The sequence below is a fragment of the Achromobacter sp. ACM01 genome (assembly GCF_014851745.1).
GTDB classification, from domain to species: domain Bacteria; phylum Pseudomonadota; class Gammaproteobacteria; order Burkholderiales; family Burkholderiaceae_B; genus Achromobacter; species Achromobacter aegrifaciens.
The window spans coordinates 1,636,969-1,799,180 of record NZ_JACVAF010000001.1 but is presented as its reverse complement, the minus strand read 5'-3'; the positions used below and the strand labels follow the sequence as shown (position 1 = coordinate 1,799,180).

150 protein-coding genes, 2 tRNA genes and 1 other RNA gene (1 of these 153 running past the window's edge) are annotated in these 162,212 nt (G+C 65.8%); 71 read left to right on the top strand and 82 right to left on the bottom strand.

Going from position 1 to position 162,212, the window contains the following annotated elements; all coding sequences use genetic code 11:
• Positions 1-898: 898 nt before the first annotated feature.
• Positions 899-1,204 (bottom strand): hypothetical protein, encoded by a 306-nt coding sequence (locus IB268_RS31030; RefSeq protein WP_225588913.1) that lies wholly within the window; start codon positions 1,202-1,204, stop codon positions 899-901.
• Between the two features lie 120 nt (positions 1,205-1,324).
• On the opposite strand from IB268_RS31030, the gene IB268_RS08420 reads away from it, so the two are divergent.
• Positions 1,325-2,269, top strand: coding sequence for a LysR substrate-binding domain-containing protein (locus IB268_RS08420; RefSeq protein WP_119450664.1), 945 nt, complete (start codon positions 1,325-1,327; stop codon positions 2,267-2,269).
• Positions 2,270-2,400: 131 nt separating this feature from the next.
• Here IB268_RS08420 and IB268_RS08415 read toward each other — a convergent pair whose 3' ends face one another.
• Positions 2,401-3,918 (bottom strand): acetyl-CoA hydrolase/transferase family protein, encoded by a 1,518-nt coding sequence (locus IB268_RS08415; protein ID WP_192354067.1) that lies wholly within the window; start codon positions 3,916-3,918, stop codon positions 2,401-2,403.
• 240 nt (positions 3,919-4,158) lie between these two features.
• On the opposite strand from IB268_RS08415, the gene IB268_RS08410 reads away from it, so the two are divergent.
• Positions 4,159-5,079: a LysR family transcriptional regulator gene (locus tag IB268_RS08410; RefSeq protein WP_054457796.1), complete on the top strand. Its 921-nt coding sequence runs from the start codon at positions 4,159-4,161 to the stop codon at positions 5,077-5,079.
• Between the two features lie 233 nt (positions 5,080-5,312).
• Complete coding sequence (locus IB268_RS08405; protein ID WP_054457797.1) at positions 5,313-7,721, top strand: DUF3772 domain-containing protein; 2,409 nt, start codon at positions 5,313-5,315, stop codon at positions 7,719-7,721.
• A 47-nt stretch (positions 7,722-7,768) separates the two neighbouring features.
• Here the strand turns inward: IB268_RS08405 and IB268_RS08400 are convergent, their stop codons facing one another.
• Together IB268_RS08400 and IB268_RS08395 are read right to left on the bottom strand one after the other, a co-directional pair.
• Positions 7,769-8,443 carry a hypothetical protein gene (locus IB268_RS08400; protein ID WP_119450660.1) on the bottom strand — a complete coding sequence of 225 codons (675 nt, stop codon included), beginning with the start codon at positions 8,441-8,443 and terminating at the stop codon, positions 7,769-7,771.
• Between the two features lie 44 nt (positions 8,444-8,487).
• Positions 8,488-8,952 carry a hypothetical protein gene (locus tag IB268_RS08395; RefSeq protein WP_119450659.1) on the bottom strand — a complete coding sequence of 155 codons (465 nt, stop codon included), beginning with the start codon at positions 8,950-8,952 and terminating at the stop codon, positions 8,488-8,490.
• Between the two features lie 454 nt (positions 8,953-9,406).
• Between IB268_RS08395 and IB268_RS08390 the strand changes: the two genes are divergently transcribed.
• On the top strand, positions 9,407-9,697 hold the full coding sequence (locus IB268_RS08390) for an antibiotic biosynthesis monooxygenase (RefSeq protein WP_054457800.1): 291 nt from the start codon (positions 9,407-9,409) through the stop codon (positions 9,695-9,697).
• A gap of 29 nt (positions 9,698-9,726) precedes the next feature.
• On the opposite strand, the gene IB268_RS08385 is transcribed toward IB268_RS08390, so the two are convergent.
• The 6 genes from IB268_RS08385 to IB268_RS08360 form a co-directional block, all read right to left on the bottom strand.
• Positions 9,727-10,086, bottom strand: a complete 360-nt coding sequence (locus IB268_RS08385) for a nucleotide pyrophosphohydrolase (RefSeq protein ID WP_054457801.1) — start codon at positions 10,084-10,086, stop codon at positions 9,727-9,729.
• A gap of 8 nt (positions 10,087-10,094) precedes the next feature.
• A complete protein-coding gene (locus IB268_RS08380) occupies positions 10,095-10,712 on the bottom strand; it encodes a PolC-type DNA polymerase III (RefSeq protein ID WP_119450657.1) in 618 nt (205 codons plus the stop codon).
• Positions 10,713-10,716: 4 nt separating this feature from the next.
• Positions 10,717-10,941, bottom strand: coding sequence for a DUF1653 domain-containing protein (locus IB268_RS08375; RefSeq protein WP_054457802.1), 225 nt, complete (start codon positions 10,939-10,941; stop codon positions 10,717-10,719).
• A gap of 104 nt (positions 10,942-11,045) precedes the next feature.
• Complete coding sequence (locus IB268_RS08370; protein WP_192354066.1) at positions 11,046-12,482, bottom strand: methyl-accepting chemotaxis protein; 1,437 nt, start codon at positions 12,480-12,482, stop codon at positions 11,046-11,048.
• A 182-nt stretch (positions 12,483-12,664) separates the two neighbouring features.
• Positions 12,665-13,375, bottom strand: a complete 711-nt coding sequence (locus IB268_RS08365) for a glutathione S-transferase (RefSeq protein ID WP_175214323.1) — start codon at positions 13,373-13,375, stop codon at positions 12,665-12,667.
• A 63-nt stretch (positions 13,376-13,438) separates the two neighbouring features.
• Entirely contained in the window at positions 13,439-14,494 is a 1,056-nt protein-coding gene (locus IB268_RS08360; protein WP_225590506.1) for a GlxA family transcriptional regulator, read from the bottom strand.
• A 152-nt stretch (positions 14,495-14,646) separates the two neighbouring features.
• Here IB268_RS08360 and IB268_RS08355 point away from each other — a divergent pair, with 152 nt between their 5' ends.
• The 5 genes from IB268_RS08355 to IB268_RS08335 are packed head-to-tail and all read left to right on the top strand — an operon-like array spanning position 14,647 to position 19,446.
• Positions 14,647-15,699, top strand: a complete 1,053-nt coding sequence (locus IB268_RS08355) for an ABC transporter substrate-binding protein (RefSeq protein ID WP_054457805.1) — start codon at positions 14,647-14,649, stop codon at positions 15,697-15,699.
• A gap of 13 nt (positions 15,700-15,712) precedes the next feature.
• On the top strand, positions 15,713-16,762 hold the full coding sequence (locus tag IB268_RS08350) for an ABC transporter ATP-binding protein (protein WP_175214324.1): 1,050 nt from the start codon (positions 15,713-15,715) through the stop codon (positions 16,760-16,762).
• Entirely contained in the window at positions 16,759-17,607 is an 849-nt protein-coding gene (locus IB268_RS08345) for an ABC transporter permease (RefSeq protein WP_192354065.1), read from the top strand. The genes IB268_RS08350 and IB268_RS08345 overlap by 4 nt, the downstream gene beginning before the upstream one ends.
• Positions 17,604-18,395: an ABC transporter permease gene (locus IB268_RS08340; RefSeq protein ID WP_054457808.1), complete on the top strand. Its 792-nt coding sequence runs from the start codon at positions 17,604-17,606 to the stop codon at positions 18,393-18,395. Before IB268_RS08345 ends, IB268_RS08340 begins: the two co-directional genes overlap by 4 nt.
• A gap of 37 nt (positions 18,396-18,432) precedes the next feature.
• Positions 18,433-19,446, top strand: coding sequence for a proline racemase family protein (locus tag IB268_RS08335; protein WP_054457809.1), 1,014 nt, complete (start codon positions 18,433-18,435; stop codon positions 19,444-19,446).
• Positions 19,447-19,553: 107 nt separating this feature from the next.
• Here the strand turns inward: IB268_RS08335 and IB268_RS08330 are convergent, their stop codons facing one another.
• Genes IB268_RS08330 through IB268_RS08315 form a run of 4 tightly spaced genes read right to left on the bottom strand, consistent with a single transcriptional unit; the run spans position 19,554 to position 23,839 of the window.
• Positions 19,554-21,152, bottom strand: coding sequence for a GMC family oxidoreductase (locus tag IB268_RS08330; RefSeq protein ID WP_192354064.1), 1,599 nt, complete (start codon positions 21,150-21,152; stop codon positions 19,554-19,556).
• A gap of 5 nt (positions 21,153-21,157) precedes the next feature.
• Positions 21,158-21,979, bottom strand: a complete 822-nt coding sequence (locus tag IB268_RS08325; RefSeq protein ID WP_119450651.1) for a shikimate dehydrogenase — start codon at positions 21,977-21,979, stop codon at positions 21,158-21,160.
• A gap of 15 nt (positions 21,980-21,994) precedes the next feature.
• On the bottom strand, positions 21,995-22,981 hold the full coding sequence (locus IB268_RS08320) for a transketolase family protein (RefSeq protein WP_192354063.1): 987 nt from the start codon (positions 22,979-22,981) through the stop codon (positions 21,995-21,997).
• Positions 22,982-23,839 carry a transketolase gene (locus IB268_RS08315; protein ID WP_054457813.1) on the bottom strand — a complete coding sequence of 286 codons (858 nt, stop codon included), beginning with the start codon at positions 23,837-23,839 and terminating at the stop codon, positions 22,982-22,984.
• A 127-nt stretch (positions 23,840-23,966) separates the two neighbouring features.
• Between IB268_RS08315 and IB268_RS08310 the strand changes: the two genes are divergently transcribed.
• A complete protein-coding gene (locus tag IB268_RS08310) occupies positions 23,967-24,671 on the top strand; it encodes a GntR family transcriptional regulator (protein ID WP_054457814.1) in 705 nt (234 codons plus the stop codon).
• 21 nt (positions 24,672-24,692) lie between these two features.
• Positions 24,693-25,763, top strand: a complete 1,071-nt coding sequence (locus IB268_RS08305; RefSeq protein WP_119450649.1) for a glycerol dehydrogenase — start codon at positions 24,693-24,695, stop codon at positions 25,761-25,763.
• A 39-nt stretch (positions 25,764-25,802) separates the two neighbouring features.
• On the opposite strand, the gene IB268_RS08300 is transcribed toward IB268_RS08305, so the two are convergent.
• From IB268_RS08300 to IB268_RS08290, 3 genes are read right to left on the bottom strand one after another with little or no spacing between them, the layout of a single operon-like run.
• A complete protein-coding gene (locus IB268_RS08300; protein ID WP_054457816.1) occupies positions 25,803-26,738 on the bottom strand; it encodes a 3-keto-5-aminohexanoate cleavage protein in 936 nt (311 codons plus the stop codon).
• Positions 26,731-27,687 (bottom strand): 3-hydroxyacyl-CoA dehydrogenase, encoded by a 957-nt coding sequence (locus IB268_RS08295; RefSeq protein WP_054457817.1) that lies wholly within the window; start codon positions 27,685-27,687, stop codon positions 26,731-26,733. Before IB268_RS08295 ends, IB268_RS08300 begins: the two co-directional genes overlap by 8 nt.
• Positions 27,687-28,469 (bottom strand): SDR family oxidoreductase, encoded by a 783-nt coding sequence (locus IB268_RS08290; RefSeq protein WP_054457818.1) that lies wholly within the window; start codon positions 28,467-28,469, stop codon positions 27,687-27,689. Before IB268_RS08290 ends, IB268_RS08295 begins: the two co-directional genes overlap by 1 nt.
• A 325-nt stretch (positions 28,470-28,794) precedes the next feature.
• On the opposite strand from IB268_RS08290, the gene IB268_RS08285 reads away from it, so the two are divergent.
• The 6 genes from IB268_RS08285 (at position 28,795) to IB268_RS08260 (ending at position 35,255) form a co-directional block, all read left to right on the top strand.
• Entirely contained in the window at positions 28,795-29,994 is a 1,200-nt protein-coding gene (locus tag IB268_RS08285) for an ABC transporter substrate-binding protein (protein WP_013395477.1), read from the top strand.
• A gap of 118 nt (positions 29,995-30,112) precedes the next feature.
• Positions 30,113-30,979 (top strand): branched-chain amino acid ABC transporter permease, encoded by an 867-nt coding sequence (locus IB268_RS08280; protein WP_054457820.1) that lies wholly within the window; start codon positions 30,113-30,115, stop codon positions 30,977-30,979.
• 22 nt (positions 30,980-31,001) lie between these two features.
• A complete protein-coding gene (locus IB268_RS08275; protein ID WP_054457821.1) occupies positions 31,002-32,783 on the top strand; it encodes an ATP-binding cassette domain-containing protein in 1,782 nt (593 codons plus the stop codon).
• Positions 32,776-33,480 carry an ABC transporter ATP-binding protein gene (locus IB268_RS08270; RefSeq protein WP_054457822.1) on the top strand — a complete coding sequence of 235 codons (705 nt, stop codon included), beginning with the start codon at positions 32,776-32,778 and terminating at the stop codon, positions 33,478-33,480. Before IB268_RS08275 ends, IB268_RS08270 begins: the two co-directional genes overlap by 8 nt.
• Before the next feature lie 15 nt (positions 33,481-33,495).
• Positions 33,496-34,491 carry an NAD(P)H-quinone oxidoreductase gene (locus tag IB268_RS08265; RefSeq protein WP_054457823.1) on the top strand — a complete coding sequence of 332 codons (996 nt, stop codon included), beginning with the start codon at positions 33,496-33,498 and terminating at the stop codon, positions 34,489-34,491.
• A complete protein-coding gene (locus tag IB268_RS08260) occupies positions 34,488-35,255 on the top strand; it encodes an SDR family NAD(P)-dependent oxidoreductase (RefSeq protein WP_175161549.1) in 768 nt (255 codons plus the stop codon). The genes IB268_RS08265 and IB268_RS08260 overlap by 4 nt, the downstream gene beginning before the upstream one ends.
• 38 nt (positions 35,256-35,293) lie before the next feature.
• Here IB268_RS08260 and IB268_RS08255 read toward each other — a convergent pair whose 3' ends face one another.
• The 3 genes from IB268_RS08255 to IB268_RS08245 form a co-directional block, all read right to left on the bottom strand.
• Positions 35,294-35,953: a thiopurine S-methyltransferase gene (locus IB268_RS08255; RefSeq protein ID WP_119450644.1), complete on the bottom strand. Its 660-nt coding sequence runs from the start codon at positions 35,951-35,953 to the stop codon at positions 35,294-35,296.
• A 62-nt stretch (positions 35,954-36,015) separates the two neighbouring features.
• Entirely contained in the window at positions 36,016-36,774 is a 759-nt protein-coding gene (locus IB268_RS08250) for a YoaK family protein (RefSeq protein WP_054457826.1), read from the bottom strand.
• Positions 36,775-36,933: 159 nt separating this feature from the next.
• The gene (locus IB268_RS08245; RefSeq protein WP_054457827.1) at positions 36,934-37,980 is read right to left on the bottom strand and encodes an aldo/keto reductase; all 1,047 of its coding nucleotides are present in this window, start codon (positions 37,978-37,980) and stop codon (positions 36,934-36,936) included.
• 319 nt (positions 37,981-38,299) lie between these two features.
• Here IB268_RS08245 and IB268_RS08240 point away from each other — a divergent pair, with 319 nt between their 5' ends.
• From IB268_RS08240 to IB268_RS08200, 9 genes are all read left to right on the top strand, one after another.
• The gene (locus tag IB268_RS08240; RefSeq protein ID WP_054457828.1) at positions 38,300-39,262 is read left to right on the top strand and encodes an AraC family transcriptional regulator; all 963 of its coding nucleotides are present in this window, start codon (positions 38,300-38,302) and stop codon (positions 39,260-39,262) included.
• Between the two features lie 116 nt (positions 39,263-39,378).
• Complete coding sequence (locus IB268_RS08235; RefSeq protein ID WP_192354062.1) at positions 39,379-40,680, top strand: alanine racemase; 1,302 nt, start codon at positions 39,379-39,381, stop codon at positions 40,678-40,680.
• Positions 40,681-40,683: 3 nt separating this feature from the next.
• Complete coding sequence (locus IB268_RS08230) at positions 40,684-41,352, top strand: amino acid ABC transporter permease (RefSeq protein ID WP_119450641.1); 669 nt, start codon at positions 40,684-40,686, stop codon at positions 41,350-41,352.
• Positions 41,353-41,363: 11 nt separating this feature from the next.
• Entirely contained in the window at positions 41,364-42,014 is a 651-nt protein-coding gene (locus IB268_RS08225; protein WP_054457830.1) for an amino acid ABC transporter permease, read from the top strand.
• Positions 42,001-42,741 (top strand): amino acid ABC transporter ATP-binding protein, encoded by a 741-nt coding sequence (locus tag IB268_RS08220; RefSeq protein ID WP_119450640.1) that lies wholly within the window; start codon positions 42,001-42,003, stop codon positions 42,739-42,741. The genes IB268_RS08225 and IB268_RS08220 overlap by 14 nt, the downstream gene beginning before the upstream one ends.
• 24 nt (positions 42,742-42,765) lie before the next feature.
• A complete protein-coding gene (locus IB268_RS08215) occupies positions 42,766-43,551 on the top strand; it encodes a transporter substrate-binding domain-containing protein (protein ID WP_059379547.1) in 786 nt (261 codons plus the stop codon).
• A gap of 22 nt (positions 43,552-43,573) precedes the next feature.
• Positions 43,574-43,921 carry a RidA family protein gene (locus IB268_RS08210; RefSeq protein ID WP_192354061.1) on the top strand — a complete coding sequence of 116 codons (348 nt, stop codon included), beginning with the start codon at positions 43,574-43,576 and terminating at the stop codon, positions 43,919-43,921.
• A gap of 66 nt (positions 43,922-43,987) precedes the next feature.
• Positions 43,988-45,022, top strand: a complete 1,035-nt coding sequence (locus tag IB268_RS08205; protein ID WP_192354060.1) for a succinylglutamate desuccinylase/aspartoacylase family protein — start codon at positions 43,988-43,990, stop codon at positions 45,020-45,022.
• 25 nt (positions 45,023-45,047) lie between these two features.
• On the top strand, positions 45,048-46,136 hold the full coding sequence (locus IB268_RS08200) for a LacI family DNA-binding transcriptional regulator (protein ID WP_054457835.1): 1,089 nt from the start codon (positions 45,048-45,050) through the stop codon (positions 46,134-46,136).
• Between the two features lie 30 nt (positions 46,137-46,166).
• On the opposite strand, the gene IB268_RS08195 is transcribed toward IB268_RS08200, so the two are convergent.
• Positions 46,167-46,985: a 2-keto-4-pentenoate hydratase gene (locus IB268_RS08195; RefSeq protein ID WP_192354059.1), complete on the bottom strand. Its 819-nt coding sequence runs from the start codon at positions 46,983-46,985 to the stop codon at positions 46,167-46,169.
• Positions 46,986-47,092: 107 nt separating this feature from the next.
• Between IB268_RS08195 and IB268_RS08190 the strand changes: the two genes are divergently transcribed.
• The 3 genes from IB268_RS08190 (at position 47,093) to ycaC (ending at position 49,515) form a co-directional block, all read left to right on the top strand.
• Entirely contained in the window at positions 47,093-48,040 is a 948-nt protein-coding gene (locus IB268_RS08190) for a LysR substrate-binding domain-containing protein (protein ID WP_054457837.1), read from the top strand.
• A gap of 115 nt (positions 48,041-48,155) precedes the next feature.
• Complete coding sequence (locus IB268_RS08185; protein WP_054457838.1) at positions 48,156-48,833, top strand: hydrolase; 678 nt, start codon at positions 48,156-48,158, stop codon at positions 48,831-48,833.
• 55 nt (positions 48,834-48,888) lie between these two features.
• Entirely contained in the window at positions 48,889-49,515 is a 627-nt protein-coding gene (ycaC, locus tag IB268_RS08180) for an isochorismate family cysteine hydrolase YcaC (protein WP_054457839.1), read from the top strand.
• A gap of 79 nt (positions 49,516-49,594) precedes the next feature.
• Here the strand turns inward: ycaC and IB268_RS08175 are convergent, their stop codons facing one another.
• Positions 49,595-50,743 carry a sterol desaturase family protein gene (locus tag IB268_RS08175; protein WP_175181995.1) on the bottom strand — a complete coding sequence of 383 codons (1,149 nt, stop codon included), beginning with the start codon at positions 50,741-50,743 and terminating at the stop codon, positions 49,595-49,597.
• Positions 50,744-50,999: 256 nt separating this feature from the next.
• Between IB268_RS08175 and IB268_RS08170 the strand changes: the two genes are divergently transcribed.
• Both IB268_RS08170 and IB268_RS08165 read left to right on the top strand, forming a co-directional pair.
• Entirely contained in the window at positions 51,000-51,224 is a 225-nt protein-coding gene (locus tag IB268_RS08170) for a YdcH family protein (RefSeq protein WP_013395499.1), read from the top strand.
• Positions 51,225-51,403: 179 nt separating this feature from the next.
• Positions 51,404-52,006: a LysE/ArgO family amino acid transporter gene (locus IB268_RS08165; protein ID WP_054457841.1), complete on the top strand. Its 603-nt coding sequence runs from the start codon at positions 51,404-51,406 to the stop codon at positions 52,004-52,006.
• 27 nt (positions 52,007-52,033) lie between these two features.
• On the opposite strand, the gene IB268_RS08160 is transcribed toward IB268_RS08165, so the two are convergent.
• From IB268_RS08160 to IB268_RS08075, 18 genes are all read right to left on the bottom strand, one after another.
• Positions 52,034-52,348, bottom strand: coding sequence for a hypothetical protein (locus IB268_RS08160; protein WP_054457842.1), 315 nt, complete (start codon positions 52,346-52,348; stop codon positions 52,034-52,036).
• Positions 52,349-52,449: 101 nt separating this feature from the next.
• Positions 52,450-53,103, bottom strand: a complete 654-nt coding sequence (locus IB268_RS08155; protein ID WP_054457843.1) for a TetR/AcrR family transcriptional regulator — start codon at positions 53,101-53,103, stop codon at positions 52,450-52,452.
• Between the two features lie 42 nt (positions 53,104-53,145).
• Complete coding sequence (gene lpdA, locus IB268_RS08150; RefSeq protein WP_192354058.1) at positions 53,146-54,585, bottom strand: dihydrolipoyl dehydrogenase; 1,440 nt, start codon at positions 54,583-54,585, stop codon at positions 53,146-53,148.
• Between the two features lie 6 nt (positions 54,586-54,591).
• Complete coding sequence (locus tag IB268_RS08145) at positions 54,592-55,317, bottom strand: ABC transporter ATP-binding protein (protein WP_054457845.1); 726 nt, start codon at positions 55,315-55,317, stop codon at positions 54,592-54,594.
• Positions 55,310-57,124: an ATP-binding cassette domain-containing protein gene (locus tag IB268_RS08140; RefSeq protein ID WP_192354057.1), complete on the bottom strand. Its 1,815-nt coding sequence runs from the start codon at positions 57,122-57,124 to the stop codon at positions 55,310-55,312. Before IB268_RS08140 ends, IB268_RS08145 begins: the two co-directional genes overlap by 8 nt.
• 5 nt (positions 57,125-57,129) lie before the next feature.
• Complete coding sequence (locus IB268_RS08135) at positions 57,130-58,014, bottom strand: branched-chain amino acid ABC transporter permease (protein ID WP_054457847.1); 885 nt, start codon at positions 58,012-58,014, stop codon at positions 57,130-57,132.
• 66 nt (positions 58,015-58,080) lie between these two features.
• Entirely contained in the window at positions 58,081-59,292 is a 1,212-nt protein-coding gene (locus IB268_RS08130; protein WP_054457848.1) for an ABC transporter substrate-binding protein, read from the bottom strand.
• 72 nt (positions 59,293-59,364) lie between these two features.
• A complete protein-coding gene (locus tag IB268_RS08125; RefSeq protein WP_192354056.1) occupies positions 59,365-60,723 on the bottom strand; it encodes an MmgE/PrpD family protein in 1,359 nt (452 codons plus the stop codon).
• A gap of 36 nt (positions 60,724-60,759) precedes the next feature.
• Entirely contained in the window at positions 60,760-62,253 is a 1,494-nt protein-coding gene (locus tag IB268_RS08120; RefSeq protein WP_192328974.1) for a long-chain-fatty-acid--CoA ligase, read from the bottom strand.
• Between the two features lie 73 nt (positions 62,254-62,326).
• Positions 62,327-63,502 (bottom strand): acyl-CoA dehydrogenase family protein, encoded by a 1,176-nt coding sequence (locus IB268_RS08115; RefSeq protein ID WP_175161576.1) that lies wholly within the window; start codon positions 63,500-63,502, stop codon positions 62,327-62,329.
• Positions 63,503-63,507: 5 nt separating this feature from the next.
• Positions 63,508-64,728, bottom strand: a complete 1,221-nt coding sequence (locus tag IB268_RS08110; RefSeq protein ID WP_192354055.1) for a dihydrolipoamide acetyltransferase family protein — start codon at positions 64,726-64,728, stop codon at positions 63,508-63,510.
• A 3-nt stretch (positions 64,729-64,731) separates the two neighbouring features.
• A complete protein-coding gene (locus IB268_RS08105; RefSeq protein ID WP_175161581.1) occupies positions 64,732-65,517 on the bottom strand; it encodes an enoyl-CoA hydratase/isomerase family protein in 786 nt (261 codons plus the stop codon).
• A gap of 14 nt (positions 65,518-65,531) precedes the next feature.
• Positions 65,532-66,506, bottom strand: coding sequence for an alpha-ketoacid dehydrogenase subunit beta (locus IB268_RS08100; RefSeq protein ID WP_054457853.1), 975 nt, complete (start codon positions 66,504-66,506; stop codon positions 65,532-65,534).
• A gap of 1 nt (position 66,507) precedes the next feature.
• The gene (locus IB268_RS08095; RefSeq protein ID WP_192354086.1) at positions 66,508-67,479 is read right to left on the bottom strand and encodes a thiamine pyrophosphate-dependent dehydrogenase E1 component subunit alpha; all 972 of its coding nucleotides are present in this window, start codon (positions 67,477-67,479) and stop codon (positions 66,508-66,510) included.
• Between the two features lie 235 nt (positions 67,480-67,714).
• Positions 67,715-68,488: an IclR family transcriptional regulator gene (locus tag IB268_RS08090; protein ID WP_054457855.1), complete on the bottom strand. Its 774-nt coding sequence runs from the start codon at positions 68,486-68,488 to the stop codon at positions 67,715-67,717.
• An 83-nt stretch (positions 68,489-68,571) separates the two neighbouring features.
• The gene (locus tag IB268_RS08085) at positions 68,572-69,348 is read right to left on the bottom strand and encodes an enoyl-CoA hydratase/isomerase family protein (protein WP_054457856.1); all 777 of its coding nucleotides are present in this window, start codon (positions 69,346-69,348) and stop codon (positions 68,572-68,574) included.
• Positions 69,345-71,489 carry an acetate--CoA ligase family protein gene (locus IB268_RS08080; RefSeq protein WP_370540007.1) on the bottom strand — a complete coding sequence of 715 codons (2,145 nt, stop codon included), beginning with the start codon at positions 71,487-71,489 and terminating at the stop codon, positions 69,345-69,347. Before IB268_RS08080 ends, IB268_RS08085 begins: the two co-directional genes overlap by 4 nt.
• Positions 71,479-72,480: a tripartite tricarboxylate transporter substrate binding protein gene (locus IB268_RS08075; protein ID WP_054457858.1), complete on the bottom strand. Its 1,002-nt coding sequence runs from the start codon at positions 72,478-72,480 to the stop codon at positions 71,479-71,481. Before IB268_RS08075 ends, IB268_RS08080 begins: the two co-directional genes overlap by 11 nt.
• Before the next feature lie 229 nt (positions 72,481-72,709).
• Between IB268_RS08075 and IB268_RS08070 the strand changes: the two genes are divergently transcribed.
• Genes IB268_RS08070 through IB268_RS08040 form a run of 7 tightly spaced genes read left to right on the top strand, consistent with a single transcriptional unit; the run spans position 72,710 to position 78,186 of the window.
• Positions 72,710-73,858 carry an acyl-CoA dehydrogenase family protein gene (locus tag IB268_RS08070; protein ID WP_119450627.1) on the top strand — a complete coding sequence of 383 codons (1,149 nt, stop codon included), beginning with the start codon at positions 72,710-72,712 and terminating at the stop codon, positions 73,856-73,858.
• Positions 73,855-74,664, top strand: a complete 810-nt coding sequence (locus IB268_RS08065; RefSeq protein WP_054457860.1) for an enoyl-CoA hydratase/isomerase family protein — start codon at positions 73,855-73,857, stop codon at positions 74,662-74,664. The genes IB268_RS08070 and IB268_RS08065 overlap by 4 nt, the downstream gene beginning before the upstream one ends.
• Positions 74,661-75,812: a thiolase family protein gene (locus tag IB268_RS08060; RefSeq protein WP_175181980.1), complete on the top strand. Its 1,152-nt coding sequence runs from the start codon at positions 74,661-74,663 to the stop codon at positions 75,810-75,812. Before IB268_RS08065 ends, IB268_RS08060 begins: the two co-directional genes overlap by 4 nt.
• A 1-nt stretch (position 75,813) precedes the next feature.
• A complete protein-coding gene (locus tag IB268_RS08055) occupies positions 75,814-76,215 on the top strand; it encodes a Zn-ribbon domain-containing OB-fold protein (RefSeq protein WP_119450625.1) in 402 nt (133 codons plus the stop codon).
• Positions 76,212-76,607 carry a hypothetical protein gene (locus IB268_RS08050; RefSeq protein ID WP_119450624.1) on the top strand — a complete coding sequence of 132 codons (396 nt, stop codon included), beginning with the start codon at positions 76,212-76,214 and terminating at the stop codon, positions 76,605-76,607. Before IB268_RS08055 ends, IB268_RS08050 begins: the two co-directional genes overlap by 4 nt.
• An 8-nt stretch (positions 76,608-76,615) precedes the next feature.
• Positions 76,616-77,008 carry a MaoC family dehydratase gene (locus IB268_RS08045; protein ID WP_119450623.1) on the top strand — a complete coding sequence of 131 codons (393 nt, stop codon included), beginning with the start codon at positions 76,616-76,618 and terminating at the stop codon, positions 77,006-77,008.
• A 17-nt stretch (positions 77,009-77,025) separates the two neighbouring features.
• Positions 77,026-78,186: an acyl-CoA dehydrogenase family protein gene (locus IB268_RS08040; protein ID WP_054457865.1), complete on the top strand. Its 1,161-nt coding sequence runs from the start codon at positions 77,026-77,028 to the stop codon at positions 78,184-78,186.
• Positions 78,187-78,199: 13 nt separating this feature from the next.
• On the opposite strand, the gene IB268_RS08035 is transcribed toward IB268_RS08040, so the two are convergent.
• Positions 78,200-79,111, bottom strand: coding sequence for a LysR family transcriptional regulator (locus IB268_RS08035; protein WP_054457866.1), 912 nt, complete (start codon positions 79,109-79,111; stop codon positions 78,200-78,202).
• A 262-nt stretch (positions 79,112-79,373) separates the two neighbouring features.
• Here IB268_RS08035 and IB268_RS08030 point away from each other — a divergent pair, with 262 nt between their 5' ends.
• The 7 genes from IB268_RS08030 (at position 79,374) to IB268_RS08000 (ending at position 85,894) form a co-directional block, all read left to right on the top strand.
• The gene (locus tag IB268_RS08030) at positions 79,374-80,150 is read left to right on the top strand and encodes a 5-oxoprolinase subunit PxpA (RefSeq protein ID WP_054457867.1); all 777 of its coding nucleotides are present in this window, start codon (positions 79,374-79,376) and stop codon (positions 80,148-80,150) included.
• Between the two features lie 37 nt (positions 80,151-80,187).
• The gene (locus tag IB268_RS08025; protein WP_192354054.1) at positions 80,188-80,430 is read left to right on the top strand and encodes an acetyl-CoA carboxylase; all 243 of its coding nucleotides are present in this window, start codon (positions 80,188-80,190) and stop codon (positions 80,428-80,430) included.
• An 8-nt stretch (positions 80,431-80,438) separates the two neighbouring features.
• Positions 80,439-81,839, top strand: coding sequence for an acetyl-CoA carboxylase biotin carboxylase subunit (locus IB268_RS08020; RefSeq protein ID WP_054457869.1), 1,401 nt, complete (start codon positions 80,439-80,441; stop codon positions 81,837-81,839).
• Positions 81,836-82,708 carry an allophanate hydrolase subunit 1 gene (locus IB268_RS08015; protein WP_119450620.1) on the top strand — a complete coding sequence of 291 codons (873 nt, stop codon included), beginning with the start codon at positions 81,836-81,838 and terminating at the stop codon, positions 82,706-82,708. The genes IB268_RS08020 and IB268_RS08015 overlap by 4 nt, the downstream gene beginning before the upstream one ends.
• A complete protein-coding gene (locus tag IB268_RS08010) occupies positions 82,701-83,690 on the top strand; it encodes a biotin-dependent carboxyltransferase family protein (protein ID WP_054457871.1) in 990 nt (329 codons plus the stop codon). Before IB268_RS08015 ends, IB268_RS08010 begins: the two co-directional genes overlap by 8 nt.
• 137 nt (positions 83,691-83,827) lie before the next feature.
• Positions 83,828-85,156 (top strand): cytosine permease, encoded by a 1,329-nt coding sequence (locus IB268_RS08005; RefSeq protein WP_192354053.1) that lies wholly within the window; start codon positions 83,828-83,830, stop codon positions 85,154-85,156.
• Between the two features lie 87 nt (positions 85,157-85,243).
• Positions 85,244-85,894 (top strand): HD domain-containing protein, encoded by a 651-nt coding sequence (locus IB268_RS08000; protein ID WP_119450617.1) that lies wholly within the window; start codon positions 85,244-85,246, stop codon positions 85,892-85,894.
• A gap of 66 nt (positions 85,895-85,960) precedes the next feature.
• Here the strand turns inward: IB268_RS08000 and IB268_RS07995 are convergent, their stop codons facing one another.
• Positions 85,961-86,797: an SDR family oxidoreductase gene (locus tag IB268_RS07995; RefSeq protein WP_125471439.1), complete on the bottom strand. Its 837-nt coding sequence runs from the start codon at positions 86,795-86,797 to the stop codon at positions 85,961-85,963.
• 519 nt (positions 86,798-87,316) lie between these two features.
• Between IB268_RS07995 and IB268_RS07990 the strand changes: the two genes are divergently transcribed.
• Positions 87,317-87,886, top strand: a complete 570-nt coding sequence (locus IB268_RS07990; RefSeq protein ID WP_225591306.1) for a TetR/AcrR family transcriptional regulator — start codon at positions 87,317-87,319, stop codon at positions 87,884-87,886.
• A gap of 60 nt (positions 87,887-87,946) precedes the next feature.
• Here the strand turns inward: IB268_RS07990 and IB268_RS07985 are convergent.
• From IB268_RS07985 to ppk1, 6 genes are all read right to left on the bottom strand, one after another.
• A tRNA-Pro gene (locus IB268_RS07985) sits at positions 87,947-88,023 on the bottom strand.
• A 227-nt stretch (positions 88,024-88,250) separates the two neighbouring features.
• Entirely contained in the window at positions 88,251-89,027 is a 777-nt protein-coding gene (gene pstB, locus IB268_RS07980; protein ID WP_006221056.1) for a phosphate ABC transporter ATP-binding protein PstB, read from the bottom strand.
• A gap of 48 nt (positions 89,028-89,075) precedes the next feature.
• Complete coding sequence (gene pstA, locus IB268_RS07975) at positions 89,076-89,930, bottom strand: phosphate ABC transporter permease PstA (RefSeq protein ID WP_082400756.1); 855 nt, start codon at positions 89,928-89,930, stop codon at positions 89,076-89,078.
• Positions 89,931-89,956: 26 nt separating this feature from the next.
• On the bottom strand, positions 89,957-90,973 hold the full coding sequence (pstC, locus tag IB268_RS07970; protein ID WP_054451356.1) for a phosphate ABC transporter permease subunit PstC: 1,017 nt from the start codon (positions 90,971-90,973) through the stop codon (positions 89,957-89,959).
• 155 nt (positions 90,974-91,128) lie between these two features.
• Positions 91,129-92,169, bottom strand: coding sequence for a phosphate ABC transporter substrate-binding protein PstS (pstS, locus tag IB268_RS07965; RefSeq protein ID WP_192354052.1), 1,041 nt, complete (start codon positions 92,167-92,169; stop codon positions 91,129-91,131).
• Positions 92,170-92,459: 290 nt separating this feature from the next.
• Complete coding sequence (gene ppk1 / locus IB268_RS07960; RefSeq protein ID WP_054451358.1) at positions 92,460-94,535, bottom strand: polyphosphate kinase 1; 2,076 nt, start codon at positions 94,533-94,535, stop codon at positions 92,460-92,462.
• A gap of 220 nt (positions 94,536-94,755) precedes the next feature.
• Between ppk1 and ppx the strand changes: the two genes are divergently transcribed.
• Complete coding sequence (gene ppx, locus IB268_RS07955; protein WP_054451359.1) at positions 94,756-96,243, top strand: exopolyphosphatase; 1,488 nt, start codon at positions 94,756-94,758, stop codon at positions 96,241-96,243.
• 181 nt (positions 96,244-96,424) lie between these two features.
• Here ppx and IB268_RS07950 read toward each other — a convergent pair whose 3' ends face one another.
• The 5 genes from IB268_RS07950 to IB268_RS07930 form a co-directional block, all read right to left on the bottom strand.
• The gene (locus IB268_RS07950) at positions 96,425-97,231 is read right to left on the bottom strand and encodes a GNAT family N-acetyltransferase (RefSeq protein ID WP_054451360.1); all 807 of its coding nucleotides are present in this window, start codon (positions 97,229-97,231) and stop codon (positions 96,425-96,427) included.
• Between the two features lie 212 nt (positions 97,232-97,443).
• Positions 97,444-98,787: a phosphoglucosamine mutase gene (gene glmM, locus IB268_RS07945; RefSeq protein ID WP_119450615.1), complete on the bottom strand. Its 1,344-nt coding sequence runs from the start codon at positions 98,785-98,787 to the stop codon at positions 97,444-97,446.
• Positions 98,784-99,629: a dihydropteroate synthase gene (folP, locus tag IB268_RS07940; protein WP_054451362.1), complete on the bottom strand. Its 846-nt coding sequence runs from the start codon at positions 99,627-99,629 to the stop codon at positions 98,784-98,786. Before folP ends, glmM begins: the two co-directional genes overlap by 4 nt.
• A gap of 18 nt (positions 99,630-99,647) precedes the next feature.
• Positions 99,648-101,534: an ATP-dependent zinc metalloprotease FtsH gene (gene ftsH, locus IB268_RS07935; RefSeq protein ID WP_054451363.1), complete on the bottom strand. Its 1,887-nt coding sequence runs from the start codon at positions 101,532-101,534 to the stop codon at positions 99,648-99,650.
• A gap of 214 nt (positions 101,535-101,748) precedes the next feature.
• On the bottom strand, positions 101,749-102,381 hold the full coding sequence (locus IB268_RS07930) for an RlmE family RNA methyltransferase (RefSeq protein ID WP_054451364.1): 633 nt from the start codon (positions 102,379-102,381) through the stop codon (positions 101,749-101,751).
• A gap of 18 nt (positions 102,382-102,399) precedes the next feature.
• Between IB268_RS07930 and IB268_RS07925 the strand changes: the two genes are divergently transcribed.
• A complete protein-coding gene (locus IB268_RS07925; RefSeq protein WP_054451365.1) occupies positions 102,400-102,999 on the top strand; it encodes a YhbY family RNA-binding protein in 600 nt (199 codons plus the stop codon).
• A gap of 129 nt (positions 103,000-103,128) precedes the next feature.
• On the opposite strand, the gene greA is transcribed toward IB268_RS07925, so the two are convergent.
• Positions 103,129-103,605: a transcription elongation factor GreA gene (gene greA / locus IB268_RS07920; protein ID WP_054451366.1), complete on the bottom strand. Its 477-nt coding sequence runs from the start codon at positions 103,603-103,605 to the stop codon at positions 103,129-103,131.
• 648 nt (positions 103,606-104,253) lie between these two features.
• On the opposite strand from greA, the gene IB268_RS07915 reads away from it, so the two are divergent.
• A complete protein-coding gene (locus IB268_RS07915) occupies positions 104,254-105,873 on the top strand; it encodes a methyl-accepting chemotaxis protein (RefSeq protein WP_192354051.1) in 1,620 nt (539 codons plus the stop codon).
• Between the two features lie 52 nt (positions 105,874-105,925).
• Here IB268_RS07915 and IB268_RS07910 read toward each other — a convergent pair whose 3' ends face one another.
• The gene (locus IB268_RS07910; RefSeq protein WP_054451368.1) at positions 105,926-107,236 is read right to left on the bottom strand and encodes a solute carrier family 23 protein; all 1,311 of its coding nucleotides are present in this window, start codon (positions 107,234-107,236) and stop codon (positions 105,926-105,928) included.
• 138 nt (positions 107,237-107,374) lie between these two features.
• Here IB268_RS07910 and IB268_RS07905 point away from each other — a divergent pair, with 138 nt between their 5' ends.
• From IB268_RS07905 to IB268_RS07880, 6 genes are all read left to right on the top strand, one after another.
• Positions 107,375-107,803: a hypothetical protein gene (locus tag IB268_RS07905; protein ID WP_119450612.1), complete on the top strand. Its 429-nt coding sequence runs from the start codon at positions 107,375-107,377 to the stop codon at positions 107,801-107,803.
• 129 nt (positions 107,804-107,932) lie between these two features.
• The gene (locus IB268_RS07900; RefSeq protein ID WP_054451370.1) at positions 107,933-109,258 is read left to right on the top strand and encodes an ABC transporter substrate-binding protein; all 1,326 of its coding nucleotides are present in this window, start codon (positions 107,933-107,935) and stop codon (positions 109,256-109,258) included.
• A gap of 86 nt (positions 109,259-109,344) precedes the next feature.
• Positions 109,345-111,057, top strand: a complete 1,713-nt coding sequence (locus IB268_RS07895) for an iron ABC transporter permease (protein WP_054451371.1) — start codon at positions 109,345-109,347, stop codon at positions 111,055-111,057.
• Entirely contained in the window at positions 111,054-112,139 is a 1,086-nt protein-coding gene (locus tag IB268_RS07890; RefSeq protein ID WP_054451372.1) for an ABC transporter ATP-binding protein, read from the top strand. Before IB268_RS07895 ends, IB268_RS07890 begins: the two co-directional genes overlap by 4 nt.
• 10 nt (positions 112,140-112,149) lie before the next feature.
• Positions 112,150-113,058: a LysR family transcriptional regulator gene (locus tag IB268_RS07885; RefSeq protein ID WP_192354050.1), complete on the top strand. Its 909-nt coding sequence runs from the start codon at positions 112,150-112,152 to the stop codon at positions 113,056-113,058.
• Positions 113,059-113,076: 18 nt separating this feature from the next.
• Positions 113,077-113,721: a histidine phosphatase family protein gene (locus IB268_RS07880; protein WP_013395601.1), complete on the top strand. Its 645-nt coding sequence runs from the start codon at positions 113,077-113,079 to the stop codon at positions 113,719-113,721.
• Positions 113,722-113,725: 4 nt separating this feature from the next.
• Here the strand turns inward: IB268_RS07880 and IB268_RS07875 are convergent, their stop codons facing one another.
• From IB268_RS07875 to carA, 3 genes are all read right to left on the bottom strand, one after another.
• Complete coding sequence (locus IB268_RS07875) at positions 113,726-114,490, bottom strand: SDR family oxidoreductase (protein WP_192354049.1); 765 nt, start codon at positions 114,488-114,490, stop codon at positions 113,726-113,728.
• An 89-nt stretch (positions 114,491-114,579) separates the two neighbouring features.
• Positions 114,580-117,819, bottom strand: a complete 3,240-nt coding sequence (gene carB / locus IB268_RS07870) for a carbamoyl-phosphate synthase large subunit (protein ID WP_054451376.1) — start codon at positions 117,817-117,819, stop codon at positions 114,580-114,582.
• A gap of 10 nt (positions 117,820-117,829) precedes the next feature.
• Positions 117,830-118,984 (bottom strand): glutamine-hydrolyzing carbamoyl-phosphate synthase small subunit, encoded by a 1,155-nt coding sequence (gene carA, locus IB268_RS07865; protein WP_059380170.1) that lies wholly within the window; start codon positions 118,982-118,984, stop codon positions 117,830-117,832.
• Positions 118,985-119,203: 219 nt separating this feature from the next.
• Between carA and tal the strand changes: the two genes are divergently transcribed.
• Positions 119,204-120,157 carry a transaldolase gene (gene tal / locus IB268_RS07860; protein WP_192354048.1) on the top strand — a complete coding sequence of 318 codons (954 nt, stop codon included), beginning with the start codon at positions 119,204-119,206 and terminating at the stop codon, positions 120,155-120,157.
• 62 nt (positions 120,158-120,219) lie between these two features.
• Here the strand turns inward: tal and IB268_RS07855 are convergent, their stop codons facing one another.
• The 13 genes from IB268_RS07855 to IB268_RS07795 form a co-directional block, all read right to left on the bottom strand.
• Positions 120,220-120,747, bottom strand: a complete 528-nt coding sequence (locus IB268_RS07855) for a carboxymuconolactone decarboxylase family protein (RefSeq protein ID WP_054451379.1) — start codon at positions 120,745-120,747, stop codon at positions 120,220-120,222.
• A 12-nt stretch (positions 120,748-120,759) separates the two neighbouring features.
• The gene (locus IB268_RS07850) at positions 120,760-121,554 is read right to left on the bottom strand and encodes an ABC transporter permease (protein WP_054451381.1); all 795 of its coding nucleotides are present in this window, start codon (positions 121,552-121,554) and stop codon (positions 120,760-120,762) included.
• A 3-nt stretch (positions 121,555-121,557) separates the two neighbouring features.
• Complete coding sequence (locus IB268_RS07845) at positions 121,558-122,367, bottom strand: ABC transporter ATP-binding protein (RefSeq protein WP_054451383.1); 810 nt, start codon at positions 122,365-122,367, stop codon at positions 121,558-121,560.
• Positions 122,360-123,400 (bottom strand): ABC transporter substrate-binding protein, encoded by a 1,041-nt coding sequence (locus IB268_RS07840; protein ID WP_054451384.1) that lies wholly within the window; start codon positions 123,398-123,400, stop codon positions 122,360-122,362. Before IB268_RS07840 ends, IB268_RS07845 begins: the two co-directional genes overlap by 8 nt.
• An 11-nt stretch (positions 123,401-123,411) precedes the next feature.
• A complete protein-coding gene (locus IB268_RS07835) occupies positions 123,412-124,671 on the bottom strand; it encodes a CaiB/BaiF CoA-transferase family protein (RefSeq protein ID WP_054451385.1) in 1,260 nt (419 codons plus the stop codon).
• Between the two features lie 68 nt (positions 124,672-124,739).
• Positions 124,740-125,348: a recombination mediator RecR gene (recR, locus tag IB268_RS07830; RefSeq protein WP_054451387.1), complete on the bottom strand. Its 609-nt coding sequence runs from the start codon at positions 125,346-125,348 to the stop codon at positions 124,740-124,742.
• A 19-nt stretch (positions 125,349-125,367) separates the two neighbouring features.
• The gene (locus tag IB268_RS07825) at positions 125,368-125,694 is read right to left on the bottom strand and encodes a YbaB/EbfC family nucleoid-associated protein (RefSeq protein ID WP_042794716.1); all 327 of its coding nucleotides are present in this window, start codon (positions 125,692-125,694) and stop codon (positions 125,368-125,370) included.
• A gap of 45 nt (positions 125,695-125,739) precedes the next feature.
• Positions 125,740-127,905, bottom strand: coding sequence for a DNA polymerase III subunit gamma/tau (locus IB268_RS07820; protein ID WP_192354047.1), 2,166 nt, complete (start codon positions 127,903-127,905; stop codon positions 125,740-125,742).
• A 214-nt stretch (positions 127,906-128,119) separates the two neighbouring features.
• Positions 128,120-128,217, bottom strand: an RNA gene (ffs, locus tag IB268_RS07815) — signal recognition particle sRNA small type.
• 192 nt (positions 128,218-128,409) lie between these two features.
• Positions 128,410-131,859, bottom strand: a complete 3,450-nt coding sequence (locus tag IB268_RS07810; protein ID WP_192354046.1) for an exodeoxyribonuclease V subunit beta — start codon at positions 131,857-131,859, stop codon at positions 128,410-128,412.
• Between the two features lie 3 nt (positions 131,860-131,862).
• The gene (locus IB268_RS07805) at positions 131,863-134,526 is read right to left on the bottom strand and encodes a PD-(D/E)XK nuclease family protein (RefSeq protein ID WP_119450668.1); all 2,664 of its coding nucleotides are present in this window, start codon (positions 134,524-134,526) and stop codon (positions 131,863-131,865) included.
• Positions 134,527-134,614: 88 nt separating this feature from the next.
• A complete protein-coding gene (locus tag IB268_RS07800) occupies positions 134,615-134,779 on the bottom strand; it encodes a hypothetical protein (RefSeq protein ID WP_166738338.1) in 165 nt (54 codons plus the stop codon).
• Positions 134,780-134,786: 7 nt separating this feature from the next.
• Complete coding sequence (locus IB268_RS07795; protein WP_119450599.1) at positions 134,787-135,986, bottom strand: MFS transporter; 1,200 nt, start codon at positions 135,984-135,986, stop codon at positions 134,787-134,789.
• 309 nt (positions 135,987-136,295) lie between these two features.
• Here IB268_RS07795 and IB268_RS07790 point away from each other — a divergent pair.
• Positions 136,296-136,370: transfer RNA gene (locus IB268_RS07790), tRNA-Arg, on the top strand.
• A gap of 374 nt (positions 136,371-136,744) precedes the next feature.
• Positions 136,745-137,944, top strand: coding sequence for a D-alanyl-D-alanine endopeptidase (pbpG, locus tag IB268_RS07785; protein ID WP_225588909.1), 1,200 nt, complete (start codon positions 136,745-136,747; stop codon positions 137,942-137,944).
• Between the two features lie 90 nt (positions 137,945-138,034).
• On the opposite strand, the gene IB268_RS07780 is transcribed toward pbpG, so the two are convergent.
• The gene (locus IB268_RS07780) at positions 138,035-138,421 is read right to left on the bottom strand and encodes a ribbon-helix-helix domain-containing protein (RefSeq protein WP_054451398.1); all 387 of its coding nucleotides are present in this window, start codon (positions 138,419-138,421) and stop codon (positions 138,035-138,037) included.
• Between the two features lie 224 nt (positions 138,422-138,645).
• Between IB268_RS07780 and adhP the strand changes: the two genes are divergently transcribed.
• On the top strand, positions 138,646-139,671 hold the full coding sequence (gene adhP / locus IB268_RS07775) for an alcohol dehydrogenase AdhP (protein WP_054451403.1): 1,026 nt from the start codon (positions 138,646-138,648) through the stop codon (positions 139,669-139,671).
• Between the two features lie 69 nt (positions 139,672-139,740).
• On the opposite strand, the gene IB268_RS07770 is transcribed toward adhP, so the two are convergent.
• The 4 genes from IB268_RS07770 to IB268_RS07755 all read right to left on the bottom strand — a co-directional run bounded on the left by IB268_RS07770 (position 139,741) and on the right by IB268_RS07755 (position 142,886).
• On the bottom strand, positions 139,741-140,319 hold the full coding sequence (locus tag IB268_RS07770; RefSeq protein ID WP_054451405.1) for a DJ-1/PfpI family protein: 579 nt from the start codon (positions 140,317-140,319) through the stop codon (positions 139,741-139,743).
• Positions 140,320-140,450: 131 nt separating this feature from the next.
• On the bottom strand, positions 140,451-140,939 hold the full coding sequence (ybaK, locus tag IB268_RS07765) for a Cys-tRNA(Pro) deacylase (RefSeq protein WP_054451406.1): 489 nt from the start codon (positions 140,937-140,939) through the stop codon (positions 140,451-140,453).
• 41 nt (positions 140,940-140,980) lie between these two features.
• Positions 140,981-141,964, bottom strand: coding sequence for a site-specific tyrosine recombinase XerD (gene xerD / locus IB268_RS07760; protein ID WP_119450596.1), 984 nt, complete (start codon positions 141,962-141,964; stop codon positions 140,981-140,983).
• A gap of 16 nt (positions 141,965-141,980) precedes the next feature.
• The gene (locus IB268_RS07755; RefSeq protein ID WP_054452202.1) at positions 141,981-142,886 is read right to left on the bottom strand and encodes a LysR substrate-binding domain-containing protein; all 906 of its coding nucleotides are present in this window, start codon (positions 142,884-142,886) and stop codon (positions 141,981-141,983) included.
• 185 nt (positions 142,887-143,071) lie between these two features.
• Here IB268_RS07755 and IB268_RS07750 point away from each other — a divergent pair, with 185 nt between their 5' ends.
• From IB268_RS07750 to IB268_RS07735, 4 genes are all read left to right on the top strand, one after another.
• Positions 143,072-144,754, top strand: coding sequence for a thiamine pyrophosphate-binding protein (locus IB268_RS07750; RefSeq protein WP_054452204.1), 1,683 nt, complete (start codon positions 143,072-143,074; stop codon positions 144,752-144,754).
• Between the two features lie 113 nt (positions 144,755-144,867).
• Positions 144,868-146,061 carry an acyl-CoA dehydrogenase gene (locus IB268_RS07745; RefSeq protein WP_054451413.1) on the top strand — a complete coding sequence of 398 codons (1,194 nt, stop codon included), beginning with the start codon at positions 144,868-144,870 and terminating at the stop codon, positions 146,059-146,061.
• 123 nt (positions 146,062-146,184) lie between these two features.
• Positions 146,185-146,538: a nuclear transport factor 2 family protein gene (locus IB268_RS07740; RefSeq protein ID WP_054451417.1), complete on the top strand. Its 354-nt coding sequence runs from the start codon at positions 146,185-146,187 to the stop codon at positions 146,536-146,538.
• Between the two features lie 173 nt (positions 146,539-146,711).
• Positions 146,712-147,698, top strand: a complete 987-nt coding sequence (locus tag IB268_RS07735; protein ID WP_054451421.1) for a TRAP transporter substrate-binding protein — start codon at positions 146,712-146,714, stop codon at positions 147,696-147,698.
• Between the two features lie 10 nt (positions 147,699-147,708).
• Here the strand turns inward: IB268_RS07735 and IB268_RS07730 are convergent, their stop codons facing one another.
• The 5 genes from IB268_RS07730 to IB268_RS07710 all read right to left on the bottom strand — a co-directional run bounded on the left by IB268_RS07730 (position 147,709) and on the right by IB268_RS07710 (position 153,708).
• Positions 147,709-148,152: a MaoC family dehydratase gene (locus IB268_RS07730; RefSeq protein ID WP_054451423.1), complete on the bottom strand. Its 444-nt coding sequence runs from the start codon at positions 148,150-148,152 to the stop codon at positions 147,709-147,711.
• Between the two features lie 69 nt (positions 148,153-148,221).
• On the bottom strand, positions 148,222-149,457 hold the full coding sequence (boxA, locus tag IB268_RS07725; RefSeq protein ID WP_192354045.1) for a benzoyl-CoA 2,3-epoxidase subunit BoxA: 1,236 nt from the start codon (positions 149,455-149,457) through the stop codon (positions 148,222-148,224).
• A 54-nt stretch (positions 149,458-149,511) separates the two neighbouring features.
• Positions 149,512-150,939 (bottom strand): benzoyl-CoA 2,3-epoxidase subunit BoxB, encoded by a 1,428-nt coding sequence (boxB, locus tag IB268_RS07720; RefSeq protein WP_054451425.1) that lies wholly within the window; start codon positions 150,937-150,939, stop codon positions 149,512-149,514.
• 58 nt (positions 150,940-150,997) lie between these two features.
• A complete protein-coding gene (boxC, locus tag IB268_RS07715; protein ID WP_054451427.1) occupies positions 150,998-152,656 on the bottom strand; it encodes a 2,3-epoxybenzoyl-CoA dihydrolase in 1,659 nt (552 codons plus the stop codon).
• Positions 152,657-152,799: 143 nt separating this feature from the next.
• Entirely contained in the window at positions 152,800-153,708 is a 909-nt protein-coding gene (locus tag IB268_RS07710; RefSeq protein ID WP_042794737.1) for a helix-turn-helix transcriptional regulator, read from the bottom strand.
• A gap of 176 nt (positions 153,709-153,884) precedes the next feature.
• On the opposite strand from IB268_RS07710, the gene IB268_RS07705 reads away from it, so the two are divergent.
• The 8 genes from IB268_RS07705 (at position 153,885) to IB268_RS07670 (ending at position 161,463) form a co-directional block, all read left to right on the top strand.
• Positions 153,885-154,355 carry a DUF4863 family protein gene (locus IB268_RS07705; RefSeq protein ID WP_054451429.1) on the top strand — a complete coding sequence of 157 codons (471 nt, stop codon included), beginning with the start codon at positions 153,885-153,887 and terminating at the stop codon, positions 154,353-154,355.
• Between the two features lie 73 nt (positions 154,356-154,428).
• Positions 154,429-155,988, top strand: coding sequence for a benzoate-CoA ligase family protein (locus tag IB268_RS07700; protein ID WP_192329093.1), 1,560 nt, complete (start codon positions 154,429-154,431; stop codon positions 155,986-155,988).
• Positions 155,985-156,809: an alpha/beta fold hydrolase gene (locus tag IB268_RS07695; protein WP_192354044.1), complete on the top strand. Its 825-nt coding sequence runs from the start codon at positions 155,985-155,987 to the stop codon at positions 156,807-156,809. The genes IB268_RS07700 and IB268_RS07695 overlap by 4 nt, the downstream gene beginning before the upstream one ends.
• 37 nt (positions 156,810-156,846) lie before the next feature.
• Entirely contained in the window at positions 156,847-158,007 is a 1,161-nt protein-coding gene (locus tag IB268_RS07690) for an ABC transporter substrate-binding protein (protein WP_054451436.1), read from the top strand.
• A gap of 25 nt (positions 158,008-158,032) precedes the next feature.
• Complete coding sequence (locus IB268_RS07685) at positions 158,033-158,914, top strand: branched-chain amino acid ABC transporter permease (protein ID WP_192354043.1); 882 nt, start codon at positions 158,033-158,035, stop codon at positions 158,912-158,914.
• A 2-nt stretch (positions 158,915-158,916) separates the two neighbouring features.
• On the top strand, positions 158,917-159,999 hold the full coding sequence (locus IB268_RS07680; RefSeq protein WP_192354042.1) for a branched-chain amino acid ABC transporter permease: 1,083 nt from the start codon (positions 158,917-158,919) through the stop codon (positions 159,997-159,999).
• Positions 159,992-160,756 carry an ABC transporter ATP-binding protein gene (locus tag IB268_RS07675; RefSeq protein WP_192354041.1) on the top strand — a complete coding sequence of 255 codons (765 nt, stop codon included), beginning with the start codon at positions 159,992-159,994 and terminating at the stop codon, positions 160,754-160,756. Before IB268_RS07680 ends, IB268_RS07675 begins: the two co-directional genes overlap by 8 nt.
• A complete protein-coding gene (locus IB268_RS07670; RefSeq protein ID WP_192354040.1) occupies positions 160,753-161,463 on the top strand; it encodes an ABC transporter ATP-binding protein in 711 nt (236 codons plus the stop codon). Before IB268_RS07675 ends, IB268_RS07670 begins: the two co-directional genes overlap by 4 nt.
• On the opposite strand, the gene IB268_RS07665 is transcribed toward IB268_RS07670, so the two are convergent.
• Positions 161,460-162,212, bottom strand: partial view of an acetolactate synthase large subunit gene (locus IB268_RS07665; protein WP_054451445.1) — the end only. It continues 804 nt past the right edge of the window; 753 of the gene's 1,557 nt are visible here — the last part of the coding sequence; the start codon falls outside the window, past its right edge — the gene reads right to left on this strand; it ends in the stop codon at positions 161,460-161,462. The genes IB268_RS07670 and IB268_RS07665 overlap by 4 nt on opposite strands.

Here is a 162,212-nt window from a genome sequence, read left to right as displayed (position 1 = left end):
TGAGCCAGGATCAAACTCTTCAGTTTAATCTCTGTATTTGTTTCGTATTTCTTAACCCCCGAAAGGGTCGAGTCATACGTCGCTACTCAAAGGAAGTGAGGTATGTGCTTAGACTTGACATCTAAGGTACTTCACTTCTAGTGAGCACTTGATTTCATTGTGCTTGTGACCGAAGTCACTATGCACTCGCATCAAGCGCCCACACTTATCGGTTGTTTAATTGTTAAAGAGCGGTACTACCAAATTCTGTACTACTTACTGCCTGCTCGCTTCGCTACGCCGCTTTCGCTGGCGCCGCGTTGTTTGCAGCAGAGAAACGAGATTATGAAGAAGTTTTTTTCGCTTGTCAAGTCGGCGTCACATACTGCGTTTCGCTTTCTTGCTTGCGACCTCTTCAGGCCTGCCTCTCTTAGCAGCTATCGAAATATCAGGGTTAACCCTAAGTTTTCGGCAGCTGCCAAGCCCAAGACTATAACACGATTTTTGCAGATTGTGCAACTGGCTTTTGCCTAACTTGCTGCAATCCTTGCAATAACCGCGGGGCATTCATTTCTGACTGCTTTGCGGCAGACCTGGCTCGAATCCTCTTGCCCGACCTGTTGTGCTTGCTTGGCTTCGCGGTTCAAAACTGTCCGAACTGCGAAGGAGCGAGACTATAGCACAAGTTTTCTGCGCGTCATGCCGTGCAGCCAAATATTTGTTCCAGATGTCTCCGCGATCTGCCGCGCCCCGCTAGCGGCGCCACTCTTGCGCCACCCACTTGGCTATATAGCTAGAAGACAGGTCATCTCCCTGGCAAGCGCGCGGCCCCGCCTTCTATATATATAGAAGGCGGGGCCGCGGGGGGAGTGGACAAGAACGCCGGGAGGCGTCGCCCATCAGGGGCAAAAGGCTCCGGCTACCAGCGCAGGTAGTCCGCGTCGCGCAAGCGCGCCAGGTCGCGCTTGACTGCGGCTTCGTTCATCAGCCATCTGGGTGCGCCCAGATCCTGCAGCATGTGCTCATCCAGATCGGCAGCCAGATGACGCAGGCGCGCTTCATTGCGGCGCTTGCGATAGGCGGCCGCAAGCCTCGCGATGAATCCCACGCGGGGCGCTGCCAATTCGGCGGACGGCGCCGTGACGGGCTGGGCGGCGGACTGCTGACGATCCCTGGAAATGGCGGCCAGGGCGGAAGAAGACGGGGTGCAAAGCTGTGCGGACATGATGGGCTCCAGGTGTTTATGCACTTTGGTAAGCGTAGTCGCCCAATACTCGGCTGAAAATCGAATTGTTTTGGGGGTATCGGTAAGCTATGATGACCAATCTCTTACTGGGTCCTCTCCATGCGCCTGCCGCTCAGCACCCTCCCCGCCTTCCGCGCCGTGGCCGAATTGCAGAACCTGCGCGCGGCCGCCGAAAGGCTGCATCTGACCCACAGCGCCGTCAGCCAGCAGATCAAGGTGCTCGAAACCCAACTGGGCTTTCCCCTGTTCGAGCGCAGCGGGCGGGGCATCGTCCTGAATTCCGCTGGCGCCGCGCTCTTGTGCAGTGTGCAGGGCGCCATGGCGCTGCTGGATGAAGGGACGATGGCAGCGTCGGCCGCGGCCTCGGGCAGTGAACAACGCTTGCGTGTGTCGGTGCTGCCTTCTTTCGCGCAACGCTGGCTGTTGCCGCGCATGGCGCGGTGGCGCGAGCGCAATCCGGGCCTGACACTGGAAATCGAGACCTCGCAGCAAGTGGTGGATCTGTTGCGCGACGGTTTTCATGCCGCGCTGCGTTTTGGGCGCGGCCCCTGGCCGGGTGTGGAATCGGAGACCTTGTTCGACACGCCCCTGCCCCTGATCGTCCTGGCATCGCCGGAAACCGCGGCGGCGCTCCCCGATCATTCGCCGCAGACGCTCGCGCGCCAACCGTTGCTGGGCGAGCGCGAGCTCTGGCAAACCTGGTTCAGCGCCGCAGGGCTGGACACGCCCATCACGCCGGTGGCCTCCTTCAACGATGCCGGCATGATGATGCAGGCCGCCGAGCAGGGCCTGGGCATCACGCTGGGACGCCAACTGCTGGCCGCGGACGCGCTGTGCTCGGGCCGGCTGGTGCAGATTTCCCCGATCAGCATCGAGTACGAACAGGCGCAGACCTATCACCTGGTCTACCGGCCCAGCCTGCGCGACTGGGCGCCGCTGGTGGAACTGAAGCAGTGGCTGCGCGACGAGCTGGAGATGTCGCGCGAAAACCTGAGCGCCCCCAAGTCCGGCCCCGGCAAGAAAGGCCAGGCAAAAAAAAGGTAAAGCAGCCTCCGCTGCTTTACCTCTACCAAATCGCGGCGCCAGCGGAAACCACGGTCCGCAAGCCGGGATGCGCTACGCACGCAAACACCGGCAGGCGCCGCGGCGGCGGCAGTCACACTTTGCGGCGGGCCTCAGGCCACCTTGCGCGCAGCCGGGCTGGCTGGCCGCATCGTATCGGTTTCATTGAAACGCTGGTGCCAGGAAAACGCTTCTTCGAGCAGATGCGGCGTCTGGCCGCCACGCTCGCAGGCTCGGTCGAAATAGTCCTGCAGGGCGTCGCGGTAGGACGGATGCACGCAGTTCCGGATGACCGCGCGCGCGCGTTCACGCGGCGCCAGGCCGCGCAGATCCGCCAGGCCGCATTCCGTGACCAGGACGTCCACGTCATGCTCGGTGTGGTCGACGTGAGACACCATGGGCACCACGCTGGAGATGTCGCCGTTCTTGGCCATGGACTTGGACACGAAGATCGCGAGGTGCGCGTTGCGCGCGAAGTCGCCCGAACCGCCAATACCATTCATCATGTGGGTGCCGCCCACGTGCGTGGAATTGACGTTGCCGTAGATGTCGAACTCCAGCGCCGTGTTGATGGCGATGATGCCCAGACGGCGCACGATCTCGGGCGCGTTGCTGATCTCTTGCGGGCGCAGCACGATGCGCTCGCGGTAGTGCTCCATGTTGGCCAGGATCTTTTCGTACACGGGCTTGGACACCGTGATCGAAGAGGCCGACGCGAATGCAAGCTTGCCCTGGTCCAGCAGTTCGATGGCGCTGTCCTGCAGCACTTCCGAGTACATCGTCAGGTTCTCGAAGCTGGACGACTCGAAGCCGTGCAGCACCGCGTTGGCGATGGTGCCGATGCCCGCCTGCAAGGGCAGCAGCTCGTTAGTCAGGCGACCGGCGTCGACCTCGCGGCGCAGGAAATCATTGATGTGGCCGGCGATGGCATTGGTTTCCTCGTCGGGCGGCAAGGCATTGGACGGGCTGTCCGGCTCTTGCGTGATGACGATGGCGGCGATCTTGGCCGGATCCACTTCAATGCAGGACTGGCCGATGCGCTGGTCGGGAGAAACCAGGCCGATGGGCTGGCGCGCCGGGCGGGCTTCGGGCACGTAGATATCGTGCAGGCCCTCGATGGCGGCGGGCACGCCCATGTTCAGCTCGATGATGATGACGTCCGCCTGCTGCGCAAAGGAGGCGGAGTTGCCCACCGACATGGTCGGCACGATGGCGCCGGTCTCGGTGATGGCGGCGGCCTCGATGATGGCGACATTGATGGGGCCGATATGGCCCGCGCGCAGCTGTTCGACGGTTTCGGACAGGTGCTGATCGATGAAGGCGATTTCGCCCTGATTGATCTTGCGGCGCAGGGTCGTGTCGACCTGAAACGGCATGCGGCGCGCCAGCGCATTGGCCTGCGCCAGCATCTTGTCCGTGTCATGACCCAGCGACGCGCCGGTGATCAGGGTGATGGAGAGCGGCTCGCGCTCGGCGCGGGCCGCCAGCGCCGCCGGCACCGACTTACAGTCGCCCGCGCGGGTGAAACCGCTCATTCCGACGGTCATGCCGTCCTGTACCAGCAAAGCCGCCTGATCGGCGGAAGTGATCTTGGCGCGCAGCCCAGGGTGGCGGATACGGTCGAGATGCATGGTGTCTCCAGATTCAAGGGCCTACGTGCGGCGGGGCGCGGCATTGCCGCCATGCGCCCAGGCGCCGTCTGACGCGGCGTTTCCCAAGGCTCCAGGGCCGACTCGAGGCGGCCCGGGAACGAATTTTCCGCAGTATAGGAAGGCCGGCTCAAATCTCGTAATGACTTAAAATCATCCAAACAAGTCGCTTTTTTCATCGTTTGAATGTTTTGCGCGCAACGCGCGAGGGAATTCCGGTCCATGGACGTGCGCGCATTGCGGTACTTCGTCGAAACCGTCAGGCACGCCAGCTTCACGCAGGCGGCCAAGACGCTGTTCGTGACGCAGTCGACGGTGAGCAAGATGATCCGCCAGCTGGAAGAAGAGGCCGGCACGCCGCTCTTGATCCGCGACGGCCACACAGCCCGTCCCACCGATACCGGCCGGGTCATGTACCAGCGCGGCCTGCAGGTGCTCGAAACGATGCGCCAACTATCGGAAGAACTGCGCCAGACCGCGGACCTGCGCCGGGGCGCGCTGGAAGTCGGCATCCCGCCCATGATCAACCTGCTGTTCACGCCGGTGGTCAAGCGCTTCCGTGAACTGCATCCGGGCATACACCTGACCCTGCGCGAAGGCACTGGCCAGGCCGTGGAAGGACTGGTGGCGAGCGGGGAACTGGAAGTGGGCGCGACCATACTGCCGATCGCGCCGGACGGCGGCCTGGCCGCCCAGCCCTTCGGCAGCTACCCGATCTGGGTGATCGGCCCGCCCGACGCGCCCTGGGCCGGCAAGACCTCGCTGCCGCTCTCCGCCCTGCGCGACGCCCGCCTCTTGATACCCACGGACGACTTCGCCATGACCCGGCGCTTGCGGCAGGCGTTTGCCGATGCCGGTTTCCAGCCCGGCATCGCGGCCCAGAGCGCGCACTGGGACTTCCTGGTGGCAATGGCTTCGGCGGGCCTGGGCGTGGCGCTACTGCCCGAACCCCTGATGCAGCGCATGAAAACGCGCGGCTTGAGCACCGCCAAGCTGGCCAAGTCCGGCATGCAATGGGAAGTCGGCCATATCTGGCAGCAGTCCGGCTATCTGTCCTATGCCGCCCGCGCCTGGCTGGAGGTATGCGACGCGGTACTGGGCAAGCCCAAAAAGCGGGCCGCGCCGAACGTCCGTGCTGTTTGAGTTGAATCCAAACGTTGACCTCGTAAATATGGTTTGCGGACGCCGCGCCCGGCACGCCCTGCCAGCGGCCTTCCGTCGCCTATCCGGCCCTATTTCTATCCCTGGTCCGCGCCCGCGCGATAGCCGCCGAGCACGCCAAAACAAATAGGGCCGTAGCGCTCGTTTTTGTTGCAACGAATGAGGCGGCGGCTTGCTATGCTCCCGCCTCGAATGCGAGCGACTCGCCCCAGAACATGACACAGACTTCCATTCCCCTGCGCGCGCGGCCTCACCGCGCCCGCGCGTCGATTTTCACGACGCTGACTGCGGCGCTGCTGCTAGTCCTTTTCCTGCTGCCGGCCCATGCCGCGGCGCCGCCCACGCCCGCCGACACGGAAGCGGCGCTGGCAACCGCGCGCAAACAGATCGACGACATCCGCAAGCGCGTTGCCGACGAGACCGATGACGCCACCCTGGTGAAGCAACGCGGCGACGCGCTGGACATCCAGTCCAAGGCCGACGCCGCCGCCGAGGCCTTGACGCCCCAGCTCGCCAGCGTGACGGCCCGCTTGAGCGAACTGGGCACGCCGCCCGAAGGCGTCAAGGAAGCGTCCGACGTTGCGGCCCAGCGCATGCAACTGGACAAGACCAGCCGGGCGCTGGATGCGCAGATCAAGCTGGCCAGGCTGCTGTCCGTGGATGCAGGGCAAACGGCCGAACAGATATCGGCGCAGCGGCGTAAGCAGTTCCAGGCGCGCCTGGGCGAGCGACGCGACTCGTTCCTGTCCGACCAATTCTGGACCGAGTTCCGCGAGGAGTTCCCGCGCGACCTCGAACGGCTGGAAGCGCTGCGCGACGACCTCGCTACCGCGGTCGGCCAGACGCCAAAATGGGGCTGGCTGCTATTGGGCGCGGCGATCGCGCTGACGATCGCCCTGCGTATCGCCATCGGCCGGGTCCTGTTGCGGATAACCGCCACGCGCGTGCCGCCGGGGCGCCTGCGCCGCTCCTTTCTTGCGGTCACGCATGTGGTCCTGGCCGTCGCCACGCCGGGCGTCGTCGCGCTGTTGATCCATATGGGGCTGGACTGGAATTCGCAACTGAGCGACAACACCTCGTCGTTGCTCGCGAACCTGGTGGGAACGGTCTGCTTCGGCGGCTACGTGTCCGGCCTGGGCTATGCGCTCCTGTCCGCGAACCGGCCGTCGTGGCGCCTGCCGCCCGTCAGCGACATCGTGGCGGCGCGCCTGCGCTGGCTGCCCGCCGTGCTGGGCGTGCTGGTGGTGATGATCTGGCTGGCCGAGCGACTGCCGGTGCTCTTGAACGCGAGCCTGACCACCACCATCACGCTGACCGGCATCGTCGCCGTCCTGACCATGGCGATGCTGGGCGCGGTGCTGGCCATCAGCCGCCGGCTGCGGCGCCAGGCCATGCAAGAAAGCGAGACGCCGATCCCGTTCTGGGTCTCGCTGCTGCTGGGAGCGGTGTGGACCGTGCTGATCCTGAGCCTGGCCAGCCTGCTGGCGGGCTATGTGGCGTTCGGCAGTTTCATGGTCAAGCAGGTGCTGTGGGTGCTGATCGTGCTGGCCTCCGCCTATCTGCTGTCGACGCTGATCGAGGACGGCTTCAGCACGCTGCTCGGCACCTCGCACCGCGACGGCGGCGAGCACGAAGCGCCCAGTATGCGCGACCAGGCCGCCGTGCTGCTGTCGGGCGTGGGCCGCGTGGCGGTCGGCCTGCTGGCCGTAATTCTCCTGGCCGCGCCCTTCGGCGAAGCGCCGATGGACCTGCTGCAGCGCTTCGACCAGCTGCGCAAGGGACTCGCCATCGGCGAAGCCCAGATCCGCCCCGGCGCCGTGCTGCAGGCGCTGCTGGTGCTGGCGCTGTCGCTGCTGGCCGTGAAGATGCTCAAGCGCTGGCTGTCCAACCGCTACCTGCCGACGACCGAACTGGACCCGGGCATGCAGCTGTCGGCAGCCACGCTGTTCGGCTATGCAGGTTTCGTGATCGCCGTGGCGCTGTCGCTTTCGGCCGCGGGCATCGGCCTGGAACGCGTGGCGTGGATCGCGAGCGCGCTGTCGGTGGGTATCGGTTTTGGCTTGCAGGCGGTCGTGCAGAACTTCGTGTCCGGCCTGATCCTGCTGGCCGAGCGCCCCGTCAAGGTGGGCGACTGGGTGTCGCTAGGCGGCGTCGAGGGCGACATCCTGCGCATCAACGTGCGCGCCACGGAAATCCAGATGGGGGACCGCTCCACGGTGATCGTGCCGAATTCGGAGTTCGTCACCAAAACCGTACGCAACGTGACCCGCTCGAACCCGCTGGGGCTGGTGCAGATCAAGCTGCCTTTGCCGCTCTCCACCGATGCCGAACAGGTGCGCGAATTGATCCTGCAGGCCTTCTCCGACCACGAAGACGTGTTGGACACGCCCGCGCCCAACGTCTTCCTGGATGGCATCGAAGGCGGCAATCTGGTCTTCAACGCCAAGGGCTACGTGTCCTCCCCCCGGGCGGCCTACGGCGTGCGCAGCGCCCTGCTGTTCACCCTGCTCAAGCGCCTGCATGACGCGGGCCTGGAAGTATCTTCGCCGCCCACCATGCTGCTGGCGTCGGCCCCCCAGCCGGCGGCGGCTCCCCTCGCCGTACCGCCGCCCGCCCAATCCTGAATCATCCCTCCCTTGTCCCGCCCCGCCGGGACGAGCGGGCCCCAGCATCAGCCCGGCGTGTACAGATCGGTATAGGTTCGGTTGCGCAGCGGCGGCGACGCCAGCGCGGCGCTCTGCACGCTGCGCACCGGATAGGCTTGCGCCTCGGGCGCAGGAGGCGCGGGCGGCACAGGCCGGTCAGCCAGGACCGGGCCGCCGGCAGGCGGCGCCGCCTGCGCGACCGCATTGCTGTCGAAGCGGTGATCCGCTGTCGTCAACGCGGGATTGGTGCACAGCCCCTGCGCCACCAGCGCCGCCTTGGTGCGATCGTCGGTCTGGCACAGGATGTCGATGGCCGCGGTCTCCAGACGGCGCGAACGGTCCGCATCCCTGGTCGAGGCGGCCGCCTGCATGGTTCGCTCGAAGTTGCGCCGCAGGCTGCACTTCTGGTCCTCGATCGGGATCGCTATGTTCATGCCGAAGCCGACAACGGCGCCGCCTCCGCCCGCCGAAACCATGCAGCTGTCGGACGAGAAAGAACCGTAGAAACTTTGTCCGCCCAGCGGCGGCACGCTGCGCAGCGTGCTGGACCCGCTGTTGCTGGAGTTGAGCGTGATGCCCTGATTGTTGCCGGCGTTGGTCGATCCCGAGGATGCCGATGTCGTCGCGCTGGAACTGCTGGTCTGGGCGCTGGCGGACACCGCCGCCAGCGACAGGGAAATGGCAAGCACTATGGTCTTCATGATGTCCCCTCGCCCGGACGGCCGAAGCCGTCCGGATAACTGGGTCAGTGATTGAAACCGCCGACATGGCCCACCGGGCCGATGCCGTGTATCGACCCGAACGCACCCACATTCACCGCATGGAACGAACCCGTCGCCGAAGCGCTGGTGTCAGTCTGGGCAAACGTGGCGCTGCCGTTAGCGATGCTGTCGCCCACCATGATGGGCGCGTTGCCCGAGACATGGCCGTACGAATCGCTATTGGCGTACTGGCGCGTGCTGGTGACCACTTGCGTGCCATCGCGGCTGAAGCTGCCGCCCACTTCCGCAACGCCGCCTGTCATGCCGAACGACACCTGGGTGGATGAACCGTAGCCATTGATCTGGGTGGCGGCCACGGAGCTGCCCGTGGAGATGGATGACGCGGTGCCATTGATTGCGCCCGCGTGACCCGTGATTGAGCCACCAGGGTCCGCATAGGCCGAGACAGCGAACAAGGACAACGCGGCGACTGCCATGAGCTTTTTCATTTCAGCTCCTCCTGCTCCGTGCATGCACGGATTCACGATTACCGGCGACCGACCGGCGCGGACCGTTACCGCTCAGCGCCACGCCTGGACAATGACGAAAGGCGTGGGACTTTCGTATTGGTACGGAATGATTGCTCCGTCCTAGGCAAGTCGATATCGCCTAAACGGGCGACCGAGTCCCGATGGACGACACCAAGCTGTAAAACAATCGGCCAGATTTGCGGCGATCTTGCGCGGCGGCCGTGCGTATGGACGAGGGAATCGGCGCAAGCCACGCGGCGCGCGCGCCCGGGTTCAACTTTATGGATGGGAAGGAGGGTGGCCGCCTCGGGCAATTTCCCTAACGCGCACAACGGAAGCGGCAGGGTCCGAAACACGCCCGGCGCGGAAATTTCAGCGATACTACGGCGGCCGGCCGGGCGCTACCCGGCCTCATCTGTTTGGAGACCAGACCATGATCCAGGAGATTGCCAGCATCCATGTCCGCGAAGGACAGGAAGCGCTGTTCGAGGCGGGCGTCGCGCAGGCGAAACCGTTGTTCTTGCGGGCCCGCGGCTGCCACGGCATGGAGCTGTACCGCAGCATCGAACAGCCGCAGCGCTACACGCTGGTCGTGGCTTGGGAAACCGTAGAGAACCACATGGTGGATTTCCGCGAATCCAGCGATTTCCAGGAATGGCGCAAGCTGGTGGCGGGCTTTTTCGTCGAACCGCCCCAGGTGCATCACGAGCAAAAAGTGCTCTGAGCGGCCAGCCTGGCCGCGCCGCGCGCGAGTCAGGACTGTTCAGGCGGATCGTCGTACTTGCGCGCGCTGCCGCGAAACCGATCCGCCGGATATTTCCGCGCATTCTTGACCATCTTGGCCGCCACCGCGTCGGCGATATCGATGCCGAGCTGGTCCGCCAGGGCCACCAGGTACATCTGCACGTCCGCTATTTCGTCCGCGGCGTCCGCCAGCTTCTCGGGCGGCATCTTGCGCGACTCGGCCTCGCTCAGCCACTGGAACAGGGATACGAGTTCGCCCGCCTCTCCGGCCAGCGCCATCGCCAGGTTCTTGGGCGTATGAAAGGGCTGCCACTCCCGCTCTTCGGTAAACCGGCGCACGGCCAGCCGGATATGTTCCAGGTCGGACATCGAAACTCCTAGCCCGCGGCCAGGCGGGAGCTTGCCGCCAGCGCCACGGCCACGGTGGTGCGCACGTCTGCCAGCGCGCGGTGGGTGGGATCCGAGGCGCCGACATGGCGCGCCAGGATTTCCAGCTTGTGCGAGGGCAGCTCCGGCCATGCGCGCCGCGCCAGCGCCAGCGTGCAATGGGTCGAGTTGGCGAACGGCAGGCCGGTCTGGTCCGCCGCCGCGCCCAGGAAGCGCCGGTCAAACGAAGCATTATGGAAAAACACCGGCAGGTCTTCCACGAAATCCAGGAAGGAGGAAAACGCCTGCGCCACCGGCACGCCGTCTCGGTCGACTTCCGCCTGCGTGATGCCGGTCAGGCGGCTGATGAAGGACGGCACCGGTCCGCGCGTGCGCACGACCTGCGTGTACTCCCGCTCAAGCGCGCCTGCCGCGCCCACGCGCACCGCCGCGAACTCCAAGATCTCGCAGGTGGCGGTGGACAGGCCGGTGGTTTCCAAGTCGGCGACGATGAACGGGCCGCGCAATGCCTGCAACGCGGCCGCCAGCGCCTCACTGCCGGCCTTTGCGCCCGTTGCGCGGGCAGGCGCAGCGCCGCTTGCGCGCGGCCGCCGGTAATAGAACGCCACGGCCCTACTCCACCGGCCGCAAGGGCGCGAAGCGGGGCGTGCCGTCGGGCAGCTGACCGAAGAACATATCGGCCGGACGCACCCACAAGCCGCGCTCGTGAGGCCACAGGTGTTCATAGACCACCAGGGACTCCTCGGTTTCGGAGTGGCGGGCGGTGCCCACATAAAGGTAGAGGCCGCCCTTGTAATGGCGGTGCGAGGCGAGAGCCAGTGCTTCGGATTCGGTCATGGTTGGTGGCCGCAAATGGCGCGGCCCGGGCGGAGGGTTCCTGCCCGGGCCTGCGGGTTCAGATCAATACCGTCTTTATAGCGCATCGGCCCGGCGGCGCCGGCTCAGTAGCGCACGTATTGCCGCTCGGCCTGCGGCTGCAACGGTCCATTGGCGGCCGGCCTGGCCCGCAGAGCGGGGGCCATGGGCCTGACCGCGGCGGTGGGCGGCGCGGTGCGCGCAGGCTCTCCTGCCCGCTGCGTGATGTCCTCGGTGACCTCGCCGAGCCTGGCGGACTGGGCCAGCGACACCTCCACCACCTCCGCCATGATTTCAGTCACGCGGCGCGACGATGCGACGATATCGTCCATGGTCGAGCCTGCCGACTGGACCTGGCGCGCGCCGCTCTCGACCTGCTGCACCGACGAAGTGATCAGGTCCTTGATCTCCTTGGCCGCCGCCGCGCTGTTCTGCGCCAGGCTGCGGACCTCGGCCGCGACCACGGCGAAGCCCTTGCCGTGCGAGCCGGCGCGCGCGGCCTCGACGGCGGCGTTCAGCGCCAGGATGTTGGTCTGGAAGGCGATGCCGTCCATGACCCCGATGATTTCCGAAATGCGGCGTGAACTCTGGGTGATGCCGCCCATGGTCTGCACCACTTCCTGCACCGTATGGCCGCCCTGCTCGGCCACGCGACAGGCGTCCAACGCCAGCGTATTGGCCTGGCCCGCGCGTTCGGCGTTTTCGGTCAGCCCCTGGACCGCGACACGCAAGGTCTGGGCGGCGGTAAAGCGCCGCGTGATGTCGGTGGCGTACTTGACGACCTTGACCGGCCGGCCCTCGGCATCGAAGATCGGGTTGTAGCTGGCTTCGATCCAGACCTGGCGGCCGCCCTTGCCGATGCGCAGGTACTGCCCGGTGTCATGCTCGCCGTTGCGCAGCCTGCGCCAGAACTCCTTGTATGCCTCGCCGCGCGCCTCCTCGGGCGGGACGAACATGCTGTGATGACGTCCCTGGATTTCGTCCGCGCGATAGCCCACCGCGCCCAGGAACAGATCGTTGGCGCGGATGATGGTGCCGTCGAGTTCGAACTCGATGATGGCCTGGACCTTGGAGATCGCCGCCAACTGGCCTTCCACGTCCGCCTGCCGCTGCTGCTGCGCGGTGATGTCGACGGCGTACTTGACCACTTTGACCAGCCGATCATGGCGGTCGTAGATCGGGTTGTACGAGGCTTGCAGCCAGACGTCGCTGCCATCCTTGCGGATGCGGCGGTAGCGCCCCGCATCGCGGCCCCCCTGCCGCAACCGGTTCCAGAATTCCGCGTAGGCGGCCGATGCGCGCTCCGCCGGGTCGACGAACATGCGGTGGTGCTGCCCCGCGATCTCGTCCAGCGCGTAGCCCATGGTGTCCAGGAAGTTCGAATTCGCCGCCAGCACGTGGCCGTCCAGGTCGAACTCGATGACGGCCTGGGCGTTGTGGATCGCAGCGATCTGCCCGAGCATGTCTGCCTTCTGCATGCCACGGTCCAGGCGTAGCAGTTGGCTGAGAGTGATCCATTTCATCTTGACGTCTCCTGCCCGGCGTCCGGGTGGTTTGAAGCCGTTCGACCTATCTGCCGCGAGACAAATGGAAATATTTATCTAACAATTTGCAAATATTTAATCTTAAAAATGAGCGGGTCTCAAGATTTTCAAGACACCCATCAAAAAAATAGGGATTCAGCAACACCAGGGTTTATCCGGACTCAAGCCGCGTCCAATTCGCGATATTGGCGGAAAATCCCCTCCCCGAAAGGCAGGCGCCTGCCGCTGTCGAAGTAGGACTGCAATTCCGCCAGCGCCGCCACGCGCGCATGCAACGCCATGACGTTCGGATAACGCACGGCCAGGGTCGCCATGCGTTTCGGAAAGGCGTAGAGCAGGCCGTCCACGAGATGGAACAACGACAGGTCCACATAGGTCCAGCGCTTGCCGCCCGCCAGCCAGGCCTGCGGCCCGCCCAACACCAGTTCGAAGTAGCCCAGGAATTTGGGCATGCGCTCTTCGCGGAAGCAGCGCGCCCGGCGCGCGGCCTCGGTCTTCTGGTCTTCGTAGTACTCGCTGGCGGATATCGGATGATGCGTGTCGTGCGCTTCGGCCACCATGTCGGCGATGGTGAGCTGAAGCTGGTTCACCCACAGCCGCCCTTCCTGCGAGTCCGGCGCCAGGCCGTGCTTTTCGCCCAGGAACAGCAGGATGTTGGCGGTCTGCCCCAGCGTCATCTTGCCCGCGACCAGATATGGCGGCGCGAACGGCGGATGCTTGCGCGCCGAACTCAGGTCCGCCACCAGCGTGCCTTCGTCCGCGCCGGGCTGGCGTGCGCATTCGCGATACGGAATGCCGCCGGCCTCCAGGGCCAGGCGCACGAACTCGCCGCGTCCGGGGATGCCGTCCCAGTACCAAAGGTCATAGGTCATGTCGTCTCCTTCCGTTGATAAGCCCAAGGGCCTGCCGGCGCCGGAACGAGCCGTGCAGACGCCTCAGGCGGGAAACACGCTGACTCCGCCGTCGCGGCCGGCGGCCTGCTGATACTGGCGCGGCGACTGGCCGAAATGCGCGCGGAAATCGCGCGAGAAATGCGCGCCATCCGCAAACCCGCAGTCCAGCGCGATCTGCGTGATGCTGCTGGGATTGTTCAAGAGCAGCCAGCTGCCGTATTCCAGCCGCAATTGCCGCTGGAACGCCATCGGCGACATGCCTGTGGCCAGGCGGAAGGCGCGCTCCAGCTGCCTGCGCCCGACGCCGACGTAGCGCGCAATCGCATCCAGCGGCGGCGGGTTGTCGATACGCTGCTCGATGAAGTGCGCGGCCTGGCGCACGCGCAGATCCTGGATGCCCGACAGGTCCGTGTGGAAATGCGCCTGCGGCACCCGCCCCGGGCGCACGCCTTGCAGCATCATGTGCCGCATCGCCTGCTGGGCCTTGTCGCGCCCGCAATGCCGGGCCACCAGGTACAGCCCCAGGTCGATCGCGGCCGTGGAGCCTGCGCACGAAATCAGGTCGCCTTCATCCACGAACAGCCGGTCCACCACCGCCCGCGTCTGCGGAAAACGTTCGCGAAAGGTGTCCAGCACATTCCAGTGTACGCAGACCGTGCGCGGCCCGATGACGTCGGCCTGCGCCAGCGCGAAGGTGCCGGTGCAGATGCCCAAGAGCCGCACGCGCTGCGCCGCCGCCAGTTGCAGCCAGTCGCGCAGGGGGTCGGGCAGGCGGCCGTTGAAGTAGTCGTTGCCGCCGCAAACCGCTATGTAGTCGAACTGGGCCGGGTCTTCGGGCAGGCCATCGGCCACGTCTATGGTCAGGCCCGCGCTGGAGCAGCGCGGCTTGCCGTCCCAGCTCATGACGCGCCATGCAGTATGGATCTGGCGGCTGCGTCCACCGTGGTCGCCCGCCAGCCGCAACACGTCCACCAATCCGGCAAAGGCGGCCAGCGTGAACTGGTCCAGCAGCACTATACCCACGGTCAGTGCGGGTTTCCCCTGAGGCAGGGCGCTGCACTCACCGTCATAGGAGAAAGACGACGTCGAGGCGGGCATAGCGGTTTCCATGTCGCAATTATTCAAGTTTTTGTCCCAGGCCTTCAAGCTGGTTTTCCCGGGGATCGCCCAAGATGCACCTATGGCTCCGTCCCGCAGCGCCCGCCGGCGCAGGCAGACCGGACCCGATAAATCGACAAGGGGAATCCGACATGGCAACACCTACCCGCCGCGCGCTGCGCGCCGCATTGCTGGGAGCCGGACTGCTGGCCGCCGGCCAGGCGCTGGCCCAGCAGCAGAAGATCACCGTCGCCTGGTACGGCGGCAACTGGGGCGACGCGTTCCGCGCCTGCGTGGCCGAGCCCTACACCAAGGCCACCGGCGTGACTGTGGTGCCCGAAGTGGGCACGTCCACCACCACGCTGGCCAAGCTGCAGCAGCAGAAGGGCGCGCCCACCATAGACGTGGCGTGGATGGACGGCGGCATCAGCGAACTGGCCGCGGAAGCCGGCGTGCTGGACGCATTGGATCCCGCCGGCATTCCCAATCTGAAGAACGTCATCGACCAGGGCGTGTACCGCAATGGCGACAGCGCCTACGCGGTCAGCACCGGCTACTACTCGCTGGGCATCGCCTACAACACCAAGGAAGTGCCTCAGGCGCCCGCCAGCTGGAAGGACTTGTGGAAGCCCGAGTATGCCGGCGCGGTCGCCATTCCTTCGCCGGCGAACTCGTCGGGCGTGCCGTTCATCTTCTTCCTGGCGCGGGTGTTCTCTGTCGATCCTTCCAACCTGGCGCCGCTGTACGCCAAGCTTGCGTCGCTGGACACGGCCTTGTTCTTCGACAGCTCGGGCGCAGCCACCAACGCCTACCAGAGCGGCGAGGCCATCATCGGCGCGCACTTCAACGTGGGCGCCTGGGATCTGATCGACAAGGGACTGCCCATCGGCTTCGCCGTGCCCAAGGAAGGCGCCTGGGCCACGGATGCGCGCCTGCATCTGGTGAAGAACGCGCCGAACAAGGCGGCCGCGCAGAAGTTCATCGACACCGCGCTCACGCCGGATGCCGCCGCCTGCCTGGCCACGCGCCTGTACCTGGGCCCCGCCGTCAAGGATGTGCAGGTGCCGAAGGACGTGGCGCGCAAGCTGCCCTGGGGCGCGGACGGCTCGGTCAAGAACCTGAGCCTGTTCGACTGGAACCTCATCAACAGCCGCCGCGCCGAGGTCACGGACGCCTGGAACCGCCAGGTTGCCCGCAAGCGCTAGACCGGGATAGAACATGTCCGCTTTGCTTACCATTGAAGGCGTGTCGATGCGCTTTGGCGCCTATCAGGCGCTGGACCGCATCGATCTGGAGATCCAACAGGGAGAGTTCGTGGCCCTGCTTGGTCCCAGCGGCTGCGGCAAGACCACGCTGCTGCGTTCGATCGCCGGATTCCTCAGGCCCGAATCGGGCCGCATCCTGATTGAAGGCCAGGACATCAGCCGCCTGGCCGCGCACCACCGGCCGCTGAACACGGTGTTCCAGAACTATGCGCTGTTTCCGCACATGAACGTGCTGGAAAACGTGGCCTATGGCCCGCGGCGCCAGGGCGCGTCGAAGCAGGAAGCGGCCGGGCGCGCCCGGTCGGCGCTGGACATGGTGGGCCTGGCGGACTTCGGTCCGCGCTATCCCCGCGAAATGTCCGGCGGCCAGCAGCAGCGCGTGGCGCTGGCGCGCGCCATCGTGAACCAGCCCAAGCTGCTGTTGCTGGACGAACCGCTGTCGGCGCTGGACCTGAAGCTGCGCAAGCGCATGCAGCTGGAACTCAAGCACCTGCAGGCCAAGCTGGGCATCGCCTTCATCTTCGTCACGCACGACCAGGAAGAAGCCATGACCATGGCCGACCGGGTGGTGGTCATGCATGCGGGCAAGATAGAACAGGTGGGCGGCGGGACCGAGATCTACCGGCATCCCGCCACCCGCTTCGTGGCCGAGTTCATCGGCGACGCCAACTTCATGCCGTACACCGCCAACGGCGATGTGCTGCTGCTGGATGCCCAGGGACTGCGCGTGCCGTTCCCGGGCAAGGCCGCGCCCGCGCGCGGCGTGGCGGTGCTGCGGCCCGAGGATCTGCGCCTGGCCGATGAATCGGCGGCGCTTGCGCTGAACGGCACGGTCACCGACGTCATCAACGTGGGCAGCCACTGCATGATCCACGTGGACATCGGCGGACAGGTCCTGGTGGCGCGCCACGGCGGCATTGCGCCGTCGGGGCTGGGCCCGGGCGCCGCGGCGCGCCTGGCTTTCGCGCCGGAACACCTGCACCTGATCGGTGAACGGCCATGAACGCGCGCGCCTGGCGTTCGCCTGGCCTGCTGCTGGCGGCTCCCGTGCTGTTCTTCGCGGCCTTCTTCCTGGCGCCGCTGGCGGTGGTGGCGCTGGCCAGCATCACCGGCGGCGCCGATGGCTTGACCCCGACCCCGCAGCAGTACCTGCGCGTACTGGGCGACCAATACCACTGGGACGTGATCCTGGTCACCTTCCGGCTGGCTTTCTTCACCACGGTCGCCTGCGTGGTCCTGGGCTATCCGCTGGCCTGGTATCTGGTGCGCGTGGTGCGCTGGCAGGCCTGGCGGCGCTTCTGCGTGATCCTGCTGGTGGTGCCGCTGTTCACCAGCAATATCGTGCGCGCCTTCGGCTGGATGGTGCTGCTGGGCCGCAACGGGCTGGTCAACCAGGCCCTGGTGGGCGCGGGCATCGCCGACCGTCCGATGCGTTTCATCGGCACCGAGCTGGGCATCCTGATCGGCATGGTCTACGTGCTGCTGCCCTTCGTGGTGCTGGCGGTGGGCAATGCGCTGGCGCGGGTCGATCCCGCCTGCGAGCAGGCTTCGGCCGACCTGGGCGCAAGTCCCACGGCGACCTTCTTCCACATCACCTGGCCGCTGACCCTGCCCGGCGTGGTGTCCGGCGCCATCATGGTCTTCACCCTGGCCGTCAGCGCCTACGTGACGCCTGCGCTGCTGTCGGGGGGACGTGTGTCGGTGCTGTCGATGCTGATCTTCCAGCAGTACAGCACGGTGTTCGACTTCCATTACGGCGGCGCGCTGAGCATGGTGCTGCTGGTGTTCACCCTGATCCTGGTGGCGCTTGCCAACCGCGCCGCCGTCCTGCCGGGAGCCGCGCGATGATCGCCCGCAACCTGATCCGCCTGGTCGCCCTGGGGGTACTGGCCTACCTGGCCCTGCCGCTGGTGGTGATCCTGGGTTCCTCGTTCACGTCCACGCCCTACCTGGCGTTTCCGCCCAAGGGCTTCACGCTGGAGTGGTACCGCACGCTGCTGATCGAGGCCGGCTACGTCGCCGCGTTCACGACCAGCACGGTGCTGGCGCTGGCGGCCACGGCCGCGGCCGTGCTGCTGACGGTGCCGGCCGCGCTGGCGGTGGCGCGCTACGAGTTCCCGGGCAAGGCCGCGCTGACCTCGGTGCTGATGTCGCCGCTGGTGCTGCCGCACATCGTGCTGGGCGCGGCGCTGCTGCAATACGGCGCGTACTTCGGCCTGACGCGCAGCTTCCTGTCCCTGCTGATCGGGCACATCGTCATCATCGCACCCTTCGTGCTGCGGTCCACGCTGACCCTGCTGACGCCGGAGCAGCGCGCGCTGGAAGAAGCCTCGGCCGACCTGGGCGCGAACCCGTGGACGACCTTCTTCCTGGTGGTGCTGCCGCAGATCCGTCCAGGCATCGTCACCGGTTCGATCTTCGCGTTCATCTCTTCCTGGATCAACGTGGAGCTGTCGATTTTCAACACCACGGCGGACTTGAACACCATCCCCGTGAAGCTCTTCAACTACGTGCAATACACGATAGATCCGACCATCGCAGCCGTATCGGGCGCCACGATCGTGGTTGCGGTGATCGCCATCGTCATCCTGGATTTGACCGTCGGGCTGGACATGCTGTCCGAACGCGGCAAATAACCTTTCTTCCCTACCTTACCTGTCTGGAGTCACAGTCATGCGCAAGCAAGACGCGTTCGATGTCATCTATACCCATACCGAAGGCGAGCCCCTGTGCATCGTGCATAGCGGCATCCCCTACCCCGCCGGCTCCACCATCCTGGAGAAGCGCGCCTTCCTGGAGCAGAACTACGACTGGCTGCGCAAGGCGCTGATGCGCGAGCCGCGCGGCCACAAGGACATGTTCGGCGTGTTCCTCACGCCGCCGTCCAGCCCCGAATACGATGCGGGCCTGATCTACATCGACGGCACCGAGTATTCGCACATGTGCGGCCACGGCACCATCGCGGTCAGCATGGCCATGGTGGCCAACGGCCTGGTGCCCCGCGGCAAGGACGGCATCACCAAGATCCGCTTTGAAACCACCGCCGGCCTGGTCGTGTCGGAAGTGGCTTCCGAGGGCGACAACGTGCTGTGGACGCGCTTCGAGAACGTGCCTGCCTACGTGGCCGCGCAGGACATTCCGGTGGAATTGCCCGGCTACGGCAAGCTGTCGGCCGACATCGTCTGGGGCGGCAATTACTTCGGCATCGTCGACCTGTCGGGCTGCGACCTGCGCATCTCGCCGGACAACGGCACGGAGCTGTCGCGCATGGGCCTGATCGTGCGCGACCAGCTCAATGCCCGCCACCGCATCCAGCACCCGACCGAGGCCCACATCAACAACCTGAACTTCATCACCTTCTGGCACCAGCCGACCATCGAAGGCGCGTTCTACAAGAACGTGCACGTTTTCAGCGCCGGCCAGCTGGACCGTTCGCCCGGCGGCACCGGCACCAGCGCGATGATGGCCATGTTCGAAGCGCGCGGCAAGATGGGCTTGAACCAGCCGATCAAGTCGGAAGGCCTGCTGGGCAGCGGCGTGTTCGAAGGCTGCCTGCTGGGCGAGGTGGACCTGAACGGCACCCGCGCCGTGCGTCCCACGGTCAAGGGCACGGCCAGCATCCTGGGCACGGCGCGCTGGGTGATCGACAAGAACGACCCGGTCGGCGCAGGCTTCCTCATCCGCTAAGGTGTTGCCCCCACGCCGCGCGCACTAGGTGCGCTAGCTGCCCCCAGGGGGGCCCTTTCGCCTTGGGGCGGCCCGGCGGCGAAAGGCCCCTCGCGCGGCGGGCTTACCTATTCCCGAGCCGCATCCTCCAGGATCATCTCCGCGCCGCGCTCCGCAACCATCATGACGGCGCCCTGCGTGTTGCCAGACACCATCTTCGGCATCACCGAGGCATCCACCACGCGCAGGCCGGACAGGCCGTTCACCCGCAGGCGCACGTCGGTGACTGCGGCAGCGTCAGAACCCATGCGGCAGGTGCCTATCGGGTGGTAGATGGTCTGGCCATTGCGCCGCGCGAAGTCCAGCCATTCGTCGTAGCTGTCCACCGCCGCGCCGGGGCTGATCTCCGATTCGACATAGCGCCGCATGGCCGGCTGGCCGACGATGCGCCGGGCCGCCTGCATGCCGCCCACCAGGCTGTCGCGGTCCACCTGGGCGGACAGGAAGTTGGGGCGGATCGCCGGTCCCGCCTGCGGATCCGCCGACTTGATGTGGATGGATCCGACCGACTCGGGCCGCAGCTGCGCCACGCCTATCGTCATGCCGGGATGCCGGTCGAGGATGCGTTCGGCCGCATTGGCGTAGCTGGCGTGCACGAAGAAGTACTGCACATCGGGCGCGGGCAGGTCCGGCGCGCTTTTCACGAAGCCGTGCACCAGCCCCGTGCCCAGGGTCAGGATGCCCTTGTGGCTGGCGTAATAGCGCGCCACCTGCTGCGCCAGGCGCCAGCCGCGCGACATCTCGTTCAGCGTCACCGTGCCCTTCACCCGCCAGTTCATGCGGGTGGCGAAGTGGTCGATGTAGTTCTCGCCCACCTGCGGCTGCGCCAGCACCGGCGCGATGCCGAATGACTGCAGCAAGGCGGGATTGCCAACGCCGGACAGCTCCAGCAGTTGCGGCGACTGCACCGCGCCCATGCACAGCAGCGTCTCGCGCCGCGCGCGCACGATGTGCTCCCGTCCGTTCTTGCGATAGGCCACGCCCACGCAGCGCTTGCCCTCGAACACCAGCCGCGTCACGTGCGCGCCGCATTCCACGCTGAGATTCCTGCGGCCCGAGGCGGGCTTCAAGTACCCGTCCACCACGCTCCAGCGCCTGCCCCGATGCTGCAGCACCTGGTAGTAGCCCACGCCCTCCTGGCTGCCGCCGTTGTAGTCGGGATTCAAGGGCTGGCCGTCTTCTTGCGCTGCCTGCAGAAAGGCATCCGATATGGGAAAGCGTTCGGCGACTTCTTCCAGATGCATGGGGCCGTTCTTGCCGCGGCTGGCGTCGCCGGGTTCGTAGCATTCGATCTTGCGGAAGATGCGCTCGGCCTGGTTATACCCCCAGCCGGTCGCGCCCGCCGCCTCCCAGCCGTCGTAATCCTGCGGCTGGCCCCGGACGTAGATCATGCCGTTGATCAGCGTCGACCCGCCCACGCCCTTGCCGCGCGGCACGGCGATGCTGCGGCCATGGACGTTGTCTTCAGGCTCGGTGGCGAAGCGCCAGTTGTATTCCGGGTTCACCAGCAGCTTGGAAAAGCCCGCCGGGATCGAGATCCACATGCTGCGGGCTTCATGCCCGGCCTCCAGCATCAGCACGCGGTATTTGCCGTCGGCGCTCAGGCGGTTGGCCAGGATGCAACCCGCCGTGCCACCCCCGGCAATGATGAAGTCGTAGTCGCTCATACCCGTCAGCGTCCTGCGTCGGCCGGCTGGTCCGCCGCCACGCCCAGCATCTGCGCCATCAGCTCGATCTGGCAGGCCAGCATCGGCGCGCCGTAGTGCACCTTGCAGCCGCGGGCCTGCGCCGCCAGCAGCAAGGCCGTGTCCTTGGGTTGCATGATGACTTCGCAGACCAGTTGGTCCGGCGTCAGGCGGCTGGCGTCCAGCGGCAAGGCATCGTCCGGCTTCATGCCCAGCGAAGTGCCGTTGACCACCAGGTCATGCCCCGAGGGGTCGGCCGTGCCCACATCGATCCGGGCGCCGGGATGCAGCGACAGGATGCGCGCCTTCAGATCCTCGGCCTTGGCCGTGGTGCGGTTGGCGATGGTCAGCCGCGACACGCCGGCCTGGACCAGCGCGAAACCGATAGCGTTGGCCGCGCCGCCCGCCCCCGCCAGATAGGCGCTCTTGCCCTGCGGCGACACGCCCGCGCTTTGCAGGCCGCGCACGAATCCCTCGCCGTCCAGCATGTGCGCCACCAGCTTGCCGTCGGCCTCGCGGCGCACCACGTTGGCCGCGCCGATCTTGCGCGCCACGGGGGTGGCGTCGTCCACCAGGTCCAGTATCGCGGTCTTGTGCGGCACCGTGACGATGACGCCGCCCAGGTTCTCCAGCCGCCGCAGCCCGGCGACCACCTCCGCCAGGTTGTCCGGCCGGGCGTGGAACGGCACGCACACGCCGTCGAAGCCGATGGCGGCGAAATGCTCGTTCATGCGCTGCGGCGTCTTCACGTGGTGGATGGGATCGGCCAGGATGCCGAACAGGCGCGTGGTGCCGGTGATTTCCTTCATGTCTGTCTCCATGTCTCAGGGCCGGAGCGTGGCGCGCGCGACGTCGGCGATGCCGTCCGCGTCCAGCTTGTAGTGCGCATACAGGGTGGTGGGCGGCGCGATCAGGCTGTATTCATCGTAGACGCCATGGCGGCGCAGGCGCGTGCCTGTGCCCGCGTCGGCCAGCACCTCGGCCACGGCCGAGCCCAGCCCGCCCAGCACGTTGTGCTCTTCCACCGTCATCAGCACGCGGGACTTGCCTGCCGCGGCCAGCACGGCGTCGCGGTCCAGGGGCTTGATAGTGGGCATGTCTATCACGCCCACCGACAATCCTTCACCGCGCAGCTGCTCGGCGGCGGCCAGGGCCGCGTGCACGGTGATGCCGCAGGCGATGATGTTCAGGTCCGAGCCGCTGGAATGGACGATGGCGCGGCCGAACTCGAACGGCACGCCATCTTCGTAAACCTGCGGGTCGCGGCCGCGGCCGATGCGGAAGTAGATCGGCTCGGGCCAGTCCACCGATGCCTTGATGGCGGATGCCAGCTGCGGACCGTCGGCAGGCGAAACCACCGTCAGGCCCGCCAGCGCCCGCATCGTCGAGATATCTTCGGTGGCGTGGTGCGAGGTGCCGTAAAAGCCCAGGCTGATGCCGGTGTGGTGGCCGATCAGGCGCACGGGCAGCTTGGTATACGCCACGTCCATGCGGATCTGTTCGCAGCACAGAAGACCCAGGAAGGACGCGAAGGTCGCGACGAAGGGCATCATGCCCGTGGTCGCCAGGCCTGCCGCGGCCGACACCATGTTCTGCTCGGAAATGCCGAACTGCACATAGCGGTCGGGATAGGCCTGGGCAAAGCGGTTCAGGCCGTTGGAGTACTGCAGGTCGGCCGAACCCGCGACCACCGGATGGCCGGCCGCAGCCAATTCGATCAGCGCGTCGGAAAGATAGGACAGCCCGGGGTTCACCGCGTTCAGTGCGCGGTACTGCCAGGAATCGGGAGAGAGAACTTGTGCCTGTGCCATTCAGATCTCGCGGGAAAGGATTTCTTCGACGGCGCTTTGCGCATCTTGCGGCGCCAGATAGCCCAGGTGCCAGCCCGGCTCGGTTTCCATGTAGGAGACGCCCTTGCCCTTGATGGTCTTTGCTATCACGCAGGCCGGCCTGGCGCGCGATTCGTCCGCGCGCAGGCGGCGCAGCAAGGCGGTCAGTTCCGCCAGGTCATGGCCGTCCACTTCGTGCACCTCCCAACCAAAGGCCTGCCATTTTTCCTTCAGCGATTCCACGCCCATGACGTCGTCGACCTTGCCGTCCAGCTGGTAGCCGTTGCGGTCGACGATGGCGACCAGGCGCGACAGGCGGTTGTGGGCGGCAAAGAGCGCCGCCTCCCAGACCTGGCCTTCCTGCATCTCGCCATCGCCCAGCAGCACGAAGACGTTGAAGTCGCGCCCGCTCATGCGCCCGCCCACCGCCATGCCCACGCCATTGGACAAGGCATGGCCGATGGAACCCGAGCTGAAATCCACGCCCGGCACCTTGCTCATGTCGGGATGGTCCCCCAGCGGGCTGCCCAGGCGGGTGTAGCCGTCCAGCAGTTCGCGGGCAATGAAGCCATGGTCGGCCAACACCGGGAACAGGCCCACCGCCGCATGGCCCTTGCCCATCAGGAAGCGGTCGCGGTCGGGCCACTGAGGCTCGCCCGGACGCAGCCGCATCACGTCGTAGTACAGCGCGGCGAAGATTTCCGCGCACGAGAACACCGAGCTGTAATGCCCGACCTTGGCGATCTCGATCAACCTGATGGTCTCCAGCCGGATGTGGCGGGCCTTTTCCCGCAGCAGCCCGACCTCCCCTTCGGTGGGGACCTCCCTGTCACTCCTCATGGCGCTTCCTTTTCGCTGTTAGGATATATGATATATAATATACCCATCGCGCTCGAATTTGCCATGGCGGGATAGAATTCATCCCGAATCCACCCGCCCCCATCAATACAGCAAGCCTGAGCCTGTCATGTCCAGCCTTAAACCGGTCAAGAAAGAGAACCTCTCCGTCAGGGTCTACAACGAAATCCGCAATGCCCTGATCAACGGGCAGTACGAACCCGGCGAACGCCTGATCATTGGCGAACTGGCCCAGGAAATGGGCGTCTCCATCACGCCTGTACGCGAGGCCATCTTCCGGCTGATCAGCGAGCAAGGCCTGGAAATGCAGGCGGCCACCGCGGTCTACGTGCCTTACGTCAATTCGGAAAAGCTGCGTGAAATCCAGCAGATCCGCTTCCACCTGGAAGGCATGGGCGCGGCCGAGGCCGCCCAGCACATCACGCGCAAGCAACTGGACAACCTGATCGCGCTGCAGCGGGACTTCATTTCCTGCACCGCCAGCGATCCCAAGCGCGCCAGCTACCTGAACCGCAAATTCCACTTCGCCATCCTGGAAGCCAGCAACAAGCCCATCCTGCGCGCCACGGTGGAATCGTTCTGGGTGATCACCGGCCCCATCCTCAAGGTGTTCCACGTCAAGACCTCGGGCCTGGACTATTCGCAGAACGAGCACCGCCACGAAGCGGTGCTGGAAGCCCTGGAAGCGCGCGACTCCGAAGCCGCCAGGCAAGCCATCCAGGCCGATCTGGTCTGGGGCGGCAAGATCATGATCGACTGGCTGGTCGAGCGCGAAAAGGAACTCGACTACCGCCCCCCTGCTGCCCGCAAATAGGCAAACCCGAAGGAAAATCCGATGCTGAAGATTTTTGGCGCGCCCAGCCGCTACATCCAGGGCGCCGGCGCCCTGGACACCCTGGGACAGTACGCAGCCCTGTTCGGCCGCCGCGCGGCCCTGGTCATCGACAGCTACGTGCATGGCGTGCTGGGGCCAAGAATCGAAGCCTTGTGCGCGGCGCAAAACGTGTCGCTGATACCGCTGATGGTCGAAGGCGACCTGACGCCGGCCGCGATCACGCAATTGCGCGCGCAGGCCGCGCCGGCCGGCATCGACATGGTCATCGCGGTGGGCGGCGGCAAGGCGCTGGACGCGGGCAAGGCGGTGGCCAAGTCCTCGCACTGCCATCTCATCACCGTGCCGACCGTCGCGTCCAACGACGCGCCGACCAGCAAGAACTACGTCCTGTACGACGCCCATCACAACCTCCTGGCGGTGGAGCACATGTTGTTCAACCCCACCATCGTGCTGGTCGATACCGCCGTCATCGCCACCGCGCCGGCGAATTTCTTTCTCGCCGGGCTGGGCGACGCGGTCTCGAAGAAATTCGAGGCAGAGCAATGCGGCCGCAACGGCGGCCGCAACATGTATGACGGCGCGCCGCCTCTCACCGCCCAGTTCATCGCCGACGGCTGCCTGCGCACCCTGCTGGCCGACGGCGCGGATGCCGTGGCGGTTGCCGGCAGCGGCCAGCCTACGCCGGCCTTTGAACGCGTGGTGGAAGCGATGATCCTCATGAGCGGCCTCGGTTTCGAAAGCGGCGGCCTGTCCATCGCCCACGCGCTGACGCGCGGACTGCCCAAGATCAGCGGCGTGGCGAGCGCCCCGCATGGCCTGCAGGTGGCGGTCGGCCTGCTGGTGCAGTTGGACCTGGAAAGCCGGACGGACGGCATGCTGGACGAGCTGACCCGCTGGTATGCCCTGGTGGGCCTGCCCACCACCTTGCGCGAACTGGGCGCGGCCGACATGCCGGACGACGCGGAACTGCGGCTGGCTGCGGAGCTGAGCCTGAAGGCTCGCCACGCCGCCAACTTCGACCGCGCGCTCGACACCGACACGCTGGCTGCCGCGCTGCGCCGCCGCGCCTGACGCGACAAGGGGCCGGATAGCGGCCGGCCCCTGGCCGCATCAGAACGCCACGTTGTCCTTGCCCTTCAAGTCCAGCTTGGCGCGCGCTTCTGCGGGCGTGGCGATTTCCAGGTTCAACGCCTCCAGGATGGTGCGGATGCGCTCCACCTGCACCTGATTGGATTGCGCCATTTCGCCCGGGCCGATCCACAGCGAATCCTCCAGCCCCACCCGCACGTTCGAGCCCATGGCCGCGCCTATGGTGGCCAGCGGGATCTGGCCGCGGCCGGCGCCCAGGATCGACCACTCATAGTCGTTGCCGAACAAGCGGTCGGCCGTGCGCTTCATGTGCATCAGGTCTTCGGGGTGCGGGCCGATGCCGCCGAGGATGCCGAATACCGACTGGATGAAGGGCGGCGACTTGACCAGGCCGCGGTCCACGAAATGGGCCAGGTTGTACAGGTGGCTGATGTCGTAGCACTCGAACTCGAAGCGGGTGCCGTTGGCGTTGCCCAGCGCGAGGATCGATTCGATGTCCTGGTAGGTATTGCGGAACACCAGCGAGCGGCTGTTCTCCAGATGCTCGCGCTCCCAGTCATGCTTGAACTCCTTGAAGCGGCCCAGCATGGGGTACAGGCCGAAGTTCATGGACCCCATGTTCAGGGACGCCAGTTCCGGCTTGAAGGTGGTGGCCGGGCGCATGCGCTCTTCCACCGTCATATGCGGGCTGCCGCCGGTGGTGATGTTGATGATGGCGTCCGTTTCCCGCTTGATCCGCTCCAGGAAGGGCTTGAACAGCGCCGGATCCTGCGACGGCTTGCCGGTCTGCGGATCGCGCGCATGCAGGTGCAGCACCGCCGCGCCCGCCTTGGCCGCGCCGATGGCAGCCTCCGCGATCTCGTCGGCGGTTACCGGCAGGTGCGGCGACATGCTGGGCGTGTGGATGGCGCCCGTCACGGCGCAAGTGATGATGACTTTCTGCTTGGGCTTAGCCATTGTTGTCTCCGTTGTCCTGTTTATGGCGCATGAGGCGCATCAGTTTTTCATCGCGCCAGAAGCGGCGCTTGGCAAGATCTTCCTGCGGCAGCAAGCCGCGGCGTTCCTCCGACAGCGCTTCGACCAGCGCGCCGTCCCAGGCGACGGGTTCGCCCTGGGTCGCGCCGATGGACTGGTACAGCCCGCCGTAGCGCGCGCAATAGTCGGCGATGCCGCCCGGCGCGTTGAGGTCTATGGTTTCGAACGGCCCCATGAACGACCAGCGCAGGCCCAGGCCGTCCTTCACCGTGGCGTCGATGTCCTCGGCGCTGGCGATGCCCGCGCTGGCCAGGCGGAACGCCTCGTGCAGCAGCGCGCCCTGCAGGCGGTTGAGGATGAAGCCTTCGATTTCGCGCCGCACCAGCACCGGCTTCTGGCCGATGCCGGCCATGACGGCGCGGGCGGAATCGACGGCCTGCGGGCTGGTCCAGGGCGCGGGGCACAGTTCCACCACCGGGATCAGGTATGGCGGATTCACCGGGTGCGCCACCAGGCAGCGGTGGCGCCCGGCCAGATGCCCGGTGAATTCGCTGGCGGGGATGCTGGACGTGGAACTGCCGATGATCGCGTCGGGTTCGGCCGCCGCGTCCAGTTCGGCAAACAGCGCCCGCTTGATCTCGACGTTTTCGGGCGAGTTCTCCTGGATGTAGCTGGCGCCCTTCAAGGCATCGGCCAGGTTGCTTGCCACATGGACGCGCCCGCCTATGGCCTCGGCGTCCTGCAGCAAGCCCTGAGCTTCAAGTTCGCGCAGTTGCTGCAGGATCAGGCCGCGGGCTTCGGCCAGCATTGCGGCGTTGACGTCATACAGGCGCACTTCCCAGCCCATGCGGGCGAACACGATGGCCCAGCCCTGGCCGATCAGGCCGGTTCCGATGATGGCGGCGCGCTGCGCCTTGGACCCGGCGTCCATCAGTAAAGCTTCTGTGTGAAGCCGTCCACCACGATGGCCTGCCCCGAGACGCTGCGGGCGGCCTCGCTGGCGTTGAACAGCACCATGTTGGCGATATCGCGCGCCGTGACCATGCGGCCCAGCGCGGCCTGGTTCTCGTACTGCGCGGCAATCTCCTCCACCGGACGGCCCAGCGTATCCGCCTTCGCCGCGATCACGGCGCGGATGCGCGGCCCTTCCACCGCGCCCGGCAGGATGGCGTTGACGCGGATGCCATAGGGACCCAGTTCGATGGCCAGGGATTTGGTGAAGCCAATCACTGCCCACTTCGAGGCGGAATAAACCGAGCGCCCGGCAAAGCCCAGATGGCCGGCCGCGGACGACAGGTTGATCATCACGCCGGCCTTGGACTCCTTGAGCAGGCCGATGGCCTGGCGCGCGCACAGGAACTGTCCGGTGATGTTCACGGCCAGCGTGCGGTCCCAGTCCGCCTTGGACAGGGTTTCGACGTAGCCAGTGGGACCGGCCACGCCGGCGTTGTTGACCAGGATGTCCAGGCCGCCCAGCTTGGCGCGGACCTGATCGAACAGCGCGGCGACGCTGTCTTCGTCCGAGACGTCGGCCAGGGCCGCATGCACGCCAGGCAATTCGGCCGGCAGCGCGGCCAGGCGCTCCTGGTTCACATCGCATACGAACACGGAGGCGCCGGCATGGCGGAACACCTTCGCCATCTCCAGGCCCAGCCCGTCCGCGCCGGCGGTGATGAGCACCTTTTTCCCGGCGAAATCCACTTCCTCGAACATGCCTCTGTCTCCTGATTCTTATGAAAAACAGCCGATTGATGATATACGATATATGAAAAAAACCGCCAGCTTATGACGTTTATTGCAACCGGGTCGTACATCGAAAAGTGTCATCCCGAAGTAGCAAAAGCACCTGGATTTGCTCGACGTCAGCCCGCTAAGTCTTTATTCATGCGGCTTTAGGGAATTCCCCGATTCGGCGGGTTACGGCCCCCACTAGAATCCAAGGCGGGGTTTGCTACCCGCCCGGCCGATATATCATATATTCAAAAAAACGGACCAAACAAGAAAGTCCGCATCCCATACCGACAAAGGAGCGTAGACAGTGTTCAAGTTCAACAAAATTGCTTTGGCGCTGGGCGTATGCGGCGCGCTGGCAAGCGGCACCGCAGCGGCCGACATGAAGGTAGGCGCCCTCTTCCCGTTCAGCGGCGCGCTCGCGCTCCTGGGACAAGAGAGCTATCGCGGCCTGGAGCTGGCCGTCAATGAAATCAACGCCGCGGGCGGGGTCAACGGCGAGAAGATCGAAATCATCAAGGCCGACGCCGTCGATCCGACGCAAGCCGTGTCGGAAACCAAGCGCCTGATTTCCTCCAACGTGGTCGGCGTGTTCGGCAGCTACGCTTCCGGCATTTCCTACGCGGCCTCGCCCGTGACCGAGCTGGCCGGCGTGCCCTATTTCGAACTGGGCGCCACCGCGCACAAGATCACCACCCGCGGCTACAAGTACCTGTTCCGCAGCAACCCCAACACCGCGCTGTACGGCGTGTCGGTGGTCAACGCGCTGCACGACACCATCGCGCCGGGCATGGGGCTGAACCCCAAGGACATCAAGATCGGCATCATCCACGAGGACGGCCCCTACGGCACCGACGTGGCCGCCACCGAGAAAAAACGCGCGCAGGAACTGGGCTATACGGTCGCGGAAGTGTTGCCGTACTCGGCCAAGACCGTCGACCTGTCCTCGCTGATCCTGCGCCTGAAGGGCGCCAAGGTCGACGTGGTGCTGCAGACGGCCTACCAGAACGACGCCATTTTGTTCTTCAGCCAGGCGCGCGCCGCGGGCTTCAAGCCCAAGGTCGTGATCGGCGCGGGCGGCGGCTATTCGCTGGCAGACACGGCCAAGGCCGTGGGCGCCGACATGAACGGCGTGTTCGACCTGGACTTCCCGCAATCCTCCATCAATCCCGCAGGCGCGCCCGGCCTGGACAAGTTCCTCGAAGCCTACAAGGCCACCTACAAGAGCGATCCCCAATCCGGCCACAGCCTGACCAACTACGTCGGCGCCAAGGCCTTCTTCGAAGCCATCGGCAACGCCAAGTCCACGGATAAGGACAAGATCCGCGCCGCCGTCCTGGCCTACAAGAAGCCGGCCGGCCAGACCGCCAACGGCTGGGCCTTCGACTTCGGCGAAGACGGCCAGAACAATGCATCCACGTTCTACGTGATGCAGTGGCAGGACGGCAAGCTGGTCACCATCGCGCCCAGCAACCTCGCACTCGGCAAGCCGGTCTTCAAGAAATAAGCGCCACGCCAGTGCTCAGGCGCTCGGGGGCGCCTGACGTATCCCGGGGTCCGCGCGCCCCGGTCCGGCCGACAACACGGCCGGGCCGGGGCCGCTACCCGCTCTAAGAGGTTGCAACATGGAACTATTCATTCAACTGGTCATCAACGGCCTGTTGCTGGGCGGCGCGTACACCATCATCAGCCTGGGGCTGACGCTGATCTTCGGCGTGGTGCGCGTCGTGAACTTCGCGCACGGCGAGTTCCTGATGATAGGCATGTACATGGTCTATCTGATCGCGGCGCAATTCGGCGTGCACCCCTATGCCGGCCTGGTGCCCGTCGCCGTCATCCTGTTCGCGCTGGGCGCGCTGACGCAGAAAGGCATCATCCAGCCGCTGCTCAACGCCGACCAGCATATCCAGATCTTCGCCACGGTGGGCGTGTCCACCATCCTGCTGAATCTCGCCCTGGTCATATTTGGCGCCAACGTCTATCGCGCGCCGGTGGAACTGGGCACGAACGCCATCGACATCGGCCCCTATTCGATGGTGACCGGGCAGCTCGTCACCTTCGTGATCGGCCTGACCCTGGCGGTGCTGCTGCACCTGTTCATGCACCGCACCTACCTGGGCCGCGCGCTGCGGGCCGTGGCGCAGCACCGCTACGCCGCCACCCTGATGGGCGTGAACGTCAACAACGTCTACGCCATCGCCTTCGGCCTGGGCACGGCCTTTGTCGGCATCGCCGCCGGCCTGCTGGCGCCGCAGTATCCGGTGTTTCCCACCGTGGGCACGTACTTCGTGCTGACGGCCTTCGTGATCGTGGTGCTGGGCGGCCTGGGCAGCCTGTACGGCGCGGTGGCCGGCTCCATGATCATCGGCATCGTGGACACGCTGGCTGGCTTCTACATCGCCCCCGACCTGAAAGAGGTCGTCTATTTCGGGATCTTCCTCTTGATCCTGGTGCTGCGTCCGAACGGCCTGTTCGGCGTCGGCACAGAGTGATCAGAGCAACAAGGAGCGAGATGTGTTTCCCGATATCCGACACCCCAAGACCTACGTCAGCCTCATCCTGCTGATTGCGATGTTCCTTGTGCCTGTGATCATGGGCACGCCCTTCTGGACCAACCTGTTCGTCCTGCTGTTCGTGTTCTCGGCCCTGTCCGTGGCCTGGAACATCGTCGGCGGCTACGCCGGCCAGCTATCGCTGGGCCACGCCGTGTTCTATGGCATCGGCGGCTATACCGCCACGCTGCTGACGCAGAACTTCGGCATTTCGCCGTGGTTCGGCATGCTGGCGGGCGCGGCGATCTCGGGCGCGGTCGCCATCCTCATCAGCTACCCCACGCTGCGGCTGCGCGGCCCGTTCTTCGCGCTGGCCACCATCGCGATCCTGGAAGTGGTGCGCCTCCTGGTGATCCACGAAGAAAGCTGGACGGGCGGCTCCAGCGGCATCAGCCTGCCGCTGAACATAGGCTGGACCTGGATCGTGTTCCGCGAGAAGGTCAATTACGTGATCATCGCCTTCGGCCTGTTCCTGCTGGTGACCTGGGCCTCCTGGTACATCCGCAAGTCGCGCATCGGCCATTATCTGATCGCGATCCGCGAACGCGAGGACGCGGCGCTGGCGGTCGGCATCCATACCGTGCGCATGAAGATCATCGCCGCGGTCGTGTCCGCCATGCTGACCAGCATCATCGGCACCTTCCACATCACCTACCTGACCTTCGTGGACCCGAGTTCGGCGTTTTCGCTGGAGCTGTCGATCCAGGTGGCCATGTTCGCGCTGATTGGCGGGCTGGGTACGGTGGCCGGGCCCATCGCCGGCACCTTCCTGGTGCTGCCCATCGCCGAACTGGCGCGCGGCTGGCTCAGCAGCGTGGGCAACGGCATGCACGGGCTGATCTACGGCCTGATCCTGGTAGCGGTGGTGCTGACCATTCCGCGCGGCCTGGCCGGCGCCTTCGGCCCGGCCATCGAACGCTGGCTGTCGCGTCTGCCCTATCTGGGCACGCCCCGCGCCAAGCTCAAGCTGGCCGATGAACTGCGCCTGCACAGCGCCGAACGCACGGATCAGCCGGTGCTCAAGGCCGACAAGCTGTTCAAAAGCTTCGGCGGCCTGCGCGCCACCAACGACGTGTCGCTGACGCTGAACCAGAACGAGATCCTGGGCATGATCGGCCCCAACGGCGCGGGCAAGACCACGGTCTTCAACCTGCTGTCGGGCTTCCTGTCGCCGGACAAGGGCGGCATCACCATGCTCGACGCGCAAGGCAACTGGGTCACCTGCAAGACGCCCGACGAATTCGCGCACCAGGGCCTGGGCCGCACCTTCCAGATCGCCAAGCCGTTCACCGGCCTGACCGTGCTGGAGAACATCATGCTGGGCGCCTTCATCCGCACGTCGAACCGTGACGAAGCCGAGCAGATCGCACTGAAAGTCGCCGAGCAGACCGACCTGGTGAAGTACCTGGACATCGAGGCGCGCAACCTGACCGTGGGCGGCATGAAGCGCCTGGAGGTCGCCCGCGCGCTGGCGATCAAGCCGCGCATCCTGCTGCTGGACGAGGTGATGGCGGGACTGAACCCGACCGACATCGAGAAGTCGATCCAGATGATCCGCCGCATCCGAGATTCCGGCGTATCGGTGCTGCTGATCGAGCACATGATGCAGGCCACCATGGCGCTGTCCGACCGCATCATCGTGCTGAACGAAGGCGCGGTGCTGGTCAGCGGCGCGCCCAAGGACGTGGTGGAGAACCCCGCCGTCATCGAGGCCTATTTGGGCAAGGAGTACCAGGATGCTTAAGGTTTCGAATCTGTCCTCGGGCTACGGCAAGAGCCAGGTCCTGAACGGCCTGAACTTCGAGGTCCATGCGGGCGAGATCGTCACGCTGATCGGCGCCAATGGCGCCGGCAAGACCACCACCTTGAAGACGCTGTGCGGCGTCATCGCCGCCATGGAAGGCAAGGTCGAGTTCGAAGGCCAGGACCTGACCAACCGCAAGCCCTACGACATCGTCGACGCGGGCATCACCATGATTCCCGAAGGCCGCCAGCTGTTCCCGCATTTCACGGTGCGCGACAATCTGCTGATGGGTTCTTACAAGCGCGCCGCCCGCCCCATCGTGCAACGCAAGCTGGACGAGGTGCTGGGTATCTTCCCGCGGGTGCAGGAACGCCTGAACCAGTACGCCGGCTCGCTTTCCGGCGGCGAACAGCAGATGGTGGCGATCGCGCGCGGCATGATGGCCGATCCCAAGCTGCTGGTGTTCGACGAGCCCTCGCTGGGCCTGTCGCCGCTGCTGGTGCAGCAGATGTTCGACATCATCCGCGGCGTCACCGCGCACGGCGTGACCGTGCTGCTGGTGGAGCAGAACGTGTTCCGCACGCTGCGGCTGGCGGACCGCGGCTACGTGCTGGAGAACGGCGCCATCGTACGCACCGGCACTGGCGCGGAGCTGCTGAGCGACCCGCATGTGAAGAAGGCCTACCTGGGCCATTGATACCAAGGATTCCTTATGTCTTTACGCTGCACATACATCGACCACGGCCAGGGCGGCGCGCCCGACTGCATGCGCCTGGCCGAACGCGACATGGAGGCCCCCGCCGGCCGCCAGGTGCTGATCGAGGTCGCCTACGCCGGGGTCAACCGCCCCGACGTGCTGCAACGCTCCGGCTCCTATCCACCGCCTCCGGGCGCGTCGCCCCACCTGGGGCTGGAGGTTTCCGGCACCGTCGTCGCCACCGGGCCCGACGCCAGCCTCTGGAAAGTCGGCGACCAGGTCTGCGCGCTGACGCCGGGCGGCGGCTACGCCCAATACTGCCTGGCGGACGAACGCCATTGCCTGCCCGTGCCGCGCGGCCTGGACCTGTTGACGGCCGCCGCCATCCCCGAGAACTACTACACCGTCTGGACCAATGTGTTCGACCGCGCCCGTCTGGCCGCCGGCGAACGCTTCCTGGTGCACGGCGGTTCCAGCGGCATCGGCCTGACCGCGATCCAGCTGGCGCGCGCCTTCGGCGCCGAAGTCTGGACCACGGTAGGCAACCAGGAGAAGGCCGACGCCTGCCTGGCCGCCGGCGCGCACCATGCCGTGCTGTACCGCGAGGCCGACTTCGAGGCGGCGGTGCGCCAGGGCAGCGGCGGCGCGGGCGTGGACGTGATACTGGACATGGTGGGCGGCGCCTACATCAACAAGAACCTGCGGCTGCTGGCGCTCAATGGCCGGCTGGTGCAGATCGCTTTCCTGGAGGGCAGCAAGGCCGAGATCGACGCCATGCCCATCATGCTCAAGCGCCTGCAATTCACCGGCTCCACCCTGCGCCCCCGCTCCGACGAGGACAAGGGCGCGATCACCCGCGCGCTGGCGGAAAAAGTGTTGCCACTGATGGAACAGGGGCAATGCCTGCCGCGCATCCACAAGGTATTTCCGCTGGCGGAAGCGGCCCAGGCGCATGCGCTGATGGAAAGCAGCAAGCACATCGGCAAGATCATGCTGAAGGTGGCCGCATGAGCGGGCGCTTCAAGGACCAGGTGGCCATCGTGACGGGCGCGGTCGGCGGCATAGGCTCGGCCATCGTCGAAGGCTTCCTGGCGGAAGGCGGCCGCGTGGGTCTCATCGATTTCAATGCGCAGGGCGGGCAGGCTTACGAAAAGGAACTGCGCAAGCGCGGCCATGAAGCCTGCTTCGTGCACGCGGACGTCGCGCGCTTCGAGGAGTGCCAGGCAGCCTACGAACGCATCAGCGCAGAGCTGGGTCCGGCCACCATCCTGGTCAACAACGTCGGCATTTCACCGAAGACCGATGGACGCGCGCTGAAGGTCTGGGAGATGCCGCCCAGGGAATGGGAGAACGTGGTCGCCGTCAACCTGAACAGCGTGTTCTACATGACGCACCTGGCCACGCCGCACATGGTGCGCGAGCGCCAGGGCCGCGTGATCAACATGTCTTCCGTGGCCGGCCGCGCCTATTGCGACATCGTGGCGGCGCATTACGCGGCCACCAAGGCCGGACTGATCGGTCTGACGCGCCATTGGGCCGCCGAACTGGGCGAGCACCAGGTCACCGTCAACGCCCTGGCGCCTGGACGCATCAGCACGCCCTTGCTGAAAACCGTGCCCAAGGAAATCAATGACGCGGTTGCGCAGGTAACCGCGCTGCGCCGCCTGGGTACGCCGGAAGAAGTAGCGGATGCCTGCCTGTTCTTCGCGTCGGATCAAGCCCGCTTCGTCACCGGCCAGGTGCTGGACGTGGCCGGCGGCTGGCTGATGACCTGAGAGCATGGCGCCCGCCTGTGCTCGGGCGGGCGCCGTCTTCATTCCTGCGCGCCCAGGTGATAGACCACGGTGTCCAGCCGGCTGACGCCGGCCGCCAGGAACTTCGGTTCCTTTTCCAGGATGTCGCGGCGGTCGATGATCCTGGCGGGCGACACGCCCGCAAAGATGTTCTGCACTTCGCTGTCCACGACAGAGAACGGCGGCCCCGCCATTTCTTCCTGCGGGTAGTCCAGCGTGATCAGCAGTCCCTGATAGGCGGGCGACAGATTGCCGTAGACGTGGCGCACGTAGTCTGCGCGCATGGTGTCCGGCAACGCCACCAGCGCGGCGCGGTCATAGGCGCCCACGCAATGCGACAGCAGTTGCGCATCCAGTTTGAAGATGTCGCCGCAGATGATTTCGATGCTGCCCGCCACGTAGTGCTTGCCATAGACGGACACGTGCGTGAGCGGCTTGAGTTCGTTTTCTTCGAAGAACTGCTCGACCGCGAGCTCGGACAGCTCGACGCCCAGCACGGAATGCCCCTGCGCCGCGATCCACACCATGTCCAGCGACTTGCCGCAAAGCGGCACCAGCACCCGGCCGTCCTTGGGCACGCCCAGCGTCGGCCAATACTTCTGCAATAGCGGCGTGACCCGCGATTGATGAAAATGCGTGCGCCCTTCGCGCCAACGCTCCAGCCAGAATTCCGCGTCCATGCCCGGTCTGCCTCCTGTGTATCGGTGCAGGGCATTGTAGTTCGGCGGCGGGCGCACAGGCCCTACATGCGCGGCAGCAGACTGCGGATGTCGTCCACGATGGGTACGGCGGCCAGCACCATGAGCACCAGCGCCAGCGGCACCGTCGAGCCGAACCCGAAGTTGAAGAAGGAATATGCCCCCGTCACGCCGCCGACGAAGAACAGCGACACCAGCACGGTGAGCACGACAAGCTTGCTGCGGTCCGCGCGCACCGGCTGCATGGAGGCCGGATCGCCCTGGGCCACGTTCCAGTAAAACAGCTTGCCCAGTTCTATGCCGATATCGGTCACCATGCCCGTCACATGCGTGGTGCGTATCTCGGAGCGCGACAGCTTGGTGATCATGGCGTTCTGCAGACCCATGATGTAGCAAAGCAGCATGACCGTGCCCGGCACGTAGAACCAGCGCAGCGTTTCCAGGTTGGCGCCCAGCAAGCCGAAGCCCAGCAACAGCACGGCTTCGTACAGCAGCGGCATCGCGTATTCGCTGGTCAGGTGCGAGCGGCGCCCGAAGTTGATCAGGAAGGCCGAGCTGGCGGCGCCGGCCAGAAAGGACAGCAGCGCCGCCAGCCCCTGCAGCACCACGATCACCCCGCCCAGCGCCAGGTGATCGGCCATCATGGAGACGATGCCGGACATGTGCGAGGTGTATTGCTGCACGGCCAGGAAGCCGCCGGCGTTGACCGCGCCGGCGGTGAAGGTCAGGATGTAAGCCAGGTGCCTGTTGGCCTGGGGGCTGCGGCTGACGGCCGTCAGGCGGCGTAGATACGGAATGGCCACGCGTGTCCCTTGAAGACAAGAATCCATACACAGCAATGTGCATGACATTCTAGTCGCCGCGGCACGGCGCGAGGCCTGGCACGCCCGCCGGCAACCATGCCGGCGGCGGCCTCGCCGGAGGCGGTCCCACCGCTGGCGGCCCCGCCTGTCCCCGGCGTTTTACGCCCCGCCGGATTCGCTCAGCTGCTTGCGCCGGTATTCGCCCTGGCGCACATGCATCCAGCCCGGATACTCCGGCGGCAAGGCGCTGACCTGGTCCAGCTCGGCCAGTTCGTCCGCCGTCAGGCGTATCGCCGTGGCCGCCAGGTTGTCGTCCAGCTGGTCGACGCGCTTGGCGCCGATGATGACGCTGGTCACGGCCTGCTGGTGCAGCAGCCAGGCCAGGGCCACCTGCGCCACCGATACGCCGCGCGCGCCGGCGACGCGCCGCAGGACGTCGATGCTGTCGTAGGCGCGTTCCTGGTCCACCGGCGGGAAGTCGAAGGCGGCGCGGCGGCTGCCGGCTTCGGCCTGCCCGTCGCGGCTGTACTTGCCGCTCAGCAGGCCGCCAGCCAGCGGGCTCCACACCATCAGCCCCACGCCTTCGCTTTGCAGCATGGGCAGGATCTCGCGCTCCAGGTCGCGGCCGGCGATCGTGTAATAGGCCTGCAGCGACTCGAAGCGCGCCAGCCCCAGGCGTTCGGCAATGCCCAGCGCCTTCATGATCTGCCAGGCGGCCCAGTTGGACACGCCAACGTAGCGCACGTGGCCATGCTGCACCAGATTGTCCAGCGCCCTGACCGTTTCTTCCACCGGCGTGGCGGGATCGAAGCCGTGGATCTGGTAGAGGTCGATATGATCCAGCTGCAGGCGCGACAGGCTTTTCTTGACGCCGTCGATGATGTGCGAACGCGAGTTGCCGCGCGCATTGACGCCGGCGCCCGTCGGTCCGAACACCTTGGTCGCGATCACGACGTCCTCGCGGGCCACCTTCAGGTCGCGCAGCGCCTGCCCGGTGATGACCTCCGAGCGGCCCTCGGAATACACGTCGGCCGTGTCGATGAAATTGACGCCGGCATCCAAGGCACGGCCCACCAGCCGATTGGCCTCTTCCTGCTGCAGGCTGCCGATGTTGCTCCAAAACTCGCCGCCGCCGCCGAAGGTCATGGTGCCCAGGCAGAGTTCCGACACGAACAGGCCGGTGCTTCCGAATTTCTTGTACCGCATGGTTGCGCTCCTTCAAGGGCTGGGCGGGAGCCGGCGCTCCGGGATGGAATGGCCGCGGCCCGCCTGCCGGGATGAAGGAAAGTATGCGTCCAGGGACCGGCGCGGACGCTGCTTGATCCTGCCCTTTTTTTGCCCAATCCTGCAGCGCTGGCCAGTCTGCGGCGCCTGGCCGCTCATTCCTCCGAATTTTCTGCCCATTTCTCCATGAAAAGCGCCGCAGCCTGGATGCAGGCAAGCTTAGGCATAAACTGAAAGCCACCCAATCCTCCGACTTTCTGCCGCCAACGCCCATCCGGCACGGCGCGCCACGGGAGCCCCCATGACCATCACATCCGCACTTGCCGCCAGAGTCGCCGTCCCGCCCCTGGACGTCGCCTATGAGCCGGCGCGGCGCGAACTGCTCTGCACGCTGGAACGCATGACCGGCGACCTGGAGGGTTCGCTGGACACGCCCATCGAGGGCCTGTTCCTGCACCGCATTTCGCAGCCCACCGGCGCCAAGCCCGGACTGCAGAAGGCCGCGCTGGGCGTCATCGCCCAGGGTTCCAAGCGCTTGCTCATCGGCGACGATGCCTACGAGTACGACCCCTTCCATTACCTGATTTCCTCGGTGGATCTGCCGGTCGTGGCCAAGGTGTCCGTCGCCAGCCCGACCCTGCCCTATCTGGGCTTGCGGCTGGAGCTGAACGTGGAGGAGATCACCTCGCTGATCAGCGACGAAAGCCTGCCGCCGCAGCCGCCAGCCGAGGCCGCGCGCGCGCTTTGCGTCAATCCGCTGGGCGGCGCGCTGCTGGACGCGGTGCTGCGCCTGTTGCGCCTGCTGGACACGCCGCGCGACATTCCCATCCTGGCGCCCCTGGTCAAGCGCGAGCTGCTGTACCGCCTGCTGATGAACGGCCAGGGCGCGGTGCTGCGCCAATCGGTGCTGCAGGACAGCCAGCTCAACCGCGTGGCCAAGGCCATCCGCATCCTGCGCGACAACTATGCCCAGCCCCTGCGCGTGGAAGAAATCGCGCGCGACGTGCACATGAGCGTGTCTTCGCTGCACCATCATTTCAAGCAAGCCACCGCCATGAGCCCGCTGCAATACCAGAAGCACCTGCGCCTGCAGGAAGCGCGGCGCCTGATGCTGACCGATGACGCGGGCGTAGCGCTGGCGGCCCATTCCGTGGGCTACGAAAGCTCGTCGCAGTTCAGCCGCGAATACAGCCGCCTGTTCGGTTCGCCGCCCTTGCGCGACAAGCAGCGCTGGAAGGACGAAACCGCGTCGGCGCCGGCCTGAGCCGCCGGTCGGGCATCCTAGGGGATTGCCCTAATCCTAATTTGACAACGTTACCATTAGACTGCCGCCATCAAATGACAACGTTGTCATAACCCTGATCTTTCTTCGGCGGCCACATGAATCCCTTCCTGGAAACCCTGCTCGATACTCCACTGGACGATACCTACCGGGGCATTCCTCCGGGCGAGCCCGCCGTCCCGCTGCGCGGCGTCGCGGCCCGGGGCTGGCAGCCCAGGAGCGGCAACATGGCCCTGCCCGTCCTGACGCTGGATGAGGCCGCCTTCGCCCATAACGTCGAGCAGATCTTCCAGTACGCCCGCAGCCACGGCGCGGCGCTGGCGCCGCATGCCAAGACGCCGATGTCGCCGCAGATCGTGCAGCGCCTGCTCGATGCCGGCGCCTGGGGCGCCACCGTCGCCAACCTGCAGCAGGCCGCCGTGCTGCTGCGCGCAGGCGTAACCCGCCTGATGCTGGGCAATGAGATCGGCGGCGCGGCCAGCGGCGCCCGCCTGGGCAAGCTGCTTGCCGGCTACCCCCATGCGCGCCTGCTGGCATTCGCGGACTCCGCCGACACCGTGCGTTCGCTGGCCGCCGCGGCCGCTGAAGCCGGCCGGCCCGTCGAGGTGCTGGTGGAAGTCGGCGGCGGCCGCGCGGGCGCGCGCGACGATGCCGCGGTCGCAGCCATCCTGGCCGCGATCCGTGAGCAGGGCGACAAGCTCGCGCTGGCGGGCGTGGCCACCTACGAAGGCGCCGTCGCCAGCTCGGACGCGGCGCTCACCGCCAGCAATATCGCCGCGCTGATGGCGCGCGCCGCCAGCGCGTTCAAGGAAGTGCGCGCGCTGGCGCCGCACGCGCCTCTGGTGTTCACCGCGGGCGGCTCGGCCTTCTTCGACCATGTCACTCAGGCGGCCAAGGGCTGGCTGTCCGAGGACGGCAATGCCCAGCTGGTGCTGCGCAGCGGCGCCATCTTCTTCCATGACCATGGCACCTATCAGCGCGCGCTGCAGGCCATGGACGCCCGCGCGGGCTTCCTGGTCGACGGCCAGGCGCGCAACGCCGCCACCGACTTCCGGCCGGCCCTGCGCCTGTGGGGCGAAGTCCTGTCGCGACCGGAACCGGGCCTGGCGATCTGCGGTTTCGGCATGCGCGACGTGTCCTACGACCAGGACCTGCCCGCGCCGCTGGCCGCCTTCCGCGGCGGCGCGGCCCTGCCCGGCTGGGACACGCAAGCCCGCGTCACGCGGCTCAACGACCAGCACGCCTTCCTGGCCATCGCGCCGGACAGCGAACTGGCGCCGGGCGACGTGATCGAGTTCGGCATTTCGCATCCCTGCACCTGTCTGGACCGCTGGCGCGTTTTCTTCGGCCTGGACGCCGACGGCCGCGTGCAGTCGGCCTATCGCACGTTCTTCGGATAAGCCATGCAACAGCTGAACTTCCAACAGATCTGGCGCTACCGCGAACAGCTCTGGGACGGCATCCAGGTCACGCTGGAGCTGACCGTCATCGCCGTGATCGCCGGGCTGGCCATCGGCCTGGCCGGCGCCCTGCTGACGCGCCATGGCCCCAAGCCGGTCAAGCTGGCGTTGCGCGCCTATGTCGAGGTGTTCCGCAACACGCCGTCGCTGATCCAGCTGTTCGTCGTGTTCTTCATCCTGCCGGGTCTGGGCCTGCGCATGCCCCCCTTCGTGGCCGCGGCGCTGGCGCTCAGCCTGTATTTCGGGGCCTACGCCCTCGAGATCCTGCGCGCCGGCCTGGATTCCATTCCGCGCAGCCAGATCGAGGCCGGCCATTGCCTGGGCCTGAGCACCTGGCAGGTGTACCGCCACATCGTGCTGGCGCCCGCCCTGCGCAACGTCTACCCCGCGCTGGGCACGCAGCTGGTCATCCTGCTGCTGGGCACCTCGCTGGCCTCGCAGGTATCGGCCGAGGATCTGTTCCATGCCGGCAGCTTCATCGAAAGCCGCACCTACCGCAGCTTTGAAGTCTATGCGGTGATCTGCGGCATCTATTTCACGCTGGTGCTGATCACCAAGGCGCTGCTGGCCCTGGCCGGCAGCCTGGCCTTCACCTGGCCCGTGCGCCGCTAGGAGTCGCGAGCATGCGTACATTTACCCTGAGTGATTTCGCCTCCCTGCTCAGCGCGCTGCAATGGACCGTGGCCCTGGTGTTGATTGCGCTGGCCATCGGCGCGCCGCTGGGCCTGGGGCTGGCGCTGCTGCGCGGCCACCGTTCGGCGCCGCTGCGCTGGCTGGCCGCGGCCATGCAGCAACTGGTCCAGGGCGTGCCGCTCCTGGGCCTGCTGATGTTCTTCTACTTCGGCATGCCGGTGTTCCTGGGCATCGAAGTGCCCGCGCTGACCGCCGTCAGCGTCGCCTTCATCATCTACACGGCGGCCTTCCTGGGCCAGATCTGGTACGGCGGCATCCAGGCCGTGAAGCACGAGCAATGGGAAGCGGCCGCCTGCCTGGGTCTGTCCAAGTGGCACCAGTTCCGCCATGTGATCGCGCCGCAGGCGTTCCGCCTGTCGCTGCCGCCCACCGTGGGCTTCCTGGTGCAGCTCGTCAAGGGCACCTCGCTGGCTTCGGTGGTGGGCTTTGTCGAACTGGCGCGCGCCGGACAGATCGCCAGCGCCGCCACCTTCCAGCCCCTGCTGGTCTATTCCTGCGTCGCGTTGCTGTACTTCGCGGCGTGCCTGCCCCTGACGATGTGGGCCCGTAACCTGGAGGGCCGCTTCCATGGCGCTCGTTGAAGTCTCCAACATCCACAAACGTTTCGGCGCCAACGCGGTGCTCAACGGCGTCTCCCTTGAAGTCAATGAAGGCGAGATCGTCACCATCATCGGCCGCTCCGGCTCGGGCAAGTCCACCCTGCTACGCTGCCTGAACGCGCTGGAGACGGTGGACGACGGCGACATCCGCATCGGCGGCGAACGTATCCACGCCAGCATGCCCGGCCTGCGCCAGTTCCGCCAGCGCGTGGGCATCGTGTTCCAGCAGTTCAACCTGTTTCCGCACCTGAACGTGGAGCGCAACATCACGCTGGCGCCCACGCTCAACGGCAAGATCGCCAAGTCGCAGGGCCGCGCGCTGGCGCTGGACGTGCTGCGCCGCGTCGGCCTGGCCGAAAAGATCGACGCCTATCCGGCCCTGCTGTCGGGCGGCCAGCAGCAGCGCGTGGCGATCGCGCGCTGCCTGGCCATGGCGCCGCAACTGATGCTGTTCGACGAGGTCACCTCGGCGCTGGACCCGGAACTGGTGGGCGAAGTGCTGAAGGTCATGGAAGACATGGCGCGCCAGGGCATGACCATGGTGCTGGTGACGCATGAAATGGCCTTCGCCCGCAACGTTGCGTCCAAGGTCGTGTTCATGCACCAGGGCCGCGTCTGGGAACAAGGCCCGCCCGCCGAACTCTTCGCCAATCCCCAAACCCCCGAGCTGCGCCAATTCATCGGCACGGCCGCGCCGTCCACCCACTGAACCATCCGCTCCTGGAGTCATTGCATGAAACTGTTCGCCAAGCTGGCCGCCGCCGCGGCCGTCTGTCTCTCCCTGGCCGCGCCCGCCTCGGCCGCCGACAAACTGCAGGACGTGCTGGGCGCGGGCAAGCTGCGCGTGGGCGTGCTGATGGACGCCGCGCCCTGGGGCTTCAAGGACGCCAAGGGCGAGGCCGCGGGCCTGGACATCGACCTGGCCAAACTCATGGCCGCCGACATGGGCGTGAAGCTGGAGCTGGTGCAGGTCACCGGCGCCAGCCGCATTCCCAGCCTGCTGGCCGGCAAGGTCGACGTGCTGATCGCGGCCGCCGGCGCCACGCCGGAACGCGCCCAGCAGGTCATGTTCTCGCAGCCCTATGCCGCGGTGAACCTGGGCGTCTACGGCGGCGCCAGCATGCCGCAAGCCAAAACGGTGGACGAATTGAAGGGCCACAGCATCGCGGTCGCCAAGGGCTCCACGCTGGACATCTGGCTCACCGACAACGCGCCGGGCGCCAAGCTGGTGCGCTTCGAGGACACGCCTTCGGCCGTGGCCGCCTACCTGGCCGGGCAGTCGGAATCGTTCGCCGAGAACAGCGCCATCGCGCTCAAGGTGGCCGAGGACAACGCCGCGAAGGCGCCCGAACTCAAGTTCCTGATCCGCCAATCGCCCGCGCATGCCGCCGTGCAGCAGGGCCAGCAGAACCTGCTGAACTGGATCAACACCTTCCTCTTCACCAACCGCCTGAACGGCAAGCTGCCGGCTCTGCAGCAAAAGTGGTTCAAGGAAGCCCAGACCCTGCCGCAGATGTAATCGGCCCCAACAAAGGACTCGCATGATCAAACGCTACAAATCCGGCTCGCGCATGAGCCAGGCCGTCTCGTACAACGGCTTCGTGTTCATCGCCGGCCAGGTGGCCGACAATCGCCAGGCCTCGCTCGAATCGCAGACCCGCGAAGTGCTGGCCAAGATCGAAGCGCTGCTGGCCGAAGCCGGCAGCGACAAATCGCGCCTGCTGGCCGTGGACGTGTTCCTGCCCGCCATCGGCGACTTCGACGCCATGAACCGCGTCTACGACGCCTGGGTCGACCCCGCCAATCCGCCGGCCCGCGCCTGCGTCGAAGCCCGCCTGGCCGACCCCGACCTGCGGGTCGAAATGACCGCGGTCGCCGCGCTGCGCTAAGCGCGCTTTGCTGCAGCCTTCCGATCCCTCTTCGCGCCGCCTCGCGCGGCGCTGTTGTATCTCCCCATGCATACCGGCCTGTTTCACGACATAGATTTCGATGCCGACGGCAAGGCGCTCAGTTTCCTGGGCACCCCCTACTCGGTAGACCGTTCGCCCTACTACCAGATCAAGACGCCCATTTGCCGCATCCGCAACGGCAGCGGCCCGCGCGTGCTGCTCATGGCAGGCAACCATGGCGACGAGTACGAAGGCGAAGTCGCCCTGGGCCGGCTGATCCGCCGCCTGGCTCCCTCCCGCATGCGCGGCGAAGTCACCATCCTGCCGCTGGCCAACCTGCCAGCCGTGATGGCGGCGCGGCGGCGCTCTCCGCTGGACAATGGCAACCTCAATCGCGCCTTTCCCGGCGAACCCGGCGGCACCCCGACCGAACGCCTGGCGCACTTTCTCGAACACGAACTGTTCCCGCGCCACGACGTGGTGTTCGACATCCATTCCGGCGGCACCTCGATGGCGCACCTGCCCACCGCCCTGATCGAGCGCCAGGACTCGCCCGAGCGCATGGCGCGCGCGCTGGACCTGATGGGTTCGCTGGGCATGGGCCACGCCTTCGTCGCCGCCAATGGCCGCGATGCGCCCACCTCCATGGCGGCGGCCGCGCGCGCCGGCGCGATCGGCATCAGCGGCGAGTTCGGCGGCGGCGGCACGCTGACGCCGGCCACGCTGGCCGCGACCCAGCGCGCCATCGACAACCTGCTGCAAAAGCTGGGCGTGACCGATGCGCCCGTGCTCGGCCCGCACCAGCCCGGCGCGCCCGCCATGCAATTGCTGGAGCTGGACAGCCACGAACAGAACATCTTCGCCACCCGGCGCGGCTGGTTCGAGCCGGCGGTGGACATCGGCGCCAGCGTGCGCGCGGGCGACGTCGCGGGCTACTACCATGACCTCAACCAGCTGGACGCGGAAGAGGAAGTCCTGCGTTTCCGGGTATCGGGTATCGTCATTTCGCGGCGGCTGCATACCGACTGCGAATCCGGCGACAGCCTGATCCAGGTTGCGCGTCCCGTCGGCCAGGCTGATATCCTGACGCCTGCCGCCTGATCCCGGAACAATCAAAAGAAATCGCATGACCCACCGGCCCGCGCCTCCTTCCGCCCCCACCTACGACGACGTGCTGCGCGTGCGTCCCGAGGGCGCCGCCGCGCCCGCCCGCGCGGCCGCCCCCGCCAAGCCGCCGCGCATCGAGGAAGTGGCCAGGCTGGCGGGCGTATCGCCCATCACGGTGTCGCGGGCCTTGCGCCAGCCCGAGAAAGTGGCCCAGGAAAAGCGCGACCGCATCCTGCAGGTGGTGGCGCAGACCGGCTATGCCTCGAATCCGCACGCGCGCGCCCTGCGTTCCGGGCAGTCCAGCGTGGTGGCGGCGTTCGTCTCCAACATCCTCAGCCAGCAGTTCGCGCTGGCCGTGCAGGGCTGCGCCGAAGTGCTGGAGCCGCAGGGCTACCAGTTGATGGTCGGACAGACCTCGTATTCCTACGCCAAGGAAACCAGCATGATCGCGTCGCTGCGCGCCTTGCGGCCCGCGGCGGTGCTGTTCACCGGCGTCATCGAGCTCGAGGAAAACCGCCAGTCGCTGCGCGAACTGGGCATCCCCATCATGGAGACCTGGGCCTATCCGCGCGACCCGATCGACATGCTGGTGGGGTTTTCCAACTATGACGGCGGCGTCATGGCAGCGCGCCATCTGGCCGAACGCGGCTACCGCCGCGTCGCCTTCGTGGCGCGCCAGGGCGGCCGCGGCGAACTGCGGCGCCAGGGCTTCAATGCCGCCGCTGCCGGACTGGGCCTGCAGGTGGTGGCCGAACTGGCCGTGGACAATGCGCAAACCATCGCCGATGGCCGCGCGGCCCTGGGCCGCCTGCTCGCCATGGGCCAGGCCTTTGACGCCGTGTTCTGCGCCAACGACCTGCTGGCGGTGGGCGCGCTGTTCGAGGCGCGCGACCGCAAACTCGCAATTCCCCGCGACATCGCCATCCTGGGTTTCGGCGATACCGACATCGCCCGCGAAATCGAGCCCGGCCTGAGCACCATCGGCGTGGACAGCCGCAAGCTGGGCGCCCGCGCCGGGGAACTGCTGCTGCAGCGCCTGAATGGCGGCGCGCCCGCCGCGCGCCAGGAAGTGTTTCCGCTGACCTTGAACCAGCGCGCCAGCGCCTAGCGTCCCTGCGCGCCGGCAACCGGCGCGGGCTCACTCGTCGAACACGATGCGCAGTCCCGGCAAGCCGATGCCGTCCAGCGTGGTGCTCCATGTTTCGCCCGCGTGCACCGGATATGCCTTGGTCAGCGTTCCGGTCGTGACCAGTTCGCCCGCCTGGATCGCCTCGTCGGCCGGACGCTCCCCGAGCACCTCCAGCAGATGGACCAGCGCCGCCAGCGGACTGCCCAGCACGTTGGCGCCCGCACCGGTTTCACGGCGGATGCCGTTGCAGGACAGCTCCACCCGGAAGTCCGCCAGCCGTTCGATCAAGCCCGGGCCGAGCTCGGCCGGCTCCATCAGCGGCCCGATGTAAAGCGCGCCGTGCAAGGCGTTGTCCGCCACGGTATCGGCGGCCTGGAACTGCCAGGCGGGATAGTGCGACTGCACCAATTCGAACCCATGGGCGATCCAATCCACGCATTCCAATATGGCGGCCAGTTCCCGCGTGCGCGGCGGCGCGCAATGGAAATGCAGCACGATCTCGGGTTCGATGCGCGGCTCGACATAGCGGCCCAGGCGGCAATGGACTTCGCCGGTGTCGTCATAAACCGCGCTGTGTTCATAAACGCGTCCCCACACGGGAAAATCCACGCCCAGCGCCGCCCACATCGCGGCATTGGTGAAGCCTATCTTGCGGCCGACCAGCAGCGCGCCTTCCGCCAGCCGCGCCTGATGGATGCGCGCAGCCACGTCATAGGCGGCATCCAGGTCGAAGCGTGGACGCCGGGCCGTGACCGGCGCGATGTAAGAGGCATGGTCCTGCGCCGCCTTGATTTCACGGGCGAGCGCCGCCGGGTCGGAAGCTGGCATGGTGGCTCCTGAAGGTACGCTCAAATGTAAAAGAAAACCTGCCCGCACAGTGCCGCAGCCGTTATATGCTCCCCTAGACGTCCTATTTTCAGAACAGCGGGGAAGCAATGCATGACTTGAATGACCTCTATTACTTCGTCCAGGTCGTCAAGAACGGCGGATTCGCACCCGCGGGACGGGCGCTGGGCATACCAAAATCCCGCCTGAGCCGGCGCATTGCGCTGCTGGAAGACCGGCTCGGCGTGCGGCTCATCCAGCGTTCCACTCGCAGCTTCGCCGTGACCGAATTGGGGCAGGAATATTACGAGCAATGCCTGTCGATGCTGGCGGGCGCGGAAGCCGCCCAGGAAGTCATCGACCGCACCCGCGCCGAACCGCAAGGCACCATACGCATGAGCGCGCCGCCCGCGCTGATCTACTACTTCCTGGGCGACCTGGTGGCCCGCTTCATGGTCCGCTGCCCCAAGGTCCACGTCTACCTGAAGAGCTTCAGCCGCCCCGTGGACGTGCTGCGCGAGGGCTTCGACATCGCCGTGCGCGTGCGCTTCGGTCCCATCGAGAGCAGCGACCTCATCATGAAACCGCTGGGCATGAGCTGCCAGTGCCTGGTGGCCAGCCCGGCGCTGGCGCGCAGCATCAAGCTGCCTGCGGATCCGCACGCCCTGAGCGAGCTGCCCACGCTGGCCCTGGGTACGGAACAGCGCGAATCCCATTGGCGGCTGGACGGGCCGGACGGCGCGCGCATCGTCGTGCCGTTCACGCCTCGCCTGGTGACGGACGACATGCTGGCGCTGAAGCAGGCCGCCTTGCGCGGCGTGGGCGTGGTCTCCCTGCCCCTGCTGATGATCCGCGAGGAACTGGACGCGGGCACCCTGGTGGACGTAGGCGCCCCCTGGCAGCCGGAAGCCGGCAGCGTGCACGCCATCTTTCCGTCGCGCCGCGGCCTGCTGCCCGGCGTGCGCGAGCTGCTGGACTTCCTCAGTTCGGAGTACCAGGAAGTGGCCAAGCGCGAACACGACACGCAGGTGCGCCACAAGGTGCCCACCCTGAAGTAGCTTCGGGGCCGCCCGCAGCGTCCGACGAATGGGACGCAGAAACCCATTTCTCCCGCCTACCCAGCGGCCAGCGTTGCTCCTAGCATGGTTAGCCCCACGTCAACAGGAGCACACCATGAGCGTCCCCGCCAACTTCAATGGCCAGCGCCCCGTCATCGATCCCAACGATGCCGTCATGCTGCTGATCGATCACCAGAGCGGCCTGTTCCAGACGGTTGCCGACATGCCGATGACCGAGCTGCGCTCGCTGGCCGGCGCGCTGGCCTCGATGGCCACCCTGGCGAAGCTGCCCGTCATCACCACCGCTTCCGTGCCGCAGGGCCCCAATGGCCCTCTGATTCCTGAAATCCATGAAAACGCCCCGCACGCGAAATATGTCGCGCGCAAAGGCGAAATCAATGCCTGGGACAACCCTGAATTCGTTGCCGCGGTCAAGGCGACCGGCCGCAAGACCCTGATCATTGCCGGCACCATCACCAGCGTCTGCATGGCGTTCCCCGCCATCAGCGCGGTGGCCGAGGGCTACAAGGTCTTCGTGGTGGTCGACGCCTCGGGCACCTACAGCAAGATGGCCCAGGAAATCACGCTGGCGCGCGTGGTGCAGGCCGGCGTCGTGCCCATGGACACGGGCGCCGTCGCGGCGGAACTGCAAAAGACCTGGCACCGCGAAGACGCGGCCAAGTGGGCCGAGGTCTATACCAAGATCTTCCCGCCCTATCAGTTGCTGATCGAAAGCTACAACCGGGCCCAGGAAGTCATCAAGAAGGGCGAACAGCTCGACTCGCAGCGTTGAGTCCGCCCGGTTTCCCGCGCGCCGCAGGGCGCGCAATTCCCTCATGGAGTACGCAATGACCAAGCCCTATGTGAAACTCGACAAGACCCAGGCCGCGGTGCTGCTGGTCGACCACCAGGTGGGCCTGCTGTCCCTGGTCCGGGACTTCCAGCCCGACCAGTTCAAGAACAACGTCCTGGCGCTGGCCGACCTGGCCGAATACTTCAAGCTGCCCACCATCCTGACCACCAGCTTCGAAGACGGCCCCAACGGCCCGCTGGTCCAGGAGCTGAAAGACAAATTCCCCAAGGCGCCCTACATCGCCCGCCCGGGCAACATCAATGCATGGGACAACGAAGACTTCGTCAAGGCCGTCAAGGCCACCGGCAAGAAGCAGTTGATCATCGCCGGCGTCGTCACCGAGGTCTGCGTGGCCTTCCCGGCGCTGTCGGCCCTGGAGGAAGGCTTTGACGTGTTCGTCGTGACCGACGCGTCCGGCACCTTCAACGAAGTGACCCGCAATGCCGCCTGGAGCCGCATGGAACAGGCCGGCGCACAGCTGATGAGCTGGTTCGGCGTGGCCTGCGAACTGCACCGGGACTGGCGCAACGACATCGAAGGCCTGGGGACGCTGTTCTCCAACCACATCCCCGACTACCGCAACCTGATGGCGGCCTACTCCACCGTCAAGGGCAGCAGGTAAGGTCCCTGCCGGCCGCGCCCGGGCGCATGGCCGGCTGGCTCGGACTTCCACGGCGGCGCGCATCGGGCGCGCCGCCGTTTCATTTCTTGCGGGCGAAAGGGTAGGCCTGCTGCGCCAGGAACGTGCCTGGCATGTCGTTATCCAGGATCCCGTAGTTCTCGGGCAGGCGCTTGCTCACGCCGCGCACCGCCGTGCCGAACGCGTAATCGATGAACGAGAAGTGGGCGGCGTAGTTGCGGTCGATGGCCTCGGTATCCGAGGAATGGTGCCAATGGTGGAAGTCCGGCGTCACAATGATGTAGCGCAGCCAGCCCCACGGCAGCCTCACGTTGGAATGGATCAGCACCGCCTGGAAGCCGACGATGATGATGTAGGCGTCCAGCACCGGCTTGGAAAAGCCCAGCGCGAACAGCACGCCCAGCACCGCGACCCGCGTGATCAGCAATTCGACGATGTGCAGGCGCGAACCGGCCAGCCAGTCCAGGGTACGGGTACTGTGGTGCACCGCGTGGATGCGCCACAGGAACGGCACCTCGTGATAGGCGCGGTGCGCCGCGTACTGCACCAGATCCGCCACCAGCACGGCCACGAACAGCTCTGCCAGGTAAGGCAGCGACACGATGGCCTGCTGCAGCGGTTCGTAGGCCGCCCAGGAAAACAGCCGGTGCACGAAGAAGTTGATGCACAGCAGCACCGCCCCCACCGACAGGTGGTTGAACAGGAAGTGCTTCATGTCCACCTGCCATTCGCCGCGGAACACCGGCTGGCCCGGATACAGCGGGAACAGCTTCTCGAAAATGATGAAAACCGTGCTGGACGCCAGCAGATCCAGGATGAACCAATCCAGCCCCAGATAGGGATGGTTGCCCGTATTGGACGTGGTCACCACCACGTTGCTGCCCCCCGCCGCCACTGCGCCGCACACCAGCACGAAGGCCGCGATGTTCAGCCAGCGCTGGCGGCCCAGCACGGTGTTGGCCAGCGCGATGCTGCCCGAAATCAGCAGCGCGGTGAACAGCAGGGCCCGCATCGCGTCCACGTTGTAGAAGCTGCGCAGCTCCGGAGTGGTCAGGTAGGCGGGGAAATGGAACGCCAGGACGCCCAGGACCGCCAGGATCGCCAGGAACAGCGCGATCACGCCGCTCATCATGCCCGTACCCGGATGGATCCTCCCGTCCTGCTTGAAAAGCTGTAAGACTTGGCGAAGGATGGACGCGCGCTGATTCATTTCAAATTTATGGCAGACCACGGGGAAGCGAGTTTATCGCCGGGGACGGATCTTCATGTAATAAAACGTGATCAGGCACGACAGAATGACGCCCCTGCCAGCGCCTTGCGCGACATCAATTCTCAGACGGACTGCAAGCACCCGGATGGTTGACAACGGCGCGGGGTTGGCGTGTCATGGAATCGAAAGCTTTATGGATCATCAGGTTCCCCGGTTTCCCGCAGTGCCCATCAACCGGTTCTTTAAAGAGGCCCCTATGTTCCCTGAATACCGCCACCTCATTACCCAACTGAAATCCGAAAACGCGCATTTCTCCGCGCTGTTCCAGCGTCACAATGACCTGGACCAGGAAATCAAGAACATGGAGGCCGGCATCCAGCCGGCGTCGGGCAACGAGGTTGAAGTGCTCAAAAAAGAAAAACTGCACCTGAAGGACAAGCTGTACGGCATCCTGCGCGCTGCCGACCAGGGCGGCAGCTGAAAGCATCGCTTCGCTTCGGGCGGCATCGGGCCAAGCCGGCTCCGTGCCGCCATCGCCGGCCCTCCCTGGCCACCGAGACGTGTACGGCTGAGTTAGGATTACTAAATAAGGATTAGGATAATTAGTTTTCCTAATCCGACCTCAAAGGCTAGTCTGTCGCCCTTCGCTGAAGGGTATCGATGACCACCGCCTACATTCCCGGATTCCTGCTCGGCCTGAGCCTCATCATGGCGATCGGCGCGCAAAACGCTTTCGTCCTGCGCCAAGGCCTGCGCCAGGAACATGTCTTTGCCGTCTGCCTGACCTGCGCCCTGTCCGACGCCATCCTGATCAGCGCCGGCGTGGCCGGCTTCGGGTTGGCCGTGGGCGCACTGCCCTGGCTGGAACCCGCCCTGCGCTACGGCGGCGCGCTATTCCTGTTCGTCTACGCCGCGCGCAGCCTCATATCGGCGCTGCGCGCCCGCCACGACAGCCTCAAGCCCTCATCCACCCAGACCGCCGGACGCGCCGCCGCGCTGGCGACCTGCCTGGCCCTGACCTGGCTCAATCCGCACGTGTACCTGGACACCGTGGTGCTGCTGGGTTCGGTCTCCAGCCAGTACGACGGCCACAAGACCGCCTTCGCGCTGGGCGCGATCACGGCGTCCTTCGCCTTCTTCTTTGCGCTGGGCTATGGCGCGCGCCTGCTGCGGCCCATCTTCGCCAATCCCAATGCGTGGCGGGTGCTGGACGGCTGCGTCGCCGCGGCCATGTTCGCCATCGGACTGAAGCTGGTGCTCTGAACACCTGGGCCGAAGCCCCTGCGCGGCCTAGCGGCTCTTGCCGGACCCGGCGGACGCGTTCACGTAGTCCTTCACCGTGCGGTCCTTGTTGAAGATCACGGTCAGCGTCTGCTGGTTGTCCATCGCGCCGTAGGCGCTATTGTCGAAATAGAACCAGGTGGCCGTCGTCAGCCCATCGCGGCCGACGCCCTGCGACCGGGGCGGGCCGTAGTCCCGGACCATCTCTTCGTAGGTGGTGACGTTGAGCTTGATGGCGGCCACCTTCGATTCGGTCAGCAGGTCGCTGGAACCGCTGGCGCAGCCCGTCACAAGGGCGGCCACGAAAAGCAAGGATGTTCTCATTCTATTTTCCCCGGTCTGGCGGGCCGCGCAGGGGCGGCCGGCGTATTTGCGCTTGCTGGATAGACCGAGATTAGAACGTAAATTTTCGCCCTGCGGTGCGCCTATTCCACCTGCATCTTGCCGATGTCGGGTGCGAACGCCTCGGGCGGCTTGCTGGCGATGGAGCGGCACAGCAGTTCGGACATGCCCTTGGCCAACTGCTTGTTGTTCCATTCACCCGCGTCCGAATACCACTTCGGCACCCAGTTCACCGCGCCAAAAATGGAAAAGATAGCCAGCTTGGGATCGCACTGGATGATGCTGCCGTCCTCCATCCCTTCGCGCACGAAGGCGCGCAGCTTGGCCTCAAAGCGGTCGCGCTGCTTGACGATCTCGGCGCGGTCATCGGGCTCTAGCGCGTGTTCCTCGGTGATGATGACGCAGCGGCTCATTTCGCTGAGCGTCACCTCCAGGTACTCGCGCAACGCCAGCTGCAGCTTTTCCAGGCCGGTGCCGCCATGGCGTTCCGCCGCTTCGATGGCCTCGAAGCCTACTCTCAAAGCCTCGGCGAACGCCTCGTACAGCAGGGCGTGCTTGTTCGGAAAATAGTGGTAGAGCGCCGCCTTGGTAACGCCCAGGCTGGTCGCGATGTCTCCCAGCGAAGTGGCGTGGAACCCTTTCTGGTTGAATGCGGCAATCGCCTGGCGCAACAGCGCTTCGCGCTTCAATTGGTGCATCGCCTTGTGCGTGGGCACCGAATTATTCCATGTTGCCACTGATCAAACCCTCCCGGTGAATTGCGTGGACCGGCCGCATATTTAACTTTTTTTCCCGGAGAGGAACAACTCGGTGAGCGTCCCCTCGTATGCCTCGGCCGCGAATGCCAGCGTCTCCGACAAGGTCGGGTGCGGGTGTATGGTGAGCGCAATGTCGCCGGGCTCCGCCCCCATCTCGATGGCCAGCGCCGCCTCGGCGATCAGGTCGCCCGCCTGCGGCCCCACCATGCCTACCCCCAGCAAGGCGCGGGTCTGCGGATCGACCAGGATCTTGGTGAGTCCTTCGCCGCGCCCCAGGCTCAGCGCTCGGCCGCTGGCGGCCCACGGAAAGCTGGCCGACTCGAACGCCACGCCATTGCGGCGCGCGGCTGTCTCGGTCAAACCTACCCAAGCCACTTCCGGATCCGTGTAAGCGACCGCGGGAATGACCTTGGCATCGTTGGCAGCATTCTTGCCCGCCGCGATCTCGGCCGCCACCTTGCCCTCGTAGGCCGCCTTGTGCGCCAGCATCGGTTCGCCGACGACGTCGCCTATGGCAAGAATATGGGAGACATTGGTACGCTGGCGCTCATCGACGGGTATGAAGCCGCGTTCATCCACATGGACTCCCGCCCGATCCGCGCCGATCCTGGCCCCGTTGGGCCGGCGGCCGGCCGCAACCAAGACGGCATCATACACCTGGGGTCCGGCGTCTTGCGGCCCGCTGAACACGACGTGCACCCCATCCTCCCGGGCGCTGGCCGACACCACCCGCGTCCCCGTCAGGATGGCCTCATAGCGGCCCGCCGCCCTCTGCGCCAGGGGCTGCACCAGGTCGCGGTCGCATCCCGGCAAAAGACCGTCGGTCAGCTCCACCACTGTGACGCGGACGCCCAGCGCCGCGTACACCGTCGCCAGTTCCATGCCAATGATGCCCCCGCCCACCACCAGCAGGCGCCTGGGCACATCCGCCAGCGCCAGGGCGCCGCTCGAATCCATGATGCGCGGATCTTCCGGCCAGTCCGGCAGGCGCACGGGGTGCGAACCCACTGCAATGATGGCCTGGCGAAAGTGCACAGAGGGGCCGCCGGCGACCTCCAGGGTGTTGGGTCCTGCAAATTGCCCCCTTCCGTGCACGACACGGACCTTGCGCCGTCGGGCCAGGCCCGCCAGTCCGCCGTTCAGCTTGGCGACCAGCGCTTCTTTCCACTGTCGCAGCTTGTCCAGACGAATGCGGGGCTCACCGAATTCGATGCCCAGCTCGTGCAGGCCGCGCGTCTCTTCCAGGGCGCGGGCTGCGTGCAACAGCGCCTTGGAGGGAATGCAGCCCACATTCAGGCATACGCCTCCGAGGCCGGGCCGATCTTCGACCAACGTCACCGACAGCCCCAGGTCAGCGGCGCGGAAGGCTGCTGTATAGCCGCCCGGCCCACCGCCCAACACCAGCAGCTCGGTATCGATACTCCCGCCCGTGGGCGGCCTGTCCTTCTTTTCCGTCTGCATGTCTGCCTATTCCGTTCTGCCCGCGCCCAGATAGGCGCTGGAAAGCTCAGCGCCGGCGCTGCCCGTCAGCACGTCGCGCGTGCCCTCGAAGACTGTCTTGCCGTGTTTGAGCACATAGCCGAAATCCGCCACCCTGAGCGCCAGGCTGGCCATCTGCTCGCTGAGCAGCACCACGCGGCCGCCCTGCGCGCAGTACTGCTTGATGAAATCGAAGATCTGCGCCACAACAATGGGCGCCAGTCCCAGGGAGGGCTCGTCCAGCAACACGCAACGTGGTTCGTGCAAAGTGGCCATGGACAGGATCAGCATCTGCTGCTGGCCCCCGCTAAGGGTCCCAGCCTTCGCCGTTCGGCGTTGCGCCAGGACCGGGAAATTGCCGTACACCTGTTCCACGGCGACCTTGAAGTTTCCCTTGGGTTTGCGGAAATGCCAGGCTGTGATCAGATTTTCCTCGACGGTGTGCTGGTGGAAGATGCGCCGACCCTCCATGGCATGAGCCAGCCCTCGCCGCGCGCGTTCATGCGGCGGCAAGCGGGATATGTCTTCTCCATCCAGCAGGATCTGCCCGCCCTTGATCGGCGTGACTCCGGATATCGCCCGCATCAGCGACGATTTGCCGGCGCCGTTGGCACCGATCAAAGCGGTGATGCCATCGGGGCGCGCGGTCAGGCTGACACCGCGCACGGCGTCGATTGCACCGTAACTTACCTGCAGATTGCGGACTTCAAGCATGGACGGGCTCCTCAACGCCAAGATAGGCCTGGATCACGGCCTGGTCGGCGCGCATGCCGTCCATGTCGCCCCGATAGATTTCCTCGCCGGCTTCGAACACCACCACCTCCTCAACCAGTTCGGCCAGGAAATCCATGTGGTGATCGATGATCATGATGGCCACGCCATGGTCACGCGCCAGGCGGACCAGCCTGATAAGGTGTTCCGACTCCACCTCCGACAGGCCGGCGGCAGGCTCATCCAGCAGCAGCAGCTCCGGATCGCTGGCCAGGGCGCGGGCGACCTCGGCCAGGCGCTGGATGCCATAGGGCAGTTCGCTCATGATGGCGTCCGCATGGCCGGCCAGCCCGGCCGCCTGCATCAAGGCTTCGACCTGGCGCAGCAATGCGCCCTCTTCGCGCCTTGCGCCCGGGGTATTGAACGCCGCGGCCAGCGCGCCATGCCGATAGCGCCGATGGGCTCCCATCAGGATGTTCTCGCGCACGGTAAAGCTGGGCACGTTGCGCGGATCCTGGAAGGTACGGGTAATGCCCGCCTGCGCAACCTTGTACGAAGGCCAGCCCGCGATGTCCCGGCCCTTGTACAAAATGCGCCCCGAGGTCGGCGCATAGATGCCGCTGATGACGTTGACCAGGGTGCTCTTGCCGGAACCATTGGGCCCGACCAGCGCGGTGATGCTGCCGGCGCGCAGCTCGAGCGACACGCCCGCCAGCGCGCGCAGGCCCGAGAATTCCATGACCACGTCTTCAACCCGCACCAGCGCTTGCTGCCTTTCGGCGCCCGCGGCGGCCTGCCGCTGCGACAAAGGCGGCTCAGCCTCGACCGGCGCCGCGAGGCGCAACTGGTCGAACTTGCTGTAGCGCGTCTGCGTGTGCAGCAGGCCGGCAAGCCCTTTGGGCAGCAAAGTGAAGATGAACACCAGGATCAGGCCGTAGACGATGTACTGATAGTCATTGAAGGCCTGGAGCTTCTGCGGCAAGTAGGTGAACAGCACCGCCCCATACACCTGGCCTGCCAGCGAACCCAGCCCGCCCACGATCGACATCACCAGGATCTCGATGGACCGCATCAGGCCAAAGCTTTCCGGCGTCAGGTAGCCGATCATGTGCGCATAGAAACCGCCAGCCAGGCCGGCCAGGCCGCCGCTGATCGCATAGGCCGCGCGCTTGACGGCAGCCTGGGAGATGCCCAGCGATCCCGCCGCGATTTCGCTGACGTGCACGGCATAGAATGCCCTGCCGAAATGGCTTTTGACGAAGTTGCGCAGCATCAGCATGACCACCAGCAACACTGCCAGCAGGATGCGGAAATAGGCCACGGTATCGATGGTCCAACCGAAGATCTGTAAGGTGCCGATCTGCGACGAAGGTATGCCCCGCATGCCCATCACTCCTCCCGTCACGCCGCGCAGTTCGCGCGCCAGCTCGTAGACAATCAGGCCGAAACCCAGCGACATCATCGCCAGGTAGAACTCGCGCACGCGGCCCGCCGGGCCCGCCAGCAGCAGGCCGACTGCCGCCGCCCCGAAGGTTGCCAGGAACAGCGCCACCGGAAACGGCACTCCCCAGGACTTCATCGCGATCGCGCTGGCATACGCGCCGATGGCGAAGAATCCAGCATGGCCCAGCGAGATCTGCCCGCTGATGCCGGTCAGCAGATTGATGCCCTGGGCGAGCAGGATATTGATGATGACGAAACTCCACATCTGCACCGTGCCAGTGGCGACATGGCCAGCGCCTATCGCCAGCGCCACGGCCAGCACGCCCAGCGTCCAGGAGTTCGACAGGATTTTCCCCAGCTGTTTCATCGTCCTCACACCTTCACGGTTTCGCGCTTGCCGAACAGGCCCTGCGGCCGGATCGTCAACACGCCTATCAAAAGCACGAAAGCCACGACCTCGGCCGCGGCGGGCGAGACGTAGCCGCCCACCAGCTTCTCCAGGATGCCGAGGATCAGCCCGCCCACCAAAGAGCCGAACGCGCTGCCCATGCCGCCCATGACCGCGGCGACAAAAGCCAGGATCAGCAGATGCAGGCCGAAATTCGGATCCACCGTGCCCGACACCTGCGACACCAGGATGCCGGCGATGCCAGCCAGCACGCCGCTCACCAGAAACGAGAAGACCACCACGCGGTAGACCGGTATGCCCATGAGCGACGCCAGGTCGCGATCGTGCGCGACCGCGCGCACGCCGTAACCCCAGATGGAATGGCGCAGGAACAGCTCCATCAGGCCGACGATCATCACACTGATGACGAACACGGCGATGTACTGCAGCGAAATGTAGGCGCCCATGAACTCCACCGTGTCGGTGCTGCTGAAGAGCACGTCCGGAAACGCCACAGCCTGTGTCCCGAACAGCCAGCTCGCCACACCCTGCAGGAAGATGCCTATGCCGAGGGTGGAGACCACCCACCCCATGCTGCCGGCAATGCGCCGCGTGGGCCGCACGCCGACCACCTCGACCACCCACAGGATGAAGGCCGTGGCCAGCAGCGACACGCCCACCGCCAGGAACACGTTGACCCCGGCGCCGACCATGACGGCCGTCAGCATCGCCCCCGCCATCAACACCGAACCCTGTCCGAAATTGAGCACGCGCGTGGTCCAGAACGTCAGGTTCAGGCCCAGGCCGATCAACGCATAGGCGGCGCCGACGCTCAGGCCTGACACGATCATTTGGATAAAGAAATCCATATCACCATCATCCATACAGACGGGCGCGGCCCAGCGCCTCATGGCGCCGGACGCGCGACGTGCCAGTTACTGGGCGACCGGCTGCAGCCGGACCTTGTCGTCCTTCTTCACGTACTCGAACACCTTGACGCCATCCGTCTCGATGCCGTGATGACGGCTCTTCGAGAAGTTGTAGGTGGTGTTGACGCCCTGGAAGTCCTTGATCGATTCGATCGCCGCGATAATGGCCTTGGGATCGGTGGAGTTGGCCTGGCGTATCCCTTCGAACAGCACATTGGCCGCGTCGTAGCCGTTGGACACCGAGATCGCCATGAACAGCTGCGGATTCTCCGGATCATTGCCCCACCAGCGGTCGGCGCCGTACTTCGCCTTGTAGGCCTTGGCAAAGTCCGCTGCAGCCGGACGCATGGGATTGCCGAACGCGCCGATCATCGTGCCCAGGGTGCCCAGGGTCAGATCGCCCGCGCCCTCCTGGTAGGGTTGCCCCAAGGCGCCATTGGAGGCGACCAGCGGCACGTTCACGTTCAGCCGCGCCATGGTCCTGCGCAGCACGGCCAGGTCCTTGCCCAGGCCGATGGCGGCGATCGCATCGACGTTGGCGCGCTTCATGCGCGCCACCTGCGCGGTCATGTCCTGCGCACCCTGGTTATAGGAGTCCGTCGCGACAGGCTTGGCGCCGCCGTTCTTGCCTATGGAGGCAGACAGGTAATCGACTCCGGTCACGCCGTAGGCCGTGCTTTCGTGCACGATGCCGATGCGCTTGAAGCGCTTGGCCAGGTATTCGCCCATGGCCACGGCCTCGATGTCGTTCTGCAGCGCGAACGAAAACACATTGGGCCGCGGCTTTTCTCCGGTCTTCTCGCCCGCATAGGTCACGACCGGCGTCTGCGCGATGGGGTTCATGTAGGGGCGGCCGTCGGCCTGGGCCATGTCGATCACAGCCAGGGTCGGTCCGCTGCCCGCCGGACCGATGATGCCGACAATATCCTTGTTGTCCAGAATGGCGCGCATGTTCTGCACCGCGCGGTCCGGATTCAGCTGGTCATCCAGCAGCATCGCAATCTCGATCTTCTTGCCGTTGATGCCGCCTTTGGCGTTCCATTGTTCGACGGCGAGCTCGACGGCGCGCCGGTTGCCTTCGCCAAACTCGCTATAGGGGCCGGTCAAGGCCGAGGTCATGCCGATCTTGACCGTATCCGCCGCCAACGCGGCCCCCGAAACCAAGGCCGCCACGGCGGCCGCCAACCACGCAGGCGTGGATTTCCTGTACCAGGACATGTCGTCTCCTCCTAGGTTCTTGCACGTTGTAGTAACGCGCCCCGAATTCTCGAAGCGCCATCCACTGGCCTCTCAGCGGGCCGTCTGGATCTCTTTGAAGGCGGCAAGGACGTCTGCCATTTCCGCCCGTGGCAGTTCGGCCGCGAAACGTTCGATATGGTCATAGGCGCGCTGCGCCACACCGGTCTCTTCGCCGATGCCGCGTATCAGCGCGGACACCCGGGTCCGGTCGTAGCTGTATTCCGTGTGGTCGGTGTCCAGCCGCACTATCAGAGGTTCGCTCTCACCCTCCAGTTCCGCTTCGAGGCGGCAGGCCAGCAAGCCGAGAGCATCGTCGGCATGCAGCCGGATCCGCGGGATCAGGCTTGCCACGGCCGTGTCGCCAAATTGCGCCATATGCGCGATGGTTGGCGTTCCATGCAGCAAGGTCGTGGCAACGCAGAACTGCGTGCTCATGAGCGTTCCGGAAATGCTCTGGAACGGTCCCTCCTTGTCCATGCCCGCATAGCCCACGACCGTAGGGTTCAGGTATACGCGCAGGGTCCTCAGGGCGCTGCCGCGCGTGCCCAGCAGGTCCCGCAGCCGCAGGCAGGCGCGGACCGGCGTCTGGTTGAGTGCGCAGACGGGGTATGGCTTGAAAGTCACCTTGAGCAGCGACCAGTCCTTGCCCAAGCCGCCGGCTATGGCAGCGACATCGCATTCGGCCCTGACGAAGGCACGTGCGAAGCCGGACTTGCCCTCGAAGGCGCCGTCCGCGGATACGGAACCATGGGCCGCCAGCGTCGCCGCCGCCAGCCCGTTGCGCCCGGCCATTCCAACCTGGTAGCGCCATTCGTCGGTGCCATCGCCGAAAGACTGCAGGATGCCGCCTGTGAACGAGGCGGCGTTGGACAACGCCGCCGCAGTGCGCTCCTCGGACAAGCGCCATAACCGGGCAACGGCAGCCGCGGCGGCGACCGTGCCGTACAGCGGCGAAGCGCGCAAGCCTGCGGCGGTCGTCCGGGCCGAATAGGCAGATTCCAATGCGCCGCCGATCTCATAGCCTGCCACCAATGCGGGCAGGAAATCCTCCATGGCCCCTGCGCCGTGCTCCACCAGCGCTGTCAGGAGCGGCAGCAGGATGGCGCCGAAATGTGCCACGCCGCAGGTATCTTCCTGCGCCCTGCCATGGAACAGCGCGGCATTGGCAAGCGCCGCACCCGCCACCGTGCTGCGGCGGCCGCTGCCAAGCAGCGTGGCGCCGCCGGGACGTTCACCGTCCATCGCCAGGACGGCCCGCTCGGCCACGCGGAAGAACGGCGTGGGATGCGAGCCCAATGCAATGCCGTAACCATTGAGCACGCAGGCGCGGACCTTTTCCACCACGGGTTCAGGAAGGCTGTCGACGGTCAGACCCGTCGAAAACGCCGCGAATTTTCTGGCCAAACTCATGTCTTCTCCCCTGCTTTCTTATGTGTTTGCCGCGTGTCAGCCGTTGTAGCGATCGCGTAGCACGCGCTTGAGGACCTTGCCGGAAGGATTGCGCGGCAGTTCCTCCACCACCTTCAATTCCCGGGGCACCTTGAAGTTGGCCACGCGCTTGCGGCAATGCCGGTCCAGCTCTTCCAGCGTCAGCGTGTGCCCGGGGTTGAGCACCACCACCGCAGTGATCCGCTCGCCCCACTGCTCGTCGTGCACGCCGATGACCGCGGCTTCGGCGATCTGCGGCATTTCGTAGAGCACGGCCTCGACTTCGCTGGAGGCCACGTTCTCCGCGCCAGTCAGGATCATGTCCTTGGTCCTGTCGGTGACGAACAGGAATCCCTCATCGTCCAGGTAGCCCACGTCCCCGCTGCGCAGCCAATCTCCGAAGAAAGCTTCAGCGGTTTTCTCGGGTGCGTTCCAGTAGCCCTTGGTCACCTTGGGCCCGCGCACGCAGATCTCGCCTTTCTCTCCGGCGGACAACCAGCGGCCCTCATTGTCCGCAATGCGGATCTCCACATGCGGCAATGCACGCCCGGTTGAACCTATCTTCTCGAGCTCACGGCCGGGTTCCATGAGCGTGTCGCCGCTGCAGGTTTCCGTCATGCCGAAGCCATCAATAAAGCGTCCCCGGGTAAACACGCGGGTGAAGTCTCGGATGCGGGATTCCGGCGTCTTTTCGCCTCCGGCAATGCACCAGCCGAAGGTATCGAGGGAGTACCGTTCGGGGTGCTGCACGGCCAGCACGCGGCTCAACATGACAGGGGCCATCCAGCCGCAGGTGAGGCCATGGCGCTCGATGGAAGCAAGCACCGCTTCCGGGTCGAACTCTCGGTGCACGCACAGCGTGCCGCCCACCCACAGCACCGCGATACCTGGCAGGTCGAAGGCGCCGACGTGATAAAGCGGGCCCACCACCAGCAGGCGCTCCTGGCGCGTCAGGCCCAGCGCGATCACATGGTCGATCGATTTCCAGTGGAGGTTGCCGTAGGTATGCATCACGCCCTTCGGGCGCGAGGTGGTGCCGGACGTGTACATCAGCCGGACCAGGTCGTCCTGTGCCGTGGCGGCCGGTTCTGGCACTTCCCGCCCTGGCTTGCCAAGACTGCGCGAATCGGCCTGGCCCTCCGCGTTCAGCACTACCTTCGGCACTTCCAAGGCCGCCACCTCCGCGAACTCCTCGTCCACGAAAAGCAGCCTGGCGCGGGCGTCGGCAAGAATGTAGGCGGCCTCGGGCGCCGCCAGCCGGTAGTTGATGGGAAGGAACACCGCGCCCAGGTAGCTGGCCGCGAACGCCAGTTCCAGGAAGGCGGCGCTGTTCTTCATGAAGAGCGCCACCACGTCGTTGCGGCCTATGCCATGCGACTGAAGCAACGCCGCCGCCTGGCGGATGCGTTCATGGAAGTCGGCATAGCTGATGGCTTCATCGCGATAGATGATGGCGGCGCGATCGGGGGTGCGCCGGGCGTGATAGGCGATGGCTGCGCTCAGATTGAGCATGGTGGGTCTCCCTTGGATGGCGGCTCGGCGCGGGTGGCGGCCTGGGCCGGTCCCGCGTCTCGATTCTGGCGCTTCAGTATGACTTCGGCATGCCGAGATCGTGTATGGCGATGTAGTTCAGGATCATTTCTTCCGACACTGGCGCGAACTTGAACAGCCTGGCGTCGCGCCACAAGCGCTCCACATGGAATTCACGCGCATAGCCCATGCCGCCCATCGTCTGCATGCTGCGTTCGATGGCATGGCTGGCAGCCTGGGAGCCTATCAGCTTGGCAATGTTGGCCTCGGTGCCATAGGGCAAGCCCTGGTCGCACAGCGAGGCCGCGTTCAGGTTCATGAGCCGCGCGCACTGCAGTTCCGCATGCGATTGCGCCAGGGGGAATTGCAGACCCTGGTATGCACTGATGGGCTTGCCGCCAAACACCTTGCGGTCGTTCGCGTACTGCACCGCCAGGCGCTCCGCCAACCTGCCCGCGCCGACCAGGCTGGCAGTCGTCACGATGCGCTCGGTATTGAGCACGTCCAGCAATTCGCGAAAGCCCTTGTCCAGCGTGCCCACCAGTTCATGTGCTTCGATGCGGACATTGTCGAAGAACACCGAACATGCGCTGAGCGTCTGGGTGCCCACCTTATCGATGGCCGAGTAACTCAGGCCCTCGCGTTCGACGTCGATCATGAACATGGAGATACCGTCCGTTGGCCGCGCCCCTTCGACGGGTTTGGCAGTGCGCGCCACGACCAGCATCTTCTGCGCGGCATCCACGGCGGTGATCCAGATCTTCCGTCCATCCAGGCGCCAGCTGCCATCGGGCTGGGCAGCGGCGAAGCTCTTCATGGCCAGCGTGTTGGTGCCGGCATCGGGTTCGGTAAGCGCCATGCAGAAGTTGATCTTGCCGCTGGTCAGGCCGGGCAGCAATTCGCGCTTCATCTGCTCGCTGCCGAACCTGGAAATCGGCACGCCGCCGAAGATGGGATTGATCATGAATAGCTGGCCCAGCGTCGAACCGCCGCCGCCTGCGGAAAGTTCCTCGACGATGAGCGCCAACTCCACCATGCCCAGGCCGGATCCGCCATGTTCCTCGGGCAGCGCCGCGCCTGCCAGGCCGGCCTCGCAAATGGCTTGCCAGCACGCCTGGGGGAACGCGTTCTTGCGATCCTGTTCGTACCAGTATTCCACGCCATACGTTTCACCAATGCGGCGCGCGGTCTCGACTATCAGCTTCTGCTCGTCCGAAAGCGAAAAGTCCATGTGATCTATCCTTGAGTATGGGTACGCAGCAGCCGGTAGGGGTCCTGCAGCAATTCGATGACGTGATTGAGGAATTTCAGTGCGCCCGCACCGTCGTGCAGCCTATGGTCCGCTGCCAGCGCCAAGCCCATTTCGCGCCGCAGCGCGGGCGCGCCTTGCGAGTCGGGCCGGAATATCTCGCGAATGCTGCCCACGCCCAGGATGGCCGACTGGGGCGGGTTGATGATGGGCGTCATGTATGTGACGTTGAACATGCCCGCGTTGGAAATCGAGATGGCGCCGCCAATCATGTCCTCACGGGTGGCATTGCCCGAGCGCACGCGTTCGAGCAATGCATCCGACTGCCGTGCGACGCCGTCCAGCGTGGCGCCTGCCAGCCCGTGCAGGACGGGCGCCATCAGCCCGCGCTCGGTCGTGACCGCCACACCGACGTCAATGGCCTGGAACTGCACGATATGGTCGTCGTTCCAGATGCGGTTCTGTTGCGGCAAGGCCTCGAGCGCCCGCGCCACCGCGGCGATGACGAAGTGGTTCAAGGTCAACCGGGGTGCGTCAGCTTGGCCATTCAACCGGCCGCGCAAGGCGAGCAGCTCGCTGACTTCCGCTTCGGCCGAGAGATAGAAATGAGGTACCTGCTTGGCTTGCGTCATGCGGCGGGCCATGGACTGCACCAGCCCGCTGGCGGTGACTCGCTGGCCGACGTCCTTTGCCGCAACCGTCAGTTCGTCGGCGCTCTTCGCCAGCGCCGCCGGCGCTCCCGCCTGGCGCACATCGGCCGCCTTGATGCGTCCGCCAGGCCCCGTGCCGCCGACCTTCGCCAGATCCACGTCCAGTTCACGGGCCAGGCGCCGCGCCAGCGGCGTGGCCACGATGCGGCCGCCCACGACTGGCGCCGGCTCGACGCACGCCGGCACGGCCGGCTTGGTCATGACGGTTGCCTCCTCCCTGGCAGCAAGGCCGGGTTCCTGCTCCGCCCGCTGGCCCGGGCCCGTCCAACGCGCGACCACAGCGCCGACGGGAACGGTTTCGCCCGCCTGCACCAGGATCTCGCCAATCTGCCCGTCTGCCTCCGCCGCGATTTCGTTGGCGACCTTGTCGGTCTCCACCACGAACAAGGGATCGCCAGCCTTGACCTGGTCGCCAGCGGCCACGCTCCATTCGATCAACATGCCCTCGGTCATGGTCAGGCCGAGCTTGGGCATCAGCAGGTCATTCAGCGCGCCCATGGGCTATTGCCCCGCGAAGCGCGCTTCGCGCTTTTCAAGGAATGCACCGATGCCCTCATGCGCGTCGCGCGTGTCCAGCACCAGGCCTATCATGGCTTGCTCGTGCGCCAGCGCATTGGCCAGGGGCATGTCGGCGCCGTCGCGCAGCGTGCGCTTGAGCAGCTTCAACACCAGCGGCGACTTGCCTGCTATCTGCTCCGCCAGCGCCAGAGTCTGCGCCATGAGTTCGTCTTTCGGAACTGCGCGGTTGGCCAGGCCCATGCGCACCGCATCGGCGGCGCTGATGCGCCCGCCCGTGAACATCAGCTCCTTGGCCAGGCAAGGCGCGACCTGCCGGATGATGCGCTGCGTACCGCCCGCCCCCGGGAACAGGCCCAGGTTTATCTCGGTCAGCGCAATCATGGCGCTGTCGGCCAGGATGCGCAGGTCCATGGCCAGGAGCAACTCGGTGCCGCCGCCCAACGCCCAGCCGTTGACCGCAGCGATCGTCGGCTTGTCGCTGACTTCGATGCGCCGGAACACGCGATGGATATCCTCGGCGAACTCCTGGTAGTGCGCCAGCCCCTGGCGTGAATTCAGGTCGGCCAGGTCGCCTCCCGCCACAAAGGACTTATCGCCGGCGCCCGTGATGACGATGACGCGGCAGTCGTCGCTGGCTTCCAATGCGGCGAAAGCCCGTTCCAGTTCGATCAAGGTTGGAATGTCCAGCGCGTTGTGCACCTTCGGCCGATTGATGGTGATGATGCCGACGCGATTGCGGACTTCGGCAAGAATGCTGGGTTCGTTCATGCTGTCTCCTGGGTTCACGCGCAGAGCTTGCGCGCGGCGGCTATGACATCGGCCTCTTGGGGCTGGTACTGTTCTTCGAGCGATGGAGCGAATGGCACCGGAACGAAGGGCGCCGCGACACGAGCGATGGGCGCGTCGAGTTCGTCAAAACCTATGTCCGCCATTCGTGCGGCGATCTCGGCGCCGACCCCGAATGCCTCCACGGCTTCGTGCACGATGAGCAGCCGGTGGGTGCGTTCGAGCGATGCCAGCACCGCCTGTTCGTCCCAGGGCTGGATGCTGCGCAGATCCAGCACCTCGGCCTCGATGCCATCGGCAACCAGGGCCTCGGCGGCCCGCAAGGCCTTGTGCACGGTCGCGCCGTAGCTCACCACGGTCAGGTCTCGGCCCGGGCGTGCAACCCGGGCGCGGCCCAGCGGTATCGGTCCGGCATCATCGGCCACCTCGCCCTTGAGGGCATACAAGGCCTTGTTCTCCACGAACACCACCGGGTCCGGATCGCGAATGGCTGACTTCAGCAGGCCATAAGCATCGGCGGGGTTGCTTGGGCACACCACTTTCAGGCCCGGAATGTGGGCAAACCATGCTTCCAGGCATTGGGAATGCTGCGGCCCCGCGCTGATGCCGCCGCCATGCGGGGTCCGCACCACCATGGGCACACTGGCCTGCCCGCCAAACATGTAGCGAGCCTTGGCCGCCTGGTTGACCAGCGCGTCCATGGTCAGCGTCATGAAGTCCATGAACATGATTTCAAGCACGGGACGCAGACCGGACAGAGCCGCTCCCACTGCCGCGTTGGCCATGGCGGCTTCGGAAATCGGCGTATCGCGGATGCGGTCCGGGCCAAAACGGGCATGCAGCCCGCGCGTGACGCCGAACGGCCCTCCGGCTTCGGCGATGTCTTCGCCGAACAGGAACACCGTGGGATCCTCCTCCATGCACTCGGCCAACGCGCGGTTGATGGCATGGGCAAAACGTAGTTCAGCCATCTTAGTTCGCCTCGTTCATGGTGTAGACATCATTGCGCGCGTCCTCCCACACGGGCTGACGCCCCAGGCGCGCGCGTTCGACCGCGCGTTCGACCTGGGCCTGGACCTCCTCGAACGCCTGTTCGCGCTGCGCCTTGGCGACCCCGTTCTGATCCAGCACCGCTTCGAAGCGCGCTACCGGATCATGCTCGCCCAGGCCCTCGATCTCTTCGGAAGGGCGGTACTTCTGGGGATCCCCTTCATAGTGGCCGCGCCAACGGTGAGTGATGCACTCCAGCACCCGCGGACCTTCACCGGTGCGTATGCGCGCCACGGCCGCGCTGGCGGCGTCGGCCACCCCCAACACGTCGTTGCCGTCGATTTTTTCGTGGGGAATGGAAAAGGCGGCCGATAGCTTGTCCAGCGGCGCCACGAACTGTTTGTGGGTGGGAGAAAACTCGGCCCAACCATTGTTCTCGCACAGGAACAGCAACGGCAGGCGCCACAGCGCAGCCAGGTTGAGGCTTTCATGCAGCACGCCTTCGGCCATGGCGCCGTCGCCAAAGAAGGCCACCGCCACGCAGTCCTTTTTCTGCACCTGATGGGCCAGTGCGCTGCCCAGGGCTATCGGTATGCTGGCGCCGACAATGGCGTTGGCGCCCAGCATGCCGATGGACAGGTTGGCGACGTGCATCGAACCGCCACGGCCCTTGCAGATACCCTCTTCGCGCGCCATCAGCTCCAGGAAGAAATCTTCGATGTCGATGCCCTTGGCCAGGGCATGACCATGGCCACGGTGGGTCGAGGCGACGGTATCGTCCGCCCGCAGCACCATACCCATCGCAGCGGCGACGGCCTCCTGGCCGATGCTCAGATGGATGAAGCCGGGCACCTCCCCGTCCGCGAACAAGCGTCCGAGCCGGAGCTCGGCCAGCCGGATGCGCAACATGCGCCGGTATGCGTCCAGCAACTGCTCTTTGTTGGCGCTAGCCACCATTGCCTCCTCGTAACAACCGCTATTTGTGATTCCACGCCGCCTGCCTTGGCGTCATGCTGTTACATATAAGTTATCGGTCAGTTAATTTACTAACCGTACGGTTAAATGAATCATAAGCAAAGGTTCTCGAGAACGTCAATCGGGTTTTTCAGGGAGTTTTCCCGCGCTGGAAGGGGCAGCGGCCGCGCTGCCCGCACGGCGACACGGGCAGCGTGGCGTCAGCGGTGGGGAATCAGGCGCGGCCGCCCGAGAGTGCGCGGGAGATCAGCGCGGCGCGGTCGCGCAGGTCAACGCCCAGGCGCTCGAGCGCCTCGCCCGAAACCTGGGCGCTGAAGCCAACGGCGCTGATGGCCATGGCGGCTTTGCCGAATTCGTCGAGCACCGCGGCGGAAACCGTGCTGACGCCTTTGACGTAGTTGCCGGCGTCCACCGCGTAACCCTTTTCACGGGCGTCGCGCACGCCTTCCATATAGTCCTTGAAAGGCGGCTTGTCGTCCCACCTCAGGTTGTCGAAACGTTGCCGCAATTCCTTGTCATCCAGCCCGGAATGGGCCGCCATGCAGCGGCCCAGCGCCGCGATGTACATGGGCAGTCGCTGGCCCACGCTCATGTGCACGCGCACCGAACTGTCGGTGTCGGCACGGTCCACCAGCACTACGCGCTCATTGGACGTGCGCTGCCAGAGCGTCGCAGTCACGCCGTGGCTGCGCGCGATATCGCGCAAATGCGGATGCACCAGCCGCACGTAGGATCCCTGCTCCAGCGCGCCCTTGGCGAGCTCGACCAGCCCCAACGCGATGGAATAGGTTTTCGTGGCTTCATCGAACGACACCAGGCCTTCATATACCAGCGTCTTGAGGAAGTTGTAGCAAGTGCTGGAATTGAGTTGCAGGTCGCGCGCCACGCGGGTGACCCCCACGCCCGAGGGCGCCGCGCTCAGGTAGCGCAGGACGCGTAATCCGCCCACGAGAGCACCTACGAGTTTTTCCGGTTGTTCGGTCGTCATTCTGAAGACAGAGAATTTCTCTGGATAGAAAAGAGCAAAAATTGTGGCATAGAGCGCCTGCCCGCACAAACCCGGCGGGCATATCAACCGGAGCGCCTGGCGCGCATGCTGGAAAGATAGCCGCGTATGGTTTCCTGCACGCCGGGCCTGGCGAAGTTTTCGTGCATCAGGGGCTCGAGCGCTTCGATGCGTCCGACGGCGCAATCGGGCGGCTCCAGCAACAAACGCGCCTTGCGGGCAATGACCAGCGCCTCGCGGCGCGCGATGTAGAACGCCAGGCGCTCGGCGGAAAGCCGCTCGAAGTCCTCGGCCGGCAACACATCGGTCACCAGTCCCAGGTCGCGGGCGGGCTCTGCCTTCAGCAGTTGGCCGCTGAGGCACAACTGGCGGGCCCGCGCGCCGCTGATCTTGGTTTCCAGCGCGGTCTGGACCATGACGGGGTACATGTTGAAAGCGATTTCCGGGCACGCGAGCGTGAGGTCCGCCGAGGCAATGACGATGTCCGTCATCGCCAGCAGGATGACGCCGGCCCCCGCCGCCTTGCCTCGGGCGACAGCCAGGACGGGAGCCGGAGAGCGCGCCATGGCGGCCATCAGTTCACGCAGGCCCTGCCCCTGCGCTTGCAACAACGCAGCACTGCGGACGAACTCCTCGATATCGCCGCCGGCACAGAACAGGGAGGGCGAAGCGCTGCGGAGAACGATCAGCCCAATCCCTGCGGCCGGGGCGCTTTCAATCGCGCGCCGCAACACGTCGAGCATTTCCACGTTCAGGGCGTTGGCCTTGGCCGCACGGTCCAGGATCAGCGTACGGACGCCAGCGGCGTCGTGAACCAGCACATGGTGCGAGGATGCCGTCATTCGAACCTGCTCACGACCGCATCGAGCACCCAGGCCTGCCCCTCGCCCACTGCCAGCGGATTGATCTCGATTTCCGCCAGGTCCGGCCGCGCCAGGAATGCTTCGCACAACCCCGCAATCTGCCGAGCCAGAGCTGGCAGGTCAACGGCGCCGCGCCCCCGAAACCCCTGCAGCAGCTTGGCCGAGCGCAGGCCCTCGATCATTTCCCGGATGCCTTGAGCGTCCAGCGGCAGCAAACGGCAGACCACGTCGGGATCGAGCTCCACTTCCACCCCGCCGCGGCCCAGCGTCAAGGTGGGGCCGAATCGGACGTCGCGGCGTAGGCCCAGCAGCAATTCGTGGTCGAAGCGCTGCATGGATTCGAGCAGGATGCCCCTCGCGTCGATGCCCCTGTCGCTGGCGATTGCGCGCAGGCGCAGCAGGGCTGCTCGCAATTGCTCGTCGTCCATGATGCCGAGCACCACGCCGCCTATGTCGCTCTTGTGCAGGACAGTACTGGCCTGCAGCTTGGCGACGACGGGGTAAGCCAAGGGCGCGGGCAAGCGGTCGGGCATATCGCCGTCCACCAGCACGCCATCGGGGATGCCGGCGGTTCCGAGTTCGCGCAATAGCGCCTTGCTGTCCCACTCAAGCAGAAACGCGATACTAGCGGCCGGCATCGCATCGCACCGGGGTGCCGGCAACGCCGGCGCCGTCAGCGCCGCATGGCGCAAGCCATTCAGACGCACAGCAGCGCCCAGGGCTGCAACCGCGGGCGGGATATCGCGGAACACGGGTATGCGCGCCTGCTCCAGCACACTCACCGACTCTTCCTTGGCGCCGATCCAGATCACCACGATGGGACGATGGGTACGCTGGCGCGCCTGGGCGATGGCGTCGGTGAACGCCGTGGCGATGCTGTGCATCAGGCCGACGAACAGCACGATGGCGTCGTTGCCCGGGTCTCGCGCCACGGCCTCCAGCGCCCTTGAAATGCTGGCGGTGTCCTGCACCACATTGCCGGTCAGGTCCAGCGGATTGGCCGCCTTGACGAAGGAAGGCAACACCGGCGCCAGCGCCTGGGCCGTCTGCGGCGCAAGCGCGGGCAGCTCCAGCGCCCAGCGTTCGGCTTCGTCCGCGATGAGCACGCCCGCGCCTCCCGACACGGACATGACGGCCAAGCGCTTGCCCTGCGGCACGCTGTCGAACAGGAACAGCCGGGCCACATCCATCATCTGGCCCAGCGAATCCACCCGCAGCGCGCCATGCTGACGCAGGCAGGCGTCATACAGGGCATCGTCGCCGGCCAGCGCTCCCGTATGCGAAGCAGCAGCCGCCGCGCCCGCCTGCGAGCGACCCGCCTTGATCGCGATGACCGGCTTCCCGGCTGCCGCCGCGCGCAGCAGCGCCCGTCGGAACGCCAGGGAATCGCGGATATCCTCGACGTAAAGTCCGATGACGCGCGTCTGCGGATCGTCGGCAAGATAGGCAATGGCCGACGCCGCATCCATGTCGCACTCATTGCCGGTGGTGATCCATTTGCTGAATCCCAGGCCAGAACGCAGGCAGATGTCCATCCAGTACGCGCCCAACGCGCCACTCTGGCTGACGAAGGCGAAGCCGCCCTGCTTGATTGGCGTTTCCTCCAGTGCGGTGGTGAACGAGGCAATGAGTCCGGTGGCGCTATTGGCCACGCCCAGGCAGTTGGGGCCGAGTATCGTGACGCCTTGGGCCCGCGCTAGTTCGCCCAGCCTGCGTTGCAGCGCCGCGCCTTCTTCGCCCGTTTCGGAAAAGCCCGAAGAAAACACGACGAACGCCTTGACGCCCGCGGCCGCGCCCTCGCGGATCACCTCCTCGACCAGTTCCGCCGGCGTACCGACTATGGCCAGATCCACCGGCTCGCCTATCGCAGCCAGCGAGGGATAGCTCTTGAGACCCTGCACCTGATCGCGCGTCGGATTGACCGGAAACAGCTTGCCGACAAAGCCGCGCGACAGCATGTAGGCCAAAGGGCGGCCGGCGATCTTCCCCGGATCGGCTGAAGCGCCCACGATGGCCACGCTGCGCGCCTCCAGCACGGCGGCCGCGCGCGCCGCCCCTGCCAGCGCCTGCGGTGACGCGCCGCCCACGATGTTCATGTCTTCCATCATTTCAGTTCGCATCGATGCCCGCCGTCTTGATGACCTGGTCCCAGCGCTTCATCTCGCCGTCCAGGAACTCGCTGAAAGCCTTCGGCGCGGAAGCTACCGGAATGACGCCCTGCCCCAGCAGACGCTTGCGCACGACGGGATCCTCGAACTCCGCGCGCACCGCTCCCTGCAATTTGTCGACGATGTTCTTGGGCACGCCGGCAGGCGCAACCAGGCCGAGCCAGGTATTGCCGTTGAACCCCGGCAAGCCGGATTCATTCAGCGTGGGATAGTCGGGATAGGCCGGCGACCGCTCCAATCCGGTAATCGCGATCAGCTTCAGCTTTCCTGACTTTACATAGGGTTCGGCCGAAAGCGCGTCGACGAACATCACCGAAAGCGACCCGCCGAGCAGATCCGTCAACGCCTGTGCGCTGCCCCGGTAAGGCACATGCACCAGCTTGATGCCGGCGGCCTGCTGCAGCAATTCGCCTGAAAGATGATTGGATTGTCCGACGCCCGCAGAGCCGTATGTCAGGGTGCCTGGCTTGGACTTTGCCAGCGCGATGAACTCCTTGAGGTTGGACGCGGGGACCGCAGGATTGGCGACCAGGAAGTTGGTCAGCTCCACCATTTGCGTAATGTTGCTGAATCCGCGCGCGGTGTCGTACTGCAGCTTGGAATACATGCTGGGATTGATGGCGTGGCTGGTCGCTACCGCCCCCAAGGTGTAGCCGTCTCCCGGCGCGCGCGCCACTGCCTGAGTGCCGATGGTGCCGCCGCCTCCCGGCAGGTTCTTGACCACGGCAGGCTGGCCCAGGCGTTCGATGCCGTGCGCGGCCGTGCGCGCGATAGTGTCCAGGATGCCGCCCGCCGAGGACGCCACGATCACCTCTATCGGTTTGGACGGGTAGACAGGCTCGGCACGGGCCGACCCTGAGCCCAAAGCCATAAAGGCAGCCGCAGCCAAGCTGGCCGCCCGCGACGAGAATGAGGATTGAAGCAGGGGTAATCCGGTCTTCATGTTGTCTCCTTTATTCTGTATAGCGAATATTTATCTTTATAGCGAATAAAGTCTAGGATTGACCCTCCGGCTTGTCAAGGACAAAACCGCCTGATCCGATGATTGACGCATCAATGAACGCTGGCTATTATATTTTTTAACGAGAATATTATTCTCTATAAAGAATTTAAAGATGCCCGACACGCCAAGGGTGACGGGCATCGCCAGCGGAGACAAAAGGAGCATATCCGTGAGCTTGAGCTTTGCGTTTTCCAGTGAACACGAAGCCGTCCGCGATACCGTGCGGCGGCTTTGCCAGGATGAACTCGCCCCCCTGGTCTTCGATGCTGAAGAACAGGAAACCTTTCCGAAGCACGTCTTTGAACGCTGGGGCGATCTGGGCCTGCTGGGCGTGCGTTATCCGGAAGCCGATGGCGGCAGCGGCCTGGACAAAATCAGCGACTGCATCGTGCGCGAAGAGCTGAGTTACCTGTCCCAGGCGTTCGCCTCCACCTGGTCGGCCCATACGCATCTGGGCATCTGGCCCATATGGAAAGCAGGCACGCCGGCGCAGAAGGCGCGTTTCCTGGCGCCCGCGCTGGCCGGCCGGAAAGTGGCCGGCTTCGGCCTGAGCGAACCGGACGGCGGCTCCAACGTGCGCGCCATGAAGACCCGGGCCGAACGCGTTGAAGGCGGTTGGCGCCTGCATGGCAGCAAGCTTTACATCACGAATGCACCCTTCGCCGACTTCCTGCTGGTAGCCGCGCGCACCAGTCCCGACCTCCGTCCTGACTCGATCAGCCTGTTCATCGTCGAACTGCCCAATCCTGGCTTCGAAATTTCCAAGCTCAAGAAGGAAGGGATACGCGCGTCGGAAACGGCGCTTATCCACATCGACAACGCCTTCGTGCCCGACGATTGCCTGCTCGGCGAAACCGAAGGCACGTATCCGCTGATCCTGGAATCGCTCAGCGAAAACCGGGTCGGCGTGGCGGCCAATGCCCTGGGCATGGCGCGCGCGGCCTTCGATGCCGCCACCGCCTACGCCAACGACCGTCTGGTGGCCGGCAAGCGCATCGGCCAGTATCAGGCCATCGGCCACAAGCTTGCCGAGATGTCGGCGCAGATCGAAGCGGCCCGCTGGCTGGTCTATTACGGCGCCTGGCGCGTGGATCAGGGAACCCTGGACGCGGCCACGGCCGCGCGCGTCAAGCTGGTCGCCAGCGAAACCGCCGTTTCGGTCAGCGAGCAAGCCATCCGTATCTTCGGCGGCGCCGGCATCATGCGCGAGTATCCGGTCGGCCGCATCCACCGCGACGCGCTGGTCTACATCATCGGCGAAGGCACCAGCGAGATCCAGAAGAACATCATCGCCAACAGCCTGGGATTCAAGCCATGAACGACTATGTCCTGCGCGAGCGCCGCGGCGCGACACTCCTCATCACCCTGAACCGTCCCGAACGACGCAACGCCTTCGATCTCGAGGTGCGCCAAAGCCTGGCCGAAGCCGTGCTTCAAGCGCGCGACGACGACACGGTCAAAGCCGTGGTCATCACGGGCGCCCAGGGCGTGTTCTGTGCGGGCGGCGATCTGAAATCGCTGTCCGAGGCCAAACGGCCTGTGTACAAGGACCGGGATCGCATACGCCGTCTGCACACCTGGTTCCATGAACTGGTCAATCTGGAAAAGCCCGTCATTGCCGCGGTGGACGGCCCCGCCTTCGGCGCGGGCTTCAATCTGGCATTGGCCTGCGATTTCATCCTGGGCACGCCGGGCGCGCGGTTCTGTGCCGTTTTCGGACGCATCGGCCTAGTGCCGGACCTGGGCGGCTTTTTCCTGTTGCCGCGCATCGTCGGCCTTCAGCGCGCCAAGGAACTCGTGTTCTCGGCACGCGAAGTGGACGCCGAAGAAGCGCGCGCCCTCGGCATCCTGTACCGCATCGTCCCGCCGCAATCCCTGCTGGACGAGGCATTGGCGCTTGCCGCCCGATTCCATGCCGCATCGACCGAAGCGCTGGGCATGTCGAAGAACATACTCAACCGCTCCTTCAACCTGGACCAGAACACGCTGGCCGAACTGGAGGCCCATGCCCAGGCGCTGGCTCTGCACACGGTCTACCACGACGACGCCGTGGCGCGCTTCCTGGACAAGCAGCCCCTCGCATTCAACTGGTCCGCCAAGCCCGGCAAGGACGGCGCCGCATGAGCATGAACGCCTACATCACTGGCGCCTGCGACACGCGCGTCGGCGAACTGCCAGGTTCCAGTTGCATGGGCCTGCACGCGGAAGCGGCATTCGGCGCGATACGCGACGCGGGCCTGGACCCCGCCGACATCGACGGCGTGTTGTGCGCCTATTCCTTTACCGAGCCGCACCTGATGCTCGGTTCCGTGTTCTGCGAATACGCGGGCCTGAGTCCGAACTTCTGCACCGCGATACAGGCCGGCGGCGCCAGCGCCTGCATCATGGTCATGCAGGCGGCCGCCCTGGTGGCCAGCGGCCAGTGCAACCACGTCCTGGTCGTCGCGGGCGACAACCGTCTGACGGGGCTGTCCCGCGACGGCGCGGTGGCGGCGCTGGCCGAGGTCGGCCACCCGCAGTTCGAGCGCCCCTTCGGCATCAGCGTGCCCGCTTCCTATGCGCTGGTTGCGCAACGCTACATGCACGATTACGGTGTGACATCCGAGCACCTGGCAGCAATCGCCGTGGAGCACCGCCGCCATGCCGGCCGGCATCCCAAGGCCCACAAGCGCGAGCCGATCTCCATTGAGGACGTGTTGAACTCGCGCGAGATCAGCGCGCCCCTGCGCATGCTGGACTGCTGCCTGGTTTCCGACGGCGGCGCGGCGCTGGTGGTCAGCCGCCGTCCTGCCACCAACACCAGCCACCGTGCCGTGGAGATCCTGGGTGCGGGCCAGGGCCACACGCACGAACATATCGTGTCCGCACCCAGCCTGGTCGATTTCGGCTGCAAGGCCTCGTCGGCACGCGCGTTCGCGGCGGCCGGCCTGAAGCCCGCCGACATCGACGTCGCTCTCATCTACGACTCGTTCACCATCACCTTGCTGGTCGAACTTGAATCCATTGGATTCTTTGCGCGCGGCGAAGCCGGGCCCGCCGCCCTGCAAGGCCAGTTGGGCCTGGGCGGCGCCCTGCCCTGCAATACCCATGGCGGCCTGCTGTCCTATGGCCACTCCGGCGCGGCCGGCGGCATGTTCCATGCGGTCGAGGCCGTCCATCAATTGCGCGGCCAGGCGGATGCCCGCCAGGTGGATGGCGCCAACCTGGCCTTCGTGCACGGAGACGGCGGCATCCTTTCCGCCCACTGCTCACTCATCCTGGGAGCCGCCTGAAATGGAAAAGCCCTCCATACGCCCCACCGCGGAAACGCAGCCTTTCTGGCAAGGTTGCCGCGACCGCAAGCTGCGCTACCAGACCTGCGGCGAATGCGGCGCGGTGCAGCGCATTCCGCGCAGTGTCTGCACTCATTGCCACGGACAGCAGCTGAAGTGGAACGAATCCGCCGGACTGGGCACCGTGCTCAGCCATACCACGGTGCATCGTGCACCGAACGCGGCCTTCAAGGCCGAAGCGCCCTATGTAATCGCTCTGGTCGACCTGGACGAGGGATTCCGCTTGATGGTCAACACCCGCAATGACGCCAACTCGCCGCTCGCCATCGGCCAGCGGGTGCGGATCGGATTCGAGCCCCGCGGCGACCACCTGCTCCCGATTGCCGAACCGGAGACGCCATGAGCGCGCTGTATACCTATGACAGCTTTACCCCTGGTTCCGTGCTGGGCGAATGGGAAGAGCCGCTCGACGCGAGGCTGCTGGCGCTCTGGGAACGCCTGTTCGGCCAGCACGCGCAGGACGCACCGGCCAGGCAGGCCGGCCTGGCCGTCGCGCTGATGATGCGCGCCTACCTGAATGTGGTGACGCCGCGCCCGCCCGGCAACATCCATGCGCGGCAAGCGCTTTGCGTCCAAGGGCTGCCGCGCTCTGGCGAACGCGTACGTTCCACGGTGCGCTGCCTGGACAAGGAAATGCGGGGCGAACGTCGCTATCTACGACTTGAAGTCGCTGGCGAGGGCGCAACTGGACGCCCCCTCTATACCGGCCGAATGAATCTGATCTGGGCCGCCTAGGACACACCATGACGCCTACACTGGAAGAAGTATCCATGAAGGTCACTCAGGCGGACATCGATCTTTATGCCGAACTGACCAACGACTTCAATCCCCTGCACGTAGATCCGGCATTCGCCTCGGCCACGCCCATGGGCGGCACCATCGCCCACGGCACGCTGTCGGTCAACCTGATCTGGCAATCGCTGGCGCGCAGCTTCGGTGCCGCGGCGCTGGAACGATTCGACCTGGACATCCGCTTTCTCAAGCCGCTGCATGCCGGCGGCCTCATCACCGCAGGCGGCCAATGCGTGGCCGATGCGCCAGGGAGATATGACGTCTGGGTAAGAGATGCCGGCGGCGTCGCGCTGATCGCCGGCCACGTCACGCTAGCCGACGCCGGCGCGCCGGCAGCCAACTGAACCAACCGGAAACAGCCATGCACCTGACCCACGAGCATCGCGAACTCGAACGGACCACCCGCCGCATCATCGCCGAACACCTGGATCCCTATCTGGACGAGTGGGAGGCCGAGCAGATTTTCCCTGCGCACCGCGTGATGAAGGCCTTCGGATCCGCCGGGCTGCTGGGCATAGGAAAGGCTGCCGAGTATGGCGGCATGGAGCTGGATTTCAGCTACGAAATGGTCTTCGCCGAGACCCTGGGCGAAGTCCGGTCCAGCGGGCTGACCTCGGCCATCGGCGTGCAAAGCACGATGTGCACTCCGGCCTTGGCGCATCATGGCAGCGATGCGCTCAAGCGCGCTTACCTGGCGCCCACCATCGCGGGAGATCTGGTCGGCTGCATCGGCGTAAGCGAAGCCTCGGCAGGCTCGGACGTGTCGCAGATAAAGACCTGGGCGCGGCGCGACGGCGACGACTACGTCATCAACGGATCGAAGATGTGGATCACCAATGGCGTGCAGGGCGACTGGATCTGCCTGCTGTGCAATACCTCGCAGGACGGCGGACCGCACAAGAACAAATCGCTCATCATCGTGCCATTGAACGCTCCCGGCGTCAGCGTGTCGCGCAAGCTGGACAAGCTGGTCCTGCGCGCCTCCGATACGGCCGAACTGTTCTTCGACGACGTGCGGGTACCAGTCAGCAACCGCATCGGCGAAGAGAACATGGGCTTCATCTACCAGATGGAGCAGTTCCAGGAAGAACGCATGTTCGTCGCGGCGCGCAGCATGCGGTCGATGGAGCGGGCCATCGAAGAGACCATCGAATACGCCGGCCAGAGGCAAGTGTTCGGCGGCACGATCCTGTCCAATCAGGTGGTCTACCACAAGCTCGCCGAAATGCAGACCGAGATCCAGGCACTGCGCTCTCTGCTGTACCGTGCCATCGAGCAATACCTGGACGGCCAGGACATCGCCCAGTTCGCCTCCATGGCGAAGTACTACGCTGGCAAGCTGTCCATGAAGATTCCCAACGAATGCCTGCAGTTCTGGGGCGGCCAGGGCGTCATGAACGAGAACTGGATCTCTCGCGCCTATCGCGACCTGAGGCAGACGGCCATCGGCGGCGGCGCCAACGAGATCATGCTGGAAGTCATCGCGAAGACCATGGGCATACATCCCGGCAAGCGGGCGTAGCGCCGGTCCGCGTTCAGCCCGCCCCGCCCCGCTGCGCCATGTACGCATGCCGGAAATAGTCCCGCACCGCCTGCATGGCGGGCGACACTTCCGCGCCCCGGCGCCAGGCCAACCCGACGTTCATGGGCGGAATCGGGTCCTTGAGCTGTACCGTTTCAATCCGCCGCCCCTCCAGCGACCAGGGCCGGTAGACCATGTCCGACAGCAGGGCCACGCCGCTGCCGTTGGCCACCATGCTGCGCACCGCCTCGACGGATGAGGTGCGCAGCCGCACGTCGGGCTTGAAGGGGGTTTCGTTCCAGTAACGCAAGGCGGTGTAGGCCGCCTCGTCCACGGTCAGCATGATGAAGGGTTCGCGCGAGACGTCCTCCAGAGTCACGGCGTCCGCCGCAAGCAAGGGATGCCTGGCCGGCAGCCACAGGCGTCGCGGCGAGCCGAAGAAATGCTCCACCGCCAGATCCGGATTGGCGACGTTCGAGGTCAGCAGCACCGCCATGTCATAGCGGTTTGCGATCAGGCCTTCCTCGATGGCGCTGCGGTTCAGTTCGTGCAGCTGGATGTCCAGGCGCGGATACAGCTGAGACAGCCGCTGCAGGTGATACGGCAGGAAGTAGCCGATCACCGTATAGGACGCCGCCAGCAACAGGCGGCCCGAGACCTCTTCCGCCGTCGCCGGCATGCGCAGAGCCTCGTCGACCGACGACAGGATGTTGTAGGCGTGGTTCAAGAAGGTGCGGCCGCTGTGAGTCAGCGTCACGCCGTGGGCGCCCCGCAGGAACAGCGCCGTGCCCACTGTCTCCTCCAGTTCGCGGATGGCGCTGGTGATGGCCGACTGGGATATCGCCAGCTGGATTGCCGCCTGCGAAATCTGGCCCAGTTCGGCTGCGGCGATGAAGTATTTGAGCTGACGTAGGGTAATCGACATGTCTGGTCTTATCTTTTTAATCGATATCTTTGCCTCAGAATATCTGAATATTCTCTCTGCAATCCGATGCGTCTTATCAGGGGTATCCCTTATTTTTCATAGGAAAACCGTCGGAACGATGCTGCCAATTCAACGGACAGTTATCTAAAAAACAGATATTGATCGATCAATAAAAAGATCTTTTTGCCCCCTTCAGCCTTGGCTAATGTTCACGTCACACGCCGCGTCGAATGCGGCGAGCAACGCCAAGGAGCCTTCGGCAATGAGCAAACGCAGCATCGACCTCAACTCGGACATGGGGGAAGGATTCGGCCCGTGGACCATCGGGGACGGCGTGGACGAAGCGATCATGCCCTTGATCAGTTCGGCCAACATCGCCACGGGATTCCATGCCGGCGACCCGCGGATCATGAACCGCACGGTGTTGCAGGCCCGCGAACACGGCGTCTGCATCGGCGCCCATCCCGGCTTTCGCGACCTGGTCGGCTTCGGCCGGCGGGACATGCGCGAAAGCGCCGAAGCGCTGGTGCACGACATCGTCTATCAACTGGGCGCGCTGCGCGAATTCGCCCGACTGCACGGACTGCGCCTGCAGCACGTGAAGCCGCACGGCGCGCTGTACATGCAGGCCGCCCGCGACGAAGCCTTGTCGCGCCGTTTGATCGAAACGCTGCAGGAGCTGGAGCCCACGCTGGCGCTGTACTGCATGGAAAGCTCGGTCACCTACCGTCTGGCGCGCGAACTGAACCAGCCCGTGGTGCGCGAGTTCTACGCCGACCGCGACTACGACGCCAGCGGCTCCATCGTCTTCACCCGCTACACCCAGCCGCTGGACCCCGCCCAGGTCGCCGAAAAAGTGCTGCGCGCCTGCACCGAGGGCCGCGTGCGCACGGTCGAAGGCAAGGACATCCCCATCGACTTCGATTCCGTCTGCATACACAGCGACACGCCCGGCGCCCTGTCCCTGGTGCGCGCCACCCGCGAGAAGCTGGAAGCCCACGGTATCCGGATCGCGCCGCCCAGCGTGACCGGCCCCTGACCCCCTGCCGCCCGAACGACATTCCAAGGAGAAAACCATGCCGTTGCACGATATTCCCAGCCCCCTGCCCGGAACCTTCTACCGCCGCCCCAGCCCCGACGCTGCCCCCTTCGTGGAGCGGAGCGCCACGGTCGCCGCCGGCGCCGTGATCGGCATCGTCGAGGTCATGAAGCAGTTCAACCAGATCGAAACGCCCACCGGCGGCGTGGTGGCCGAGATCCTGGTGGAAGACGGCGAACCGGTGGAAGCCGGACAGCCCCTGCTGCGCATCGAGGGATAGGCCGCGCCATGTCCGATACCCATCTTCCCTACCGGCCGCGCAACATCCACAAGGTGCTGGTGGCCAACCGCGGCGAAATCGCCTTGCGCATCATCCGCGCCGCCCGCGAACTGGGCATGCGCACCGTGGCCGTATACAGCGAAGCGGACCGAGACGCGCTGGCCACGCGCATGGCCGACGAAGCGGTGCTCATCGGCCCCTCGCACGCGACGCGCAGCTATCTGAACACCGAAGCGCTGCTGGAGGCCGCCCGCAGCACCGGCGCCCAGGCAGTACATCCCGGCTACGGCTTCCTGTCGGAAAACGCGGCATTCGCGCAGGCCGTGAGCGACGCCGGCCTGATCTTCGTCGGGCCCGATGCCGCCACCATCCGCACGATGGGCGACAAGGCGGCGGCGCGCGCCTGCGCCCAGGCGGCCGGCGTGCCGACGGTGCCTGGCAGCGAAGGCGTGCTGTCATCGCTGGACGAAGCCCTGACCCATGCCGCCATCATCGGCTACCCGCTCATGATCAAGGCAGCCGCGGGCGGCGGCGGGCGCGGCATACGCGTGGTGCGCGACGAAGCCGAACTGCGCGCGCAGATGCCGCAGGCCCAGGCCGAGGCGCAGGCGGCCTTCGGCGAAGCCGGCGTATACCTGGAGCGCTATCTGCCGCGCGCGCGGCACATCGAAGTGCAGGTTCTGGGCGACGGCAGCAACGCCGTCCACCTGTATGAACGCGAATGCTCCCTGCAACGGCGCCGGCAGAAGGTATTGGAAGAAGCGCCCTCACCCGCCCTGAACCCCGCCACCCGGCAGAAGCTGTGCGAATCGGCGGCGCAACTGGCGCGCTCGGTCGGGTACCGGGGAGCGGGCACGCTGGAGTATCTGTACGACGACAGCCGCGGCGCCGGCGAGTTCTACTTCATCGAGATGAACACCCGCATCCAGGTCGAGCACCCCATCACCGAAGCCATCACGGGCGTGGACCTGGTGCGCGAAATGCTGCGCATCGCCGACGGCGAACCCCTGCGCTTACGCCAGCAGGACATCGCCATTCGCGGCGCAGCGATCGAATGCCGCATCAACGCCGAAGACCCCAAGCGCAACTTCGCGCCCAGCCCTGGCCGGGTGGAACACGTGCGCTGGCCCGGCGGGCCCGGCGTGCGCGTGGACTCGATGCTGTATCCGGGCTGCTCCGTGCCGCCCTACTATGACTCGCTGCTGGCCAAGCTGATCGTCTGGGACGAGAGCCGCACGGCGGCGCTGGCGCGCATGGCGCGCGCGCTCGACGAAGTGGAACTGACGGGCGTGCATTCAACGCAGGCCCTGCACCGCGAACTGCTGGAGGATGCGGACGTGCTGGCGGGCCGCTACCACACCAATTATCTTGAAGCCTGGATGCAAAGGGACCGGGAGGAAAACCAATGAGCTTGCGCTACACCCATGGCGGCGACGAGTTCATCTTCGTCGAGATCAGCGAGGACATGTCGCTGGAATCCTTCTTCAAGGGCATGGCGATCACGCGGGCGCTGCGCGAACGCGCGGTCGACGGCGTGACCGAGATATGCCCGGCCAACGCGTCCTATCAAGTACGGTACGACCCCGACCGCATCGCGCCGGACGCCCTGCTGGCGCTGCTGCGCGAGCTGGAGGCGGGCATAGACCTGGCCAACCTGACGCTGGCCACCCGCATCATCGAAGTGCCGGTGTACTACAACGACCCCTGGACCCACGAGACCCTGATGCGGTTTCGCGAAAGGCACCAGGATCCGGAATCGACCGACCTGGAGTACGCGGCCCGCATCAACGGCCACGACTCGGTGCAGGGCTTCATCGACGCCCACTCCGGTTCGCCCTGGTTCGTGTCCATGGTGGGCTTCGTGGCCGGGTTGCCCTTCATGTACCAGATGGTGGAACGCGAGCGCCAGCTGCAGGTTCCCAAATACCTGCGCCCCCGCACCGATACTCCCAAACACACGGTGGGACACGGCGGCTGCTTCGGCTGCATCTATTCGGTACGCGGCGCGGGCGGCTACCAGATGTTCGGCGTCACGCCAGCACCCATCTTCGAACCTGCCCAGCGCCAGGCGCATCTGCGCGATTCGATGGTGTTCTTCCGCCCGGGCGACATCGTGAAGTTCAAGCCCATCACCCGCGACGAGTACGACCAGGCCACGGCGCAGGTCGAGGCCGGCAGCTTCGACCTGCGCATCCGGCCCGTGTCGTTCTCGCTGGCCGAGTTCCAGCGCGCGCCCGATGCCTGCAACGCCCAACTGCTGGAGACGCTCCATGCCTAACGATCCCATCATCGAAGTCATCAAGCCCGGCCTGGCCACTTCGGTGCAGGACACGGGCCGCCTAGGCCACTACCACCTGGGCATACCGCCGTCCGGCGCGCTCGATCAGTACGCGCTGGCCGCCGCCAACCTGCTGGTGGGCAATGCCGCCGGCGACGCGGTACTGGAATGCACGCTGCTCGGCCCGGAGCTGTTGTTCCACCGCACCGCCGTGATTGCCGTGACGGGCGCCAGCATGATCCCCAAGATCGACGGCGTGGCGCAGGCCTGCAATGTGGCGCTGGCGGTGCAGGCCGGCAGCCGGCTGTCGTTCGACTTCGTGCAGGCCGGCGCCCGCGCCTGCCTGGCGGTCGCGGGCGGCATCGACGTCCCTGTGGTCCTGGGCAGCCGCTCGACCTACGCGCTGGGCGCTATCGGCGGGCACGAAGGCCGCAAGCTGCAGGCCGGCGACCGGCTGGCGGTGGGCCGGGCGTCCATCCGCACGCGCGTGGGCCGCGAACTGCCGGCCGCGTTGGCCGAGGCCCCGCCCAAGACGCAGACGCTGCGCGTGCTTCCGGGTCTATACGATCACCGCCTGGAGCCAGAATCCGCCGCCACTTTCTATGAAGACGCCTGGACCGTGACCTCCGAGGCCGATCGCATCGGCTACCGCTACAAGCAGGGCCGCCCGCTACGCTTTCGCGCCCGCGAGCAACCTTTCGGCGCGGGCGCCGATCCGTCGAACATCGTCGACGCCTGCTATCCCATCGGCTCCATCCAGGTGCCTGCGGGCGTGGAACCCATCATCCTGCACCGCGACGCGGTGTCCGGCGGCGGCTACGCCATGATAGGCACGGTCATCAGCGCCGACCTGGACAAGGTCGGTCAGATGCAGCCCAACCAGAGCGCCCATTTCGAGCGGGTGACGCTGGAGCAGGCGGTGGCCGCAAGGCGCGACTACCGCGCCCGCTTCGAGCGGCTGCATCAGGCGCTCAGCGGCTGATCCTCGGGGCGCGGCCGGTCCGCGCCCTTCTCCCGGTTTTTCTTATATCCCGGCCTTGCCCCCTGGCAAGGCCGGTGGGCGACCCGCGCCCGTTCCGCAGTCGAACCGCAGCATCCGATCCCGCCAGGAGATCCGACATGGCCAACATGACCCCACGCAAACCGTCCGATGAGACGGACAACTCGCTGCATGCCGTCGCCGACAGCGACCGCATGCCCCGCTACGCCCTCACCATGGCCTGGTGGGCCGTGTGCAGCGCCGTGTTCTACATCGTCGTCGGCGCCACGCTGGCGCTGAAATACGGCGCCCGCAACGCCATCATCGGCATGGTGCTGTCGGTGATCAGCTACGGGCTGATCAACGGCGTCATCAGCCGCTACGCCATCCGCAGCGGCCTGTCGGTGGCGCTGTTCTCGCGCCGGCTCTTCGGCACCTCGGGCGCGGCGCTGGCCACCCTGATCTTCTTCGCCACCGCCATCTACTACGCGGTGTTCGAAGGCGCGGTGATGTCGGTCGCCGCGCATCATCTTTATCCTGCCGTGCCGTACTGGCTGGTGGCGCTGGTGGTGGTCATCTACAGCGTGCTGTTGATCTTCGGCAGCGTGCAAACATGGCTCGACAAGTTCAACGGCGTGCTGCTGCCCTTCTATTTGCTGGGGTTGTTGCTGGCCGTGGTGATGGCGACGCAGGAATACGGCTACAGCGATGCCTGGCTGTCATTCGGTCCGCCCGAAGGCCCGGTCCCCGGCGGTTGGTGGGACGCCTTCGTGTACTACATGGGCGTATGGGTCCTGATGATGTTCACCTTCGACTATGCCCGCTTCGGCAAGCGCGAAGACCAGACCTACCATAGCCGCTACAACTTCGGCATGCCCTTCTATCTGGTGACCTTCCTGCTCAACGGCGTGGCCGGCATCTATCTGGTCAGCACCATCCCCAGCGACGCCGCGCTGTCGGAAGTGTCGGTGGTGCTGGCGCTGCTCAAGCTGATGGGCCTGGGCGGATTGCTGTTCGTGTGGATCACGCAGACCCGCATCAACACCGCCAACTACTACCTGGCCACCATCAACATGCAGGCATTCTTCGCGCGCTGGCCGGGCATGCGCTGGCCCAAGGCGACGTGGGCGGTCATCGTGGGCGCGGTGACGTATGCGCTGATGCTGCTGGACGTGTTCTCGTATCTGCTGCAGGCGCTCGCCTACCAGGGCATCTTCGTGGTGTCGTGGGTGGCGGTGGCCCTGGTGCACATTCTGGGCGACCAGGAGTCCGCGCCGCAACATGGCGGGGCCGCATTCAACCGCGCAGGCCTGGCCGGCTGGTTCGCAGGCGCGATTTGCGGCCTGGCGCTGATGCACACGGAGGGTTTCGCGGCGACGCTGGCCGCGCCGGCCAGCTTCGTGGTGTCGGCGCTGGTGTACCGGATCTGCTCCACGGCGGCGGCACGGATGCAGGCGCAGGGCGGCTAAGGCCGCGCTGCGGGCCGCGCGGCAAAACGCCCGGCCCGAAAACGTCCTGTGTACACTTTCCGCTGGTCCCGAAGCTGGCGGAAGAAAATGAAGATGCGCGAAGATTTGGCGGCATTGCGGCCGCAGCTCATACTGATCGCCCAGAGCGCGGATACCGGTGACGGCGCCCATGACCTGAGCCATCTGGAACGCGTATGGAAGGCCGCCAACAGCATGCTGGCGCACCACCCCGAAGCCGACGCCATGGTGGTCATGGCCGCCAGTTACCTGCATGACCTTGTCAACCTGCCCAAGAACCATCCCGACCGGGCGCGCGCATCGGCCATGGCGGCTGACGAGGCCGTGCGTGAGCTGCAGGCCGCCGGCTATCCCTCAACCAAGCTCGCAGCCGTCCATCACGCCATCGAGGCCCACAGCTACTCCGCCAACATCCCGCCCCGGACCATCGAGGCCCGCATCGTGCAGGATGCCGACCGCCTGGATGCGCTTGGACCGGTGGGACTGGCCCGCATGTTCCATGTCGGCGGGCAACTGGGGCGGGCGCTTGCGCACCCCACCGACCCCATGGGCATGCATCGGCAACTGGACGACGGCGCCTACGCGCTGGATCACATCGAATTGAAGCTCGCACGCATCGCGGGAACCATGCAGACGGATGGCGGCCGCGCGCTTGCTGCCACGCGGCTGGACTGGATACGGCGGTTTCGTGATGAGTTCGTGGCAGATTGGTCGGCCTGATTCAGGTTCCCGCCCACGCCATCAATTGGCAGGCTGGCGGCGCCTGGCCGACAAACCCCGGATCCATCACAGCACGAAGCAATCCGCCGAAGCGCGCACCGTCATGTCGCTGACCGAAACGCCCCATGGTTGATCGATGGCCAGCAGGATCGCGTCGGCGATCGAGTCAGGCTCCACCGGCATATGCGACAGGCTCTCCGGATCGCGGAGATCAGGCGGCAGGGCCCCTTCCTGCAGGCCCTTTACCATTGCCATGAATTGCTCCATGTTGTTCCCGACTCTCCCAACGGCGGCAGCGTGGTTGGCTACGGACCCGCCAAGTCCGGTGTTGGGCACTCCGGTGGGGCTGATGGTCGTAACCTTGATCTTCCCGCGCGCCTCCGTCCTCACGGCTTCCGACATGAAATTGACTGCGGCTTTGGTGGCGCCGTAGATTGCCGCGCCCACTGCGGGGAAGTCCCCATAGATGGACGAGATGTTGATGAAGTGGCCCCGCCCCTGAAAGATCATCGCATCGTGGGCGGCAATCATGCCATTGAACACGCCCCTCATATTGATGTCGATACAACGCATCCAGGCATCGTAGGCACGCGAGTGATCCGCGACAAAAGCCAGCGGCATGATGCCTGCATTGTTGAGCATTACGTCGATCGAACCATAGCGCTGCACGCTGGCGCCGACGAGGCCTCTCAGGTCATCCAGAATGCGGACATCCGCGGCTAGGGCCTGCGCCCGGCCGCCCGCCGCGGTAATGCGCGCGACGGTTTCCGCCGCAGCGTCCGCGTCGATATCGCCGCACGTCACCAGCGCGCCACGGGCGGCGGCCTGCTGCGCGACTTGGCGTCCAAAGCCGCCGCCTGCCCCGGTAATGACGATGGTCTTGCCTGAGATGTAATCGCTCATGATTCTCTTCTCCAATGCCGCTATGCGAGGAGCCGCGCCATGCCGCATCGCCGCCGTGCGCATGACCTGCCGTTGCATCCACGCAAGTCGCGGACTGATCCGTGGGATACGGCAGAGCTGGCAGGAGGACCAACCCGCGGCCATATTTCGTTATCACACAATAATTAGAATTCTTATTCTATTATTGGAAGGTACTTGAGGCCCTTCAACGCGAGGTTTCCCTAGGCCGAGATCAGCGCCGGGCCAAGCACCTGTGACCGCCGATCGTCCTGCAAACAACCGCCCCCGCTATGACCTGGCAGCAACAGGCGCTTGATCGATAAGAGAGCGCATCTGCTACGGCATAATGTGGCACTTCAGGTTTGGATAGATGTTGTCATGGCAGCCCCTCCATCGCAGAAAACAACTACCAAGACAACGCGCGCTTCCAGGGAGCGGAAAGCCGCTCGCCCGGTCGCCCAATCACCGGGCGTTCCGCGCCCTCCCCGTCAGTTACGCAGCGAGGAGTCCCTGGCCAGGATGATCCGCGCCGGCCGCGAATTGATCGAACGGCACGCCAACCTGGACCTGGTACTGATTGGTGACGTGATACGTCTCGCGGACACATCCATCGGCGCGTTCTATGGCCGTTTCCAGGACAAAGAGACCTTTCTTGCGGCAGTCCTGGACGCTGCCGTCACGGAAAGCAAAGCGCAAGCCGATAATCTTGTCCGCCAAGACGCCGTCTGGACCGAAGGCACCGCCTCGGATATCGTCGCAGCCATGGTGGATTTTTACGTCGATGGCTGCCGCGAAAGCCAGGGGACTTTCAAGGCCGTGCTACAGGATTTCTCGATGGCCGAACGAGAATCGAGTCCGTTGGTCATCTTGAATCGCCATATGCATGCCCTGTTCGTGCCGGCCTTGGCTCGAAAAATGCCGGTCCAGGCGGGCGTGGACACAGAATTGGAAATCCAGATCGCCATGCAGATGCTGCTGGGAACGCTCAGTGCCATGATGCTGACGGACCCGGGTCCAATGCGCCTCCCGGATGATGCAATCAAGCAGCTGCTGACGGACAGGATGCGGCGGATGCTGCGCTTGACCTGAGGGTCGGCCCGGAAATAGCAAAAGGCCGTCAGCGACATATCGCTGACGGCCTTTCTTCATTGGTCGGGGCGGTGGGATTCGAACTCACGACCCTCTGCTCCCAAAGCAGATGCGCTACCAGGCTGCGCTACGCCCCGAAGGGTGGCAACTATACCAGATCCCGGCCCGGTTGGCCTGTGCGGCTGGGCCTGCGGGGCTGTTACGCGCTGGCGGGGATGTTCATGGTGCTGATTCCCGGCCGCCATGCGGGCAACGTCCAGGAGCAGCCCCGGCGGGCTCCGAGCAGGCGCTGCTGTAACAGCAAATGAAAAACGGCGCGCTGTCCGAACAGCGCGCCGCCATTTGCAGAGCCGAAACGCGGCGGTCAGCCGAAGCGGCCCGTGATGTAGTCTTCCGTTTCCTTGCGCGAAGGCTTCACGAAGATCTGGTCGGTCTGGCCGAATTCCATCAGCTCGCCCAGGTACATGTAGGCGGTGTAGTCCGAGCAGCGCGCGGCCTGCTGCATGTTGTGCGTCACGATGACGACGGTGTAGTCGTTCTTCAGTTCGGCGATCAGCTCTTCGATCTTGGCAGTCGAGATCGGGTCCAGCGCCGAGCACGGCTCGTCCAGCAGCAGCACTTCCGGCTTGATGGCCACGCCGCGCGCGATGCACAGGCGCTGTTGCTGGCCGCCCGACAGGCTGTTGCCGCTCTGGTGCAGCTTGTCCTTCACTTCGTTCCACAGCGCGGCCTTGCTCAGGGCCCATTCCACGCGCTCGTCCATTTCCCCCTTGGACAGGCGCTCGAACAGGCGCACGCCGAAGGCGATGTTGTCGTAGATGCTCATGGGGAACGGCGTGGGCTTCTGGAACACCATGCCGACCTTGGCGCGGATCAGCGAGATGTCGGTCTTGGCCGTCAGCAGGTTTTCGCCGTCCAGGATGATTTCGCCCTCGGCGCGCTGGCCGGGGTAGAGCTCGAACATGCGGTTGAAGGTGCGCAGCAGCGTAGACTTGCCGCAGCCGGACGGGCCGATGAAGGCCGTGACCTTCTTCTCCTGGATCGACATGTTCACATTGCGGATCGCATGGAACTTGCCGTAGTAGAAGTTCAGATTCTTGACCTCGATCTTGTTCTTGACGGCGGTAGCGGTGTTTTCCATTTGGTTTCCCTTGGCTCCGGCGCGCCCGGCGCGCCGGCATAGCGATCTTTACTTGCGGAACATGTTGCGGGCGATGATGTTGATGCCCAGCACCAGCAGCGTAATCAGGGTGGCGCCGGCCCAGGCCAGGTTGTTCCAGTCCTTGAAGGGGCTGGCGGCGTACTGGTAGATCACGACCGGCAGGTTGGCCATCGGGCCGTTCATGTTCAAGGACATGAACTGGTTCGACAGCGCGGTGAACAGCAGCGGCGCGGTTTCACCCGAGATGCGGGCGATGGCCAGCAGCACGCCGGTGATGATGCCGGTCTTGGCGGCGCGATAGCACACCATGGTGATCATGCGCCACTTGGGGCAGCCCAGCGCGGCAGCGGCTTCGCGCAGGCTGTTGGGCACCAGCAGCAGCATGTTGTCGGTGGTGCGCACCACCACCGGGATCACCAGGATGGACAGCGCGATGGCGCCGGCCCAGCCCGAGTAGTGCCCCACCTGCGCCACGTACACGGCGTAGATGAACAGGCCGATGATGATGGACGGGGCCGACAGCAGCACGTCGTTCAGGAAGCGCGTGGCCGGCGCCAGCCAGCCGCGCTGGCCGTATTCGGCCAGGTAGGTGCCGGCCAGGATGCCGACGGGCGTGCCGATGAGCGTGCCCACGCCAGCCATCATCACGCTGCCGAAGATGGCGTTGATGAGACCGCCGGTCTGCCCGGGCGGCGGCGTGATCTCGGTGAAGAGCGTGTACGACAGCGCGGGCGCGCCCTTCATCAACAGCGTCAGAATGATCCAGAACAGCCAGAACAGCCCGAACACCAGGGTGCCCAGCGACACGGTCAGCATGATGCGGTTGACTACGCGGCGCCGGCGATAGGTGCCGTTCTGCATATTGAGTACGGATACAGCCATGATCTTTTCCTTGTGCTCGCGGCGCGTCAGGTTTTCTTGCCTTCACTGGCGGACAAGCGAACCAGCAGCATCTTGGCCAGGGCGAGCACGATGGTCGTGATCAGGAACAGGATCAGGCCCAGTTCCAGCAGCGCCGACTTCTGTATGCCGCCCGCTTCATTGAATTCGTTGGCCAGCGCCGAAGCGATCGAGTTGCCCGGCGAGAACAGCGAACCGGACCACTTGAAGGCGTTGCCGATGACGAAGGTCACCGCCATGGTTTCGCCAAGCGCGCGGCCCAGTCCCAGCATGATGCCGCCGATGACGCCCGACTTGGTGTAGGGCAGCACCACGCGCCACATCACTTCCCAGGTCGTGCTGCCCAGGCCGTAGGCGGATTCCTTGAGCATCGCCGGCACCAGTTCGAACACGTCGCGCATCACCGCGGCGATGAACGGGATGATCATGATCGAGAGGATCAGGCCGGCCGTGAAGATGCCGATGCCGAAGGGCGGCCCCGCGAAGATGCCGCCGATCACGGGCAGGCTGCCCAATGTGGCGATCATGAAAGGCTGCACATACTGCTGGAACACGGGGACGAAGACGAACAGGCCCCACATGCCGTAGATGATGGACGGAATCGCCGCCAGCATTTCGACCGCTGTGCCCAGCGGGCGGCGCAGCCAGGTGGGCGACAGTTCGGTCAGGAAGATGGCGATGCCGAAGGACACGGGCACGGCGATGATCAGGGCGATGGCCGAGGTCAGCAGCGTACCGATGATGGGCACCACGGCGCCGTAGTTCGAATTGACCGGATCCCAGTCGTTGAGCCAGAGGAACGACAGGCCATACTTGGCCAGCGATTCGCGGCTGCCGTAGATCAGGGAAACAAGAATCGCCGCCAGCAGGATGAACACCAGGAAGGCGAACAGGCGGGTCAGGTTCTTGAATAGCGCATCCATCAGCGCGTTTTTGTTTTGCTTCATAGGCGAAGGCGTGCCGGTAGTCACGGAGTCCGCCACGCTGGGCGAAAGCGGCACACTATTATCCATTACCGCGCTCATGGATGGACTTTCCTTAGGAAACCAGGGGAGAAACTTCGAAGGTCTTGCGGCGGACCGCCGCCAGCATCCCGTATCCGGAACGCCAGCGGCGGCCGCTGTGGATTGCGCGCGATGGAGATTGGCATTGTCAGCCGGCCTCCCTCGCGCTCAAGCCTTTATTGCCAGACGGCCTTGCCGTCGGCGGCCTTGACTTCGCCCCAGGCGGCGCGGATTTCCTTGGTCACGGCTTCCGGCAGCGGCACGTAGTCCATGGCTTCAGCCGACTTGGCGCCGTTCTTGAAGGCCCAGTCGAAGAATTCCAGCACGGCCTTGCCCTGCGCCGGCTTTTCTTGCGACTTGTGGACCAGGATGAAGGTGGCGGCGGTGACGGGCCAGGAATCGGCGCCCGGCTCGTCGGTCAGGACCACGCCCATGCCCGGCGCGCTCTTCCAGTCGGCGTTGGCGGCCGCGGCTGCGAACGCCTTCTGTTCCGGCTGGACGAACTTGCCGTCCTTGTTCTGCAGTTGCGTCCAGGCCAGCTTGTTCTGCTTGGCATAGGCGTATTCCACGTAGCCGATCGAGTTCTTCAGCTGGCCGACGTAGGCGGCGACGCCTTCGTTGCCCTTGCCGCCCTGACCCACGGGCCACTTGACGGCCTTGCCTTCGCCCACGGTCGACTTCCAGTCCGGCGACACCTTGGACAGGTAGTTGGTCCAGCCGAAGGTGGTGCCCGAGCCGTCCGAGCGGTGCACGACGATGATGTCGGCGGCCGGCAGCTTCAGGTCGGGGTTCAGCGCCTTGATGGCAGCGTCGTCCCACTTCTTGATCTTGCCCAGGAAGATGTCGGCCAGGACCTTGCCCGACAGCTTCAGCTTGCCGGGTTCGACGCCGTCGATGTTCACCACGGCAACCGTGCCGCCGATGACGGCCGGGAATTGCAGCAGGCCGTTCTTTTCCAGATCGGCAGCCTTCATGGGATCGTCCGAAGCGCCGAAATCGACGGTCTTGGCGATGATTTGTTGCTGACCGCCGCCCGAACCGATGGACTGGTAGTTGACGGCGCTATTGGTGGCGGCCTTGTAGTCGGAGGCCCACTTGGCGTAGATCGGGTACGGGAACGAAGCGCCGGCGCCGGTCACGTCGGCGGCCTGGACGGCAAATACGGCGGCGCTCAGTGCGACGCCCAGGGAAACTTGTTTGAAGACACGTTTGAACATCAGGGTTCCTTCTGTGCTCGTTGGAGGAGTCTGGCAGGCTTGGAAAACTGCCTGTCTTTCAGCGACCCTCGAATAATAGAAGTCCCACATGACAGGATAGTGACAGTCATGATCCCCCCGAGGCGCTGCGCGCCTCCCTCCCAGGGGGCGCCGGTGGCGGACCGGCGCGGAGCCGGATCCGCGCGGCCTGGATCTGGGGAGGATTTGCCTCGAACGCCGCCACCCTAAAAAGGGGGACGAACATATGGGAGGCCTTGCTTCGAAAACCGCCCCGGTCGGGGCGGCAGGCGTTACACGCCCAGCTTCTGCATCAGGTACTGGTGCACGTTGAAGGGCTCGCGACGGCTCTTGACGCGGGTGTAGTCGCCGTCGGGCAGTTGCTGCCAGGCCAGCTGGTTGTCGCGCAGGGCGTAGGTGAAGGCTTCGTCGATGACGCGCTTCTTCAGGGTCTTGTCGTAGATCGGGAAAGCGATCTCTACCCGGCGGAAGAAGTTGCGATCCATCCAGTCGGCCGACGACAGGTACACGGTTTCTTCGCCCTCGGCGTAGAAGTAGAAGACCCGCGAATGCTCCAGGAAGCGGCCGACGATGGAACGCACCCGGATGTTCTCGGACAGCCCCGGCACGCCGGCGCGCAATGCGCATACGCCGCGCACGATCAGGTCGATCTTCACGCCGGCCTGACCGGCCTTGTAAAGCTCTTCGATGATCTGTTCTTCCAAGAGCGAGTTCATCTTGGCCATGATGCGCGAACGCTTGCCGGCCTTGGCCGCGCGGGCCTCGGCGCGGATCAGCGCCACCATGCCGTCGTGCATGGTGAAGGGTGACTGCATCAGCGCCTTGAGCGAACGGCGCGCGCCCAGCCCGGTCAGCTGCGCGAACACCTTGTCCATGTCCTCGCACAGCTTCGGATCGGCGGTCAGCAAGCCGAAGTCGGTGTACAGGCGCGCCGTGCGCGGGTGGTAGTTGCCGGTGCCCAGGTGGGCATAGCGGCGCAGCCGCCCTTTTTCGCGGCGCAACACCACGGCCATCTTGGCGTGCGTCTTGTGCGCCACCACGCCGTACACGACGTGCGCCCCCACCTCTTCCAGCTTGGAAGCCCAGTTGATGTTGGTCTGCTCGTCGAAGCGGGCCATCAACTCCACCACCACCGTCACTTCCTTGCCGGCGCGCGCGGCGGCCAGCAGGATCTTCATCAGCTCGGAGTCCTCGCCGGTGCGGTAGATGGTCTGCTTGATCGCCATGACGTCCGGATCCAGCGCGGCGGCGGTCAGGAAGTCGATGACGGGTTGGAACGACTGGTAGGGATGGTGCAGCAGGCGGTCCTGCTCGGCCACGGCCTCGAACAGTTCGGCCGGCTTGTCGCCCACGCGGTCGAATGGCGCCGGCACGGGCGCGCGGTAATCCGGGAACAACAGATCCGGGCGCGAATCCGAGTTGCACAGCTGCATCAGGCGCGACAGATTCACCGGCCCCGGCACGCGGTACGTGTCCTCGGCCTTGAGCGAGAACTCGCGCTGCAGGAAGTGTTCCAGTTCGACCGGCGTCAGCTTGTCGATCTCCAGGCGCACGGCGGCGCCGAAGTTGCGCTGCGACAACTCGCCCTGCAAGGCGTGGCGCAGGTTGGTGACTTCTTCCTCGTCCACGAACAGGTCGCTGTTGCGCGTGACCCGCCACTGATAGCAGCCCAGCATTTCCAGGCCCGGGAAGAGCTCGCCGACAAAGGCGCGCAGCAGCGAGGTCAGCAGGATGTAGCCCTCGGGCTGGCCCGACAGCTCCTGCGGCATCTTGATCAGGCGCGGCAAGGCGCGCGGCGCCTGCACCACGGCGATCGAGGCCTGCCGGCCAAAGGCGTCGGCGCCCGACAGCGACACGATGAAGTTCAGGCTCTTGTTGTAGACCCGCGGAAACGGATGCGCCGGATCCAGTCCGATCGGGGTCAGCAGCGGCATCACGTCGCGATTGAAGACATCGCGCGCCCATTCCTGCTGCTGCGGATTCCATTCGGACGCGTGGTGCAACGAAATGCCCTCGGCGTGCATGGCCGGCAGGATCTCGTCGTTGAGCAGGTTGTACTGGCGGTTGACCAGTTCGTGCACCGCCTGCTGCACATTGTCGAACGCCTGGTCGGGCGTCATGCCGTCGGGCCCCACCAGATTCGGCGACTGGCGCTGCTGCTCCTTCAGGCTGGAAATCCGGATCTCGAAGAACTCATCCAGGTTGGAACTGACGATGCAGACGTAGCGCAGGCGTTCCAGCAAGGGAGTCTTGGGATTCTCCGCCATCGCCAGCACGCGTTCGTTGAATTTCAGCAGCGACAACTCGCGGTTCAGAAGCAAAGGCTCGGCAGGAGGGCGTGAGGGCATACCGGATTCCATACGTAGGGAGAGCGTGGAGTTTTACTGCAAAAAAGTGACGGTTCCATGACACAGCAGCAAATACGTAGCGTACGCCAAAACCGGGACGCATAGCAGGCGGATCAGATGCCGCAAACCCCTGTTCCATAAGAAAAAAAACGTGGGCGGGGGCGCTGTCACATGGGATCTCTATAATCGGGCCACCTCTCAGACAATATTTACGAGCCGCATGGATCAACTTCTGGCCGCGGTGGACCTCGGGTCCAACAGCTTCCGCCTCTCCATCGGACGCATCGTTCAACAGGACGGTACGCCCCAGATCTATCAGATCGACCGCCTCAAGGAAACCGTCCGGCTTGCGGCCGGCCTGGACTCCGAAAAGAGGCTGGGCGACGAGGCCATCGACAGGGCCATCGCCGTGCTGGAGCGCTTCGGCGACCGCCTGCGCAGCTTCCATCCCAACCGGGTCCGCGCCGTCGCCACCAACACGTTCCGCGTTGCCCGCAACACCCGCGATTTCCTGCCGCGCGCCGAAGCCGCACTGGGCTTTCCCATCGAAGTCATCGCCGGCCGCGAAGAGGCCCGCCTGATCTTCTCCGGCGTGGTCCACACCCTGCCCCCCTCGCCCAACAAGCGCCTGGTCATCGATATCGGCGGCGGCTCGACCGAGGTCATCATCGGCAAAGGCCACGAGCCCGGCCTGATGTCCTCGCTCTACATGGGTTGCGTCAGCTACAGCCGCCAGTTCTTCTCGGACGGCGTGGTGGACGCGCATCAGATGAAGCAGGCCGAGCTGGCCGCGCGCCGCGAGATCGAAGTCATCGCCAAGCAGTACCGCAAGATGGGCTGGAAGGAAGCCTACGGCTCCTCCGGCACGGCCAAGGCGCTGTTCGCCATCCTGACCGAATGCCGCTTCTCGGACCGAGGCATCACGCGCGCCGGCCTGAACAAGCTGAAGGACCGCATCATCCGCTCGGGCCGCGTCATCCCGTCCGAACTGCCCGGCATCAAGATCGAACGCTCGGACGTGCTGCCCGGCGGCCTGGCCATCATGAGCGCCCTGTTCGACGAGCTGGGCATCGACGTCATGCACACCGGCGATGGCGCCTTGCGCCTGGGCGTGCTGTACGACCTGCTGGGCCGCGATGACGAGCATGACAAGCGCGATGAATCGGTGCGCCAGTTCATGAAGCGCTACCACGTCGACGTCAACCAGGCGCGTCGCGTGCACCACGCTGCGCTGACGCTGTTCGACGCCATGTTCCCGGACGGTCCGGAACGCGCGGAGCTGCGCCCCGCGCTGGGCTGGGCGGCCGATCTGCACGAAGTGGGCCTGTCCATCGCCCACAACGCGTATCACAAGCACACCGCCTACGTGCTGGAAAACGCCGACATGCCCGGGTTCTCGCGCGCCGACCAGCAGTTGCTGGCGCTGCTTGCGCTCGGCCATCAGGGCAAGCTGACCAAGCTGGAACCGCTGGTGCGCTCGCGCCCGCAATGGAAGGCCATCCTCAGCCTGCGCCTGGCGGTGCTGCTGTTCCGCCGCCGCAATGAAATCGAACCGCTGCCGCTGACCGCGTCGGTGCGCGACAACTCGATCGTGGTGCGGGTCAACCGCGAATGGCTGGCGCAGCACCCCCTGAGCGACTTCACGCTGCGCGCGGAAGAAGCCGAGTGGAACAAGGTGGGCTTTTCGTTCGAACTGCTGGAGTTCTGAGGAACCAGCCGGGCGGCGCGCTCGCGCCGCCCTGTTCCGACCCCGCCCTGCCGGGCCGACGCGCTAGAACGGCGACAGATCGGTTTCGCGATCCAGCCGCTTGAGTTCCATGCGCAAGGGCCTGGTGGCCCGCCGTATCAACCGGATCTTCATGCGGCGGAACAGGCGGCGCATGGGGGTCTCAGCGCTGGACAGCGGCGGTTGCGGGCTGATCCAGCCCGAAATGGCGGCGGTAGCGCTCGTCCATGCGGTCCATCTTCAGCAGGACCGGGAAATCCGCGGCGTTGAAATCGGGGTCCCAGGCGGGCTCGCCACAGACCTTGGCACCCAGCTTCAGGTAACCCTTGATCAGCGGCGGCACGCGCGCCGGCAAGGTGCTGTTGAGCTTTTCCACCGGATAGCGGTGCAGCGGCGTCACGCGCGGCTCATCGCCCTGCGGCAGCTGCTTGGAAATGGTGCGCCACACTTCAGCGGCGGTGACGCCGTCGTCGCGCAGGCTGACGCTGGCGCAGCCCAGTACGTACTGGTAGCCGCCCCGGCGCAGGTATTCGGCCAGGCCAGACCACAACAGCATGATCACGCCGCCGCTGCGGTAGTCGGGGTGGGTGCAAGAGCGGCCGACTTCGACCAGCTCGTCCTGGATGGAGCCCAGCCCGGACAGGTCGAACTCGGACTGCGAGTAATACCCGCCAGCCTCTCGCGCCTTTTCCGGCGTCAGGATCCGGTAGGTGCCGACTACGCGGCCCGTATCCAGCTCGCGGACCATCAGATGTTCGCAGAACGGATCGAAGCGATCATGCTCGATGCCGTCCTGGGCGTCGGGGAACACCGCGCCCATGTCCTCGGTGAAGACGTCGTAGCGCAGGCGTTGAATCTGCTCGATTTCTTCAGCGGTGCGCGCCAAGCCCACCACCAGCACCTTGGCGGCGGCGCCGGTCCAAGGTTCCGCGGCATTACGGCTCGGATTGATGCGTGCTAATTCCAGCATTGCGCGAAGCTCCTAGAGAGTCCAGCCAGTGTGGACGCCCTGTATGTCAAAGACTTGACCAATATGTTACGTGACTATGAAGTTTAGTCTGGAGCGAATAAATCAATCCTCCGCCCAAATCGACAAAACTTTACAAATCTATACAACCCTTGAACAAACAAAGGCCACCCGTCACGCGCCGGGTGGCCTTGCTCGAAATCGTAAGGCAGCGTTTATCCCAGGCTGGCCGCAAGCTTCTCGGCGCAGGAGACGGCCAGGGCTTCATCCTCGGCCTCGACCATGAGGCGCAGCTTCGGCTCGGTGCCCGAAGCGCGGATCAGGATGCGGCCGCGGCCGTCCAGCTCGGCTTCGACGGCCTTGCGCGCGGCGCTCAAGCCGGCATGCGTCTTCCAGTCCTGGCCCGGGGTCAGCGGCACATTGATCATCTTCTGCGGATACATGCGCAGATCGCTCACCCACTCCGCCAGCCCGACCGAGTTGCGGCGCAGCGCAGTCAGGACCTGCAGCGCGGCGACGATGCCGTCGCCCGTCGAATGGCAGTCCAGGCACAGCAGATGGCCGGAGCTTTCGCCGCCATACAGCCAGCCGCGCGCCTGCATCTGCTCCAGCACGTAGCGGTCGCCGACATTGGCGCGCTCGAAGCCCACGCCCAGCCGCTGCATTTCGCGTTCGAAGCCGAAGTTGGTCATCAGCGTGCCGACCACGCCGTCCACCTTGCCGCGCTGCATGCGTTCGCGGACGATGGCGTACATGAGTTCGTCGCCGTTGTAGATGCGGCCTTCGCCATCCACCATCTGCAGGCGGTCGGCGTCGCCGTCCAGCGCAATGCCCAACTGGGCGCCGCGGGCGTGCACTTCCTTGGCCAGCAGCTCGGGATGCAGCGCGCCCACGCCCTTATTGATGTTGAAGCCATCCGGATTGACGCCGATGGCGTGCACTTCGGCGCCCAGTTCGCGGAACACGTGCGGCGCGATGTTGTAGGCGGCGCCATGGGCGGCGTCCACCACGATCGTCATGCCGTTCAGGTCCAGATCGTTGGGGAAGGTGCTCTTGCAGAACTCGATGTAGCGACCCTGCGCGTCGCCCATGCGGCGCGCGCGACCCAGCGCTTCCGAGGCGACGCAGCCCAGCGGCTCGTCCAGGGCGGTTTCGATGTCGGCCTCGATCTCGTCGGGCAGCTTCATGCCCTGCGCCGAGAAGAACTTGATGCCGTTGTCCTGGTACGGATTGTGCGAAGCGCTGATGACAATCCCCGCCACCAGTCGCAGCGCCCGGGTCAGGTAGGCCACCGCGGGGGTCGGAATCGGACCGGCCAGCAGCACGTCGATGCCTGCCGCCGACAGGCCGGCTTCCAACGCGGATTCCAGCATGTAGCCGGAGATCCGCGTGTCCTTGCCGATCACGACCTGCGGACGGCTGCCGCCGCGCACGGCGTGCTCACGCGCCAGGACGCGGCCGGCCGCGTAACCCAGACGCAGCGCGAATTCGGCGTTGATCACCGGACCGCCGACTTCGCCGCGGACACCGTCGGTACCGAAATATTTGCGTCGAATCATGAACTGAGTGCTCCTTGTTCTGCCGCGTGCCATACCTTGAGCGCGTCGACCGTGGCCGCCACATCGTGCACCCGCACGATGGAAGCGCCACGCGCCACGCAGGCAAGCGCCGCGGCGATGCTGCCGGGCAACCTGTCGCCCACGGGCCGGCCGGTAGCCTGGCCGATCATGGTTTTGCGCGAGAGGCCGATCAGCAATGGATAACCGGCGCTGCGCAGGCTGGACAGCCGGCGCAACAGTTGGAAATTCTGGTCGCCCGTCTTGCCGAAGCCGAAGCCCGGGTCCAGCACGATGCGGCGAGGATCGATCCAGGCCGCGCGCAGCTTGTGCGCGCGAGCCCCCAGGAAGAGTCCGATTTCACCGATCAAGTCGGTGTACTCGGGCGGGGCGGCCTGCATGGTGCGAGGTTCGCCCTTCATGTGCATCACGCAAAGCCCGCAGCGCGAATGCGCCACCGCCTCGACGGCGCCGGGCTGCCTGAAGCCATAGATGTCGTTGATCATGTCCGCGCCGGCATCCAGCACGGCGCGCATGACTTCCGGCTTGAAGGTGTCGATGGACAGGGGCACGCCGCAATCGCGCAGCGCCTCCACCACCGGCAGCAGCCGAGCCAGTTCGTCGGCCACGGACACCGGATCGGCCCCGGGGCGCGTGGATTCGCCGCCCAGGTCCAGGATCTGGGCGCCTTCGGCGATCAATTGGCGCGCATGCGCCACTGCGGAATCCGTATCGTCATGCTGGCCGCCGTCGGAAAAGGAGTCCGGCGTGACGTTGACGATACCCATGACAAGCGGGCGCTCGAGATCAAACTCGAAGCGCCCGCAAAGGAAGTTATTTGCCATAACTCAGGATGAGCAGCCTCAGACAGCGGCAGCCGTATTGCCACCTGCCGCCAGGCCCGTGGGCGGCGTATCGGACGTATCCGACGGACCCTGAGGCGTCTTCGGGGGACGCGGAGGACGGCCCTCGATGATGTCGTTGATCTGGTCGGCGTCGATGGTTTCCCATTCGAGCAGCGCGGAGGTCATGACTTCGACCTTGTCGCGATTGTCTTCCAGGATCTTGCGCGCAACGCTGTACTGCTCGTCGATGATGCGGCGGATCTCGGTGTCCACCTTCTGCATGGTGGCTTCCGACATGTGCGTGGTCTTGGTGACGCTGCGGCCCAGGAACACTTCGCCTTCGTTCTCGGCATAGACCATCGGGCCCAGCTCGTCGGTCATGCCGTAGCGCGTGACGATGTCGCGGGCGATGGCGGTGGCGCGTTCGAAGTCGTTCGAGGCGCCCGTCGTCATCTGGTCCATGAAGATTTCTTCGGCGATGCGGCCGCCGAACAGCACGGCAATGGTGGACAGCAGACGACCCTTGTCCATGCTGTAGCGGTCGGTCTCAGGCAGCTGCATGGTCACGCCCAGCGCACGGCCGCGCGGGATGATGGTGACCTTGTGGACCGGATCGGTCTTGGGCAGCAGGCGGGCGACGATCGCGTGGCCGGACTCGTGGTACGCGGTGTTCTTGCGTTCCTCTTCGGGCATCACGATGGAGCGGCGTTCCGCTCCCATGATGATCTTGTCCTTGGCCTTTTCGAAGTCGGACATGTCGACCGTGCGGCCATTGCGGCGGGCGGCGAACAGCGCGGCTTCGTTGACCAGGTTGGCCAGATCGGCGCCCGAGAAGCCCGGGGTGCCGCGCGCCAGCACGGTCGCATCGACGTTGGGCGACAGCGGAACCTTGCGCATATGGACCTTCAGGATCTGCTCGCGGCCGCGGATATCGGGCAGCGGCACCACGACCTGGCGGTCGAAGCGGCCCGGGCGCAGCAGCGCGGGATCCAGCACGTCGGGACGGTTGGTCGCGGCGATGACGATGACGCCCTGGCCGGACTCGAAGCCGTCCATTTCCACCAGCATCTGGTTCAGCGTCTGTTCGCGTTCGTCGTTGCCGCCGCCCAGGCCGGCGCCACGCTGGCGGCCGACCGCATCGATTTCGTCGATGAAGATGATGCAGGGAGCGTGCTTCTTGGCGTTTTCGAACATGTCGCGCACGCGGGCCGCGCCCACGCCGACGAACATTTCAACGAAGTCGGAACCCGAGATGCTGAAGAACGGCACCTTGGCTTCGCCCGCGATGGCCTTGGCCAGCAGCGTCTTGCCAGTACCCGGCGAGCCGACCATCAGCACGCCGCGCGGAATGCGGCCGCCCAGCTTCTGGAACTTGCTGGGGTCGCGCAGGAAATCGACCAGTTCCTGGACGTCTTCCTTGGCTTCGTCGCAGCCGGCAACGTCGGCGAAGGTGATCTGGTTGGTGTTCTCGTCAAGCATGCGGGCGCGCGATTTGCCGAAGCTGAACGCTCCGCCCCTGCCGCCGCCCTGCATCTGGCGCATGAAGAACACCCAGACGCCGATCAGCAACAGCATGGGGAACCACGACACGAAGATGCTCATCAGCAACGACTGCTCTTCGCGCGGCTTGCCCGACACCTGGACGCCATACTTCAGCAGATCGGAGACCATCCAGAGGTCGCCCGGCGAAGTCAGCGTGTAGGCGCGGCCCGCGTCAGGGGTGACGTACAGCACGTCGCCCTGGACGTCGACCTTGCGGATACGTCCCGCCTTGGCGTCGTCCATGAACTGCGTGTAGGTCACGCCGTCCTGGGTCTGAGCGCGTCCGTCGAACTGTTTGAAGACAGTGAACAGCACGAGGGCTATCACCATCCAGACAGCGACTTTCGAAAATGAATTATTCAAGGTCGATCTCCTGCTTTCGATTCCGACCGGCGACCGCGCACCCGCATATGGCACAGTCACAAGTATGTCAATAGCTCATTCTACCCTGTCAGACCAGATTGCGTCCCGGGATGCCTGAGCCCCTCTGAGTTTTGTCTTATTCGCGAATTTTCTGGTCGTTGTCCCGGCAGGCTGTAGGTTTTTCGAATCCGAGGCGGCGCGCCCCGGACCCGGGCTACTTCAGATCGCGCGCAACCAGAAAGGTTTCGGAGGATTTGTCCCGCGATGCCTTCGGCTTGCGTTCGACCACCCGCTTGAAGCGCTGCTTGAAGGATTCCACGATCTGCGAAAAGCCGCTGCCGTGGAAAGCCTTGACGATCAGCGCCCCGTTGGGCTTGAGGTGGGCGCAGGAGAATTCCATCGCCAACTCGCACACATGCTGGATGCGCGCGGAGTCGGCAATACCCACCCCTGACAAGTTGGGGGCCATGTCGGAAATAACAAGGTCCACCGCGCGCGATCCGACCATGTCTTCCAATTGTTTCAAAACTTCATCTTCGCGGAAGTCGCCCTGGATGAATTCAACGCCCGCCACGGGTTCCATGGGCAGGATATCGAGCGCGATGATGCGTCCGTCCACGACCCCGCCCGGCCCCGCCAGGCGCTCGCGCGCCACTTGGGACCAGCTGCCGGGCGCCGACCCCAGGTCGACCACGAGGTCGCCCCGGCGCATCAGCTTCTCGGTATCCAGGATCTCGATCAGCTTGAAGGCGGCGCGGGCCCTGTAGCCCTTCTGTTGCGCCAGCTTCACATAGGGATCGTTGATGTGCTGGTGAATCCAGTCTTTAGAGAATTTATTCTTGGCCATTACCGTACAATTCCACGCATGCCTATATTAGAACTTACCTCTCGTGAGCGCAGCGACCTTCGGTCCGCCGCTCACCCTTTGCGCCCCGTCGTCCTGATTGGCGACAATGGCCTGACCGAAGCCGTGCTCAAGGAAATCGACCTGGCGCTGACTTCGCATGGCCTCATCAAGGTGCGCGCCGGCGGCGACGACCGCGAGGCCCGCGACGCAATGCTGTCGACCATCTGCGACACGCTTTCCTGCGCCCCGGTGCACCACCTGGGCAAGACGCTGATCCTGTTCCGCCCGCTGGCCGGCAACATCAAGCCCGCCGCGCTGGCCGCCATGGAACCCGAACGCCCTGCCAAGCGCCGCGCCTCTGAGCCGCACACGCCCAAGAAGCTGGCCGCCGAAGGCAAGACCCTGGCCAAGCGTCCGCGCCGCAGCGAATCCGAAGAGCCCAAGCCGAAGACGCGCTTCGTGCCCCAGGACCAGCTCAACAAGAACGGCAAGCCCATGCGCCCTGGCACCAGGAAGACCACCGCCAGCGGTCACGGCATTCCCCGCCGCGCCGGCAGCGCGCTCAGCCTGCGGGCCGGAGCACGCAGCGGCACCAGCCGCAAGTCGACGAAAAGGTAAGTGCAGGCACAAAAACGGGCGCTTTACGCGCCCGGTCCACCATAGCGATCCGCATTAAACCGCGGAATTCAGTCGAACGCACGGTTCGGACTATGGTGTTTTGACAACTTCCAGCTTACTACGTTGGCGTCAGATGTAGCGCACGCCCAGGACTTCATACTCGCGAACGCCAGCCGGGGCCTTGACCTCGACCACATCGCCTTCGCTTTTGCCGATCAACGCGCGCGCCACCGGGCTGGACACGGAAATCAGGTTCGACTTGATGTCGGCTTCAACGTCGCCGACGATTTGGTACGTCACACGATCGCCCGAGTCCAGGTCCTCGATGTCGACGGTGGCGCCAAACACGGCGCGGCCTTCGGCATCCAGGGCGGTAGGATCGATCAGGTGGGCGTTGGAAAGCGTGCCTTCAAGCTCGGCAATCCGGCCCTCGATAAAGCCTTGGCGCTCGCGAGCAGCGTCGTACTCGGCATTTTCCGACAGATCACCCTGCGCACGCGCTTCAGCGATCGCGTTGATAACGGCAGGACGTTCCACGGTTTTCAGCCGCTGGAGCTCTTCTTGCAAGCGCTCGGCCCCGCGCACGGTCAAAGGAATGGCAGACATGTCGTTTCCCAAACAAAAGTAGAAAACGCCCCGGACGGAGCGTTCTCGGTGAAGGTCGGAATCCTGGCGCGCGCAGGCAGCCGGGTAAAAGCAAAAACTGGCGAGCGGCGCGGACGACCAAAACAAAACCCCGGCTCGGGTCGGAACCGGGGCAATCAAGGTCATATTGTGGTCAAAGTCCACGGGAATTGCAAGCCGCCGGAGAAACCGCTGTTTTCGCCGCATTTCGCCGCTGTAACCCGCTAAAACCCGTCATTTTTTTCAGTTTTTCCTGATCCGCCCGATAGCCGGATGGGGCAGGCCGCAATCGCGCTCCGCAGCGCAGGTGTGGCGCAAAAACTACTCTTCGATAGTTTTTTGCAACAGCCGAGGCTTACCTATCAAAAACGCCAGCAAAAACGGACTGAATCAGTATAAAACAACAAATTGTGTCATTCATGACAATTTAATACATTGAAATCACTGCCGATTGGCCGGGCTGCTGATCGCAAGCACGTGCCAGGCGCAGGAGTCTTGTTTTTGCGGGTAGTTGCAGTGGAGGCGGACGCATCGCAGCCACCCGGCGCGACGTTCGCCATTCCGCCGCTCGGCGGGCGGCCTGGGCCGTTCCTTCGCACGACGGATCGCGTTCAAGAACGAGGAGCTCTCATGCTGGAAAAATTGAAAGTCCGTACTGGAATGCTGTTGGTGCTGGGCTGCTTCGTCGTCGCCCTGGCGCTGGCTTGCGGCTTGAGCTGGATGAACGCCGAAAAAAGCGTGACCGAGATCAAGGACCTGAACAATGTCGCGGTCCATCAGGTCGACCCGCTCTACGAAGCCAACGCCGCCCTGCTGCGCGCGCGACTGGCGCTCGGCGCGGGCATGGCTGCCATGCAGGCCGGCGGCATGGACCAGGCCGGGCTGGCCGGCGACGAAGCCGCCAGCCATCTGAAGCAGGCGCGCGAGCGCTTCGCCCGCTACATGGCCGTCCCCAAGAGTCCTCGCGGTCAGGAGCTGGCCCAGACGCTGCAGGGACGCTTCACCGAGTACGCCGCCATCCTGGACACACTGGAATCCGACCTCAAGGCACGCTCGCCTGCCAAGTACCGCCAGGACGAGGGGCGGCTGCCCCAGGCAGACGCCTACTTCATGAAAGACATGCAAGCCTTCCTGGCCCGGGTCCAGGAGCGCAGCAACGGCGTGCTGGCAAGCTCGGAGCAAACCTACTCCACCGCCCGGATCTCGGCGGTCGCGCTGATATCCGCCGCCCTGCTGCTGACGGCATTGTGCTGGACCTTCATCCGGCGCGCCGTGCTGCGTCCGCTGCAGGAGGCCGGCAGGCATTTTGACCGCATCGCGGCCGGCGACCTGACGAACCGCGTGGAAACCCGCTCCAACAATGAGATTGGCGTCCTGTTCGCTTCGCTCAAACGCATGCAGGAGGGCCTCACCCGCACGGTGACATCCGTGCGCCAGGGGGTGGATGAGATCAATGTGGGCGCGGCGGAAATCGCTGCCGGCAACTCCAACCTGTCAGTGCGTACCGAAGAACAGGCCGCGGCGCTCGAAGAAACCGCATCCACCATGGAAGAGCTGGCGGTGACCGTCAAGCAGAATGCGGAAAACGCCGCCCAGGCCAATCAGTTGGCCGCGGTCAGCATGGACGTGGCGCAGCGCGGCGGCCAGAACGTGGAGCAGGTGGTGGCCACCATGCACGGCATCTCGGACAGTTCGCGGCGGATCGCGGACATCGTGTCCGTGATCGATGGCATCGCCTTCCAGACCAACATCCTGGCGCTGAATGCCGCGGTGGAAGCCGCGCGCGCCGGCGAGCAGGGCAAGGGCTTTGCCGTGGTCGCGGGCGAAGTCCGCACCCTGGCCCAGCGCGCGGCGCAGGCCGCCAAGGAGATCAAGACGCTGATCGAAGCTTCGGTGGACACGGTCGCCGCCGGTTCGGCCCAGGTCGCCGCAGCCGGGCAGACCATGCAGGAAATTGTGGATTCCGTGCAGCGGGTGGCGGCGATCATGGCCGAGATCTCGGCCGCTTCGACGCAGCAAGCCGGCGGCATAGACCAGGTCAGCCTGGCAATTTCGCAAATGGACGAGGTGACCCAGCAGAACGCCGCGCTGGTCGAGGAAGCGTCAGCGGCGGCAGCCGCGATGGAGGAACAGGCGCGGCGCCTGGCGGAAGCCACCGCAGTATTCAAGACGCAATCCGGACAGGTGATCGAGGCGGTGCCGGTGGCCGTGACCGCCACGGCCTCTGCCACGAGGCTGTCGGGCACCTAGGCGCGCTGGCCGGCCACGCGCGCGACGCCGGGTCCGCGCGTGGTCGCGCCGCTTACTTCCTGCGGCGCAGCAAGGCGTACAGGATGATGGCGCCGAAGGTGGCGGTGCCGATGCCACCCAGCGTGAAGTTACCCAACTTGACCGTGAAGTCGCCCGCGCCCAGCACCAGCGTGACCGCAGCCACGATGAGGTTGCGGTTGTCGCTGAAGTCCACTTGGTTGACCACCCAGATACGGGCGCCGGCAATGGCGATCAGGCCGAACACCACCACCGACATGCCGCCCAGCACGGGCCCCGGGATCATCTGGATCAGCGCGCCGAACTTGGGCGAGAAGCCCAGCACGATGGCGATCAGGGCGGCGACCACGAACACCAGGGTGGAATAGATGCGCGTGACCGCCATCACCCCGATGTTCTCGGCGTAGGTGGTGACGCCCGTGCCGCCCACGGCGCCGGACACCATGGTGGCGACCCCGTCGCCGACGAAGGCGCGGCCCAGATAGCGGTCCAGGTCCTGTCCGGTCATGGCGCTGACGGCCTTCACGTGGCCCAGGTTCTCGGCCACCAGGATGATGGCGACAGGCACGATCAGGCCCATGGCCTCGGCCTTGAACACCGGCGCGGCGAAATGCGGCAAGCCGAACCAGGCCGCGGCGGCCACGCCCGAAAAGTCGATGGGCTTGCCCAGCCCCATGCCGTTGGCCAGGATGCCGTACACCACGCAGGCCAGGATCATGCCGACCAGGATCAGCAGGCGCTGCACCATGCCCCTGGTGAACACGGCGATGCCGCCCACGCAGAGGATGGTGACCATGGACATCACGCTGTCGAAACCGGATGCGCCCATCGCGCCCTTGGCGGCGATCGGGGCCAGGTTCAGGCCAATGACCGCAACCACCGCGCCCGTGACGACGGGCGGCATCAAGGTGTCGATCCAGTTCGCGCCGCCGCCGGCGCGCGCGTTGACAAACCAGACGATCAGGCCGATCAGCGTGTAGGCCAGGCCGCAGGCGATGATGGCGCCCAGCGCGACGCCGATATTGGCGTTCGCCCCGCCGCCGGCATAGCCGGTCACCGCGATCACGCCGCCGATGAAGGCGAAGCTGGAACCCAGGTAGCTGGGAACGCGTCCGCCCACGAACAGGAAGAAGATCAGCGTGCCGATGCCTGACATCAGGATGGCGACGTTCGGGTCAAAGCCCATGAGCAGCGGCGCCAGCACGGTGGAGCCGAACATGGCAACCACGTGCTGGGCGCCCATGGCCACGTTCTTGGGCCAGGACAGCCTTTCGTCGGGCGCGATGATGACGCCGGGCTCGGCGTCGTCCGCCAGGCGCCAGCGCGGAAAGTAGGAATTGGACATGGATATCCCAAAGTAGGTGTTGGGTGTGAGCGGGCGCCAGTGTAAAGGGGGCCGCAAACAGGGGGCAATGCTTAAGTTCACCGTCAGAATGCCGTACTAGTGAAAACCCCGAAATCCTCATAGGCGGCAGGAGCAATCATGGCGATCGATCCCATCAGCGGCAGTTCCCGAATCAACAGCCTGGCCGACCTCTGGGCCCAGAAGATCCAGGCCAACAAGGAAGCCAAGAGCGCCTCGGACGCGGAAGCGAGCACGGTGTCCACGGACGGCAAGATCCGCGTCAACAACCCAGGCGGCCTGAAAATGGGCAACGTGCAGGAAGCCAAGGAAACCGAAGACTCCAGCAACGACGACGCCTACACACGCCAGATCAAGGAACTGCAGAAGCAGCTCAAGCGCGTGATGGACCAGATCGCCAAGGTCAAGGCCAGCAGCATGCCGGCCGAAATGAAGGCCCAGCAACTGATGGCGCTCAACGCCCAGGCGATGCAGATCCAGCAGCAGATCACCGCAGTGATGGACAAGCAGGCCCGGGCCATGCAAGGCGGCATATCCGCCACGGCCTAGCGGGCAAGGCTCGGCGCCCCGCCCGGCCGGGGCGCCCGCATTGATGGCGCGCATCAAAATTTGTGATTGGACGCTGCCCAGGCCGGCCAGTACTGTCTCCGGACAAATCTAAAACTACGGAGACAAACCATGCATGCAATGCGCACAGCCCTTGCAGGTGCGGTGCTGGCCGTTTGCGCGGCCCCTGCCCTGGCAGGCACCGTCACGGTGATCACGTCGTTCCCCAAAGACCTCACCCAGGCCTACAAGACGGCCTTCGAAAAGGCCAATCCCGGCATCACGCTGGAAGTCCTGAACAAGAACACGGTATCGGGCATCGCCTATGTGCGCGAAACGCCCGCCGGCCAGCGCCCCGAGGTGTTCTGGGCCAGCGCGCCCGACGCCTTCGAAGTGCTGGGCCGCGACAAACTGCTGGCAAGTTCCACCGACGTCGCCAACAAGCAGGTGCCTGACAAGATCGGCAACTATCCCATCAACGATCCGGGCGGCATGTATTTGGGCCAGGCCCTGGCCGGCTACGGCATCATCTACAACACCCGCTACATCGCGGCGCACAAGATCCCTGCGCCGGTGGAATGGAAGGACCTGCTGTCGCCGCAGTGGTTCGGCCATGTCGGGATCACCTCGCCGTCGCGCTCGGGCACCATGCACCTGACGGTGGAAACCATCCTCCAGGGCGAAGGCTGGGACGAAGGTTGGAGCACCTTGCTGCGCATGTCGGGCAACAGCAGCGCCGTGACCGAGCGTTCGTTCGGCGTACCCGACGGCGTGAACAACGGCCAGTTCGGCGCCGGCCCGGTGATCGACTTCTTCGGCCTGTCCAGCAAGTATTCCAAGTTCCCGGTCGAATTCGTCTACCCCTCCGAAACCGCCATCGTGCCGGCCAACATCGCGCTGATCGCCGGCGCGAAGAACTCTGAGGAAGGCAAGAAGTTCATCGCCTTCACCCTCAGCCAGGCCGGGCAGGAACTGCTGCTGGAGCCCAAGATCTCGCGCCTGCCAGTGCTGCCCTACACGGCGCTGGCCGGCAAGATTCCCCAGGGCTACCCCGACCCCGCCGAAATCGCCAAGCGCAGCAAGGTGCAATTCAACGCCGACCTGTCGCAGTCGCGCTATTACGTGGTGCAGTCGCTGTATGACCAGACGGTCACGTTCCGCCTGAAGGAACTGCAGGCCGCCACCAAGGCCATCTACGACGCCGAAGCCAAGCTGGGCGACAAGGCCAAGAGCGGCAAGGCTGCCGAACTGCTGGCGCAGGCCCGCAAGCTGACCTGGGCGCCGCTGATCGACGGAAAGAAGGCCGCCGACCCGGCCTTCCTGGCGATCTTCGCCGGCAACAAGAAGGACGCCGCCGTGAACCAGCAGATCACCCAGCTGGAAGGCGAATGGAACGGCCGTTCCAAGGCGAACTACGAAGAAGCCGTAAAGCTCGCCAAGCAGGCCGCCGCGCTCTAGGCCGCCACACCCGCAGGACGCGCAGTGGACGGGCCGGTCCCGTCCGCTGCCGCGGTTTTCCCCTGGCAACGATTTCGGGAATCTCGATGAATTCTTCGGGCCACTCGCGCCTGCCCGTCGGCCCCCTGCTGACGGCGCTACTGGTGTTCGGTTTTCTGCTGCTGTTCCTGGCCGTGCCGGTGGGCACGGTGTTCTACAGCGCCTTCGTGAACGCCGACGGCAGCTTCACCATGGGCCACTTCGGCGCCTTCTTCAACCAGCCGCTGATGAAGGAAGCCTTCTTCAACAGCCTGTACGTGGCGGGCTGGTCGGCGCTGCTGGCGTCCCTGATCGCCGTGCCGCTGGCGTACTTCACGGTGCGCTTCGATTTCCGCGGCGCGCTGCTGATCCAGACGCTGGGCGTGCTGCCGCTGATCATGCCGCCCTTCGTGGGCGCGGTCGCGATGCAGCTGATCTTCGGCCGCTCGGGCAGCGTGAACCTGCTGCTCAATGACTGGTTCGGCTTCACCATTCCGTTCATGGAAGGCCTGAACGGCGTCATCTTCGTGGAAGCGCTGCACTACTTTCCCTTCATCCTGATGAACCTGGTGGTGGCGCTGCGCAACATCGACGGCGCCATGGAAGAAGCGGCCTTCAACCTGGGTTCGCGGGGCTTTCGCCTGTTCCGCCGCGTGATCTTCCCGCTGGCCCTGCCCGGCTACGTGGCTGGCGCCTCGCTGGTGTTCGTCAAGGTGTTCGACGACCTGGGCACGCCGCTGGTGCTGGGCACCACCAACATGCTGGCGCCGCAAGCCTATCTGCGCATCACGCAGGTGGGCCTGGAGGACCCGTTGGGCTATGTGATCAGCGTGATCATGGTGGGCTTCTCGATCCTGGCGTTGTGGCTGTCGGCACGGGTCCTCAAGGGCCGCGATTACTCCACCCTGCAGAAGGGCGGCGGCTCCATCCAGAAGCGCAAACTGCGCCCGATGGAGAGCGTGCTGGCCTATGGCTGGATCATCCTGGTGCTGCTGCTGGTGCTGTCGCCGCACATGGGCGTATTGCTGCTGTCGCTGGCCAGCGTCTGGAGCTTTGCGCCGCTACCTGACGGCTACACGCTGGCGCATTACGCCGCGGTGTTCTCCGAGTCGCAAGGCATGATCGCCAACACCCTGCTCTATTGCGGCCTGGCCGCCGGCGTGGACGTGATCCTGGGGACTGCCATTGCCTACCTGATGCTGCGCACCCGCTTGCCGGCGCGCCAGTGGCTGGACTTCCTGGCTTCCGCGGCGCTGGCGATTCCAGGCATCGTGCTGGCCATCGGCTTTCTGCGCACCTTCCGCGGCATAGAGCTGCCCGGCACGGGCACGTTGCTGACCTCGTCGTGGATCATCATCATGATCGCGTACTCGGTGCGCCGGCTGCCCTACGCCCTGCGTTCCTGCGTGGCCTCGCTGCAGCAGATCAACATCTCGCTGGAAGAGGCGGCGCAATCGCTGGGCGCGACGCGCATGAGCACCATACGGCGCGTGGTGGTGCCGCTCATGGCGGGCGGCATGCTGGCGGGCTTCGTGACCAGCTTCGTGACGGCGGCCGTGGAACTGTCGGCCACCATCATGCTGGTGACCAAGGATAGCCAGGCGCCCATGAGCTACGGCATCTATCTGTACATGCAGAGCGCAGCGGGGCGGGGTCCCGGCGCCGCGCTCGGCGTCCTGGCGGTGGCCGCGGTGGCCATCGGCACGTATGTCTCGCACCTGCTGGTGGAGCGCGCCCAGTCGCGCCAGCGGCCGGCTCGCAATGAAGGGGAATCCGCATGAAGAAAGTCAGCGTCGAATGCCGCAACATCCGGCTGTCCTATGGCAAGACGGAAGTGCTCAAGGACGTCAACATCAGCATCGAACCCGGCGAGTTCTTCGCGCTGCTGGGCCCCTCGGGGTCGGGCAAGTCCACGCTGCTGCGGCTGATCGCCGGCTTCAACCGGCACAGCGCCGGGCAGTTGCTGGTGGACGGCAAGGACATCAGCGGCACGCCGCCCTGGAACCGCAACATCGGCATGGTGTTCCAGAACTATGCGCTGTGGCCGCACATGACGGTCTGGGACAACGTGGCCTTCGGCCTGGTCGAACGCAAGCTGCCGCGCGCCGAGATCCATGCCAAGGTGGAGGCCGCGCTGGACCTCGTCGGCCTGTCCCAGTATGGCAAGCGCCGCCCCAACCAGCTTTCCGGCGGGCAGCAGCAGCGCGTGGCCCTGGCGCGCACCATCGTGATCGAGCCGCAGGTGCTGCTGCTGGACGAGCCTCTGTCCAACCTGGACAAGAAGCTGCGTGTGCAGATGCGCCAGGACCTGCTCAGCCTGCAGCGCCGGCTTGGCATCACCACCATCTTCGTCACCCACGACCAGGAAGAGGCCATGACCACCGCCGACCGCATGGCGGTGCTGGACCATGGCGTGGTCCAGCAGATCGGCGCGCCCAGCACCTTGTTCGACTATCCGGTGAACCGTTTCGTCGCCAACTTCGTGGGCACGATGAACGTGCTGGAAGGCGACGTGCGCGAACGCACCAGCGGCAGCGTGGTGCTGGCGGTGGAAGGCGTGGGCGACCTGCACCTGCCGCTCACGGGCGAAGCGCCCGCCGCTACCCGGCTGGCGGCCAGCTTCCGCCCGCACACGGTACAGATCGAAATGGCGGACGGGCTGGGCGACGCGCGCTATGTGTGGCTGCCGGGCATCGTGGAAAGCAGCGAGTTCCTGGGCGAGTTCACCCGCTATCAGGTGCAGATCGGCGAGCAGCGGCTGACGGCGGACCAATCGCATCTGGCCGGGCTGTCGCCCTTCCCCATCGGCGCTCCGGTTTCCATCGGTCTCGAACCTACCCAAGTGCGGCTCCTGGCGGCCTAAACTCGGGGCCATGGAAATCTATCAGATCCGCGCCTTCGTCACCGTCGCCCGGCTGGGCAACCTGACGAAGGCGGCCGAGGCGCTGTCGCTGACCCAACCCGCCGTGACCGCGCAGATCAAGGCGCTGGAACAAAGCCTGGGCGTGGCCTTGTTCGACCGCAGCGGCGGCAGGCTGGCCTTGGCCAAGGCCGGCGAGGTGCTGCTGCCCACCGCCGAATCGCTGCTGGTGCTGGGCGCGCAGTTCAAATCCGAAGCCCAGCAGCTGCAAGGCAGCCTGCATGGCGCGATCGAGCTGGGCGTGCCCAGCGAAAAGCCGGATTTCCTGCGCCTGGGCGAACTGGCCTCGGCCGTCACCCAACGCCTGCCGCTGGTCGAGCTGAAGACCCAGACCCTGCCTGCCGCCTCGTTGGCGGAACAGGTCAGCACCGGCCGCCTGCCGGCGGCGCTGATCATCGCCGCGAATCCGCCGCGCGGCGTGCTTTGGCAGCCCCTGCGCAGCGTGCGCTACCGTATCGCCATGCCCAAGGAGCACGCCGCCGTGCTCAAGCGCGGCGGCTGGCGCGAGGTGGCGCAATTGCCCTGGCTGGACGGCCCCGCCGGCAGCCATACGCACCTGCTGTTGCGCGACATGTTCGAACGCCATGGCCTGTCGCCGCGCATCGTGATGCAGAATGACGACCAGGCCAACCTGGACGCGCTGGTGCGCGCGGGCGCCGGCTGCGCCCTGCTGCGCGAGGAAGCCGCGCTGGCCGGCGCGGCCTCGAACGACTTCATCGTCTGGGGCCAGGCGCGCGTGGACGCCATGCTGGGATTCATCCTGCCCTATGAGCGCGCTAGCGAGCCCGCGCTGGTCGCGTTAAGCTCGATCATTCAAACCATCTGGAAACCGCGCGCGCCCCTCGCGTCCGGCCAGCTCTAAATCCGCATCAAGACCGTAATGACTGAAATCTGGTTCATCCGCCACGGCGAAACCGACTGGAACCGCCAGCGCCGCCTGCAAGGCTGGCAAGACATCCCCCTCAACGAATTCGGCGTCAACCAGGCCAGCCTGCTGGCCGCGCGCATGCGCGAAGAGGCCCGCCACACGCCCATCCACGCCATTTACAGCAGCGACCTGCAGCGCGCCCACGCCACCGCCGTGCCAGTGTCCGAACAGCTGGGCCTGCGCGTGCGCGTGGAGCCGGGCATCCGCGAGCGCGGCTTCGGCGTGCTGGAAGGCCTGGACCACGAACGCATCGATGTGCTGGCCCCCGAAGCCGCTGCCGCCTGGAAGAGCCGCGACCCGCTGCGCCCGCTGGACGGCGGCGAAACGCTGGGCCAATTCCAGTCCCGCGTCATTTCCACCGTGGACGACATCGCCAGCCGCCACGACGACGAACGCATCCTGATGTTCACGCACGGCGGCGTGCTGGACATCATCTGGCGCCATGCCTCGGGCGTGCCGTTGAACGGGCCGCGCGACGCCTCGCTGCTGAACGTCAGCATCAACCGCGTCGGCGTGCAGGGCCGTAAATGGCAGGTGCTGGACTGGGGCGACGTGGGCCACGTGACCGACGAAGTCGGCAACGACGTGGTGCCGTGAACGCTTAGCGCGCGCGGCGCGGCTTGCGCGGCGCGTTGCGCGCCAGCCTGTCGTAGACGGCATTGGGCAACAAGCGCATCAGCTTGGCCACGATGCCCATCTGCCACGGAATCACCACATAGGACGCGCCCCGCCCGATCGCGCTGCGCGCGCGGCGGGCGAAGGCGTCTGCTTCCATCAGGAAAGGCATGGAATACGGGTTGTGGGCCGTCATCGCCGTCTTGATGTAGCCGGGCGCGATCGTCACCACGTCTATGCCTTCGGCGGCCAGCTCCAGCCGCAGGCTTTCGCAATAGGTCACCACCGCCGACTTGGACGCGCTGTAGGCGCCCGCGCCCGGCAGCCCCCGCACCCCTGCCACGCTGGCGATGCCCACCAGCCTGCCCGACCCGGCCTGGCGCATGGACGCGATGAAGGGTTCGAAGGTTGCCACGGTGGCCAGCAGATTGGTGTCGACGATGGCCTTGAAGACGTCGTAGTCTTCGCCATGCTCGGTCAGGGTGCCGGCGCTGATGCCGGCGCTGGCGATGACCACGTCCATGCGACCCTGGCAAAAGGCAATGAAATCCTGTGCCGCGGCATGCAGCGCCTGGCGGTCGCGCACGTCCACTGCATAGCAGCGGTGCTCGCCGGGCAGGCTGTCGGCCAGTTCGCGCAGCGCGTCCTCGCGCCGGCCCAGCAGGCCCAGCGTGGCGCCCGTGGACGCGTATTGCTGCGCCAAGGCGCGTCCCAGGCCGCTGCTGGCGCCGGTGATGAAGACTCTTTCCATGTGTGCCTGATGCCTGTCGTAGCGTTGCGGAATCGCGTTGCAAAAAAATAGGGCACGCTTTCGCGTGCCCTATTGTGTCGCTTGCCAGCTTAGCCTTGCAAGGAAGCGTGCAGCTCCTGCAGCGGATACACCTGCAGGCCCAGGCCTTGGCGCAGGTATTGCATGCCTTCGACCGCGGCGCGGGCGCCGGCGATGGTCGTGAAGAAGGTCACGCGGGCGGCCAGCGCCTGGGTGCGGATGGTGCGCGAATCAGCGATGGCGTTACGGCGCTCTTCGACGGTGTTGATGACCAGCGAGATCTCGCCGTTCTTCACCATGTCGACGATGTGCGGACGGCCTTCGGTGACCTTGTTCACCAGTTGAACCGGAATGCCGGCGGCTTCGATCTCGGCAGCCGTGCCACGCGTGGCGACCAGCTTGAAGCCGAGCGCGTGCAGGCCGCGCGCCACTTCCACCGCCAGGGGCTTGTCCTGGTTCTTGACGCTGATGAACACCGTGCCGGATTCCGGCAGGCGCACACCCGCGGCCAGCTGCGACTTGACGAAGGCTTCGCCGAAGCTCGTGCCCACGCCCATCACTTCGCCGGTCGACTTCATTTCCGGACCCAGGATGGTGTCCACGCCCGGGAACTTCACGAATGGGAACACGGCTTCCTTGACCGAGAAGTAAGGCGGCACGACTTCCTTGGTGATGCCTTGCGCAGCCAGGGTCTGGCCGGCCATGGCGCGCGCGGCGATCTTGGCCAGTTGCAGGCCGGTGGCCTTGGAAACGTAGGGCACCGTGCGCGAAGCGCGCGGGTTCACTTCCAGCACGTAGACGTCGCCGCCCTGGATCGCGAACTGCACGTTCATCAGGCCGCTGACGTTCAATGCCTTGGCCATCATCGTGGTCTGGCGCTTGATCTCGGCGATGACTTCCGCCGACAGCGAGTACGGAGGCAGGCTGCAAGCCGAGTCGCCCGAGTGCACGCCGGCCTGCTCGATGTGTTCCATGACGCCGCCGATGAAGACGGTTTCACCGTCGGCCAGGCAGTCCACGTCCACTTCGGTGGCGTTGTTCAGGAAGCGGTCCAGCAGCACCGGCGAGTCATTGCTGACCTTCACGGCCTCGCGCATGTAGCGCTCGAGGTCCTGCTGCTCGTGCACGATTTCCATGGCGCGGCCGCCCAGCACATAGCTGGGACGCACGACCAGGGGATAGCCGATTTCGGCGGCGTGGGCCAGGGCCTCGCCTTCGGTGCGCGCAGTGCGGTTGGGCGGCTGGCGCAGGCCGAGCTTGTTGAGCAGCTTCTGGAAGCGCTCGCGGTCTTCGGCCACGTCGATGGATTCAGGGCTGGTGCCGATGATGGGCACGCCGTTGGCTTCCAGGGCGCGCGCCAGCTTCAGCGGTGTCTGGCCGCCGTACTGGACGATCATGCCGACCGGGTTTTCCTTGTGGACGATCTCGAGCACGTCTTCGAGCGTCAGCGGCTCGAAGTACAGGCGGTCCGAGGTGTCGTAGTCGGTGGACACGGTTTCCGGGTTGCAGTTGACCATGATGGTCTCGTACCCGTCATCGCGCAGCGCCAGCGCGGCGTGCACGCAGCAATAATCGAATTCAATGCCCTGGCCGATGCGGTTCGGACCGCCGCCCAGCACCACGATCTTCTTGCGGTCGGTGGGCGCGGCTTCGCACTCTTCCTCGTAGGTCGAGTACATGTAGGCCGTGCGGGTGGCGAATTCGGCGGCGCAGGTGTCGACGCGCTTGTAGACCGGACGCACGTTCAGCTGGTGGCGCAGCTTGCGCACTTCGGATTCCGAGGAATCCAGCAGGAAGGCCAGGCGGCGGTCGGAGAAACCGCGGCGCTTGAGTTCCCACAGCGTGGCGTAGTCCAGGTCAGCCAGCGTCTTCTGTTCCAGCGCCAGCTCGATGTCGACGATTTCCTTGATCTGCGACAGGAACCACGGATCGATGTGCGTGATGTTGTGCACTTCGTCCAGCGTGAAACCCTGCGCGAAGGCATCGCCCACGTACCAGATGCGTTCCGGACCGGGTTCGCCCAGTTCGACCTGCAGCTTTTCGCGGTCGGTGGTCTTCTGGTTCAGGCCGTCCACGCCCACTTCCAGGCCGCGCAGCGCCTTCTGGAAGGATTCCTGGAAGGTGCGGCCAATGGCCATGACTTCACCCACGGACTTCATCTGGGTGGTCAGGCGCGCGTCGGCGGTGGGGAATTTTTCGAAGGCGAAACGCGGCACCTTGGTGACCACGTAGTCGATCGAGGGCTCGAACGAGGCGGGCGTGGCGCCGCCGGTGATTTCGTTCTTGAGCTCGTCCAGCGTGTAGCCCACGGCCAGGCGCGCGGCGACCTTGGCGATGGGGAAGCCGGTAGCCTTGGACGCCAGCGCCGACGAACGCGACACGCGCGGGTTCATCTCGATGACGATCATGCGGCCGTTCTTGGGATTGACGGCGAACTGCACGTTCGAGCCGCCCGTATCCACGCCGATCTCGCGCAACACCGCGATCGATGCGTTACGCATGATCTGGTATTCCTTGTCGGTCAGCGTCTGAGCCGGCGCCACGGTGATGGAGTCGCCCGTGTGCACGCCCATCGGGTCCAGGTTTTCGATGGAGCAGACGATGATGCAGTTGTCCGCCTTGTCGCGGACCACTTCCATCTCGAATTCCTTCCAGCCCAGCAGCGACTCTTCGATCAGCAGTTCGCTGGTGGGCGAAGCTTCCAGGCCGCGGCGGCAGATGGTTTCGAATTCTTCGGCGTTGTAGGCGATGCCGCCGCCCGAACCGCCCATGGTGAAGCTGGGGCGGATCACGGCGGGGAAACCGGAGGTGCCGACTTCGGCCGCGATGCGGCGCTGCACTTCCCAGGCTTCGTCCATGCTGTGGGCGACGCCCGACTTGGCCGATTCCAGGCCGATGTCGGTCATGGCCTGCTTGAACTTCTGGCGGTCTTCGGCCTTTTCGATGGCGTGCTCGTTGGCGCCGATCAGCTCGACGTTGTGCTTCTTCAGCACGCCGTGGTGGGCCAGGTCCAGGGCGCAGTTCAGCGCGGTCTGGCCGCCCATGGTGGGCAGCAACGCATCGGGCTTTTCACGCTCGATGATCTTTTCGACGGCTTGCCAGGTGATGGGCTCGATGTAGGTGACGTCGGCCGTTTCCGGGTCCGTCATGATCGTGGCCGGGTTGCTGTTCACCAGGATGGTGCGGTAGCCCTCTGCCTTGAGCGCCTTGCACGCCTGTGCGCCGGAATAGTCGAATTCGCAGGCCTGCCCGATGATGATGGGGCCGGCGCCGATGATGAGTATGCTTTTTAGGTCTGTACGCTTGGGCATGATGCAATCTTTACTTTTGGCCGGACATCAGGGCGATGAACTTGTCGAACAGTTCAAGGATGTCGTGCGGACCCGGGCTGGCTTCGGGGTGACCCTGGAAGCAGAAGGCCGGGCGGTCGGTGAGCTCGAAGCCCTGCAGCGTGCCGTCGAACAGCGAGACGTGCGTCACGCGCGCGTTGGCCGGCAGGCTTGCCGCGTCGACAGCGAAACCGTGGTTCTGGCTGGTGATGAACACGCGCTTGGACTGGAGGTCCTGCACGGGGTGGTTGGCGCCGTGGTGGCCGGTCTTCATCTTGAGCGTCTTGCCGCCCAGCGCCAGGCCCATGATCTGGTGGCCCAGGCAGATGCCGAACACCGGCAGCTTCTTGTCCAGGAAGGCGCGCGTGGCTTCGATCGCGTAGTCGCAGGGCTCGGGGTCGCCAGGGCCGTTGGACAGGAACACGCCGTCGGGATTGAGCTTCAAGACTTCCTCGGCGCTGGTCTGGGCCGGCACCACCGTCAGGCGGCAGCCGCGGTCGGCCAGCAGGCGCAGGATGTTGGTCTTGATGCCGAAGTCGTAGGCCACGACGTGGAACTTGGACTGGTCGGGCTTGGAGAAGCCCTCGCCCAGTTGCCAGGTGCCTTCGGTCCATTCGGCGCGATCCTTGAGCGACACCACCTTGGCCAGGTCCTGGCCGGCCATGCCGGCAAAACCGCGGGCCAGCTCGACGGCGCGCTCGGCGTCGGTGCCGACGAAGATGCAGGCGCCCTGGGCGCCCTTTTCACGCAGGATGCGGGTGAGCTTGCGGGTGTCGATGCCGGAAATGGCGACGACGCCTTGCTCGGAGAGGTACTCAGGCAACGATTGCGTGGAACGGAAGTTCGACACGCGGGCGGGACAGTCGCGGACCACCAGGCCGGCGGCAAAGACGCGCTTGGCTTCCACGTCTTCGGCGTTGACGCCGGTATTGCCGATGTGCGGATAGGTCAGCGTGACGATCTGGCCGCTATAGCTGGGATCGGTGAGAATTTCCTGGTACCCGGTCATCGCGGTGTTGAACACCACTTCGGCAACGGTATGCCCAGGCGCACCGATCGACACGCCTCGAAAAATGGTACCGTCCGCCAGAGCCAGAATTGCAGGAGGGAAGCGGTTGATCCCCTCGGGAAAGAGTTGCGGCAGCACAGTAAACCCCGGTTTTAGAATCGATAATCAAACCTTCGGATTATACCTTGAGCGGCCGTTTTTCTCGGGGAACCGCGCCAAATAAGGCCGGAAACGGGGTTTTGGCCTGTTTTTCCGCGTCCCGCCGTCCCCCTCCGCCGTCCGGCCGGCAGCGCGCCTGCGGCCTCGGTGATACGCTAGGACACCTTCAACCCTAGCCTGCAGCGAGCCGTACCGTCCATGCCCAGCCAACTTGACGCCCTGCGCAACCACACCACCGTCGTCGCCGACACGGGGGATTTCGAAGCGATGAAGGCGTTGCGTCCCACCGACGCCACCACAAACCCGTCCCTAATTCTTAAGGCCGTCCAGCAGGACGCCTACCGTCCCCTGCTGGAAAAGACCGCGCGCGAACACCGCGGCGCGCCCACTGCCGAACTCATGGATCGCCTGCTGGTGGCCTTTGGCCGCGCCATCCTGGACATCGTGCCCGGCCGCGTGTCGACTGAAGTCGACGCCCGCCTGTCCTTCGACACCCGCGCCACCATCGAACGCGCCCGCAGCCTGATCGCCCTGTACGAAGCCGCTGGCGTGCCGCGCGAGCGCGTGCTGATCAAGATCGCCTCGACCTGGGAAGGCATCCAGGCGGCCCGCGCCCTGCAATCGGAAGGCGTGCGCTGCAACCTGACCCTGCTGTTCTCGCTGCCGCAGGCCGTGGCCTGCGCCGATGCCCGCGTGCAGCTGATCTCGCCCTTCGTCGGCCGCATCTACGACTGGCACAAGAAGTCCGCCGGCGCCAACTGGGTCGAGGCCAACAATGCCGGGGCGCGCGATCCCGGCGTGCTGTCCGTCACGCGGATCTACCAGTACTACAAGCACTTCGACATCCCCACGGAAATCATGGGTGCGAGCTTCCGCAACGTGGGCCAGATCCTGGCGCTGTCGGGCTGCGACCTGCTGACCATCAGCCCCGAGCTGCTGACCAAGCTGGCCGGCACCGAGGGCGACGCGCCCGCGCAATTGCGCGCCGACGACGTGCCCGCCAACATCGCCCGCATTGGCGCGGACGAGGTCACCTTCCGCACCCTGCTCAACGAGGATGCGATGGCCAGCGAAAAGCTGTCGGAAGGCATCCGCCTGTTCGTGGCGGACGCGGTCAAGCTGGATGCGTTGATCGAGGCGCAGCGCGCCTGAGCGCGACTTTCCTCTGCCACATCCGCAAGCATGCGCGCGGCCCTTGCGGCCGCGCGCGTGCGTCAGCGGTGATCGTGTGAATGCACCTGCAGCGCTTCCAGGAAGCGCGACACCATGTTGTAGGCCGCCACCGTCGCGGTCAGCTCCACGATGAGCTTTTCGGAGCCCATCGCCGCCTTCGCCGCCTGGAACACCGGTTCCGGCACCTGCACCTGTCGCGTCATGGCATCGGTGTAGGCCAGCACCGCCCTTTCGCGTTCATCGAACAGATCTGACGCTTCCCAATCATTGAGCGCGTCCAGCTGCGCTTGCGAAACGCCTTCCTTCAGCGCGATCGGCGCATGCTGGTCGGCCTCGTAGGGCGCGCCGTTGATGGCCGCCACGCGCATGATGACCAGCTCGCGCAGATCGCCAGGCAAGGTGCTGAGCTGGCGGATCGAGGTCAGGTAATTGAGCCAGCCGCCGGCCACCGCGGGGCTGTGCAGCAGCATCTGGTACAGGTGCAGGACGCTGCCGCGTTCGGCGACGATGCGGTCGACCAGAGGCTTGGCTTCGGGATGGGTCAGGTCGGCGTAGGGTAGACGGGCCATGGGAAACTCCGGTCAGATCTTTTCGGTTTCGCCGGACCTGGGCTGCCATTTCATCAGCCGCTTTTCGCCCATGCCGACGATGGCGTCCAGCACCAGCGCAAAAGCCGTGAGCACGATGATGCCCGCGAACACGGTGTTGACGTCGAAGGTGCCTTCGGCCTGCAGGATCAGATAGCCCACGCCGCTGGCCGAGCCCAGATACTCGCCCACCACCGCGCCCACGAAGGCCAGGCCCACGGAGGTATGCAGGCTGGAAAACACCCAGCTGGTGGCAGACGGCAGGTAAACGTGCCGCAACAGCTGGCGGCGGCGCGCGCCCAGCATCCTGGCGTTGTCCAGCAAGGTGGGGCTGACTTCGCGCACGCCCTGGTAGACATTGAAGAACACGATGAAGAACACCAGCGTCACGGCCAGCGCCACCTTGGACCAGATGCCCAGGCCGAACCACATGCCGAAGATGGGCGCCAGGATGACGCGCGGCATCGAGTTGGCGGCCTTGATGTAGGGATCGAGGATCGCGCTTGCGCCGGGCGACAGACCCAGCCACAGGCCAAAGGCCAGGCCGGCGATGGTGCCGATGAAAAACGCCAGCACGGTTTCGGTCAGCGTCACGCCCAGGTGGGTATAGATGTCCGCGTTGGTCACGAACCAGGCCCAGATGCGGCCCCACACTTTCAGCGGTTCGCCGAAAAAGAAGGCCACCTTGGGATCGCGCGACGCGAAATGCCAAACGAGAAGAATGATGACGAGCAGCAGCAACTGCCAGAAGCGCAGGCTGGCCGAACCGGGTTTGATCAGCTTGGACATGGCCTAGGCTCGCTTCTGTTGGGCGTAGCCCTTAAGAACTTCTTCGCGCAGCACGCCCCAGATGGCGGAGTGCAGCTCCACGAAGCGCGGATGCGTGCGCACTTCGGCCACGTCGCGCGGACGCGGCAGGTCGATGGCGAATTCGCCGATGGGGTGCGTGCCGGGCCCTGCCGACAGCACCACCACGCGATCGCTCATGGCGATGGCCTCGTCCAGGTCGTGCGTGATGAAGAGCACGGCCTTGCGCTTGGCCATCCACAGGTCCAGGACCTCGTTCTCCATGAGCTGGCGCGTCTGGATGTCCAGCGCCGAGAACGGCTCGTCCATCAGGATGATGTCGGGATCGCGGATCAACGTCTGCGCCAGCATCGTGCGCTTGCGCATGCCGCCCGACATCTGATGCGGATAACGGCCCTCGAAGCCGCCCAGGCCCACGCGGCGCATCCATTCGCGGCCGCGCTCCAGCGCCTGTTGCCGAGGCACGCCGGCAAAGTCCAGGCCCGCCACCACGTTGTCCAGCGCGCTGCGCCAGGGCAGCAGGGCCTCGCCCTGGAACATGTAGCCGGCCCGCTCATTGATGCCGGACAGAGGCTGCCCGAACACCTTCACGCTGCCCGAGGACGGCGCCAGCAAGCCGGCGCTGACGTTGAGCAGGGTGGACTTGCCGCATCCGGTCGGACCCACCACCGACACGAACTCCCCTGGCGCGATGGCCAGGGTCGTGTCGCTGACGGCGGTGTAGCGCTGCGAGCGGTCGTCGCGGGAGACAAAGGTGCAGCTGATGTTTTCCAGCGACAGCGCGGCTTCAGCCATTGGGGTACTTCTCGTTGGCGCGGCGCGCGTAGTCGTTGGTCCAGACCTTGGACGGGTCGATCTTGGAGCCGTCGAAATCCGCCTGGTAGGCAGCCAGCGCCTTGAGCGCAGTGGCGGCGCCATCCTCGGGGATCAGGCCGTCCGGCGACAGGCCCTCCAGGCTCTTGGCGATGGCGGCCTTGTAGACGGCCGGATCGCCCAGCAGATAGGTTTCCGGCACGACCTTGGCGATTTCGTCGGCGCCGGCCTTCTGGATCCACTTGTCGGCGCGCACCAGCGCGTTGGCCAGGGCCTGGGTGGTGTTGGGATTGGCGTCAAGGAAGGCCTGCGGGGCGTACAGGCAGCCCGCCGGCATGTTGCCGCCGAAGATTTCCTTGGTGTCCTTGAGCGTGCGCGTATCGACGATGATCTGGATGTCGCCCGGCATTTCCAGCATCGACACCACGGGGTCGGTGTTGGAGATGGCGTCGATCTGGCCGCTGCGCAGCGCGGTCACTGCGCCGGCGCCGGCGCCCACGCCGATGATGGACACATCCGAGGCCTTCAGGCCGTGCTTGGCGAGGAAGAAGCTGACCACCATGTTGGTGGACGAGCCCGGCGCGGTCACGCCGATCTTCTTGCCCTTCAGGTCGGCGGCGCTCTTGTAGTTGGGCAGGTTCTTCTTGGACACGCCCACGCCTATCATCGGCGCGCGGCCCTGCAGCACGAAGGCGCGGTAGGCCTGGCCCTTGGATTGCATGGACAAAGTGTGTTCGAACGCGCCCGACACGATGTCGGCGCTGCCGCCCACCACGGCCTGCAAGGCCTTGGAGCCACCCGCGAAGTCGGCAATGCTGACGTCCAGCCCTTCGTCCTTGAAGTAGCCGCGGGCTTCCGCGATGGACAGGGGGAGATAGTAGATCAGCGGCTTGCCGCCGACTGCGATCTGGACCTTGGTCTTCTCCAGCTTCTGCGCGCGCACGATGGCGGGCGCCATGCCCATGACGCCGGCGGCGCCGGCCATCTTGAGCAGATCACGGCGAGTGACTGACATGTGCTTGTCTCCTAGTTGTCGGGCAGACCGATAGCGCCGGTCTTTGCCAGCTCTTCTATAGCCGCTGAATCATACCCCAGCGATTTCAGGACTTCCTCGGTATGTTCCCCTAATACGGGCCCCACCCAGCGCGTCTCGCCGGGCGTCTCCGACAGCTTGGGCACGACGGCCGGCAGCTTGACCGGCGTGCCGTCAGGGAAGCGGTGCTGCTCTATCATGCGGCGCGCCAGGAACTGCGGATCGCTGAACATGTCGGCCACGCTGTAGATCTTGCCCACCGGCACGTCGGCGCCCTTCAGCGCGCCCAGCGCCTCTTCGATGCCGCGCGCGCCGCACCACTGCTGGATGGCGCCGTCGATCTCGTCCACGCGCTTGGCGCGGCCGTCGTTGCGCACCAGCCCCGGATCCGTGGCCAGATCGTCACGGCCGATGGCACGCATCAGCCGGTGGAAGATCGCGTCGCCGTTCCCGGCGATGACGATGTTCTGGCCATCGCGGGTGGTGTAGGTATTCGAAGGCACGATGCCGGGCAGCGCGCCGCCAGTACGCTCGCGCACCACGCCGGCCACGTCGTACTCGGGCACCAGGCTTTCCATCATGTTGAACACGGCCTCGTACAGCGCTACGTCCACCATCTGGCCCTGCCCCGCCTGGCACTCCGCGCCCTGCTTGCCGTTCCAGCGCCCGCCGGTGGCGTCGCGGTGCCGCAGCGCCATCATCGCGCCGATCACGCCGTGCAAGGCGGCGATGGAATCTCCGATGGAGATGCCCACGCGCAGGGGCGGCCGGTCGGGATGGCCCGACACGTAGCGCAGCCCGCCCATGGATTCGCCGATGGCGCCAAAGCCCGGCTGGTCCTTCATGGGCCCGGTCTGCCCATAGCCGGACAGGCGCACCATGATGAGCGCGGGGTTGATGGCGCGCAGCTGTTCGTAGCCCAGCCCCCACTTCTCCAGCACGCCCGGCCGGTAGTTCTCGACCACCACATCGGCGTCCAGCGCCAGCTTGCGGGCGATCTCCCGCGCGCGTGGATCTTTCAGGTTGAGTGCGATGGATTGCTTGTTGCGGGCCTGCACCGTCCACCAAAGGGAATTGCCCTCGTGCAGATGGCGCCAGCTGCGGATGGGGTCGCCGCCGCCCGTGCCGTCAGGCCCGTGGGGCGTTTCCACCTTGATGACATCGGCGCCGAATTCGCCGAAGATGCGCGCGGCGAACGGGCCGGCAATGAGCGTGCCGAGTTCCAGGACCTTCAGTCCGGTCAGCGCTGACATGGCTTGTCTTCCTCACGGTTTTTGCCGTTGCCGATACGTTGCCGGCAAGGCGTTCTGGCACTGCGGAATCAGGTGGTCTTGCGCTCCATCAGGGCCCAGGCGATGGTCCCGGCGTCGACGTATTCCAGCTCGCTGCCGGCAGGCACGCCGCGCGCCAGCCGCGTGACCCGCAGGCCGCGCTCGCCCAGCGCTTCGCCCAGGAAGTGGGCGGTGGTTTCGCCTTCGGCGGTGAAGTTGGTGGCCAGGATGACCTCCTGCACCACGCCGTCGGTCGCGCGCTTGATCACCCGCTCGAAATCCAGCTCGCGCGGACCGATCCCTTCGAGCGGCGCGACGCGGCCCATCAGCACGTAATACAGGCCGCGATAGCCGTGGCTGGACTCGATCATGTTCTGATCGGCCGGCGTCTCGACGATGCACAGCAGCGAGGGATCGCGCTTGGGATTGATGCAGGTGCCGCAGACTTCCTCTTCCGAGAAACTGTTGCAGCGGGCGCAATGCTTCAGGTCCCGCACCGCGCCCGCCAACGCCTGCCCCAGCATGTCCGCGCCTTGCGGGTCATGCTGCAGCAGGTGATAGGCCATGCGCCGGGCAGAACGCACGCCCACGCCGGGCAGGCGCCGCAGCGCCTCGATCAGCGAGACGAGCGGCTCGGGTTCAGGCAGTAGCGGGTCCATTGCGGCCTTGGGGCTGCGTTCAGAACGGCAGCTTCATGCCCGGGGGCAGCGGCATGCCGGCGGTGACCGAGGCCATTTTTTCCTGCGAGGTGGCTTCGGCCTTGCGCAGCGCGTCGTTGAACGCGGCGGCGACCAGGTCTTCCAGCATGTCCTTGTCGTCGCCCAGCAGCGACGGATCGATGGCCACGCGCTTGACGTCGTGGCGGCAGGTCATGGTGACCTTGACCAGGCCGCCGCCGGAGGCGCCTTCGACCTGGATCTCGGCCAGCGCGTCCTGCGCCTTCTTCATGTTTTCCTGCATTTGCTGCGCCTGGCGCATCAGGCCGGCCAGTTGTCCTTTCATCATGATCGATGCTTCCTTGAACGAGGGGAATGAGAGATGGCCGCCGCTTCAGGCAGCGGCGGCGGGGGAATCTACGTGGCGGATCGAGCCGGCGACGACCTGGCCGCCGAAATCGGCGACGAGCGCCTGTACGAACGGGTCGACCGCGACCGCCTCTTCGGCGGCCTGCTGGCGGGCGGCGCGTTCGGCCTGGGCCACGGCATGCGCCGTCGCCTCGCCCGTCACGCCGACCTCGACGTCCAGCCGTATGCCTTGGCCGAAATGTTCGCACAACACCGTCTGCAGACGGACGCGGCTTTCGCTTTCGGCCAGCGTCTTGACGGCCACGCGCAGGATGACGGCATCGCCCTGCACGCCGGCCCATGCGCTCTGGCGCGCCAGTTCCGCCGCCAAGCCGGTGACCGGCAGGCGCGCAGCCAGCTCGGGCCAGGTTTCCGACGTCATGTCCGTCAGGCGGGCGCGCGACGACTGCCGCTTGCGCGCGGGCGCCGGACCTTCGCGGCGGGCCGCTGGCGGCGGCGCAGCCGAGGGCGCGCTGGCCAGGGTTTCGAAATCATCGTCGTCAGGATCCGACGTAAAGCCGTTGTCCGGCGCAAAGCCGCCTTCGGCTTCGAACGGGATTTCTTCGTCGACCCAGGCGGGCGGGCCTTCGCCATCATCGGTTTGGAGCGCGGGCGCGGGCGCGATGGCTGCGGCGGTCGCGGGCGTGATCGCCAGCGCGGCCGAACCAGCGGTCTTGCCAGCTTCGGACTCGGACATGGCCGGCGCATCGGCAGGCAGTTCTTCCCAGGGCGGCACGCTGCCGGGCCGGGTGGCTTGCGAAGTTTGTTCCAACGCGGCAGGTTCGGGTTCCGCCGCGGCAGGCGCCGGTTCAGCCTTCTGCGCGACGGCTGCGGGAGCCGCGGACTCAGCCGGAGCAGGAGCCTGCGCGGCCACGGGCGGCGCCGGAATCGCGGCGACCGGTGCAGGCTCCGCAACCGCTGGTGCGGCTGCGGGCTGAACGGCTGCCGGCGCGGGCTGGGGCTGCGCCGCGGCGGGCGCAGGCGCGGCAACTGCCGCCGGCGCTGCGGCCGCATCGGCAGTCTGACGGGCCGGCGCGGCGGGCGCTTCGAGCGCGGTCTGCGGGCCGGCGTCGCCATTGAGCGCCAGCATGCGCAGGCAGGCCATGATGAAGCCCGCGTACTCGTCGGGCGCCAGGGTCAGTTCGCTGCGGCTGTGCACCGCCACGGAATAGAACAGCTGCACCGCGTCCGGGTGCAGAGCCAGCGCCAGCCGGGCAATGTCGCCGGCCAGCGGATCCTCGGCGGGGGTCACGCCGCGCACGCGCTGCTCGATGGCGACGCGCGACAGCAGCACGGCCAGGTCGGCCAAGGCGCCAGCATAGGACAGGCCGCGGATGGCCAGTTCATCCGCCACCGCCAGCACGCCCTTGGCGTCGCCAGCGGACAGCGCATCCAGCAGGCGCACCAGATGCCGCTGGTCGATGGTGCCGAGCATGCCGCGCACGGCGTCCTCGGTCAGGTTGCCGGCGCTATAGGCAATGGCCTGGTCGGTCAGCGACAGCGCGTCGCGCATGGAGCCCGCGGCCGCCTGCCCGATCAGCCGCAAGGCCGGCACGTCGAAGCCCACCGCTTCCTGGCCGAGCACGGCCTGCAGATGGCCGACGATGGAATCGGCCGGCATCTGCTTCAGGTTGAACTGCAGGCAGCGCGACAGCACCGTCACCGGAATCTTCTGCGGGTCGGTGGTCGCGAGGATGAATTTGACGTGCGGCGGCGGCTCTTCCAGTGTCTTGAGCATGGCGTTGAACGCATGCCCGGTCAGCATGTGGACTTCGTCGATCATGTAGACCTTGAAGCGCCCTGCTCCCGGCGCGTACACCGCCTGCTCCAGCAACTGCGTCATTTCCTCGACGCCGCGGTTCGAGGCCGCGTCCAGCTCGAGGTAGTCGACGAAACGCCCGGCATCGATCTCCGTGCAGGCGCGACAGACGCCGCAAGGCTTGGACGTGATGCCTGTTTCGCAGTTGAGGGACTTCGCCAGGATGCGCGAGAGCGTGGTCTTGCCGACGCCGCGGGTTCCCGTGAACAGCCAGGCGTGATGCAGGCGTTGGGTGTCGAGCGCATGCGTCAGCGCGCGCACCACGTGATCCTGTCCCACGAGGGTATCGAACGATCTCGGCCGCCACTTGCGGGCCAGTACCAGATAAGTCATGGGTGGATTGTAGAGCCTGTTTCGCAAGCTGGCCCGAAATGGCCGGTCCAGCTGCCGGGGTTCGGCGCGAAGCATGGCAACCCATGCTCAGCGCGGCCTGAAACGCAAAGGGGACGGGCTTATTCCCGTGGAACGTATCCTTGGAAAATAACCCCGTCCCCCTTGAAAGCGGCGACATCATGGATAGTCATGACGCGCTGCTTTGAAGAATCCGGTTGGCGAGCCTTACTCCGGCACTGACCCTAAACGACTATGGCTGCTTCGTTCCCGACCTGACCAGGTTCACCGCCGAACCATGCGGAGGGGCCCGCCAGCCGAGATTCTAGCAGAGCTGCGCTTCGCTTGCTTGCTAGCCTCTCGGCTGGCGGGCCCCGGGGGGCTGAATGTGCGCCCCCTCCCCAGCCCTCCCCCCGAGGGGGAGGGGGTTGGGACGTCGCTTCGCTGGTCCTTTCGGCTCGCTTCGCTTTGCCTCTCTACACCCTCTCTACTCCTTTTGTCTCTGCGCTATTCCTTCAGGTCGATCCAGGCGCGTGCTCTTGGGAAGTAGAGAGCGGCGCGGGCGGTGCGGCCATCCAGGGCGGTGACTTGGGCGCAGTAGCGCAGCAACTGGTCGCCGTGGCGTTGGCGCATGCGAGCAGCGAAGGCGGTGGGGGTTTCGCCGGGGTGCGGGCGGCCGGTTTTGTAGTCGACGATGAGCCAGCCGTCTTCGGTGCTGAGGGCCAGGTCGATGACGGACACCTTGCCGGCGGCGTCGATCAGGGGCCATTCGCGGCGGGCGCCGGATTGGGACAAAAGCCACAGGCCACGTTCGTCGGCCAGGGTGGCTTGCAGGGTTTCGAGCACGGCCTCGGAGGCGGCGTCGGCCTGGCTGGCGGGGATGCCGGCGCGCGTGAGTTGACGGCGCATGGCGGGCAGGCGTTCGGCCAGCGCGTCGGCGGACCAGGCCTGAACGCCGTCCTGGCCGATGCGCGCCAGCCAGGCATGCGACAAGGTGCCGATGGCGGCGTCGTAGCCGGCCTCCAGTTGCCAGGCGGGATGTTCGCCGCCATCGCCCCAGGCGCCGCGCGCTGCGGCGCCAAAGCCGGGGCTGACCGCCACGTCCGCCACGCGCGCCAATTGCGCCAGGCCCGCGCGGTCCACGCGCCGCAAGGGTTCGCCCTGCCACTCGGGGCCGTCGGCTTCCTGCACCACTGTTTCGCCATCCAGCGACGGCGGCGTCGGTATGGCCAGGCAGGGCCACAGGCGGCCCAGCAGGCTGGCGGAGGACGGCGTCTTGACCTGGCCGCTGGCTTCGTCCACCGACACGTGGCCCACGAGGTGCAGGCGCTTGCGCGCCCGCGTCGCTGCCACATACAGCAGGCGATCGATTTCGTAGGATGCGCGGCGCGCCTCGCGCGCGCCCAGGTAGCGCGACAGGGGGTCGGCCTCGGTTTCGGCGCGCGGCTTTACCGGACCGAACAGCACGCGGCCGCCGCTCTGCTCAAAGCGCACGAGCGGCGCCTGATCGCCGCGCGGCGCGCGGTGCAGGCCGTACAGGATGACGGATTCGAACTGCAGTCCCTTGGACTTGTGCATGGTCATGATTTCGACCGCGCCCGTGTCTTCGTCCGCCGCGTCCGGCGCGGCGAACAAGCGCGCGATGCCGGCGTCCAGGGCCGCGACGTCGATGGCGCCGTGCGGCGCCAGGCGCTCGACCAGCTGGAACAGGCTTTCCGCATCGTTGGCGACAGACAGGCCGGCGTACAACGCCGGGCCGCCCAGGCGGCGCCACAGCGACTCCACCCACGCCGCGAAAGGCATGGCGCCCGAGGCGTTGCGCTTGTCGAGCAGGATGCCCGCCACCTGACGCAGGCGCTCGAACTCGTCGGCGCCGAGCACGCTTTGCGCCGATGGCGTGTCCGGCGCTGCGGGCGCCGCGTCGAACAATGACCCCTGAGGCGCGCTGGTGGCGGATGAAGGTACGGTCTGCGGCGCGATGCGCAGGGCGCGCTCCAGCAGCACCGGCACCGGCGTGATGTGGTCGTCGCCGAATAAGCGCTGCAGGGATGTCAGCGTCAAGCCGCAGTACGGTGCGCGCAGCACCGACAGCCAGGCCAGACGGTCGCCTGCATGCGACAAGGCCCGCACCAGTTGCACCAGGTCTGCCACCACCGGCCGCAGCGCCAGCGGCACCAGGTCCACCGCGCGGCAGCGTATGCCTTCCTGCGCCAGGCGGCGGGTCAGGTTGCCCAGATGGCTGCGTGCCCGCACCAGCACGGCGACGGGATGCTTGGCCCCCTTGTGGTCGATCAGCGCCTGGCGTACCAGGTCCACCGCAATGTCTTCAGCCTGCGCTTCCGCGGGGGCCGCGCCCTCGCGCGACCAGGCCGGGTGAAAGCGCACAGCGGGTTCCGGCAGCGCTTCATGGAAAGCGGTGGACGGGCTGTAGGCGATGGCTCCCGCCGCCGCATCGCTGCGCCGGGGCAGCAACTGCGCAAACGACTGGTTGACCCATTCGACGATGCCCGCCTGCGAGCGGAAGTTGTCGGTAAGGTTGAGGAAATGCGGCTGCAGTTCGCCTACGCCGATGTCGGCGACTTCCAGGAACAGGCCCACTTCCGCCTTGCGGAAACGGTAGATGGACTGCATCGGGTCGCCCACCAGGAACAGACTGCGGCCGTCGCCCTGCTGCCAGCCCGAGGTCAGCGTGCGCAGCAGGTCCAGCTGGGTCTGGCTGGTGTCCTGGAATTCGTCGATGAGCAGATGGCGGATCGAGGCGTCCAGCTTCAGCAGCAGTTCGCCCGGATCGTCGGCGCTGCCCAGCGCGGCCGCGGCGCGCTGCGAGATTTCGATGAAATCCACCTCGCCCGTGTCGGCGAAGCGCAGCCGCAACTGCGCCACCGCCAGCGCCAGCGTCATCAGCTGCGCGCCCAGCACCTCCCATTGCGCATCGGTGAAATGTGGCGCGGGCACGTCGCGCACCGCATGCAGGCGGCGCACCCAGACTGCGTCCGGGTCGGCGGCTTCCAGCCACGCCACGAACGGGTCCTTGTGCGCGCACTTGGCAGGAAAGCCCAGGTTCTTGTTGACGGTCTTGCGCAAGGTGCCGGTGCCCGTCAGCAGCAGATGCGCCACGGCTTGCCAGAGCTCCAGCGCTTCGGCGTCAGGCGGCGGCTCTTCTGTCCAGTCCAGCAAGGCCAGCAGCTTGTTTTCGGCCTCTCCATCCTGCAGATTGGCGGCAGCCAGCCGCGCCGGGCCGCATAGCGCTTCGGCCCAGCCATAGGGCATGGCCTCGCTGAGCGCGTCCAGGTCTTCGCCGATGGCCTCGGCCAGCATGGCTTCCATGCCCTCGCGGTCGGAGCCGTGGCGCAGCAGTGGCAGCCACTGGTCACGTTGACCCAGCATGTCGGCGATGGCCTCCTTGGCGGCCTGCACGTCCACGTCCAGATGCTTGAGGAGGATGCGCACGGCCTCGTAGTCGTCGGCAAGGTCCAGGGTGGCGCGCGCCGCCGCCTCGTAGTGGGTGCGCGCATCATCCGTGATCTCGGGCATGCCGCCCAGCTCCGACAACCAAGGCATGCTGCGCACCAGGCCCGCGCAGAAGGAGTCGATGGTGCGGATGGCCAGGCGCGCGGGATGGTCCAGCAGATGCCAGCCCTGCTCGTCGTTGCGCGCCAATGCGGCGCGCGCGAGTTCCCAGCTGCGGCGCTCGTGCATGGCTTCGGGCGGCGCATCCAGTCCGCGGCGCAGCTTGCTCAGCACGCGCGCGTGCATCTCCGACGCGGCCTTGCGCGTGAAGGTGATGGCGACGATTTCTTCCGGACGGTTCACAGTGGCCAGCAGCGCCAGGATGCGATCCGTCAGCAGCTCGGTCTTGCCCGAGCCGGCGGGCGCCTGCACCAGAAACGAACGGGTCGGATCCAGCGCGTCGGCGCGCGCCATATGGTCATGCGGCAAGCGTTCTTGTTCAGCCATGGCTCATGCGTCCTCGTCGTCCAGATGCAAACGCAGGAACGGCAATGCATCGCAGTATTTCAGGTCGTCGCGGCGATACGCGACGTTGGCCGCGTAGCCCGCGGCGTACTCGTCGGCCAGCGCTTCGATGGCACTGCGCCAGCGCTGCCGGATCTCCGGCCAGGACAGCCCGTCGAAGTACTTGCTGTCGCTGGCCAGCGTAACGCCGGGCACGCCCAGGTCCTCGTCGGCCAGGCCTTGTGCGGCGACCTGCCGCGCATGGATCTGCGCCAGCACCAGGCCCGCCACTTCGCCGCCCGCGGCGTCCGCCAGCACCGAGGCATAGAACGGCAACTGCACGTTCACGGGGCGACTGCGCGACCAGTCGGGTTCGGGCTTGGCCGCCGCCACGCCGGTCTTGTAATCGACGATGACATTGCGGCCATCGCCGAGGGTATCGATGCGGTCCAGCCGCAGCTTCAGGTTGAGCGCGCCGCGCTGCCATTGATGGTTCTTTTCCACCTGCGCCACCGCGAAGGGCAGGCGCTGCGCTTCCATATCCAGCCAGGACGCCAGCACGGCCTGGGCGCGCTGGCATTCCAGCGTGCGCAAGGCGGGCGCGTAGTCTTTCAGTTCCTCGTCCGCGGCTTGCGCCACCGCCTGCTCCAGCAAGGCAGGCAGGCGGCCCGTGGCCATGACTTCGTGTAGCGCGTCCTGGTCGGGCATCATGCCCCACACCAGTTCCAGCGCCTTGTGCAAAAACTGGCCGCGCACGTTGACCGTGGCCGCATCCGCATAGGGCGCCATTTCGCGGCCGCCCAGGCGATGCCGCACGAAGGCCCACAGCGGATTGCGCGCCTGCGTGTCCAGCACGTCCAGGCCGCCGCCGCCACGATTGCCGGCCGCCAGAGCGGGTCCTTGCGCGTCGTCCAGCGATTCCTGCGGCAAGGCCGGCAACGCTTGCGCCGCCGCGGGCGTCCAGTCCGTCAGCGCTGCCGCCGCGATCAGCGGCGACGGACGCAGCTCGCGTTCGCCGTCCATGTGCGCGTGGCTGACGATGATCTCGGGCGCGCAGCGACACAATGCCGCATACATGCCTTCGGCCCATTCGCGTTCGCGCTCGGGCGTGGCGCGCGGCGCCTTGGCCTGGCGCAACACTGCCAGCGGCAACAGCGGATTGGGCTTGGGCGAGGCCGGCAACACGTCATCGGTCAGGCCCAACACCCAGACGCCGTCCCAATAGCCGCCCTCGGCTTCCAGCAAACCCAGCACGTCCAGGCGCGCCTGCGGATCGCGTTGCGGCTGGAACGAGGCGGAACGCGCCACGCTTTCCAGCAGGTTCACGGCGGCCACGCCGCCCAGGCGCCCGGCGGCCGGCGCCAGCGCCGAAAAACTGCCCAGCGCATCGCCCAAGGCGCCCATCACCTGATAGCCGACGCTGTCCAGCACGCCTTCGCCGGGAAAGCCCAGCGCCATCAGCGCGGCCTTCATGCGCAACATCCACACGTCGCAAGTGGCCTGGCGGCCGCCCTGCGTCCAGATTTCCATGGCCTGATTCCAGGCCTGCGCCAACGCTGGCAAGTCCGCCAGCAGCTTGCGCCAATCCTGCGGGCCGACATGCAGTTGCGCCTGGCGTCGCCAGCGCGCGTCGATCGAGGCCAGCCGCGCGCGGTCGCGCACGTCGCCCGCGCAATGCCCGCCCAACAGGGCCGCGCCCAGCACCTCCACGCCACAGCCCTTGCCCGGCGCGCATTCGGCCAGGGCGCGCAACCAAGCGAGCGCGGCGCGCGCCATCGGCCATTCGTTCAACGGCCGCCCCACCGCCACGTTGAAGGCGTACGCGGCTTCGCCGCCACGCCCGGCCAGGGCCTGGCTGAGCACCCGCCGCGCGAACGGCGATTCCGCCTCCAGCTGGGGCGAGACGATGGCGTAGCGGCCATGGGGATGCATTTTCAAGCGCTCGGCCGCCCAGGCCGCGGCAGCGCGCCATTCCGCGCCTTGATCGGCGGCCTCGAACCTGCGCGCCGGCGTTTCAATGCGCTGCGCGTCGCGCCACTGCGCAACGGCCGCGCCCTGCTCTTCAAACGCCTGCAGCAGCCGGCGAAAGCGCGGCGACATGTCCGTGAATCCGGCCAGCACCAGTTGGCGCGGCACGGGCAGGCGTCCGTCCTCCAGCGCCCGCAGTACGCGCGCATAGCCCTGGTTGGCATCCTCGGCATCGATGCCGGCCAGCGCCTGGCGGTAGCGAACCCGCCATTTCGCGAAGCCGCGGTACTCGTCGGTATCCGCGCCCGAAGGCACGTGCAGTTGCCATTCGTCCATCAGCAGGTCTGCATCCATCGACAAGCGCGCGGCCTGGCTCGCATCCAACAGCACGCGCTCGGCTTCTTCAGCGCGGATCGCCTCGGTCCACACCAGTTGCGTGGCGAAACTGTCCAGCCGATAGGCAGGCACATCGCCATCCGTCTCGAACGCGAGTTCATTGGCGGCATCGGCCAGCCAGGCGGACAGCGGCAATATGCGCGGCAACTCGCTGACCTGGCGCTCCTGGCGCAGCAGGCCCGCCAGCTCCAGCGTAAGCCGGCGCGACAGGCGGTTGTTCACCGTCAGCACCAGCGTGTCGGCGGCAGGCATGCCGCCGATGTCCGGCAGCGATAGATCGGGATAGGAGGGCGATGAGTCCTGCATGGGCATCCGTAGCGCCCGCCCGCAGGCGGCGCGCGATGAGGGGAGAAATACCGCCGTAGGATACCGCGAGGCCGAGCGGAAAAAGCGCCTAGAAGCCGCAGAGCGCGGCCAGGTTTTCCCAGTGGATCTGCATTTCCGGCGTGGTGTAGCCCCAGAAAGCCAGGCCCAGGACGGCAACCAGGGCCAGCGCGCCAATCGCGCGCCAGCCGCGATGGCGGCGGGCGGCGGGCGCGGAACGATTGGCAGGGTTCATGAACGTCTCAGGCCGCGGCCGGCTGGGCAACCGGCTGTTCGCGCACCGGCAGGCACAACAGCGCCGCGATGACGGCCAGGGCCACGCCCAGCCACCAGACGGCGTCGTAATTGCCGGTCTTGGCATAGGCATATCCGCCCAGCCACACGCCGATGAAACTGCCCAGCTGGTGCCCCAGGAAGACGATGCCCGACAGCGTGGCCGCATAGCGCAGGCCGTAGATCTGGCCGATCAGGCCTTGCGTGAGCGGCACGGTCCCCAGCCAGAACAAACCCATCCACGCGGCGAAGGCGTACAGCACCCATGGCGACAACGGCATCCAGAGCAACAGCAGAATGCCGAAGGCGCGCATGCCGTACACCACGGCGAGGAGCCGTTTCTTGCTGTACTTGCCGCCCAGCTTGCCGGCATAGAACGAGCCCAGCACGTTGAACAGGCCGATCAGCGCAATGGCGGTCGCGCCCTGCCCCGCGCTCAGGCCGCCGTCCGTGACATAGGCGGGCAAGTGCAGCGTGATGAAGGCGGTGTGGAAGCCGCAGACGAAGTAGCTCCAGAACAGGAAATGGAACGAGGGGTGGCGTACCGCCTGCTTGACCGCCGAGGCCAGCGATTGCTGCGGCCCGGTGTGGGCCTGCGGACGTCCGCGCAGGAAATACGCCAGGGGGGCGCCGCAAGCGACGAACAGCGACAGCACCCACAATGCGCCCGTCCAGTCCAGGCCGCTGATCAGCACCTGTCCCGTGGGCACCACGGCAAACTGACCGAGCGAGCCGCCAGCGCTGGCGATGCCCATCGCCGTGCTGCGGTAGGCGGGCGGAACCGCGCGGGCCACCACGGGCAGGATCACCGGAAAGGTCGTGCCGGCCTGGCCCAATCCGACCAGCACGCCGGCCGTCAGATAGAGCGTGGCTTCATCCGTGGCGAAGCGCGTGCCTATCATGCCCAGCATGTACAGCAGCGCGCCCAGCGCGATGGTGCGGCCCGAACCGTAGCGGTCGGCCATGATGCCCATGAAGATACAGGCCACGCCCCACACCAGGTTCTGCAAAGCGAAGGCCATGGAGAACACTTCGCGTCCCCAGCCTTGCGCCAGCCCCATCGGCTGCATGAAGAGCCCGAAGGTGGCGCGCACCCCCATCGCGAGCAGCACCACCAGCGTACCCACGATCAGGGTACGGATGAAATTCGTATCGGTTTGGTTAGACATGAAACCCGTTTTTCGTTGTTTTGTTCGTCGCCCCCTCCACGGGACGGTCCGGCGCGCAGCGCGGGACCCGGTCATCATATACAAATAGCCTCCGCGCTCCGGCAATAGCCACGTTGGGCGTCGGGTCCAGCGAGCCGGGTTGCAGGGCAACGGATTTGGGGCTTGCGCCGCCTGCTGATAGACTTGCGTCCTGCGCCGAAACCCGTGCCCCCAGTGATAAACTCAGGGCCGACAGAATCGTAGCGATATCAAGGCCTTAGCAAGCAAGCGCGATCACTCGACCGACGCTGCCGCCTGATCAGCAATAGTCTCGCCGTAGTTAAATGGATATAACCGGCCCCTCCTAAGGGTCAATTGGTGGTTCGATTCCACCCGGCGAGGCCATCTCTGGCGTCGGTTCCGACGCCCCCCTTCCCTGCATCCCCCTACGCGCCCGAAGCCCTGCGCTTTTGTGAGCGCGGTTTGCCTGCTCCGGCATGGACAAAAACCTCGCGCGTTCAGCCGGATGAGGGTTAATCCGGGCTACGCTCACGCGCGGCCTGCCGTTAGCTTCTCGCACTTGTCTTGTGACGAATTGAAGCTGCGTCAATACGTCACTATTATTTTTTTGGACGATGATAGCGAATCGCCTTGCGCGCAACTTGAAATTGCTGTTTAAATTCGACGCGTAAGCCTCTAATTCATCTGGACTTTTTCTGGCCCGACGAAACGCCGGCTTAAGAAACATTTACTGACAGACTGACAAGCCAGCTCAAACCATGGCATTTCCCTGGAAACGTGCGATTGCGAACGCGATAGCGCCTGTGGCGCTGGCGGTGTGCGCGCTCCTGCCCCCCGCCGCCCAAGCCGCGAAGAATACGGACCCTTGCAAGACCAACGCCAAGTCGTCGGCCTGCAAGGCGCAACAAGCAAAGAAGGCTCCGGCCCCCAAAGCCAGCTCCGGCAAGAGCGCCTCCGGCAAACAAGCCGCCTCCTCCGCCAAGAAAGCTCCCCCCAAATCCTCATCTGGCAAGAAAGCCGCCGCCCCCAAAGGCGGCAAGCAGGTCGCAGCCAAGGGCACGCCGCCCAAGAAGGGCGCGGCCGCCGGCAAGAACGGCAAGCCAAACAAACCGTCGCGCGCGCAACGGGCCGCCGCTGCCGCCGCAGTCGGTTCGGCCGCCATGCCGCCGCCCGCCTCCTCGGTGCGCGCCGAAGCCGCCGCCCTGCGTTCCAGCACCGCCTATGTGCAGGATCTGGAAACGTCCACGGTCATCTTCGCCAAGAACGAAAACGTAGTGCGCCCCATCGCTTCGATCTCGAAGCTGATGACGGCCGTCGTCGTGGTCGACGCCAACCTGCCCATGGACGAAATGCTGGAGATCACCGACGAAGACGTCGACGGCCTCAAGCACACCACCTCCCGTCTGCGCGTGGGCACCAAGCTGTCGCGCGGCGACATGCTGCACCTGGCTCTGATGTCGTCCGAGAACCGCGCCGCCAACGCGCTGGGCCGCCACTATCCGGGCGGCCTGCCGGCTTTCGTGGCCGCCATGAACGCCAAGGCGCAGGCGCTGGGCATGACCAGCACCCGCTTCATCGAACCCACCGGCCTGTCCAGCGACAACGTCTCGTCGCCGCACGATCTGGCCCGACTGCTGCGCGCTGCCTCCCAGCGCCCGCTGATCCACCGCTACTCCACCGATACCGAGTACGACGTCGAGGTCAACAACCGCACGCAGACCTTCCGCAACACCAACCTGTTGGTGCGCAAGCCCGACTGGGACATCAAGGTGTCCAAGACCGGCTACATCAACGAAGCCGGCGAATGCCTGGTCATGCTGGCCCGCATCAACGGCCGCGATCTGGCCATCGTGCTGCTGGATTCGCAAGGCAAACTCTCCCGCATCGGCGATGCGGTGCGCATCCGCCGCATCGTGCAGAACGAAGTGGCGATGGCGTCGATCCAGTCTGGCGGCTGAACGCCTGCTGCGCTACCGTCACATGAACAAAGGGCCCGAGAATTCGGGCCCTTTGCTTTTTGCCGTGGCGGCGGCGCCAGTGTTGACCGATTAGGCGGCCTTGCGTTTCGGGCGCAGAGGCTGGGCGTCGTACAGCGTGGGCGGCAAGCCTTCCAGCACGGCCTGGGGGTTGAGCGAACGGATCGGCACGGCTGCGTCCAACGGAATGCGGCCCTCCGCCTGCAACAGTTGGTAGCGCAGGCAGCATACGCGCAGGAACGACGTGAAATTGGCGGCCTCGCCGCGATACTCGATCAGTTCGTCGTACAAACGTTCGATCAGCTGCGTCACGCGCATGCCGTCCCGGCCGGCGATTTCTTCCAATACCTGCCAGAACAACTGCTCCAGCCTCAGGCTGGTAGCCACGCCATGCAGCCGCAGCGAACGGGTTTCGGGCGCGTAGGACTGCTCGCTGGCGCGGATGAAGATTTCACACATGGGAGCTCCTGGAACTCGGGACTGGGCGCGAGGCCTGGGCCGGGAGGCCTACGGCTGACTGTACGCCGTTTGCCGCGGCCCGGGCAAGGGCGCGGCGGCCGGCCTCTTTCTGCAACCACACGTTTCCGGCATCGGCGGGCAGCCCGCTCGGTTGATATAAATCATGGTCGGGAAAGCGTCCACGTTCGAGCATAAGGAATCTTGATCAGACTTCGGAGGCAGTGATGGATAAAACCATGAAAGCAGCGGTTGCACGAGCATTCGGCAAGCCCCTGGCAATCGAAGAAGTCGCGGTGCCGCGCCCGGGTCCGGGCGAATTGCTGGTAAAGATTGAAGCCTGCGGGGTCTGCCACACCGACCTGCACGCGGTCGAAGGCGACTGGCCCGTCAAGCCCAACCCGCCCTTCATTCCCGGTCACGAGGGCGTCGGCCATGTGGTCGCGGTGGGCGCGGGCGTGACCCATGTGAAGGAAGGCGACCGCGTCGGCATACCCTGGCTGTATTCCGCCTGCGGGCATTGCGAGCATTGCCTGGGCGGCTGGGAAACGCTGTGCGAAACACAGAAGAACGCCGGTTACTCCGTGAACGGCGGCTTCGCCGAATACGCGCTGGCTGACGCCAACTACGTGGGCCTGCTGCCCAAGAACGTCGGTTTCGTCGAGGTCGCGCCCGTGCTGTGCGCCGGCGTGACCGTCTACAAGGGCCTGAAGATGACGGACACCCGTCCGGGCAACTGGGTGGTGATCTCGGGCATTGGCGGATTGGGCCACATGGCGGTGCAGTACGCCAAGGCCATGGGCCTGAACGTGGCCGCGGTGGACATCGACGACGCCAAGCTGGACTTCGCCCGCCGCCTGGGCGCCGAGGTCACGGTCAACGCCAAGACTACCGACCCGGCCGCCTACCTCAAGCGCGAGATCGGCGGCGCGCACGGCGCGCTGATCACGGCGGTATCGCCCAAGGCCTTCGAGCAGGCGCTGGGCATGGTGCGCCGCGGCGGGACCGTGGCGCTCAACGGCTTGCCGCCGGGCGACTTCCCGCTGTCGATCTTCGACATGGTGCTCAACGGCGTCACCGTGCGCGGCTCCATCGTGGGTTCGCGCCTGGACCTGCAGGAATCGCTGCAGTTCGCCGAAGAGGGGAAGGTGCACGCCACTGTCGCCACCGAAAGCCTGGAGAACATCAACGACGTGTTCGACCGCATGCGGCGCGGCCAGATCGAAGGCCGCATCGTGCTCGATTTCGCCTGATTTCCAAGCCGTAAAGGAAAAGCGCCAGGGCCGCATGTTTGCGGCCCTGGCGCTTTGTGGCGTTGAAGATCAGGGCGTGATCTTCGTGCCCAACACCGCCAGGAATTGCGACATCCAGGCTGGATGCGCGGGCCAGGCCGGCGCCGTCACCAGATTGCCGTCGGTGTAGGCCTGGTCGATGCCGATCTCGGCATAGGTGCCGCCTGCCAGGCGCACTTCCGGTGCGCACGCCGGATAGGCGGAGCAGGTGCGGCCCTTCAGGATGCCGGCCGCGGCCAGCAGTTGCGCGCCGTGGCAGACCGCCGCGATGGGCTTGCCCGCCTTGTCGAAGGCGCGCACGATGTCCAGCACCTTTTCGTTCAGGCGCAGATACTCCGGCGCGCGGCCGCCCGGAATCACCAGGCCGTCGTAGGACGACGGCTCGACGCGATCGAAGTCATAGTTCAGCGCGAAATTGTGGCCGCGCTTTTCGGTGTAGGTCTGTGCGCCTTCGAAGTCATGGATCGCAGTCGCGATGGTGTCGCCCGCCTTCTTGTCCGGGCATACCGCATGCACCGTGTGCCCCACCGTCAGCAGGGTCTGGTACGGCACCATGGTCTCGTAGTCCTCGGCGTAGTCGCCGACCAGCATCAACAGTCGCTTGCTCATGTTTGTCTCCTAGGGATGGCGGAAAGCCGGTTCAGCACCCGTGGCCGGGCTCCGGTTCTTGATCTACGCCCCTATTGTGACGCCGCCATCGGCTTGGGTGGTGGTATGGGAATACCACGCCCACGCCAGCCCTATTCCAGCGCGACGGTTACGCCCTTGGCGCCCAGCAGCGTGACCAGTACCTTGGGGTCTATGCCGATCAGATACCCGCGCCGCCCGCCGTTGATGTAGACCACCGGGTAGTCCAGCACTTCGGCCTCGACCCACACCGGCATCTTCTTGCGCGTGCCGAAGGGCGAGGTGCCACCCACCTGATAGCCCGAATGGCGCTGCGCGACCTCGGGTTTGCAGGGCTCGACGCGCTTGAGCCCGGCCTGGCGCGCCAGGTTCTTGGTGGAAACTTCGCGGTCGCCGTGCATGACCACGATGAGGGGTTTGGCGGATTCGTCCTCCATCACCAGGGTCTTCACCACCGCATGCGGATCCAGGCCCAACTGGCGCGCGGCTTCGCCCGCGCCGCCATGGTCGATGTAGTCATAGGTATGTTCCGTGTACGTCACCTTGTTCTGCTTGAGGAACTGGGTGGCGGGCGTTTCGGAAACGTGGCGGGCTTTGCTCATGGTTATGCGTGAAAGAAGAATTTCGAAGCGGCGCGCGCCGGCTAGCCGCGGGGATGGTGGGTCGCGTGCAGCGCCTTCAGGCGTTCGCGCGCGACGTGCGTGTAGATCTGCGTGGTGGAAATGTCGGCATGCCCCAGCAGCATCTGCACCACGCGCAGGTCGGCGCCGTGGTTCAGCAGGTGCGTGGCGAAGGCGTGCCGCAGCACGTGGGGTGACAGCGGCGCGCGCACGTCCGCCAGCAAGGCGTACTTCTTCACCAGTTGCCAGAACGCCTGGCGCGACATCGCTTCGGCCCGGCCGGTGATGAAGAGCGCATCGCTCACGCGCCCGGCCGCCAGCTCTGGCCGCGCGGACTTCAGGTAGCGGTCGATCCAATGCGCGGCCTCGGCGCCCAACGGCACCAGTCGGTCCTTGCCGCCCTTGCCCAGCACCACCCGCACCACGCCTTCGTTCAGGCTCACGTCCAGCGTGCGCATGCCCACCAGCTCGGACACGCGCAAGCCCGTGGCATACAGCGTTTCCAGCATCGCGCGGTCGCGCAGGCCACGGGCCTGCTCCAGGTCGGGCGCGCGCAGCAAGGCATCCACCTGCTGCTCGGACAGCGTCTTGGGCATGCGCGGCGGCTGCTTGGCCGCGATCAGCGTCAGGCAGGGATCGCGTTCGGCGCGGTGCTCGCGCAAGGCCCAGGCGTAGAAGCGGCGCAGCGCGGCCAGCCTGCGGTTGGCGGTGGTGGCGCGGGTTTCCTCGTGGCGGAAGGCGAACCAGGCTTCGATGTCAGCCTTGCCGGCATCGCGCAAGGGCTTGGCGGGTCCAGCAGGCAGCGCGTGGGCCTGTGCCGCATCGCCATGGCGGTCGGCCATTTCGCGCGCATAGGCTTCGGGGTCTTCCAGCCAGCGGGCAAAGCCCGTCAGGTCGCGCCGGTAGGCAGCCAGGGTGTTGGCCGACAGGCCGTCTTCCAGCCAGACGGCGTCGATGAAGGCGTCGATATCGGCCTGGGATTCAAGCGGGGGGCGGGTCGCGGGCATGCCAGGATTCTACGGCTCAGCGTCCGCCCACGCCCGCGGCGGCGGACTTCAGCCAGCTCTCGAAGAGCTTGAGCGCCTCGGAGCGTTCGCTGCGCTGCGGATAGCCGAAGTAGTAGCCCTGGCTGACCGACAGCGATTGCGGCACGGGCATTGCCAATGTGCCCTGGTCCAGCGCGGGCTGGGCCAGGAAGCGCGGCATCAGCCCGACGCCCAGGCCGGCCTGCACCGCCGCCATCACCATGGTGAAGAGTTCGTAGCGCGGGCCGCCGGCGGCGTGCGGACCATAAAGATGGCTATTGGCCGCGTACCACTGGCGCCAGGCGTCGGGCCGTGACGCCAGGTGCAAATGGGTCATGCCGGACAAGGCGCTGGCGCCCGGCTCCGGCGTGCGCGCCGCCAGCTCCGGCGCGCACACGGGCACCAGTTCGCGCTCGGGGAACAGCAGCACGCCCTGGGTGCCTGGCCACAATCCGTCCCCGTGATACAGCGCTCCGTCGAAGGGCTGGTCCTTGAACTGGAATGGCAACGTGCGCACGGACAGGCTGACCGTGATGTCGCCATGCTCGCGCTGGAAATCCGCCAGGCGCGGGATCAGCCAGGTCGTCGCCAGGGTGGGCACCACGGCGATATGGATGCTGCGGCCCATGCCGGTGCGGCTGACCAGGCCGAAGGTGTCTTTTTCGATCTGGTCCAGATGGTGGCGAATGCGGCCGGCGTACTCGGCCCCATGGTCGGTCAGCACGATGCGCCGGCGTACCCGGGTGAACAGCTGCACGCCCAGGCGCGCCTCCAGGCTGGCCACCTGGCGATAGACGGCGCTGTGCGTCAGGGACAGTTCCTCGGCCGCGCGGGAAAAGCTGCCCAGACGGGCTGACGCTTCAAACGCCTGCAGGGCGCTCAGGTTGGGAATGCCGTTTCTCATATCGAGGGAACCGCCAGGTGCCGGCGGGCGTCCCCGCCGCTCGGCCGGGCGGATCTTGCCGCGGCGCAGCATGGCAGGTCGTGCCGGTGGGTCAATAGATTGTGCAATTTTATCAATTGCATTGTGCGATCAAGGAACATTATGCTCGGATGTCCTAACCTCGGCTCATCATGACTACCACCCCCATGTCCCAGCAAGAATCCCGCCTTGGCGGTCACATCCTGGTCGACCAGCTGGTTGCGCAGGGCGTCAAACATGTTTTCTGCGTCCCCGGCGAAAGCTATCTGGCAGTGCTGGACGGCCTGCACGATGCGGACATCAAGGTCACGGTGTGCCGCCAGGAAGGCGGCGCGGCCATGATGGCCGACGCCCACGGCAAGCTGACCGGCGAACCCGGCATCTGCATGGTGACCCGTGGCCCGGGCGCGTCCAACGCGCTGGCCGGCGTGCACATCGCCAAGCAGGACTCCACCCCCCTGATCCTGTTCGTCGGCCAGATCGAGCGCGGCATGCGCGAACGTGAAGCCTTCCAGGAAATGGATTACCGCGCCGTGTTCGGCACGCAAGCCAAGTGGGTCACCGAGATCGACCAGGTCGAACGCATTCCCGAACTGGTGTCGCGCGCCTTCCACATTGCCACCTCGGGCCGTCCCGGCCCGGTCGTGATCGCGCTGCCCGAGGACATGCTGGTCGAAGCCGCCAAGGTCGCCGACGCGCCGCGTTACGAAATCATTGATTCCGCCCCCACGGCCGGCCAATTGGCCGACCTGGAAAAGCTGCTGGCCGAAGCCAAGAATCCGGTCGCCATCCTGGGCGGCACGCGCTGGGACGCCCGCGCGGTGCAGCAGTTCGCCGATTTTGCGCAGCGCCATGCGCTGCCCACGGCCGTGTCTTTCCGACGCCAGATGCTGTTCCCGGCCGACCACCCCTGCTTCATCGGCGACGTGGGCCTGGGCATCAATCCCGCGCTGCTCAAGCGCGTCGCCGACGCGGACCTGATCCTGCTGGTGGGCGGCCGCATGTCGGAAAACCCCAGCCAGGCCTACACGCTGCTGGACATTCCGGTACCCAAGCAGAAGCTGGTGCACGTGCACCCCGATACCGCCGAGCTGGGCCGCGTCTACCGCCCCACCCTGGCCATCAATACCTCGCCCGCCGCCTTCGCGCAGGCGCTGGCCGGCCTGAAGGCGCCGGCTCAGCCCGCCTGGGCCGCCGGCACGCAGGCCATGCGCGAGTCGTACCTGAAATGGAGCGACCCCAGCGCCATCACGACGCCTGGCGCGCTGCAGATGGGCCAGGTCATGGCCTACCTGGAAAAGACGCTGCCGGCAGACGCCATCATGACCAACGGCGCCGGCAACTACGCCACCTGGCTGCACCGCTTCCATCGTTTCACCCGCTACGGCACGCAGCTGGCGCCGACGTCGGGCTCCATGGGCTACGGCCTGCCCGCGGCCGTGGGCGCCAAGCGCGTGTCGCCGGACAAGACCGTGGTCTGCTTCGCCGGCGACGGCTGCTTCCTGATGCACGGCCAGGAATTCGCGACCGCGGTGCAGTACGACCTGCCCATCGTCGTGGTGCTGGTGGACAACGGCATGTACGGCACGATCCGCATGCACCAGGAAAAGCACTACCCCGGCCGCATTTCCGCGACCGAGCTGAAGAATCCGGATTTCGCCGACTACGCGCGCGCCTTTGGCGGCCACGGCGAACGCGTCGAAACCACCGAGCAGTTCGGCCCGGCCTTCGAACGCGCCCTGGCCAGCGGCAAGCCGGCCATCCTGCACTGCTTCATCGATCCGGAAACCATCACCCCGGGCACGACCCTGGAAAAAATCCGCGACGCAGCGCTCAAGGCGCAGCACTGAAGGCGGGACGGAACGGCGCCGCCGCGCGCCCGCCGTTCCATTCGCCGCTTGCCGCCTGAATTATTTTAGGTTTAAACTTTCTAGCATTCCGAAATCCATAGCGGAGACCCAGCATGTCCTCGAATCCTTCCTTTCACTGGCAAGACCCCTTGTTGCTGGACCAGCAACTGACCGAAGAAGAACGCATGGTGCGTGACGCAGCCTACGCCTATGCGCAGGACAAGCTCGCCCCGCGCGTTCTGAACGCGTTCCGCAACGAACAGACCGACCCGGCCATCTTCTCCGAAATGGGCGAACTGGGCCTGCTGGGCGCCACCATCCCCGTCGAATACGGCGGCGCCGGCCTGAACTACGTCAGCTACGGCCTGATCGCCCGCGAAGTCGAACGCATCGACTCCGGCTACCGCTCCATGATGAGCGTGCAGTCGTCCCTGGTGATGGTGCCCATCAACGAATTCGGCAGCGAAGCGCAAAAGCAGAAGTACCTGCCCAAGCTGGCTCGCGGCGAATGGATCGGCTGCTTCGGCCTGACCGAACCCAACCACGGCTCCGATCCCGGCGGCATGGAAACCCGCGCCGTCAAGACGTCCGACGGCTACAAGATTTCCGGCAACAAGATGTGGATCACCAACTCCCCCATCGCCGATGTCTTCGTGGTGTGGGCCAAGTGCGTCGGCGGCGACTTCGACGGCAAGATCCGCGGCTTCATCCTGGAAAAGGGCATGAAGGGCCTGTCGGCCCCGGCCATCCACGGCAAGGTCGGCCTGCGCGCCTCGATCACCGGCGAAATCGTCATGGACGAAGTGGAAGTGTCCGCCGACCAGATGATGCCCGGCGTGTCCGGCCTGAAGGGTCCGTTCACCTGCCTGAACTCCGCCCGCTACGGCATCGCCTGGGGCGCCGTCGGCGCCGCTGAAGCCTGCTGGCACACCGCCCGCCAGTACACGCTGGACCGCAAGCAATTCGGCCGCCCCCTGGCCGCCAACCAGCTGATCCAGAAGAAGCTGGCCGACATGCAGACCGAAATCACGCTGGCCCTGCAAGGCTGCCTGCGCCTGGGCCGCATGAAGGACGAAGGCACCGCCGCCGTCGAAATCACCTCCATCATGAAGCGCAACTCCTGCGGCAAGGCACTGGACATCGCCCGCCTGGCGCGCGACATGCTCGGCGGCAACGGCATCTCCGACGAGTTCGGTGTGGCCCGCCACCTGGTGAACCTGGAAGTGGTCAACACCTACGAAGGCACCCACGACGTGCACGCCCTGATCCTAGGCCGCGCGCAGACCGGCATCCAGGCGTTCTATTGATCGCTTGTTCGGTTCCGACGAAACCGCCCTACGGGGCGGTTTTTTTTTTGCCCTGCACCGACGATCGGCAAGGTCTCCCAAATTTCGTTTACAACGTAAGTCCCCCAAAAAAAGGAAGCACACATGACTCCGCGGCAACTGGTCGAAGAATGGGTCCTACGGTTCAATGCCGCCGATGCCGCTGGCCTGGCGGAGCTTTACGATGAAGCGGCGGTGAACCATCAGGTAACCCAGGAGCCCATCGTCGGACGCGAGGCCATACGCGCGATGTTTGAACGGGAGTTCGCCCAGGCCGACATGACCTGCATCGTGGAGACGATCCATGAAGCCGGCGAGGTTGCTGCCCTGGAATGGCGCGATCCCCTGGGACTGCGCGGCTGCGGATTCTTTACGGTGCGCGGCGGCAGGATCGTGTTCCAGCGGGGTTACTGGGACAAGCTGTCCTTCTTGAAGATGCACGGCCTGCCCATCCAGTAATTGCCGCCAGGCCGCTCTCGTCCCCGCAACAACCCGCGCATTGCCGAAAGCCCGTATAGGCGAGCCCTTGCACTCGCCGTACGCTTTGCAGCATCGGCCAGGCACAGGGCCGGGCGCTCCCGCGCCCTGCCGCGTGTCCCGACCAGGTTTCCCCCCGAGCCCAGGAGCCGCGCATGCAAGGCTGTCCCACCCTCCGCCTGATGACAGGCATTGCCATGGCGTTCATGGCCCATGGCGCCTACGCCGTCACCACCCTCACGATGGCCACCGAGTATCCGGCCACCTCCATGCCCGGACAAGGCGTATCCACGTTTGCCGAACTGGTCCGCGCCAAGACCGCGGGCAACGTGGTCATCGACGCCAGCTATGACGCGTCCAAGGGGATCAAGTCGGCCGACATGATCGATGCGGTGCAAGCGCGCAAGGTGGATGCGGGCGATGCCTTCGCCGGCGCACTGGCGGCCAAGTATCCCTTGTTCGGCGTGTCGTCCCTGCCGTTCCTGGCGGACTCGTTGTCCAAGGCGCGCAACCTGAACAAGGCCGCCCGCCCCGCCTACGAGAAGCTGCTGGCGGCGCATGGGCAGAAGCTGCTGTACACCACGCCGTGGCCGGCGTCCGGCATCTGGTCCAAGCAGAAGCTGGACAGCGTCGCGGCCTTGAAGAAGCTGAGCATCCGCACCTACGACGCCACGTCGCAGGACGTCATGCAGAAAGCCGGCGCCCGCGCGCAGAACATTTCCTTCGCGGATGCGATGCCGCTGATCGCCTCGGGCGAGGTGAACGCGGTACTGTCGTCAGGCGACGGCGGCGCGGGCCGCAAGCTCTGGGAGCACCTGCCCAACTTCGCGGAAATCAACTACGCGATGCCGATCTCGGTGGCGACGATGAACCTGCAGGCGTATCAGGCGCTGGATGCGCGCACGCGCCGCGCCATCGACCAGGCGGCGGCGCAGACCGAAACCGAACAATGGAAGCGCATCGACGGCCGCCTGCAGCAGAACTACGCCAACATGCGCAAGAACGGCGTGGCGATCAATACGTCGGTGCCGCTGCCCGTGCAGCGCGCGCTGAAGGATGCCGCGGCGGACTCGGTCAAGAACTGGAAGGCAGCAGCCGGTCCTGAAGCCGCCGCCATCCTGAAGCAGACAGGCAAGCGCTAGACGGCCAGCCTCAGTTTTCGCCGGACAGATCGAACAGGCTGGTCGCGTCCAGCTCCAGCACGCCTTCGTCGTGCTGGTTCAGGACCGTCCAGGCCCAGGTAATGATGCCCAGGTCGGGACGCGACGACGAGGTGCGCACGCCCTGCACGCGCGCTTCGAGGCGCAGGGTGTCGCCCGGACGCACCGGCGTGCGCCAGCGCACCTCGCCCAGGCCGGGCGAGCCGAAGGATTCGGAATCGTGCAGCGCCGCGTCCACGGCCATGCGCATCGCCAGCGCGCAGGTATGCCAGCCGCTGGCGATCAGGCCGCCCCAGCGCCCTTCGGAGGCACGCTTGGGATCGGTGTGGAACCACTGGGGATCGAACTTGCGTGCGAACTCCAGGATCTCGGCTTCCGTCAGGGTGACCGGACCGCCCTTGATGACCATGCCGTCCTTGAACTCGGCGAACTTCATTTTGTGGATTCCCCCCGCAAATGCAATCGGCGCGCCAGTGCGCGCCGATTGCCACGCATGTTTGTGGATTCAGTACGTTTCGAAATGCAGGCGCCCTTCGCGGCGCAATGCATCATGCAGGATAGACCAATCCTGGCCCGCTTGCACCGTCACATCGCGCAGGGCGTCCAGCACGCCTACTTCCATGCCCTTCAGCCCGCACACGTAGATGCAGGTATTGCGGTCCGCCAGCAGTTCCCGCACCGCGCCTGCGCGGTCGCGGATCAGGTCCTGCACGTAGCGCTTGGGTTGCCCGGCTTCGCGCGACAGCGCCAGGTTGATGTCGATGAAATCTCGCGGCAGCTTCATTAGCGGCCCGAAGTACGGCAGTTCACGCTCGGTGCGCGCGCCGAAGAACAGCAGCAGCTTGCCGTTTTCGCCGGTCTCGATGCGGCGGCGGTAGCGCTCCGTCATCGCGCGCATGGGCGCCGAACCCGTGCCGGTGCAGATCATGATGAGATTGGCGCGGGGGTGATTGGGCATCAGGAAGGTGTGGCCGAACGGCCCGATCACCTGCACCTTGTCGTTCTTGGCCAGGTCGCACAGGTAGTTCGAGCACACGCCATGCGCGGCGGCGCCCGCATGGTCCTCGGTGACGCGCTTTACGGTCAGCGAAAGATTGTTGTAGCCGGCCCGCTCGCCGTCGCGCGGACTGGCCAGCGAGTACTGGCGCGCGTGGTGCGCCCGGCCCTGCGCGTCCACGCCGGGCGGCAGGATGCCGATGGACTGCCCTTCCAGCACGGGAAACGGCAGCTCGCCGAAGTCGAGCACGATATGGTGGATGTCGCTTTCCGTGTCGGCGCCGGTCACGCGGTAGTTGCCGACCACGGTGGCCGTCATCGGCGTCTTGTGCGTGTACAGGTTGACGTATGGATGGGCGGCGGACCAGGGCGGGACCGTTGCGCCGGGCGCGGTGGACGGCGCGGGCGCGGCAGGCTGCGGCGTATCCGGCTCATCGCAGGCCGGCGCGGCGGCAGCCGTTTCCGGCAGCGCCTTCTCGCCCGGCAGTTCTTCCCAGCCCAGTTGTTCCTGCACGCCATAGGCTTCGGCGCGTACCATCAGCCGCCAGTTGTCGATCGCCCCCGTGGGGCAAGGCGGCACGCAGGCCATGCAGCCGTTGCAGATCTCGGGATCCACCACGTAGTTGTTCGAGTCGTGGGTGATCGCCTTGATCGGACAGGTTTCTTCGCAGGTATTGCAGCGGATGCAGATCTCGGGATCGATCAGGTGCTGCTTCAGGACTTCTGCTGGTAAGGGAGCGTTCATCTCGGTCTTCCCCATGCTCCGGTAGGCGGCCGTGAAAACAGCCGCCGCCCCGCTTTAGTTGAAACGGACGTACTCGAAATTCACCGGCTGGCGGTTGACGCCCATGACGGGCGGCGCGATCCAGTTGGCGAACTTGCCCGGCTCGGTGACGCGGCCCATCAGCGATGCAACGAAGGCGCGGTCCTCGGGCGTCGGCAGCCATTTGTGACTGTTGGCCTGCCATTGCGATTCGGACAGGATCTCGCCTTCGGGCGACATGCGGATGCCGGCCAGCGTGCCGATCTGGCGATTGAAGGCCTTGTGCGGCACTTGCAGCCGGAACGGCAGGCCGCTCTTTTCGATGACCTTGTTCCAGCGCCCGATTCCAGCGACCGAATCGCGGATGAAGTCGTCGCGCAGCACTTCGTTCAGGGCGTTCAGCATCGGCACCTCGATCTCGCGCAGCCTGCCGTTTTCCACGGTCAGCACGCGGTAGGTGTCGTTCTTCAGCTGGTGGTCGTCGGTGCGCTTGCTTTCCTCGTAGCGGCCCTTCAGGCCCGAACCGTAGAAAATGGCCGCATTGGAGGACTGATCCGCGCCGAACAGGTCGATGGTGACGCTGTAGTGGAAGTTGAGGTAGCGCTGGATGGTGGGCAGGTCGATCACGCCGGCCGCGCGCACCGCTTGCGGGTCATCGGTCTTGAGCTGGTTCATGACCTCGCAGGTGCGCTGGATGACGCGCGAGATGCCGGATTCGCCCACGAACATGTGGTGCGCTTCCTCGGTCAGCATGAACTTCGTGGTGCGCGCCAGCGGATCGAAGCTGGACTCCGCCAGCGCGCACAGCTGGAACTTGCCGTCGCGGTCGGTGAAATAGGTGAACATGTAGAAGGCCAGCCAATCGGGCGTCTTCTCGTTGAACGCGCCCAGGATGCGCGGATTGTCGGAATCCCCCGAGCTGCGCTGCAGGAGCGCGTCCGCCTCTTCGCGGCCATCGCGGCCGAAATAGCGGTGCAGCAGGTAGACCATGGCCCACAGGTGGCGGCCTTCCTCGACGTTGATCTGGAACAGGTTGCGCAAGTCGTACTGCGAGGGCGCGGTCAGGCCCAGGTGGCGCTGCTGCTCGATCGAGGCCGGTTCGGTGTCGCCCTGCGTGACGATGATGCGGCGCAGGTTGGCGCGGTGCTCGCCGGGCACATCCTGCCAGACGTCACGGCCCATGTTCTCGCCGAAATGGATCTTGCGCTGCCCGTCCTGCGGCGCCAGGAAGATACCCCAGCGGTAGTCCGGCATCTTGACGTGGTCGAAGTGCGCCCAGCCGTCGGGCTGCACACTGACCGCCGTGCGCAGATAGACGTCGAAGCCGTGGGAGCCGTCGGGCCCCATGTCCTGCCACCACTGCAGGTAGTTGGGCTGCCAATGCTCCAGCGCGCGCTGCAAGGTGCGGTCGCCGGACAGATTGACGTTGTTGGGGATCTTATCGGTGTAGTTGATTCCAGACATGTCTCGCTCCTGTTCCTTTGGGGTGGCCGCGTTCACGCGGCGCGGTGACGCGGGGCCGTCAGACCCGGTTCCAGTCGAATGCGGCTTGCTCGCCCTTGCCGTAGAGCTTGAGCGCGCCCTTGTCGCCGGCGGCGTTGGGGCGGTTGAAGATCCAGTTCTGCCAGGCCGTGAGGCGGCCGAAGATGCGGGTCTCCATCGTTTCCTGGCCGCCGAAGCGCAGGTTGGCTTCCAGCCCGGTCAGGGCGTCGGGCGACAGCGCGCGGCGCTCTTCCAGCATCATGCGCACTTCGTCGTCCCAATCGATGTTGTCCGGCGCATAGGTGACCAGGCCCAGCTCCAGCGCGTCGGTGGCGGACAGTTGCTGGCCGGCTCGCGCGCGCACCGCTTCCAGGGGCGCTTCCTCTTCATAGAAGCGGCGCTGCAGGCGGCTCTGGCCGTTGACCAGCGGATAGGCGCCGAAATTGCGCTCGCCCACCACGATCTGCGCGGGCGCGGATTCGTCTTCGTTGTCCAGCATGTAGCTGCGGTCGGCAGCCAGCGCCAGTTCGAGCAAGGTGCCTGCAAAGCAGGAGCCGGGTTCGATCAGCGCGAACAGGCTGCGCGAGGTCACGTCCAGGCGCGCCAAGGTGCGGCGCAGCATGCCGGCGGTTTCGCGCACGAACCAGTGGTCCGCATGCTGTTGGAGCGCGGCATCCGCGGCCAACACCAGCGCGGCGTCGCCTTCGGTCTTGATGATCCAGGTGCCGATGTCCAGTTCGTTGGTGCGCATCGACAGGATGGCATCGTCCAGTTCGCGCGCCATCTGCAGCGGCCACCAGGCCGCGCCGGCCGCGACGATGTCCTGCAGCTCGGTTTGCACCGCGCCCTCGGGCGCGCGCACCGTCCAGGTGGCCTGGCGCTTCTCGCGGTCCAACTTGATGTCCACATAGCGATAGGACAGGCCATCGGCGCTTTCCGTGCGCTGCACCGGCGTCAACGCGATGCCTTGCTCGCCTGCCGGGCGGTCGCTGCCCTGCGCCAGCGCCTGCGCGCGCTCACGCACGGCCTCCTCGAAGCGGGCCGGCTTGACCACTTCGTCCACCAGGCGCCAATCCTTGGCGCGCTGGCCGCGCACGCCCTCGACCAAGGTGCAGAAAATGTCGGCATGGTCGTGGCGCACCCGGCGCTTGTCGGTCACGCGGGTCAGGCCGCCGGTGCCGGGCAGCACGCCCAGCAGCGGCACCTCGGGCAGCGCGACCGCCGACGATCGGTCGTCGATCAGCATGATCTCGTCGCAGGCGAGCGCCAGCTCGTAGCCGCCCCCGGCGCAGGCGCCGTTGAGCGCGGCGATGAACTTCAGGCCGCTGTGGCGGCTGGAATCTTCAATGCCGTTGCGAGTTTCGTTGGTGAACTTGCAGAAGTTCACCTTCCAGGCGTGCGAGGACAGACCCAGCATGAAGATATTGGCGCCGGAACAGAAGATGCGGTCCTTCATGCTGGTCACGACCACGGTGCGCACTTCCGGGTGTTCGAAGCGGATGCGCTGCAAGGCGTCATGCAGTTCGATGTCCACCCCCAGGTCGTAGGAATTCAGCTTGAGCTTGTAGCCCGGACGCAGGCCACCGTCCTCGGCAACATCCATGGCCAGCGTGGCGACCGGGCCGTCGAAGCTCAAGCGCCAGTGGCGGTACTGCTCGGGATCGGTCCGGAAATCAACCCGGTTGAGGGTGCTGCTCATAGTGTGTCTCCTCGTACGCCTGCCAAAACAGGAAAAATACTGCACTACATGAATTATTGTGCAGATTAGAGGACAAAAAAAGCCCCGTCAAGCGGGGCATGCACAAAAATGCATATTGCCGGCGCTGCCGGCATCGAATCCAGCTATAGCGGCAGGCCGCAAGCCTTGCGCACCTGGGTGCGCAGGCCGGCAAAGCTCTCCTGCACGTCCAGGTTGCTGGTGACCCAGGTAAGGTCGGCCTTGGCGTAGAAGGCTTCGCGTCCGGCGAGGATGCGCTTGAGGTCCGCCATGGCCTCGTTGTTGCCCGACATGGGACGGAAATCCCCCTGCGCCATGACCCGGCCCATATGCTCCTCGGGCGTGGCGCGCAGCCATACCGTGTAGCAATGCGCCAGCAGCAGATTGAGGGTGGCGGGCTCGGACACCAGCCCGCCCGGCGTGGCCAACACCATTTCCGGGTAGATCTGCACGGCCTCTTCCAGCGCCCGCCGTTCGTAGCGGCGGTAGGCATTGGGGCCGTACAGATTGTGGATTTCCAGGATGCTGCAGCCGGCCACGCGCTCGATCTCGCGATTCAACTCCACGAACGGATAACCCAGGTCATCGGCCAGCATCTGGCCCAGCGTGGACTTGCCCGCGCCGCGCAGGCCGATCAGCGCCACGCGCTGGGTGCGGTTGGGGCGCTGCGCCCCCGCCCCTACGCCGAACAGCTGGGTCAGGGCCTCGCGCGCGCGCTGCAGGTCGGATTCCGTGCGGCCGCTGAGCAGCTCGCGGATCAGCAGCCAGTCGGGCGATTCGGTGGTGACGTCGCCCACCAATTCGGCCAGCGCGCAGTTGAAGGCGCGTGCGATCTGCAGCAACACCAGGATGGAGGCATTGCCCACCCCATGTTCCAGATTGGCCAGATGGCGCTCCGATACGCCAGTCACCTGCGACAGGCTCTTGCGGGTCATGCCGCGTATGGCCCGCAGGCGGCGCACCCGCTCGCCCAAGGCCACCAGGAACGCTTCCCGCCTGGGTTCGGATGGCGCCGCATCTAGCGCTTGATTCATGTTTACGTGACTCCGCAAAAACCCTGATTACCACGCTTTATGCACTATAGTGCTTGACCATAATCAATGGAAGCACTATTTTTCCATTCAATCAGTCCAAAGCGCCTCATGTGCAAAAAAGCAGCAGTCGATTTCATGTCGATTCTGAAGCGCCGACAGTGTAAAGGAGGAGCCCGGTGAGTACGCCTGATCAATTCCATGCCCTGATGCGCGAGGTCACGCGCCTGACGCAAGGCCAGCCGCTGGACGCGGCGCTGCAGGAAAGCCTGAACCGCGAGGCCGGCCCGCAAAGCGCCCTGTTCCAGGAGATCTACGCCACCTGTAGGCAGGGCGTGGCCGAAGGCTGGATGTGCAGCCGGGAAGGCGGCGGCATCCGCTACGGCCGCGTCATCAAGCCCGCGCCAGACCTGGCGGACTGCTCGGTGGACGTAGTGGACATGAACGATCTTGCCGGCCCGCACCACGCGCACCCCAATGGCGAGATCGACATGATCATGCCGCTGACCGAGGGCGCCCGCTTCGACGGCCACGGCGCCGGCTGGCTGGTCTACGGCCCCGGCAGCGCGCACAGCCCGACCGTGAGCGGCGGCCGCGCGCTGGTGCTGTATCTGCTGCCGGGCGGCGCCATCGAATTCACGCGCACCTGAGAGGCCCCGCCCCACCCGCCGCCAGAAAAACACACACAGCGCGGCTCCCCCCACAGGACATCAGGAGACAACCGTGAACGCCTGTCCCGACGAACTCAACTTCGCCAGCCACCTGGCGGCGCTCAATGCGCCGCGCGCCGCCAAGCCGGCCTACATCGACGACACGCGCCAGATCAGCTACGGCGAACTGGCGGAGCGGGTGGCGCGCATGGCCGGCGCGCTGCGCCAGCTGGGCCTGCGGCGCGAGGAGCGCATCCTGCTGCTGATGCAGGACACTGTCGACTGGCCGGTGGTATTCCTGGGCGCGCTGCATGCGGGCGTGGTGCCGGTGGCCGTGAACACCCTGCTTACCGCCGATGACTACGCTTACATCATTGGCCACAGCCGCGTGCGCGCCGTGTTCGTATCGGGCGCCTTGCTGCCGGTGGTGCAGACCGCGCTGGGGCAGGCCGCCGCCGATGTCGAACACCTGGTGGTTTCCCAGCCGGCCGGCGCCTTGCCCGAAGGCGGGCGCGAATTCGAATCGCTGCTGGCCGCCGCCCCGCTCGCGCCAGCGGCGCGCACCCTGTCCGACGAGATCGCTTTCTGGCTGTATTCGTCGGGCTCCACCGGCAAACCCAAGGGCGTGGTCCACACCCATGGCAACCTGTGGCACACGGCCGAACTCTATGCCAAGCCCGTGCTCGGCATCCGCGAGGACGACGTGGTGTTCTCGGCCGCCAAGCTGTTCTTCGCCTACGGCCTGGGCAATGGCCTGACCTTCCCCCTGTCCGTGGGCGCGACCGTCATCCTGATGGGCGAACGCCCCACGCCGCAAGCGGTCTTCAAACGCCTGACGCAGCATCGGCCCACCGTGTTCTACGGCGTGCCCACGCTGTACGCCAGCATGCTGGCCTCGCCCGACCTGCCGGCGCGCGAACAGGTCGCCATGCGCATCTGCACGTCCGCCGGCGAAGCCTTGCCGCGCGACATCGGCGAACGCTACACGCGCCACTTCGGCTGCGAGATCCTGGATGGCATCGGCTCCACCGAGATGCTGCACATCTTCATCTCCAACCAGACCGGGCAACTGCGCTACGGCACTACCGGCAAGCCCGTACCGGGCTATGAGGTGCAGTTGCGCGACGAGAACGGCGCCCCGGTGCCGCCCGGCGCCATCGGCGACCTCTACATCAAAGGCCCCAGCGCAGCCCTGATGTACTGGAACAACCGCGACAAGACGCGCCAGTGCTTCCTGGGCGACTGGCTCAAGAGCGGCGACAAGTACACCTGCGACGCGGACGGCTACTACACCTATGCCGGGCGCAGCGACGACATGATCAAGGTCAGCGGCCAGTACGTGTCGCCAGTGGAGGTCGAGAACATCCTGGTGCAGCACGAGGCCGTGCTGGAAGCGGCGGTGATCGGCGTGCCGGACCACGACGGGCTGGTCAAGACCAAGGCCTATGTGGTGCTGCGGCCCGGCTTCGAGCCCGACGCGCAGACCGGGGCCGCGCTGCAGAACTATGTGAAACAGCATCTGGCGCCGTTCAAGTATCCGCGCCAGATCAATTTCACGGAAGAACTGCCTAAGACGGCCACCGGGAAGATACAGCGCTTCCGCCTGCGCCAATTGGAAGAGGCCACGCTATGAGCGCCTGCGCCGTGGCCGAAACCGCGTTTGCCGAGTTCCATGCCGGCGGCCGCGACCTGCGCCTGGAATGCCGGTGGATCGGGTCCGACCGTTCCGGCGCCCCGCTGCTGGTCTTTCTGCACGAAGGGCTGGGTTCCGTGTCCATGTGGAAGGACTGGCCCGACCGCGTCTGTGCGGCAGCCGGCTGCCGTGGACTGGTGTATTCGCGCTACGGCTACGGGCAATCGACGCCACGGCCGCCAGCAGAAAAGCGGCCGGTGGATTTCATGCACATCGAGGCGCGCGAAGTGCTGCCCGCGCTGTTGATCGCGCTGGGCGTGGACGCCCGGCGCGACAAGCCGGTGCTGTTCGGCCACAGCGACGGCGGCTCCATCGCCCTGCTGTATGCGGCCATGCATCCCGACGCGGTGGCCGGCGTGGTCGCCGCCGCGCCCCATATCCTGGTCGAAGACGTGTCGCTCGCCAGCATCGCGCAGGCGCGCCAGGCCTATCTGGACACGGACCTGCGAGCCCGGCTGGGGCGCTATCACGCGGACCCGGATTCGGCGTTCTGGGGCTGGAACGATATCTGGCTGGACCCGGCTTTCCGCCGCTGGAACCTGGACGAATACCTGCCCCGCATCGCCTGTCCCGTGCTTGCCATCCAGGGCGTGGACGACGAATACGGCAGCTTGGCGCAGATACGCGGCATACGCCGGCTCGCGCCCCAGACCGAATTGCTGGAACTGCCCGACTGCGGCCACTCGGCGCACAAGGACCAGCCAGCCCGCGTTATCCAGGCCGTCGCCAGCTTTATGGGCGGCCTGGAAAAACCCCGCTGACCACTGCGTCGGCCCATAACAAGCACGGAGACTAACCATGAACCACGCCCTGACCCGGGCTGCGCTCGCCGCGGCTCTGACGCTCGCCGCCACCGGCGCCCAGGCCGCCGACAAGATCAAGGTCGGCTTCATGCTGCCCTACAGCGGCACCTACGCCGCGCTGGGCAACGCCATCGAGAACGGCTTCAAGCTGTACGTCGCCGAACAAGGCGGCAAGCTGGGCGGACGCGAGATCGAATACTTCAAGGTGGACGACGAGTCCAACCCCGCCAAGGCCGCCGAAAATGCCAACCGCCTGATCAAGCGCGACCAGGTGGACGTGTTGATCGGCACCGTGCACTCGGGCGTGGCGATGGCCCTGGCCAAGGCCGCCAAGGACGCCGACACCACGCTGATCGTGACCAATGCCGGCGCCAACGCCATCACCGGCCCGCTGTGCGGCCCGGGCATCTTCCGCACCTCGTTCACCAATTGGCAGCCGGCGTACGCCATGGGTCCGGTGGCCTTTGCCAAGGGCCACAAGACGGCCGTCACCATCACCTGGAAGTATGCGGCCGGCGACGAAGCCATCGGCGGCTTCAAGGAAGGCTTCGAGAAGGCCGGCGGCAAGGTCGTGAAGGAACTGAGCCTGCCGTTTCCCAACGTGGAATTCCAGCCGCTGCTGACCGAGATCGCGGCGCTCAAGCCCGACATGGTGTTCACGTTCTTCGCGGGCGGCGGCGCCGTGAAATTCGTGCAGGACTATTACGCCGCAGGCCTGGGCAAGACCATCCCGCTGTACGGCTCGGGCTTCCTGACCGACGGCACGCTGGAGGCCCAGGGCGCTTCGGCGCAAGGCCTGCTGACCACCCTGCACTATGCCGACGGCCTGAACACGCCTCGCGACAACGCCTTCCGCGCCGACTACAGCAAAGCCTACAAGGCGCAGCCCGACGTCTACGCGGTGCAGGGCTATGACGCGGCGCAGCTGATGCAGTCGGGCCTGGCCGCGGTCAAGGGCGACTTCGCCAAGAAGGAAGACTTCCGCAAGGCCATGCGCGGCGCCACGGTGGACAGCCCGCGCGGCCCCTTCACGCTGTCCAGCGCGGGCAACCCGGTGCAGGACATCTACCTGCGCCGCGTCGACGGGCTGGAGAACAAGGTCGTGGATATCGCCGTGAAGAAGCTGGCCGACCCGGCCCGCGGCTGCAAGCTCTGACCGCAATCCGCCACAGGGAGGCCCCATGGACATCAGCATCCTGCTCATCCAGAGCCTGAACGCTTTCCAGTACGGCTTGCTGCTGTTCCTGGTGGCCAGCGGACTCACGCTGATCTTCGGCATCATGGGCATCATCAATCTTGCCCACGGCAGTTTCTACATGATCGGCGCCTACATGGCGTTCGCGCTGGGACCGGCCGTCGACCGCTGGCTGGGCGGCGGCTTCCTGACCACGCTGGCGGTCTGCGTGCTGGCCGCCGGCGCCCTGGGCTATCTACTGGAGGCCGCTTTTTTCAGCTACCTGTACAAGCGCAACCACTTGCAGCAGGTGCTGATGACCTACGGCCTGATCCTGGTCTTCGAAGAACTGCGCAGCATCCTGGTGGGCAACGACGTGCACGGCGTGCCCCTGCCTGCCTGGCTGCAGGGCAGCATCGCGCTGGGCGACGTCATGACCTATCCGGTCTACCGGCTGTTCATTTCCGCCGTCGGCATCGCGGTGGCGCTGTTGCTGTACTGGATCATCACGCGCACGCGGCTGGGCATGATGCTGCGGGCCGGCGCCAGCAACCGCGAGATGATCGGATCGCTGGGCATAGACATCAACAAGCTCTACCGCCTGGTGTTCGCGGCAGGCGTGGCGCTGGCGGCGCTGGCAGGCAGCATCGCCGCGCCGGTGTCCTCGGTCTATCCCGGCATGGGCAACGGCGTACTCATTATCTGCTTCGTGGTGGTGGTGATCGGCGGCATCGGCTCGATCCGTGGCGCCTTCCTGGCCGCGATGCTGGTGGGCGTGGTGGAAACCTTCGGCCAGGTGCTGTTCCCGTCCGCGGCGGGCGTGCTGGTGTACCTGCTGATGGCCTTCATACTTCTTTGCAAGCCCGAAGGGCTGTTCAAACAGGGCTGACCATGTTGAACCGACTCTTGCCCATTGCGGCGCTGCTGGCGCTGGCCGTTTTCTCCTGGAGCGGCAGCGACTACTACACCGGCCTGGCGATCAAGATCATGATCTATGGAATCTTCGCGCTCAGCCTGCAGCTGCTGGTGGGCGGCGCGGGACTGGTCAGCCTGGGCCACGCCGCCTTCTTCGGCATCGGCGCCTACGTCGCGTCGCTGCTGTCGCCGGAATCCGAAGCCGCCGGCCTGTGGTGGCTGCTGCCGGCCGCCCTGCTCGCCGCCGCGGCCTATGCGTTGGCGACCGGCGCGCTGGCGCTGCGCACCCGCGGCGTGTACTTCATCATGGTCACGCTGGCCTTCTCGCAGATGGCCTACTACGTGTTCCACGACACCAAGATCGGCGGCGGCAGCGACGGCATCTACCTGTACTTCCGGCCCGAACTGTCCCTGGGCGGCTGGCTGCCGTTCGACCTGAGCGATGCCCGGACCTTCTACTTCTTCGTGCTCGCCTGCCTGGCGCTGACCTGGGGCTTCCTGGCGCTACTGCGGCGTTCGCCTTTCGGCGCCGCGCTCGCCGGCATCCGCATCAACGAACAGCGTATGCGCGCGGCCGGCTACTCGACCTATCCCTACAAGCTGGCCGCCTATGTCATCGGCGCCACGCTGGCCAGCCTGGCGGGCTTTCTGTTCGCGCTGAAGGACGGCTTCGTCACGCCCGAGCTGCTGGCCTGGGAACAATCGGGCCTGGTGCTGCTGATGGTGATCCTGGGCGGCATGGGCAGCCTGGGCGGCGCGGTGCTGGGCACTGTGGCGCTGGTGCTGATGCAGGAACTGTTCCAGTCGCAGGAGATTTTCGGCGAATACGCGCGCCACTGGCACCTGCCGCTGGGCGTGGCCATCATCGCGCTGGTGGCCTTGCTGCCCAACGGCCTGGCCGGGCTGCCGGCTCAGCTGCGCCAGCGCCGCGCGGCGCACGTTGCCGCCCCCGGCCTGGACGCCGACACCGCCCGCGCCGCGCCCAAACCGGATGCCGCCCATTCCAGCCGTCAGCAGGCCCCCGCCCGCCTGCCCATCCAGGGAGAGCCCCATGTCTGATGTCCTGCTGGCCGCAAGCGCGGTCTCGCGCCGCTTCGGCGGCCTGACGGCGGTGAACGGCGTGTCGCTGGAATTGCAGCGCGGCCAGGTCCACGCCGTCATCGGCACCAACGGCGCAGGTAAGTCCACGCTGATCAACATCCTGTCGGGCGAACTTGCGCCCAGCAGCGGCCAAGTGATGCTGGCCGGCCGCGACATCACGGCCTGGCGCCAGCCCGACCGGGCGCGCGCGGGCCTGGGCCGCAGCTACCAGCGGTCCACCATCTTTCCCGAACTGAGCGTGTTCGAAAACTGCAGGCTGGCCGCCCAGGCTCGCCGCCAGCGCTTCTGGCACTGGTGGCGGTCCGCCGCCGAATGCCGCCACAGCGCGGAGCTTGCGCGTCACGCGCTGGAGCGCACCGGCCTGGCGGACGACGCCGCGCGCGACGCCGGGCTGCTGCCGCATGGCCGCAAGCGCCAGCTTGAGATCGCCATGTGCCTGGCTGGTGAACCGCAGGTGCTGCTGTTGGACGAACCCCTGGCCGGCATGGGCCCCGAGGAAACCGACCGCATCCTGGAGCTGCTGGAAGCGCTCAAGCCCGGCCACGCAATCCTGCTGGTGGAACACGACATGGACGCGGTCTTCCGCGTCGCCGAAACCATTACCGTCATGGTCAACGGCGCCGCCATCGCCAGCGGCACGCCAGACGCGATCCGCGCCAACCCCGACGTGCGCACTGCCTACCTGGGCGAAGACAGCCATGGAGCCAGCGTATGACCGCATTGATCGAAGCAGGCGGCCTGCACGTTTACTACGGCGCCAGCCATGTGCTGCGCGGCATCGACATGCATATCGCGCCCGGAGAATCCGTAGGCCTGGTGGGGCGCAACGGCATGGGCAAGACCACGCTGATCCGCAGCCTGATGGGCCACGTCAGAAGCGCCCAGGGCTGCGTGCGCGTGGGCGGGCGCGACTGCACCCGTGCGCAGCCCCACGCCATCGCCCGCATGGGCGTGGCCTATGTACCCGAAGGGCGCGGCATCTTTCCCAACCTGAACGTGCGCGAGAACCTGCAGGTGGCAGCGCGCGCCGGCCGCGACGGCCGCCAGGACTGGACCTACGCGCGCGTGCTGGAGGTGTTTCCGCGCCTGCGGGAACGCCTGGGCCATGGCGGCCAGCAGCTATCGGGGGGCGAGCAGCAGATGCTGGCCATCGGCCGGGCGCTGATGACCAATCCCGAACTGCTGATCCTGGACGAAGCCACCGAGGGCCTGGCCCCGCTGATCGTGGCCGAGATCTGGAAAATCATCCGCCAGATCCGCTCCAGCGGCATGTCCACGCTGATCGTGGACCGCAATTACCGGGCGGTGCTGGAACACACCGACCGCTGCCTGGTGATGGAAAAAGGCCAGATCGTGCAGGACGGCGACAGCGCGTCGCTGGCCCGGCAGCCCGAGCAGTTGACGCGCTATCTGGGGGTTTAGATCACCGCTTCAATCAGGAACGGGCCGCGGCGCTTCAAGCCTTCCTGCAGCGCGCGCGCGAAGCCTTCCACCGTATCCACGCTGACCGCTTCCACGCCCATGCCGCGCGCCAGATGCGTCCAGTCCAGGTACGGTTCTTCCAGATCCAGCATGCGGCGGGCGTTGCGCCCGGGTTCCTGCACGCCCACGTTCTTCATCTCGCCGTGCAGGGTGGCGTAGGAACGGTTGGCCAGGATCACGGTCAGGCAATCCAGGTTCTCGCGCGCCTGCGTCCATAGCGCCTGCAAGGTGTACATGCCGCTGCCGTCTGCCTGCAGGGTGACGACCTTGCGGTCCGGGCAGGCGACGGCAGCGCCGGTCGCCAGCGGCAGGCCGATGCCGATGGCGCCGCCCGTCAGCATGAGCCAATCGTGCGGCGCGCTGTTGACGCTGTAGAGCGGGAATTCGCGGCCCTGGGTGATGGACTCGTCGCAGACGATGGCCTGCTCCGGCAGATGGTGCGCGACCAGGATGTTGACGGCGGCGCCAGTCAACTTGCCGGACTGCGGCACCTCGTAGTTGGCGGGGGCAGCGGCCAGGCGCGGCGCGTCCTGGGCGATGCCGAGCTCGTCGGCCAGCCACTCCAGCGCATGCGCCAGGTCCTGCTCGGGCGTGCCCAGCACCACCTGCTTGCAGTCGGGCGGCGCCAGCAGGCTGGGCTTGCCAGGATAGGCAAAGAAGCCGACCGGCGCTTTCGCGCCCACCAGCAC

Excerpts from the sequence above, each read along its gene's own strand:
- IB268_RS31030 (WP_225588913.1), bottom strand. The coding sequence starts at position 1,204 with ATGTCCGCACAGCTTTGCACCCCGTCTTCTTCCGCCCTGGCCGCCATT.
- IB268_RS08420 (WP_119450664.1), top strand. The coding sequence starts at position 1,325 with ATGCGCCTGCCGCTCAGCACCCTCCCCGCCTTCCGCGCCGTGGCCGAA.
- IB268_RS08415 (WP_192354067.1), bottom strand. The coding sequence starts at position 3,918 with ATGCATCTCGACCGTATCCGCCACCCTGGGCTGCGCGCCAAGATCACT.
- IB268_RS08410 (WP_054457796.1), top strand. The coding sequence starts at position 4,159 with ATGGACGTGCGCGCATTGCGGTACTTCGTCGAAACCGTCAGGCACGCC.
- IB268_RS08405 (WP_054457797.1), top strand. The coding sequence starts at position 5,313 with ATGACACAGACTTCCATTCCCCTGCGCGCGCGGCCTCACCGCGCCCGC.
- IB268_RS08400 (WP_119450660.1), bottom strand. The coding sequence starts at position 8,443 with ATGAAGACCATAGTGCTTGCCATTTCCCTGTCGCTGGCGGCGGTGTCC.
- IB268_RS08395 (WP_119450659.1), bottom strand. The coding sequence starts at position 8,952 with ATGAAAAAGCTCATGGCAGTCGCCGCGTTGTCCTTGTTCGCTGTCTCG.
- IB268_RS08390 (WP_054457800.1), top strand. The coding sequence starts at position 9,407 with ATGATCCAGGAGATTGCCAGCATCCATGTCCGCGAAGGACAGGAAGCG.
- IB268_RS08385 (WP_054457801.1), bottom strand. The coding sequence starts at position 10,086 with ATGTCCGACCTGGAACATATCCGGCTGGCCGTGCGCCGGTTTACCGAA.
- IB268_RS08375 (WP_054457802.1), bottom strand. The coding sequence starts at position 10,941 with ATGACCGAATCCGAAGCACTGGCTCTCGCCTCGCACCGCCATTACAAG.
- IB268_RS08370 (WP_192354066.1), bottom strand. The coding sequence starts at position 12,482 with ATGAAATGGATCACTCTCAGCCAACTGCTACGCCTGGACCGTGGCATG.
- IB268_RS08365 (WP_175214323.1), bottom strand. The coding sequence starts at position 13,375 with ATGACCTATGACCTTTGGTACTGGGACGGCATCCCCGGACGCGGCGAG.
- IB268_RS08360 (WP_225590506.1), bottom strand. The coding sequence starts at position 14,494 with ATGCCCGCCTCGACGTCGTCTTTCTCCTATGACGGTGAGTGCAGCGCC.
- IB268_RS08355 (WP_054457805.1), top strand. The coding sequence starts at position 14,647 with ATGGCAACACCTACCCGCCGCGCGCTGCGCGCCGCATTGCTGGGAGCC.
- IB268_RS08350 (WP_175214324.1), top strand. The coding sequence starts at position 15,713 with ATGTCCGCTTTGCTTACCATTGAAGGCGTGTCGATGCGCTTTGGCGCC.
- IB268_RS08345 (WP_192354065.1), top strand. The coding sequence starts at position 16,759 with ATGAACGCGCGCGCCTGGCGTTCGCCTGGCCTGCTGCTGGCGGCTCCC.
- IB268_RS08340 (WP_054457808.1), top strand. The coding sequence starts at position 17,604 with ATGATCGCCCGCAACCTGATCCGCCTGGTCGCCCTGGGGGTACTGGCC.
- IB268_RS08335 (WP_054457809.1), top strand. The coding sequence starts at position 18,433 with ATGCGCAAGCAAGACGCGTTCGATGTCATCTATACCCATACCGAAGGC.
- IB268_RS08330 (WP_192354064.1), bottom strand. The coding sequence starts at position 21,152 with ATGAGCGACTACGACTTCATCATTGCCGGGGGTGGCACGGCGGGTTGC.
- IB268_RS08325 (WP_119450651.1), bottom strand. The coding sequence starts at position 21,979 with ATGAAGGAAATCACCGGCACCACGCGCCTGTTCGGCATCCTGGCCGAT.
- IB268_RS08320 (WP_192354063.1), bottom strand. The coding sequence starts at position 22,981 with ATGGCACAGGCACAAGTTCTCTCTCCCGATTCCTGGCAGTACCGCGCA.
- IB268_RS08315 (WP_054457813.1), bottom strand. The coding sequence starts at position 23,839 with ATGAGGAGTGACAGGGAGGTCCCCACCGAAGGGGAGGTCGGGCTGCTG.
- IB268_RS08310 (WP_054457814.1), top strand. The coding sequence starts at position 23,967 with ATGTCCAGCCTTAAACCGGTCAAGAAAGAGAACCTCTCCGTCAGGGTC.
- IB268_RS08305 (WP_119450649.1), top strand. The coding sequence starts at position 24,693 with ATGCTGAAGATTTTTGGCGCGCCCAGCCGCTACATCCAGGGCGCCGGC.
- IB268_RS08300 (WP_054457816.1), bottom strand. The coding sequence starts at position 26,738 with ATGGCTAAGCCCAAGCAGAAAGTCATCATCACTTGCGCCGTGACGGGC.
- IB268_RS08295 (WP_054457817.1), bottom strand. The coding sequence starts at position 27,687 with ATGGACGCCGGGTCCAAGGCGCAGCGCGCCGCCATCATCGGAACCGGC.
- IB268_RS08290 (WP_054457818.1), bottom strand. The coding sequence starts at position 28,469 with ATGTTCGAGGAAGTGGATTTCGCCGGGAAAAAGGTGCTCATCACCGCC.
- IB268_RS08280 (WP_054457820.1), top strand. The coding sequence starts at position 30,113 with ATGGAACTATTCATTCAACTGGTCATCAACGGCCTGTTGCTGGGCGGC.
- IB268_RS08270 (WP_054457822.1), top strand. The coding sequence starts at position 32,776 with ATGCTTAAGGTTTCGAATCTGTCCTCGGGCTACGGCAAGAGCCAGGTC.
- IB268_RS08265 (WP_054457823.1), top strand. The coding sequence starts at position 33,496 with ATGTCTTTACGCTGCACATACATCGACCACGGCCAGGGCGGCGCGCCC.
- IB268_RS08260 (WP_175161549.1), top strand. The coding sequence starts at position 34,488 with ATGAGCGGGCGCTTCAAGGACCAGGTGGCCATCGTGACGGGCGCGGTC.
- IB268_RS08255 (WP_119450644.1), bottom strand. The coding sequence starts at position 35,953 with ATGGACGCGGAATTCTGGCTGGAGCGTTGGCGCGAAGGGCGCACGCAT.
- IB268_RS08245 (WP_054457827.1), bottom strand. The coding sequence starts at position 37,980 with ATGCGGTACAAGAAATTCGGAAGCACCGGCCTGTTCGTGTCGGAACTC.
- IB268_RS08240 (WP_054457828.1), top strand. The coding sequence starts at position 38,300 with ATGACCATCACATCCGCACTTGCCGCCAGAGTCGCCGTCCCGCCCCTG.
- IB268_RS08235 (WP_192354062.1), top strand. The coding sequence starts at position 39,379 with ATGAATCCCTTCCTGGAAACCCTGCTCGATACTCCACTGGACGATACC.
- IB268_RS08230 (WP_119450641.1), top strand. The coding sequence starts at position 40,684 with ATGCAACAGCTGAACTTCCAACAGATCTGGCGCTACCGCGAACAGCTC.
- IB268_RS08225 (WP_054457830.1), top strand. The coding sequence starts at position 41,364 with ATGCGTACATTTACCCTGAGTGATTTCGCCTCCCTGCTCAGCGCGCTG.
- IB268_RS08220 (WP_119450640.1), top strand. The coding sequence starts at position 42,001 with ATGGCGCTCGTTGAAGTCTCCAACATCCACAAACGTTTCGGCGCCAAC.
- IB268_RS08215 (WP_059379547.1), top strand. The coding sequence starts at position 42,766 with ATGAAACTGTTCGCCAAGCTGGCCGCCGCCGCGGCCGTCTGTCTCTCC.
- IB268_RS08210 (WP_192354061.1), top strand. The coding sequence starts at position 43,574 with ATGATCAAACGCTACAAATCCGGCTCGCGCATGAGCCAGGCCGTCTCG.
- IB268_RS08205 (WP_192354060.1), top strand. The coding sequence starts at position 43,988 with ATGCATACCGGCCTGTTTCACGACATAGATTTCGATGCCGACGGCAAG.
- IB268_RS08200 (WP_054457835.1), top strand. The coding sequence starts at position 45,048 with ATGACCCACCGGCCCGCGCCTCCTTCCGCCCCCACCTACGACGACGTG.
- IB268_RS08195 (WP_192354059.1), bottom strand. The coding sequence starts at position 46,985 with ATGCCAGCTTCCGACCCGGCGGCGCTCGCCCGTGAAATCAAGGCGGCG.
- IB268_RS08190 (WP_054457837.1), top strand. The coding sequence starts at position 47,093 with ATGCATGACTTGAATGACCTCTATTACTTCGTCCAGGTCGTCAAGAAC.
- IB268_RS08185 (WP_054457838.1), top strand. The coding sequence starts at position 48,156 with ATGAGCGTCCCCGCCAACTTCAATGGCCAGCGCCCCGTCATCGATCCC.
- ycaC (WP_054457839.1), top strand. The coding sequence starts at position 48,889 with ATGACCAAGCCCTATGTGAAACTCGACAAGACCCAGGCCGCGGTGCTG.
- IB268_RS08175 (WP_175181995.1), bottom strand. The coding sequence starts at position 50,743 with ATGAATCAGCGCGCGTCCATCCTTCGCCAAGTCTTACAGCTTTTCAAG.
- IB268_RS08170 (WP_013395499.1), top strand. The coding sequence starts at position 51,000 with ATGTTCCCTGAATACCGCCACCTCATTACCCAACTGAAATCCGAAAAC.
- IB268_RS08165 (WP_054457841.1), top strand. The coding sequence starts at position 51,404 with ATGACCACCGCCTACATTCCCGGATTCCTGCTCGGCCTGAGCCTCATC.
- IB268_RS08160 (WP_054457842.1), bottom strand. The coding sequence starts at position 52,348 with ATGAGAACATCCTTGCTTTTCGTGGCCGCCCTTGTGACGGGCTGCGCC.
- lpdA (WP_192354058.1), bottom strand. The coding sequence starts at position 54,585 with ATGCAGACGGAAAAGAAGGACAGGCCGCCCACGGGCGGGAGTATCGAT.
- IB268_RS08145 (WP_054457845.1), bottom strand. The coding sequence starts at position 55,317 with ATGCTTGAAGTCCGCAATCTGCAGGTAAGTTACGGTGCAATCGACGCC.
- IB268_RS08140 (WP_192354057.1), bottom strand. The coding sequence starts at position 57,124 with ATGAAACAGCTGGGGAAAATCCTGTCGAACTCCTGGACGCTGGGCGTG.
- IB268_RS08135 (WP_054457847.1), bottom strand. The coding sequence starts at position 58,014 with ATGGATTTCTTTATCCAAATGATCGTGTCAGGCCTGAGCGTCGGCGCC.
- IB268_RS08130 (WP_054457848.1), bottom strand. The coding sequence starts at position 59,292 with ATGTCCTGGTACAGGAAATCCACGCCTGCGTGGTTGGCGGCCGCCGTG.
- IB268_RS08125 (WP_192354056.1), bottom strand. The coding sequence starts at position 60,723 with ATGAGTTTGGCCAGAAAATTCGCGGCGTTTTCGACGGGTCTGACCGTC.
- IB268_RS08120 (WP_192328974.1), bottom strand. The coding sequence starts at position 62,253 with ATGCTCAATCTGAGCGCAGCCATCGCCTATCACGCCCGGCGCACCCCC.
- IB268_RS08115 (WP_175161576.1), bottom strand. The coding sequence starts at position 63,502 with ATGGACTTTTCGCTTTCGGACGAGCAGAAGCTGATAGTCGAGACCGCG.
- IB268_RS08110 (WP_192354055.1), bottom strand. The coding sequence starts at position 64,728 with ATGGGCGCGCTGAATGACCTGCTGATGCCCAAGCTCGGCCTGACCATG.
- IB268_RS08105 (WP_175161581.1), bottom strand. The coding sequence starts at position 65,517 with ATGAACGAACCCAGCATTCTTGCCGAAGTCCGCAATCGCGTCGGCATC.
- IB268_RS08100 (WP_054457853.1), bottom strand. The coding sequence starts at position 66,506 with ATGGCTGAACTACGTTTTGCCCATGCCATCAACCGCGCGTTGGCCGAG.
- IB268_RS08090 (WP_054457855.1), bottom strand. The coding sequence starts at position 68,488 with ATGACGACCGAACAACCGGAAAAACTCGTAGGTGCTCTCGTGGGCGGA.
- IB268_RS08085 (WP_054457856.1), bottom strand. The coding sequence starts at position 69,348 with ATGACGGCATCCTCGCACCATGTGCTGGTTCACGACGCCGCTGGCGTC.
- IB268_RS08080 (WP_370540007.1), bottom strand. The coding sequence starts at position 71,489 with ATGCGAACTGAAATGATGGAAGACATGAACATCGTGGGCGGCGCGTCA.
- IB268_RS08075 (WP_054457858.1), bottom strand. The coding sequence starts at position 72,480 with ATGAAGACCGGATTACCCCTGCTTCAATCCTCATTCTCGTCGCGGGCG.
- IB268_RS08065 (WP_054457860.1), top strand. The coding sequence starts at position 73,855 with ATGAACGACTATGTCCTGCGCGAGCGCCGCGGCGCGACACTCCTCATC.
- IB268_RS08060 (WP_175181980.1), top strand. The coding sequence starts at position 74,661 with ATGAGCATGAACGCCTACATCACTGGCGCCTGCGACACGCGCGTCGGC.
- IB268_RS08055 (WP_119450625.1), top strand. The coding sequence starts at position 75,814 with ATGGAAAAGCCCTCCATACGCCCCACCGCGGAAACGCAGCCTTTCTGG.
- IB268_RS08050 (WP_119450624.1), top strand. The coding sequence starts at position 76,212 with ATGAGCGCGCTGTATACCTATGACAGCTTTACCCCTGGTTCCGTGCTG.
- IB268_RS08045 (WP_119450623.1), top strand. The coding sequence starts at position 76,616 with ATGACGCCTACACTGGAAGAAGTATCCATGAAGGTCACTCAGGCGGAC.
- IB268_RS08040 (WP_054457865.1), top strand. The coding sequence starts at position 77,026 with ATGCACCTGACCCACGAGCATCGCGAACTCGAACGGACCACCCGCCGC.
- IB268_RS08035 (WP_054457866.1), bottom strand. The coding sequence starts at position 79,111 with ATGTCGATTACCCTACGTCAGCTCAAATACTTCATCGCCGCAGCCGAA.
- IB268_RS08030 (WP_054457867.1), top strand. The coding sequence starts at position 79,374 with ATGAGCAAACGCAGCATCGACCTCAACTCGGACATGGGGGAAGGATTC.
- IB268_RS08025 (WP_192354054.1), top strand. The coding sequence starts at position 80,188 with ATGCCGTTGCACGATATTCCCAGCCCCCTGCCCGGAACCTTCTACCGC.
- IB268_RS08020 (WP_054457869.1), top strand. The coding sequence starts at position 80,439 with ATGTCCGATACCCATCTTCCCTACCGGCCGCGCAACATCCACAAGGTG.
- IB268_RS08015 (WP_119450620.1), top strand. The coding sequence starts at position 81,836 with ATGAGCTTGCGCTACACCCATGGCGGCGACGAGTTCATCTTCGTCGAG.
- IB268_RS08010 (WP_054457871.1), top strand. The coding sequence starts at position 82,701 with ATGCCTAACGATCCCATCATCGAAGTCATCAAGCCCGGCCTGGCCACT.
- IB268_RS08005 (WP_192354053.1), top strand. The coding sequence starts at position 83,828 with ATGGCCAACATGACCCCACGCAAACCGTCCGATGAGACGGACAACTCG.
- IB268_RS08000 (WP_119450617.1), top strand. The coding sequence starts at position 85,244 with ATGAAGATGCGCGAAGATTTGGCGGCATTGCGGCCGCAGCTCATACTG.
- IB268_RS07995 (WP_125471439.1), bottom strand. The coding sequence starts at position 86,797 with ATGAGCGATTACATCTCAGGCAAGACCATCGTCATTACCGGGGCAGGC.
- IB268_RS07990 (WP_225591306.1), top strand. The coding sequence starts at position 87,317 with ATGATCCGCGCCGGCCGCGAATTGATCGAACGGCACGCCAACCTGGAC.
- pstB (WP_006221056.1), bottom strand. The coding sequence starts at position 89,027 with ATGGAAAACACCGCTACCGCCGTCAAGAACAAGATCGAGGTCAAGAAT.
- pstA (WP_082400756.1), bottom strand. The coding sequence starts at position 89,930 with ATGGCTGTATCCGTACTCAATATGCAGAACGGCACCTATCGCCGGCGC.
- pstC (WP_054451356.1), bottom strand. The coding sequence starts at position 90,973 with ATGAGCGCGGTAATGGATAATAGTGTGCCGCTTTCGCCCAGCGTGGCG.
- pstS (WP_192354052.1), bottom strand. The coding sequence starts at position 92,169 with ATGTTCAAACGTGTCTTCAAACAAGTTTCCCTGGGCGTCGCACTGAGC.
- ppk1 (WP_054451358.1), bottom strand. The coding sequence starts at position 94,535 with ATGCCCTCACGCCCTCCTGCCGAGCCTTTGCTTCTGAACCGCGAGTTG.
- ppx (WP_054451359.1), top strand. The coding sequence starts at position 94,756 with ATGGATCAACTTCTGGCCGCGGTGGACCTCGGGTCCAACAGCTTCCGC.
- IB268_RS07950 (WP_054451360.1), bottom strand. The coding sequence starts at position 97,231 with ATGCTGGAATTAGCACGCATCAATCCGAGCCGTAATGCCGCGGAACCT.
- glmM (WP_119450615.1), bottom strand. The coding sequence starts at position 98,787 with ATGATTCGACGCAAATATTTCGGTACCGACGGTGTCCGCGGCGAAGTC.
- folP (WP_054451362.1), bottom strand. The coding sequence starts at position 99,629 with ATGGCAAATAACTTCCTTTGCGGGCGCTTCGAGTTTGATCTCGAGCGC.
- IB268_RS07930 (WP_054451364.1), bottom strand. The coding sequence starts at position 102,381 with ATGGCCAAGAATAAATTCTCTAAAGACTGGATTCACCAGCACATCAAC.
- IB268_RS07925 (WP_054451365.1), top strand. The coding sequence starts at position 102,400 with ATGCCTATATTAGAACTTACCTCTCGTGAGCGCAGCGACCTTCGGTCC.
- greA (WP_054451366.1), bottom strand. The coding sequence starts at position 103,605 with ATGTCTGCCATTCCTTTGACCGTGCGCGGGGCCGAGCGCTTGCAAGAA.
- IB268_RS07915 (WP_192354051.1), top strand. The coding sequence starts at position 104,254 with ATGCTGGAAAAATTGAAAGTCCGTACTGGAATGCTGTTGGTGCTGGGC.
- IB268_RS07910 (WP_054451368.1), bottom strand. The coding sequence starts at position 107,236 with ATGTCCAATTCCTACTTTCCGCGCTGGCGCCTGGCGGACGACGCCGAG.
- IB268_RS07905 (WP_119450612.1), top strand. The coding sequence starts at position 107,375 with ATGGCGATCGATCCCATCAGCGGCAGTTCCCGAATCAACAGCCTGGCC.
- IB268_RS07900 (WP_054451370.1), top strand. The coding sequence starts at position 107,933 with ATGCATGCAATGCGCACAGCCCTTGCAGGTGCGGTGCTGGCCGTTTGC.
- IB268_RS07895 (WP_054451371.1), top strand. The coding sequence starts at position 109,345 with ATGAATTCTTCGGGCCACTCGCGCCTGCCCGTCGGCCCCCTGCTGACG.
- IB268_RS07890 (WP_054451372.1), top strand. The coding sequence starts at position 111,054 with ATGAAGAAAGTCAGCGTCGAATGCCGCAACATCCGGCTGTCCTATGGC.
- IB268_RS07885 (WP_192354050.1), top strand. The coding sequence starts at position 112,150 with ATGGAAATCTATCAGATCCGCGCCTTCGTCACCGTCGCCCGGCTGGGC.
- IB268_RS07880 (WP_013395601.1), top strand. The coding sequence starts at position 113,077 with ATGACTGAAATCTGGTTCATCCGCCACGGCGAAACCGACTGGAACCGC.
- IB268_RS07875 (WP_192354049.1), bottom strand. The coding sequence starts at position 114,490 with ATGGAAAGAGTCTTCATCACCGGCGCCAGCAGCGGCCTGGGACGCGCC.
- carB (WP_054451376.1), bottom strand. The coding sequence starts at position 117,819 with ATGCCCAAGCGTACAGACCTAAAAAGCATACTCATCATCGGCGCCGGC.
- tal (WP_192354048.1), top strand. The coding sequence starts at position 119,204 with ATGCCCAGCCAACTTGACGCCCTGCGCAACCACACCACCGTCGTCGCC.
- IB268_RS07855 (WP_054451379.1), bottom strand. The coding sequence starts at position 120,747 with ATGGCCCGTCTACCCTACGCCGACCTGACCCATCCCGAAGCCAAGCCT.
- IB268_RS07850 (WP_054451381.1), bottom strand. The coding sequence starts at position 121,554 with ATGTCCAAGCTGATCAAACCCGGTTCGGCCAGCCTGCGCTTCTGGCAG.
- IB268_RS07845 (WP_054451383.1), bottom strand. The coding sequence starts at position 122,367 with ATGGCTGAAGCCGCGCTGTCGCTGGAAAACATCAGCTGCACCTTTGTC.
- IB268_RS07840 (WP_054451384.1), bottom strand. The coding sequence starts at position 123,400 with ATGTCAGTCACTCGCCGTGATCTGCTCAAGATGGCCGGCGCCGCCGGC.
- IB268_RS07835 (WP_054451385.1), bottom strand. The coding sequence starts at position 124,671 with ATGTCAGCGCTGACCGGACTGAAGGTCCTGGAACTCGGCACGCTCATT.
- recR (WP_054451387.1), bottom strand. The coding sequence starts at position 125,348 with ATGGACCCGCTACTGCCTGAACCCGAGCCGCTCGTCTCGCTGATCGAG.
- IB268_RS07825 (WP_042794716.1), bottom strand. The coding sequence starts at position 125,694 with ATGATGAAAGGACAACTGGCCGGCCTGATGCGCCAGGCGCAGCAAATG.
- IB268_RS07820 (WP_192354047.1), bottom strand. The coding sequence starts at position 127,905 with ATGACTTATCTGGTACTGGCCCGCAAGTGGCGGCCGAGATCGTTCGAT.
- IB268_RS07810 (WP_192354046.1), bottom strand. The coding sequence starts at position 131,859 with ATGGCTGAACAAGAACGCTTGCCGCATGACCATATGGCGCGCGCCGAC.
- IB268_RS07805 (WP_119450668.1), bottom strand. The coding sequence starts at position 134,526 with ATGCAGGACTCATCGCCCTCCTATCCCGATCTATCGCTGCCGGACATC.
- IB268_RS07800 (WP_166738338.1), bottom strand. The coding sequence starts at position 134,779 with ATGAACCCTGCCAATCGTTCCGCGCCCGCCGCCCGCCGCCATCGCGGC.
- IB268_RS07795 (WP_119450599.1), bottom strand. The coding sequence starts at position 135,986 with ATGTCTAACCAAACCGATACGAATTTCATCCGTACCCTGATCGTGGGT.
- pbpG (WP_225588909.1), top strand. The coding sequence starts at position 136,745 with ATGGCATTTCCCTGGAAACGTGCGATTGCGAACGCGATAGCGCCTGTG.
- IB268_RS07780 (WP_054451398.1), bottom strand. The coding sequence starts at position 138,421 with ATGTGTGAAATCTTCATCCGCGCCAGCGAGCAGTCCTACGCGCCCGAA.
- adhP (WP_054451403.1), top strand. The coding sequence starts at position 138,646 with ATGGATAAAACCATGAAAGCAGCGGTTGCACGAGCATTCGGCAAGCCC.
- IB268_RS07770 (WP_054451405.1), bottom strand. The coding sequence starts at position 140,319 with ATGAGCAAGCGACTGTTGATGCTGGTCGGCGACTACGCCGAGGACTAC.
- ybaK (WP_054451406.1), bottom strand. The coding sequence starts at position 140,939 with ATGAGCAAAGCCCGCCACGTTTCCGAAACGCCCGCCACCCAGTTCCTC.
- xerD (WP_119450596.1), bottom strand. The coding sequence starts at position 141,964 with ATGCCCGCGACCCGCCCCCCGCTTGAATCCCAGGCCGATATCGACGCC.
- IB268_RS07755 (WP_054452202.1), bottom strand. The coding sequence starts at position 142,886 with ATGAGAAACGGCATTCCCAACCTGAGCGCCCTGCAGGCGTTTGAAGCG.
- IB268_RS07750 (WP_054452204.1), top strand. The coding sequence starts at position 143,072 with ATGTCCCAGCAAGAATCCCGCCTTGGCGGTCACATCCTGGTCGACCAG.
- IB268_RS07745 (WP_054451413.1), top strand. The coding sequence starts at position 144,868 with ATGTCCTCGAATCCTTCCTTTCACTGGCAAGACCCCTTGTTGCTGGAC.
- IB268_RS07740 (WP_054451417.1), top strand. The coding sequence starts at position 146,185 with ATGACTCCGCGGCAACTGGTCGAAGAATGGGTCCTACGGTTCAATGCC.
- IB268_RS07735 (WP_054451421.1), top strand. The coding sequence starts at position 146,712 with ATGCAAGGCTGTCCCACCCTCCGCCTGATGACAGGCATTGCCATGGCG.
- IB268_RS07730 (WP_054451423.1), bottom strand. The coding sequence starts at position 148,152 with ATGAAGTTCGCCGAGTTCAAGGACGGCATGGTCATCAAGGGCGGTCCG.
- boxA (WP_192354045.1), bottom strand. The coding sequence starts at position 149,457 with ATGAACGCTCCCTTACCAGCAGAAGTCCTGAAGCAGCACCTGATCGAT.
- boxB (WP_054451425.1), bottom strand. The coding sequence starts at position 150,939 with ATGTCTGGAATCAACTACACCGATAAGATCCCCAACAACGTCAATCTG.
- boxC (WP_054451427.1), bottom strand. The coding sequence starts at position 152,656 with ATGAGCAGCACCCTCAACCGGGTTGATTTCCGGACCGATCCCGAGCAG.
- IB268_RS07710 (WP_042794737.1), bottom strand. The coding sequence starts at position 153,708 with ATGAATCAAGCGCTAGATGCGGCGCCATCCGAACCCAGGCGGGAAGCG.
- IB268_RS07695 (WP_192354044.1), top strand. The coding sequence starts at position 155,985 with ATGAGCGCCTGCGCCGTGGCCGAAACCGCGTTTGCCGAGTTCCATGCC.
- IB268_RS07690 (WP_054451436.1), top strand. The coding sequence starts at position 156,847 with ATGAACCACGCCCTGACCCGGGCTGCGCTCGCCGCGGCTCTGACGCTC.
- IB268_RS07685 (WP_192354043.1), top strand. The coding sequence starts at position 158,033 with ATGGACATCAGCATCCTGCTCATCCAGAGCCTGAACGCTTTCCAGTAC.
- IB268_RS07680 (WP_192354042.1), top strand. The coding sequence starts at position 158,917 with ATGTTGAACCGACTCTTGCCCATTGCGGCGCTGCTGGCGCTGGCCGTT.
- IB268_RS07675 (WP_192354041.1), top strand. The coding sequence starts at position 159,992 with ATGTCTGATGTCCTGCTGGCCGCAAGCGCGGTCTCGCGCCGCTTCGGC.
- IB268_RS07670 (WP_192354040.1), top strand. The coding sequence starts at position 160,753 with ATGACCGCATTGATCGAAGCAGGCGGCCTGCACGTTTACTACGGCGCC.